Origin of the sequence: Tardiphaga sp. 20_F10_N6_6, from assembly GCF_052076045.1 — a bacterium.
Taxonomy (GTDB): domain Bacteria; phylum Pseudomonadota; class Alphaproteobacteria; order Rhizobiales; family Xanthobacteraceae; genus Tardiphaga; species Tardiphaga robiniae.
In genome coordinates this window covers 4,838,805-5,064,905 of sequence record NZ_CP197239.1, presented here as the reverse complement: position 1 = coordinate 5,064,905, position 226,101 = coordinate 4,838,805, and the positions used below count along the sequence as shown (strand labels likewise).

Annotated in this window: 220 protein-coding genes, 1 tRNA gene, 1 other RNA gene and 1 pseudogene (2 of these 223 running past the window's edge); 113 read left to right on the top strand and 110 right to left on the bottom strand. The window is 61.9% G+C overall.

Annotation, left to right across the window (positions count from 1 at the left end; all coding sequences use genetic code 11):
• Nucleotides 1-18, top strand: the 3' portion of a protein-coding gene (locus AB7813_RS24235) for a tRNA (cytidine(34)-2'-O)-methyltransferase (RefSeq protein WP_441228582.1). Its footprint begins 432 nt before the window's first position; 18 of the gene's 450 nt are visible here — the last part of the coding sequence; its start codon lies off the left edge, out of view; it ends in the stop codon at nt 16-18.
• On the opposite strand, the gene AB7813_RS24230 is transcribed toward AB7813_RS24235, so the two are convergent.
• Nucleotides 19-495, bottom strand: coding sequence for a hypothetical protein (locus AB7813_RS24230; RefSeq protein ID WP_158550456.1), 477 nt, complete (start codon nt 493-495; stop codon nt 19-21).
• Nucleotides 496-753: 258 nt separating this feature from the next.
• Here AB7813_RS24230 and queE point away from each other — a divergent pair, with 258 nt between their 5' ends.
• Together queE and AB7813_RS24220 are read left to right on the top strand one after the other, a co-directional pair.
• Nucleotides 754-1,386 carry a 7-carboxy-7-deazaguanine synthase gene (gene queE / locus AB7813_RS24225; protein WP_439062116.1) on the top strand — a complete coding sequence of 211 codons (633 nt, stop codon included), beginning with the start codon at nt 754-756 and terminating at the stop codon, nt 1,384-1,386.
• Between the two features lie 31 nt (nt 1,387-1,417).
• On the top strand, nt 1,418-1,783 hold the full coding sequence (locus tag AB7813_RS24220) for a 6-pyruvoyl trahydropterin synthase family protein (protein ID WP_089262534.1): 366 nt from the start codon (nt 1,418-1,420) through the stop codon (nt 1,781-1,783).
• A gap of 80 nt (nt 1,784-1,863) precedes the next feature.
• Here AB7813_RS24220 and AB7813_RS24215 read toward each other — a convergent pair whose 3' ends face one another.
• Together AB7813_RS24215 and AB7813_RS24210 are read right to left on the bottom strand one after the other, a co-directional pair.
• On the bottom strand, nt 1,864-2,313 hold the full coding sequence (locus tag AB7813_RS24215) for a PaaI family thioesterase (RefSeq protein WP_093759607.1): 450 nt from the start codon (nt 2,311-2,313) through the stop codon (nt 1,864-1,866).
• Between the two features lie 98 nt (nt 2,314-2,411).
• Entirely contained in the window at nt 2,412-2,891 is a 480-nt protein-coding gene (locus tag AB7813_RS24210) for a MarR family winged helix-turn-helix transcriptional regulator (protein ID WP_089262538.1), read from the bottom strand.
• Between the two features lie 29 nt (nt 2,892-2,920).
• Here AB7813_RS24210 and AB7813_RS24205 point away from each other — a divergent pair, with 29 nt between their 5' ends.
• The 3 genes from AB7813_RS24205 (at nt 2,921) to AB7813_RS24195 (ending at nt 4,458) form a co-directional block, all read left to right on the top strand.
• Entirely contained in the window at nt 2,921-3,295 is a 375-nt protein-coding gene (locus AB7813_RS24205) for a nuclear transport factor 2 family protein (RefSeq protein ID WP_441228581.1), read from the top strand.
• Nucleotides 3,296-3,401: 106 nt separating this feature from the next.
• Nucleotides 3,402-4,124, top strand: a complete 723-nt coding sequence (locus AB7813_RS24200) for an aspartate/glutamate racemase family protein (RefSeq protein ID WP_315844328.1) — start codon at nt 3,402-3,404, stop codon at nt 4,122-4,124.
• Nucleotides 4,125-4,206: 82 nt separating this feature from the next.
• Nucleotides 4,207-4,458, top strand: a complete 252-nt coding sequence (locus AB7813_RS24195; protein ID WP_093759610.1) for a YodC family protein — start codon at nt 4,207-4,209, stop codon at nt 4,456-4,458.
• A gap of 47 nt (nt 4,459-4,505) precedes the next feature.
• Here AB7813_RS24195 and AB7813_RS24190 read toward each other — a convergent pair whose 3' ends face one another.
• From AB7813_RS24190 to AB7813_RS24170, 5 genes are read right to left on the bottom strand one after another with little or no spacing between them, the layout of a single operon-like run.
• Nucleotides 4,506-5,369, bottom strand: coding sequence for a serine hydrolase domain-containing protein (locus tag AB7813_RS24190; protein WP_439057112.1), 864 nt, complete (start codon nt 5,367-5,369; stop codon nt 4,506-4,508).
• A 14-nt stretch (nt 5,370-5,383) separates the two neighbouring features.
• Nucleotides 5,384-6,637: a CCA tRNA nucleotidyltransferase gene (locus AB7813_RS24185; protein WP_439057111.1), complete on the bottom strand. Its 1,254-nt coding sequence runs from the start codon at nt 6,635-6,637 to the stop codon at nt 5,384-5,386.
• Nucleotides 6,634-6,897 (bottom strand): DUF6111 family protein, encoded by a 264-nt coding sequence (locus tag AB7813_RS24180; protein WP_089262546.1) that lies wholly within the window; start codon nt 6,895-6,897, stop codon nt 6,634-6,636. Before AB7813_RS24180 ends, AB7813_RS24185 begins: the two co-directional genes overlap by 4 nt.
• Nucleotides 6,894-7,559: a CoA pyrophosphatase gene (locus AB7813_RS24175; RefSeq protein ID WP_184513346.1), complete on the bottom strand. Its 666-nt coding sequence runs from the start codon at nt 7,557-7,559 to the stop codon at nt 6,894-6,896. The genes AB7813_RS24180 and AB7813_RS24175 overlap by 4 nt, the downstream gene beginning before the upstream one ends.
• 35 nt (nt 7,560-7,594) lie before the next feature.
• Nucleotides 7,595-8,206 (bottom strand): DUF1285 domain-containing protein, encoded by a 612-nt coding sequence (locus AB7813_RS24170; protein WP_439057110.1) that lies wholly within the window; start codon nt 8,204-8,206, stop codon nt 7,595-7,597.
• Nucleotides 8,207-8,467: 261 nt separating this feature from the next.
• On the opposite strand from AB7813_RS24170, the gene AB7813_RS24165 reads away from it, so the two are divergent.
• From AB7813_RS24165 to AB7813_RS24150, 4 genes are read left to right on the top strand one after another with little or no spacing between them, the layout of a single operon-like run.
• Nucleotides 8,468-9,472: an AAA family ATPase gene (locus AB7813_RS24165; protein WP_089262552.1), complete on the top strand. Its 1,005-nt coding sequence runs from the start codon at nt 8,468-8,470 to the stop codon at nt 9,470-9,472.
• Entirely contained in the window at nt 9,472-10,416 is a 945-nt protein-coding gene (locus tag AB7813_RS24160; RefSeq protein ID WP_175368681.1) for a DUF58 domain-containing protein, read from the top strand. The genes AB7813_RS24165 and AB7813_RS24160 overlap by 1 nt, the downstream gene beginning before the upstream one ends.
• Nucleotides 10,416-13,229, top strand: a complete 2,814-nt coding sequence (locus tag AB7813_RS24155) for a DUF4159 domain-containing protein (protein WP_441228994.1) — start codon at nt 10,416-10,418, stop codon at nt 13,227-13,229. Before AB7813_RS24160 ends, AB7813_RS24155 begins: the two co-directional genes overlap by 1 nt.
• Before the next feature lie 9 nt (nt 13,230-13,238).
• Nucleotides 13,239-15,302 carry a hypothetical protein gene (locus tag AB7813_RS24150; RefSeq protein WP_439079288.1) on the top strand — a complete coding sequence of 688 codons (2,064 nt, stop codon included), beginning with the start codon at nt 13,239-13,241 and terminating at the stop codon, nt 15,300-15,302.
• A 21-nt stretch (nt 15,303-15,323) separates the two neighbouring features.
• Here AB7813_RS24150 and AB7813_RS24145 read toward each other — a convergent pair whose 3' ends face one another.
• Together AB7813_RS24145 and AB7813_RS24140 are read right to left on the bottom strand one after the other, a co-directional pair.
• Nucleotides 15,324-16,310 carry a Bug family tripartite tricarboxylate transporter substrate binding protein gene (locus AB7813_RS24145; RefSeq protein ID WP_441228580.1) on the bottom strand — a complete coding sequence of 329 codons (987 nt, stop codon included), beginning with the start codon at nt 16,308-16,310 and terminating at the stop codon, nt 15,324-15,326.
• Nucleotides 16,307-18,001 (bottom strand): FAD-dependent oxidoreductase, encoded by a 1,695-nt coding sequence (locus AB7813_RS24140; protein WP_441228579.1) that lies wholly within the window; start codon nt 17,999-18,001, stop codon nt 16,307-16,309. The genes AB7813_RS24145 and AB7813_RS24140 overlap by 4 nt, the downstream gene beginning before the upstream one ends.
• 101 nt (nt 18,002-18,102) lie before the next feature.
• On the opposite strand from AB7813_RS24140, the gene AB7813_RS24135 reads away from it, so the two are divergent.
• The 3 genes from AB7813_RS24135 to AB7813_RS24125 all read left to right on the top strand — a co-directional run bounded on the left by AB7813_RS24135 (nt 18,103) and on the right by AB7813_RS24125 (nt 22,089).
• A complete protein-coding gene (locus AB7813_RS24135; RefSeq protein WP_175368678.1) occupies nt 18,103-19,029 on the top strand; it encodes a LysR family transcriptional regulator in 927 nt (308 codons plus the stop codon).
• A gap of 204 nt (nt 19,030-19,233) precedes the next feature.
• Nucleotides 19,234-19,611, top strand: coding sequence for a DUF2946 family protein (locus AB7813_RS24130; protein ID WP_441228578.1), 378 nt, complete (start codon nt 19,234-19,236; stop codon nt 19,609-19,611).
• Nucleotides 19,612-19,734: 123 nt separating this feature from the next.
• A complete protein-coding gene (locus AB7813_RS24125; protein WP_441228577.1) occupies nt 19,735-22,089 on the top strand; it encodes a TonB-dependent receptor in 2,355 nt (784 codons plus the stop codon).
• A gap of 151 nt (nt 22,090-22,240) precedes the next feature.
• On the opposite strand, the gene AB7813_RS24120 is transcribed toward AB7813_RS24125, so the two are convergent.
• Entirely contained in the window at nt 22,241-22,753 is a 513-nt protein-coding gene (locus AB7813_RS24120; protein ID WP_441228576.1) for a GNAT family N-acetyltransferase, read from the bottom strand.
• A gap of 57 nt (nt 22,754-22,810) precedes the next feature.
• Complete coding sequence (locus AB7813_RS24115; protein ID WP_441228575.1) at nt 22,811-23,299, bottom strand: NUDIX domain-containing protein; 489 nt, start codon at nt 23,297-23,299, stop codon at nt 22,811-22,813.
• A gap of 138 nt (nt 23,300-23,437) precedes the next feature.
• Here AB7813_RS24115 and AB7813_RS24110 point away from each other — a divergent pair, with 138 nt between their 5' ends.
• Entirely contained in the window at nt 23,438-24,322 is an 885-nt protein-coding gene (locus AB7813_RS24110) for a metallophosphoesterase family protein (protein WP_441228574.1), read from the top strand.
• Nucleotides 24,323-24,327: 5 nt separating this feature from the next.
• Here AB7813_RS24110 and AB7813_RS24105 read toward each other — a convergent pair whose 3' ends face one another.
• Entirely contained in the window at nt 24,328-24,876 is a 549-nt protein-coding gene (locus tag AB7813_RS24105; RefSeq protein ID WP_441228573.1) for a hypothetical protein, read from the bottom strand.
• A gap of 250 nt (nt 24,877-25,126) precedes the next feature.
• Nucleotides 25,127-25,336 carry a DUF4170 domain-containing protein gene (locus AB7813_RS24100; protein WP_068733054.1) on the bottom strand — a complete coding sequence of 70 codons (210 nt, stop codon included), beginning with the start codon at nt 25,334-25,336 and terminating at the stop codon, nt 25,127-25,129.
• A gap of 212 nt (nt 25,337-25,548) precedes the next feature.
• On the opposite strand from AB7813_RS24100, the gene AB7813_RS24095 reads away from it, so the two are divergent.
• From AB7813_RS24095 to AB7813_RS24075, 5 genes are all read left to right on the top strand, one after another.
• Nucleotides 25,549-26,994 (top strand): helix-turn-helix domain-containing protein, encoded by a 1,446-nt coding sequence (locus tag AB7813_RS24095; protein WP_441228572.1) that lies wholly within the window; start codon nt 25,549-25,551, stop codon nt 26,992-26,994.
• Nucleotides 26,995-27,035: 41 nt separating this feature from the next.
• The gene (locus tag AB7813_RS24090) at nt 27,036-27,548 is read left to right on the top strand and encodes a GNAT family N-acetyltransferase (protein WP_441228571.1); all 513 of its coding nucleotides are present in this window, start codon (nt 27,036-27,038) and stop codon (nt 27,546-27,548) included.
• A gap of 116 nt (nt 27,549-27,664) precedes the next feature.
• Complete coding sequence (locus AB7813_RS24085; RefSeq protein WP_441228570.1) at nt 27,665-28,894, top strand: lytic murein transglycosylase; 1,230 nt, start codon at nt 27,665-27,667, stop codon at nt 28,892-28,894.
• 122 nt (nt 28,895-29,016) lie between these two features.
• Complete coding sequence (locus tag AB7813_RS24080; RefSeq protein ID WP_175368667.1) at nt 29,017-29,520, top strand: DUF1993 domain-containing protein; 504 nt, start codon at nt 29,017-29,019, stop codon at nt 29,518-29,520.
• Nucleotides 29,521-29,700: 180 nt separating this feature from the next.
• Nucleotides 29,701-30,801, top strand: coding sequence for an alkene reductase (locus AB7813_RS24075; protein ID WP_441228569.1), 1,101 nt, complete (start codon nt 29,701-29,703; stop codon nt 30,799-30,801).
• A gap of 114 nt (nt 30,802-30,915) precedes the next feature.
• Here the strand turns inward: AB7813_RS24075 and AB7813_RS24070 are convergent, their stop codons facing one another.
• The 20 genes from AB7813_RS24070 to AB7813_RS23975 all read right to left on the bottom strand — a co-directional run bounded on the left by AB7813_RS24070 (nt 30,916) and on the right by AB7813_RS23975 (nt 55,309).
• Complete coding sequence (locus tag AB7813_RS24070; protein ID WP_175368847.1) at nt 30,916-32,658, bottom strand: ABC transporter substrate-binding protein; 1,743 nt, start codon at nt 32,656-32,658, stop codon at nt 30,916-30,918.
• A gap of 109 nt (nt 32,659-32,767) precedes the next feature.
• Complete coding sequence (locus tag AB7813_RS24065; RefSeq protein ID WP_320446639.1) at nt 32,768-33,097, bottom strand: DUF2160 domain-containing protein; 330 nt, start codon at nt 33,095-33,097, stop codon at nt 32,768-32,770.
• A gap of 9 nt (nt 33,098-33,106) precedes the next feature.
• Nucleotides 33,107-33,913: a carbohydrate ABC transporter permease gene (locus AB7813_RS24060; protein ID WP_120288339.1), complete on the bottom strand. Its 807-nt coding sequence runs from the start codon at nt 33,911-33,913 to the stop codon at nt 33,107-33,109.
• Nucleotides 33,913-34,815: a carbohydrate ABC transporter permease gene (locus AB7813_RS24055; protein ID WP_068733714.1), complete on the bottom strand. Its 903-nt coding sequence runs from the start codon at nt 34,813-34,815 to the stop codon at nt 33,913-33,915. The genes AB7813_RS24060 and AB7813_RS24055 overlap by 1 nt, the downstream gene beginning before the upstream one ends.
• Nucleotides 34,815-35,900 (bottom strand): ABC transporter ATP-binding protein, encoded by a 1,086-nt coding sequence (locus tag AB7813_RS24050; protein ID WP_439079278.1) that lies wholly within the window; start codon nt 35,898-35,900, stop codon nt 34,815-34,817. Before AB7813_RS24050 ends, AB7813_RS24055 begins: the two co-directional genes overlap by 1 nt.
• Nucleotide 35,901: 1 nt before the next feature.
• Complete coding sequence (locus tag AB7813_RS24045; RefSeq protein WP_441228568.1) at nt 35,902-36,990, bottom strand: ABC transporter ATP-binding protein; 1,089 nt, start codon at nt 36,988-36,990, stop codon at nt 35,902-35,904.
• On the bottom strand, nt 36,987-38,531 hold the full coding sequence (gene glpD / locus AB7813_RS24040; protein ID WP_441228567.1) for a glycerol-3-phosphate dehydrogenase: 1,545 nt from the start codon (nt 38,529-38,531) through the stop codon (nt 36,987-36,989). The genes AB7813_RS24045 and glpD overlap by 4 nt, the downstream gene beginning before the upstream one ends.
• A 139-nt stretch (nt 38,532-38,670) precedes the next feature.
• Nucleotides 38,671-39,489, bottom strand: a complete 819-nt coding sequence (locus AB7813_RS24035; RefSeq protein ID WP_441228566.1) for a DeoR/GlpR family DNA-binding transcription regulator — start codon at nt 39,487-39,489, stop codon at nt 38,671-38,673.
• 115 nt (nt 39,490-39,604) lie between these two features.
• Nucleotides 39,605-39,799 (bottom strand): hypothetical protein, encoded by a 195-nt coding sequence (locus AB7813_RS24030; protein WP_093759633.1) that lies wholly within the window; start codon nt 39,797-39,799, stop codon nt 39,605-39,607.
• Between the two features lie 86 nt (nt 39,800-39,885).
• Nucleotides 39,886-40,317: an acyl-CoA thioesterase gene (locus tag AB7813_RS24025; RefSeq protein ID WP_093759634.1), complete on the bottom strand. Its 432-nt coding sequence runs from the start codon at nt 40,315-40,317 to the stop codon at nt 39,886-39,888.
• A gap of 27 nt (nt 40,318-40,344) precedes the next feature.
• A complete protein-coding gene (locus AB7813_RS24020) occupies nt 40,345-42,441 on the bottom strand; it encodes a 3-hydroxyacyl-CoA dehydrogenase NAD-binding domain-containing protein (RefSeq protein ID WP_441228565.1) in 2,097 nt (698 codons plus the stop codon).
• A 7-nt stretch (nt 42,442-42,448) separates the two neighbouring features.
• Nucleotides 42,449-43,732: an acetyl-CoA C-acetyltransferase gene (locus AB7813_RS24015; RefSeq protein WP_441228564.1), complete on the bottom strand. Its 1,284-nt coding sequence runs from the start codon at nt 43,730-43,732 to the stop codon at nt 42,449-42,451.
• Nucleotides 43,733-43,745: 13 nt separating this feature from the next.
• Entirely contained in the window at nt 43,746-46,022 is a 2,277-nt protein-coding gene (locus AB7813_RS24010) for an acyl-CoA dehydrogenase (RefSeq protein ID WP_441228563.1), read from the bottom strand.
• 236 nt (nt 46,023-46,258) lie between these two features.
• Entirely contained in the window at nt 46,259-46,882 is a 624-nt protein-coding gene (locus AB7813_RS24005; protein WP_439062100.1) for a flavin reductase family protein, read from the bottom strand.
• Nucleotides 46,883-46,918: 36 nt separating this feature from the next.
• Nucleotides 46,919-47,518 carry a TetR/AcrR family transcriptional regulator gene (locus AB7813_RS24000; protein ID WP_441228562.1) on the bottom strand — a complete coding sequence of 200 codons (600 nt, stop codon included), beginning with the start codon at nt 47,516-47,518 and terminating at the stop codon, nt 46,919-46,921.
• A 19-nt stretch (nt 47,519-47,537) separates the two neighbouring features.
• Complete coding sequence (locus AB7813_RS23995) at nt 47,538-50,678, bottom strand: efflux RND transporter permease subunit (RefSeq protein ID WP_441228561.1); 3,141 nt, start codon at nt 50,676-50,678, stop codon at nt 47,538-47,540.
• Nucleotides 50,679-50,705: 27 nt separating this feature from the next.
• Nucleotides 50,706-51,812 carry an efflux RND transporter periplasmic adaptor subunit gene (locus tag AB7813_RS23990; protein WP_441228560.1) on the bottom strand — a complete coding sequence of 369 codons (1,107 nt, stop codon included), beginning with the start codon at nt 51,810-51,812 and terminating at the stop codon, nt 50,706-50,708.
• 112 nt (nt 51,813-51,924) lie between these two features.
• Nucleotides 51,925-53,271: an MFS transporter gene (locus AB7813_RS23985; RefSeq protein ID WP_441228559.1), complete on the bottom strand. Its 1,347-nt coding sequence runs from the start codon at nt 53,269-53,271 to the stop codon at nt 51,925-51,927.
• 115 nt (nt 53,272-53,386) lie between these two features.
• Entirely contained in the window at nt 53,387-53,968 is a 582-nt protein-coding gene (locus AB7813_RS23980; protein ID WP_441228558.1) for a TetR family transcriptional regulator C-terminal domain-containing protein, read from the bottom strand.
• 87 nt (nt 53,969-54,055) lie between these two features.
• Nucleotides 54,056-55,309, bottom strand: a complete 1,254-nt coding sequence (locus AB7813_RS23975; protein ID WP_439057089.1) for an Hsp70 family protein — start codon at nt 55,307-55,309, stop codon at nt 54,056-54,058.
• A gap of 239 nt (nt 55,310-55,548) precedes the next feature.
• Here AB7813_RS23975 and AB7813_RS23970 point away from each other — a divergent pair, with 239 nt between their 5' ends.
• A complete protein-coding gene (locus tag AB7813_RS23970) occupies nt 55,549-57,891 on the top strand; it encodes a Tex family protein (protein ID WP_441228557.1) in 2,343 nt (780 codons plus the stop codon).
• A gap of 94 nt (nt 57,892-57,985) precedes the next feature.
• Here the strand turns inward: AB7813_RS23970 and AB7813_RS23965 are convergent, their stop codons facing one another.
• Together AB7813_RS23965 and AB7813_RS23960 are read right to left on the bottom strand one after the other, a co-directional pair.
• Nucleotides 57,986-59,170 (bottom strand): amidase, encoded by a 1,185-nt coding sequence (locus tag AB7813_RS23965; protein ID WP_184513307.1) that lies wholly within the window; start codon nt 59,168-59,170, stop codon nt 57,986-57,988.
• A gap of 32 nt (nt 59,171-59,202) precedes the next feature.
• Complete coding sequence (locus AB7813_RS23960) at nt 59,203-60,438, bottom strand: amidohydrolase family protein (RefSeq protein ID WP_184513306.1); 1,236 nt, start codon at nt 60,436-60,438, stop codon at nt 59,203-59,205.
• Between the two features lie 268 nt (nt 60,439-60,706).
• Here AB7813_RS23960 and AB7813_RS23955 point away from each other — a divergent pair, with 268 nt between their 5' ends.
• The 6 genes from AB7813_RS23955 (at nt 60,707) to AB7813_RS23930 (ending at nt 65,695) form a co-directional block, all read left to right on the top strand.
• The gene (locus AB7813_RS23955) at nt 60,707-61,138 is read left to right on the top strand and encodes a nuclear transport factor 2 family protein (protein ID WP_120288325.1); all 432 of its coding nucleotides are present in this window, start codon (nt 60,707-60,709) and stop codon (nt 61,136-61,138) included.
• A 109-nt stretch (nt 61,139-61,247) separates the two neighbouring features.
• Complete coding sequence (locus AB7813_RS23950; RefSeq protein WP_441228556.1) at nt 61,248-62,408, top strand: ABC transporter substrate-binding protein; 1,161 nt, start codon at nt 61,248-61,250, stop codon at nt 62,406-62,408.
• A 6-nt stretch (nt 62,409-62,414) separates the two neighbouring features.
• Complete coding sequence (locus AB7813_RS23945; protein WP_068732997.1) at nt 62,415-63,281, top strand: branched-chain amino acid ABC transporter permease; 867 nt, start codon at nt 62,415-62,417, stop codon at nt 63,279-63,281.
• Complete coding sequence (locus AB7813_RS23940) at nt 63,278-64,216, top strand: branched-chain amino acid ABC transporter permease (RefSeq protein WP_441228555.1); 939 nt, start codon at nt 63,278-63,280, stop codon at nt 64,214-64,216. The genes AB7813_RS23945 and AB7813_RS23940 overlap by 4 nt, the downstream gene beginning before the upstream one ends.
• Nucleotides 64,213-64,992 carry an ABC transporter ATP-binding protein gene (locus AB7813_RS23935; RefSeq protein ID WP_120288321.1) on the top strand — a complete coding sequence of 260 codons (780 nt, stop codon included), beginning with the start codon at nt 64,213-64,215 and terminating at the stop codon, nt 64,990-64,992. Before AB7813_RS23940 ends, AB7813_RS23935 begins: the two co-directional genes overlap by 4 nt.
• Nucleotides 64,985-65,695, top strand: a complete 711-nt coding sequence (locus tag AB7813_RS23930; protein WP_120288320.1) for an ABC transporter ATP-binding protein — start codon at nt 64,985-64,987, stop codon at nt 65,693-65,695. Before AB7813_RS23935 ends, AB7813_RS23930 begins: the two co-directional genes overlap by 8 nt.
• A gap of 52 nt (nt 65,696-65,747) precedes the next feature.
• On the opposite strand, the gene AB7813_RS23925 is transcribed toward AB7813_RS23930, so the two are convergent.
• The 5 genes from AB7813_RS23925 to AB7813_RS23905 form a co-directional block, all read right to left on the bottom strand.
• Nucleotides 65,748-66,710, bottom strand: a complete 963-nt coding sequence (locus AB7813_RS23925; RefSeq protein WP_441228554.1) for a Bug family tripartite tricarboxylate transporter substrate binding protein — start codon at nt 66,708-66,710, stop codon at nt 65,748-65,750.
• Nucleotides 66,711-66,888: 178 nt separating this feature from the next.
• Nucleotides 66,889-67,854, bottom strand: coding sequence for a Bug family tripartite tricarboxylate transporter substrate binding protein (locus AB7813_RS23920; RefSeq protein WP_441228553.1), 966 nt, complete (start codon nt 67,852-67,854; stop codon nt 66,889-66,891).
• 78 nt (nt 67,855-67,932) lie between these two features.
• Entirely contained in the window at nt 67,933-69,282 is a 1,350-nt protein-coding gene (locus AB7813_RS23915; RefSeq protein WP_441228552.1) for a hemolysin family protein, read from the bottom strand.
• 55 nt (nt 69,283-69,337) lie between these two features.
• Complete coding sequence (gene aroB / locus AB7813_RS23910) at nt 69,338-70,480, bottom strand: 3-dehydroquinate synthase (protein ID WP_441228551.1); 1,143 nt, start codon at nt 70,478-70,480, stop codon at nt 69,338-69,340.
• Nucleotides 70,477-71,118, bottom strand: coding sequence for a shikimate kinase (locus AB7813_RS23905; protein WP_068732982.1), 642 nt, complete (start codon nt 71,116-71,118; stop codon nt 70,477-70,479). Before AB7813_RS23905 ends, aroB begins: the two co-directional genes overlap by 4 nt.
• A 175-nt stretch (nt 71,119-71,293) precedes the next feature.
• Here AB7813_RS23905 and AB7813_RS23900 point away from each other — a divergent pair, with 175 nt between their 5' ends.
• Entirely contained in the window at nt 71,294-71,440 is a 147-nt protein-coding gene (locus tag AB7813_RS23900; protein WP_089262632.1) for a histidine kinase, read from the top strand.
• Here AB7813_RS23900 and AB7813_RS23895 read toward each other — a convergent pair.
• Nucleotides 71,430-72,008, bottom strand: coding sequence for a helix-turn-helix domain-containing protein (locus AB7813_RS23895; RefSeq protein WP_441228550.1), 579 nt, complete (start codon nt 72,006-72,008; stop codon nt 71,430-71,432). The genes AB7813_RS23900 and AB7813_RS23895 overlap by 11 nt on opposite strands.
• Nucleotides 72,009-72,108: 100 nt before the next feature.
• Between AB7813_RS23895 and AB7813_RS23890 the strand changes: the two genes are divergently transcribed.
• From AB7813_RS23890 to xerD, 3 genes are all read left to right on the top strand, one after another.
• Complete coding sequence (locus tag AB7813_RS23890) at nt 72,109-73,149, top strand: SDR family oxidoreductase (RefSeq protein WP_441228549.1); 1,041 nt, start codon at nt 72,109-72,111, stop codon at nt 73,147-73,149.
• Nucleotides 73,150-73,181: 32 nt separating this feature from the next.
• Nucleotides 73,182-73,592 (top strand): nuclear transport factor 2 family protein, encoded by a 411-nt coding sequence (locus AB7813_RS23885; RefSeq protein ID WP_441228548.1) that lies wholly within the window; start codon nt 73,182-73,184, stop codon nt 73,590-73,592.
• An 83-nt stretch (nt 73,593-73,675) separates the two neighbouring features.
• Nucleotides 73,676-74,629 carry a site-specific tyrosine recombinase XerD gene (xerD, locus tag AB7813_RS23880; protein ID WP_149530157.1) on the top strand — a complete coding sequence of 318 codons (954 nt, stop codon included), beginning with the start codon at nt 73,676-73,678 and terminating at the stop codon, nt 74,627-74,629.
• A gap of 3 nt (nt 74,630-74,632) precedes the next feature.
• On the opposite strand, the gene AB7813_RS23875 is transcribed toward xerD, so the two are convergent.
• Entirely contained in the window at nt 74,633-75,415 is a 783-nt protein-coding gene (locus tag AB7813_RS23875; RefSeq protein WP_089262642.1) for a class I SAM-dependent methyltransferase, read from the bottom strand.
• 180 nt (nt 75,416-75,595) lie between these two features.
• Between AB7813_RS23875 and AB7813_RS23870 the strand changes: the two genes are divergently transcribed.
• The 3 genes from AB7813_RS23870 to AB7813_RS23860 all read left to right on the top strand — a co-directional run bounded on the left by AB7813_RS23870 (nt 75,596) and on the right by AB7813_RS23860 (nt 77,228).
• A complete protein-coding gene (locus AB7813_RS23870; RefSeq protein WP_441228547.1) occupies nt 75,596-75,943 on the top strand; it encodes an MliC family protein in 348 nt (115 codons plus the stop codon).
• An 83-nt stretch (nt 75,944-76,026) separates the two neighbouring features.
• Nucleotides 76,027-76,794 (top strand): hydroxyacylglutathione hydrolase, encoded by a 768-nt coding sequence (gene gloB, locus AB7813_RS23865; protein WP_441228546.1) that lies wholly within the window; start codon nt 76,027-76,029, stop codon nt 76,792-76,794.
• A complete protein-coding gene (locus AB7813_RS23860; RefSeq protein ID WP_441228545.1) occupies nt 76,794-77,228 on the top strand; it encodes a cupin domain-containing protein in 435 nt (144 codons plus the stop codon). The genes gloB and AB7813_RS23860 overlap by 1 nt, the downstream gene beginning before the upstream one ends.
• Here AB7813_RS23860 and AB7813_RS23855 read toward each other — a convergent pair.
• The 3 genes and pseudogenes from AB7813_RS23855 to AB7813_RS23845 all read right to left on the bottom strand — a co-directional run.
• Nucleotides 77,225-77,458 (bottom strand): annotated as a pseudogene (locus AB7813_RS23855) (EamA family transporter); the annotation flags it as partial. The gene AB7813_RS23860 and the pseudogene AB7813_RS23855 overlap by 4 nt on opposite strands.
• A 69-nt stretch (nt 77,459-77,527) precedes the next feature.
• Nucleotides 77,528-78,253: an acetoacetyl-CoA reductase gene (phbB, locus tag AB7813_RS23850; RefSeq protein WP_175368635.1), complete on the bottom strand. Its 726-nt coding sequence runs from the start codon at nt 78,251-78,253 to the stop codon at nt 77,528-77,530.
• A 183-nt stretch (nt 78,254-78,436) separates the two neighbouring features.
• Nucleotides 78,437-79,615, bottom strand: coding sequence for an acetyl-CoA C-acetyltransferase (locus tag AB7813_RS23845; RefSeq protein ID WP_089262650.1), 1,179 nt, complete (start codon nt 79,613-79,615; stop codon nt 78,437-78,439).
• A gap of 307 nt (nt 79,616-79,922) precedes the next feature.
• Between AB7813_RS23845 and phaR the strand changes: the two genes are divergently transcribed.
• Both phaR and AB7813_RS23835 read left to right on the top strand, forming a co-directional pair.
• Nucleotides 79,923-80,522, top strand: a complete 600-nt coding sequence (gene phaR / locus AB7813_RS23840) for a polyhydroxyalkanoate synthesis repressor PhaR (protein WP_089262652.1) — start codon at nt 79,923-79,925, stop codon at nt 80,520-80,522.
• A gap of 88 nt (nt 80,523-80,610) precedes the next feature.
• Nucleotides 80,611-81,132 (top strand): methylated-DNA--[protein]-cysteine S-methyltransferase, encoded by a 522-nt coding sequence (locus AB7813_RS23835; protein WP_309947817.1) that lies wholly within the window; start codon nt 80,611-80,613, stop codon nt 81,130-81,132.
• 206 nt (nt 81,133-81,338) lie between these two features.
• Here AB7813_RS23835 and AB7813_RS23830 read toward each other — a convergent pair whose 3' ends face one another.
• On the bottom strand, nt 81,339-82,421 hold the full coding sequence (locus AB7813_RS23830) for a hypothetical protein (protein WP_441228544.1): 1,083 nt from the start codon (nt 82,419-82,421) through the stop codon (nt 81,339-81,341).
• A gap of 120 nt (nt 82,422-82,541) precedes the next feature.
• Nucleotides 82,542-85,337, bottom strand: coding sequence for a [protein-PII] uridylyltransferase (locus AB7813_RS23825; RefSeq protein ID WP_184513274.1), 2,796 nt, complete (start codon nt 85,335-85,337; stop codon nt 82,542-82,544).
• Nucleotides 85,338-85,608: 271 nt separating this feature from the next.
• Between AB7813_RS23825 and AB7813_RS23820 the strand changes: the two genes are divergently transcribed.
• From AB7813_RS23820 to AB7813_RS23800, 5 genes are all read left to right on the top strand, one after another.
• Entirely contained in the window at nt 85,609-86,583 is a 975-nt protein-coding gene (locus AB7813_RS23820; protein ID WP_439057074.1) for an aliphatic sulfonate ABC transporter substrate-binding protein, read from the top strand.
• A gap of 96 nt (nt 86,584-86,679) precedes the next feature.
• Nucleotides 86,680-87,528 carry an ABC transporter permease gene (locus AB7813_RS23815; RefSeq protein ID WP_441228543.1) on the top strand — a complete coding sequence of 283 codons (849 nt, stop codon included), beginning with the start codon at nt 86,680-86,682 and terminating at the stop codon, nt 87,526-87,528.
• Nucleotides 87,528-88,307: an ABC transporter ATP-binding protein gene (locus AB7813_RS23810; RefSeq protein WP_441228542.1), complete on the top strand. Its 780-nt coding sequence runs from the start codon at nt 87,528-87,530 to the stop codon at nt 88,305-88,307. The genes AB7813_RS23815 and AB7813_RS23810 overlap by 1 nt, the downstream gene beginning before the upstream one ends.
• 57 nt (nt 88,308-88,364) lie before the next feature.
• Nucleotides 88,365-88,874 (top strand): OsmC family protein, encoded by a 510-nt coding sequence (locus AB7813_RS23805; RefSeq protein WP_068732958.1) that lies wholly within the window; start codon nt 88,365-88,367, stop codon nt 88,872-88,874.
• 62 nt (nt 88,875-88,936) lie between these two features.
• Entirely contained in the window at nt 88,937-89,734 is a 798-nt protein-coding gene (locus AB7813_RS23800; RefSeq protein ID WP_441228541.1) for a hypothetical protein, read from the top strand.
• A gap of 100 nt (nt 89,735-89,834) precedes the next feature.
• Here AB7813_RS23800 and mutS read toward each other — a convergent pair whose 3' ends face one another.
• Entirely contained in the window at nt 89,835-92,558 is a 2,724-nt protein-coding gene (gene mutS, locus AB7813_RS23795) for a DNA mismatch repair protein MutS (protein ID WP_441228993.1), read from the bottom strand.
• Between the two features lie 254 nt (nt 92,559-92,812).
• On the opposite strand from mutS, the gene pcaF reads away from it, so the two are divergent.
• From pcaF to pcaG, 3 genes are read left to right on the top strand one after another with little or no spacing between them, the layout of a single operon-like run.
• The gene (gene pcaF / locus AB7813_RS23790) at nt 92,813-94,021 is read left to right on the top strand and encodes a 3-oxoadipyl-CoA thiolase (protein ID WP_116661429.1); all 1,209 of its coding nucleotides are present in this window, start codon (nt 92,813-92,815) and stop codon (nt 94,019-94,021) included.
• Nucleotides 94,022-94,080: 59 nt separating this feature from the next.
• Nucleotides 94,081-94,782, top strand: coding sequence for a protocatechuate 3,4-dioxygenase subunit beta (gene pcaH / locus AB7813_RS23785; RefSeq protein ID WP_441228540.1), 702 nt, complete (start codon nt 94,081-94,083; stop codon nt 94,780-94,782).
• On the top strand, nt 94,782-95,363 hold the full coding sequence (gene pcaG, locus AB7813_RS23780) for a protocatechuate 3,4-dioxygenase subunit alpha (RefSeq protein ID WP_441228539.1): 582 nt from the start codon (nt 94,782-94,784) through the stop codon (nt 95,361-95,363). The genes pcaH and pcaG overlap by 1 nt, the downstream gene beginning before the upstream one ends.
• 205 nt (nt 95,364-95,568) lie before the next feature.
• Here pcaG and AB7813_RS23775 read toward each other — a convergent pair whose 3' ends face one another.
• The 4 genes from AB7813_RS23775 to AB7813_RS23760 form a co-directional block, all read right to left on the bottom strand.
• Nucleotides 95,569-97,140 carry a DHA2 family efflux MFS transporter permease subunit gene (locus AB7813_RS23775; RefSeq protein WP_439079244.1) on the bottom strand — a complete coding sequence of 524 codons (1,572 nt, stop codon included), beginning with the start codon at nt 97,138-97,140 and terminating at the stop codon, nt 95,569-95,571.
• A gap of 4 nt (nt 97,141-97,144) precedes the next feature.
• Nucleotides 97,145-98,299: an HlyD family secretion protein gene (locus AB7813_RS23770; protein WP_175368626.1), complete on the bottom strand. Its 1,155-nt coding sequence runs from the start codon at nt 98,297-98,299 to the stop codon at nt 97,145-97,147.
• Nucleotides 98,292-98,771 carry a MarR family winged helix-turn-helix transcriptional regulator gene (locus tag AB7813_RS23765; protein WP_231078214.1) on the bottom strand — a complete coding sequence of 160 codons (480 nt, stop codon included), beginning with the start codon at nt 98,769-98,771 and terminating at the stop codon, nt 98,292-98,294. The genes AB7813_RS23770 and AB7813_RS23765 overlap by 8 nt, the downstream gene beginning before the upstream one ends.
• A gap of 179 nt (nt 98,772-98,950) precedes the next feature.
• Nucleotides 98,951-99,796 (bottom strand): outer membrane protein, encoded by an 846-nt coding sequence (locus AB7813_RS23760; protein WP_441228538.1) that lies wholly within the window; start codon nt 99,794-99,796, stop codon nt 98,951-98,953.
• A gap of 255 nt (nt 99,797-100,051) precedes the next feature.
• Here AB7813_RS23760 and AB7813_RS23755 point away from each other — a divergent pair, with 255 nt between their 5' ends.
• The 5 genes from AB7813_RS23755 to AB7813_RS23735 all read left to right on the top strand — a co-directional run bounded on the left by AB7813_RS23755 (nt 100,052) and on the right by AB7813_RS23735 (nt 104,611).
• Nucleotides 100,052-101,047 carry a helix-turn-helix transcriptional regulator gene (locus AB7813_RS23755; RefSeq protein WP_231078217.1) on the top strand — a complete coding sequence of 332 codons (996 nt, stop codon included), beginning with the start codon at nt 100,052-100,054 and terminating at the stop codon, nt 101,045-101,047.
• A 158-nt stretch (nt 101,048-101,205) separates the two neighbouring features.
• Nucleotides 101,206-101,691, top strand: coding sequence for a Fur family transcriptional regulator (locus tag AB7813_RS23750; RefSeq protein WP_092139844.1), 486 nt, complete (start codon nt 101,206-101,208; stop codon nt 101,689-101,691).
• A gap of 42 nt (nt 101,692-101,733) precedes the next feature.
• Complete coding sequence (locus AB7813_RS23745; RefSeq protein WP_441228537.1) at nt 101,734-102,648, top strand: DMT family transporter; 915 nt, start codon at nt 101,734-101,736, stop codon at nt 102,646-102,648.
• A gap of 49 nt (nt 102,649-102,697) precedes the next feature.
• Nucleotides 102,698-103,981 carry a flavodoxin-dependent (E)-4-hydroxy-3-methylbut-2-enyl-diphosphate synthase gene (gene ispG / locus AB7813_RS23740; RefSeq protein ID WP_089262692.1) on the top strand — a complete coding sequence of 428 codons (1,284 nt, stop codon included), beginning with the start codon at nt 102,698-102,700 and terminating at the stop codon, nt 103,979-103,981.
• 240 nt (nt 103,982-104,221) lie between these two features.
• Nucleotides 104,222-104,611: a hypothetical protein gene (locus tag AB7813_RS23735; RefSeq protein ID WP_441228536.1), complete on the top strand. Its 390-nt coding sequence runs from the start codon at nt 104,222-104,224 to the stop codon at nt 104,609-104,611.
• A gap of 6 nt (nt 104,612-104,617) precedes the next feature.
• Here AB7813_RS23735 and AB7813_RS23730 read toward each other — a convergent pair whose 3' ends face one another.
• The 3 genes from AB7813_RS23730 to AB7813_RS23720 all read right to left on the bottom strand — a co-directional run bounded on the left by AB7813_RS23730 (nt 104,618) and on the right by AB7813_RS23720 (nt 107,933).
• Nucleotides 104,618-106,222, bottom strand: coding sequence for a Na+/H+ antiporter (locus AB7813_RS23730; protein ID WP_441228535.1), 1,605 nt, complete (start codon nt 106,220-106,222; stop codon nt 104,618-104,620).
• 72 nt (nt 106,223-106,294) lie between these two features.
• A complete protein-coding gene (locus AB7813_RS23725; protein ID WP_441228534.1) occupies nt 106,295-106,993 on the bottom strand; it encodes a DUF1345 domain-containing protein in 699 nt (232 codons plus the stop codon).
• Between the two features lie 13 nt (nt 106,994-107,006).
• Nucleotides 107,007-107,933 carry a polyprenyl synthetase family protein gene (locus AB7813_RS23720; protein ID WP_089262697.1) on the bottom strand — a complete coding sequence of 309 codons (927 nt, stop codon included), beginning with the start codon at nt 107,931-107,933 and terminating at the stop codon, nt 107,007-107,009.
• Between the two features lie 168 nt (nt 107,934-108,101).
• Between AB7813_RS23720 and mtgA the strand changes: the two genes are divergently transcribed.
• The 4 genes from mtgA (at nt 108,102) to AB7813_RS23700 (ending at nt 110,197) form a co-directional block, all read left to right on the top strand.
• Nucleotides 108,102-108,764 carry a monofunctional biosynthetic peptidoglycan transglycosylase gene (mtgA, locus tag AB7813_RS23715; RefSeq protein WP_441228533.1) on the top strand — a complete coding sequence of 221 codons (663 nt, stop codon included), beginning with the start codon at nt 108,102-108,104 and terminating at the stop codon, nt 108,762-108,764.
• 132 nt (nt 108,765-108,896) lie between these two features.
• Complete coding sequence (locus AB7813_RS23710; protein ID WP_441229019.1) at nt 108,897-109,124, top strand: hypothetical protein; 228 nt, start codon at nt 108,897-108,899, stop codon at nt 109,122-109,124.
• Nucleotides 109,066-109,251, top strand: a complete 186-nt coding sequence (gene rpmF, locus AB7813_RS23705; protein ID WP_068732923.1) for a 50S ribosomal protein L32 — start codon at nt 109,066-109,068, stop codon at nt 109,249-109,251. The genes AB7813_RS23710 and rpmF overlap by 59 nt, the downstream gene beginning before the upstream one ends.
• Before the next feature lie 274 nt (nt 109,252-109,525).
• On the top strand, nt 109,526-110,197 hold the full coding sequence (locus AB7813_RS23700; RefSeq protein WP_441228532.1) for a hypothetical protein: 672 nt from the start codon (nt 109,526-109,528) through the stop codon (nt 110,195-110,197).
• Nucleotides 110,198-110,212: 15 nt separating this feature from the next.
• Here the strand turns inward: AB7813_RS23700 and AB7813_RS23695 are convergent, their stop codons facing one another.
• Nucleotides 110,213-110,539: a hypothetical protein gene (locus AB7813_RS23695; protein ID WP_441228531.1), complete on the bottom strand. Its 327-nt coding sequence runs from the start codon at nt 110,537-110,539 to the stop codon at nt 110,213-110,215.
• A gap of 207 nt (nt 110,540-110,746) precedes the next feature.
• On the opposite strand from AB7813_RS23695, the gene AB7813_RS23690 reads away from it, so the two are divergent.
• From AB7813_RS23690 to AB7813_RS23680, 3 genes are all read left to right on the top strand, one after another.
• A complete protein-coding gene (locus AB7813_RS23690; RefSeq protein WP_441228530.1) occupies nt 110,747-112,501 on the top strand; it encodes an EAL domain-containing protein in 1,755 nt (584 codons plus the stop codon).
• 175 nt (nt 112,502-112,676) lie between these two features.
• Entirely contained in the window at nt 112,677-113,042 is a 366-nt protein-coding gene (locus AB7813_RS23685; protein WP_441228529.1) for a DUF1304 domain-containing protein, read from the top strand.
• Between the two features lie 344 nt (nt 113,043-113,386).
• Nucleotides 113,387-114,640, top strand: a complete 1,254-nt coding sequence (locus AB7813_RS23680; RefSeq protein ID WP_441228528.1) for an ABC transporter substrate-binding protein — start codon at nt 113,387-113,389, stop codon at nt 114,638-114,640.
• 167 nt (nt 114,641-114,807) lie between these two features.
• Here AB7813_RS23680 and AB7813_RS23675 read toward each other — a convergent pair whose 3' ends face one another.
• Nucleotides 114,808-115,170: a hypothetical protein gene (locus tag AB7813_RS23675; RefSeq protein WP_441228527.1), complete on the bottom strand. Its 363-nt coding sequence runs from the start codon at nt 115,168-115,170 to the stop codon at nt 114,808-114,810.
• Between the two features lie 212 nt (nt 115,171-115,382).
• Here AB7813_RS23675 and AB7813_RS23670 point away from each other — a divergent pair, with 212 nt between their 5' ends.
• The 3 genes from AB7813_RS23670 (at nt 115,383) to AB7813_RS23660 (ending at nt 120,345) form a co-directional block, all read left to right on the top strand.
• A complete protein-coding gene (locus tag AB7813_RS23670; RefSeq protein WP_441228526.1) occupies nt 115,383-116,207 on the top strand; it encodes a pentapeptide repeat-containing protein in 825 nt (274 codons plus the stop codon).
• Nucleotides 116,204-116,839 (top strand): nucleotidyltransferase domain-containing protein, encoded by a 636-nt coding sequence (locus AB7813_RS23665; RefSeq protein ID WP_441228525.1) that lies wholly within the window; start codon nt 116,204-116,206, stop codon nt 116,837-116,839. The genes AB7813_RS23670 and AB7813_RS23665 overlap by 4 nt, the downstream gene beginning before the upstream one ends.
• 1,232 nt (nt 116,840-118,071) lie before the next feature.
• Nucleotides 118,072-120,345, top strand: a complete 2,274-nt coding sequence (locus AB7813_RS23660; protein ID WP_441228524.1) for a transglycosylase domain-containing protein — start codon at nt 118,072-118,074, stop codon at nt 120,343-120,345.
• 53 nt (nt 120,346-120,398) lie between these two features.
• Here AB7813_RS23660 and AB7813_RS23655 read toward each other — a convergent pair whose 3' ends face one another.
• From AB7813_RS23655 to AB7813_RS23640, 4 genes are all read right to left on the bottom strand, one after another.
• A complete protein-coding gene (locus tag AB7813_RS23655; RefSeq protein WP_089262719.1) occupies nt 120,399-121,235 on the bottom strand; it encodes a M48 family metallopeptidase in 837 nt (278 codons plus the stop codon).
• Between the two features lie 291 nt (nt 121,236-121,526).
• Nucleotides 121,527-122,852, bottom strand: coding sequence for a polyhydroxyalkanoate depolymerase (locus AB7813_RS23650; RefSeq protein ID WP_441228523.1), 1,326 nt, complete (start codon nt 122,850-122,852; stop codon nt 121,527-121,529).
• 136 nt (nt 122,853-122,988) lie between these two features.
• Entirely contained in the window at nt 122,989-123,804 is an 816-nt protein-coding gene (locus tag AB7813_RS23645; protein WP_089262723.1) for an ABC transporter permease, read from the bottom strand.
• Nucleotides 123,801-124,595, bottom strand: coding sequence for an ABC transporter ATP-binding protein (locus AB7813_RS23640; protein ID WP_441228522.1), 795 nt, complete (start codon nt 124,593-124,595; stop codon nt 123,801-123,803). The genes AB7813_RS23645 and AB7813_RS23640 overlap by 4 nt, the downstream gene beginning before the upstream one ends.
• A 109-nt stretch (nt 124,596-124,704) precedes the next feature.
• Here AB7813_RS23640 and AB7813_RS23635 point away from each other — a divergent pair, with 109 nt between their 5' ends.
• Together AB7813_RS23635 and AB7813_RS23630 are read left to right on the top strand one after the other, a co-directional pair.
• Complete coding sequence (locus AB7813_RS23635; protein ID WP_089262725.1) at nt 124,705-126,021, top strand: ActS/PrrB/RegB family redox-sensitive histidine kinase; 1,317 nt, start codon at nt 124,705-124,707, stop codon at nt 126,019-126,021.
• Between the two features lie 221 nt (nt 126,022-126,242).
• Nucleotides 126,243-127,466 carry an LON peptidase substrate-binding domain-containing protein gene (locus AB7813_RS23630; protein WP_441228521.1) on the top strand — a complete coding sequence of 408 codons (1,224 nt, stop codon included), beginning with the start codon at nt 126,243-126,245 and terminating at the stop codon, nt 127,464-127,466.
• An 88-nt stretch (nt 127,467-127,554) separates the two neighbouring features.
• Here AB7813_RS23630 and AB7813_RS23625 read toward each other — a convergent pair whose 3' ends face one another.
• Complete coding sequence (locus AB7813_RS23625; RefSeq protein WP_441228520.1) at nt 127,555-128,793, bottom strand: MFS transporter; 1,239 nt, start codon at nt 128,791-128,793, stop codon at nt 127,555-127,557.
• 114 nt (nt 128,794-128,907) lie between these two features.
• A complete protein-coding gene (locus AB7813_RS23620) occupies nt 128,908-129,588 on the bottom strand; it encodes a DUF938 domain-containing protein (protein WP_441228519.1) in 681 nt (226 codons plus the stop codon).
• A gap of 143 nt (nt 129,589-129,731) precedes the next feature.
• Between AB7813_RS23620 and AB7813_RS23615 the strand changes: the two genes are divergently transcribed.
• A complete protein-coding gene (locus tag AB7813_RS23615; protein ID WP_093759757.1) occupies nt 129,732-130,772 on the top strand; it encodes an MBL fold metallo-hydrolase in 1,041 nt (346 codons plus the stop codon).
• Between the two features lie 49 nt (nt 130,773-130,821).
• Nucleotides 130,822-131,652 carry a class II aldolase/adducin family protein gene (locus AB7813_RS23610; RefSeq protein ID WP_441228518.1) on the top strand — a complete coding sequence of 277 codons (831 nt, stop codon included), beginning with the start codon at nt 130,822-130,824 and terminating at the stop codon, nt 131,650-131,652.
• A gap of 10 nt (nt 131,653-131,662) precedes the next feature.
• Here the strand turns inward: AB7813_RS23610 and AB7813_RS23605 are convergent, their stop codons facing one another.
• Complete coding sequence (locus tag AB7813_RS23605; RefSeq protein ID WP_441228517.1) at nt 131,663-132,718, bottom strand: HoxN/HupN/NixA family nickel/cobalt transporter; 1,056 nt, start codon at nt 132,716-132,718, stop codon at nt 131,663-131,665.
• A gap of 219 nt (nt 132,719-132,937) precedes the next feature.
• On the opposite strand from AB7813_RS23605, the gene AB7813_RS23600 reads away from it, so the two are divergent.
• Nucleotides 132,938-133,174, top strand: a complete 237-nt coding sequence (locus tag AB7813_RS23600; protein WP_068732887.1) for a hypothetical protein — start codon at nt 132,938-132,940, stop codon at nt 133,172-133,174.
• A complete protein-coding gene (locus tag AB7813_RS23595; protein ID WP_315840460.1) occupies nt 133,174-133,428 on the top strand; it encodes a hypothetical protein in 255 nt (84 codons plus the stop codon). The genes AB7813_RS23600 and AB7813_RS23595 overlap by 1 nt, the downstream gene beginning before the upstream one ends.
• Nucleotides 133,429-133,434: 6 nt before the next feature.
• Here the strand turns inward: AB7813_RS23595 and AB7813_RS23590 are convergent, their stop codons facing one another.
• The gene (locus AB7813_RS23590) at nt 133,435-133,683 is read right to left on the bottom strand and encodes a hypothetical protein (protein WP_068732883.1); all 249 of its coding nucleotides are present in this window, start codon (nt 133,681-133,683) and stop codon (nt 133,435-133,437) included.
• Nucleotides 133,684-133,845: 162 nt separating this feature from the next.
• Here AB7813_RS23590 and AB7813_RS23585 point away from each other — a divergent pair, with 162 nt between their 5' ends.
• Nucleotides 133,846-133,995 carry a hypothetical protein gene (locus tag AB7813_RS23585; protein WP_170849725.1) on the top strand — a complete coding sequence of 50 codons (150 nt, stop codon included), beginning with the start codon at nt 133,846-133,848 and terminating at the stop codon, nt 133,993-133,995.
• A 78-nt stretch (nt 133,996-134,073) separates the two neighbouring features.
• Here the strand turns inward: AB7813_RS23585 and AB7813_RS23580 are convergent, their stop codons facing one another.
• From AB7813_RS23580 to AB7813_RS23565, 4 genes are all read right to left on the bottom strand, one after another.
• Nucleotides 134,074-135,000 carry a dihydrodipicolinate synthase family protein gene (locus AB7813_RS23580; RefSeq protein WP_439065804.1) on the bottom strand — a complete coding sequence of 309 codons (927 nt, stop codon included), beginning with the start codon at nt 134,998-135,000 and terminating at the stop codon, nt 134,074-134,076.
• A gap of 71 nt (nt 135,001-135,071) precedes the next feature.
• Nucleotides 135,072-136,055: a TRAP transporter substrate-binding protein gene (locus tag AB7813_RS23575; protein ID WP_441228516.1), complete on the bottom strand. Its 984-nt coding sequence runs from the start codon at nt 136,053-136,055 to the stop codon at nt 135,072-135,074.
• A gap of 28 nt (nt 136,056-136,083) precedes the next feature.
• Nucleotides 136,084-137,349 carry a TRAP transporter large permease gene (locus tag AB7813_RS23570; RefSeq protein ID WP_089262743.1) on the bottom strand — a complete coding sequence of 422 codons (1,266 nt, stop codon included), beginning with the start codon at nt 137,347-137,349 and terminating at the stop codon, nt 136,084-136,086.
• Nucleotide 137,350: 1 nt separating this feature from the next.
• The gene (locus AB7813_RS23565; protein ID WP_120288274.1) at nt 137,351-137,974 is read right to left on the bottom strand and encodes a TRAP transporter small permease; all 624 of its coding nucleotides are present in this window, start codon (nt 137,972-137,974) and stop codon (nt 137,351-137,353) included.
• Between the two features lie 179 nt (nt 137,975-138,153).
• On the opposite strand from AB7813_RS23565, the gene AB7813_RS23560 reads away from it, so the two are divergent.
• Complete coding sequence (locus AB7813_RS23560; protein ID WP_089262746.1) at nt 138,154-138,831, top strand: GntR family transcriptional regulator; 678 nt, start codon at nt 138,154-138,156, stop codon at nt 138,829-138,831.
• Nucleotides 138,832-138,861: 30 nt separating this feature from the next.
• Here the strand turns inward: AB7813_RS23560 and AB7813_RS23555 are convergent, their stop codons facing one another.
• Entirely contained in the window at nt 138,862-140,040 is a 1,179-nt protein-coding gene (locus AB7813_RS23555; RefSeq protein WP_441228515.1) for a M20 aminoacylase family protein, read from the bottom strand.
• 539 nt (nt 140,041-140,579) lie between these two features.
• Here AB7813_RS23555 and AB7813_RS23550 point away from each other — a divergent pair.
• Complete coding sequence (locus AB7813_RS23550) at nt 140,580-141,050, top strand: aminoacyl-tRNA deacylase (RefSeq protein ID WP_089262750.1); 471 nt, start codon at nt 140,580-140,582, stop codon at nt 141,048-141,050.
• A 92-nt stretch (nt 141,051-141,142) separates the two neighbouring features.
• On the opposite strand, the gene AB7813_RS23545 is transcribed toward AB7813_RS23550, so the two are convergent.
• Nucleotides 141,143-141,943 carry an AMP nucleosidase gene (locus AB7813_RS23545; RefSeq protein WP_089262752.1) on the bottom strand — a complete coding sequence of 267 codons (801 nt, stop codon included), beginning with the start codon at nt 141,941-141,943 and terminating at the stop codon, nt 141,143-141,145.
• 327 nt (nt 141,944-142,270) lie between these two features.
• On the opposite strand from AB7813_RS23545, the gene AB7813_RS23540 reads away from it, so the two are divergent.
• The 3 genes from AB7813_RS23540 to AB7813_RS23530 all read left to right on the top strand — a co-directional run bounded on the left by AB7813_RS23540 (nt 142,271) and on the right by AB7813_RS23530 (nt 145,184).
• The gene (locus tag AB7813_RS23540; protein WP_120288271.1) at nt 142,271-142,690 is read left to right on the top strand and encodes a CBS domain-containing protein; all 420 of its coding nucleotides are present in this window, start codon (nt 142,271-142,273) and stop codon (nt 142,688-142,690) included.
• A gap of 329 nt (nt 142,691-143,019) precedes the next feature.
• Nucleotides 143,020-144,423, top strand: a complete 1,404-nt coding sequence (locus AB7813_RS23535; protein ID WP_184513212.1) for an NfeD family protein — start codon at nt 143,020-143,022, stop codon at nt 144,421-144,423.
• Entirely contained in the window at nt 144,420-145,184 is a 765-nt protein-coding gene (locus AB7813_RS23530) for a slipin family protein (protein ID WP_441228514.1), read from the top strand. The genes AB7813_RS23535 and AB7813_RS23530 overlap by 4 nt, the downstream gene beginning before the upstream one ends.
• Before the next feature lie 98 nt (nt 145,185-145,282).
• Here the strand turns inward: AB7813_RS23530 and AB7813_RS23525 are convergent, their stop codons facing one another.
• The 7 genes from AB7813_RS23525 to coxB all read right to left on the bottom strand — a co-directional run bounded on the left by AB7813_RS23525 (nt 145,283) and on the right by coxB (nt 150,457).
• Nucleotides 145,283-145,486, bottom strand: coding sequence for a hypothetical protein (locus AB7813_RS23525; RefSeq protein ID WP_089262760.1), 204 nt, complete (start codon nt 145,484-145,486; stop codon nt 145,283-145,285).
• A 136-nt stretch (nt 145,487-145,622) separates the two neighbouring features.
• Entirely contained in the window at nt 145,623-145,916 is a 294-nt protein-coding gene (locus AB7813_RS23520; protein WP_089262762.1) for a GYD domain-containing protein, read from the bottom strand.
• Between the two features lie 36 nt (nt 145,917-145,952).
• A complete protein-coding gene (locus tag AB7813_RS23515) occupies nt 145,953-146,318 on the bottom strand; it encodes a cytochrome C oxidase subunit IV family protein (protein WP_441228513.1) in 366 nt (121 codons plus the stop codon).
• Between the two features lie 9 nt (nt 146,319-146,327).
• Nucleotides 146,328-147,050 (bottom strand): heme-copper oxidase subunit III family protein, encoded by a 723-nt coding sequence (locus AB7813_RS23510; protein WP_093759781.1) that lies wholly within the window; start codon nt 147,048-147,050, stop codon nt 146,328-146,330.
• A gap of 16 nt (nt 147,051-147,066) precedes the next feature.
• Nucleotides 147,067-147,771 (bottom strand): cytochrome c oxidase subunit 3, encoded by a 705-nt coding sequence (locus AB7813_RS23505; protein WP_184513208.1) that lies wholly within the window; start codon nt 147,769-147,771, stop codon nt 147,067-147,069.
• Nucleotides 147,768-149,543, bottom strand: a complete 1,776-nt coding sequence (locus AB7813_RS23500; RefSeq protein ID WP_089262770.1) for a cbb3-type cytochrome c oxidase subunit I — start codon at nt 149,541-149,543, stop codon at nt 147,768-147,770. Before AB7813_RS23500 ends, AB7813_RS23505 begins: the two co-directional genes overlap by 4 nt.
• A gap of 80 nt (nt 149,544-149,623) precedes the next feature.
• A complete protein-coding gene (gene coxB, locus AB7813_RS23495) occupies nt 149,624-150,457 on the bottom strand; it encodes a cytochrome c oxidase subunit II (RefSeq protein WP_089262772.1) in 834 nt (277 codons plus the stop codon).
• A 255-nt stretch (nt 150,458-150,712) separates the two neighbouring features.
• Here coxB and AB7813_RS23490 point away from each other — a divergent pair, with 255 nt between their 5' ends.
• On the top strand, nt 150,713-150,898 hold the full coding sequence (locus AB7813_RS23490) for a hypothetical protein (RefSeq protein ID WP_439057040.1): 186 nt from the start codon (nt 150,713-150,715) through the stop codon (nt 150,896-150,898).
• A gap of 160 nt (nt 150,899-151,058) precedes the next feature.
• Complete coding sequence (locus tag AB7813_RS23485) at nt 151,059-151,970, top strand: DUF2189 domain-containing protein (RefSeq protein WP_320446564.1); 912 nt, start codon at nt 151,059-151,061, stop codon at nt 151,968-151,970.
• Nucleotides 151,971-152,122: 152 nt separating this feature from the next.
• Here the strand turns inward: AB7813_RS23485 and AB7813_RS23480 are convergent, their stop codons facing one another.
• From AB7813_RS23480 to AB7813_RS23455, 6 genes are all read right to left on the bottom strand, one after another.
• Nucleotides 152,123-152,995, bottom strand: coding sequence for an amidohydrolase family protein (locus AB7813_RS23480; protein ID WP_441228512.1), 873 nt, complete (start codon nt 152,993-152,995; stop codon nt 152,123-152,125).
• Between the two features lie 11 nt (nt 152,996-153,006).
• Nucleotides 153,007-153,399, bottom strand: coding sequence for a RidA family protein (locus tag AB7813_RS23475; protein WP_115031419.1), 393 nt, complete (start codon nt 153,397-153,399; stop codon nt 153,007-153,009).
• 22 nt (nt 153,400-153,421) lie between these two features.
• Nucleotides 153,422-154,231 carry a 2-oxo-hept-4-ene-1,7-dioate hydratase gene (hpaH, locus tag AB7813_RS23470; RefSeq protein ID WP_441228992.1) on the bottom strand — a complete coding sequence of 270 codons (810 nt, stop codon included), beginning with the start codon at nt 154,229-154,231 and terminating at the stop codon, nt 153,422-153,424.
• On the bottom strand, nt 154,228-155,088 hold the full coding sequence (locus tag AB7813_RS23465) for a fumarylacetoacetate hydrolase family protein (RefSeq protein WP_441228511.1): 861 nt from the start codon (nt 155,086-155,088) through the stop codon (nt 154,228-154,230). The genes hpaH and AB7813_RS23465 overlap by 4 nt, the downstream gene beginning before the upstream one ends.
• Nucleotides 155,089-155,178: 90 nt before the next feature.
• Nucleotides 155,179-155,787, bottom strand: coding sequence for a flavin reductase family protein (locus tag AB7813_RS23460; protein WP_441228510.1), 609 nt, complete (start codon nt 155,785-155,787; stop codon nt 155,179-155,181).
• Nucleotides 155,788-155,790: 3 nt separating this feature from the next.
• Nucleotides 155,791-156,756: a Bug family tripartite tricarboxylate transporter substrate binding protein gene (locus AB7813_RS23455; protein ID WP_441228509.1), complete on the bottom strand. Its 966-nt coding sequence runs from the start codon at nt 156,754-156,756 to the stop codon at nt 155,791-155,793.
• 135 nt (nt 156,757-156,891) lie between these two features.
• On the opposite strand from AB7813_RS23455, the gene AB7813_RS23450 reads away from it, so the two are divergent.
• The 3 genes from AB7813_RS23450 to AB7813_RS23440 all read left to right on the top strand — a co-directional run bounded on the left by AB7813_RS23450 (nt 156,892) and on the right by AB7813_RS23440 (nt 163,339).
• A complete protein-coding gene (locus AB7813_RS23450; protein WP_441228508.1) occupies nt 156,892-157,680 on the top strand; it encodes an IclR family transcriptional regulator in 789 nt (262 codons plus the stop codon).
• Nucleotides 157,681-158,115: 435 nt separating this feature from the next.
• Nucleotides 158,116-162,942: an NAD-glutamate dehydrogenase gene (locus AB7813_RS23445; RefSeq protein ID WP_441228507.1), complete on the top strand. Its 4,827-nt coding sequence runs from the start codon at nt 158,116-158,118 to the stop codon at nt 162,940-162,942.
• 76 nt (nt 162,943-163,018) lie between these two features.
• Nucleotides 163,019-163,339 (top strand): hypothetical protein, encoded by a 321-nt coding sequence (locus tag AB7813_RS23440; protein WP_441228506.1) that lies wholly within the window; start codon nt 163,019-163,021, stop codon nt 163,337-163,339.
• 57 nt (nt 163,340-163,396) lie between these two features.
• On the opposite strand, the gene AB7813_RS23435 is transcribed toward AB7813_RS23440, so the two are convergent.
• A tRNA-Arg gene (locus AB7813_RS23435) sits at nt 163,397-163,473 on the bottom strand.
• A gap of 159 nt (nt 163,474-163,632) precedes the next feature.
• Nucleotides 163,633-165,060: an ATP-binding protein gene (locus tag AB7813_RS23430; protein WP_441228991.1), complete on the bottom strand. Its 1,428-nt coding sequence runs from the start codon at nt 165,058-165,060 to the stop codon at nt 163,633-163,635.
• 447 nt (nt 165,061-165,507) lie between these two features.
• Between AB7813_RS23430 and rpmH the strand changes: the two genes are divergently transcribed.
• From rpmH to AB7813_RS23370, 12 genes are all read left to right on the top strand, one after another.
• Nucleotides 165,508-165,642: a 50S ribosomal protein L34 gene (rpmH, locus tag AB7813_RS23425; protein ID WP_011471298.1), complete on the top strand. Its 135-nt coding sequence runs from the start codon at nt 165,508-165,510 to the stop codon at nt 165,640-165,642.
• Between the two features lie 24 nt (nt 165,643-165,666).
• Complete coding sequence (rnpA, locus tag AB7813_RS23420; protein ID WP_089262790.1) at nt 165,667-166,029, top strand: ribonuclease P protein component; 363 nt, start codon at nt 165,667-165,669, stop codon at nt 166,027-166,029.
• A gap of 73 nt (nt 166,030-166,102) precedes the next feature.
• Nucleotides 166,103-167,971 carry a membrane protein insertase YidC gene (gene yidC, locus AB7813_RS23415; protein ID WP_441228505.1) on the top strand — a complete coding sequence of 623 codons (1,869 nt, stop codon included), beginning with the start codon at nt 166,103-166,105 and terminating at the stop codon, nt 167,969-167,971.
• A 136-nt stretch (nt 167,972-168,107) separates the two neighbouring features.
• Entirely contained in the window at nt 168,108-168,758 is a 651-nt protein-coding gene (gene yihA, locus AB7813_RS23410) for a ribosome biogenesis GTP-binding protein YihA/YsxC (protein WP_089262794.1), read from the top strand.
• Nucleotides 168,758-169,135 (top strand): DUF423 domain-containing protein, encoded by a 378-nt coding sequence (locus AB7813_RS23405; protein ID WP_441228504.1) that lies wholly within the window; start codon nt 168,758-168,760, stop codon nt 169,133-169,135. The genes yihA and AB7813_RS23405 overlap by 1 nt, the downstream gene beginning before the upstream one ends.
• A gap of 92 nt (nt 169,136-169,227) precedes the next feature.
• Entirely contained in the window at nt 169,228-170,124 is an 897-nt protein-coding gene (gene argB / locus AB7813_RS23400; RefSeq protein ID WP_120288257.1) for an acetylglutamate kinase, read from the top strand.
• An 80-nt stretch (nt 170,125-170,204) separates the two neighbouring features.
• A complete protein-coding gene (locus tag AB7813_RS23395) occupies nt 170,205-171,188 on the top strand; it encodes a DUF1036 domain-containing protein (protein ID WP_441228503.1) in 984 nt (327 codons plus the stop codon).
• 23 nt (nt 171,189-171,211) lie between these two features.
• Nucleotides 171,212-171,919 (top strand): pyrimidine 5'-nucleotidase, encoded by a 708-nt coding sequence (locus AB7813_RS23390; protein WP_441228502.1) that lies wholly within the window; start codon nt 171,212-171,214, stop codon nt 171,917-171,919.
• Between the two features lie 100 nt (nt 171,920-172,019).
• Nucleotides 172,020-172,865 (top strand): 2,3,4,5-tetrahydropyridine-2,6-dicarboxylate N-succinyltransferase, encoded by an 846-nt coding sequence (gene dapD / locus AB7813_RS23385; protein ID WP_231078267.1) that lies wholly within the window; start codon nt 172,020-172,022, stop codon nt 172,863-172,865.
• Nucleotides 172,866-172,934: 69 nt separating this feature from the next.
• On the top strand, nt 172,935-173,411 hold the full coding sequence (locus AB7813_RS23380; RefSeq protein ID WP_441228501.1) for a DUF805 domain-containing protein: 477 nt from the start codon (nt 172,935-172,937) through the stop codon (nt 173,409-173,411).
• Nucleotides 173,411-174,580, top strand: a complete 1,170-nt coding sequence (gene dapE, locus AB7813_RS23375; RefSeq protein WP_441228500.1) for a succinyl-diaminopimelate desuccinylase — start codon at nt 173,411-173,413, stop codon at nt 174,578-174,580. The genes AB7813_RS23380 and dapE overlap by 1 nt, the downstream gene beginning before the upstream one ends.
• Nucleotides 174,577-175,137 carry a phosphorylase family protein gene (locus AB7813_RS23370; protein ID WP_441228499.1) on the top strand — a complete coding sequence of 187 codons (561 nt, stop codon included), beginning with the start codon at nt 174,577-174,579 and terminating at the stop codon, nt 175,135-175,137. The genes dapE and AB7813_RS23370 overlap by 4 nt, the downstream gene beginning before the upstream one ends.
• Here the strand turns inward: AB7813_RS23370 and truA are convergent.
• The 3 genes from truA to def are packed head-to-tail and all read right to left on the bottom strand — an operon-like array spanning nt 175,134 to nt 177,367.
• The gene (truA, locus tag AB7813_RS23365; RefSeq protein WP_184513178.1) at nt 175,134-175,874 is read right to left on the bottom strand and encodes a tRNA pseudouridine(38-40) synthase TruA; all 741 of its coding nucleotides are present in this window, start codon (nt 175,872-175,874) and stop codon (nt 175,134-175,136) included. The two genes, AB7813_RS23370 and truA, sit on opposite strands and share 4 nt — an antisense overlap.
• Complete coding sequence (gene fmt / locus AB7813_RS23360; RefSeq protein WP_441228498.1) at nt 175,874-176,806, bottom strand: methionyl-tRNA formyltransferase; 933 nt, start codon at nt 176,804-176,806, stop codon at nt 175,874-175,876. The genes truA and fmt overlap by 1 nt, the downstream gene beginning before the upstream one ends.
• 39 nt (nt 176,807-176,845) lie before the next feature.
• Entirely contained in the window at nt 176,846-177,367 is a 522-nt protein-coding gene (gene def / locus AB7813_RS23355; protein WP_175368577.1) for a peptide deformylase, read from the bottom strand.
• A 231-nt stretch (nt 177,368-177,598) separates the two neighbouring features.
• On the opposite strand from def, the gene AB7813_RS23350 reads away from it, so the two are divergent.
• Nucleotides 177,599-178,813 carry a DNA recombination protein RmuC gene (locus AB7813_RS23350; protein ID WP_120288250.1) on the top strand — a complete coding sequence of 405 codons (1,215 nt, stop codon included), beginning with the start codon at nt 177,599-177,601 and terminating at the stop codon, nt 178,811-178,813.
• 40 nt (nt 178,814-178,853) lie between these two features.
• Nucleotides 178,854-180,221 carry an AmpG family muropeptide MFS transporter gene (locus AB7813_RS23345; protein ID WP_441228497.1) on the top strand — a complete coding sequence of 456 codons (1,368 nt, stop codon included), beginning with the start codon at nt 178,854-178,856 and terminating at the stop codon, nt 180,219-180,221.
• 11 nt (nt 180,222-180,232) lie between these two features.
• Here the strand turns inward: AB7813_RS23345 and AB7813_RS23340 are convergent, their stop codons facing one another.
• The 5 genes from AB7813_RS23340 to ffs form a co-directional block, all read right to left on the bottom strand.
• Nucleotides 180,233-180,679 carry a hypothetical protein gene (locus tag AB7813_RS23340; RefSeq protein ID WP_309947918.1) on the bottom strand — a complete coding sequence of 149 codons (447 nt, stop codon included), beginning with the start codon at nt 180,677-180,679 and terminating at the stop codon, nt 180,233-180,235.
• Nucleotides 180,680-180,695: 16 nt separating this feature from the next.
• A complete protein-coding gene (gene recR, locus AB7813_RS23335; RefSeq protein ID WP_089262818.1) occupies nt 180,696-181,298 on the bottom strand; it encodes a recombination mediator RecR in 603 nt (200 codons plus the stop codon).
• Nucleotide 181,299: 1 nt separating this feature from the next.
• On the bottom strand, nt 181,300-181,620 hold the full coding sequence (locus tag AB7813_RS23330) for a YbaB/EbfC family nucleoid-associated protein (RefSeq protein WP_089262819.1): 321 nt from the start codon (nt 181,618-181,620) through the stop codon (nt 181,300-181,302).
• Between the two features lie 21 nt (nt 181,621-181,641).
• Complete coding sequence (locus AB7813_RS23325) at nt 181,642-183,519, bottom strand: DNA polymerase III subunit gamma/tau (RefSeq protein ID WP_441228496.1); 1,878 nt, start codon at nt 183,517-183,519, stop codon at nt 181,642-181,644.
• A gap of 170 nt (nt 183,520-183,689) precedes the next feature.
• Nucleotides 183,690-183,786: signal recognition particle sRNA small type (gene ffs / locus AB7813_RS23320), an RNA gene on the bottom strand.
• 180 nt (nt 183,787-183,966) lie between these two features.
• Between ffs and AB7813_RS23315 the strand changes: the two genes are divergently transcribed.
• From AB7813_RS23315 to AB7813_RS23290, 6 genes are all read left to right on the top strand, one after another.
• Complete coding sequence (locus tag AB7813_RS23315) at nt 183,967-184,389, top strand: HIT domain-containing protein (protein ID WP_068732762.1); 423 nt, start codon at nt 183,967-183,969, stop codon at nt 184,387-184,389.
• A 5-nt stretch (nt 184,390-184,394) separates the two neighbouring features.
• Nucleotides 184,395-185,333 carry an NAD(+) diphosphatase gene (gene nudC, locus AB7813_RS23310; RefSeq protein ID WP_089263648.1) on the top strand — a complete coding sequence of 313 codons (939 nt, stop codon included), beginning with the start codon at nt 184,395-184,397 and terminating at the stop codon, nt 185,331-185,333.
• Nucleotides 185,334-185,351: 18 nt separating this feature from the next.
• On the top strand, nt 185,352-186,284 hold the full coding sequence (locus AB7813_RS23305; RefSeq protein WP_441228495.1) for a sugar kinase: 933 nt from the start codon (nt 185,352-185,354) through the stop codon (nt 186,282-186,284).
• A 78-nt stretch (nt 186,285-186,362) separates the two neighbouring features.
• Nucleotides 186,363-186,872 carry an Lrp/AsnC family transcriptional regulator gene (locus AB7813_RS23300; RefSeq protein WP_089262825.1) on the top strand — a complete coding sequence of 170 codons (510 nt, stop codon included), beginning with the start codon at nt 186,363-186,365 and terminating at the stop codon, nt 186,870-186,872.
• 145 nt (nt 186,873-187,017) lie between these two features.
• Nucleotides 187,018-188,043: a YeiH family protein gene (locus AB7813_RS23295; RefSeq protein WP_441228494.1), complete on the top strand. Its 1,026-nt coding sequence runs from the start codon at nt 187,018-187,020 to the stop codon at nt 188,041-188,043.
• 10 nt (nt 188,044-188,053) lie between these two features.
• Nucleotides 188,054-188,950 carry a LysR family transcriptional regulator gene (locus tag AB7813_RS23290; RefSeq protein ID WP_441228493.1) on the top strand — a complete coding sequence of 299 codons (897 nt, stop codon included), beginning with the start codon at nt 188,054-188,056 and terminating at the stop codon, nt 188,948-188,950.
• A 60-nt stretch (nt 188,951-189,010) separates the two neighbouring features.
• Here AB7813_RS23290 and AB7813_RS23285 read toward each other — a convergent pair whose 3' ends face one another.
• From AB7813_RS23285 to hrpB, 3 genes are all read right to left on the bottom strand, one after another.
• A complete protein-coding gene (locus tag AB7813_RS23285; protein ID WP_089262839.1) occupies nt 189,011-190,510 on the bottom strand; it encodes a phosphomannomutase/phosphoglucomutase in 1,500 nt (499 codons plus the stop codon).
• A 144-nt stretch (nt 190,511-190,654) separates the two neighbouring features.
• The gene (locus tag AB7813_RS23280) at nt 190,655-191,173 is read right to left on the bottom strand and encodes a TIGR02281 family clan AA aspartic protease (RefSeq protein ID WP_175368568.1); all 519 of its coding nucleotides are present in this window, start codon (nt 191,171-191,173) and stop codon (nt 190,655-190,657) included.
• A 141-nt stretch (nt 191,174-191,314) separates the two neighbouring features.
• Nucleotides 191,315-193,789 carry an ATP-dependent helicase HrpB gene (gene hrpB, locus AB7813_RS23275; RefSeq protein ID WP_441228492.1) on the bottom strand — a complete coding sequence of 825 codons (2,475 nt, stop codon included), beginning with the start codon at nt 193,787-193,789 and terminating at the stop codon, nt 191,315-191,317.
• 202 nt (nt 193,790-193,991) lie between these two features.
• Here hrpB and AB7813_RS23270 point away from each other — a divergent pair, with 202 nt between their 5' ends.
• Nucleotides 193,992-195,056, top strand: coding sequence for an acyltransferase family protein (locus AB7813_RS23270; RefSeq protein ID WP_441228491.1), 1,065 nt, complete (start codon nt 193,992-193,994; stop codon nt 195,054-195,056).
• Nucleotides 195,057-195,059: 3 nt separating this feature from the next.
• Here the strand turns inward: AB7813_RS23270 and AB7813_RS23265 are convergent, their stop codons facing one another.
• On the bottom strand, nt 195,060-195,665 hold the full coding sequence (locus tag AB7813_RS23265) for a hypothetical protein (RefSeq protein WP_175368565.1): 606 nt from the start codon (nt 195,663-195,665) through the stop codon (nt 195,060-195,062).
• 139 nt (nt 195,666-195,804) lie between these two features.
• Between AB7813_RS23265 and polA the strand changes: the two genes are divergently transcribed.
• Complete coding sequence (gene polA, locus AB7813_RS23260) at nt 195,805-198,825, top strand: DNA polymerase I (protein WP_441228490.1); 3,021 nt, start codon at nt 195,805-195,807, stop codon at nt 198,823-198,825.
• A 119-nt stretch (nt 198,826-198,944) separates the two neighbouring features.
• On the top strand, nt 198,945-199,580 hold the full coding sequence (locus AB7813_RS23255; RefSeq protein ID WP_089262849.1) for a LysE family translocator: 636 nt from the start codon (nt 198,945-198,947) through the stop codon (nt 199,578-199,580).
• Between the two features lie 219 nt (nt 199,581-199,799).
• Here AB7813_RS23255 and AB7813_RS23250 read toward each other — a convergent pair whose 3' ends face one another.
• A complete protein-coding gene (locus tag AB7813_RS23250; RefSeq protein WP_441228489.1) occupies nt 199,800-200,426 on the bottom strand; it encodes a glutathione S-transferase family protein in 627 nt (208 codons plus the stop codon).
• 175 nt (nt 200,427-200,601) lie between these two features.
• Between AB7813_RS23250 and pyrE the strand changes: the two genes are divergently transcribed.
• The 3 genes from pyrE to AB7813_RS23235 all read left to right on the top strand — a co-directional run bounded on the left by pyrE (nt 200,602) and on the right by AB7813_RS23235 (nt 203,567).
• Complete coding sequence (gene pyrE / locus AB7813_RS23245; protein ID WP_231078288.1) at nt 200,602-201,165, top strand: orotate phosphoribosyltransferase; 564 nt, start codon at nt 200,602-200,604, stop codon at nt 201,163-201,165.
• 115 nt (nt 201,166-201,280) lie between these two features.
• Entirely contained in the window at nt 201,281-202,645 is a 1,365-nt protein-coding gene (locus AB7813_RS23240) for a sodium:proton antiporter (protein ID WP_441228990.1), read from the top strand.
• 100 nt (nt 202,646-202,745) lie between these two features.
• Nucleotides 202,746-203,567, top strand: a complete 822-nt coding sequence (locus AB7813_RS23235; protein ID WP_414716819.1) for a DUF2865 domain-containing protein — start codon at nt 202,746-202,748, stop codon at nt 203,565-203,567.
• A gap of 1 nt (nt 203,568) precedes the next feature.
• Here AB7813_RS23235 and AB7813_RS23230 read toward each other — a convergent pair whose 3' ends face one another.
• The gene (locus AB7813_RS23230; RefSeq protein WP_089262853.1) at nt 203,569-204,000 is read right to left on the bottom strand and encodes a hypothetical protein; all 432 of its coding nucleotides are present in this window, start codon (nt 203,998-204,000) and stop codon (nt 203,569-203,571) included.
• Between the two features lie 230 nt (nt 204,001-204,230).
• Here AB7813_RS23230 and AB7813_RS23225 point away from each other — a divergent pair, with 230 nt between their 5' ends.
• Nucleotides 204,231-206,762, top strand: a complete 2,532-nt coding sequence (locus tag AB7813_RS23225) for a glycogen/starch/alpha-glucan phosphorylase (RefSeq protein ID WP_120288235.1) — start codon at nt 204,231-204,233, stop codon at nt 206,760-206,762.
• Nucleotides 206,763-206,774: 12 nt separating this feature from the next.
• Here the strand turns inward: AB7813_RS23225 and AB7813_RS23220 are convergent, their stop codons facing one another.
• From AB7813_RS23220 to AB7813_RS23210, 3 genes are all read right to left on the bottom strand, one after another.
• Nucleotides 206,775-207,212, bottom strand: coding sequence for an EamA family transporter (locus AB7813_RS23220; RefSeq protein ID WP_184513149.1), 438 nt, complete (start codon nt 207,210-207,212; stop codon nt 206,775-206,777).
• Between the two features lie 200 nt (nt 207,213-207,412).
• Complete coding sequence (locus AB7813_RS23215; protein ID WP_320446492.1) at nt 207,413-209,026, bottom strand: phosphoenolpyruvate carboxykinase; 1,614 nt, start codon at nt 209,024-209,026, stop codon at nt 207,413-207,415.
• Nucleotides 209,027-209,209: 183 nt separating this feature from the next.
• Nucleotides 209,210-209,947, bottom strand: coding sequence for a HugZ family pyridoxamine 5'-phosphate oxidase (locus AB7813_RS23210; RefSeq protein WP_093759854.1), 738 nt, complete (start codon nt 209,945-209,947; stop codon nt 209,210-209,212).
• A 215-nt stretch (nt 209,948-210,162) separates the two neighbouring features.
• Between AB7813_RS23210 and AB7813_RS23205 the strand changes: the two genes are divergently transcribed.
• The 5 genes from AB7813_RS23205 (at nt 210,163) to AB7813_RS23185 (ending at nt 214,158) form a co-directional block, all read left to right on the top strand.
• A complete protein-coding gene (locus tag AB7813_RS23205; RefSeq protein ID WP_068733897.1) occupies nt 210,163-210,864 on the top strand; it encodes a response regulator transcription factor in 702 nt (233 codons plus the stop codon).
• 135 nt (nt 210,865-210,999) lie between these two features.
• The gene (locus AB7813_RS23200) at nt 211,000-212,805 is read left to right on the top strand and encodes a stimulus-sensing domain-containing protein (protein ID WP_441228488.1); all 1,806 of its coding nucleotides are present in this window, start codon (nt 211,000-211,002) and stop codon (nt 212,803-212,805) included.
• 17 nt (nt 212,806-212,822) lie between these two features.
• A complete protein-coding gene (locus tag AB7813_RS23195) occupies nt 212,823-213,326 on the top strand; it encodes an HPr kinase/phosphorylase (RefSeq protein ID WP_439062701.1) in 504 nt (167 codons plus the stop codon).
• Between the two features lie 131 nt (nt 213,327-213,457).
• Nucleotides 213,458-213,859 (top strand): PTS sugar transporter subunit IIA, encoded by a 402-nt coding sequence (locus AB7813_RS23190; RefSeq protein WP_068733893.1) that lies wholly within the window; start codon nt 213,458-213,460, stop codon nt 213,857-213,859.
• Nucleotides 213,856-214,158, top strand: a complete 303-nt coding sequence (locus AB7813_RS23185) for an HPr family phosphocarrier protein (RefSeq protein WP_093759856.1) — start codon at nt 213,856-213,858, stop codon at nt 214,156-214,158. Before AB7813_RS23190 ends, AB7813_RS23185 begins: the two co-directional genes overlap by 4 nt.
• A 33-nt stretch (nt 214,159-214,191) precedes the next feature.
• On the opposite strand, the gene AB7813_RS23180 is transcribed toward AB7813_RS23185, so the two are convergent.
• Entirely contained in the window at nt 214,192-215,823 is a 1,632-nt protein-coding gene (locus AB7813_RS23180) for a glycosyltransferase family 39 protein (protein WP_441228487.1), read from the bottom strand.
• A gap of 126 nt (nt 215,824-215,949) precedes the next feature.
• Between AB7813_RS23180 and lepA the strand changes: the two genes are divergently transcribed.
• The 3 genes from lepA to AB7813_RS23165 all read left to right on the top strand — a co-directional run bounded on the left by lepA (nt 215,950) and on the right by AB7813_RS23165 (nt 219,697).
• The gene (gene lepA, locus AB7813_RS23175; protein WP_175368555.1) at nt 215,950-217,755 is read left to right on the top strand and encodes a translation elongation factor 4; all 1,806 of its coding nucleotides are present in this window, start codon (nt 215,950-215,952) and stop codon (nt 217,753-217,755) included.
• A 47-nt stretch (nt 217,756-217,802) separates the two neighbouring features.
• Nucleotides 217,803-218,273 carry a DUF1801 domain-containing protein gene (locus tag AB7813_RS23170; protein WP_441228989.1) on the top strand — a complete coding sequence of 157 codons (471 nt, stop codon included), beginning with the start codon at nt 217,803-217,805 and terminating at the stop codon, nt 218,271-218,273.
• Between the two features lie 203 nt (nt 218,274-218,476).
• Entirely contained in the window at nt 218,477-219,697 is a 1,221-nt protein-coding gene (locus AB7813_RS23165) for an ABC transporter substrate-binding protein (RefSeq protein WP_441228486.1), read from the top strand.
• Between the two features lie 88 nt (nt 219,698-219,785).
• Here AB7813_RS23165 and AB7813_RS23160 read toward each other — a convergent pair whose 3' ends face one another.
• From AB7813_RS23160 to AB7813_RS23145, 4 genes are read right to left on the bottom strand one after another with little or no spacing between them, the layout of a single operon-like run.
• Entirely contained in the window at nt 219,786-220,961 is a 1,176-nt protein-coding gene (locus AB7813_RS23160; protein ID WP_093759866.1) for an MFS transporter, read from the bottom strand.
• 1 nt (nt 220,962) lies between these two features.
• Complete coding sequence (arsB, locus tag AB7813_RS23155; RefSeq protein ID WP_441228988.1) at nt 220,963-221,994, bottom strand: ACR3 family arsenite efflux transporter; 1,032 nt, start codon at nt 221,992-221,994, stop codon at nt 220,963-220,965.
• A 31-nt stretch (nt 221,995-222,025) separates the two neighbouring features.
• Nucleotides 222,026-222,478: an arsenate reductase (glutaredoxin) gene (gene arsC, locus AB7813_RS23150; RefSeq protein WP_441228485.1), complete on the bottom strand. Its 453-nt coding sequence runs from the start codon at nt 222,476-222,478 to the stop codon at nt 222,026-222,028.
• Nucleotides 222,471-222,824 carry an ArsR/SmtB family transcription factor gene (locus tag AB7813_RS23145; protein ID WP_089262883.1) on the bottom strand — a complete coding sequence of 118 codons (354 nt, stop codon included), beginning with the start codon at nt 222,822-222,824 and terminating at the stop codon, nt 222,471-222,473. The genes arsC and AB7813_RS23145 overlap by 8 nt, the downstream gene beginning before the upstream one ends.
• Before the next feature lie 42 nt (nt 222,825-222,866).
• Between AB7813_RS23145 and AB7813_RS23140 the strand changes: the two genes are divergently transcribed.
• Nucleotides 222,867-223,406 carry a DUF6428 family protein gene (locus tag AB7813_RS23140; protein ID WP_441228484.1) on the top strand — a complete coding sequence of 180 codons (540 nt, stop codon included), beginning with the start codon at nt 222,867-222,869 and terminating at the stop codon, nt 223,404-223,406.
• 67 nt (nt 223,407-223,473) lie between these two features.
• On the opposite strand, the gene AB7813_RS23135 is transcribed toward AB7813_RS23140, so the two are convergent.
• The gene (locus AB7813_RS23135; protein ID WP_441228483.1) at nt 223,474-224,454 is read right to left on the bottom strand and encodes a LysR substrate-binding domain-containing protein; all 981 of its coding nucleotides are present in this window, start codon (nt 224,452-224,454) and stop codon (nt 223,474-223,476) included.
• A 204-nt stretch (nt 224,455-224,658) separates the two neighbouring features.
• Between AB7813_RS23135 and AB7813_RS23130 the strand changes: the two genes are divergently transcribed.
• On the top strand, nt 224,659-225,045 hold the full coding sequence (locus tag AB7813_RS23130; RefSeq protein ID WP_068733870.1) for a cupin: 387 nt from the start codon (nt 224,659-224,661) through the stop codon (nt 225,043-225,045).
• An 83-nt stretch (nt 225,046-225,128) separates the two neighbouring features.
• Nucleotides 225,129-226,101, top strand: partial view of an FAD-dependent oxidoreductase gene (locus AB7813_RS23125; RefSeq protein WP_441228482.1) — the 5' portion only. Its footprint extends 251 nt past the window's final position; 973 of the gene's 1,224 nt are visible here — the first part of the coding sequence; its start codon is at nt 225,129-225,131; its stop codon lies off the right edge, out of view.

Sequence of the window (226,101 nt, the reverse complement as noted above, 5' to 3'; positions counted from 1 at the left end):
CGGCAGACGCGCGGCTGACTACCGCCCGCTCGGGACACGCGTAGCGATGTAGTCCTTGCCCTTCGCCGTAAACGTCTCGCGAATGATGAAGCCGTCCGCCGGCGACATCGGGCCGATCGGCACTGGCCCCGTGGGCATGATCAGCGTGGCATTGCCGCCAACGAAGATCAGCAGGTGACGACGTTCTGCCAGCAGCTTCTCCGACCAGGCGATCAGGCCGGAATGGATCGGCTCCTTCTGCCATGCGAAAGGCGTGCCGGGATCGACCTGGCCATAGATGAAGCCGGTGGTCGGATAGACCGAAAACACGATCTTCGAATTTTCCGGCTTCCAGGATTCCGGCATCTCGTTGTCCTGGATCCAGACGCAATCGAAGGCGCGGCATTGCTGCGGCCGGCTGTCGTAGATCTTACAACCCTGCGCGATCGCGCAGTGCTTGCACCACTTGCCCGCCGGCTTGGCGAGGTCGTCGATGCGATAGACCTTGCAGCACATGGTGCAGGTCCCGCACGTACGTGTGGCGGCGGCAGAACTGCCGGATGTAACGAGCGACGGCTGCATGGTATCCAGATGCGACAATTTGGCGTGATGTCATCGACCTTTGGCGGCCCGCGCCGGACATCGCAATTGACATGTCGGTGATCGGCCGGGACATCCACGGCCCAGCCGTGCTAAGAGCCGCGGCTTACCCCATATGGAACCGAGACGTGGCCCGAGCCGGATCGGACATGCCGGTTTTAGAGAGCTGAAACAGTGAGTTATGCGGTCAAAGAAATCTTCCTGACGCTGCAGGGCGAAGGTGCCCATGCCGGCCGCGCGTCCGTCTTCTGCCGGTTCTCGGGCTGCAACCTCTGGACCGGCCGGGAGCAGGACCGCGCCGACGCCACCTGCCAGTTCTGCGACACCGACTTCGTCGGCATGGACGGCACTTTGGGCGGTCGTTACCCCACCGCCGACAAACTCGCCGACACCATCGCCGCGCAATGGGTGGGCCCTTCCGATAACCGCTATGTGGTGCTGACCGGCGGCGAGCCGCTGCTGCAGGTTGACGCCGAACTGATCGACGCATTGCATGCGCGCGACTTCGAGATCGGCGTCGAGACCAACGGCACGGTCGCGCCGCCTACGGGCATCGACTGGATCTGCGTGAGCCCGAAGGCCGGTGCGGAACTGGTGGTGCACAGCGGACACGAATTGAAGCTGGTCTATCCGCAACCACAGGCGATGCCGGAGAAATTCGAAGGCCTCACCTTCGAGCGTTTCTCGTTGCAGCCGATGGACGGCCCGGACGCCATCAGCAATACCGCTGACGCAGTGGACTACTGCCTGCGCCACCCGCAATGGCGACTGAGCGTGCAGACACACAAGACACTTGGGATCCGCTAAGGACCCGGACTTCTAAGGACGACGACTTCCTATGTGGGAACTGACCAAATCGTTTCGCTTCGAGGCAGCGCATGCGCTGTCCCACACCACGCTCGGCGAAGTGAGCCAGGAAATCCATGGCCACTCCTTCCGCGCCGAAGTCACCATCCGCGGCGTGCCGGATCCCGTGACCGGCATGGTGATGGATCTCGGCTTGCTCGACCGCAGCCTCGACGAGCTCCGCAAGACGCTCGACCACAAGTTTCTCAACAAGATCGAAGCGATCGGCATTCCGACGCTGGAAAATCTCTCGCGCTTCATCTGGGACCGCGTCGCCGACAAGGCTCCGGTCGTCCGCGTCGGCGTGTTTCGCGACAGCTGCAACGAGAGCTGCGTATATTTCGGGCCGAAGGGTTAGAGTCTTTATTGGAGTATGATCTCTCGACAAACGAATTCGTTTGTCGGCGAAAACCGGTATCCACTTTTCGGGATGATGCTCTAGTCTTTTCCCGTGATCATGCAGGTGGCGGTGGCATGGGCGCAAAGCCTGCCATCCTTGTCGGTCAGCGTACCCTCCGTCGCGGCCATCCTGCGTCCCATGTGAATAATACGGCCCTCGGCGCGGATCGGCCCTGATGCAGCCGTCATAGCGCGAATGTAGGTGACCTTGAGATCGAGCGTCGCGTAACCAGTGCCCGCAGGCAGCGAGGTCTGCACTGCCAATGCGATGGCGCCGTCCAGCATCGTGGCCGCGTAACCGCCATGCACCGTTCCGAGCGGATTGTAGTGATCCTCGTTCGGCGAGCCAACCAGCACAACCTTGCCCTGCTCTGCGGACTCGCCCTTGATGCCGAGTGTGCGGCCGATGCCGCGCGCAAATCCGCCTGCGGCGAAGGCCTGCTGCACAAGCTTCAGGCCGCTGCTCGCGTCACCAATCTCAGTTGTCATGTTTGCCTCCGCCGTCCCGTGAACATCCTTGTTACGGGACCGGGATGGCAGAGCTTGCCTTTCAAGTCAATATTGTTGACCTCAAGACTTGAACTTGGCTAGTCGCGCGCCGCCTCCGCCATCACCGCCGACCATGCGGCCTGGCTGCCCGCCCCCGCCTTCTTGAAGGCGCGGGCCATGATCTTGCGCTCATGACCGGATGCGATGCGCTCGACCGCGCGGCCGGCGGGCGTCAGTTCAAGAATCTTGAAACGATGCCGCGTCGGATCGCGCTTGACGGCCACATAGCCCTCATCGAGCAATTGCTTCATCGGGCGATGCAGCGCCTGTTTCGAAATCTGCAGGATCGCCAGCAGATCCGACATCGTGATGCCCTCGCCGCGCAGCACGGCATAGAGAATGCGATGGTGAACCCGAGACAGGCCGACCGTCGCCAGATATTCGTCAGCCGCACGCGTCATCCCGCGCCATCCGAAATACATCAGCGCCAGTGCATCATCGAGCGGATCGAGTTTCTTAAGGTCAATATCATTGACTTGAGAAACGGCGATGCTAGGTTTTCTGGGAGATGGGCTCATCGAAGGCTCACGACAGGGAGACGGGACTCATGTTGACGCGGCAGGACGCGATGGCATTCGCGCAGCAATGGGCTACAAACTGGAATCGGCTCGCGATCGATACGATCGTTAATCATTTTGCTCCCGAAGGTGAGATGCGCAGCCCGCTGGCAACGAAACTGGCGGGATCATCCACCATAAAGGGACGCGACGCCATTCGCACCTACTGGCACGCCGCCTATGGCGGGCTATCCGAGCCACATCTCACCTTGGAGAGCGCCGCCTGGGACGGCGCGTTACAGCGCCTGACGGTCTGGTGGAGCGCGCCGCTGCCCAGTGGACCGACCCGGGCGTGCGAGATGATGGATTTCGATGCCGATCACCAGATCGTCCGCAGCGAAGCCTATTATGGCGCCGGCAGCTAGGACGGCGGCGGGCGGCACGTCTCATGCGCCCGCGTGCGTTTCGATGATCGCCGTGCATTTCTCGCACTGGCGCCTATAGTGGACGGAGTCATCGAGAGCCCATCCCGTGCGCATCCTGCTGATCAATCCCAACACCACCGAGAGCGTCACCACGCTCGTAAAACGGCATGTCGAGGCCATAGCCGGCGATGCCGCGACCTTTGTGCCGGTGACTGGCCGATTCGGCGCCCGCTATATTTCAACGCGCGCCTCGGCGGCCATCGCAGGCCATGCGGCGCTCGACGCCTATGCTTCTCATGGCGCCGGCTGCGATGCGGTCTACCTCGCCTGTTTCGGCGACCCCGGCCTGCTGGCGCTGCGCGAAATTGCAGACGTTCCCGTGGTCGGCATGGCCGAAGCGTCCTGCATCGAGGCGTCCAGACGCGGGCGTTTCGCCATTGTGACGGGCGGCGCGCTCTGGGGGCCGATGCTCCGGGAATTCGTCGGGAGCATCGGCTTGGCCGACAAGCTCGCCAAGGTGCGCACCATCGCACCGACCGGCGGCGATATCGCGCGGAATCCCGATGCAGCACTGGCCGCGCTCGCCAGCGCTTGCACGGCCTGTGCCACGGACGACGGGGCCGAGGTCGTGATCCTTGGCGGCGCAGCACTCGCCGGCCTTGCGTCTCGCATCCAAGCTGACGTGCCGGTACCCGTCTTGTGTTCCGTCGAAACCGGCACGCGTGCCGTGATCGCCGCAGCAGCGAAAGGTCTCGACAGCAGCCCGCCGCCTGCGCTGGAGAGCGTCGGCCTCGGCGCGGAACTCGCAAAACTGCTTCAGCAAAAATAGCTGACAGAAACATCCCCGTGTTCGGCCTGTCATGACGCGGAGCTAGACTCAGTGCGCGTCAAACACATTTCGGGAGCCGACCATGGAATTGAAATCAGGCGATGTCGTCATGCTGAAGTCGGGCGGTTGCCCGCTGACCGTGGCCGACGTTGACGGCGACAACATCGAATGCATCTGGCTGGGCGAGGAAGGCGATCTGTTCCGCGAAACCCTTCCGCGTGCCGTGCTCGAACTCGCCCTCGTCATCCCGCATGACGACGAAGACGAGAGCGAAGAGGACGAAGCTGAAGAACACGACGACGAAGAAGAAGAGCACAAGAGCAAGGTGGCCTGATCAGGCCGTCCGCCGCCGGGCGCAAATGTCCGGCGGCGGCTTGTTGCTCATCTTTGCAGACCGAGTTTGAACGCGTCCGCCTCGATATTGCCTGCAGCACCGTCGGTCGCGAAGACCGCAACGGTTGCTTGCGCATGTTCGGGACAATGATAGACGGCAATGCCACTGCCCGGACCGCCGCCGGTATGCCCGACGACGCGTAAATTACTGGTTGTCGTTCCAGCCATAACGCCAAGGCCGTAAGCCGCGTGTTGCCACGGACGTCCTGTACCGGGATCACCCACTGCGATTCCGTGGCACATCTCGTCGCGCAGCCCCACAGGCAGCAAGTCCGTCGTCATCAAGCGGTGCAACAGCATTGCGGCATCGCGCAATGTCCCGACCGCCAGCCCGTGATAGACCCAGCGCGGATCGTAAGACTGCGCATTGCCCATCCGGACATCGGCGAGATCGCTGCGTTGATTGGCGATGCGCGGCCCGACCACACCGAGCGATTCGAACAATCGCCGTTGCATCAGCGCATCGAGGGTCAACCCGCTCACTTGTTCGAGATGCTGCCTGACCAGCAAATAGCCGACATTCGAATAGGCAAAATGGCCCGGCTCAATTTCGGCATGCAGAGCAGAAACTGAATGCAGCAGCCGGTCCACCGGCCACGCGTCTTCATTGGCAGCGACAGCCGCATGGTAGGCGGGAAGTGAACCGTAGTCCGCCAGACCGGCGCGATGCTGCAACAACTGGCGGAGCGCAAAGGACTCGCCCGGCAACGCATCATCCAGAGCCAACTGTCCATCACGCACCATGGTCAGTGCCGCGGCGGCAATCAGCGTCTTGGTGAAACTCCACCACGGCACAACGACGTCGGCATCATCGCTGATATCGGCAGAACCGGGGCGAATGACGTGCTTCATGGTACCGTCGAGACTTAGAGCTGATGGTCGTGCTTGAATCGCGCAATCGTCTGGTCGGCGATAACAGTCAACACATCGACCTCCATCGGAAAGTCCAGCGCCAGCCAGGCATCTTCCGCCAGCGCCAGCACATGGCCGAGCGCCGGGCCCTTGGCGATGCCGCGCGCCATGAAGTCGGCAGCCCTGAGCGGAAACACCGGCGGAGTCCACCGCTCCGGCAAGGTTACGAGCGCCTTCCAGACCTCGCTGTCGGCTTCGCGGCCGGCGCGGGCCCAGGCGAGCATCATGCGGTTGCGATAACGGGTTTCGCCCAAGCGATAGAGCCGCCGCCGGGCATGGGATTCATCCATGCCCTTCAGCCGCCACCAGCGATGGCCCATCGAATCCAAGGCCTTTGTTTCGTCATTGGACAGCCGCAGCTTTTGCGCAAGCCGCCGCGCATCCTCGGTGACGGCCACACCAAGCGCGCCAAGCCGCAGAACCGCATTAGGTTTCTGCCCCAGAGCCTGCTCGATGGCGATCATTGCGGCGAACGGTCCCTTGTAGGTGACGCCGCCCGCGATCCGTAGCATCAGGCCGGCATCGACCATCGCATCCACCGCCGCGAAGGCCCCATCGGCCACCAGCAGCTTCAGCAACTCCATCCTGATACGCTCGGCCGATATTCCCGCCAGTCCATCGCGGCCGCGAATGCTGGCGAGATAACCTTCGCGATCCGGTACCCCGGCGCCATAGGCGGCATGAATGCGGAAGAACCTGAGAATACGCAGATAGTCTTCGGCGATGCGCCTATCGGGATCGCCGATGAAGCGCACCCGCCGGGCATCGAGATCAGACAGGCCGCCGACATGATCATGCACCACGCCGTCGATGGATGCGGAAAGACCGTTCATCGTGAAATCACGTCGTTCGGCATCGTGCTTCCAGTCGCGCCCGAACGCCACCTTGGCCCTGCGGCCAAAGGTCTCGACGTCTTCGCGCAATGTCGTTACCTCGAACGGCGCACCATCGACGACTAGCGTCACTGTGCCATGCTCGATGCCGGTCGGCACGCTCTTGATATGGGCAGCCTTGGCGCGGCGGATCACTTCATCGGGCATGGCCGTCGTGGCTATATCGATTTCGCCCACTGGCAATTTCATCAGAGCGTTGCGCACAGCGCCGCCGACCGCGCGGGCTTCCTCGCCATTGCCGTTGAGCAGCGCCAGCACCTGCCCGGACGGTCCTGACGTGAGCCACGGCGCGTCGTGCAGTTTGCGCACGCTCATTTTTCGACCCCGGGAACGAGCCTGCCGTTTTCGATATGCGCCGGGACATAGGTCGATCCCGGCGGCGCGCCGGAAAACTGCGCCAGCAGCACGAGGCTGACAATCACCAGCACGGCGGCAGCGATGGCGAGCCTGATCATCACCGGCATCGGCCATGACGATTTCAGTGTCACGCCATTCTTGGTCGCGATGAGGAAAATGGCATAAAGCGCGAACGGGATGAGGAAAATGCCGACTTCGGTCAGAACCGGACGGATCATGTGAGCACGATCCGTTCATACAGCACGCGCAGGATGCCTGCGGTAGCGCCCCAAATATAACGTTCGGCGAACGGCATCGCGTAGTAGGACCGCTCCATGCCGCGGAATTCCTTGCTATGCAGCTGATGATTGGCGGGATCCATCAGAAACGCCAGCGGCACTTCGAACGCGCTTTCGACTTCGTTCTCGTTGATCGTGAGACTGAAGCCTGGCTTCACCCGCGCCAGTGTCGGCAGGATTCGAAAGCCGAAGCCGGTCGCATAGAGATCGAGATAGCCTATCGGCTCGACGAAGGAGCGATCGAGACCGATTTCCTCCTCGGCCTCGCGCAGAGCGGCGTCCAGCGGCGAGGCATCGGTCGGATCGATCTTGCCACCGGGAAACGAGATCTGTCCGGCATGATCGTTGAGATGCGCGGAGCGCTGGGTAAGCAGCACGGTTGGTTGTTCGTGTTCGACGATGCCGATCAGGACCGCGGCCGGACGGATCGGCCGCTCCTGCGCCACGATCTGGATCATGCGGTCGTTGCCGGCATCGCCGGTGACGGGAATGATGCTGGCGTCGGTGAGCCCCTCGGGCACATCGAAATTCAGGCGTGCCTTCGCCCGCTTGAAAAACTCAACTGAACCGATATCCGCGGCATCCGCGTCGGTCTTCAGCATCGGCTCATTCGCCCGGCTCACTTCAATCGGCTCACTTATGTAGCTTCCCTGACCTGCTCCGCATCGACCATGGCAAAAAACGCGCCCGCGGAGGCGATGCCGAACATCGCGATACCATCGACCATCCGCTCCTCGCCCATGTCAACCAGATCGTAATAGATCGCCCGCGTCACCTTGGCCCACAGGTCACTGCGGACATGCAGATAGGGCGTCAGCCCGCCGTCTTCAGCCATCTCGAATCGCAGCCGGTGTATGCTGTCACACTCCACCCAATCGTCCACATTGGTGCGAAACTTCAACACCGTGCCACGCGTGTCCTGCTCCTTGAGCATCTCGACGGCGAGAAATGGGGCATCGTCCACGGTGATGCCGACCTTCTCCACGGGGGTCACGAGAAAGTGCTTGCCATCCTCGCGCTTCAAAATGGTCGAGAACAGCCGCACCAATGCCGGCCGGCCTATCGGCGTGCCCAAATAGAACCACGTACCATCGCTGGCGATTCGCATGTCGAGATCGCCGCAGAATGGCGGATTCCACAGATGCACCGGCGGCAGGCCCTTGCCGGCTTTACCGTTGGCCGCCGCATCCTTCGCCGCAGTGGTCAGGCCATCCAGCCCCTGATTTGCGATCTGCCCTTGCTTCGCCATTGTTTGCCCTGACTTTACCACTGCCATTTGGCACGTTTGGTGCAAGTCTTGAACCTCAAGTCTTGAAACGTGCGATGTCACATTCAAACTCGCCACAACGTGATGCAGTTCATAGCCGCATCCCGATATTGTGGGGATAGTTTAATTCAACAAATACATGGCCTTCGCTTAAGTTTAGCATCAGGTCCATGGAATACTAAGATGGCGTGACGACAAATGCGGCGGCGTACTTCAGGCGCCGTTCACCCGAAGGAGCAATGGATGGCTGGCGCTGACAGTGTCGAGAAACTCGAAGACGTGATTGTCCGCTCCGCGGAACAGGTGGCTGGCCAGATGCGCGCCGCCAAGGAAGCGATCTCCACTGTCATCTTCGGCCAGGAACGCGTCGTCGAAAACACGCTGGTGACCATCCTGTCCGGCGGCCATGCGTTGCTGATAGGTGTTCCGGGCCTAGCCAAAACCAAGCTGGTGGAAACGCTGGGCGTCACGCTCGGCCTCGATGCCAAGCGCATCCAGTTCACCCCCGACCTGATGCCTTCAGACATTCTCGGCGCCGAAGTGCTGGACGAGAGCGTCGCAGGCAAGCGGTCGTTCCGCTTCATCTCGGGACCTGTGTTCGCGCAGCTTCTGATGGCCGACGAAATCAACCGCGCCTCGCCGCGCACGCAGTCCGCCTTGCTGCAGGCGATGCAGGAACAGCACATTACGGTGGCCGGCGCACGGCACGATCTGCCGAAGCCGTTCCATGTGCTGGCCACGCAGAATCCGCTGGAACAGGAAGGCACCTATCCGCTGCCGGAAGCGCAGCTCGATCGCTTCCTGATGGAGATCGACGTCGATTATCCGGATCGCGACGCCGAACGCCGCATCCTGTTCGAAACCACCGGCGCCGAAGAAACCATCGCCAAGGCTGCCGTGACCGCTGAAACGCTGATTACCGCGCAGCGCCTAATCCGCCGTCTGCCGGTCGGCGACAGCGTGGTCGAAGCGATTCTTACATTGGTGCGCTCGGCACGTCCGGGACCGGACGCAGGCGATGCCAGCAAGCTGATCGCCTGGGGCCCAGGTCCTCGCGCGTCACAGTCGCTGATGCTGGCAGTGCGTGCCCGTGCATTGCTCGATGGCCGTCTCGCGCCGTCGATCGACGACGTGCTCTATCTCGCCGAACCGATCCTGAAGCATCGTATGGCGCTGACCTTCTCGGCGCGTGCCGAAGGTCGCACAGTCCCCGACGTCATCCGTCAGCTCAAGACGCGGATCGGTTAATGGCCGCAGCGCCGGATCACGCCACGCAGGAGATCATCGCAGTCCGCCGCGCCGATGGTGAAAGCCGTTCGCTTGCTGCGTCATTGCCACGTCTGGTGCTGGAGGCCCGGCGCATTGCTGCGACCGTCATCCATGGCCTGCATGGCCGGCGCCGCGCCGGCCATGGCGAAAGTTTCTGGCAATATCGTCGCTTCGTCTCCGGCGAACCGTCGCAGAATGTCGACTGGCGCCGTTCGGCGCGCGATGATCATTTGTATGTCCGCGAGCAGGAATGGGAAGCCGCGCACACAGTTTGGCTGTGGCCGGACCGGTCGCTGTCGATGGCTTTTGCCTCCAAGGGCGCGCGCGACAGCAAGCTCGAACGCGCGCTGATCGTCACCTTCGCACTGGCTGAATTGCTGGTGGCCGGCGGTGAGCGCGTCGGCGTGCCCGGTCTGATGAATCCAACCTCGAGCCGCAGCGTCATCGACAAGATGGCGCAGGCGATGCTGCACGACACGACGAACCGCGCCAGCCTGCCACCTTCGTTTGTGCCCTCAGCACTGGCCGAGATCGTGGTACTCGGCGACTTCTGGTCGCCGATGCCGGAGATCAAGGAGATGCTGGCCGGTCTGTCGTCATCCGGCGCGCATGGCGCACTGGTGCAGGTCGTCGATCCCGCCGAGGAGAGTTTCCCTTATTCCGGCCGCGTCGAATTCGTCGAGCCCGAAAGCGGCAATGTCATCACCGCCGGCCGTGCACAGACCTGGGCCGAAGACTACGTCGCCCGCGTCGCCGCGCATCGCGAGGAAATCCGCGCCGAAACCGCCAAGCTCGGCTGGCTGTTCTCGACACACACCACCAGCCGCTCGGCGGCTGAGCTGCTGCTGTTCCTGCATGGCGGCATGATGGTCAACAAATCTGCCGGCGGCGGCAGCATGGTCAAGGCAGGACGTTCAGCATGATCGGTGGCTTTCCGCTCGCCTTCGCCCAACCGCTGCTGCTGCTCGGCCTGATCAGCCTTCCGGTGCTATGGTGGTTGCTGCGCGTGATGCCACCGCGCCCGCAGCGCATCGCGTTTCCGCCGACACGTCTGCTGTTCGATATCACGCCGAAGGAAGAAACCCCGTCACGCTCGCCATGGTGGCTGACGCTGCTGCGCCTGCTGGCTGCAGCGCTGATCATCTTTGCCGCGGCCGGCCCGATCTGGAATCCGCAGACCGGAGCTGCCGGCAGCAACGCCCCGCTGACGATTTTGCTGGACGATGGCTGGAGCGCCGCGGCGAGCTGGGACGCTCGCGTCAAGGCGGCGGATGAGCTGATTGCCAATGCCGATAGCAATCGCCGCGGCGTGGCCCTTGTTCCGCTGTCGGAACCGAACCGCGACATCACAATGCTACCCGGCGGCACCGCACGCGTCGCGCTGCGCCAGCTCTCGCCGAAGCCCTATGCCATCGACCGCGTCGATACGCTGCCGGCGCTGGAGCGCTTCCTGAAGGCCACCGGCGACAGCGAAATCGTCTGGCTCTCCGACGGCGTCGACACCGGCCGTGGCGCTGATTTCACGCAAGGCCTTGCGAAGACCATCGGCGACCGCACACTGACCATCTATGACGGCGGAGCCACGCCGGCCCATGCGCTGGTCGCAGCGGAAAATGCCGCGGCGAAAATGACCGTGAAGGTGCTGCGCGCCAATAGCGGCGGCCCGGATGGCGGCGTGGTACGCGGCCTCGACCAGAAGGGATCTCCGGTTGGCGAAGCCAAGTTCCTGTTCACACCGAACGACCGCGAGACCGAAGCCTCGTTCGATCTGCCCGTGGAACTACGCAACGACATCGCGCGGCTTGAAATCACCGGCGAACGCTCCGCCGGCGCCGTGCAACTGCTCGACAAGCGCTGGCGCCGTCGCGCCATCGGCATCGTCTCGGGCGCGACCAACGATACCGCGCAGCCGCTGCTAGCCTCGACCTTCTATCTCACCCGCGCATTGGCGCCATTTGCCGACGTCCGCCTCGGCGATCGCGGCGCGCCGCAGCAGGCGATCACGCAGTTCCTCGATCAGAAACTGCCGATGATCGTGCTGGCCGATGTTGGGACGCTGTCACCGGAAATCCGCGAGCGTCTGAATGCTTGGATCGATGCGGGCGGCGTGCTGGTGCGCTTTGCCGGCCCGCGCCTCGCGCAGGGCGACGACGATCTCGTCCCGGTGAAACTGCGCCGCGGCGACCGCAGCCTCGGTGGCAGCCTGACCTGGGAGAAGCCGCAACATCTGGCGTCCTTCGCCGCCGATGGCCCGTTCGCCGGTCTCCCTGTCCCGAAAGACATCACAGTGAATCGTCAGGTGCTCGCCGAGCCGAACGCTGCGCTGGCCTCGAAGAGCTGGGCGTCGCTGGTCGATGGCACGCCGCTGGTCACCGGCGAACGCCGCGGCAAGGGTCTCGTCACCCTGTTCCATGTCAGCGCCGATATGCGCTGGTCCGATCTGCCATTGTCTGGCACCTTCGTCGAAATGCTGCGCAGGGTCGTCGATATCTCCGGTTATACGTCCACGCCCGGCGCAGGTGTCGCCGGCGAGACTGGCGCGGAAACGGTTGCGCCGCTGCGCACGCTCGATGGTTTCGGTGCTTTCACCCCGCCGCCATCGACGGCCAAGCCGCTCGCCGCTGACTATCGCGACCGCGCCACGCTCGATCACCCGCCGGGCTTCTATGGCCCTGCCGATGGCCCGCTCGCGGTGAATGCACTGGCATCGGCCGATCGCATCGAGCCTATCGATTTCTCAGGCCTGAAGGCCAACCGCGCCAGCTACACCAATGCCGAACCTCGCGACCTTCGCGGCATCCTGCTCTCCACGGCGCTGGCGCTGTTTTTGGTGGACGCGATCATCATCGCGCTGCTCGGCGGTGCCATCGCGGCGATGTTCCGCCGCCGTGCCGTCTCGGCGGCCCTCGCCGTGGCATTCGCGCTCGGCACCGTCATGGGATCGCCGGTGCCATCGCGGGCCGATCCAGCCAGTGACGATTTCGCCGTCAAGGCCGTGTCGCAGACACGTCTCGCCTACGTCGTCACTGGGAATGCCGACGTCGACTCGATCGTGAAATCGGGCATGACCGGACTGACGCTGTTTCTCGCGCAGCGTACCGCGCTGGAAGCCGGTGAGCCGGTCGGCGTCGATCCTTCTCGCGACGAACTGTCATTCTTCCCGCTGATCTACTGGCCGATCATTCCCGGCGCGGCCAAGCCGCCGCAGGAAGCCATCAACCGCATCGACGCCTATATGAAGCAAGGCGGCACGGTGCTGTTCGACACCCGCGACGCGGTCGAAGCCCCGCCCGGACCGAACGGCGAGTCGCAGACGCCCGGCATGCTGACGCTACGCAATATCCTGTCCTCGCTCGATGTGCCCGAGCTCGAGCCGGTGCCGCGCGAACATGTGCTGACCAAGACCTTCTATCTGCTGCGCGACTTCCCCGGCCGCTTCAATTCCGGACCGACCTGGGTCGAGACCCTGCCGCGCGACGATGGCGATGACGCAGCCTCGCGTCCGGCCCGCGGCGGTGACGGCGTGTCGCCGATCATCATCACCTCGAACGATCTTGCCGGCGCCTGGGCGATGCGGCCCGATGGCCAACCGATGCTGCCGCTGACGCCCGGCGAACCGCGGCAGCGCGAATTCGCGTTCCGCGCCGGCGTCAACATCGTGATGTACACGCTGACCGGCAATTACAAGGCCGATCAGGTCCACGCGCCCGCGCTCATCGAACGTCTCGGACAATAGGAGCGCGACATGCAGTACGGCATCGCGTTTACGCCCCTCGTCCCGACCATCGCGCTGTGGATCGGCCTCGCCGCCGTCGTGGTGATATCGGCGCTGCTATTGCTCGGCCGCGCCCGCGGCGCCGCCGTGCGTGTCGCCGCATTGGCGCTGATCCTGCTGGCGCTGGCCAATCCATCGTTTACGCGCGAGGAGCGTGAACCGCTCACATCGGTCGCCGCCGTCGTCATCGACAAGAGCCCGAGCCAGAATTTCGGCGAGCGCACGAAGGAGACCGAAGAGGCGCAGAAGCAACTGGTCGATCGCCTCAAGCAGGTCAAAGGCCTCGAAGTCCGTGTCGTCGAAGCCGGACAGGCTGACGGTGAGACCGACGGCACCAAATTGTTCGGCGCTCTCTCATCGGCGCTCTCCGACGTCCCAACCGACCGCGTTGCAGGTGCCTTTATGATCACCGACGGCCGTGTCCATGACATCCCGGCCAATGTCGCGGGTCTCGGCTTCAATGCGCCGGTCCATGCGCTGATCACCGGCCGCAAGGACGAACGCGATCGCCGCATCGCCATCACTGCCGCTCCCAGGTTTGGCATTGTCGGCCAGTCGCAACGCGTCACGTTTCGCCTTGACGACCAGGGCGTCACCGGCGAGCGCGCCCGTGTCGCCATCCGCCGCGACGGCGATACGCTGAGCGAGCGCACGGTGCTGTCCGGCCAGACTGTGTCAGTCGATATCGACATCAAGCATGCCGGCCCGAACATCGTCGAGATCGAAGCCTCACCGCTCGATAATGAACTGACGCTGGTCAACAACCGCGCAGTGGTCGCCATCGATGGCGTCCGCGACAAACTTCGCGTGCTACTGGTGTCTGGCGAACCGCATTCCGGCGAGCGCACCTGGCGCAACCTGCTGAAGTCCGACGCCTCGATCGACCTTGTCCACTTCACGATTCTGCGCCCGCCAGAGAAGCAGGACGGCACGCCGATCAACGAGCTATCGCTGATCGCCTTCCCGACCCGCGAATTATTCCAGCAGAAGATTCACGAATTCCAGCTGATCATCTTCGATCGCTATGCCCGCCAGGGCGTGCTGCCAATCGCCTATTTCGACAATATCGCGCGCTATGTCCGCGCCGGCGGCGCAGTGCTGGTCTCGGCCGGCCCCGATTACGCGTCGAACACCTCGATTTGGCGCACGCCGCTAGATTCGGTGCTGCCTGCTGAGCCCGTGGGTGTCAGCGAGAAGCCGTTCTATGCGCATCTCAGCGATATCGGCAAACGTCACCCGGTGACGCGCGGGCTCGAAGGCTCCAATTCCGAGCCGCCGAAATGGAGCCGCTTCTTCCGCACCGTCGAGACGCGAAACACCACCACGCCGCCTGTGATGACTGGCGCCGACGGCCAGCCGCTGCTGCTGCTGTCACGCTCCGGCGAAGGCCGCGTCGCGCTGCTGCTGTCGGATCACATCTGGCTGTGGGCGCGCGGCTATGAAGGTGGCGGCCCGCATCTCGATCTGCTTCGTCGCACGTCGCACTGGCTGATGAAGCAGCCGGATCTCGACGAGGAAGCACTCAAGCTGCAGAGTCAGGGCAAGGATCTCGTTGTGCTGCGCCAGACCATGGGCGACGCCGTGCAGCCCGTGACGGTGACCTCGCCATCAGGCAAGACCCGCGAACTGACGCTCAGTGCCGGCGAGCCCGGACTGTGGCGTGCAACCACGCCAGCCGATGAACTCGGCCTGTGGCAGGCCACCGACGGCACACTGAAGGCGCTGATCAATGTCGGCCCGATCAACCCGAAGGAATTCTCCGAGGTCACCTCGACCACCGAGATGCTGAAGCCGCTGGCGCAGGCCAGTGGTGGCGACGCCCGACGGATCAATGAAGGCTCGGGCATCGAGCTGCCGCGCATCGTGCCGGTGCGCTCCTCGACCGTATTCCGCGGCGACGGCTGGATGGGCGTGCATATGCGCGATGCCAGCGTGGTCCGCGGCGTTGGCGTGCTGCCGATGTTTGCCGGCCTGATCGGGCTGCTGCTGCTGCTCGGCGCGTTTGCCGCGACGTGGCTCCGGGAGAGCCGATAGTACGAACCAATGGCGGCCGGGTCATTGCGCCGCGAGGTTCATCTCCCGCGTGAGACGCCCCCATTTGGCGCTTTCTGAGCGGATATAGGCCGCGAAGGCTTCCGGCGTCATTGGTGCCGGCTGTGCACCGATCGTCCGCAGCTTCTCGATCACGTCCGGGTCTCCCAGAGCCTTGACGAAGGCGGCATTCAAGCGCGTCACGATGTCACCAGGTGTCGCGGCGGGAGCCACGAGGCCGAACCAGCCCGTCGATTCAAACCCGGCAACACCTTGCTCATCGAGTGTGGGCACTTCGGGAAGGAACGGCACGCGCTTGGCACTGGTGACGCCAAGTGGTTTCAGTCGCCCGGCACGGATCAATTCCAGCGAACTGGGGATGTCCAACACCGCAAGCGGGATATGCCCGGCAAGGACATCGGTCACCGCAGGCCCTGTGCCCCGATAGGGAACGAGCGTCAGTTTGACATTCGTTGTTTGGAGAAACAGCGCAGCCGTCATGTGCATCACGGTGCCGTTGCCGCCATATCCCACCGATAGTTGCCCGGGCTTTGCAGCAGCAGTCGCAAGCGCCTCTTTCAGTGTGGCAAATGGGGCGTCAGGCGCTGCGACCAGCACAAACGGGATATCGGCGAGCAGCGTAATCGGCGCCAGATCCTTGATCGGATCGAAAGACGTCGCCGGGCTGATATGAGGGTTGATGGTCAATGCGCCTGCCGGCGCCACGCCTAAGGTGTAGCCGTCAGGCTTCGCCTGCGCCACCGCCTGCATACCGATATTGCCGCCCGCGCCGCCACGATTTTCGATGATGAAGCCCTGCTTCAGGTCTGCAGCGATCACCGGCTCAAGCGCACGAATAAAGATGTCGGCGCTGCCGCCTGGCGGAAAGGTGACGATAACTTTGATGAGTTGGTCAGGATAGGCGGCCCACACAGGCGTCGTCGTACCGACCACGATCGAGCTGGCCGCGCCCGCAAGCAACATCCTGCGGGTCGGAGCGAATACGGTCATGCGATAGCTCCCGAAACAGTATGCGAAGCCGGGCTTTTGTGTGTGGCTCTGCCGGTAATGAGATGAATCAACGCGTCGGTATCCTGCGGAGGAAGACGGCCACGCCAGGCAATATGCTGATCTGGCCGCACCAGCAGCAATGCTTCAGCGGGTTGCCCTGCATCGACCTCCGCGATCGACAGATCAATCAGCGTTAGAGGAACTCCGTTGCGGCGCGCGGACTCTCTCAGCGCAGTCACGTCGCAAGTCGGATCGTAGCGCAACAGCGTATAGCCGGGCCCCATCGCGTCAAAGATCGAACGGCCATCGCTCAGCCAGACATGCGGCATCCTGGCGCCCGGCACCGTCGAGGGTTCAAAATCGCCCATCGTATAGGCCGGAGGTGCCTCGCCATCATAGGCGATGACCGGTGACTGATCGTAGAAGTAGCCGAAATTGAGCCCCGCGCAGCAGTATTGCTTCACGTTGAGATCATAGGCGGCGCGGCCGATCGCGGCACGTGCCGCCGCACCCGCTTCGCTGTCTTCCTCGATCACCGCAGGCACGGCACCGCGCTGGCTGATGCTGGCCAGCGCATGCTCCATCGCAAACCGCGACACCTGATCGGTGATCGGCTGACGTTCGGCCGCATAGGCATCGAGCAGACCGGCATCCGCCCAGCCGTTGAGATGCGCTGCAAGCATCCAGCACAGCGAAACCGCATCCGCGATGCCGGCGTTCATTCCATAGCCGGCGTAAGGCATCCACAGATGCGCGGCATCCCCGCAAATGAAGACGCGACGGTCGCGGAAGCGATCGGCGACAAGACGGCGCCCGACCCAGTCTTCCTTGCTGACGACCTTGTAATTGAAATCAGGCCCGACGCCCAGAATTGTACGGATGGACCAGTCGCGATCGACCGAGTCGAATTCCGGCTCGTCCGGCTTGAGGTGATTGTGGATCAGCCACCGGTCATGCCCGTCGATGGCAACGACAGTGCCGGTACGGCGCGGGTTGAGCGCCAGCACCATCCAGGCTGGTGTGTGGGGCTGCATCAGGGTCTTCAGATCCGGCGCATCGATGAGGGTCGACTGGACCCGCTGGATCACGGGCGTGCCGACGAAAGAGGCGCCGATCAGCTTGCGTGTCAATGAGCGGCCGCCGTCGCATCCAATGAGGAAACGGGCACGGATGGTGAAGGATCGGTCCTCATCGAGCCCACGGGCCTTGACCGAGACGCCCGATATGTCCTGATCGAAATGCACCATCTCGGTGCGGGACAAAATCGTGATCCTGGGATTGGCGGCCGCGTTCGCAAACAGAACAGGCTCCAGATAGATCTGGTTGATGCGGTGCGGCGGCTCGGGTGTCGGCCACCACGTGTCAGGTCCATCCGTTGCGGTGTAGCGCGTGGTGCGCGACGGGATGACGATCCGGCTGAGTTCGATGCCCGTTGCGGTGGTGCGATACGAGCAATCGTTGGGAAAGTCGGGCGGCAGACCGGCGTCGCGGATTTGGGTCACGATGCCAAGCCGGCGAAAAACCTCCATCGATCGCGCCGAAACATGGTTGCATTTGACATTGGGCGGCTCGCCGGCGTGCCGCGTCTCGAGCACGATCACGTCTATCCCTCTGGATGCAAGGTCTAGAGCAGCGGTAAGGCCCACGGGGCCCGCGCCGACAATAACGACGGATGTCTCATAGTCTTGCATGGCAGGTTCCCTCGACCGCGTCTGCGCGCGTTACGTTGAAGCTAGCCGCAACTCTTGATAAGAGAAGTCGCTTTTCTAGTATTAATTGATAAGATTACCTCATGAATATCACCCTTCGCCAACTGGAAGCACTCGTCGCGGTCAGTCGCACAGGCTCGATGACGCGCGCAGCTCAAGAACTTCACATCACCCAGGCTGCGGTCAGCCTGCTGCTCCGCCAGCTTGAATTGCAGTTGGGCCTGCCAATGTTCGACCGCACGACACGCTCGTGTATACCGACCGCAGCCGGACGCGACGCAGTCCGAGCCGCAGAGCGTATGTTGGGCGACGCGCTCAGCCTCACGCGTCAGATGCGCAGCCTGTCGGAAGCACGGAGCGGTACAGTCGTCTTCGTCGCATCGGCCGGTGCAGCCTCCGCGCTCATGCCGGCAGTGCTCGCGACATTCCGCACCGCTTATCCCGACGTTGATGTCATCATGCGCGATGTCGCATCCGATCAGCTTGTAAGCGCGCTGCTCGCGTCGGACGCCGAATTCGCCATCGGCAGCGTGGATGGCCCGGTGCCCGAGGTGACGCTGACGCCTCTGGTGAGAGGGCGTCTCAGCGCCATCGGCTGGCCGGGTTGCCCGATCGCAGCGATGCAAACGCTATCGTGGGATGAACTCGCGACACTGCCGACCATCGCGATGCGCCGCGACACGCTGATCCGAGCACAGATCGACCGACGGCTGGGGCGCGATGGTAAGGTGCTCATCCCGACCCACGAAGTGTCGCTCATCAACACGGCGCTTTCGATGACGGCGAAGGGCATCGGCTATGCGATCTTGCCCTCCTATATGATGCCGACCGAGCAGTACCCAGGTCTGATCGCTTTCCAGCTCGTGCGCCCGGCGATCACGCGGCAACTGTCCTGGATTCAGCAGACCGGCCGCAGCCTGTCGCCGGCAGCGCTGCAATTTCAGAAGATGACGGCGCGTGTGCTGGCCAGCGCGCATGCGACAGCCATTGCAAGGCGCGCGACGGTGTAACGCGCAATTTCGGTCCCTCTCATCATCAGCGTGGATTGGCCAACATCCATCGACGCGAAGCGTTGCCGTAATCCCACAGCCTGCGCGGTTTCTATGTCCGGCGATGACTGGCCGTTGACACCCGGCCGCCTGTCGCGCGATGTTACATTATAACATCGGTACTGGCAGACCTCTCCGCCAGCCGATGCGGGGCGGCTTGTCGGCATGAAGTGGTTTCGCACGAATATCAGACATGGGGCAAAGCTGGCGCTGTTCGCGCTGGCCGTGCAGCTCATTCTGTCGTTCGGCCACGTTCACGGCGGGACGGTCCATGCAGCCCCTCTCGACACCGCCATCGCCTTCTCTGCCGGCGAAGCTGCGCAGACACCGGCCGCTCCCGATCCTGACCACCATCACCGCGCCGCCGATCCCTGCGCCATCTGCGCCGTCATGGGGATGGCCGGTACAGCGCTGTTCGCCGCGCCGCCGGTCCTGTTGTTGCCGCAGGCTACCGTCCTGCTGCAGCGGATCACCGAGGCTGAGTTCGACCATCTCGACGCCATCAGCGGCGCATCGCAGCCGCGCGGCCCTCCTGTTTCCTGACACGACCTTTGACGATCGCTGCCGCGAATTCCTCGCGAACGGCGTAACCGAAGTCAGATTCGCATCACCGCGAGTCCCGGCGCAAGCGCCCGAGCGCGCGGCCGGTGAAGTCAGGACAAACCTATGTCGATTCAATTCAAGCGCGCCCTCCTGCTCGGCACATCTGCCGTGGTGGGACTGAGCTGCCTCCCGCAATCCGCGCTGGCGCAGACGCAGCTTCCCGCCGTGGAAGTCACCGCGCCAAGCCCGATCGTGCGCCGCAAGCCGGTGCCGTCACGCACCGCGCATACTCATGTCACGCGCCCCGCGCCGAACCGCAATGCCGCGCCGGTGCCCGTCGAGGCAGAGCCGGCCGTGCAGGCGCAGCAGGGCGAACTCCCGATCGTTACCGATCAGTTCGCCACCGTCACCGTGGTGCCGAATGACGAGATCCGCCGTTCCGGTGCCTCGACGCTCGGCGACCTGCTCGCCAACAAGCCTGGCATAACCGGCTCCGGCTACGCACCGGGCGCATCAAGCCGGCCGATCATCAGGGGTCTCGACGTCAATCGTGTCGGCATCGTCGAAAACGGCATTGGCAGCAACGGCGCATCCGACCTCGGCGAAGATCATTTCGTGCCGGTGGATCCGTTCGCCGCCAATCAGGTCGAAGTGATCCGCGGCCCGGCGACGCTGCGTTATGGCTCGCAGTCGATCGGCGGCGTGGTCAGCTCATCCAACAATCGCATTCCAGACGCGCTGCCGAACTGCGCCGTGGCGACGCCATTCCAGAGCTACGGCCTGCCGGCGAAGGCACCCGCCGCCGGTCTCGCGGCGCCGGGCTGCATGAATGCCGAAGTCCGCACCTCGTTCAGTTCGGTGGACCGCGGCGTCGATGGCGGCATCCTGCTCGACGCCGGCGGCGGCAATGTCGCGGTTCACGCCGACGTCTATGGCCGTAAGGCCGGCGACTACAATGTGCCGAGCTATCCATATGCCGCGCCCGGCCTTGCCTTCAACGGGCGTCAGCCGAACTCGGCTAACCAGTCGGCCGGCGCATCGGTCGGCGGCTCCTACTTCTTCACCGGCGGCTATATCGGCGCGGCGATCACACAGAACAACACGACCTATCGCATTCCGGGCGTTGAAGGCGCGCAGGTCGGCACCCGCATCGCCGGCCAGCAGACCAAGTTCACGGCCAAGGGCGAATATCGCCCGGACGCCGCGGCGGTCGAAGCGATCCGCTTCTGGGTCGGCGCGACGAACTACAAGCACAACGAGATCGGCCTTGCCGACGCCAGCGATCTCTTGTCTGACGGCGTGCGCCAGACCTTCACCAACAAGGAACAGGAAGGCCGGCTCGAAGTGCAGATGATGCCCTTCAACGCGCGCTTCGCCACGATTACTTCGGCCTTTGGCCTGCAGGTCAATCATCAGGAGCTGACGGCACCGAGCCCCGATGACATCGGCAGCCCGCTCAATGGTCTGTGGGATCCGAATAAGAACACAAGGGTTGCCGGCTACAGCTTCAACGAGTTCAAATTCACCGAAACCACGAAGGCGCAGATCGCCGGCCGCATCGAGCATGTCGAACTGTCAGGCACGACGCCATCGTCGATCCCGAACGAGTTCGATCTCAATGCCGATCCTGGCGCGATCGGTCCGGCGGTCGGGCGTAACCTCACCTTCACGCCGAAGAGCGGTAGCATCGGCCTGATCCAGGACCTGCCCTGGTATGGGCTCTCCGCCAGCATCACCGCGCAATATACCGAGCGCGCACCGAAGCCCGCCGAACTGTTCTCGCGCGGCGGACATGATGCGACGGAGACCTTCGACATCGGCAATCCCAATCTCGGCATCGAGACGGCGAAGTCGGTCGAACTCGGCCTGCGCCGTGCCGCCGGTCCGTTCCGCTTCGAGCTCACCGGCTACTACACGCAGTATAACGGCTTCATCTATCGCCGCCTGACCGGCAACACCTGCGGAGATGGAGTCTGCCAGGCGGGGCTTGGCCTCGAACTGAACCAGGCGATCTATTCGCAGCGTGACGCCACCTTCCGCGGCGGCGAATTCCAGAGCCAGCTCGACGTTGCGCAAATCTATGGCGGCACATGGGGCATCGAGACCCAGGCCGACATCGTGCGCGCGACCTTCAGCGACGGCACCAATGTGCCGCGCATCCCGCCCGTGCGTGCCGGCGGCGGTCTGTTCTGGCGCGATACCAACTGGTTTGCCCGCGTGAATCTGCTGCATGCCTTCGCACAGAACGACATCGCTGAGATCGCCGAGACGCCGACATCGGGCTACAATCTCCTGAAGGCAGAAGTGAGCTACAAGACGCTGCTCGACCCGCGCATCTACGGCGCCAAGGAGATGACCGTCGGCGTGGTCGGCAACAACCTGTTGAACGAGAACATTCGCAATGCGGTGTCCTATAACAAGGACAACGTGCTGCAACCCGGACTGAATGTGCGGGCGTTTGCGAGTGTGAAGTTCTGATTTCCATACACTCGTCATTCCGGGATGCGCCTCTTTGGCGCAGACCCGGAATCTCGGCGTGGTGAAACTCGCTGCAAGGCACTTCGAGATTCCGGGTTCAGGCCGATCCGCTTCGCGGTTCGACCTGCCCCGGAATGACAGCTTGTGGCTTTTACTTCGCCGCGTCCCAATCCGGCCGAACGGCGCCGGCGAGACCCGTAGCGGCGCCCTCCACCAGCTCGAGCACAAGCAACCGGTTTTGATCGACCGGACCCGGCATGGTCACATTGCCCTTCGGGATCGCCTTGAAGCCGACCCGGCGGTAATAGGGTTCGTCGCCCACCAGCACGATGAGCTTGTGGCCCTTTATGCGCGCATCGGCGATCGCGCGGTCCAGCAGCTTGCGGCCGACGCCGCGGCTGCGGAACGGCGGCTCGACAGTCAGCGGCCCGAGCAGCAGTGCCGGCGTATCACCCACACAGATCGGCAATTGCCGGACCGAGCCGACCAGCAGCGTGCCGATCCGTGCCGTGAAAGACAGGTCGAGCAGATGACCGACATGTTCACGCAGCCGGTAGGCTGATAGCACGTAACGGCCCGGGCCGAAGGTGCGGGCATGCAGCCGTTCGATGATCTGGGCGTCGTTGGCGGTTTCCGCCAGGATGGTCAGAGAAAGGTCATTCATGTCGGGAGGCGGGATAGCATTTGGCGGGCGCGCGGTCCATTGCCCGGGCGGACGGGATCAGACCCGCCAGGTAGCACTGATCGGCTTGCCGTCGAAGATCTCGGCCAGCCGCAGCCGGGTGCCCTCGGTGGTGTCGTGAGGCAGGGCATCGAGGACGAAGAAGCCGGTTTCGGCGATTTCGCGATTGGGCTCGGGCAACCAGTCCTGCCGGAACTGCCTGACCACATAGACCGCCACATGATCGCGGATCGAGACGTGACTGTTGAGAAAGACACCATGCAGAACCGGCTCTCCCGTGAGTTCGATGCGCCCCTCTTCCCGCAGCTCCATGTCTAGCGCCTCGCGAAAGGTCTGGCCGACTTCGACGCCGCCGCCGGGTAGATACCAGCCGGTGACATAAGTGTGCCGGACTAGAAACACGCGATTGTCAGCGTCCAGCACCACGGCGCGGACGCCCAAGGTCATGCCGCGGGCGAAGCGGAAATACAGATGCACGAATTTGCGCAGGGTCGGCTCCAGCCGCTGCCGCAACGTCGGTGAGATCATCGCGGCAAATTCCTGGCTGGCGACACGGTGGGTGCTTGCGTCATATGCCCCACCTTGCCAAAACATGCAGGGATTTCACAGGCATGAGGGCGCATTGAGCCGGCTTGTTCACATACGCGCAGGGGCAGATCGCTTCTCATGACCGCTTTCACTCTCGCCCATCTGTCCGATCCGCATGTTCCGCCGATGCCAGAGCCGCAATGGCGCGAGCTCCTGGGGCAGCGCGTGCTCGGCTATCTGAACTGGCGGCGTAACCGGCATCTGATCCACCGCCGCGATATGCTGGATGTCATCGTCAGCGACATGCAGGCGCAGCAGCCGGACCATATTGCCGTCACTGGCGATCTCGTGAATCTCGCCCTGGATGCCGAATTCCCGCGCGCGCGCCGCTGGATCGAAAGCGTCGGCACACCGGACAAGGTCTCGCTGGTACCCGGCAATCACGACGGCTATGTGCGCGGAGCACCCGAACGTTTCGCCGAGACTTTCGGCGACTATATGCGCAGTGACGGCACCCCCGATACGCGCTTTCCATTTCTGCGTATCCGCGGCCCGCTGGCTCTGATCGGCGTGTCGTCGAGTGTGCCAACCGCGCCGTTCATGGCGACGGGCTCGCTCGGCGACGCACAGCTTAGGGCGCTCAACGTTATGCTTGGCGGCCTCGCCGACGCTCATCTGTTTCGCGTATTGCTGATTCATCATCCGCTACGCTCAAAGCAGAAAATGAAGCGACTGACGGATTCCGAAGCGCTGCAAGCTGTGCTCAAGCGCCACGGCGTCGAACTGATCCTGCACGGCCACGACCACATTCATTCGACCATGTGGTTCGACGGCCCACAGCGGCGCATTCCCGCAATCGGCGTGCCATCGGCATCATCGGTTGCACACGGCCACAAGCCGGCAGCCGCCTACAATCTGTTCGCCATCGAACGCGACGGCGAACGCTGGCGCTGCGAGCAGACGGTGCGAGGATTCGGGGGCAGCAATATGGTGCACGAGCTGACGCGGACGATGCTGGTGTAGCGTGACTAATGTCCGCGCACGGACACGAACAGCGCGAGCGCAAATAGTCCCACGACGCCGACAATCACACCAAACACGAACGGCCAGAATCTGCTGCGCAGCTTCTTCACCGCCGTCGCTACCTCCGGCGCCGGCATTGTTACCAGCGCGTGCTCGCGCTCAATCATGCGGCGCGCGATATAGTCGGTGACCGCCTTTACGATGGTCGGAACGTCATGCGCCTCGGCCAGCACCACGCGACCGTGGCGGGTGTCCTGCACGAAGCGATACATGCGCTTGTCGCGACCCATCGCGACATGGGCGACCATGTCGATCCACAGCCGCGGCGTGTCGCCCTGGCTGATGCCCCGGTCGAACATCTCGATGCCAACAGGGATCTCGGCGAACAGCGGGTCGAGCGCTTCATTGAGGATCTCCAGCCGCGCCACTTCGGCATCGCGCAGCTCGACGACGACACCGGTGCGATCGGCCGCCTCGATGCGGGCCTGACGCAACGCGTCGCGCAGCCGCTGCGGCCTGGCTTCCTCGACAGCTTTCGTCCCCTTACTCGCCACGCTGGACCCCTTTCTGGCTGCCTGAGCGCGCCATCCACCGGGCAGTAACCTATCAGTAACCACGAGTGCCGGAAAGGCCGTTTGTTTCCAGAGGCTTGGCCGCTAAACGCATCAACGGCCCCACCCGGTTTCCCGGATGAGGCCGCTGATATCCTTGGACGTCTTCTTATGGGCAAATCAGCGACAGGCTTGAGGCGATCCAGCGGCACTGACGCCGCTCGGGATCTCAGCTTCAGGCGACCCGTCGGTCCTAAGCGACCTGGCGGCTCGGCTCTTCGACGATGGAGAAGCGGACGCCGGCGCGGTGGCGATTCTCTTCCGACACGGTCTTCCAGGCTTCTTCGGCCTGCTTGCGCGTCTTGAACGGGCCCTGCACCTGGGCCGAGCCTTCAACCAGCTTGTGGAAGTTCATCGAACCGAACTCGCCGCCGATGACCCAGAAATTGCTACCGTGTGACATGTCGTGCTCCTGTTCATTCCTTAAATCGACATTCGTGACATGCGATGCATTCACCGTGTGAACAGATAACGCCATGTCAGGCAAAACCACCAGATGCCTTGTGTTTGAATGGTGATGTGATGTAACATCACGACTTGTAACAAATGTCATTTTGTCAATTTTGTCACAATCAACGACCGAGTGGCGACTCGGGGAACCAGGAATTGGCGCGGATGGCGGGCGAGTCTGGCAAGAAGCTGTTCGTGGGGCCGCGCTTCAGGCGGATCCGGCAGCAACAGGGCCTGTCCCAGACCCAGATGGCAGAGGGCCTCGGCATTTCGCCGAGCTACATCAACCTGATCGAGCGCAACCAGCGGCCGGTCACCGCGCAGTTGCTGCTGCGCCTCGCCGAGACCTATGACCTCGATCTCCGCGATCTCGCGACGGCGGATGAAGATCGCTTCTTCGCGGAGCTGAACGAAATCTTTTCCGACCCGCTGTTTCGCCAGATCGATTTGCCGAAACAGGAATTGCGCGACCTTGCCGAACTCTGTCCCGGTGTCACGCATGCGCTGCAGCGGCTCTATGCGGCTTATACCGAAGCGCGGCGCGGCGAGACCATGGTGGCGGCGCAGATGGCCGATCGGCATGAAGGCGCGCCATTCGAAGCCAATCCGATCGAGCGCGTGCGTGATTTGATCGAAGCCAACCGCAACTACTTCCCCGAACTCGAAGCGGCCGCCGAAAGCCTGCGCGACGAGATCAACGTGCCGTCGCAGGATCTGTTTGCGGCGCTGAGCACGCGACTGCGCGACAAATATTCGATCGTCACTCGCATCATGCCGGTGGATGTGATGCGCGAGACGCTCAGACGTTTCGACCGACATCGCCGGCAGCTGCTGATCTCGGAAATGGTCGATGCGCCCGGCCGCGCCTTTCAGGTCGCATTCCAAATCGGCCTCGTCGAGTGCTCATCGCATTTCGAGACCATCATCGGCCGCGCCGGCCCGCTCGACGACACCACGCGGCGGCTCTATCGCATCACGTTGGCCAACTATTTTGCAGCGGCAGCGCTGATGCCCTATGCGGCGTTCCATGCTGCGGCAGAAGCGCTGAGCTACGACGTGCAGGTGCTCGGCCAGCGCTTCAATGTCGGCTTCGAGCAGATCTCTCATCGCCTGACAACGCTGCAGCGGCCGAATGCGCGCGGGGTGCCGTTCTTCATGCTGCGCGTCGACAATGCCGGCAACGTCTCGAAGCGGTTTTCATCCGGCACCTTCCCGTTCTCGAAATTCGGCGGCACCTGCCCGCTGTGGAACGTGCATTCGACCTTCGACACGCCGGACCGCCTGCTGAGCCAGGTGATCGAACTGCCCGATGGCAGCCGCTATTTCTCCATCGCACAGACGCTACGTCGGCCCGCAGCGCCGCATCCGCAGCCGCAACCGCGCTTCGCCATCGGCCTCGGCTGCGAGATCCGCCATGCGGGCAAGCTCGCATATTCAGCAGGCCTCGATCTGGAGAAGACTGAAGGCACGCCGATCGGCGTCAATTGCCGTCTCTGCGAGCGCGAGAATTGCAGCCAGCGGGCCGAGCCGCCGATCACGCGCAGCCTGATCCTCGATGAGAACACACGGCGGGTGTCGTCATTTGCTTTCAGCAATGCGCGGGAACTATAGTTGCAAGGTCTTCCCGATCGCCCCTAACATTGAGGCCGTTGATGACGTTGCTGGTCCGGGAAATGCTGCCGTCCGAAGCTCACGTCGTCAGCACCTATTTCCACAGTGCCACGCCGGAATTCCTGGAAACGATGGGCGTCGATCCAACCAGGATGCCGCCGGCGCTGATCTGGCAAGAGCGTATCGGCCAACAATATGCACTCCCGCCCGAACACCGCGCGGCCGTTGTCGCGCTGTGGCTAATGGATGATCAGCCCATCGGGTTTTCCAGTTGTGACAAGATTGTCTATGGCGAAAGCGCCACCATGCATCTTCACGTGCTGCACCCGGACAGACGACAAACCGGAATCGGTACAGAATGCGTTCGCCGAAGCGCGGCGATCTATTTCGATATGCTGAAGCTCGAATCGTTGTTCTGCGAGCCGAATGCCTTCAATGTTGGACCGAATCGAACCTTGCAAAAGGCCGGCTTCAAGTATGTGAAGACCCACATGACGGTGCCCGGACCGTTGAATTTTCACCAGGCCGTAACACGATGGGTCCTCGAACGCTGATGCTTGTATGACATGTCATGGCCGGGCTTGACCCGGCCATCCATCTTGAATGTTAGTGTGGGAGAAAGATGGATGCCTGGATCAAGTCCGGGTACGACAGCGGAGAGGTCTGGTTCATGCTGCGAATGTCTGTGCGATCCACAATTCTCGTTGCAGCATCTGCCCTTATCTCCTTCACCTCTCCCGCCTCCGCCCAGCGCGCAGCGTCCTGTCACAACGGCCAGAGCTTCGACCAATTCCTTGCCGGGCTGAAACAGCAGGCTGTCGCTAGCGGGGTATCGCAACGCGCGATGGCGGAAGCGGCGCCCTATCTCGTCTACGATCAGGGCATCGTCAATCGCGACCGCGGGCAGCGGGTGTTCGGGCAGTTGTTCACGCAATTCGCCGGCCGCATGGCGGCAGATTACCGGATGCAGAACGGGCAGCTCAAGATCAAGGCGAACGCCGCAGCCTTTGCGCGCGCCGAGAAGGAATATGGCGTGCCGCCGGCCGTCATCGCGGCGTTCTGGGCACTGGAGAGCGACTTCGGGGTGCAGATGGGCAATCTGCAGACCCTACGCTCGCTGGTGTCGCTGGCCTATGACTGTCGGCGCTCGAAGATGTTTCAGGACGAGACCATCGCCGCGCTGAAGATCATCGATCGCGGCGATCTGTCGCCCGCTGAGATGATCGGCTCATGGGCCGGCGAACTCGGCCAGACGCAGTTTCTGCCGACGCATTACTTCAACTATGCCGTGGACTACGACGGCGACGGCCATCGCAATTTGCTGCGCAGCCCGGCCGACGTGATCGGCTCGACCGCTCACTATATTTCCACCGGTTTGAAATGGCGCCGCGGCGAACCGTGGCTGCAAGAGGTGCGGGTCACCGAGAACGTACCTTGGGATCAGGCCGATCTCACCATTCAACTGCCGCGCGCCAAATGGGCGTCATTCGGCGTCAGCTATCCCGACGGGCGTCCACTGCCGAACGACAGTATGCCGGCCTCGCTGCTGCTGCCGATGGGCCGCCACGGTCCCGCTTTCCTCGCTTACGCGAATTTCGCCGCCTATACCGAATGGAATAACTCGCTGATCTATTCGACCACCGCGGCATATCTCGCCACCCGCATCAATGGCGCCTCCAAGATGCGGCAGCCCTCCGCCCCTGTCGCGCAGCTGTCACATCCCGAATTGCGCGAGCTGCAACAACTGCTGGCGAAGCGCGGCTTCAATGTCGGCAAGATCGACGGTATCCTCGGCCAGCAGAGTCGCACAGCGGTGAAGGCCATGCAGGTCAAGTTCGGCCTGCCCGCGGACTCCTGGCCGACGGCTGAATTGTTGGCGGCGCTGAAATCCGGGCGGTAAATTTCTTCTCTTTTGTGAGGCCGGGCGGTTGAAATCAGCCAAGCGCGCCCCAACTCCATGCAACAGCATCTTTCTCGACCTGGCGCGCTGTGCCTCGAAACGCATCACAAAAGAGCATCCTCATGCCGTTCTATGATTCCGTCGTGCCCGCCTATCTGCAGATGCTGGGCAGTCTGTCCGCTGGACTGAAAAAGGCCGAAACCTATGCTGCCGCAAAGAAGATCGAGCCCGCCGTCCTGCTCGGCACGCGACTTTTCCCGGACATGCTGCCGCTGAGCCGGCAGGTCCAGCTCTCCTGCGATTTCGCCACCAAGGGCAGCGCGCGCCTGTCCGGCAGCGAAGTGCCGGCGGTGCCGGATACCGAAACGACCTTCGATGAATTGCAGCAGCGAATCGGCAGGACCGTCGATTACCTGAAGAACTACAAGCCCGCCCAATTCGACGGCGGCGAGACCCGGGAGATCACCTTCCCCACCGGCCCCGGCACGACCACCACCATGTCCGGCCAGCAATTCCTCACCAGCTTCTCGCTACCGAGCTTCTATTTCCACATCACCACTGCCCACGGCATCCTGCGGATGTGCGGCATCGATGTCGGCAAGCGCGACTTCCTCGGCGCGCAGTAAGCCGCGCCATCACCGCAGGATATTCGGCTGCTGGCCGACCGATAGAGAGATCATGATCATTCAATCCGTCATCGCCACGATCGTTTTATCCTGAACCAACGACATGCAGCGCAGCGGTATTGCCAATGCGCTGCATGATGCCCAATTCGATTTCACCTTTCATCGACTGGATCATTCATCATGAGCACGTCCAAACTCTTCGAACCCTACAAGCTTGGTGCAAACACGCTGACCAATCGCACGGTGATGGCGCCGCTGACGCGCAATCGCGCATTGCCGGGCAACGTGCCGAACCCGCTGGCGATCGAATATTATAGCCAGCGTGCCAGCGCCGGCCTTCTGGTAACCGAAGGCACACCCGTCTCGCAGCAGGGCCAAGGCTATCAGGACGTCCCGGGCATCTACACCAAGGAGCAGATCGCCGGCTGGAAGAAGGTGACCGAGGCCGTGCATGCCAAGGGCGGTCATATCTATATGCAGATCTGGCACGTTGGCCGTATCTCGCATGTCAGCCTGCAGCCGAATGGCGGAGCGCCGGTGGCCCCTTCGGCGATCCGCGCCAACACCAAGACCTTCGTCAACAACACCTTCACCGATGTCTCGGAACCCCGCGCGCTGGAGCTGGGTGAAATTCAAGGCGTCATCGACAGTTTCGCACGCGGCGCTGCCAATGCGGTCGAAGCCGGTTTCGACGGCGTAGAGATCCATGGCGCCAACGGTTATCTGCTTGAGCAATTTGCGCGTGACAGCACCAACAAGCGCACCGACGCCTATGGCGGTTCGCTCGAGAACCGCGCCAAACTGATGCTGGAAGTGGCCGCGGCAGTTGCCAAGGAAATCGGCGGCGACAGAACCGGCATTCGCATCTCGCCGGTTACGCCGGCCAACGACGCCGCCGCCGACACGCAGGCGCAAAAGCTGTTCGACTACATCACCGACGGGCTCAGCGCCGAGAAGCTGGTCTATCTGCATGTCGTCGAAGGCGCGACCGGCGGTCCGCGCGACGTCGCACCATTCGACTATGCCAGCCTGCGCAAGCGTTTCAGTGGAACGTATATCGCCAATAACGGCTTCGATCTCGCGCTGGCCAACAAGGTACTCGCGGCCGATGCCGCCGACCTGATCGCGTTCGGCAAGCCGTTCATCTCGAACCCGGATCTGGTCGAGCGGCTGAAGACCGGCGCGCCACTCAACGATGCCGACAAGGCGACGTTCTATGGCGGCGGCGCCAAGGGCTACACGGATTATCCGGTGCTGGGCGCGAAGCAGGCAGCGGAGTAAGTACGCCGTCATTCCGGGGCGCACACGCATCTTTGCGGGCGCGACCCCGGAATGACAGCAAGAGAAAAGGCCGGGATCGCTCCCAGCCTTTTTTGTTTGTTCAGAAAACTCGTCTTAGTTCGACGCGCGCTTCTGCGGCGGAGTCGCGGGCCACGACTTGATCAGCGTGTCGTAGTCCACCGTCTCGCCCTTCGGCTTCTCGTTGGCCAGCTTGCGCTGGGGCGCGATGTTGCCGTCCTTGGCGGACTTCGCATACCAGAACTCGGCGGTCTCCTTCTTGTTCAGCTTCGGTCCGCATTCGCCCTGAACCTTGGATCGTTCAAGACGTTCGAGCACCGAATCCTGAGCTGCGGCCAGCGAGTCCATCGCCTGCTGCGGGGTCTTCGCACCGGACGACGCATCGCCGATGTTCTGCCACCACAACTGTGCCAGCTTCGGATAATCCGGGATGTTGTTACCGGTCGGCGACCATTGCACGCGGGCTGGCGAGCGATAGAACTCGACCAGACCGCCGAGCTTCGGCGCACGTTCGGTGAACGACTTGTCCCAGATATCGCTCTCACGAATGAAGGTGAGACCGACATGGCTCTTCTTCAGCGACACCGTCTTCGAGGTGATGAACTGCAGATAGAGCCAAGCTGCCTTGCGGCGATCCGGCGGAGTCGATTTGAGCAGCGTGCCCGAACCGACGTCCTGATAGCCGAGCTTCATTCCTTCCTTCCAGTACGAGCCATGCGGCGACGGGGCCATGCGCCACTTCGGCGTTCCGTCGGCATTCATGACCGCGAGACCCGGCTTCACCATGTCGGCGGTGAAAGCGGTGTACCAGAACATCTGCTGGGCAATATTGCCCTGTGCCGGCACCGGACCCGACTCCGAGAAGGTCATGCCCTGCGCCTGCGGCGGGGCATACTTCTTCATCCAGTCGAGGTATTTCGCGATCGAGTAGACCGCTGCCGGACCGTTGGTATCGCCGCCGCGCTCGATGGAGGAACCAACGGGACGGCAGCCTTCCATGCGGATGCCCCATTCATCGACGGGCAGACCGTTCGGAAGACCCTTGTCGCCATTGCCGGCCATCGACAGCCACGCGTCGGTGAAACGCCAGCCGAGCGACGGATCCTTCTTGCCGTAGTCCATATGGCCATAGACCTTAACGCCATCGATCGTCTTGATGTCGTTGGTGAAGAACTCGGCGATATCTTCATAGGCCGACCAGTTCACGGGCACGCCGAGATCGTAGCCATATTTGGCCTTGAACTTCGACTTGTACTCGGCATTGGTGAACCAGTCGTACCGGAACCAGTAAAGGTTGGCGAACTGCTGGTCGGGCAGTTGATACAGCTTCTTGTCGGGCGCGGTGGTGAACGGCGTGCCGATGAAGTCCTTGAGGTCGAGGGTCGGGCTTGTGACGTCCTTGCCTTCGCCGGTCATGTAATCCGTTAGCGCGATGGTCTGGCCGTAGCGGAAATGCGTGCCGATCAAATCGCTATCGTTGATCCAGCCGTCATAGACATTCTTGCCGGACTGCATCTGGGTCTGCAGCTTTTCGACCACGTCACCTTCCTGGATGATATCGTGCTTCAGCTTGATGCCGGTGATCTCGCTAAACGCCTTGGCCAGCGTCTTCGCCTCGTATTCGTGCGTGGTGATGGTTTCGGAGACGACATTGATCTCCATGCCCTTGAACGGCTGCGCAGCCTTCTCGTACCACTGCAGTTCCTTCAGTTGGTCTGCCTTCGACAGCGTCGACGGCTGGAATTCGCTGTCGATCCACTTCTGAATGGTGGCGTCGTCGGCCTTGGCCGGCGCGGCGAGCAACGCAGTCGCCGTGATCAACGCAGCAGCGCTGGTCATCATGATATGGCGCGTCGGGCGACGTGCCTGTGTCGTCAAGTGCCTCATAGCTTCCTCCCTCACTTCTGTTTCAGGCCCGGGTTCATCCCGAGACTGCAGTCCATGCCGGTCAGACGGTGCGAAAAATTGCCACCGCCGAGACCAGCGAAATCAATGTCGCGAACCACAGGTTCGAGATCTCAAGTCCTTCCTCACCGATCGGCAGCGTCGCGATCGGATCGCTGCCGACGAAGCCGATCCACAACAGGTGGATGACGGCCGCTGCGATCAGCGACAGGAACAGCCGGTCGCCGCGCGTGGTGGGAATGCGCAGGATGCCGATGCGCTCGGCCTCGGGATAGGCGACTGCGAGCCAAGTCATGGTGCCCAGCGTCAATGCCAGCAGCCCAAAGAAGATCGCCGTCGGCGGTGTCCAGGCCATCCATGCAATATTTTCCATGACGGCCTCCTAGACCCGGCCAAGCGCGAAACCGCGCGCGATGTAATTGCGGACGAACCAGATGACGAGGGCACCGGGGATGATGGTCAGCACGCCGGCAGCGGCGAGCAGGCCCCAATCCATACCGGAGGCCGACACGGTACGCGTCATGACCGCGGAAATCGGCTTGGCATTCACCGAGGTCAGCGTGCGCGCCAGCAGCAGTTCGACCCAGGAGAACATAAAGCAGAAGAAGGCAGCGACGCCGATGCCCGACGCGATCAACGGCACGAGAATCTTCACGAAGAACTTCGGGAATGAGTAGCCATCGAGAAATGCCGTCTCGTCGATCTCGCGCGGCACGCCGGACACGAAGCCTTCGAGGATCCATACTGCGAGCGGCACGTTGAACAGGCAATGCGCCAGCGCCACGGCCCATGGCGTGTCGAACAGGCCGATGGCCGAATAGAGATTGAAGAACGGCAGCGCGAATACGGCGGGCGGCGCCATCCGGTTCGACAGCAGCCAGAAGAACAGGTGCTTGTCGCCGAGGAAACGATAGCGCGAGAACGCATAAGCCGCCGGCAGCGCGAAAGAGATAGACAGGATGGTGTTGATGATGACGTATTTCAGCGAATTGATGTAACCGGAATACCAGCTCTCGTCGGTGAAGATGCGGGTATAGTTCTCCAGCGTCGGCTGGTGCGGCCACAGCGTCATGGTCGAGACGATCTCGCCATTGGTCTTGAAGCTCATATTGACGAGCCAGTAGATCGGCAGCAGCAAGAACACCAAAAACAGTAACAGGATAATGCGACGCCCAGGGATCGTATGCATCAGACCGCTCCCTCGCGCTTGGTGTGATCGACGCCGGCATTGGTCATCACGGTGTAGAATATCCAGCACACGATCAGCACGATGATGTTGTAGACCAGCGACAGCGCCGCAGCCTTGCCGAGATCGAACTGGCCGAGCGCGATCTTGACAAGCTCAATGGAGACGAAGGTGGTCGAATTGCCGGGACCGCCGCCGGTGACCACGAAGGGCTCGGTATAGATCATGAAACTATCCATGAAACGCAACAGTACGCCGATCAGCAACACGCGATTGAGCTTGGGTAGCTGGATAGCTCGGAAAACTGCCCAGCGCGAAGCGCCATCGATCTGTGCCGCCTGATAATAAGCGTCGGGAATCGACTTCAAGCCGGCATAGCACAGCAGCGCGACGAGGCTGGTCCAGTGCCAAACATCCATCACGATGACAGTCGCCCAGGCGTCGAACTCGTTCGACACATAGTTATAGTCGATGCCCATGTGATTGAGCGTGTAGCCGAGCAGGCCAATGTCGGGCCGCCCGAAGATCTGCCAGATGGTGCCGACCACGTTCCATGGAATCAAAAGCGGCAGCGCGAGGATCACGAGGCAGGCTGCGACGCGCCAGCCGTCACGCGGCATCGACAACGCGACCAGAATGCCGAGTGGCACTTCGATGGCGAGGATGATCGCGGAGAAGGCCAGATTGCGCAGCAGGGACGCGTAGAAGCGCCCGCCGAGATCGCTGGACGGATCAAGCAGCTCCTTAAACCAGCCGACGCCGTTCCAGAAGAATTGGTTGTTGCCGAAGGTGTCCTGCACCGAATAGTTCACGACCGTCATCAGCGGCAGCACCGCGGAGAACGCCACGATGAGAAACACCGGCAGGACGAGGAACCAGGCTTTTTGATTGACGGTTTTGTCCATCATGCAACCCCTTCGACAAGGCGGCTGTCAGCATAAACGTGCACCCGGCTGGGATCGAACACCAGCCCGACATCGCTCCCCGCAATAGAAAATCCCTGAGGGACGCGCGCGGCGAACTTGACGCCGCCGATGCGGACGCGCGCGAAACTGATGCGACCAAGATCGTCGACCCGCTCGACCTGCGCCAACAGCAAGCCTGGTGCGGGCGTCGCAACATGGACAAATTCGGGGCGAACGCCGATTTCGATTGTCGCGCCCGCTGGCAACTTGTCGTAGCTGCGCTGCAGCGCGATCACGTGCCCGCCGATACGCGCCTCGCGGCCGCTGACTTCGGCCGGCACGATATTCATGCCGGGCGAGCCGATGAAATAGCCGACGAATGTATGTGCGGGCTTGTCGAACAATTCCTGCGGCGTGCCGGACTGTACGACACGGCCGTCATGCATCACCACCACCGTATCGGCAAAGGTCAACGCTTCGGTTTGATCGTGAGTTACATAGATCATCGTCAGATCCAGCGCGCGGTGCAGCGCCTTCAGCTTCGACCGCAATTCCCATTTCAGGGCGGGATCGATCACTGTCAGCGGCTCGTCGAACAGCACGGCGGCGACATCGGAGCGCACCAGACCGCGGCCGAGCGAGATCTTCTGCTTGGCATCGGGCGTTAGCCGCGTCGCCTTGCGACCCAGATAAGGCGTGAGATCGAGTAGTTCGCCGATCTCGGCGACACGTGCATCGATCTGCGCCTTCGGCACGCCGCGATTCTTCAGCGGAAAAGCGAGATTCTCGCCGACCGTCATGGTGTCGTAGATGACCGGGAACTGGAACACCTGCGCGATGTTCCGCTTCTGGGTCGACAGCGGCGTGATGTCCTTACCGTCGAACAGGATCTGGCCGCGCGTCGGCGTCACGATGCCGGAGATCAAATTGAGCAGCGTGGTCTTGCCGCAACCGGATGGGCCGAGCAGCGCATAGGCACCGCCCTGCCGCCAGGTCATGGAGATCGGCTTCAGCGCGAATGATTCCGGGTCGGCATCATTGCCGCTGTAGGACTGCGCGAGATCGACGAGATCGATGCGGGCCATGTTACGCTCCCTGCGTGCTGTTGGGAGCGGCAACCAGACGGTCGCGGCTATCGAAGACGAACAGATTGGCGGGATCGAGCACGGCGTCTAGCATGTGGCCGGGCAGGAATTCATGCACGCCCTGTAGCACCGCAACCCAATTCGACGCATCGCGTTTCAGATGGACGAAGCTTTCCGACCCGGTGATTTCGGTCACGGTCACTTCCGCAGGAAATGCATGCCGTCCGGCGAGACCACTGGCGACTTCGAGCTGATGCGCGCGGAAGCCAACACGATAGCTGCCGTCGGCAAGGTTTGCGTAGAGCCCGCTGGCGGGCGCCGTCGCGCCACCGGCATAGTGCACATTTCCGTTCTTCTTCTCGATCGCCACCAGATTAAGCGGCGGATCGGAGAACACTTCGGCGGCCTTGAGAGTCTCGGGATGGCGATAGACTTTGGAGGTCTGGCCGACCTGCAAAACCTGGCCTTCCCACAGACACACGGTGCTGCCGCCCAACAAAAGCGCTTCGGAAGGCTCCGTCGTCGCATAGACAAAGATCGCGCCGGAGGCCTCGAATATCTTCGGCAGTTCGGTGCGCAATTCCTCGCGGAGCTTGTAGTCGAGATTGGCGAGCGGCTCGTCGAGCAGCACGAGATCGGCACCCTTGACCAGCGCGCGGGCAATGGCGGTGCGCTGCTGCTGGCCACCGGAGAGCTGCAGCGGCGTGCGCTTCAGATAGGGCTCAAGCTTGAGCAAGGCCGCGGCTTCGTGCACGCGGGTTTCAATCTCGGCTTTCGGCTTGCCCTGCACGCGCAGCGGCGAGGCGATGTTCTCATAGACCGTCAGCGAAGGGTAATTGATGAACTGCTGATAGACCATCGCCACCGAGCGCTTGCGGATATCAACGCCGGTGACGTCCTTGCCATCGACCAGCACACGACCTTGGGTCGGCTTATCGAGCCCGGCCAGCAACCGCATGATCGAGGTCTTGCCGGCCAATGTCGGCCCGAGCAGCACGTTCAGTGTGCCCCTTTCCAGCGTCAGCGACACGTCACGGATCGTCGTGACGCCATCGACCATCTGCGAGACGTGATCCAGTGCGACGCTCATGACCGCGCTCCCGCTTCGCGCATTGGATTGGCGGGCTGGGCGCGATTAGCCTGCAGCCATTGATCGAGAGCCGCGATCTCTTCCTTCGACAGGCGCAGACCGAGTTTGGAACGGCGCCACACGATATCCTCGGCACTGACGGCCCATTCATTGGCCATGAGATAGCGCACTTCGCGCTCGGTCAGCGTTGCGCCAAAGGCCTGACCTAGATCGACCGGCGATTTCGCGGTGCCCAGCATCTTTGCGGCGCGCGTGCCATAGGCATGTGCCAGCCGGTTGGCATGGGCCGGCGTCAGGAACGGATAGTCGCGCAACAATTCGGCGATCAGCGCATCGACCGCGGAGACATCGAAATCACCGCCAGGCAGCGTGGCATGGGTCGTCCAGCCTTCCCTGGCCTTGGTGCCCTTCAGATACGGCGCAAGCTTCTGCAAGGCTTCTTCAGCAAGGCGGCGATAGGTCGTGATCTTGCCACCATAAATCGACAGCAGCGGCAGGCCGCCGGGCAGATCGAGCTCGAACACATAGTCGCGCGTCGCCGCCTTGGCCTCGTTGGCGCCGTCGTCATAGAGCGGGCGCACGCCGGAATAGGTCCACACCACGTCTTCGGCCAGCACGGGCCTGGCGAGATATTCGCTGACCGACTTGCAGAGATAATTGATCTCGTCGGCAGAGATTTTCACATCGGCGGGATCGCCGTCATAATCGATATCGGTGGTACCGATCAGGGTGAAATCGTCCTGATAGGGAATCGCAAACACGATACGACCATCGGCGTTCTGGAAGATGTAGGCACGATCGTGGCTGTAAAGTTTCGGCACCACGATATGCGAGCCCTGCACGAGGCGGACTTTCGCCTTCGCATTGACGCCGGCACCGACCGCCAGAACATTCTCGACCCACGGACCACCGGCATTGACCAGCGTGCGCGCACTGATGGTCGAGCGGTCGCCCGTCGCCGTATCCTGCACCGTGACCTGCCACATCCCGTCGGCCTGCCTGATCTCGGTTGCGCGCGTGCGCGTGCGGATCTCAGCGCCCCGGTCGGCGGCATCACGCGCAGTGAGCACGACAAGGCGCGCATCATCTACCGAGCAGTCGGAATATTCAAAGCCACGCTTGAACCGGCCGGGCGCCAGCGGCTTGCCGGTCTCGTCGCGGGTGAGATCGAGTGTGCGCGTCGGGGGCAGAAGTTTACGGCCGCCGATATGGTCGTAGAGGAACAAGCCCAAGCGCAGCAGCCAGGCGGGCCGCAGACCGGCGTGATGCGGCAGCACGAAACGCAAGGGGCGGATGATATGCGGCGCGATCTGCCAGAGAACTTCGCGCTCCAGCAGCGCGTGGCGCACCAATTTGAAGTCGTAATATTCGAGGTAGCGCAACCCGCCATGGATGAGCTTGGTCGACCACGACGAGGTGCCGCTGGCCAGATCGTTCATCTCGCAAAGGAACACGGAATTGCCTCGGCCGACGGCGTCGCGGGCGATGCCGCAGCCGTTCACACCACCACCAATGATTGCGAGGTCGTAGATCTGACCCACCCCGTCTCCCCTCCTGCGCCAATTGTCTGGCGCCTTCCTTCGGACGCGCCATCTTCGCTTTCAGCGATTTGGCTTTCGCTTTCGATTAAACCACAACCTAAAACGAAAGCAACTGGCGTTTTCGGGATCTGAACAGGGTCTAAAGCGGGGTCGGCTCGGGTTCCAGGTCGTCCGCATCGTCGGCGGAGCCCGGCAGGGCGGCGATCACCTGAACGCCCCGGCTCCGGCAGATCTCCTGCAAGGAGGGCGGCAGCGGCACGTCGGTGACGAAGGTCTGGATCTGGCTGATATGGGCGATGCGCACGGCCGCCGAGCGCCGCAGCTTGGTCGAATCGCAGACCAGCATGACATTGCGGGCATTGGCGATGATCGCCTGCGCCGCCTGCACCTCGCGATAGTCGAAGTCGAGCAGCGCACCCTCCTCGTCAATCGCCGAGGCGCCGATGATGGCGTAATCGACCTTGAATTGGCCAATCAGCTTGATCGCCGTGGAGCCGATCACCGCACCATCGGAGCGACGCACGGTACCGCCGGCGACAATCACCTCGATATGCGGGTGACGATAGAGCATCATCGCAACATTGAGGTTGTTGGTAATGACCAGCAGGTTTTCGTGATTGGTCAGCGCGCTGGCGACTTCTTCCGTGGTGGTCCCGATATTGATGAACAGCGACGAGCCATTGGGAATCTGCGCCGCGGCAGCGACGCCGATGGCTTTCTTCTCTTCGGCGGCTACGAATCGCCGCGCTTCATAAGCAAGGTTTTCCACGCCGGAGGCGACGATGGCGCCGCCGTGAATGCGCGTCAGCAGGCGCTGGTCGCAGAGATCGTTGAGATCCTTGCGGATGGTCTGTGCGGACACCTCGAAGCGCCGCACCAGGTCGTCGACCATCACGCGGCCAAAGGCGCGCGCGTGATTCAGGATTTCGGATTGGCGATGGGTCAGGCCAGCAGTCACGACAGCACCTCGGATCGAACGGTTCCATGGTGCGGGTGTTGGCGGCAATGGTCAACGCATCACCGGCGCATGCGCCATGCGCGCCGCCGCCGCGATGTCGTCAGAGAATCGCCCTCTAGGGCGTCACAGCCGCTTGGATACCCTGCGCGAACTGAAAGGCAGCGCGTTCAGCTTCGCGCGCATTGCGAAACAGCTGGCCTTCCATCGGGTTGAAACGGTGAGACGCAGCGAAGAACCTGTACCCACCGGGATCGCGAACCACGATGCCGGCAGCCTGCGATGAGACTTCGATGATATAAGTGTCTGACATGGCGGCCCCCTACGCGATAGACGATGCATATTCCGGGCCACTAACTGCAGAGGAGGTATTTCGTTCCCGCCGGTGTTTAGAATTGCTCAGGTCGAGATCGTCGCGTCCGGACGCTTGATCACCTGCGGGCGCCCGGCCTCGTCAATGGACACGAAGGTGAAATTGCCGTCGGTCACCAGGATCGGGGCGTTTTCGTTGCGGCGAAGCACCCAGGCCTCGATATGCACGGTAAGTGACGTGCGGCCCATCCGCACCAGTTCCGCATGCACGGACACGACGTCACCGACATGAACGGCCTTGCGGAAGGTCATCGCCTCGATGGCGACGGTGACGGTGCGCGTCTTCGCCACCTTGGCGGCAAAGATGCCGCCGCCGAGATCCATCTGGCTGAGCAGCCAGCCGCCAAAGATATCGCCATTGGCATTGGTATCTGCCGGCATCGCCACCGTGCGGATGGTGAGATCGCCGGTCGGTTCCGCATCCAGCCCCGTCACTGGCTGCGTCGTTGATTCAGTCATGAGCAAAGCCTGCCGCAAATTGAGTCATCATTTAAAGGTTTCCCAGCCGGCATCCGGCGAGAAGCGATCGCCGAACCGGGCCGCCAGCGTGCGCAGCGTGGCGGTGATATTCTCGGTTCCACGAGTCCGCGCATAGTTCAGCGGGCCGCCGCGGAATGGCGCGTAACCTGTTCCGAAAATCATTGCGCCATCGACCACATCGGGGTTGTCGACGATGCCTTCGCGCAGACAGGCGACGCAGACATTGGACATCGGCAGCACCAGGCGATCGATCATCTCCTGTGTCGGACGCGCGGTGGCAACCGCACTGGAACTCTTCTCGGCCTTGCCGTCGCGCCACGTATAGAAGCCCTTGCCAGTCTTCTTGCCGAGCTCGCCCTTGTTGACCTTCTCGCGCAGCCAGGCCGGCGTCGGCGGCAGCAGATCGCCGAACTTCGAGCGCAGCATGTCGCCCACCGCGAGGCAGATATCGAGGCCGACCTGATCGGCCAGTTCGATGGGCCCCATCGGCATGCCGAACTGTTCGGCGGCGGCGTCGATGGTTTCCTTGTCGACTTTCTCCTCCATCAGCATCATCGCCTCGAGCATGTAGGGCGTGAGCGCGCGATTGACGAGGAAACCCGGCGAACTCTTCACCGGCAGCGGCAGGCGATCGATAGCGCCGACAAAGGCCGTGGCCTTCTTCAGCATCTCCGCATCGACGCCGTCATGGCTGACGACCTCGACAAGCTGCAGGCGCGACACCGGATTGAAGAAATGCAATCCCAGCAGCCGCTCCGGCCGCGCCAGTGTGCTGCGCAGATCCTGCAGCGGAATGCTCGATGTATTGGTGGCGAGGATCGCATCCGGCTTCATGCGCGGCTCAATGCCCGCATAGACCTTCTGCTTCAGTTCGAGCTTTTCCGACACCGCCTCGATGATGAGATCCGCAGTACGGACGCCCTCACCGTCCATATCGGGGATCAGGCGATCCAGCGTATCACGCTGATCGGTGCGCTTGCGGATGATCTTGCTGTAGAGATCGGCGGCGCGCTTCATGGCGCCCGCGATCGGCTCGGGCTTCATGTCGGCCAGCGTGACGCGGATATCCTGATGCGCGCACCACGCCGCGATGTCACCGCCCATGGCGCCCGCGCCGATGACGTGGACATGTTTGATGGTGTTGCCGTCACCGGCGAGCTTCTTCATCTGCTCGCGCAGGAAGAAGACGCGAATCAGGTTCTGCGCCGTCGGCGTCACCATCAGCCGGGCGAAGGACACCTTCTCGGCATTGAGCATCGCCGCGCGGTCGCCGCCGTGCTTCTCCCACAGCTCGATCAGTGCATAAGGTGCGGGATAGTGCTCGCGCGGCGCAGCCTTGCTGGCCTCCGCGACCATGCGCGAGGCGAGAATCCCGCGCATCGGCGAGAAGTTCATGATCGGGATCAACGCACTCGGCTTGGCGCGCTTGAGCTTGCCGAACACCGCATCGCGCACGGCGTTACGGACATGGCGCTCCTCGGTCACCGCATCGACAAGACCGATCGCCTTCGCCTTGCGCGCGTCTATGGTCTTGCCGGTCAGCATCAGCGGCATCGCCTGTATCGGATTGACCAGATGCGTGAAGCGCGCCGTGCCACCCAAACCTGGATGCAGGCCGAGCATGACTTCCGGAAAACCGAAGCGCGCACCATCGATGGCGATGCGCATCTGGCAGGCCAGCGCCACTTCGAGGCCGCCGCCCAGGCAGAAACCGTGAATGACGGCCACCGTCGGGATCTTCAGCGCCTCGAAACGATCGATCACCGCATGAGCGCGGCTGATCTGCGTTTCCACTTCCAATGGGTCGCTGGCGCCGCGAAATTCATTGACGTCGGCGCCGGCAATGAAGCCGGAAGTCTTGGCCGAACGAACCACGATGCCAGTCGGGCGCTGAGCTTCCAGCGCGTTCAGCACCTGATCGAATTCTTCCAGCACCACAGCCGACAGCGTATTGGCGCTGGCATCGGCGCGGTCAAACAACAGCCACGCGATGCCATCGGCATCGCGCGTCAGCTTGAAGTGGCGATAAGCGCCCGATGTGTCGGGAGCCGGCCCGAGTTCGAGCACGCGATCCCCAAGAACGTCCATGATCTTGCTGTCCATGACGCCCTCACACCGTCTCGATCAACATCGCGCCACCGAGGCCGCCGCCGATACATTCGGTAGCGATACCCCGCTTGGTGCCAAGCCGCTTCATCGCATTGACGAGATGCAGCACAATACGGTTGCCGGACGTGCCGACGGGATGGCCGAGGCTGATCGCACCGCCATCGACATTGAGCCTGGCACGATCGATCTCGCCGGCGGCGCCATCGAGGCCGAGCACCTCGCGGCAGAATTTTTCGTCCTTCCAGGCGGCGAGACAGCCGAGTACCTGCGTGGCGAAGGCTTCGTTCAACTCCCAGGTCTCGATGTCCTGAATCGTCATGTTGTTGCGCTTCAACAGATCGTTCGACGACAACACCGGACCGAGCCCCATGATCGACGGATCGAGCGCAGACCACTGGCTGTCGACGATCACCGCCTTCGGCGTAAGACCATGTTTCGCCACCGCGTCTTCGGACGCAAGGATCGTCCATGACGCACCATCGGTGATCTGCGAGGAATTGCCCGCGGTGACCTGCCCCCACGGACGTTCGAAGACCGGCTTCAGTGTCGCGAGCTTGTCTACCGACGAATCCGCGCGGACGCCGTCATCGTGGTCGTAGAAATTGCCCTTGCGATCGAAGGCGGTTTCGACCTCACCCTTCAGCCAGCCCTGTTCCTGCGCATGCGCAAGGCGCTTGTGGCTTTCGACGGCATAGGCATCGGCCTGCGCACGCGTGATGCCGAACAGGTGCCCGACCTTCTCGGCGGTCTGGCCCATATTGAGGTCGGTGATCGGATCGGTGAGACCGCGCTCGAGGCCGATGATCGGCTTGAAATAAGCCGGCCGGGCCTTGGCGATCGCCGCCACCTTGCCGAGCACACCCTTGGCCATCGCGAGGCCGGCGAACCAGCGCACGCCGTTCTGCGGCCAGACCAGCGGCGCATGGCTGAGCGCTTCGGCGCCGCCAGCGAGGACCAGATCGGCATTGCCTTCGCGGATGTAGCGATAGCCGGTGTCGATCGACTGCATGCCGGAGCCGCAATTGATCTGCACGGTGAAGGCCACCATCGCCTCGCCCATACCGAGCCGAAGCGCGGCGACGCGCGCAGGATTCATCTCGTCGGCGATGACATTGACGCAGCCGAGGATCACCTGATCGAAGGCATTTGGTGCAAATGGCTGCCGTGCCAGCAGCGGGCGTCCGCATTGCACGGCGAGATCGACAGGGGTGAACGGGCCGGGGCCGCTGCGCGCCTTCAGGAACGGCGTGCGGCTGCCGTCGACGATATAGACTGGTCTTGTCATGAAAGTCTTGCCATCAGCTTGCTGCCCGCTGCTCACCAAGTTCCTGGAAGAACTGGTGCACGTTATCGGACTTCTTATAGCCGGGCGACAGCTCTTCCGGCGCGAAGTGATCGACCTCGATCACCAGCTTGACGGCTTCCTGCGCAGCGGCGAGCTTTTCGCCCTCGGCTTGAGTGATGACGCCCTGTGTCACTGCATCCTTCCAGTTCTTGAGCTTCGCCGTCCGAATGCGCTTGGCAATATCGTCACTCGATGTCACCAGTTTGAACGCCTTCTCAAGCCGCGCGAGACCGCGGTCATCATCCACATGCGACAGATCCGGCGTCAGGCGATCGCGCGTCGCCGACGGCTCCAGGATCATCTGCGCGCAGCGATGCACCACGCGGTCCGAAGGCCCGAGCACCGATGCACCATATGGCTGCACGATGAATTTGAGGATGCCGGCGACAAAGCGGTTCGGCAGGTTGGCCAGAATCTCCGCAAAGCGGTTCTCGATGGTCTTGAAGCCGGACGCCATACACCATTCAAGTGCCGGCAGGTCGTCCTGCTGGCGGCCTTCGTCCTCCCAGCGCTTCAGCGCAGCCGAGAGCAGATAAAGCTCGGAGAGAATATCGCCGAACCGCGCCGACAGCATTTCCTTGCGCTTCAACGCTCCGCCGAGCGTCAGCAACGCCATGTCCGCGGACAATGCGAAGGCCGAGGAATAACGCGAGAGCTGGCGATAGAACTGTGTAGCATCGCCAGCATCCGGCGCAGGCGCGAATACGCCACCGGTCCAGCAGCGGCCCCAAGCGCGGAACAGCGTGGTGACGCTGTGGCCGATATGTTTCCAGAACGCGGTGTCGAAGGCCTCTAAGCCCTTCGCCTTGTCGGAATCGCCGAGCGCATTCATTTCCTGCAGCAGATAAGGATGCGCGCGGATGGCGCCCTGCCCGAACACAATGAGATTACGCGTCAGGATGTTGGCGCCCTCAACCGTGATGCCCACCGGCACCGCGCGATAGAGATTGCCCATATAGTTCTGCGGGCCGTCGATGACGGCCTTGCCGCCATGGATGTCCATGGCATCATCGATGGCCAGGCGCATACGCTCGGTGGCATGCAGCTTCATGATGCCGGAGATAACCGCGGGACGATGGCCTTGATTGAGCGCCGCCGAGGTCAGGCGCCGTGCGGCATCGAGCAGATAGGCCGTGCCGGCGATGCGGGCGAGCGGCTCCTCGATGCCTTCGAACTTGCTGATCGAAATGTTGAACTGTTCGCGGATGCGGGCATAGGCACCAGTGGTGCGCGCGGCATAGGCGGCACCGGCCGCAGACAGGGACGGCAATGAGATGCCACGGCCGGCGGCGAGCGCCGACATCAGCATCTTCCAACCCTGACCAAGCCGCTCCTGACCGCCGATGATGTAGTCGAGCGGGATGAAAACGTCGCGGCCCCAGTTCGGGCCGTTCTGGAACACCTGCATCGACGGTAGATGGCGCTGGCCGATCTCGACGCCCGGAAGATCATGCGGGATCAGCGCAACTGTGATGCCAAGCTCATCCTGTGAGCCCACGAGGTGATCGGGGTCATAGGCCTTGAAGGCGAGACCGATCAGCGTCGCGACCGGGCCGAGCGTGATGTAGCGCTTGTGCCAGTTGAGGCGCAGGCCCAGAACCTCCTGGCCTTCGAACGTGCCCTTGCAGATGATGCCGCTGTCGATCATCGAGGCCGCGTCCGAGCCCGCTTCCGGGCTGGTGAGGCCGAAACAGGGAATGTCGCGTCCATCGGCAAGGCGCGGCAGCCAGCGCTGGCGCTGCGCGTCGGTGCCGAACTTCATCAGCAGTTCGCCGGGGCCGAGCGAGTTGGGCACCATCACGGTGACGGCGGCGACCACCGACCGCGACGAAATCTTGCGCACCACTTCCGAATGCGCATAAGGCGAGAAGCCGAGACCTCCGAATTCCTTCGGAATGATCATGCCGAAGAACTTTTCGCGCTTGATGAACTCCCAGACGTCCGGCGGCAGATCGCGCAATTCCCAATTGATCTTCCAGTCGTCGATCATCTCGCAGAGGCGATCCACCGGCCCGGTCATGAAGGCCTGTTCTTCGTCCGTCAGTGTGGCCGGCTTGACGGCGAGCAGCTTGGCCCAGTTCGGATTGCCGGTGAACAGATCCGCATCCCACCAGACGTCGCCGGCTTCCAGCGCCTCGCGCTCGGTATCCGACATTTTCGGTAGCACGCCCTTGGCCCAGCCAAAGATCGGCTTGGTGAGATAATCACGGCGCAAGCTGGACGAGCTCATGGAGGCTTCCTCTCAATCGAGACGACCAGCAGTCCGGGCGGACCACGGGCGCCAAAAGGCAGACGCTCTTAGCGGGACGGTGTCGGTGTCACCTTAGCTTTCGCATTGAAATTCAAGCGAAATTTGACAGCATCGAGCCATCATTAACGACAGGATACCGCAACGGTTCCCGAAAGGCGATTTCCCGCCGCGTGACCAGTGGTCGCGCGACCGAAATGCCGGAAGAATAGCCGGCCTCAGTCCGGCCGGTTCATCTCGAACATGGCGTCCTGCTTGATGTGGAAATAGTCGCCGCGGCGGCCGGCGCGCAGGATCGGGCCAGCCAATGCAGTCTGATAGACGCCGTCCACAATCAGGGTCTTGTCGATATGCACGGCGACGACCTCACCCATGGTGAGGAAGGCGTTGGCCGAGGCACCGTTCGCGCCCTTGAGTTCGATGATCTGAGTCACCTTGCATTCGAAAGCGACCCGGCTCTCGCCGACACGAGGTACGTTCACCAGCTTGCTCGGCACCGGCGTCAGGCCGGCGATCTCGAATTCATCGACTTCCGGGCCGACATGCGCCGCCGTGGCGTTCATCTGCTTGGCCAGATCCATGGTGGCCAAATTCCAAACGAATTCCTTCGTCGCCTGCATGTTGCGGGCGGAGTCCTTGATCCCGATGCTGGAAAAGCCGATCAGCGGCGGCGTGTAGTTGAAGGCGTTGAAGAAGCTGTATGGCGCCAGATTAACGTGGCCATTGGCATCCCGGGAGGAGACCCACCCGATCGGACGCGGACCGATGATGGCATTGAAGGGATCGTGCTTGAGGCCGTGGCCGTTGACGGGCTCGTAAGAATGCAGATCGAATGCGGTCACGCGGAAGATCCCCTGAATTGACGTCAGAGAGATCGTCTAGCCCCGCGGGGCCAACCCGGCAAGAACGAAGTCGATCATCTGGTCCAGGGTCGGGCCAGGTTTCGTCGCACATTGCGCGATCATCTGCGGGTGAAAGAAGCGCATCATGGCGGTGCAGGCGCACATGGCTGCCAATTCGACGTCCGGAGCCTGAAACTCACCCTTGGCAGCACCGTCCGCGATGACACCGCCGATGGTAACGGTGATACGCTCCATATGAGCAGTGCAGACATCCCAACTCTCTTCCATGGCGATGGCGACCATCTCATGCAGCTTGGCATCGCCGACATAACGTTCGGCATTCATCTCATGGATCGACGTCAGCAGTTCGCGGAGCCGCGCGGCGGCCGGCTGCGGATTTTCAGCAATCGCTCCAGCGGCCTCTTCAACTTCCCCCATCAACCGCTGCGCCACGGCCGAGATGATCGACTTCTTCGAATCGAAGAAGCGATAGACGTTCGCCGGGCTCATCCGGAGCACCTTGGCGATATCAGCCACGGTGGTCTTCTGGTAGCCGATTTCACGAAACAGCTTTTCCGCGACCACAACGATGCGGCCCCGCATATCGGCTTCGACGTGTTCAGAAATCAGAGTCATCTCGGAGTGCAGTCTTCAGTTATTCGGCAGCAAGCGGAAAGGCCTGTTGCTTGTCGTGATGGCGCGGTGCGTGATGATCCACATCCTCACCCGATCCGCGTTCATCCAGACTCTTGCGAAACCATAGGGCATAGAGACCCGGGAGATACAACAACGTCAAGAACGTCGCCACAAACAATCCACCCATGATAGTGACCGCCATCGGCCCCCAGAAGGCCGAGCGCGACAGCGGGATCATCGCCAAAATGGCCGCCAGCGCCGTCAAGATGACCGGACGCGCACGGCGCACGGTCGCCTCGACGATGGCTTCGCGGCGGGTCAGGCCGTGCCGCACGTCGGTTTCGATCTGATCCACCAGAATAACGGCGTTGCGCATGATCATACCCGCCAGCGCGATCAGGCCTAGCAGTGCCACGAAGCCGAACGGCTTGTTGGCGACGTTCAGCGCCAACGAGGCGCCGACGATGCCGAGCGGCGCCGTCAGGAACACCAGGATCAGGCGCGAGAAGCTCTGCAACTGCACCATCAGCAGCGTCAGCATGATGATCATCATCAGCGGAAACAGCACGGCGATCGAGGCATTGCCCTTGCTGGATTCTTCCACCGCGCCGCCGATCTCAATGCGATAGGCCGGCTGCAGGCTGTCGCGGATCTGCTGCAACTGCGGCCAGATCTGGTTGGTGACATCCGGGGGCTGCACGCCATCGACGACGTCGCCGCGCACGGTGATCGCCATGTCGCGGTTACGGCGCCAGAGGATCGGCTCCTCATGGGCGTATTCGATCTTCGCCACCTGCGACAGCGGCACCGGAACGCCGTTGCGCGAGATGATGGTGAGATCGCCCACACGGCCGAGATCGAGGCGTTCCGACGGCACGGCCCGGGCAACGACACCCACTTTCTCGATACCGTCACGCACGTTCGTGACCGACGCGCCGGAGATCAGCATCGCCAGGGATTGTGACAACTCCTGCGGCGTCAGGCCGAGGGCGCGGGCGCGATCCTGGTCGACCACCAGCCTGAGGGAAGGCGTCTGTTCGTTCCAGTCGAGCTGCGGATCGACCATATTTTTGTTAGCGCGCATTACTTCGCGCACCCTGTAGGCTATATCCCGCACGGTCGCGGTATCCGGCCCGATGACGCGGAACTGGACGGGGAAACCGACCGGCGGACCGAAATTGAAGCGATCGACGCGCACGCGTGCTTCCGGCAGCTGGCCATCGGCGACGGCCTTCTCGATCTTGGACTTGATGCGCTCGCGTGCCTCGACATCCTTGGACACGATCACGATCTCGGCGAAGGCCTCATTCGGGAGCTGCGGATTGAGGCCGAGCCAGAAGCGCGGCGAGCCGCGGCCGACATAGGCCGTATAGGTGGCGATGTCCTTGTCGTCCTTGAGCAGCTTCTCGGCGTCCTTGACCGCCTTTTCGGTAACGCCAAAGGCCGTGCCTTCCGGCAGGCGCAGCTGCAGGAACAGTTCGGGACGTTCCGACAACGGGAAGAACTGCTGCTGGACATGGCCGAAACCGACGATGGCAGCGATGAAGATACCGACGGTGGCAGCCACCACCTTGATGCGGTGCGTGACGCACCACTGCACGACGCTGCGCAACCCACGATAGATGCGCGTCTCATAGACCGCATGCGGATCGTGATTGGCCTTTCCGTGGGCAGCAAAGTTCGGCAGCAGCTTGACGCCGATATAGGGTGTGAAGATCACCGCGACGAACCACGAGGCGATCAACGATATCGCCACAACCCAGAAAATGCCGCCGGCATATTCGCCCACTGCGGAATTCGCAAAGCCGATCGGCAGGAAGCCGACCGCTGTAATGAGCGTACCGGTGAGCATCGGGAATGCCGTGGACTCCCAGGCGAAGGAGGCCGCGCGCACGCGGTCCCAGCCCTGCTCCATCTTCACCACCATCATCTCGACTGCGATAATGGCGTCATCGACCAGTAGGCCGAGCGCGATAATCAACGCACCTAGCGTAATACGGTGCAGGTCCATACCCATCGCATTCATGACCATGAAGACGATACCGAGCACCAGCGGCACCGAGAGCGCCACCACAATGCCGGTGCGCCAGCCGAGTGCCAGGAAGCTGACGAACAGCACGATGCCCAACGCCTCGATGAACGAGTGCGTGAATTCCCCAACGGCATGTTCGACCACCAGCGGCTGATCGGCGATCTGCTCGACATTGACGCCCTGCGGGACGGCGACCATGAACTCGTTCTTGGCCTTTTCGACGTCCTTGCCGAGTTCAAGAATGTTGGCGCCGTTGGCCGTGACCACGCCGATGCCGAGCGCGTATTGACCCTTCTGCCGGACCTTGAAATCCGGCGGATCGACGAAGCCATGGCTGACCGTCGCGATATCGCCGAGGCGGAACGTGCGCCCGTTGCTCTCGACGGGCGTCTCCGCCACCGTCTTCACGCCGTCGAGCGCACCGGTGACGCGCAGCGGTACGCGCTGCGACGAGGTTTCCACCGTACCGGCCGGCTGGATCGCGTTCTGCTTGGCGAGAGAATCGAACAGCGTCTGCGGCGTGATGCCGAGCGTCGCCAGCTTGGCGTGAGAAAATTCGACGAAAATGCGCTCGTCCTGCGTACCGTAGAGATTGACCTTGGTGACGCCTTTCACCTTCAGCAGGCGCTGGCGCAGGCCTTCGGCGACCACTTTCAACTGTTTGAAGTCGGCACCGTCGCCGGTCATCATATAGAGAATGGAATCGACGTCGCTGAACTCGTCATTGACCGTCGGCCCGACCAGATTGGCGGGCAGACTGCCCTGCACGTCCGCGAGCTTCTTGCGCAGCAGATAGAACAGGAACGGCACGTCCTTGGCCGGCGCATTGTCCTTGAACGTGACCTGCAGCGCCGTGAAGTTCGGCTTCGAATAGGTCTGCACCTTGTCGAAGTAAGGCAGCTCCTGCATCTTTTTCTCGATGGGATCTGCAACCTGCTCCTGCATTTCCTTGGCGGTCGCGCCCGGCCAGATTGCCGTGACGTTGACGACTTTCACCGTGAAGGACGGATCTTCGGCACGGCCCAGCTTCTCGTATGAGAAGAAGCCGCCGACGCCGAGCGCGATGATCAAAAACAGGATCAGCGCGGGATGAGCGACGGCCCAGGCGGAGAGGTTGAAGCGATGCATCGGCTTCGTCCTTTGAATGCGAGCGTCTTAAAACGACAATGCGGAGACGACGTGAACCTTCAGCGCCGGGTCGAGCTTCTGCACGCCCAGCGTCACGATCTTGGCACCTTCATCGACGCCACCTGAGATGATGACGTCGTTGCTCTCATAGGACTTCACCTTGACCGGCTGCAGCGCGACGTCGCCCGATGCGCTCACAACATAGAGCGAAGGGTTGTTGCCCTGGCTGAACAGCGCCGAGAGCGGTACGCGCGCAACGCGTTCGGTGGCGGGATCGGAGAGCGTCAGCGTCGCCGTCATGCCGAGCGACACCTTGTCGTCGGCCTCGGGCAGCGAGAACTTGGCGAGATAAGTGCGCGTCGCGGTGTCGGCATTGGGCGCCAGTTCACGCAGCTTGGCGGCATATTGCTTGCCGGGCTCGGACCACAGCGTCACACTGGCTTTGCCTTCCTTGGCGCGGCCAACCAGCGTTTCCGGAATGGAAACCACCGCCTCCTTCTCGCCGAAACGCGCGACACGGATGGCGGCTTGCCCTGCGGCGACGACCTGACCGGCATCGATCAGCGTCGCGGTGACAACGCCGCGGGTGTCGGCGATCAGCGTCGCATAAGAGAGGCTGTTCTTGGTGAGTTCGACCGAGCGTTCGGCGCGATTGAGACGCGCCCGGGCTTCGTCGCCCGTGGCTTTGGCCTGATCGAGCTGTGCCTGGGTGGACCAGCCCTTGGCGCGCAATTCGGTGGCGCGGCCCTCGGCTGCAGTGGCATTGGCCAGCACGCCCGTGGATGCGTTGAGTTCGGCGACCGCCTGCTCGGCCTGCAGCTTCAGATCGACCTCATCGAGCGTAGCCAGCGGCTGGCCGATCTCGACGTTCTGCCCGACCTCAACAAGGCGCTTGGCGACCTTGCCGGTCACCCGGAAGCCCATATCGGTCTCGATCCGCGGGCGGATGGTGCCGACGAAGCTGCGCTGCGGCGATTCCGGCTCGTAATGCACAGTCGCGACCAGCACGGGGCGGGTTGGCTTGGCCTCAGCCTCGGTTTTCTTGCCGCAGCCGGCCAGAGCAAGGGCCGGGATCAGCAGGAGCGCAGCGGCGAATGGCTTGCGGGAAGCGCTGACTTTGGTGTGGCCGGGCATCACGAGCGTCCTTCGAATGAATGTTCGAAGGGAACTTAGGCGTGATCACTGACGAATGTCAATATTCGTCAGTGATCACGATTTCGCCAGATTGCCGCACCGCATCACGGCCTTATTTCACCCGTGCCGGTTTGCCGGTAGCTGCGAACTCCGTTGCTGTCCCGTGATTGCCGACCAGCACAAGGATTCCGGCTACCAGCGGCATGGCCGCCAGGACCAGAAGCCCGGTCGAGGTGCTGCCGGTCAATTCCTTGACCCAGCCGATCAGATAGGGACCGCCGAAGCCCGCAAGATTGCCGATCGAATTGATCAACGCGATGGCGCCGGCCGCCGCCGTGCCGCTCAGCCACGCCGTCGGCAGCGTCCAGAACAGTGCGAAGGTGCAGAACACGCCGATCGCAGCGACCGTCAGCGCGACCATGGTCAGGGTCGGATTGGTGGAGATGCCGGACAGCGCGAGCGCCACGGCGGTCAGCAGCAGCGGCAGGCCGACATGCCAGACGCGTTCGCGGGTCTTGTCGGAATGCTGCGCCCACAGCACCATGGCAATGGAGCCGAACAGATAGGGGATCGCGGTGACGAAACCGGTCTGCAGGTTGGTGAAGCCGAACGCCTTCACGATCTGCGGCAGCCAGAACTGCATGCCATAAAGCGCGCCGACAAAGCCGAAATAGACCACGCTCAGCATCAGCACCTTCGGCGACGACAGCGCCTGCCCCAGCGTCATGCCATGGGCGCTCTCCTTGGCAAGGCGCTCGCCTTCAAGCTTGTCGGACAGCCACATCTTCTGGTCGGGCGTCAGCCATTCGGCCTTTTCAGGCTTGTCGGTGAGATAGAACCAGGTGACGACGCCGAGAATGACCGAAGGAATGCCTTCGATGATGAACAACCACTGCCAGCCCTTCAGGCCCATGACACCGTCGAGCCCCAGCAGCATGCCGGAGATCGGCGCGCCAATCACCGTGGATACGGGCACCGCGATCGCGAAGGCGGCGAGGAAACGCGCGCGATATTCTGCCGGAAACCAGTAAGTGAGATAGAGGATAATGCCGGGGAAGAAGCCGGCCTCAGCGACACCGAGCAGAAAGCGCAGCGTGTAGAAGCTCCACGGGCCACTGACGATCGCCATCAGCGCGGAGATGATGCCCCAGCTCACCATAATGCGCGCGATCCAGCGGCTGGCGCCGAATTTCTCCAGCGCGATATTGCTGGGAACTTCAAAAATGAAATAGCCGATGAAGAAGATGCCGGCGCCCCACGCAAAAACGGTGGGCGAGAAATTCAGCTCGGCATTCATGGTGAGCGCGGCGAAGCCAAGATTGACGCGGTCGAGATAGGCCAGGAAATAAGCCAGCACCAGAAACGGGATCAGCCGCCAGGAAATGGCGCGGATGGTTGAGGCTTCGATGTCGGATTTCGCGCTGCGCGTGGCGCGCGCGCCGACGGCGGTCTGGCTCATGGTTCACTCCCGGTCGCTTGTTGTCGGCGACGGCCTCTGCGGGCCGCGCTGTCATGTCGCACGGTTTAGCGAAAGACCCGGGGAGCGGCAATGTCTGTGCAGAGCAGCAATCAGCTCAGCGCAGCACCTGCGTGAACAGCACCTGCGCGAAGCGCTCAATCGGTGCCGGGCTGCGTTCGGCTTTCGACAGCAGGTTGGCGCCCTGCAGCGAGGAGACGATGAAACCCGCAACCTCCGCGCATTTGAAGTCGGCCGGCAGCTCGCCGGCTTTCACCGCGGAGGTCAGGCATTCAGCAATACTCCGCTGAACATCGGCGAAGATCGTCAGCAGCCGGTCGCGAATGAGGTCGCTGTGGTCGCTGGCTTCTGCCGTGAAGTTGCCGAACAGGCAGCCATTGCACATCTGGTCTTCGGTGAGCCGGGCCACGTTGGCATCGATATAGGCGCGCAACCGCGCCAGTGGCGACAGGCCTTCATTGCGCAGCGTCTGCGCCATCAGCTCGCGGCCCTTCGCGAAATAGAGATCGATGATCTCGAGGCCGAATTCTTCCTTGGAGGTAAAGTGGTTGGTGAAGGTGCCCTGCGGCACGCCGGCGGCATGCACGATGTCGCGAACACTGGCCCCCGCATAGCCGCGCGCATGCACGACCGCGAGGCCTGCGGTGAGAATCCTGTCGCGATTCGAGAGCTTCGCCATGGGCTTAATATGGTTGCACCGGGCGCCGGATCAAGCGACGGCCACGCATAGCCACAAGGCGTTCGGGCCTTGTCCGGCCCTCGGCGTCTAACCCTGCCCGTAGCGTCGGGCCGCCTCGACAGTCAGACCCTTGCCGACGGCCCCGAACGTGTCGCCATCGATGGCGCGGGCGGCCGGCAGGGCCGCCGTGATCGCCTTGCGGACATGGGCGAGCTGCACCGAACCGCCGGTCAGGAACACCGCATCGATCGCTTCGGGCTTCAATCCGGCCTGGTTCAGGCAGATCTTGATCCGAGCGGTGATCCGATCGGCAAGCAATTGGGTATGGCTGACGAGTTCCTTGCGGGCGACGCCGGCCGCAAGGCCAGGCTCGATCCAGTCCAGCGCGATGCTCGATTTCGGCTTGTCGGACAGGCCAATCTTGGCGCCCTCGACTTCCATGGCCAGTGTGTGGCCGCGCTGCTCGTCCAGTACGCGCACGAGACGGTCCAGCAGCTCCGGCTGCTGTGCCTCATAGCGCACCTGTTTCACCTCATTCATGACCTTGGAATCGTACATCCGGTTGATGCTCGACCAGGTCGCCAGATCGTGGAAATAGCCTGACGGCACATCGAGCCCCGCGCGCTTCATTGCCGAGCGATAGCCGAGCAGCGGCATGATCACGCCGAGGCTGAGATGTCTGTCGAAATCGGTACCGCCGATGCGCACGCCGTCATTGGCGAGAATGTCGTCCTTGCGATCGGCAAGACGGTGCCGCTCGGGCGAAAGGCGCACGATGGAGAAATCCGACGTGCCGCCGCCGATATCGGCGATCAGCGCGATCTCCTCCGAATTGATCTGGCGCTCGTAATCCAGCGCCGCGGCAATCGGCTCGAACTGGAACGTGACGTCCTCGAAGCCGACGTCTTTCGCGATGGCGCGCAGCGTAGCTTCGGCCTTGGCATCGCCCGCCGGATTGTCATCGACGAAATGGACGGGACGGCCATGGACGACTTGGCGGAGTTCAAGCCCTGTGGCCTGTTCCGCGCGCCGCTTCACCGCACCGAGATAATAGGCGATGACATTGCGGAAGCTGACGCGTTCGCGGCCGACGCGCGTCGTCTCGTCGATCAGCGACGTGCCAAGCACGGATTTAAGGCTGCGCATCAGGCGGCCAGGCGCCCCCTCGACATAGGCTTCGATCGCTTTGCGGCCGATGAAGGCGCCGGTATCGGCCTTGTAAAAGATCGCACTCGGAATTGTGACATGATAGTCTTCGAGCGCCGCCAGCACCGGAACATCATTGATGACCGTGCCGAGCGTCGTGTTCGACGTCCCAAAATCCAGACCACAAACCGACATTGCCGCTCCCGAAAGGAACGTCCGTCTACACAGTTCGCAGGCCGCGATCTAGCATTATATTTTTGCACAGCCGGACTGTCATGAAGCGCATCGAACACTGCAATTTTCGAAGCAAAACAACGCGATCCACAGAACAATCGACTGCATCCGCCGGGGTTGATGAATCGTGCGGCATCGGTCCATAAGCGGTTTGCGACGGCGGTATGACCCGCCACGGAATTTCGAAGGAATCTCTACGCGTGGCAAACATCAATCAGAAGATCGCAGACGAACTTGGCGTGCGCGAACAGCAAGTCGCCGCGACGGTAGAACTGCTCAACGGCGGCGCGACGGTGCCGTTCGTGGCGCGTTACCGCAAGGAAATCACCGGCGGTCTCGATGACGCGCAACTGCGCACGCTGGAAGAGCGCCTGACCTATCTGCGCGAACTCGAAGAACGCCGTCTCGTGATTCTGGAATCGGTGCGCGAACAGGGTAAGCTCGACGCTGCGCTCGAAACGGCGATCATGACCGCCGACACCAAAGGCCGTCTCGAGGACATCTATCTGCCGTTCAAACCGAAGCGCCGCACGAAGGCCGAGATCGCCAAGGAAGCCGGCCTTGAACCGCTATCGGAACTGCTGCTCACCGAGCCGCAGAACGATCCGAAGAAAGTTGCCGAAGCCTTCGTCAATGCCGAAAAGAACGTCGCCGATGTCGCCGCTGCACTCGACGGCGCGCGCGCCATTCTTGTCGAGCGCTTCGCCGAAGATGCCGATCTGATCGGCGCGCTGCGCGAGCAGATGTGGTCGAACGGCCTGATGGCCTCGACCGTGCGCACCGGCAAGAAGACCGAAGGCGAGAAGTTCAAGGATTATTTCGACTTCAGCGAGCCGCTGCACAAGCTGCCGTCGCATCGCATTCTCGCGCTGTTCCGCGGCGAGAAAGAAGAGATCCTCGATCTCGCGATGCAGCCCGAGCCGGTGCCGGCCACGCCTGCTCCGACAACGACACCCAGCTCCTATGAGCTGAAGATCATGAACCGCTTCGGCGTTTCCGATCAGGGCCGCCCCGGCGACAAGTGGCTGACCGAAACCACGCGCTGGGCCTGGCGCACCAAGATCCAGGTGCATCTCAACATCGACCTGCGCATGCGGCTGTGGACTGCGGCCGAAGAAGAAGGCGTCCGCGTGTTCGCCTCCAATTTGCGCGATCTCCTGCTCGCAGCGCCTGCCGGCGCGCGCGTCACCATGGGTCTCGATCCCGGTTTCCGTTCGGGTGTGAAGACCGCGATTATCGACGCCACCGGCAAGGTGGTAGCAACGACCACGATCTATCCGCATGAGCCGCAGCGCCAGTGGGATGCGTCGCTCGCCATGCTCGGCAAGCTCGCCGTCCAGCACAAGGTCGATCTGATCGCCATCGGCAACGGGACGGCCTCGCGCGAGACCGACAAGCTGGCGATGGAGCTGGTGAAGCTGCTGCCGGATTTGAAGATGTCGAAGATCGTGGTGTCGGAAGCCGGCGCCTCGGTCTATTCGGCCTCGGCCTTCGCTTCTGAAGAACTGCCCGAGCTCGACGTGACGCTGCGCGGTGCGGTTTCCATCGCCCGCCGCCTGCAGGATCCGCTGGCCGAACTGGTGAAGATCGATCCCAAGGCGATCGGCGTCGGCCAGTATCAGCACGACCTCGGCGAGAGCAAACTGGCGCGGTCGCTCGATGCCGTCGTGGAAGACTGCGTGAACGGCGTCGGCGTCGATGTGAATACCGCATCGGCGCCGCTGCTGGCGCGCGTGTCGGGCATCGGAACCGGATTGGCACAGAGCATCGTGCAGCACCGCGACGCCAACGGCCCGTTCAAGTCACGCAAGGCGCTCAAGGAAGTGCCGCGGCTTGGCCCGAAGGCATTCGAACAATGTGCCGGCTTCCTGCGCATCAATGACGGCGAGGATCCGCTCGACAAGTCCGGCGTGCATCCGGAAGCCTATCCGCTGGTGCGCAAGATTCTTGAGGCCACCAAGAGCGACATCAAGGCGCTGATCGGCAATGCCGAGATCCTGCGCAAGGTGCAGCCGAAGACCTTCGTCGACGACACCTTCGGCCTGCCGACCGTCACCGACATCCTGAAAGAACTCGAAAAACCCGGCCGCGACCCCCGCCCTGCCTTCAAGGCTGCGGTGTTCATGGAAGGTGTCGAGAAGCTCAGCGATCTCAAGCCCGGCATGGTGCTCGAAGGCACTGTGACCAACGTCGCTGCCTTCGGCGCCTTCGTCGATGTCGGCGTGCATCAGGATGGTCTGGTGCACATCTCGGCGATGTCCAAGACCTTCATCAAGGATCCGCGCGAGGTCGTGAAGTCAGGCGACATCGTCAAGGTGAAGGTGCTGGAAGTCGAAGTCGCTCGCAAGCGCATCGCGCTAACGCTGCGCATGGATGATCCTGTCGGCGCCAAGGCCGATCGTCCGCAAGCCGATCGCGGCCCTCGCTTCAACGAACGCCAGATGACATCGCGTGCTCCGGCGAAGCAGGAGAGCAGTGGCGGTGGTGCATTTGCAGAGGCACTGCGCCGCGCGGCCGAGAAGGGCGCGGGGAAGGCGAAGTAACTCTCCCCGTCATTGCGATCGAAGCGAAGCAATCCAGAAGCCAAAAGCGAAGTCTGGATTGCTTCGTCGCAAATGCTCCTCGCAATGACGGCTGTTAGGCCTGCGCCCTCCCCAACTCCACAGCCAACTGCAGAATATCTTCATCGCAGTCCCGCACGCCCATGATCGACAACCCGATCGGGCAATCATCGAGCCTGGCGACAGGCAGTGAGACCTGCGGCGTGCCGGCATGGCCGGACACACAGAGCAGTTCGATCGCGCGGGCGCGGAACACGTCGAGCGTCGCATCCGGTGTGTTGCGCAGCGGCGCAATGCCCGGCGCGGTCGGCAGCAGCAACACCGTATCGGTCGGCAGCAGCGACAGCACGCGTTCAACGATGACTTTTCGCATGGCCCGCGCAGCCGCGATCTCGGCGGGATCGAGAACCGCCGCAGCCGCGAAGCGATCCTTCACGCCGGGGCCGAGCTTCGGCTGGGTCGCCTTGATCCACTCACCCTGCACGGCCCAGGCTTCTTCCGACTGGACCACACGGAACGTATTGCGCCAGGCATTGAGTGCACCGCTTGCGACATCCACGTCTTCACTCGCGCCGACCAGCGCCTTGATGCGATCGACTGACGGCTGCAGCAGGTTGCGAACCTTCTCATCGACCGCGCCGAACAGATCGCTTGCGATCAGAACCTTCTTCATCCGGCGCGGGGCACGCGCCTTGTCGAGCAGCACTTTGCCGATCTCGACCATCAATTCGGGCGTGCGCGCAAACCAGCCGACAGTGTCGTAACTCGGCGCCAGCGGCACGGCACCATCGAGCGGGATGCGACCATGCGTGGTGCGAATGCCGTAGACGCCGCAATAGCTGGCGGGCAAACGCACCGAACCGCCGGTGTCGGAGCCGATGGCGAAGTCGACCAGCGCACCAGCGGTCGCTGCAGCGGAACCACTGGACGAGCCACCGGGAATGCGGCCGGGCGCAGCGGGATTGATCGGCGTGCCATAATGCGCGTTCTCGCCGTTGAGGCTCCAGGCCAGTTCATCCGTATGCGTCTTGCCGACGAGCTTCGCACCGGCATTCAACAAGCGATCCACGATCGGCGTCGACTTTGTTGGCACCGGATGTGTCGCTAGCCATTCCGGGCTGCCGGCGCCGGTCGGCACATTGGCGAGATCGAAGAAATCCTTCAGCGCAAAGGTGAGACCCGCGAGAGGCCCCTCTGTCGTGGTCTGCACTTCGATGTGGCCATGATCCACAAAGGCGTTGAGCGTGTCATTGATCGGCATCGAAGTCTCCGTACGACAAAAGGACGCCCGCTTCAGTGGGGCTTGAGCAGACTCGCAGCCGGCCTGATGAAGGTCCTGATGCCGTTCTTGAAACCGAACAGCGGCTGCGCGATCTCGCATACCGCCTCTGCCTTGGTCTCGCAATCGAGCACCACGAGATCGGCGGGATTGCCGACGGCAATGCCGTAGTGCTTCAGGTTGAGCAGCGCCGCCGGTGCGGACGTCACTAGGTCGAGACATCCGGCAAGGTCGTCCATGGCGCCGACCTGCATCACATTGGCATAGAGATTGATCATGCGGATCAGCGAGACATCGCCGAACGGCGTGAACGGATTCAGCACGTTGTTGGTGGAGATATTGGCGTTGACGCCGAGCGCACGGAGCTTGTGCGCCGAGGTGACGCCGCGCGGCACATTGTGATCGTAATCGCGGCCAGTGAGGAACAGGTCGGTCGCCGGCAACACCGTGACCGCGACGCCGGCATCGGCGAGCCGTTTCGCGGCCGCCTCGAAATCCGCTGGCGGCATCGCCGACAGCTTTGTGGCATGACCGATGGCCACGCGGCCGCCCCAGCCCGTGGCCTCCGTCATGCGGCAGACCTCTTCGTAGTCCGACCGCGTTGGATCGAGATCGAAATCGAGGTGGAAATCGATATCGACGCCAAACTCCTGCGCCATGCCGAAGATTTTCGCGATCTGGCCGTTCGAATCCTTGTCGATATAGGGCACGCCGCCGATCAGATCGGCGCCTTCCTTCATCGCTTGCAACAGGATCTCCTCGCAGCCGGGATCATCCAGCAGACCCTCCTGCGGAAACACGCAGAGCTGCAGATCGATCGCCCAGGCGTAATCCTGCTTCAACTTCTTCAGCGCGCGGAAACTGGTCAACCCGATACGCGGATCGACCTCCACATGCGTGCGCATGCGGTTGGTGCCGTGCTTGATCGCTTTCTCCAGCGTCAGCGATGCGCGTGCATAGACGTCCTCTTCGGTGAAGTCGCGTTTGGCCCGGGAGACTTCGCTGATCACCTCCGCAAGCGTACCCTTCGCGCAATTGCAGCGGCCGAGGAGACAGGATTTGTCGAGATGGATATGCGTCTCCACAAAGCCCGGCACGAGCAGCCGGCCGCCGACATCCTGATCCGGCGCCACGCCGCGCGGCAGGCCGATCTCGATGGCCTCGAACCGCCCGCCGCGAATGCCGATATCCACCGGGCCATCAGGCCGGTCGGCAATGCGCGCGTTGCGCAGGATGAGATCGAAGGTCATGGGAGGACTCCTGAAGAGGCCACGCCACCGAGCGGGACGTAGCGAAAGCATATGGGCGGGCAAGCAATGCATGTGCCAAGGCGCATGCGATTCAATATCTTATTAACTATCTGAAAATACGACAATATCTTCAAATCTTGCTTCAAGGAACGCCCAATAATGAGGCGCGCCACACAAGAATTGTATACGATCTGATGCATCTACCGAATACAATTCGGGCACCGGTTTTGCTATGATGGCGCCAGCATCTGTCCGCAGGAGAAACCCGATGTCGCAATCCCCCACCGCGCTTGCGCCCGTCACCGATGAAACCGCCCAGGCTGCCGACCTCGTCGAGCGGTTTCTCGTCGCCTCCATGGTGCCGGACCCGGAAACCGCCGGCACCTTCATGTCGGCCGACGTCGCGATCACCTTCACCGGCGGTCGCAAGTTCAAGCATCCGCGCGATGCCACAGCGTTCAACGCGATGCGCTACAAATGGGTGAAGAAGAAGATGGAGCGCACCGACGTATCGCCGGGGAATGGCGAGACCATCGTCTACAATACCGGAACGCTCTATGGCGAATGGCATGACGGCACGCCGTTCGAAGGCAATCGCTATGTCGATCGCTTCGTCGTGCGGGACGGCAAGATCGTGAGGATGGATGTCTGGAACGACAGCGCCGAGCGCATTCTCATACGCATGGATATCGAAGCGTAGCGTAAACACGGCGGCTTGATCGCCGCCGGCATTCAGCACCTTGAAATGTCGACGATCTGGCACCCGGTTTGCATACAGAATGCAAGCTGAGTGTAACCAGGGAACGTCGATGTTGCAGGGATTCTCCAAGACCATGATGACAGGCGCGGCGCTGCTGTGCCTGATCGGTGTCACCAACACTGCCAAGGCCGATACAGCGACCTGCCCAGCGACGATCCCGTTCGGATTGACCACGCCGCTGACTGGTAACCTTGCGTTGCTCGGCACCCAAGCCCGCAATGGCGCTGAATTCGCTGTCGACGAGATCAACGCCGCCGGCGGCATTTCCGGCAAGAAGATCGCACTCACCACCGAGGACACCGGCGCCTCGTCGACCGACGCTCTGAATGCGATGAATCGCATCATCGAGAGCAAGCCGCTGGTCATCATGTCGTCGATGATCTCGCCGCATGTGTTTGCACAGACCGAGAGCGTCAACAAATCCGAGACCCCGTTCATCGTCGGCGCCACCAACGCGAAAGTCACCGCGCAGGGCTCGAAGTGGCTGTTCCGCACCCACGCCCATGACGGCCAGCTCGCCGAGCTGATCCCAGAATATCTCGTGAAGTCACTGAAGAAGACCAAGCCCGGCATTCTCGTCGTTGCCGACGATTACGGCCTCGGCGCGTCGAAGGGCATTCAGGCGGCACTCGCCAAACTCAATGTCACGCCGGTCGCGACAGCCTCTTATGCCCCGTCCGACAAGGACATGAGCGCGCAGCTTCTGGAGATCAAGGACAAGGGCGCCGACAGCCTGATCCTGTTCGGTCGTCCCTCCGACATCACCCTGGTGCTGAAGCAGATGGGCGATCTCGGCATCAAGCTGACCACCATCGGCAATACCAGCATTGTCGCGCAGACCACCCTGAACAATCTGTCCGCAGCCGAAGCCGACGGCAACTACGCGATCGGGGGGATGATCCCCCAAACCTCGACCGATCCGAAAATTCTGGATTGGGCAAAGCGCGTGCAGGACAAATACAAAGTGCCGGCCGACAACTTCACCGTCTCCTATTACGACTCGGTCTTCATGCTGAAGTCGATCATTGAGAAAGTCGGCTGCGACAAGCCGGCGATCCGTGATGCCCTTGCCGCCACCAAGGACTTCAAGGGCATGCTGATCTCCTACCGGGCCGATGCCAATGGCGACCTCACCCATACGCTCGGCATCTATCGCAACAAGGGCAAGACCCCGGAATTCACCGGACCGATCAAAGAGAGCGGGTTCTAAAACTTCATGGGCCAGCTCGTCGTCAACGGCCTGGCGCTCGGGAGCATCTATGCTCTCGTGGCGCTGGGTCTGCTGCTGATTTTCAACACCGTTCAGATCGTCAATTTCGCGCAGGGACAGTTGTTGATGCTCGGTGCCTTTATCGGCATTTCGGGCGCGGTGACGCATGAACTGCCGATGGCGCTGGCCTGGGCCTCCACCATGCTGGCGATGGCGCTGATCGGCATCGTCTTCATGGTGCTGGTCTATTTCCCCTTGCGCGGGCGGCCACCATTCCTCGTGATCCTCACCACCATCGCGATGGGCATCGTGTTGGAGAACATCGCGCTGATCGTCTGGGGGCCGCTGCCGGTGTCGCTGCCCTCGCCGGTGCGCGGTCCGCCGCTGCGTTTTGCCGGCGTTGTCATCTCGATGCACCAGCTCTTCATCTTCTGTACGCTGGCCGTGATCCTGCTGCTGCAATATCTGATGCTCACCAGAACGCGCTTCGGCATCCTGATGCAGGCGACTGCGCAGGATCTGCACACCGCGCGGCTGGTCGGGATTCCCGTCAACCGCACCATCGCCGTCGCCTTTGCCTTTGGCGCGATCCTGTCGGGCATCGCCGGCCTGCTGGTGGCACCGATTTTCCTCGCCGAGCCGACCATGGGCGGAAGCCTGGGCCTCAAGGGTTTTGTCGTCAGCGTGATCGGCGGCTTTGGTAATCTGCCCGGCGCCGTGATCGGCGGCCTGTTTCTCGGCCTGATCGAGACCTTCGGCGCGCGCTACATCTCCTCAAACTTCCGCGATGCCTATGCCTTCATCGTGATGATCGCGGTGCTCGTGGCCTGGCCGCGCGGATTGTTCGGCGAGAAGAGCAGCGAGAAGGTATGACAGTGAAACGATGGCTTCCGCTCGCGCTTTGCGTCGCCGTTGCGCTGCTGATCCCGGCCGTGAGCCATGAAAACTATGTCATCCAGCTCCTCAACATTGCCATTCTCAACGCCATCGTCGTGCTCGGCTTGAACTTCGCCACCGGCTGGGTTGGCCAGATCAATTTCGGCCAGGCCGCATTTTACGGCCTCGGCGCCTATACGACGGGCATCGCCACCAAGGCCGGTTTGCCCTGGATTACGACGCCGTTCCTGTCGATGGTCATCGTGATGGCGGCAAGCCTCGTGCTCGGGCTGCCCACTTTACGGCTGCGCACCTACTATCTCGCAATGACGACGATCGGCTTCGGCGAGATTGTCCGGTTGATTATCGTCCATTGGGAACCGGTGACCGGCGGCACCTCGGGCTTGCGCACCATTCCGGGGATCAGCGTGTTCGGCATCGGCCCGCAAGGACAGGTTCAACATTATTATTTGCTCATCGCAGTGCTGGCGATTGCGGCCCTCGTCGCCGCGCGGATTCGGCAATCGTCGCTCGGCCGCGCCATGATCGCCACCAAGGATTCCGAGATCGCCGCCGAGCAGAGCGGCGTCGACACTACGCGTACCAAGCTGATCGCTTTTATGATCGGCGCGGTCTATGCCGGCCTCGCCGGTTGCCTCTACGCCTCCTCGATCCGCTTCATCAGCCCGGACAGCTTCTCCGGCACCCAGGCCATCCTGCTGATGACCATGCTTATCGTTGGCGGCATGGGCTCGATCCCCGGCTGCATCATCGGCGCGGTCGGCCTGACCATTTTGCCGGAGGCGCTGCGGTTTCTCGGGCAATGGTACCTCGTGCTCTACGGCCTCGGCGTCATTGCCGTCATCGTGCTGGCGCCCGGCGGCCTAGCCTCGCTCGCCTCACGGCTGCCACGCTGGGCAGGTGCGCGATGACGGATCAAGCGATCATCACCGCGCGCGGCGTGACGCGCCGTTTCGGCGGCCTTGTCGCGCTCGACGACGTCGATCTCGACGTCCCCAAGGGAATCGTGCAGGCGATCATCGGCCCCAACGGCTCGGGCAAGACCACGCTGCTGAATGCGCTGTCCGGCGCCTCACATGCCGATGCCGGTTCGATCCGCATCGACGGCAAGGAGATCTTCCGCCTCAGGCCCAACCGCATCGCGCGGCTCGGGCTGGCACGCACGTTCCAGAACATCCGGGTGTTCTCCAATCTCACCGTGCTGGAAAATGTGAAAGTCGCTGCAGCCTGCAACACGCCCATGTCGATGCTCAACATCATGCTGTCGAACGGCACGCAGCGACAACGCGAGGCTGAGATCGAGAGCACCTCGCGCGAAGCGCTGGAGATCGTCAGCCTCGCCGCACGCGCGGACGATCGCCCGACCCAGTTGCCCTATGCGCAGCAACGCCTGCTGGAAATCGCCCGCGCACTGGCATCGAAACCGAAGGTGCTGCTGCTGGACGAGCCCGCTGCCGGCATGAACATGACCGAGAGCATGACCCTGCTCGACACCATCGCGAAACTGAAGGGCAAGGGCATCACCATATTGCTGGTCGAACACAATGTACGACTAGTGATGGGGATCAGCGACCGCGTGGCCGTATTAGATTTTGGGAAGAAGATCGCTGAAGGCGCGCCAAGCGCGGTTCAGCAAAACCCATTGGTGATCGAGGCCTATCTCGGCAGGCGGCATCGCCATGCTTAAGATCGAGAACCTCCATGTCTCCTACGGCCACATCGAAGTACTGAAGGGCATCTCGTTCAGCGTCGAAATGGGCGAGATCGTCGCGCTGATTGGCGGCAACGGCGCCGGCAAAACGACAACCCTGAGCACCATCTCCGGCCTGCTGCGACCAACGTTCGGCTCGATTTCGTGGAAGGGCGAGGCCATCCACGGCACCGCTGTGGAAACCATCGTCGGCGCCGGCATCGCGCATTGCCCCGAAGGCCGCCGGATATTTCCGGGCCTCACCGTGCGCGAGAACCTGATCACGGGAACGGCGTCCCGCGCCTACAAGAAGGCCGAGGTCGAAGACGATCTGGCGCTGGTGTTCGAACTGTTTCCACGACTGAAGGAGCGCATCAAGCAAGGCGGCTGGTCGCTCTCCGGCGGCGAACAGCAGATGCTGGCGATCGGCCGCGCGCTGATGTCACGGCCGAGCCTTCTGATGCTGGATGAACCATCGCTGGGGCTCGCGCCCATCGTGATCGAGCAGGTGTTCGACAAGATCGTCGAGCTGAATAAACGCACTGGACTGGGCGTGTTGCTCGTCGAGCAGAATTCGGCGATGGCACTGGAAGTGGCTGCACGCGCTTTCGTACTGGAGACCGGATCGATCACGCTGTCGGGCCCGGCCTCGGTGCTGGCCGACGATCCGCGCATTCGCGAAGCGTATTTGGGCGGCTAGCACTTTTTCCTGCCTCTCCCCGCGCACAGCCGGGAGAGACAGCGCGCAGCGCTTACTGCTTCACATCTTTGAGCAGTGCGATATTGGCGGCGACTTCCTTTGCCACCAGCTCATCCATCGCTTTCGGCTCCATCGTGATCGTCTCGACGCCGATCTTCTTCAGCGCCGCCTGCATCTCAGGTTTGGCGAGTACCTTGACGCCGGCGTCGTGCATCTTGGCGACGATCTCGGGCGACGTCTTGGACGGCACGAACACACCGATCCAACTTTCGCTGACGCCGTCCTTGAGGCCGACCTCAGTCATCGATGGCACGTCGGGCAGTTCGGCAGAACGCTTCTCAGTGGAGACAACGAGCGCGCGGACCTGACCCTCACGGATCAGCGGCAGAGCCGTCGCCGCCGGGCAGAAGTAGAAATCGATGCGACCGCCGAGAATGTCGGCGATCACTTCAGGGCCGCCGCGATACGGCACGTGGGTCGCTTCGAACTTGCCGGCAATGCGAAATTTCTCGGCGCTTATATGCACAGCGCTGCCAATACCGACCGAGCCGAAATTGATCTGCGATCCCTTGGCCTTCGCATCCTTGAGGAAATCGTCCACAGTCTTCCAGGGCCGCTCCTTCGGAATGATCATGATTTGCGGGCTGGAGCCGATCATGATGACCGACGACAGGTCTTTCGACGTGTCATAGGGCAGGTTCGGAAAGATTGCCGGCGTGATCGCCAGCGCCGAGGAATGCGCCAGGATGCTGTAGCCATCCGGCTCCGCTTTCGCCACTGCATTGGTGCCGATCGAGCCGCCGCCGCCGACACGGTTCTCGACCACGATCGTCTGACCGAGCTCAGGACCAAGACGCTCGAAGAAGATTCGCGGCACCACGTCGGTGGCGCTGCCGGGGCCGAACGGGATGGTGGCCTTGATCAACCGGGTCGGCCAGTTGCTTTCGGCCTGCACCGCGACAGACGACAGCAGCACACCGGCGAAAACACACGACCACCGCATAAGCTTATTCATTACTTGCTCCAATAATACCATTCGACGGGAATGGCCGCCCAATGATCGGGCCAATCGGCGACAACGAAGCAAGTTTCGGACCGTTTGAAGCCTAAAACAACGCCCAAACGCACGGTGATCCAGCCCAGACAAAGGACAACGCCGGCCCCACCCGTGCTGGCGAGGCGGGCCAGTCCGCCTACTTGGCCGCGACCTCGCTTTTGAGCAGCACCTTGTTGTCGGCGATTTCCTTGACCAGCAGCGTATCCATCTCGGATGACTTCATCGGCATCGGCTCGACACCAATCTTCTTCAGCGAAGCCTGCATGTCAGCCGTGTTCAGCACCTTGGTGCCAGTCACATAGAGCTTCTCGACGATCTCCGGCGGCGTTTTCGATGGCACGAACACGCCGAACCAGATTGAGCTGTCAGCATCCTTGAGCCCGGCGTCGATCGGCGTCGGCACATCAGGCAGATCCCGCACGCGCGTCGGTGTCGAGACCACCAGCGCGCGGACCTGGCCTTCGCGAATCAACGGCAGCGCCGTGGCCAGCGGGCAGAAGTAGAAATCGATGCGACCGCCGATGATATCGGTAATCACCTCGGAGCCGCCGCGATAGGGGATATGCGTGGCCTCGAAACCGGCAGCGGCGCGGAATTTTTCCGAACTGATATGCACGGCGCTGCCAACGCCCACCGAGCCGTAATTGATCACAGTGCCCTTGGTCTTCGCGGAAGCCAGGAAATCCTGAATCGTTTTCCATGGCCGTTCGTTGGGCACGATCATCACATTGGCCGCATAGCCAATCATCAGCACCGAGGACAGCTCCTTGGTGGTATCGTAGTTGAGGTTGGGGAAGATCGCGGGCGCAATGGAGATGGCGTTGGTCTGCGACAGCAAGGTGTAGCCATCCGGATCACTCTTCGCGACCGCGCCCGTGCCCACTGAGCCGCCCGCACCCACGCGATTTTCAATCACGATCGGCTGCCCTAGCTCCGTGCTCAGTTTTTCGAAGAAAAGGCGCGGGACCACGTCACCCGCACTGCCGGCACCGAACGGATTGACCGCCTTGATCGGCTTCGTCGGCCAGTTGGTGTCGGCCAGCGCAGCGCCGGACATCAACACAGCGGCCAATACGCATGACAATCGCCAGGACTTGTTCATCGCTCGCTCCAGTTGCGCCATTCAATGGAATGGCAGCTCATGGAATAAAGCAAAAGCAAGAACCGGACCGGCGAGGGCCTAGAACGACGTCCCGGCCCGCGGCTTTTTCTCCGACACTTCCGGCTCGGTCGGTACCGGGCCGATACGCAGCGCGGTGATGCGGTTGCGCTCACGGCGCAGCACGCGGAAGCGGAAGTTGTAGAAGGTGAAGCTCTGCCCGCGCTCGGGGATGGAGCGCGCCTCGTGAATGACGAGACCGGCCACCGTGGTCGCTTCATCATCGGGAAGATGCCAGTCCATGGCGCGATTGAGGTCGCGGATCGGCACCGAACCATCGACCACCACCGAGCCATCGGCCTGCGCGCGCACGCCCGCGACGACCACGTCATGCTCGTCAGCGATGTCGCCGACGATTTCTTCCAGCACGTCTTCCAGTGTCACCATACCTTCGACTTCGCCATATTCGTCGACGACGAGCGCGAAGTGGGTCTTGCGACGGCGGAAGGCTTTCAACTGATCCGACAGCGGGCGCATTTCCGGAACGAACCACGGCGGCAGCGCGATGCTGGCAACATCGATCTTGGCGGTGTCGCCATCGACCGCGCGGATCGCGCGCAACAGGTCCTTGGCGTGCAGCACGCCGATGATGTTTTCCGGCTTCTCACGCCAGAGTGGAATGCGGGTGTATTCGGTGGCCAGCACTTCGCGCACCAGTTCTTCGGACGGCAGGTCCGCATTCAGCGTCACCATCGCCGTGCGATGGACCATGACATCGGACACCGCGAGATCGCCGAAGCGAAACACGTTCTGGATATACTCGGCCTCGCCCGATGCAATGCCGCCATGTTCGGCAGACTCACCGACAAGGCCCTCAATCTCAATGCCGGTGAGAATTTCATGCGGCGAGGCCTCCTGCACACCGAGCAGTGCCAGCGTGCCGCGTGACGCCGCGTTGAGCAGCCAGTTCAGCGGATAAAACAGGATGTAGGACGCATAAAGCGGATAGGCGATCCATTGCGACACCGGCTCCGGCTGCCGAATCGCCAGCGTCTTTGGCACCTGTTCGCCGATCACGATATGCAGCGAGGAGAAGACGAGGAAGCCAGTAATGAAGGACGTAAAGTGAAGCGCGGATTCCGACAGGCCGAGCGGATCGAGCACCGGTTTCAGCAGTGCGGCCACCGTGGGCTCACCAACCCAGCCGAGTCCCAGCGATGCCATGGTGATGCCGAGCTGGCAGCAGGCCAGATAGGCTTCGATATTGCCCATCATGTTCTGCAGCAGGCGCGCGCCGAAGCGGTTCTGCTCGACCATGCTCTTGATGCGGAAGCCTCGGCTTTTGACCAACGCAAACTCCGCCGCCACGTAAAACGCGTTGGCAGCGAGCAGGAAGATCGCGATCAGCAGATTGACGGTAATCGAATTCATGAAAGTCCTGCGACGGCGCCGGCTTTGGTAACTCCCAAACCGGACACGGTCAGTTCTATCCCGTCAGCTTCTGATGCAGAAAGGCGCGAACCGTCGCGGGATCAACATCGTTCGCGATGACAGCCCGGCCGACAGCTTCCAGCAAAATAAAGGTGAGCTTGCCGCGTTTCACCTTCTTGTCCTGCGCCATCAGCGCCATCAGCGTATCCGCGTCCGCGAGGCCTTCCTGCGCGAAGCCGGCAATGTCCTGCAGCTTCGTGGGTAGACCCACATCGGCAAGATGGTGCTGCACGCGGGTCGCATCGCTCTCCGCGATCATGCCGAGTTGCGCCGACAGTTGCGCAGCAAGCACCATGCCGACCGACACGCCCTCGCCATGAAACAGCCGCTCGGAGAAACCCGTCACCGCTTCCAGCGCGTGGCCGAAGGTGTGACCGAGATTGAGCAGTGCGCGTTCGCCATTCTCACGTTCGTCGCGCGACACGACGCCTGCCTTGGCACGGCACGAGGTAGCGATCGCATGTTCACGAGCGCTACCGCCGCGCATGATGTCGGCATGGTTGGCTTCGAGCCACGTGAAAAACGCGACATCGCCGAGCACGCCATATTTGGCGACTTCCGCATAGCCCGAACGAAACTGGCGCGGCGACAGCGTATCAAGGACCGCCGTGTCGGCCACAACAAGCACCGGCTGATGGAACGCGCCGAGCAGGTTCTTGCCTTGCGGCGAGTTGATTCCGGTCTTGCCGCCGACGGAGGAGTCGACCTGCGCCAGCAGCGAGGTCGGCACCTGCACGAAATCGACGCCGCGGCGCACGATCGCTGCAGCAAAGCCCGCGAGATCGCCGACGACGCCGCCGCCGAGCGCGATGACGAGATCGTTGCGCTCGATCTTCGCCGCGATCAGCGCCTCGGAGACTTTCTCGAGTCCGGCATAGCTCTTCGAGCCTTCGCCTTCCTCGACGACGATATGCGAGGTCGGAATATCAGCCGCCGCCAGCGAGGCTTCCGTTGCAGCGAGCCAATGCTTGGCAACGGTCCTATCGGTCACGATCGCTGTGCGCACGCCCGGCCGCAGTCTGGCGATCCGCGCACCAAGCGACGGCAGTACATTGCGGCCGATGACAATGTCATAGGCGCGCTCAGCCAACGCGACGTCCACGACGATCGGATCGGAATGTTTCAGCGGGGCGGTCATAGTTGAGAACTCAAGGGATCGCCTGTCGGTTCGGAGATGGCGGAAGCTGCATGCGGGCGGAACAGATGCTCATGCAGCGCGATGATGCCTTCCTCGACGATCTTCTCATGCGGCACGTCGCGCGAGTCGATCGTGATGTCGGTCTGCTCGTAGAACGGATGGCGCGCCTCGATCAGTCGCGCGATGGTGGCGGCGGGATCGGCGGTCTTCAGCAGCGGACGGTTTTCCCGACGCCGGACCCGGCGCAGGATCACATCCGCATCGGCTTTCAGCCACAGCGAGATCGCCTTGTCGCGGATCCTCTGGCGAGTATCCTCGCGCAAGAAGGCGCCCCCGCCGGTCGCCAACAGGATCGGTCCGCTGTCCAGCAGCCGGGCGATCACCCGCGCCTCACCGTCGCGGAAATGCGGTTCGCCGTGGACTTCAAAAATGTCCGGGATCGACATCCCGGCCGCCGCCTCGATCTCGTTGTCGGCGTCGACGAAAGGCAGCCGCAGCCGCGTCGCCATGCGCCGGCCGATGGTCGATTTGCCCGCCCCCATCATGCCCACCAGCACGACCGAGCGCTTTCCCAGCGCCGCGACGATGGCGGCCTCCTGGGGTGCGCTGGCAATCGCCGGCAAGATGGTCTCGGACATCAAAAACACCTGCAAAATCAGTGAGCGACAAGGGATCGCAGAGGTTTGCCGCATTCCGGTCACCTATACTACCCCCAGCGCCAGCGTTGCCAGCACCTCTTGCAGTCTGTATCCGGACAAGGTGACCGCCTCAGGCGGAACGAATCACCCCATTTCGCCGCCGAGTTCCCTGATCATGCCCAGCCTGTTCCGCTTTTTGACGGTCGTCGCGGTGATCGTCGGCGTGGTCTATGGCGTGATCTTCGCGCTGGCCAATTTCGTCAATCCGAAGCCACGGGACATGACGGTCACCATCCAGCCGGACAAGTTTCTCAAGAAATAGCTGCGCGCAGCAAGCGCATGAAGAGCTGCATATCCTCCGCGAATTTCGGATCGGCTCCCTCCGCGTGCTTGATGCCATCGATCGCGGCGACAATGACTCCCGCAACGTCGGCGGGTCTGGCTTGCAATGATCCGAGATTGATCATGCCCGCGGTCTCGGCATCGCTCAGCGCTTGCGCCAGCAGCGCGACCAGCCGGGCCCGCGCGGCGAGTGTGATATCCTTGGCCAGAGCCATGTTGACGTCGAACAGTTCAATGGCGTCGGCGCTGCCCGCGAAAGGGGCGATCAGTTCGCGCTGAAACACGGCCATCGCCGTCTCGATGCGGCCGAACACGTCACCATCGCCTGAGAGTACCGCCTCGACATCGCGCATGGTCCGCGCATGGGCGCGCGTCGAGCCCGCCCGAAACAGATCTTCCTTGCTGTTGAAGCTCAGATAGAGCGACGCCCGCGAAATTCCTGCCGCGCGCGCGATGTCGGCCATGGACGTCTTGCGAAAACCGTGGCGGACGAACAGCGGGAGTGCGGCATCCAGAATGTGATCGGTTTTGGCATCTAGTTCGCTCATTCAGACAGATTGACAGTTCGTGTCCAAAGCGTCAAAAGACAACTAGACAATAATAGTCCAATTGTCCAATTCACGCATTCCACATGGGACAGGAGCGAACATGCATTCGGGATCGGTCGACAATCGAGAGACCATTGTTCTTGTCACGGGCATCGGCGGCTTTCTGGGCGGACATATCGCCCGGCAGTTGCTGGCCAAGGGCTACGCTGTCCGCGGTAGCGTTCGTCGCATGAGCGACTGCGGCGGGATCGCGAAGCAGATCTGTGCGGCGCCAACCGACTCGCACTCGCTCAGTTTCGTCGAAGCCGACCTCTGCTCCGACATGGGATGGGATGCCGCCGTCACAGGCTGCAGCTATGTGATCCACACGGCATCGCCGTTTCCGGCAGGGCTTCCGAAGGATGAAAATGAACTGATCCAGCCCGCGCGGGACGGCGCGTTACGGGTACTACGTGCCGCGCACCGCGCAGGCGTGACGCGTGTTGTACTCACGTCCTCGATCGCGGCTACCAATCACGGGAGTGGCAAGGCGCCGTATACCGAAGACAACTGGACCGATCCGACGGGCAAGCGGGCAACGCCATACTATAAATCCAAGACGCTGGCCGAACGGGCGGCATGGGCCTTTGCTGCGGAAACCGGACTGGATCTCGCGGTCATCAATCCCGGCATCATTTTCGGGCCTCTCTTGGGTCCGAATTACGGCACGTCGATCGGGCTGGTTCGGCAGATGATGAGCGGCAAGCTCAAACGTGTGCCGCGCTTCGGCATCGCAGTGGTCGATGTCCGCGATGTGGCTGACGCGCATATCAGGGCAATGACCCATCCGGATGCGTCAGGCCAGCGCTTCATTGCCGCCGGGCAGTTTCTATGGATGCGCGACATGGCGGCCGTACTGGCGCAGTCATTTCCGAATTATGCCCCGGCTCTGCCCTCGGGCGAAGTACCTAACTGGATGATCAAGGCAATGGCGCCGTTCAGCGCACGGTCGCGCATGATCGTCCATGAACTCGACGTCGATCTGAGTGTCAGTGCCGCGAAGGCACAGCGAATGCTGGATTGGCAACCAAGGTCCGCCGACGAGGCCATTCGCGCCAGTGCACAAAGCCTGATCGACCACGGCCTGCTCGCAGCCTCCTGAATTCCCACAATGCACAACAACGGAACCAACCTATGACCTCATCCATCGTCGCCCCGAAAGAGCACCCGGACGCGGAAGATATCCGGGGCATCGAACGCGCGCGGCTTCGTGCGCTTGTGAGCGCCGACATGGCAGCGGCCGAGCCGCTGCACGCCGCAGACTTTCAGTTGATCACGCCGATCGGCGCGGCACTGTCAAAAGCCGAATATCTTGGTGCCGTTGCAGGTGGCCACATCAAGTACCTAACATGGACGCCCGGTGACATCGCCGTGCGGCTGTATGGCACGAGTGCCGTGATCCGATATCGCGCCCGCATTGAGGTGGTTTTCGGGGGCCACAAGGTCCCGCCAGGCGACTATTGGCACACCGATGCTTATGAAATGCGTGACCGGCAGTGGATGGTGGTCTGGTCGCAAGCCACATCGATCACACAGCTTGCCTGATCTTTGTGGATCTGCATTCGCTCCGGGTTGCTGTAGCCAGTGAAAACCGCTGCTGCAGCCCGGATCATGGGTTATGATGGCACATGACCACTTCCTCAGACGCCAAGCTCTCCAATCTGTTCCTCGACATGCTCGCCGCCGAACAAGGTGCTGGCGTCAATACACTGGACGCCTATCGCCGCGACCTCGAAGATTTCTCCGAATTTGCTGCCGGGGCGAAATCCAGTTTTGCCGGTGCCGACACCCAGTTGCTGCGCGACTACCTGGAAGACCTCGACGAGCGCGGCTTCAAATCGACCACCGTGGCGCGGCGGCTGTCCGCCATACGGCATCTGTTTCGCTTTCTGCTCAGCGAAAAAATCCGCACCGACGACCCGGCCGCCATCCTGTCCGGCCCGAAGCGGGGCCGTAGCCTGCCCAAAGTGCTGTCAATTGCCGATGTCGACCGCATGCTGGTGCAGGCGCGCACGCAAGCGCAGAATGCCGAAGCCTCTGCGCAACAGCGGCTGCGCGATGCCCGGCTCTATTGTCTGCTCGAAGTGCTTTACGCCACCGGGCTTCGCGTCTCCGAGCTGGTCTCGCTACCGCTCACCGCGGCGCGCCGCGATGCCCGCATGATCGTGGTGCGCGGCAAGGGCAACAAGGAGCGGCTGGTGCCGCTCAACGAAACTGCCAAACAGGCGATGGCCGAATATCTCGCCGCGATGGCCGAGTTGCAGAAGTCTCAACCAAAAAAGAGTGCCGCCTCGAAGTGGCTGTTTCCGTCTTTTGGCGAGAGCGGCCATCTCACCCGACAGCATTTCGCGCGCGACCTGAAAGAACTCGCGGCTGCATCCGGCATCGCGCCGCGGCTGGTGTCGCCACACGTGCTGCGTCACGCCTTCGCCAGCCATCTGCTGCATAACGGCGCCGATCTTCGCATCGTGCAGACGCTGCTCGGCCATACCGATATTTCGACCACACAGATCTACACCCATGTGGTGGAAGAGCGGCTCAAGAGCCTGGTCCGCGACCTGCATCCGCTCGCGGAAAAATAGCGCTCAACGCGAGTGCGGCTCGGCCTCGCCAAGATGATCCGTCTCATCGTCGCGCCGCATCCCGGAGGTCGGCACCAGCACCGGCTGCAGTGCCGGAATCAGCCGCGTGCGTTCGCGCTTGGCGGGGATCGCGCGATAGACCTGTTTGGTGGCCTCGACGATATGCACGCCGGCAAACGGCATCGACAGCGCCGCACCGATTCGCTCCCAGGCCATTGCCGAGCGCAGAAACCAGCCCATGCCCACCGGCGGCATGAACAGCGCCTCACTCCACGCCGTCGGCGTAAACCAGGTCTGTCGTAGCAACTGCGTGATTTGCGAGCGCGAATAGGGGCGGCCGTGACCGAACGGCGTCGAGTCGGTACGGGTCCAGACGCCCCGGCGATTCGGAATCACCGCCATCAACCGGCCAGACGGCGCAAGCACGCGCCAAACCTCGCGGAGCAGACCTTCGGGATCGTCGGACATTTCCAGGGCGTGCACCAGGATGATGCGATCGACGGCGGCATCCGGCAGCGGCAGCGAGAATTCGTCGACCAGCGTGGCCAGCGCGGGCTTTGCCGTCGGCCATTTCAGCACCCCCTGCGCCGCCGGCATGAAGGCGATGCACCGTTCGGAATTCTCCCGGAAAAGACCGAGATACGGTGTGGGGTACCCCAGACCGAGCACGCGCTGACCCTCCGCGTCGGGCCAATGCGCCTGAATACCGCGATTGATCAACCGCCGCGCCACGATACCGAGGCGACGCGAATAGAAATCCCGGAGATCGATCACATCGATGGTCATGATGACTTTCTAACACGTTGCGGCCGCCCACGATCCCCCGAATCGCGCATTGCCGAGGCAGCGTTAACGCCAGATATCCAGGCCATCGCGGGCGGTGAGTTGCACCAATTGACAAGGCCGGCCCGGCTGCGGCCTAGTCGAAGAAACAGGCGCCGGGACGTCGTTGCAGGAGAGACAAAAATGCTGTCACGCCGAGGTCAAACGATCACAAGGACGGCGGCGACGGCCGCGAGTCTGGCCGTGGCAGCACTCGCGCCATTCTCCGCCGAGGCCAATCCGGCGACGGTCGATTACATCTGCACCCCCGCACTGCCGGGCGGCAACAAGATCTCCGTCGATTACAATTCCGGCGGCAAGTCGATCACCCTGTTCTATCCCAATAGCGAAATGCTGCGCATGCCTATCCAGCGATCAGGCTCAGGCTTCCGCTATGGTGAGGGCAATGTCGAGATTTCCGGCAAGGGCCAGACCACCATCACGCTGCAGGTTGCCGGCCTGCCCGCACGCCAATGTGTGACACCGCGCTGACCGTCATGCATCGCCCATATTCATCCCATCAATTTGCCGCACGTATGTGCGAGCGCATCACGACGTGATCCAACGGAGTTACCATGGCTGCTGAAATTCGCGTGTTCCCCTGCCTATCCGACAATTTCGGCTACCTGATTCATGATCCGCAGAGCCTGAAGACCGCCGCGATCGACGCGCCGGAGGCCGGCCCGATCATGAAGGTGCTGCAGCGCGAAGGCTGGAAGCTCACGGATATTCTGGTGACGCATCACCATGCCGACCATGTCGGCGGCATCGCCGAGCTGAAGAAGACCTATGGCTGCAAGGTCACAGCGCCGCACGATCAGGGCACGGCAATTCCTGAAGTCGACCTCCGCGTCGCCGAAGGCGATACCGTGCAGGTCGGCGCGCTCACCGCCCGGGTGTTCGAGACCCCCGGCCATACGCTCGACCATATCTGCTACGTGTTCGACAGCGAGCTGGCGCTGTTCTCGGCCGACACGCTGTTTTCGGGCGGCTGCGGGCGGGTGTTCGAAGGCACCTATCCGATGATGTGGCAATCGCTGAAGAAGCTGCGCACACTGCCCGACGACTACCGGGTCTACTGCGGCCACGAATACACCGCGGCCAACATGAAGTTCTGCCTCGGCATCGACGCCAACAACGAAGCGCTGAAGAATCGCGCCGAAGAGGTGGCGCAGCTGCGCGCCGTCGGCAAGCCGACTATCCCCGTTCTGCTCGGGCTTGAGAAGAAGACCAACGTGTTTCTGCGCGCCGACGATCCGGCCATCGCCGCCGCGGTCCGCCTCAAGGGATTCAGCGAGGACGACGTTTTCGGCGAACTCCGTGAACGCAAGAACAAGTCCTGATGACAGGCAAGACGCCAACTGCAGCCGAGATCATCGCAACGCTCGGCCTGCAGCCGCATCCCGAAGGCGGCCACTACCGCGAGACGTTTCGCGACAGTCGCGTAGATGCCGGCGGGCGGGCGGCTTCGACGGCGATCTACTTCCTGCTGGCATCAGGCGAACGCTCGCACTGGCATCGCATCGATGCCGTCGAGATCTGGCACTATCATGCGGGCGCTCCGCTTGCGCTGGAAATCGCCAGCGACGCCGGCCAGCGCACGATCACGCTCGGGCCGGACGTCGCCGCTGGACAAGAGCCGCAAGGCATTGTCCCACCGCATGCCTGGCAGGCCGCCTCCACCACTGGCGACTGGACACTGGTCGGCTGCACGGTGGCACCGGGTTTCGATTTCGCGACGTTTGAGTTGGCCCCGAAGGGCTGGAAGCCTGACTAGCCCGGCTTCCAGATCATATCCTTGGCTGCGATCAATGCTGCCGCGGAAGCAATATTCGCGCTCGCCTGCGCGAAGCCGGCCAGAATCAGGAGCGTCGTTGATAGCAGCGGCGTCGCATAGGAGGTGGCACCGAGCACGATGATCGCCGCCCATACCAGCGGACTCGATGGCCATACGGCGTCCTCCGTAAAGCGATGTACGGCGACGGCCAGAAATGCGGCGGTGGCGCATGTCGCACATCCTTCGAGACGCCCGCAAGGGCGGGCTCCTAGGATGAGGTCAGCGGAAACCGCGTCCGCTCAGGCGTGATATTGCCCGCCGTTGATGGTCATCGTCGACCCAGTCACGAAGCCGGACTCTTCGGCCGCCAGGAACACGACGGCGCGCGCGATTTCCTCGGGCTCGCCGAGGCGATTGACCGGGATCTGCGGCAGGATGTTCTTCTCGAGCACGTCCTTCGGCACCGCCTGCACCATTTCGGTGTTGATGTAGCCGGGGCAGATCACATTCACCGTGATACCAAGCTTGGCATTCTCCAGCGCCAGCGCCTTGGTGAAGCCGATGTCGCCAGCTTTGGCCGCGGAATAGTTGACCTGACCGAACTGCCCCTTCTGCCCGTTGATCGATGAAATGTTGATGACACGTCCGAACTTGCGCGAGCGCATGCCTTCGATCACCTGACGCGTGACATTGAACAGCGAGCCGAGATTGGTGTTGACCACCTTGTTCCACTGATCGGGCGTCATTTTGTGGAACGCGCCGTCCATCGTGATGCCGGCATTGTTGACCAGCACATCGACCGGTCCGAGTTCGGCCTCGACCTTCTTCACACCCTCGGCGCTGGCCTCGAAGGAACTGACGTCCCATTTGAAAACGGGAATGCCGGTCTCGCTTTTGAATTTCTCGGCGGCGGCATCGTTGCCGGCATAGCTTGCCGCGACGCTGTATCCCGCAATTTTCAAAGCCTTGCTGATCGCAGCGCCAATCCCTCGTGTTCCACCGGTCACCAATGCTACGCGCGCCATGATCGATCCCTCCACCAATCTCTTTTGTAGTTATAGCTTCGAATTAATCTCGCGATACGCTGAACATCAAGCAGAATTGGACCATCAAGCGAAAATGCCCGACGCAAAGCGCCGGGCATTTTGTTGTAGCAGTGTGTGCAGTGCACGCGCGAGCCGATGTTTTCGGCACGCGACGCGTAAGGATTAGTCGCGTGCGATGCACATCGCGATGCCCATGCCGCCGCCGATGCACAGCGTGGCAAGGCCTTTCTTCGCGTCGCGCTTTTCCATCTCGTGCAACAGCGTGACGAGAACACGCGCACCGGATGCACCCACCGGATGACCGATCGCGATCGCGCCACCGTTGACGTTAACCTTCGACGTATCCCAGCCGAGATCCTTGTTCACGGCGCAAGCCTGCGCAGCAAAAGCTTCATTGGCTTCGATCAGGTCGAGATCGTTAATGGTCCAGCCGGCCTTCTTCAGCGCGGCGCGCGACGCCGGGATCGGGCCAGTGCCCATGATCTTCGGATCGACGCCGGCCTGGCCCCACGACACGATGCGGGCAAGCGGCTTGAGGCCTTCCTTGGCGGCCTGCTTGGCGGTCATCAGCACCACGGCAGCAGCGCCGTCATTGATGCCGGATGCCGAGCCCGCAGTGACGGTACCGTCCTTCTCGAAGGCCGGGCGCAGCTTGGCCATGGCTTCGATAGTGGCGCCGTGGCGCGGATATTCGTCATCGCTGACGATGACGTCGCCCTTGCGGCCCTTGATTGTGACCGGAACGATCTCGTCCTTGAACTTGCCGGCCTTCTGCGCAGCTTCCGCTTTCTGCTGCGATGCAACAGCGAACTCGTCCTGCTGCTGGCGCGTGATCTGGTACTGCTTAGCCACGTTCTCGGCGGTGTTACCCATGTGATAGCCGTTGAAGGCATCCCACAGACCGTCCTTGATCATGGTGTCGACGAATTCCACCGGACCCATCTTCACGCCGCCGCGCAGATATTGCGCATGCGGGGCCATGCTCATGGATTCCTGACCGCCGGCAACGACGATTTCCGAATCACCATTGAGCAGCGCCTGATAGCCCAGCGCGACCGTGCGCAGGCCGGAACCGCACAGCATGTTGACGCCCCAAGCCGAGGTTTCCACCGGCAGGCCGGCAGCAATCGAGGCCTGACGCGCGGGGTTCTGGCCCTGCGCAGCAGTGAGGATCTGTCCCATGATGACTTCGGAGACACGGGCCGGATCGATCTTGCCGCGCTCAAGCGCCGCCTTGATGGCAATGGCGCCGAGATCATGCGCCGGCATGGTCGCGAAAGCGCCGTTGAAGCTGCCGACGGGTGTGCGGGCAGCGCTGACGATGACGACATCGTCTGACATGGACATCTCCTGTGTTGAGGTTTTTTCGACGGTCAGAGCCAGGATGGCGGGGGCCGCGTTGCAAACTATCCTGTTAACTGAGGGTTGGACTGTCAATTGGTCAGAAGCCAAATTACGGCCGCAACGCACGCAAAATGGCACGGATGTCGCTTTGCATAGCACAAGACTGCTGCCATTTTAACCGTGACGCACAAAACGGTAGCCGAGCCCCTTTGAAAGTGCTTACTTTATTGCATTGCGTTGTTCGACAACCTTATGGCGCGCTGCCGTAAGGTTCCCTGTCCTCGGTCCGTATGTGTGAGCCCCCATGGCGAAATCAGATCAACCCACGACAATCAAAAAATATGCGAACCGCCGGCTTTATAATACCGGAACAAGCACTTACGTGACGCTTGAAGATCTCGCTGCGATGGTAAAGGACGGCGAGGATTTTCTCGTCTATGACGCCAAGACCGGCGACGATATTACCCGCTCGGTGCTGGCCCAGATCATCTTCGAACAGGAAAACAAGGCTGGCCAGAATCTCCTGCCAACCACTTTCCTGCGCCAGTTGATCCGCTTCTATGGCGACAGCATGCAGATGGTGGTGCCGAAGTATCTCGAGCAGTCCATCGACAGCCTGACGCGCGAGCAGGAGAAATTCCGCAAGCAGATGACGAACACGTTCAGCATGACGCCGTTCGCGCCACTTGAGGAAACCGTTCGTCGCAACATGGAATTGTTTCAGCAGACCTTCGCGATGTTCAAGCCGTTCGTGCCGCCGCGCGGCGGCGCTGCGTCGCCGGAGCCGGAAAAGGCGCCGGAGCCGACCGCTGAGCCTGCCGACACTATGGATGACCTGCGTCGCCAGATGAAGGAAATGCAGGAACGCCTCGAGCGCATGTCGCACGAGCCGAAGCCGGAATAATTCGCGGCTCACTTATCGGAAATCGGAATGACGCCGGCCGTAGCTACACCTACGGTCGGCGTTTTCATTTGATGAGCGCAACATCGCCATGGCGAAGCAACCCACCCCACTCACTCTCGACCGGCTCGACACCCCGATCGGCATCGCGCTGCTGGTGACGAACCACGGTGGCGCACTCTGCGCACTCGACTGGATCGATTACGAAGAGCGCTTGCTGACTTTGCTGCGTCGTTACTATGGGACGGTCGAACTGACCGAGAACTCGGCACCATCCGAGATCCGCAGTGCACTCTCACGCTATTTCGACGGCGACCTCGACCAGCTCGATGGCATCACCTGCCACATCCCCGGCACGCCGTTTCAGAACCGTATCTGGACGGCACTGCGAAAAATCCCTGCAGGCAGCACACTCAGCTACGGCACGCTGGCAGCGCAACTCGGCGTGCCCAATGCGATGCGCGCCGTCGGCCATGCCAATGGTGCAAATCCCCTGAGTGTGGTCGTGCCCTGCCATCGGCTGATCGGCGCCAACGGATCACTCACCGGCTATGGCGGCGGCATCGCCCGCAAACGCTGGCTGCTGGAACATGAGGGTGTCGTGGTGAAGTAGATTCTCTCAGCCGTCATTGCGAGCTAAGCGAAGCAATCCAGTCTTTCTTCGCCTGCGCCCTTCTGGATTGCCGCGTCGCTTCGCTTCTCGCAATGACGTGGAGAGGTCAAAGCGGCAAATGCACTTACGCCGCTGGCTTCTCCGCCGCATCGCCATTCGCCAGCAAATGGATCAGCGCGCGCTCGATCGCCGCTCATGGCGATAGTTTAGGGCGCTATTTTCAGATCAACCACTTCAGCCGACGCAACAGACGCGTCGTCGATTTCGGCGACGGACAGCATCTCCACTTCGTCTCGACCATAGCGTCTGATGGTCACCCGATCGCCATTGGTAAAGCTGACATAGATATTATCGCCAATCACTACGGGGCGTGAGAAGCCCCGTCCAGGTGCAGTAATCAAGCGTTCGGCGCCGGTTTTGAGGTCCGCGACCACCAAATCGTAGCGATAGGCACCAATGTCGGTCCTCGTCCTCAGGAATGCCACCAGCGAAGCATCGGCCGAAGCGCTTGGACGGGTAGCGATGCCGGATGCTTCGAAGGATGGCGATAGCGTCGTGGAAGGCATGCTGAGGAAGCCTTTCATCGCATCGAAGGGGAGTTGAAAAATACTGCTCTGGCGGTTCGAACTGGGATCCTGTTTTGGAATGATCGGCTTTTGCGACGGCGAGCCCAGCGCAGAAAAATACAGCGATGCACCACCCAGACTAAGGGAATGCAGCTCGTTCAACTGAAAGTCAGTCAGTTGGCGCGCGCCGACTGCTGGATCGAACATCCAGATATCGTTGCGGTTCAGTCTTAAGCGGCCATCGTAGGCTTTAAAGTACGGACTCGAAACGTAGAGAAATCGACCGTTGGAAATTTCAAATGCAGAGTGAATCGAACCGCTGCTCTTGACGATGCTGCGGCAGGAAAACGTATCCGTCGCACATGACACCAATTCGTAGCCCTGCTGTTCGCCGAATGGAACACGGGAGAATAATAACCGTGCCCCGTCCGGCGACAGATAGGCCGATGACAAATGCGCGCGTTCGCTGCGAAGTCTAATTTTCCGTCCGCTTTGAAAATCAATCAGAAGCAGCTGCAAATTGTCGTCCGCACCGCTTTTCACGAGTAACGCAGCATTCTTGACAGATGCGGCGAGGTAAAAGCCCCTGTCCCTGCGACCGAGATCATCCGAGCTGCTGTTCGAACTCGCCCAACGCTGGAGACTGAATACGGCAACGCCGCCAACAAAGAGTATGCCGACAACTGCCGGCCACCAGAACAATTTGCGGAGTGGTTTGGGCAACACCAACCTCGAGCTTCAGTTTGCTTTTTGCAGCGCGGAACACGTCGTAGCAAAGAATTGCTGACAGATTGTCGGCTGTTTACTTCAAACTGTATCGATCACCCTCCCACCGCGTGCCCTCTACGCCGCCGGCTTCTCCGCGATATCGCCGTTTGCCAGCAGATGGATCAACGCGCGCTTGATCGCAGCCTGACGCGTCGGGGCATTGATCTGCGCTCCAAGCAAATCGGTGACGTAGAACACGTCTCGCGCGCGCTCGCCGAAGGTCGCGACATGCGCCGAAGCGATGTTGAGGTTGAGCTTCGAGATCGCCGTGGTCAGTTGATACAACAGACCCGGCCTGTCGAGGCCGGAGACCTCGATCACGGTGTAGCGATCTGACCACTGATTGTTGACGATAACTTCCGGCTCCACCGTGAAGGCCCTGATCTTGCCCTTGGTCGAGGCGCGCTTGGCCACGGTTTCCGGCAGCCGCACCTTGCCTTCGAGCACGTCCTCGATCATGTCGCCGATCCGTGTTGCACGGCGGCCTTCGTCGTCATCGCGATCGTATTCCCGGGAGATCGCGATGGTGTCCAGCGCGCGGCCATCGGTCGTGGTGTAGATCTGCGCGTCGACGATATTGGCACCGGCTGCGGCGCATGCGCCGGCGATGATCGACAGCAACCAGGGATGGTCAACAGCGAGGATTGTCAGCTCGGTGACACCGCGGGCTTCATCGAAGCCGACATTGATCGCGAGCTTGTGCCCGGCCTCTTCCGATGCGCGCAGGAAGCGCGCGTGGCGGATCTTGCGGTCGAGCTCGACCTTTAGCCAGTAGGCCGGATAGTGCCGCAGAATATAGGCGTTGAGATCCTGCTCTGGCCACTCGGTGAAGGCACGGCGGAATTCGGCCTGCGCCGAGGCGATGCGCTGCGCGCGATTGACCTCGGAGAAACCACCGGTCAGCACCGGCTCGGTTTCGTAATACAGCGTCCGGATCAGCTGCGCCTTCCAGCCGTTCCAGACGCCGGGACCGACGCCGCGGATATCGGCGGTGGTGAGAATCGTCAGCAGCTTCATCTGCTCGACCGACTGCACAACGGCAGCGAAATTCTCGATGGTCTTGCTATCCGACAGGTCGCGCGACTGCGCCACCGTGGACATGGTCAGATGTTCCTCGATCAGCCATGCGACGAGGTCCGTGTCCGCAGCGTTGAATCCGAGCCGCGGGCATAGCCGCCGCGCCACCTTGGCGCCGGCGATGGAGTGATCCTCCGGACGCCCCTTGGCGATGTCATGCAGCAACACTGTGATATAGATCACCGCCCGATGTTCCGGGCGGATCTTACGCATCAGATCGCTGGCGACAACGAACTCGTCATTCCCGCCGCGCTCGATCTCCTGAAGGATGCCGACACACCGCAGCAGATGCTCATCCACCGTATAGTGATGATACATGTTGAACTGCATCATCGACACGATGCGGCCGAAGGCACGAATGAAATGACCGAGTACGCCGGTCTCGTTCATCCGCCGCAGCACGATCTCGGCGTTATCCGAGGTCAGTATCTCCATAAACAGCGCGTTGGCTTCGGCGTTCTCGCGGATCTCCGGCGTGATCAGCCGGAGCGAGCGCGTCGCGGTCCGCATCGCATCGGGATGGAAGGCCAGATTGTGCTTCTGCGCCAGTCGGAAGAATCGGATCAGATTGATCGGGTCTTCCTTGAACACGTCAGGCGCAGCAAGATTGATGCGGTTGTTGTCGATGATAAACGCATCGCTGTCCGGCAGCCGGCGGCGATGCATCTCGGGCCGCAGCTTGGCCATCATGCGCGTCAGCGCCGGCGCCGGCTTGGCCTGCTGGTCTTCGAGCTTGGCGCACAGGATCGCGGTGAGATCGCCGACTTCCTTGGCAATCAGGAAGTAGTGCTTCATGAAGCGCTCGACGTCCTGCATGCCGGGATGCGAGGTATAGCCGAGGCGGACCGCAATCTCGCGCTGCAGGTCGAACGACAGCCGCTCTTCCGGCCGTTTGGTCAGGAAGTGGATATTGCAGCGGACCGACCACAGGAAGTCTTCGCAACGCTTGAAGGTGCGGTATTCCTGCGGATCGAACACGCCGCGCGCGACCAGCTCCTTGCTATCGCGCACCCGATAGACGTATTTCGCGATCCAGAACACGGTGTGCAAATCGCGCAGACCGCCCTTGCCGTCCTTGACGTTGGGCTCGACCAGATAGCGCGACTGGCCGCCGCGGCGATGGCGCTCCTCGCGTTCGGCGAGCTTGGCAGTGACGAATTCAGCGGCCGTGCCCTGCACCACCTCGGCATCGAAGCGCGTGACCAGTTCGTCGTAGAGAGCCTGATCGCCGGTGAGGAAGCGCGTCTCCAGAATCGCGGTGCGGATCGTCATGTCGCCGCGCGCCTGGCGGATCGATTCATCCACCGAACGCGTGGCGTGGCCGACCTTCAGACCCATGTCCCACAGGCAATAGAGAATGACTTCGGCGACCTGTTCGCCCCAGGCGGTCTGCTTGTAGGGCAGGATGAACAACAGATCGATGTCGGATTCCGGCGCCATCAGCCCACGGCCATAGCCACCGGTGGAGACCACCGCCATCCGTTCGGCACCAGACGGGATTGGCGAATGATAGAGATGCTTCGTCGCCGCGGCGAACAGCATGCGGATGATTTCATCCTGCACGTGGCAGAGCTGCTCGGCACAGCGTCGGCCGTGGCGGTCCTTCAACAGGACGGCCTCGGCGGCTTCACTGGCCTTGAGCAGTTCGGCCTTCAGCAGCTTGGCGACGGCGGCGCGAAACAAATCGTTCTTGCCGCGATGCTGCGCTGCAAGCGCATCGATCTCGGCGGTAATCCGCGTCGTGTCGAAGTCGGTTTCGGTCGTCGGTCTGTCTTGTGTAGCAACGCTGTCCATGAACAACCCGGATATCGGACGGCGCAAGCGCTGTCACGGTGATTGTAGCCCCACAGCTAGTCCATGCTGCCTTTTGCGCAATCCGGGCAACAACGTTCTCGCGGCGGTGTCCTTGGCGCATCATATCTTCTCGTTGACGGAACGCCATAACTAATTGAAATTAAAGCACGTTTTCGCACAGAGAGCGACCCCAGCATGGTGCCATGACGCCCGCAGGATGCAAGTCGCCTTCGAACCTCACGTTTCGACAGTCCACCAGGGAGAGACCAGAATGTTCACGATGTCACGGCGCGCTGTCGCCGGTCTGATTGCTGCGGCTGCACTGCTGCCCGGAGCTACCTTCGCCGCCGAACCGCTCAAGGAAATCCGGCTCGACTGGGCGACCTACAATCCGGTCTCGATCATCCTCAAGCAGAACGGCCTGCTGGAGAAGGAGTTCGCCAAGGACGGCGTGAAGATCACTTGGGTACAGTCGGCCGGCTCCAACAAGGCACTCGAATTCCTCAATGCGGGGTCCATCGATTTCGGCTCGACCGCGGGCTCCGCCGCGCTGGTCGCCAAGATCAACGGCAACCCGATCAAGTCGGTCTACGTCTATTCGCGTCCGGAATGGACGGCACTGGTGACCGGCAAGGACTCCAAGATCGCCTCCGTCGCCGATCTCAAGGGCAAGCGGGTCGCGGTGACCCGCGGCACCGATCCCCACATTTTCCTGGTCCGCGCTTTGCTCGGCGCCGGCCTCACCGACAAGGACATCACGCCAGTTCTGCTGCAGCATGCCGACGGCAAGGCCGCGCTGATCCGCGGCGACGTCGATGCATGGGCCGGACTCGATCCGATGATGGCGCAGGCCGAGGTCGAGGACGGCGCCAAACTGTTCTTCCGCAAGCCGGACGCCAACACCTGGGGCATCCTCAATGTGCGCGAGCAATTCCTGAAGGACTATCCGGATGCCGCGCGCCGCGTCCTCGCCGTCTATGAAGACGCCCGGAAATATTCGCTGGAGAACTATCCCGAGCTGAAGAAGGCGTTCATCGGCGTCACCAAGCTGCCCGACGCGGTCGTCGACAAGCAGCTCAAGGAACGCACCGAGCTGATCCACAGCCGCATTGGCGCGCCCCAGCGCGAGTCGATCCTCGCCGCAGGTCTCGCATTGCAGCAGGCCGGCGTGATCGACGCCAAGGTCGATGTAAAGGCAACGGTGGATGCACTGATCGACGATCAGGTCCCGCTGCCAAAGAGCTGACGCTCTCGCATCTGCGAAGCCACACTTCACCCTCCCCGCAAAGGGAGGGTGAAGCTTTTGACCATCTTGCAAACCAAATCGAGACGCGCTTCAGCTATGGCCATGACGCTGGACACGACCGCACCCGACGTAACGGAGACGCGTGAAAAATCTGCATCCAACAGGCGCTGGCAGCGTTTCGCGCGGCCGGCGCTGGGCGTCGTACTGCCGCTGACACTCGCGCTGGCATGGGAGCTCGCGGTGTGGTCCGGCTGGTCGAACGGCCGCCTAGTGCCGCCGCCATCGCGCGTCTTTGCCACCATCATGGAGCTCGCCCGAAGCGGCGAACTCTGGCGCCATATCACCACGACGCTGTCGCGCGTTGCTGCCGGCTTCGGCCTCGGTGTCGTCGCCGGCACGCTGCTCGGCGCTATCTCCGGCTATTGGGGAATCGCGCGGCGACTGCTCGATCCCACCGTTCAGGCGCTGCGCGCCATCCCATCGATCGCCTGGGTGCCGCTGTTCATCCTGTGGCTCGGCATTTTCGAGACCTCGAAGGTCGCGCTGATTGCCGTCGGCGTGTTCTTTCCGGTCTATCTCGGCGTGTTGGGCGCGATCCTCTCGGTCGATCGCAAGATCGTCGAGGTCGGCCGCACCTTCCGCCTTTCCGGCCCCACCATGATCCGCCGGATCCTGCTGCCTGCGGTTCTGCCCGCCTATGTGGTCGCGCTGCGCGTCGGCCTCGGGCTCGGCTGGATGTTCGTGGTCGCGGCCGAATTCATGGGCGCCTCCGAAGGGCTCGGCTATCTCCTCATCGACGGCCAGCAGCTCGGCAAGCCCGCGCAAATCCTCGCCGCAATCACCATCTTCGCGCTGCTCGGCAAGACCACCGACTGGCTGATCGAATTGATCACCACACCACTGCTGCGCTGGCAGGATGCGTTCCGACCGGGTGGAGAGACCTGATGCTTGCCCTCGACAAGGTCGGCAAGACCTATCCCAACGGCGTCCATGCGCTGGAGCGCTTCACCGCGCAAATCCCGCAGGGCGAGATCGTCGCCATCATCGGTGGCTCCGGCTGCGGAAAATCGACACTGTTGCGCGCCGTTGCCGGGCTCGATCGCGCCTCGACCGGCAGCATCCGCATCGACAATATCGATATCAGCGCGCCGCATGAGAAAATCGGCATCATCTTCCAGGAACCGCGGTTGCTGCCGTGGCTGACCGTCGCCGACAATATCGGCTTCGGACTGTCCGAGCTTCCTGTCGCCGCACGCCGCGAGAAAGTCGCACAGGCCCTGGCGCGCGTCGGCCTGTCGGATAAAGCACAGGCATGGCCGCGCGAACTATCCGGCGGGCAGGCGCAACGCGTGGCCATTGCCCGCGCATTGGTACCGCAGCCGGAGGTGCTGTTGCTGGATGAGCCGTTCTCCGCGCTCGACGCCTTCACGCGCCGCGACCTGCAGGATCATCTGCTTGATCTGTGGGCCGACACGCGGCCGACGCTGGTCCTTGTCACCCATGATGTCGACGAAGCCGTTGTGCTGGCGGACCGCGTGCTGGTGATGCGTCCGCGGCCGGGTCGGCTGTTCGCCGAGATCGATGTCGGCCTTGCGCGTCCCCGCGACCGCGCATCGCCGCTGTTCGACGCTGTGAAGCGCCGCGTGCTTACCGCACTGGATCGATCGCTGGATCGTGACGTGCCCGATAGCGCTCCCGCCGAGACCGTCGGCGCGTGGTGGTGACAACAGCACAGCGAGCTAATAAAAGCTGCAACTAACAAAATCTCAGGGAGAGATATCATGGACGCCGCCGCGCTTCGCGCCACCCAGGCCCCCATCAAGGAGCTCTACAAGACCGATCCCAAGGCTGCCTTCATCACGCTGAAGGCCAAGGGCTCGATCGACAGTGACGGCATCGCCTGCAAAGTCGAGACCGGCCGGCAAATCGCCGCTGCCGGCCTGCACCCCGCAACGGGCGGCTCGGGTCTCGAACTCTGTTCGGGCGACATGCTGCTGGAAGCATTGGTGGCTTGCGCCGGCGTGACGCTGAAGTCGGTGGCCACCGCCGTCGAAATTCCGCTGAAGTCCGGCAATGTGACAGCCGAGGGCGATCTCGATTTCCGCGGCACGCTCGGCGTCGACAAGGAAGCGCCGGTCGGCTTTGCCGAAATCCGCCTGCGCTTCGATGTCGACACCGACGCGCCGCAGGACAAGCTCGATCTGCTGCTCAAGCTGACCGAGCGTTATTGCGTGGTCTACCAGACCATCAAGCATGGCCCGAAGGTTTCGGTGTCTCTCAACAGGGTGTAAGCAGGCCAGACGACTCCCACCAAGGAAAGAGGAGGCCAAGCACCTCCTCTCGTCAGGCTGCCATGTCTCCCGAACTTGCCTTCCTCCTGACGCTCACTTTGCGCATGGCGATCACCGCCGCCTTCGTGATCACGGCCTCCATCATCACCGAACGATCCGGCCCGGTGATCGGCGCGTTGGTAGCGACGCTGCCGATCTCGGCGGGACCGTCCTACGTCTTTCTCGCGCTCGATCATGACGCTGCCTTCATCGCGCAAGGTGCATTGGCCAGCCTGCCGATCAATGGCGCGACGATGTTTCTCGGATTGACTTACGTGCTGCTGGCGCAACGCCACAACGTGATCGTCAGCCTCGGCGCCGCTGTGCTGGTGTGGTTCGCCCTCGCCCTGCTGGTGCGGCAGTTCGAATGGACTTTGCTTGGCGGCATCGCGGCCAATGTCGTGACCTTCGGCATCTGCCTGCCGCTGATGGCGCGGTTTCGCCATGCGAGGATGCCGCTCATCACCAGGTGCTGGTACGACATCCCGCTGCGTGCCGCTCTCGTCGCAACGCTGGTCGCCACCGTGGTGACGCTGTCCTCGACCATCGGCCCGACCGGCAGCGGCATTCTCGCACTTTATCCCGTGGTCTTCACCAGCCTGATGCTGATCCTGCATCCGCGGATCGGTGGCCCGCCCACCGCCGCCGTGATCGCCAATGGTGGCTGGGGCCTGATGGGTTTCGGTATCGCGGTGGCCGTGATGCATGTCACCGCCACGCGCTTCGGCTCGGTGGTCGCCCTGAGCCTCGCGCTCGCGACTTGCGTGGTGTGGAATCTCGGCCTGTGGTCGTGGGGACGCAGGCGCGCGCGCTTCATTTGAAACGCCGTCATGGCCGGGCTTGTCCCGGCCATCCACGTCTGTCTTCGCTGATCGAAGGCGTGGATGCCCGGCACAAGGCCGGGCATGACGATAGAGAATGTTACTTCGGCAGTTTCGCCTTCAGCGCATAGAGCGCATCCAGCGCCTCGCGCGGCGACATCTCATCCGGATGCAGCGCCTTCACCGCGTCCATCAGCAATTCCGCCTCCGACGGAGGAGCCGCCTCGACCGGCGCCCGCGCTGTGATCGCGAACAGCGGCAGGTCATCCATCAGCGCCTTGGCGCTCTGGCCGCGATCCTGCGCTTCAAGCTTGGCCAGCACCGACTTCGCGCGCGCGATTACCGCCGGCGGCAGGCCCGCGAGCTTGGCCACCTGAATGCCATAGGAGCGGTCCGCCGAGCCGGGCAGCACCTCGTGCAGGAACACCACGTCACCGTGCCACTCCTTGACCCGCACCGTCGCATTGAACAGCCGCGGCAGTTTTGCGGAAAGCGCAGTGAGCTCGTGGTAGTGCGTCGCGAACAATGCGCGGCAGCGATTGCTCTCGTGCAGATGCTCAATCGCGGCCCAGGCGATCGATAGACCGTCGAAGGTCGCAGTGCCGCGGCCGATTTCATCCAGGATCACCAGCGCACGTTCGGTGGCCTGATTGAGAATGACGGCGGTCTCGACCATCTCGACCATGAAGGTCGAACGCCCGCGCGCGAGATCATCCGCAGCGCCGACGCGCGAAAAGAGCCTGTCGACAATGCCGATGCGGGCGCGCGAGGCCGGCACGAAACTGCCTATTTGCGCGAGCAGCGCGATCAATGCGTTCTGGCGCAGGAAGGTCGACTTACCGGCCATGTTCGGACCAGTGATCAGCCAGATCTGGCCGGACTTCTGCCCCGGCCCGGGCGACAGATCGCTGGCATTGGCGATGAACGGCTGGCCGTCGCGGCGCAGCGCCTGTTCGACCACCGGATGCCGGCCGCCCTCGATGGCGAATAACAGCGAGTTGTCGACTTCGGGGCGGACGTAGTTGTCATCGACCGCCAGCTTCGCCAGAGCCGTTGCGACATCGAGCAGCGCGAAAGCATGCGCCGCAGCGCGCAGATCTTCCGACGCCTCGGCGACCATCGCCGACAGCCGTTCGAAAATCTCGAGCTCGAGCCCGAGCGCACGGTCGCCGGCATTGGCGATCTTGGCTTCGATCTCGCCGAGTTCGGAGGTGGTGAAACGCACCTGCCCGGCCAGCGTCTGGCGGTGGATGAAGGTCGCGTTCAGCGGCGCCTGCATCAGCTTGTCGCCATGCTGCGCGGTAACCTCGACGAAATAGCCGAGCACGTTGTTGTGGCGGATCTTGAGACCCTTCACACCGGTGTCGTCGGCATACCGCGCCTGCATCGCAGCGACCACGAGGCGCGAGGCGTCGCGCAGATTGCGGGTCTCGTCGAGCGCGGCCTCGAAGCCTTCGCGGACAAAACCACCGTCGCGCTTCAGCAGCGGAAGATCGTCGGCCAGTGCGCGGGCGAAGGTCGCCGCGAGCTCACGCGACGGACGGCGCAGGCCGGCCATGGCAGCCGTGATATCCGCTGGCAGATTGTCGATGACGCCGAGACGATCAAGCACCTGATCGGCGGCAAGCACACCATCACGCAGGCAGGCGAGATCGCGCGGACCGCCGCGGCCGACCGAAAGCCGCGCCAGTGCGCGCGACATGTCCGGCGCAGACTTCAGGGCCGAGCGCAGATCGTCGCGCAGCCCGCTGTCCGATACGAAACTCGTGACCGCATCGAGCCGGCGGCCGATCGCCACTTCATCGGTGAGCGGCGCGGCGAGGCGCTGCGTAAGCAGGCGCGAACCGGCGGCAGTGACGGTGCAGTCGATCGCATCCAGCAGCGAGCCCTTGCGCTCGCCTGATAGCGTCCGCGTCAGTTCGAGATTGGCGCGGGTCGCCGGATCGATGGCCATGGTGGTGCCGACCGCTTCGTGGGTCGGCGGCGACAGCGGCACGCGTTTGCCGACCTGCGTGCGCTCGACATAGGTGACGCACGCCGCCGCAGCGGTCGCTTCCAGCCGCGACATGGCGCTGAGGCCGTCCATGGTGGCGACGGCAAAGTAATCGCACAGCCGGCGTTCGGCGGTGGCACCATCGAACACGTCACGGGTCAGCGGCGTCACCGCCGGCAATTCGCGCAATAACTGGCTGAGATCAGGATCGCTGTAGAGCGCGTCCGTAACCAGCACCTCATTGGGATTGATCCGCGCCAGTGTCGCGCCGAGTTCGCCCATCGCACATTCGGTGACGATGAATTCCGCAGTCGAAATATCGATCCAGGCCAGACCGATGCGATCCGCACCGCTCGAGCCTTTGCTGCGCGCGATCGCCAGCAGATAGTTGTTCGCCCGGGCATCGAGCAGGTTTTCTTCGGTCAGCGTGCCCGGCGTGACCACGCGCACGACGTCGCGGCGGACCACGCTCTTGCCGCCGCGCTTCTTCGCCTCGGCCGGATCCTCCATCTGTTCGCAGACGGCGACACGGATGCCGAGCGAGATCAGGCGGTGCAGATAATCATCGGCGCGAACCACCGGCACGCCGCACATCGGGATATCCATGCCCTGATGCTTGCCGCGTTTGGTCAGCACGATGCCCAGGGCGCGCGAGGCAACCTCCGCATCCTCGAAGAAGATCTCGTAGAAATCGCCCATCCGGTAGAACAGCAAGAGGCCGGGATTGGCGGCCTTTATCTCAAGGTACTGTTCCATCATGGGAGACACTTTTGCGGTGTCTTCCACGCGGGGAGCGGGTTCTGGGGCGGTAATGGGCTGCTGGATCGTCATGGCGCCGGACGCTAGCAAATTTTGCTCCGCCGATCCCACCCGCGGCTGTCGCAAACTATAGTTTTCCCCACCGTGGCGAGGTAGTTGACAAGTCAACTGCGATTTCATATCCGCAGTTCTCAAGGGAATTCTTTGAATTCCCAGGGACAACGCTGCCATCCAGCAGCGGCATTTGACCGGGTCAGCGGGGGTTCTTAAAACCACCGCGAAAATCCGGCAATCGAGCGCGGATGCAGTCTCCAGGGAGAGAATTGATGAGCGATGTCTTCATTTGCGACGCCGTCCGCACCCCCATCGGCCGTTTCGGCGGCTCCCTTGCCAAAGTTCGCGCCGACGACCTCGCCGCCGCCCCCATTAAAGCCCTGATGGACCGCAATCCCGGCGTGGATTGGGCTGCCGTCGAGGAAGTCTATTTCGGCTGCGCCAATCAGGCCGGTGAAGACAACCGCAACGTCGCCCGCATGGCGGCGCTGCTGGCCGGCCTCCCCGATTCCGTCCCCGGCGCCACGTTGAACCGCCTCTGTGCGTCGGGCCTCGATGCCGTCGGCGCCGGCGCCCGCGCCATCCGCGCCGGTGAAATCGATTTCGCCATTGCCGGCGGCGTCGAATCCATGACCCGTGCGCCATTCGTGCAGGGCAAGGCCACCGAAGCCTTCTCCCGTTCGGCGGAAATCTTCGACACCACCATCGGCTGGCGCTTCATCAACCCGCTGATGAAGGAAAAATACGGCGTCGACGCTATGCCGGAGACCGGCGAGAACGTCGCGCAGGATTTCCAGATCTCGCGCGCCGACCAGGACGCCTTCGCGATCCGCTCGCAGCAGAACGCCGGCAAGGCGATCGCTTCGGGCTATTTCGCCGAAGAAATCATCCCGGTGATGGTGCCCGGCGGCAAGGCCGGCCCGATCGCCGTCGACAAGGACGAGCATCCGCGCCCCGAAACCACGCTGGAAGGCCTCGCCAAGCTGCGCCCGATTGTCCGCAAGGACGGCACGGTCACCGCCGGCAACGCCTCGGGCGTCAATGACGGCGCCTGCGCCATGATCCTCGCCTCGGGCGCCGCTGTGGAGAAGCACGGCCTCAAGGCCCGCGCCCGCATTCTCGGCCTCGCGTCGGGCGGCGTCGCGCCGCGCATCATGGGCATCGGCCCGGTACCCGCGACCAAGAAGCTGATGGAACGCCTTGGTCTGAAGATCAGCGACTTCGACCTGATTGAGCTCAACGAGGCCTTCGCGTCGCAGGGCATCGCCGTGCTGCGCCAGCTCGGCGTCAAGGAAGATGCTGATTTCGTCAACCCACACGGCGGCGCGATCGCGCTCGGCCACCCGCTCGGCATGAGCGGCGCGCGCCTGGCGATGACGGCGGTGCACGGCATGGAGAAGCGCGGCGGCAAGCTCGCGCTGGCCACCATGTGCGTCGGCGTCGGTCAGGGCGTCGCCATGGCGATCGAGAAGCTGAACTAAAAAACTACGTCCACAAGCAAGCCGCCGCGGGATCCGCGGCGGCCAAAGGGGAAACCAGCATGACGCTAATCTATCCCGTCGAGAGCAATGCGGCGCACGCGCCGCGCCTCTCACCCGGCTACAAGAGCACCATCAAGCGCGCGCCGCAGAAGCAGCGCATCCTGATGCCGCACACGCTGTCGGAAACGACAGGACCGGTCTATGGCCACGAGACGGTACGACCCGGCGATCATGACCTCACCACCAAGCATGCGGGCGAGCCGCTCGGCGAACGCATCATCGTGCACGGCACAGTGATGGACGAGGACGGCCGCGGCGTGCCGAACACGCTGGTCGAACTCTGGCAGGCCAATGCCTGCGGCCGCTACGTGCATGTCTGGGACCAGCATCCCGCGCCGCTCGATCCGAACTTCACCGGCGCCGGCCGCACCGTCACCGACACCGCGGGTAACTACAAGTTCGTCACCATCAAACCCGGCGCCTATCCGTGGGGCAATCACCACAATGCGTGGCGCCCTGCGCACATCCACTTCTCGGTGTTCGGCCATTCCTTCGTCTCGCGCCTCGTGACGCAGATGTATTTCCCGAACGATCCGCTGTTTCCGTTCGACCCGATCTTCAACTCGGTCACCGACGAGAAGGCGCGCCTGCGCATGGTGTCGGATTTCGACCTCGACGTCACCGAGCCTGGCTGGGCGCTGGCCTATCGTTTCAACATCGTGCTGCGCGGCCGCAACGCCACCCCGACGGAGAATCACTGATGCCCGGAATTACCCCGTCGCAGACCGTCGGTCCGTTCTATGCCTACGGCCTGACACCGAACGGCAAATACGCCTGGAACGACGCCTTCACCAGCAACCTGCTGACATCCGACGTCACCGGCGACAAGATCCGCATCGAAGGCGTGATCTATGACGGCGACGGCAAGGTGGTGCCCGACGCCGTGCTGGAAATCTGGCAGGCCGACGCGCAGGGCCGCTTCGCCGATCCGCAGGATACCCGCGGGCTGCCGAATTCGAGCTTCAGGGGTTTCGGTCGCTCCGGCACCACCGATGCCGGCGAATATTCGTTCGACACCGTCAAACCCGGCAGCGTGCCCGGCATCGATGGCAAGCCGCAGGCGCCGCATATCGTGATGGCCGTGTTTGGCCGCGGCATGACCATGCAGTCGATGACGCGTATCTATTTCGAGGACGAAGCCGCGACGGCTGATGATGCGGTGATGAACCTCGTCCCGGCCGACCGCCGCGCGACGATCATCGCGAAGAAGACGGCGCCTGGCGTGTATCGGTTTGATATCCACCTGCAAGGCGCCAACGAGACGGTGTTCTTCGACGTGTGATGTCTCTCTTATCCCTCCCCCAAAGCGGCGCAGCCGCGCAGGTGGGGAGGGTGGATCGACCGCGAAGCGGTCGAGACGGGTGGGGAGCCACACACGGCGTCCTCGCTTGGGGAGAGACCCCACCCCGGCCTATCGGCCGATCCTCCCCACTGCGTCCAGCTTCGCTGGACTTGAGGGAGGGAAACCATCAGCGTCTCCGCTTCAATTACTCCATCACCGCCGGATGCTCATCCGCACCCGGCTTCGCCGCTTGCGCGCGCAAGGTCGCCTTGGACGAGCCGATGATCAGCGCCATCGGGATCGCACAGAGCGTCACCAGCATCACCATCTGATAATCGAGCCCGAAGGCGATGATCGTGGCCTGCAGCGTGACGATGGCGTCCATCATGGCGCGGCCGCTGTCGGTGGCGAGGTTGATCGCGCTGGTCACATTGGGCATCTGCAGCGCATTGCTGAACGGCGTGATGTGCTCGACCAGCACCGCATGGGCCATACGGGTGTTTGAGGTGAGCTGCGCGATCACGATGGAGATGCCGATCGAACTCGCGACATTGCGCAGCAGCGTGAGCATCGAGGTGCCGTCGGTGCGCAGATGATTTGGCAGCGTCAGGAACGCCACGGTGGACAGCGGCACGAAGACGAGACCAAGGCCAAATCCCTGCGCGATGGAGACGATCACGATCTCCGGCACGCCGGTCTGGTCGGTCCACATCGACGTAAAGAACAGCGACACCGACATCAGTGCCATTCCCACCATGATCAGTGTACGCGCCTCGACATATTTCATGATGCGCCCGACCAGCATCATCGCCACGAAGGTGCCGGAGCCGCGCGTCGCCAGTAATAGCCCCGCCGTGAGGATCGGATAGCCGATCACGTTCTGCAGATAGGGCGACGACAGTGCCATGGTCGAATACAGCACCAGCCCCATGACGGCCATGAACACGCAGCCGCCGACAAAATTCTTGTCCTTGAAGATGGCGAACTGGATGAACGGCTTCGAGGTCGTGAAGGAATGCGCGAAGAAATAATAGAAGCCGATGATCGAAACGATCGCCTCGATGACGATTTCATTGGATTCGAGCCACCCGAGCTGCTCGCCGCGGTCAAGTGCGAGCTGCATCGCACCGATACCGATGGCCAGCGCGCCGAAACCGAACCAGTCGAATTTCAGGTCTGCATTGGTCTTGGTCTCGTCCATGAAGGCCAGCAGGCCAAACACCGTGACGATGCCGAAGGGCAGATTGACGAAGAACACCCAGTGCCAGGAGTAAGTTTCAGTCAGCCAGGCGCCCAATGAAGGCCCCATGATCGGGCCGAGCATCACGCCCATGCCCCAGATCGACATCGCCTTGGCGCGCTCATGCAGCGCGTAGCTGTCGAGCATCACCGCCTGCGACAGCGGCACGAGTGCCGCGCCGAAAACGCCCTGCAACAGGCGAAAGCCGACCATCTGGTTGATGTCCTGCGCGAGGCCGCACAGCACCGAGGCGACCGTGAAGCCCGCCGAACAGACGATGAAGATCTTCTTGCGGCCGAACCGGTTGGCGATCCAGCCGACGGGCGCGGTCATGATAGCCGCGGCGACGATATAGGAGGTCAGCACCCAGTTGACCTGATCCTGCGACGCCGACAGCGTGCCCTGCATGTAGGGCAGGGCCACATTGGCGATGGTGGTGTCGAGCGCCTGCATGATGGTCGCGGTCATGGCGCAGATCGTCACCATATTCCGGCGAAAGCCGGGGACCGCACTGGGAGATGGCGCCGACGTGCTCATGGGATCAGTCCTGAGCAGCCTTGGCCGATGACAGGCCGAGCAGGCCCGCCAGCGAGCGATGATGCTTGGTATCGATTGTCGTGTAAGTGCTCATGCCGGCCTTCAGTCGCTTCACGAAGGGATCTGCATAATCGAGATAGATCCGCACCGGCACGCGCTGCACCACCTTGACGAAGTTGCCGGTGGCGTTTTGCGGCGGCAGGATCGCGAATTGCGCGCCGGTGCCAGGGCTCAGCGAACCGACGGTGCCCTTGAAGGCGTGGTTCGGGAACGCATCGACGTCGATCTCCACAGTCTGTCCGACGGCGATGTAAGTGAAATCAGATTCCTTCAGATTGGCATCGACCCATGGCCTGTTGTCGTCGATCACCGTGAGGATCGGCGTGCCGGCCATCGCGAAGCGGCCGAGCTGGATGTTATCGACCTGCGTCGCGACGCCGGAGATCGGCGCCTTCAGCACGGTGTGGTCGAGATTGCGCTGCGCCTGATCGAGCGCCGACTGCGCCTGCGCGTAGGGCGGGAACTGAGCCAACGGCAGGTCGGGATTGCCGAGCAACTGGTTCATCGAGGTCGCGAGCTGCTGCCTCAGGAGTTCGAGCTGCGCCTTCGCGGTCACCGCCGCAGTCGCCGCATTGTCGAGATCGAGCTGCGAGCCGAAGTTGCTCTTGACCAGAGTCGACTTGCGTTCGACGTCGCGCTGTTTGAAGTCGACACCCTGCTGCGCCAGATCCTGCATCTGGCCGTAGATCTTCACGTTGCTGACGAGGTTGTCATAGGTGGTTTTCGCCTGCGCCAGCTTTGCCCTGGCATCGTCGAGCGCCAGCCGGAACGGGACCGGATCGATCTCGAACAACACGTCGCCTTCTTTGACATGCTGGCCTTCGCGCACCACGACCTTGTCGACCTTGCCGGAGATATCCGGCGTGATCAGCACCTTCTGCGCACCGACATAAGCATCGTCAGTGCCGACATAGCGACCACCCGACAGATAGAAGGCGACGCCGCCAACAAGAACGATGGCAGGCAGTACGACCAGCAGCAACGTTCGCCGATAGCGCTTCAGGAAACCTTTCGCGCCCTGACGCTGCGTGGTCGCGGCGCCATCGGATCCGCCCTCAGGCGCATCCTTGTCGGGAAATTTCAGCACGGGCTCAGCCATAGACTTGTTCCTTGGTCTTTGTGGCTGCGGGGTTCAGCGCAGCGCGGATATTGTCTTTGATGGTTTCGAGATGCGCGACCAGCTGGTGCATGTCGGCCTCGCTCACGCCGTCGAACGCGACCTTCATCAGGTTGCCGCGCAGCACCGCCAGCTTTGCCGTCAGCGGGCGCGCGGCCTCGGTGAGATAGAGGCGCTTGATGCGGCGGTCGGTATCGTCATTGCGGCGTTCGATCAGGCCGCTGTCGCAGAGCTTGTCGATCAGCCGCGTCAGGCTGATCGGCGCCATTTCCATGGCGTCGGCGAGATCGGTCTGTTTTTGCCCCTCATTGCGCTCGACCTTGGCGAGCACCGCCCATTGGGCGCGGGTCATGCCGAACTGGCGCGCTTCCTTGTCGGCCAGCAGCCGCAACATGCGCTGGGTCTCGAACAAAGCGGACAGGAAATCGGTGCCGGTGTCAGGCTGGCAGGACATGGTGGCGCTCCGTAAACTTAGCTTATTATAAGCAAGCTTATGAATAGCGCATCGGTGGACGATACGACGCAGCCCCGCGACTAGCGCATGGCTAGATCTCCGAACCTCCCACAAATGGGCGACACAGCAAAAAGCCCGGCACGAGGCCGGGCTTGAGGTCGTCAGGAGGATCGAAAGGATCAGTATTTGGCGACGACCGCGGGGCTGAAGGCGTAATTGATGCCGGCGCGGAAGACGTGGTCGTGGAAGCCGACCGAGGTCTGGTTGGCTGTCCCCCCGAAATAGGTCGCCGAACCCAGATCGAGATAGAGATATTCGAGCTTGGCCGACCAGTTGGTGCCGAACTTCTTTTCCAGACCGGCGCCCAGGGTCCAGCCGACACGGGTCTGCGATTCCGACAGCAGCGTGCCGGGAATCGTCACGGCGGCGCTGGCCGGTGTCGTGCCAGCAGAGCCTGGCCCGAAGATCTGACCCGTTACTGTCGTCTGGGTGGAATATTTGACCTCACCGACAACCAGACCGCCAGTACCGTAAAGCAGCAGGTCCGGTGTCGCCAGCAGGCCGACCCGGCCGCGGAATGTGGCGAACCACGGGAAGCTCCATGAGCTGTTTGCCGAGGTCAGTGCGAGCAGATTGAAGTCACCGCCGGGCAAGGTGCTCCGCAGCGAACTCACTGGAGAGTTCGCGCTGCCACGTTCACCAGTCCCCTGGATATCGGCTTCGAGACCGACGACCCATGTGCGGTCGAGCTGCCAGTTGTAGCCGATCTGGCCGCCGCCCAGGCCGCCATTGACGTCCTGCTTGACCGGCGACGCAAAGGCGGTGCCCGGCAGGAAAGTGGCGTCGCCCTTGCCCCAGCTGTAGCCGCCGTTGAGGCCGACATAAAATCCGGTCCAGTTGATGCCGGGGTCCACCAGAACCGGCGCCTTGGCGTACATGCGGGGCGACAGATCCGCAGCGCCCGCGGTCGACGAAAACGCCATGATGGCGAGGCCTGCAGCGGCCAATACGGTACGTTTCACCATCAGTCTCCTCAGCAACAGATCAACGAAGGCAGGCCCAAGGCCCTGCTTCGATGATGTGTAGTTGAATGAGACATCAGCGACTTGGAACGGACGCGACGCGGCAGGACTGGGCGAGACTGGCACCGCAATTCGTTCTGCTTGTTGCGTTCAGGCCACATGGCGCATCGCGAACTATCAAAAGAGAAACCGCCCAAAGACGCAGCAAAGCGATGAATATGAACGCGATCCGTACTGGCACGACCAAGATATAGTTCAATGCTTGCAGGACTGATCCTCGTGACTTCAAGGCCCGGTCCCGAAACGCCCGATTCATTAATCGCGGCTGCTTCCGAAAATCTGCCGACACCGCAGCTCCAATTCGGGCGCCTGACATTCAACGTCGAATCCCCTTTTCCGACGGACACCCCGTTTTCAACCGATACTGCATTGCACAGGCTGCCCGGCGCGATTGTTTTTATCGGCACGGGATTTCCGGCGAACGATCGCATGCCGGATGCTGCGACTGCGTCACCGCCCGACGATGTTGTGTTTGCAGTCGTTCTGAAAGGTCGGGCTCGCGCATCACAGCATGGCCGCGAAGAGATCATCGAGCAGAACCATGCGGTCTTGATGACAACCAGGGACGCCGGTTGGCATACGTCATCTTGTGAGACGCAGCATCTGATCGTTCAGATCGACCGTGCTGCGCTGTCGATCAAGGTGCCGAATCTTGGCGCCTGGCTCATGCGACCTGTCCTCCTGGAGGCTCAGACGTTGCGGCTATTGATGGCGCATTGTCAGGAAGCAATCGACCTCGACGGGTCCGCCCCCACCCATCTTCAACACCATGTCGTGGCCGATCTGTGTAGCCTGATCGCACTTCTGACAATCGGTTGCGAGAACCGCTCCGAGACATCTCCACCTTGCAGCACCCGCATGCTGCGCTTGCAGGCGATCAAGGCAGCCATCGAAGCAGGCCTCGGAAATCACGACCTCTCGGCCGAAACGCTGGCGGCGGCTCAGAAAATCTCGCCTGATTATGTCCGCAAGCTGTTTCGCGAACACGACCTCAGCCTGTCGGAATATTTGCTCGAACGGCGTCTGGCCCTTGCTCATGCATTGCTACTCGACCCATTGCGGGCCGATGAGCGGATCGGGAAGATCGCGGACGAGGCCGGCTTCAACGATTTGTCGTATTTCAACCGGACATTCCGGCGCCGATATGCCACCTCGCCATCGGATCTGCGCCGGGAGCGCAAAAGCTCCACCTGATCGGCCCGGTATCGCCCATTCAACCTTTGCAATCGCCCGACTGTCCCCCCATTTGCAGGGAACGCTCGTCGTTTGGCAGCGCAGGATTTGGTGTAAGACTGGGCCCCAACGCCAAAAAGACGGGCACAATCACACCCAACGGGTTAAGCTACCTCCATATGGCAGTTCCGAAACCAACTTTCCCGGCTCCTGGCCACGATCACGACCGCTGTACAGCGGACGCGATGCATCATGCCGAGCATGTCTGTGCAGCCCGATCGCAAAAGCTGACCCCGATCCGCCGGCAGGTGCTTGAAGCGCTGCTCGCGAGCCATCGGCCGCTTGGGGCCTACGAGATCATCGATGAGTTGGCCAAGACCACTTCGCGTCCGGCACCCATCACCGTGTATCGCGCACTTGATTTCCTGATGGAGAACGGCCTCGTTCACCGCATCGAGAGCCGCAACGCCTTCCTGGCCTGCGCGCACGACCACGGCACGGCCTCGATGGTCGCGTTTCTGATCTGTGACCAGTGCGGGTCGGTCGGCGAAGTGCCGGCCACGAAAGTCGCGCAGAGCCTGAATGATGCCGCACGGACGACTGGCTTCGTCCCAAAACTGTCTGTTGTCGAAATCACCGGAACCTGCGCGCACTGTCAGGCGTGACGATCCCATAACAACACGGCGACAAGCCGGGCCCGAGGCTTCATGTCTGCAGAAACCATCATCAGCCCACCCGGCGGACGCGCACTCACCGCCGGCGCCATCGCCCTCGTGCTGATGCTGTGCCTGACCTGGGGCTTCAACCAGATCGCCATCAAGCTGGTGCTGCACGATATCCCGCCTTACACGCAGGCGATGCTGCGCTCGGCCGGCGCACTGCTGGTCATCCTGGCCATTGCGCGCATGCGCGGCGTCAAGCTGTTCGAACGCGACGGCACGCTGAAAGCGGGCCTGTTTGCCGGCGTGCTGTTCGGCATCGAATTCGTGCTGATCTTTCACGGTCTGCAATTCACGACGGCCTCACGGGCCGCGGTTTTCCTCTACACGATGCCGTTCTTCGTGGCCTTCGGCTCCTATCAATTCCTGGGCGAACGCCTGCGCCCGGTGCAATGGGCCGGACTCGCGGTGAGTTTTGCCGGTGTCGCCGTCGCGATCGGCATCCCGCAGCCGGACGTCACCGCCGATGTGCTGATCGGGGATCTGATGATCGTCGCCGGTGCGGGGCTATGGGCCGCGACCACGCTGGTGGTTAAAACGACCCCGTTGCTCTACGTCGCGCCTGAAAAGGCATTGGGATACCAGGTCGGGCTGTCTGTCCCGATTCTGGGCCTGGCGGCGCTGCTGGCGGGCGAGACCGTGACCCGGGTTCCCGGTCCTCTGGCGCTATCCCTGCTCTCGTTTCAGGCCTTCTGGGTGGTCGGCTTCACGTTTTTGCTCTGGTTCGGGCTGATCAAGACCTATTCCGCCAGCAAATTGTCGGCTTTTACCTTCATCACCCCTTTGTTTGGCGTCGCGGCGGGCTATCTCATCATGGGCGACCATCTGACCCCCGCCTTCGGCCTCGCTGCGCTATTGGTCATCGCCGGGCTGGTTCTGGTTAACCGACCGGTCAGGGCCTAGACCACTAACGCATTGCTGGATGTCATCTAAATCTGATATTCGAGACCCCATGAACAAGATTGAAATTCCGTCTGATATCGCCGGCCCGGCGCCCCGGCACCTCACCACACAGGTCATGGTTGGCAACGTCGCTGTCGGCGGCGGCGCCCCGATCGTCGTGCAGTCGATGACCAACACCGACACGGCCGACATCCAGGGCACCATCGACCAGGTCGCAGCGCTGTCGCGCGCGGGCTCGGAAATGGTCCGCATCACCGTCGACCGCGACGAGGCTGCCGCTGCCGTTCCGCATATCCGCGAAGCGCTCGACAAGCAGGGCATCACCACGCCGCTGGTGGGCGACTTCCACTACATCGGCCACAAGCTGCTCGCCGAATACCCGGCCTGCGCAGCAGCACTCGACAAATACCGCATCAATCCCGGCAATGTCGGCTTCAAGAGCAAGCGTGACAGCCAGTTCGCCGACATCATCGAGATCGCCAACAAGAACAACAAGGCCGTCCGCATCGGCGCGAACTGGGGTTCGCTCGATCAGGAACTGCTCACCAAGCTGATGGACGAGAACGCGCTGTCCGCGAATCCAAAGGACGTCCGCGCGGTGACGCGTGAAGCGATGGTGCAGTCGGCATTACTGTCGGCGGCCCGCGCCGAAGAACTCGGTATGCCGAAGAACAAGATGATCCTCTCCGCCAAGGTCTCGGCGGTGCAGGACCTCATCGCCGTGTATCAGACGCTAGCCTCGCGCTCCGACTATGCGATCCATCTTGGCCTGACCGAAGCTGGCATGGGCTCGAAGGGCATCGTCGCCTCCTCGGCCGCGCTGGGCATTCTGCTGCAGCAGGGCATCGGCGACACCATCCGCATTTCGCTCACCCCCGAGCCCGGCGGCGATCGCACGGTGGAAGTTCAGGTCGCGCAGGAGCTGCTGCAGACCATGGGCTTCCGCACCTTCGTGCCGCTGGTTGCAGCCTGCCCCGGTTGCGGACGCACCACCTCGACCACGTTCCAGGAACTGGCGCGCTCGATCCAGGATTTCATCCGCGACTCGATGCCAGGCTGGAAGACGCAGTATCCGGGCGTCGAAAACCTCAACGTTGCGGTCATGGGCTGCATCGTCAACGGCCCCGGCGAATCCAAGCACGCCAATATCGGCATCTCACTGCCCGGCACCGGCGAAAGCCCCGCCGCGCCAGTGTTCGTCGACGGCGAGAAATTCCGCACCCTGCGCGGCCCAAGCATTGCGGCCGACTTCAAGGCGCTGGTGATCGACTATATCGATCAGCGCTACGGCGCCAACGCCAAGGCACCGGAAGTCGTGACCGCGGCCGAGTAATTCAAGCAGCTGCTCCAAAATCAGCCGGCGACCGGATCATCCGTCGCCGGCTTTTTTATTGACCGCCTCGATTGCCCTCGGAGTAATATTCAATCTATAGTTTTATTTTATTGAGTCCGCATTCATTGGCAGAATGGCATGATTGTCGATCGCCAACGCTTGTCTTCAAAAAGCCTCGCTAGGCTCGCGGTCCTCGTATCCGTGTTTCTTCTGACGTGGATGCCCGTCTGCAACGCTCAGATGTTTGGCCTGCCTGGCCGCTTCACGCGGCCTGACATCGCGCCATCACAGCAGACGCCGCCGGCAGCGCCCCCTCAGGTGCCGAAGCGGACCGGCAACGCTGCAGCTCACTGGGGACCACTCTTCAAAGCCCAAGTGGAGCGATGCTGGAAAAAGCCCGGTGGTGGCGGCAAGGAGCCGATCGAGGTGATCTTTGTGGTCAAGCTGAATCGCGAGGGCATGATCGATGAGGCGCGCCCGATATCGATCACCTCGACCACGCCCTATAGCAAGGCGTATCAGATGAGTTGCATGCGTGCGCTCGAGAACTGCCAGCCCTACAGGCTTCCCGATGCCTATTACGACGAGTGGCGCTTCTTCGAGCCGGTCTTCACCGAGCGCATCCGCTGAGCGACGCTACAGCGGAATCCGTCGAAATTCCCGGTTGCTCAAGCCGGCCTCTTCCAGATCCAGATCGCGCTCGATGCGGCGGCGGCTCTCGTCGGTGATCTTGCCGTCGCGCAGTTGCGCGTGGATGAATTTGCGCTCCGCCTTGATGAGTTCGCGCACCAGATCGATGCCCACCGCGGAGACGTCGACGTCGGGATCGAGTTCGCCCGGCAACTGGTTCGAGCGGCTTTCATGGCGCGCGCGCAGCAGCTTCACGACCTCGTCGGACAGTTCGCGATCGTCGGTCATGGCATCGAGCCGCGCCAGGGCTGTGGCCAGCGCCTCGCGGCGCGTCGCGAGCTCGGCTTCGTGCTCAGCGATATATTCCTCGCGGCCGACTTTCGTCACGCCGAGCCACTTCACCACGATGGGCAGGCACAGGCCGAAGCCAACCAGCGTGATGAGAATGATGTTGAAGGAGACGAACAAGATCAGGTCGCGCGACGGAAAGCCTTCGTTCGAGACCAGCGTGAATGGCAGCGCCAGCGCTGCGGCGAGCGATACGGCGCCGCGCACGCCGGTGAAGGCGACGACGAAGGTCCATTGCCAGTTCGGCGCCGGATCGCGCTTGCGCAGGTCAGCGCTCAGCCAACGCGGTACATAAATCGCCGCATAGACCCAGACGAAACGCGCCACGATGATCACGACGGTGACGAGCACCGTGGCCCACATGATCTCGGCAAACGGAAACGCTTTCGATTTCTCGATCAGCGCCCGCATCTGGAAGCCGGTCAGCAGGAACAGCAGGCCTTCGACCAGATAGATCACCAAGTCCCAGAAGAAGATGCCCTGCAGGCGCGTCGCCGCCGAGATCAGCAGCGGGCCGTTCCAGGAGATGTAGAGACCGCAGGCCACAGTGGCGATGATGCCGGAACCACCGAAATGTTCGGGAATGAGATAGGCGACATAGGGCGTCAGCAGCGACAGCGTAATCTCGACCTGCGGATCGCGCGCGCGGTGACGCATGCGCAGGCTGATCCAGCCGACGGCGAGGCCGAAGACGAGTTCGCAGGCGAGAATGGCGACGAAGGTACCGGCCGCCTTCGGCAGCGAGAACGCCCCGGTGGTGATCGCCACCACCGCAAACCGATACAGGATCAGCGTCGTCGCATCATTGGCGAGGCCCTCGCCTTCCAGCACGACCAGAATCCGGCGCGGCAGGCCGATCTTTCGCGCAATCGCCAGCGGCGCCACCACGTCCGGCGGCGCGACGATGGCGCCGAGCAGGAAGCCGACCGACCACGGCAGCCCGATCAGAAAATGCGTCGCCGTGGCGACCAAGCACGCGGTGAAGATCACGCAGCCGACTGCCAGCAGCGTGATGATCCGCAGATTGGCGCGGAATTCGCGCCAGCTCATGGCGACGGAGGCCGAATAGATCAGCGGCGGCAACACGCCGAGCAGCACCACGTCCGGCGGCAATTGGATCGAGGGCATGCCCGGCACGAAGGCCAGCGCAATGCCGGCCAGCAGCAGCAGGATCGCCGGGGCGATGCTGATGCGCTTGGCCAGCCACGCGGTGCATGCGAGGGCGGCGATCAAAACCAGGAAAATCTGAAATTTGGCTTCCACGCGGGCGGCATCCTCTACGCGCCTAATTTGCCCGGCGCGGCGGCAAGGTCAATGCGGACGCGTGCCGAAGTATCAGATCGCGCTTGCCGCGATATTGACCATCAGCGCCACCAGCGCGGTGTTGAAGATGAAGGAGACGATGCCGTGGGCCGTGGCGGTGCGGCGGATGGTCTTCACGGTGATGCCGACGTCGGAGACCTGCGCGGTCATGCCGATGACGAAAGAGAAATACACGAAGTCCCAATAATCGGGCTGTTCCTTTGTGTCGTCATCGCCAGACGGAAATGCCAACCCGCCGGGCTTGGCGCCGCGATAGAATTGATGGGCATAATGCAGCGAGAAGGTCGTGTGCACGGCGGCCCAGGACGAGGCGATGGTGACGATCGCCAGCGTCAACTCCCAGCCCGTGCGATGACCCTCACCAAGTTCGAACACGATGGCCGCGATGCTGGCGAAGGCGCCCAAGGCTGCCACCAGCAGGATGATGAAACTGCCATCGTCCTGCAGGGCGGCGTTGCGGCGGATGTGTTTCTGACCGCCGCTTGACAGCATCATGCCGTAGACCAGCATGAGATAGAACGCGATGAACACGTCCCAGCCGATCAGCAGACGCGTCACCAGCCGCAGCGACGACGGCAGGACGAAGAACGCGACGATGCCGATCAGAAGCGCCAGAAACGTGCGCGGTCGCCCATAGACGACGCGGAGCGGCGCCGGCATCTTGCGAAAACGGACAAGGAGCTCATCGAGATCCTTGCCCGTCTCCGACATGATCAGGTCTTCCTTAGTTCTTGCGCTCGGCCACGAAGCGGGCGGCGGCGCGCAGCACGTCGCCCTTGGCGCCGAAGATCGACAGCGATGCGTCGGCGGTGGCGATCAGATCGGCGACACGCTTCTTGGCGCCCTCGACGCCGAGCTGGGTGACGAACGTCGTCTTGTTCAGTGCGGCATCGGCGCCCGCGGGCTTGCCGAGCGCAGCGGCGTCGCCTTCGACGTCGAGCAAATCATCGGCGATCTGGAAGGCTTCGCCGAGTGCGCGGCCGTAATCGTCGAGCGCCTTGTATTCCTTCTGCGTGGCCTGGCCGAGCAGCGCACCGGCGATGACGCCGTAACGCAGCAGCGCACCGGTCTTCATCTGCTGAACACGCGCGACGTCCACCGGACCCTTGTCGCCGAAACGGCCTTCACCGGCGAGATCGAGCATCTGGCCACCGACCATGCCGCCCAAGCCAGCGCAGCGCGCCAGCGCGCGGGTCAGCAGCAGGCGCACCGTCGCATCGGAATGGATCTCGTCGCGGGTGACGATGTCGAAGGCCAGCGTCAGCAGCGCGTCACCGGCGAGGATCGCGGTGGCGTCGTCGGTCGCCTTGTGCAGGGTCGGACGTCCGCGGCGCAGGTCGCTATTATCCATCGCCGGCAGGTCGTCATGGATCAGCGAATAGCAGTGGATGCATTCAAGGGCGGCGCCAACCAGCAGCGCCTGCTCGCGGTGCACGCCGAATACCGCTGCGCTCTCGACTACAAGAAACGGACGCAGCCGCTTGCCGCCGCCGAGCGAGGAGTAACGCATCGCGTCCATCAGCCGCTTCGGCCGGGCGATTTCATCGGGCAGCACGCCATCGGCGAGCACTTTGGTCAGTACGGCTTCGGTATCGTCCGCGGTCTGGTCCAGGCGCGAGGCAAAATCTTTGGTGGAAGCACCGGTCGACATTAAGAATAGCTCCAGAACAATTTGGCCGGACAATCCTCTATGGCAAAGGCCACGTCAATTGCGCCTGCGATGTCCCGCCGCGATTGGTCGCGGCAAGCTTAACCGGCTTGAAAAAAGCGGGGAAAGCCCGCTTTATCAGCGGCATAGCTCCGACCGGGAACGCTCCTCTTGCGCCTTATCCGCCGCCTCATCCTGATCGGAATCCTGCTCCTCGCGCTGCCCTATCTGCTGACGCCGCTTTATGCCGTCGGCCGGCCGATTTCGGCGCTGATGGCCTGGCGCTGGATCACCGGTTCCCCCGTGCAGCGGACCTGGGTCGATCTCAAGACCATGTCGCCGGCGCTGCCGCGCAGCGTGGTCGCGTCCGAAGACGCCAAATTCTGCAGCCATCGCGGCATCGACTGGGATTCCCTGCAAAACGCCATCGAGGACGCTCAGGACGGCGAAGTCTCCGGCGGCGGTTCCACCATCACCCAGCAGCTGGCAAAAAACCTGTTCCTGTGGTCGGGCCGCAGCGTGATCCGCAAGGGCCTCGAAATCCCGCTGGCCATGTGGGTCGATCTGATGCTGTCCAAGCAGCGGATCCTGGAAATCTACCTGAATATCGCCGAAATGGGCCCATCCGGGCAGTTTGGCGCCCAGGCCGGCGCCGAATATGCCTTCAATCGGCCAGCCTCGAGCCTGTCGGCCCGGGAAGCCGCGCTTCTGGCGGCGATCCTGCCCAATCCGGTCACCCGCAGCGCCCGGACGCCGGGGCCGGGGGTGCGGCGTCTGGCAGGAACCTATATGGCGCGGGCGCAGGCGGCGGAGCTGCAGAGGTGCTGGAACTAGGCTGTCATTCCGGGGCAGGACCGGCGGCAAAGCCGACGGGCATGGGCCCGGAATCCCGACATGTGGCCATGAACATGTCGGGATTCCGGGTTCGCGTGCGGCTGGCGCCGCCCTCGCCCCGGAATGACGAGTTTGTGGCGCGAAATCCCCGAAAAATCCGACCGCCCCGCCCTAGCCATCGCGTCGTCATTCCGTTATAAGCCCGGCCTTATCAGCGATTTTGCCCGCGCGTTCTGTGCTGGCCGCCTGTCACCGGGCGCCGATCGAAACCATCTGCCAAGAACCTGCAAGGACTTTTCCTATGGCCGTTCCGAGAAGAAAAACATCGCCGTCGCGGCGTGGCATGCGTCGTTCGGCTGACGCGCTCAAGACCCCGACCTATGTCGAGGACAAGGACTCCGGCGAACTGCGCCGTCCGCACCACCTCGACCTGAAGACCGGCATGTACAAGGGTCGTCAGGTTCTGAAGGTGAAGAAAGAATCCTGACCACTGGATGGAGGGCAGCGCCGCGTCAGGTGGCGCCGCCTTCGATCATCCACGTAAGGTCCGGGTCAGGCGGGTCGAAGCGCCAGCGGGCAAGTCGAGAAAACTGTTCAGACAATAATTCTGAACTGGTCTTCCGCCCGAATTCGCTCCAACTCTGGAGCTAATGCGTTGTCCCGGTGATGCGCGCGCGTCACCTCGGTGATGTCGTCACCTTGGTGATGTCCTGCATCGCCCACATGCGTTCTGGTTCTCTCGCTCGCAAAGAAGGCCTTCGATGGCGTCGATCGGTTTCCCGCTGCTGCTGATTCCAGTGGCGATCTGCAACATCATCGCCTTCCTGATGCCCGACCTCGCGCTGTCGGGCCCGATCCCCCTCTTCCCGATCACGCTGATGTCGAAAGACATCTGGATGGTGACGCTCAACGACCTGCTCGTTGCGCTCAGCATTCTCTTGCTGTGGCTCGAAGTGATGCGCGCCGCGCGCCCAGCGCCGAAATATTTCACCGATCATTTCCTGTCGCTGCTGGTGTTCGGCGCGGCAGCTACTGAATTCGTGATGCTGCCGAAATTCGGCAACGCGACCTTCTTCCTGATCACCCTGACGGCGATGGTGGATTTCCTCGCCGGCATCTCGCTCCGCGCTCGCCGTCCGCGCCGCGTCGCCGCGCCGGTCTATGCACCGGAGCCGGCACCGCGTTATGAGCCTGCACCAGCGCCGGTCGCTCCGACGCCTCCGCCCGCTCACGTTCCGGCCGCGACGTCAGTTGCCGAAGCCGTGTTGACCGATCGTCCGGAGCCGAAGGTCGAGAAGATCGAACGGATCGAACCGAAACTTGAATCGACGCCGGTCCCGCCGGAAGTCGTGGCGCATACGTCGCCGCAGATCACGTCACCGGATTTGCAGCCGGGTGGCGTCGCGTCGCCGGACGACAAGCCGAAGACGTAAGCGGAGAGTGCCGAGTCAGGCCATACGCTGCGTGCGGTTGATCGCCGATCCCGCAACATACATATTTGCCACCGACCGGTAAGCCGCCTCCACATCCGCCACATCAGCGCGGCGCAGCACCCGCGTTTGCGGCGCCTGCTCGGCGGTCGCGATCAGATGCGCAATGAAGGATGCGTCGGGCCGTGCCACGCGCGACGACACCGGGGCGGTATGCTGCACCGGCTCAAGCCGCGTCAGCGCGACGGCCTCCACGATGATCGACTCTTTCTCGACCACGAAATCGCCGGCGCGCCGCATCGGCTGCGGCGTCGTGGCGTAAGCGCGGGTCGCGGAAATCGACATCGTTAACAGTGCTCGCGTCTCAATACGGGACGAGGGTTGCCCCTCCACCCTCTGCGTCGCAAGGGTCGTGCCGCGGCCCTCCACAGCTCAGATCGGGGCCTCATCAGGTTTGCGAAGGCCTGCCCCGCTACACTTTCTTAAGTCTTTAGGAACTTTGACTAACGATTGTAGCGATCTGAGCCGTATTGTCGGGGGGCGAATCACCCGATGACGTCCCAAAACGAGGCGACTTTGACATCCGCTGTTTCCCAGAGCGCCGATTCTTCCTTGCAGGCAGGTCGCGCTTCCGAGCCGCAGGCAGCAGAGATTCTGGCCGCACTCGGCCAGGCCGCCTTCATCTGGGACATCGCCAGCGACCGGATCACCTGGACCGACCAGGCCGCCGCCATCTTCACCGACATTTCCCCCGCGACCATCGCCAGCGGCGCCGAGCTTGCGACGCTGATCGAGCCGCAACGCGGCATTCGCACCGAGGCACTGGCCAAGGCACTCGCTTCCGGCGGCGGCACCTACCGGATCGAATACGGACTACGCGCCTCGACCACGGCCGCCGTGCTGTGGATCGAGGAAAGCGGCAACTGCCGTGCCGATGCCGCGGGCAAGGCGGTGCGTGTCGAAGGCGTCGTCCGCATCGACAACGAACGCCATGCCCGCGACGAACAACTGCTGAAACTGGCGCAGCACGATCCCGTCACCGGCGAACTCAATCGTGCGCATCTTCTGGCGTCGCTTGCCGAAGCGATCGAGGAAGCAACGCGCTTCCGCTCGTCCTTTGCCTTCATGCTGATCGGCATCGATCATCTGGCGCGCATCAACGACGCCTTCGGCTTCGATATCGCTGACGAGGTGATCGTCGAGATCGCCAGGCGGATTCGCGCGCGGCTGCGCGGCGGCGACGTGATGGGCCGCTTCTCCGGCAACAAGTTCGGCCTGATCCTGAAGAACTGCACGGTTGACGATGCCACCATCGCCGCCGAGCGCTTTCTGGTCGGCATCCGCGACGACGTCATCCCGACGCAATCCGGCCCGGTCTCGGTGACCGCCACCATCGGCGCCGTCAGCGTTCCCCGCTATGCGCAGAACGTCAACGAAGCCGTCAACCGCGCGCAGGAAACCCTGAACGGCGCGAAGCGCCGCCGCCACGGCAGCTTTGCCCTGTGGCGGCCGAACGTGGAGCGCGATGCGCAGCGCCGCGTCAATATCCGCGTCACCGACGAGATCGTGACTGCGCTGAACGAGCGCCGCATCGTCACGGCCTTCGAACCCGTGATGCATGCCGACAGCCGCACCCCCGCTTTCTATGAAGCGCTGGTGCGCATGAAGCAGGATGACGGGCAATTGCTGCTGGCGCCGGATATCGTGCCGGTGGCCGAGAAGCTGGGGCTGATCCGGCTGGTGGATCACCGCGTGCTCGAACTGGTCGTCGCCGAACTCGCCGCCGCGCCGGATGTGCAGCTCTCGCTGAACATCTCGCCGGATACGACAATGGATCCGGACTGGTGGACCTCCATCGAGTCGATGATGGCGGCCCATCCCGGCGTCGCGCAGCGGCTGATCGTCGAGATCACCGAGACCGTGGCCATCCAGGACCTCGACGACGTCCGCGGCTTCGTCACGCGGCTGAAGAATTTCGGCAGCCGCATCGCCATCGACGATTTCGGCGCCGGCTACACCTCGTTCCGCAATTTGCGCAAGCTCGGCGTCGATATCGTCAAGATCGACGGCGCCTTCGTGCAGAACATCGCGCATTCCGCCGACGACCGCGCTTTCGTGCAGACCCTGATCGATCTGTGCCATCGGCTCGGCATCAAGACCGTCGCCGAATGGGTGCAGGACGAGGAGTCCGGCCTGATGCTGCGCGACTGGGGCTGCGACTACATTCAGGGTCGCCTCACCGGCCTGGCATCATCCGCACGTCCGTGGCTGGACCCGGCATCGCTGCCGAAGCCGGCGGTGGGATAGTTCACGCGTCATTCCGGGGCGAACGCAGCGTTAGCTGCGGGCGAACCTCAGCCACTCCAATGGGAGTGGTGGGGAATCCCGATATAGTATGAACACATTGAGATTCCGGGTTCGGTCCCGTCGCCTTCGGCGCCGGCCCGCCCCGGAATGACAGCTTTTTTTATGGGGTCTCATCATGAACTTCATCGGTAATCTTCTGACCGCGCTGGTCGCGGCGCTGCACATCTATTTTCTCGTGCTGGAAATGTTTCTCTGGCAGAAGCCGCAGGGCCTGAAGACCTTCCGGAACACGCCGGAGAAGGCCGAGATCACCGCGGTGCTCGCCGCCAATCAGGGCCTCTATAACGGCTTCCTCGCCGCCGGGCTGATCTGGGGCCTGCTGCATTCCGCACCCGCCTTCGCGTTCCAGATCAAGGCGTTCTTTCTGCTGTGCGTGATCGTCGCCGGTGCTTACGGCGCAGCGACGGTGAGCAAGCGCATTCTCTATGTGCAGGCTGCACCGGCGGCGCTGGCGCTGATCTTGTTGATACTCGCAAATTAGCCCGGAGCGCCGCGCGGCTCCTTCTCCCCGCTTGCGGGGAGAAGGGTGGGATGAGGGGCAAGGCACGTGGCCGGCGACAAACGCTCGCCCTCGGATCGCACTGATCGTCCGAACCGCGCCTACCCAATTTGCATCAACATCGGCGCTCCGCCCCTCACCCGCCGCGAAGACGCGGCGACCTCCCCGCTTAGCGAAGCTTCGCTTCGCCGGGAGCGGGGAGAGGTTAGGGAAAGTGCCCATCTCCTCGCCTTGCCAACTCAAAATCCTTGCCTCACACTCCCCGATAACGACGGCGCCCGCACGGGAACGACTGTCGAATGACATATCATCAGGGAGGCAACGACATGAGAACTTCGCTTCTTCATCGCTTCGCCACGACGACCCGATTTGTCGGGATGGCGGCGATTGCGCTCACGGCCACATCCGCCGCTATCAATCCGGCATCCGCGCAGAAGAAATACGATCCCGGCGCCACCGATACCGAGATCAAGATCGGCCAGACCGTGCCGTTCTCGGGTCCCGCCTCGGCCTATTCGTCGATCGCGAAGACGCAGCTCGCTTATTTCAAGATGGTCAACGACCAGGGCGGCGTCAACGGCCGCAAGATCAACCTGATCCAGTATGACGACGCCTATTCGCCGCCCAAGGCCGTGGAGCAGGTGCGCAAGCTGGTGGAGTCCGATGAAGTTCTGCTGACCTTCCAGATCATCGGCACGCCGTCTAATGCGGGCGTGCAGAAATATCTGAACCAGAAGCAGGTGCCGCAACTGTTCGCCGCCACCGGCGCCACGCGCTTTACCGATCCGAAGAACTTCCCCTGGACCATGGGCTACAATCCTAACTACCAGACCGAAGGCCGGATCTACGCCAAATACATCCTGAAGAACCATCCGACCGCCAAGATCGCCATCCTCTGGCAGAATGACGATCTCGGCCGTGACTATCTCACCGGCATGAAGGCGGGGCTCGGCGACAAGGCCGCATCGATGATCGTGTCGGAAGCGTCCTATGAACTGGCCGACCCGACCATCGACTCGCAGATCGTCAAGCTGAAGTCCTCTGGCGCCGACCTGCTGTTCAACGCCTCGACGCCGAAATTCGCCGCCCAGGCGATCAAGAAGGTCGCTGATCTCGGCTGGAAGCCGGTCCACATCGTCGACATCAATGCGACCTCGGTGGGCGCCGTGCTGGTGCCTGCGGGGCTCGACAATTCCAAGGGCCTCATCTCGACCAATTACGGCAAGGACCCGCTGGACCCGCAGTGGAAGGACGACGAGGGCATGAAGCGCTACATGGCCTTCATGGACAAATATTATCCCGACGGCGACAAGAACTCGAACTTCAACACCTATGGCTACGGAAATGCCCAGCTGATGGTGGAAGTGCTGAAGCGCTGCGGCGACGATCTCACCCGCGCCAATGTGATGAAGCAGGCCAGCAGCATTTCGGGCTTCAAGACCGATCTCGGCCTGCCCGGCATGAGCCTCTCCACCTCACCTACCGACTACCGCGTCAACAAGCAGTTGCAGATGCAGCGCTTCAACGGCGAGCGCTGGGAACTGTTCGGCCCGATCATCGAGGATGACTCGGCGGGTTAGCACACGCCGTCATAAGTATCAGAAACGCCGTCATGCCCGGCCTTGTGCCGGGCATCCACGTCTTGGGCACAGCGCACATAAGACGTGGATGGCCGGGACAAGCCCGGCCATGACGAAAGTTTGGTGCGTGTGGCAGAGGCGTCTGGCCCAAACACCGCATCGCGATCCTACGCCGTCTTCGCAAACATCGTCAGCACGCCATCGGCGATATTGATCGCCACCACCTGTGCCGAACTCATGCCCTTTTCCTTGAGCGCATTGGCGGCCGCCGGCGAGGCATCGATCGAGGCGCGCAGAGCCTTCAGGTCCTCCTCGCTGGACTTCGACACGACCTCCTCGACCTGCGCCTTCACCGCATCAGGCAATTGCTTCACGTCCACCACCTGAATGCTGGAAATCTTGGCGCTGGTCCGCTCGCCGGATTTGGCCGGCGCCTTTTCAGCCTGGGTCGCAGCTCCCTGTGCGAGCACAAAACCCGGCGTGCCGAGCGAGAGAACTGCCGCGAGGGCCGTCGCTGTCATAATGCGCATGGTCGTTCCTTTCCGGTTGGGAAGGAGCGAATTATTGCGATGAAGTGTGCGGAAGGTCTGGAGTGGATGTGGTGGTTTGGTGAGATGAATGCGGCGAGGATGTGAGATCCCCCGCCCGCAACCCAAGTTAGCAATCCGAATTGCGACACAACTATTAATCCAATACGCTAAACCCCGCTGTAGGCCGCCATCCTGAAATTTCCGAGGGGTTAATGAAAGAAGAGCCTTTGATAGAGAGCGGGAAAACGATATCCGCCGACAAAAAATTTGCCAGCGACGTAGATGGAGGAAAGTATTCCAATTATGTATTTACTCGCCTGGTCGCCAAAGACAGGCGCTTCACCAAAGTAAATTTTAAATACACCTTCTTTGAACATAGCTATTTGCGCGATTGCCACTTTGACTCATGCGATTTTACTGGCTGTCGATTTACGAATTCGAATCTTTCTGGAAGCAAATTCTCGGGATGCAAATTTGAGTACTCATACTTTGAAAAGACTCTAGTCGAGCCAGCGATCCTTGAAACGGAATGTCCCAGCTACGAGAATCTAAAGCGCAGCTTTGCTCGAACTCTCCGCACCAATTTTCAACAGCTAGGCGACGCTGGCGCAGCCAATAAAGCTATGACCGTTGAACTCGATGCCAATGCGACACATCTAAAGAAGGCTGCTTGGTCAAATGAATCTTACTATCGTAAGCATTATGCAGGTCTAGACCGATTCACTATCATCCTCGAGTGGATGATCTTCAATATTTTGGATTTCGTTTGGGGCAACGGTGAGAGTGTCGGGCGCCTCTTTCGCTTTCTAGCTCTCATATTAATTCTAATGGCGCTTTACGATACTCACTATCATGGCGGCGAACCAGAGAAGATCGGAAGCTACTGGCAGAGTATTTTAAAGTCGTTCTCCTTATTCTTTGGAACCTCGACCCCCGACGATTACTCTCGCGTCTATCTGGCATTCATCACCTGCACACGCCTCGTCGTAGTAGGCTTCTTTCTGTCCATCATTATCAAGCGATTCAATCGGCGATGACCATGCATATTTATGCTTTTGGTTCGGTTTGTCGCGGAGACATATCTCCCGCGTCCGATATTGATTTGCTCGCAATTGTCGATGGGTATGACGAGCGATTTAATCCCAACGACTACTCGGTGTATTCTTACAATAGAATTGAGCAGATTTGGAAGGAAGGGAACCCTTTTGCCTGGCATCTAGCTACGGAATCAAAGCTCTTATTTACTTCGGAAAAATCTGACTTTCTGCGGTCACTCCATGAACCAGCTCGCTATAAACGAGCGGCACAAGACTGCCAAAAATTCTTCTCTTTGTTCAAGCAAGCACAACTTTCTATCAAAGCTGCATCCACCACTGCAACGTTCGACCTCTCGATGGTTTTCCTCGCGATTAGAAATTTTGCAACGTGCTTCTCTCTTGGTTTCCTCGATCATCCCGACTTCTCACGCAGGTCAGCTATCCGGCTAGGTCGCCATAGTCTGGCGATCGAGCCAAACGCATTTGAGATACTTGAGCGGGCACGTATTCTTTGCACTAGAGCGATTGGGCCCCCGATTACCGCATCAGAAGCCTCCGTAGCTGCGGAACAATTCCCGCGCATCGAAGCCTGGATGGAGCTTCATCTGAGGAAAGTTGAGAAAAATGACTGACGAATTTAACGATAGAGTTTCAGCTCAACGCTCACTCTTGCGAGCTATAAATAGTGTTCATTGGGCTGCGGAACCTCTCTTCGGACTATCGCGAAAGGCGATTGATCGATGGATTAACTTGAACGGGATCAATGCTTCTTCAGCTCTCGCCGATCTCGTCTTGGCAACATCCTCAAAGCTTTTTTTCTTGGCAAACAAGAGTCAGGAGCAGGTATCAGAAGAGTATCAGTTAGTTCAATCCGAGCTAATTGTAGCCCGAGACGCGATTGCTCGAGAACTTTCCCTAAATTACGGGGCATAACCAACGAAAAATCGCCAGGCATAGATTAGGTCGCGAGAGCCGTTGCTGCGGCGATCTTATTTCACTATTCATGCAGTTGACATTTCATTGCTACGGCATATATTCCTCTCCATCCTACTCACGAGGGGCGCTTCTCGAGGGCGCTTTCGAAGTGGAGTTTGGATGCGGCGCCCGCGGACGTGCCTCGCAAGCACGGACTCGGGAGGTCGGGGGTCACCGTCCGGGCCCACTACGGGGCTCTGCCGCTTGCGGCTGGACGGGTGCGGGTGAAGGCGGGCGAAAGCCTGACCGGAACGAAGGACTTTCATTAGTCCTGCCCAGTACCCGGAAGCGCGGTCCCTCGAACAGAAAAGCCGCGATGGCGCGCCGAAAGGCGATGCGCGGATCGCAAGGGCTTTCGCAAGCCGGAGCGAAACGCGAGAACGACCCAATTGCGCCTTTCGGCGCGTCATCCCCCTCATTGATGAGGGGGAAAACCGGTCCACTCGCTTTGCGCCAAGGGCGCGATACGGACGGCGCGTGGGCGGCGAGATTTTTCCAGGGAATGGCGTGGCTGTTTGACAGGTGAAGCGGAAGCCGCGGCAGTGTGTGACGCAGGGCGCGCTCCACATACTCTCGTGTCATCCCCGCCTAGTGCGCCGAAGGCGCACGCGGGGCGGGGATCCATACGCTGCGACGAAATAGTTGGAAGAAGAGCGCCGTAACCTTCTTCGCGCATCACGAACTCGGAGGTTATGGGTCCCCGCCTTCGCGGGGACGACAACCGCGCTTGTGGAAGTCTTGCGTGTAACAGCACCGCATGCGCAACAGAACAGAGGCGCATCAATCCCCCAAACCATGGAACCGCGTTTCCCTTACGTTAACTTCTGCGTAACCGCCCCTTAAACCGCGGCCGCTAGGCTCGCGGTATCGGGTGGCGTGGTGTTTGCGTATGGCGTGGGGCAAGAAAAAGAGCGGGCGCAAGGAGCCGACCTTTGGGCTCGGTGCGGCGCTGTCCGATCTGCGCCTCACGGCGGATGATCGCGTGCCGGGCGGCGGTGATGACCGGCCGAAGAAAACGCCCAAGCAGGCGCCGAAACGCGAAAGCTCAAATGGCGGCGGCGACAAGCCACGCAAATCCCGAACATCCAGCAAGGCGCGCAGCTCCGGCGGTTTCGGCAAGGGCGTCAAGCGGCTGTTCTACTGGGGCGCGGTGCTCGGCCTGTGGGCGGCGATCGCCATTGTCGGCGTCGTGATCTATGTCGGCGCGCATCTGCCGCCGATCCAGTCGCTGGAAATTCCCAAGCGCCCGCCGACGATCCAGATCGTCGGCATGGACGGCACGGTGCTGGCGACGCGCGGCGAACAGGCCGGCGCCAATGTGTCGCTGAAGGATCTGCCGCCCTATCTGCCGAAGGCGTTCATCGCCATCGAGGACCGGCGGTTCTATTCGCATTACGGCGTCGACCCGATCGGCATCGCGCGCGCCGCGGCCACCAACCTGATGCATCGCGGCGTGTCGCAGGGCGGCTCGACGCTGACACAGCAGCTCGCCAAGAACCTGTTCCTGACGCAGGAGCGCACCATGGCGCGCAAGCTGCAGGAAGTGGAGCTGGCGTTCTGGCTGGAGCGCAAACATTCCAAGGCGGAGATCCTGGAACTGTATCTCAACCGCGTCTATTTCGGCTCCGGCGCTTACGGCGTGGAAGCAGCGGCGCAGAAATATTTCGGCAAACCCGCCAAGAACGTCACGGTGGCGGAAGCGGCGATGCTGGCCGGCCTCGTGAAGTCGCCGTCGCGCCTCGCCCCGAACCGCAATCCGGAAGGCGCCGAGGCCCGCGCCAAGGTCGTGCTGGCAGCGATGCAGGATGCCGAGTTCATCACCGCAGCCCAGGCCAAGGGCGCGGCCGGCGTGCCGCAATACAACGTCAAGCCGGTCGGCGCCGGCACGGTGAACTATGTCGCCGACTGGATCGGCGAAGTGCTGGACGACCTCGTCGGCCAGGTTGACGAGAGCATCATCGTCGAGACCACCATCGATCCCAAGCTGCAGAGCGTCGCCGAAGCCGCGATCATCGACGAACTGGCGGCCAAGAGCGTCAAGTTCAACGTGACGCAGGGCGCGCTGGTGGCGATGACGCCGGACGGCTCGGTGCGCGCCATGGTCGGCGGCCGGAACTACAGCGAGAGCCAGTTCAACCGTGCGGTGACCGCGAAGCGCCAGCCGGGATCAAGCTTCAAGCCGTTCGTCTATCTCACCGCCATCGAGGCGGGGCTGACGCCGGAGACGATCCGCACCGACGCGCCGATCGATATCAAGGGCTGGAAGCCGGAGAACTACACCCACGAATATTTCGGCTCGGTGACCCTGACCCAGGCGCTGTCGATGTCGCTGAATACGGTGGCGGTGCGGCTCGGCATCGAGGTCGGCCCGGCCAGCGTGGTGCGCACCGCGCATCGGCTGGGCATCGCCTCGAAGCTGGAAGCCAATGCCTCGATCGCACTCGGCACCTCGGAAGTGTCGATGACCGAACTGGTCGGCGCCTATGCGCCCTTCGCCAATGGCGGCCTCGCCGTGTCGCCCCATGTGGTGAACCGCATCCGCACCGTGGAAGGCAAGAAGACGCTGTATACGCGGCCGGCGGAGACCGCGAGCCAGGTGATCGACGGCCGCGCCGTGGCAATGATGAACACGATGATGCAGCAGACGATTTTATCCGGCAGCGCCAAGAAGGCCGAACTGCCGGGCTGGTACGCTGCCGGCAAGACCGGCACCAGCCAGGATTTCCGCGACGCCTGGTTCATCGGCTACACCTCGCAGCTCGTCACCGGCGTCTGGCTTGGAAATGACGACAATTCACCGACCAAGAAGGCGACCGGCGGCGGACTGCCGGTGGAGATCTGGTCGCGCTTCATGAAGACGGCGCATCAGGGCCTGCAGCCGCAGCCGGTGCCGGGCCTGGCGCCGTCGAATTCGTTCAGCAACAATCCGATCGGCCAGGCGCTGTCGAGCCTGCTGCCCGGATCGAGCGCACCGTCGCCATCAGCGCCACCGGAACGCGGCTATGTGCCAAGCGCCCCCGTCTATAACGGCTATCGTCCACAGCCACCGGCACCGACCCAGACCAACTACCCCGCTGCGCGCCAGCAGCCGCAACAGAACGTGCGGCCTGAAGCCGCGAGTGGGCTCGATGGCTGGCTGACGGAGCGTTTGTTCGGGAGGTAGCGAGCGAGCGTCCCGGACACGCGATGCACAGCACCGCGGCCGGGACAGGAAGCTCAGTCCTGCACGCCGAAACGATGCAGGTCGTTGCCATGGGTATCGAGCCAGGCCTTGGCGCGTTCGGTCGCCGGGCAGATCCGCCCGACCACGCGCCAGAACTTCACCGAGTGGTTCATCTCGACGAGATGCCCGACTTCATGGGCGGCGAGATAATCCAGCACGAAGGGCGGCGCCAGGATCAGACGCCATGAGAACGACAGCGAGCCCTCGGTGGTGCACGACCCCCAGCGGCTCGACTGATCTCGGATCGAGATCCGCTTCACCTTGACGTTCAGCTGCGCCGCATAGCGGTTCGATGCCTTGACGAGATCGGCCTTGGCTTCGCGCTTGAGGAAATCGTGGATACGTCGGTCGATATGCTCGACATCGCCGGCGACGCAGATGATCTTCTCGCCATTGTCGCGGGTCTCGGTCCACACCGTCCCCCGCCCCGCACGATGCACGATTCTATGCGGAGTTCCCCGCAACGGAACCGTTGTGCCGTGTTCGAAGGGTGCTGCCTTCGGCAAACGGCCGAGACGCGCGGCGATCCAGGCGCCATGACGTTGTGCAAAGTCCTTCGCATCGGCCAATGACCCACGCGGCGGCATGGTCAGGATGGCTTCGCGCTCGCTCGGATGAATTCGCAGCGTGTAACGCGTCGCACGGCGGTGCCTGCGCAGGCGTATGGCGAAGATCTGGGAGCCGTGTTTGACGGCAAGCGTGTCTGGTTCGGTGGGGCGGCGGTAGAGAAGTGCGCGGAAGGCCATGTCAGTAGTCCCGGTCGTCAGTAGATCGACCGGATTCTGCCATAACCGCCGCCACGGGAATTGCTCGGCGCAAAAACAAATCATTTGCCCAATATACGGGGTCAAAAGGCGATTTGTCCCCTACCGGATGGGGTCCGGAACAGGAATCTGGATTCAAAAGAACGTTGAATTTCGGAATCTAGGAGTGAATCGCGCACCGCTGGTAGAAATAGGCGGAAAATCCGGTTTCCATGCCTATTTTCAAGGGCTTAGAAAGCGCGCCATCGCAACTCACCCGCGATGATCGCGCATTTCAACGATGTTGTTTTCGATTCATCGATGGTGATCGCGCACATGCGATGACGATGCATCGTCACCGCATGTGCGCGTGTTGAATCACTCCGCAGCAGCGGCGCGATGGCGCGCGCTTGCTGCGCTCAGCATGAAGTCAGACACGCGCGGCACGATTTCAGATTTGAATCGCGATCCATTGAACACGCCGTAGTGTCCAACGCCCTTCTGAACGTAATGCACACGACGCTCATCGGGGATCGAACTGCACAAGATATGCGTCGCTTCGGTCTGACCGAGACCCGAGATGTCGTCGTTCTCGCCTTCGACAGTCATGAGCGCAACGTTGACGACCTTCGAGGGATCAACAGGCTTGCCGCGATGGGTCATCTCGCCCTTCGGTAGCGCATGTTTGACGAACACGGTATCGACGGTCTGCAGGTAATACTCTGCAGTCAGATCCATCACCGCCAGATATTCGTCGTAGAATTCGCGATGCTTGTCCACGAGATCGCCATCGCCCTTCACCAGGTTCTCGAACAGCTTCTTGTGTGCTTCCACGTGGCGGTCGCGATTCATGCTGATGAAGCCGCTGAGCTGCAAAAAGCCTGGATAGACGTCGCGCATGATACCTGGATGCGGAAACGGCACCTTGGTGATCACGTTGTTGCGGAACCAATCCATGCCCTTTTCGGCCGCGAGATTGTTCACAGCGGTCGGATTGCGGCGTGTATCGATCGGGCCGCCCATCAGCGTCATCGACAGGGGCACATAGGGATCGTTCTCGGCTTCCATCACCGACACCGCAGCAAGCACCGGCACGGCGGGCTGACAGACGGCGAGAACATGGACGTTGCCGCCGAGCACGTGGAACATCTCGATCACATAGTCGATGTAGTCTTCGAGATCGAAGCGGCCCGCGGCCAGAGGTACCTGACGCGCATCCGACCAGTCGGTGATGTAGACCTCATGGGTCGGCAGGAAGGCTTCGACGGTACCGCGCAGCAATGTCGCGTAGTGACCGGACATCGGCGCCACGATCAACACGCGCGGCTGCGGTGCGCGCAGCGGACGCGGGTGCTTGCGATCGAAATACAACAGACGGCAGAACGGCTTTTCCCACACCGAGCGAATCTCAATCGGCGTGCGTACGCCGTTCACGTCGGTATCGTGAAGGCCCCATTCCGGCTTGCCGTAGCGACGCGTGGTGCGCTCGAACAATTCGCAGCCCGCCGTCACCGACTTGCCGAACTCGGTCTGCGAGAACGGATTCAGCGGATTCTGAAACAGCATCCTGGTAGCGTCTGTCATCGCGCGCGCCGGATTGAGCGACGCGTAGGCCATCTCATACATCCAGTACATCGGGGTGGTCAGAGCCGGGCTCGTCTCGGACGGCAGGGCTGGCGGCCTGCCAAATTCACCTATCGGCATCTGTCCTCACTCGTTGAGCGTCTGCTTTTGCGCTGCAGTATATACTGGTGTCTGCGTAAGAAAGCGTCAATGCGCCGCACGCATGGCTTTCAGGCCATTGGCGGTAAAAACGGCGGTTATCCCTTGATAAATGGTCTTATTCGCCGCCGGAGATCAGCGTTCCGGCGCGCCTGGCGCTGTTCAAAAGCCCAAGAAATATCGCGAATGAAACAATAAACAGCACGACGTTGATGGCCAGCGCAGTCAACATCAGGTCGGCGCGGAAGGTGTGATCGAACAGCAGCGCCCGCATGCCCTCGAACACATAGGTCGGTGGCAAGGCCCAGGCGACATATTGCAGCCAGGCCGGCAGCACCGAGACTGGATAGTAGACGCAGGCCAGCGGCATCAGCCCGAACATCAGCGTCCAGACAATGCTCTCGGCGCCGAGGCCGTTGCGCAGCACCAGACCCGACACAAAGATACCGAGCGACCAACTGGTGAAGATCAGGTTGCAGAAGAACGCGATCAGCGGCAGGCCGAGCGCGAACAGGTTGAATTTGAAGAACATTGCGAGAATCACCATCGGGATGATGCCGATGGCGAGGCGGATCAGGCTCATGATCATCAGCGAGATCAGAAACTCGATCGGCTTCAGCGGGCTCATCATCAGGTTACCGAGATTGCGCGCCCACATTTCCTCGAGGAAGGAGATGGAGAAACCAAGCTGGCCGCGAAACAGGATGTCCCACAGGATGACTGCGCCGATCAGCGTGCCGCCGGCCTGGGCGAAGAACCCGGCGTTCTGCGAGATGTAATTCTGCAGGAAGCCCCAGGTGATGATCTGCAGCGCCGGCCAATAGACCAGCTCCAGCATCCGCGGCCACGACGACACCAACAGATACCAGTAGCGCAGCACCATCGCATTGATGCGATGCATGGCGATGCCGTGTGACCGCTCTACGAGGCTCATGGCGCCTGCTCCCGGTCGCGACCGCGTGCGACGTCGAGGAACACGTCTTCCAGCGTCGTGCGGTTATAGCGCAGCAAAATCTGCTCCGGGCTATCGTCGTCCTCGATGCGGCCCTTCTTCATGATGATGACGCGGTCGCATAGCCGCTCGACTTCCAGCATGTTGTGCGAGGCCAAGAGGATCGTGGCGTTGTTGCTCCTGCGATAGGTCTCGATATGTCGCCTGATCCAGTCGGCCGTATCCGGGTCGAGCGAGGCCGTCGGCTCATCGAGCAGCAACAGCTCCGGCGCATTGATCAACGCCTTGGCCAGCGCGACGCGCGTTTTCTGGCCTGCAGAGAGCTTGCCGCTGGCGCGGTCGAGAAAATCGGTGAGATCGAGGTCTTCGGCCAGTTGCGCGATGCGGCCCTTGAGGTCAGACACGGCATAGAGCTTTCCGAACACGGTGAGGTTCTGCCGGACCGTGAGCCGCATCGGCATGTCGACGTAGGGGCTTTCAAAATTCATCCGGCCAAGCACTTCGGCTGATTGCGCCGGCATCGCGCAGCCGAGCACCGAGACCTTTCCCGAGGTCGGCAGCGTCAGCCCCATGATCATGGCAATGGTGGTGGTCTTGCCCGCGCCATTGCCGCCCAGGAGACCGGTGATGCTGCCGCGCGCGATCTTGAACGAGATGTCATCCACGGCGCAGTTGGTCTTGTAGAATTTGACGAGATGAGCGACGTCGATCGCCGCCGCAGCATTGCGATCAACCGTCGCCGCATGACCTGACTTGGTGTCTTCAATCGTCATTGCTGCCGTTCCATGCGGCATTGTGGCGGCGAAGGCAAGCTTGGGCGCTTCAAGTGGCCGCAGCCCGCATGGGTTTGTGGTCATCGCCCGGGGCGTCTAATGTCCTGATATGACCGATATTTCCGCCTCCGACTTTCGCCAGCCGCGCCGTTATGTTCGTCTCGACACGATCCTGCGTTTGCGCTGGCTCGCGGCGCTCGGCCAGTTGGCTGCGATCTTCGTCGTGGTGCAGGGGCTCGAATATGACGTCGCCATCATTCCCTGCGTGACGATCATCGGCCTTTCGGCGACCCTCAATCTCGTGCTGCAGACGCTGTTCAATCCGGTCCACCGGCTGGAACCGCTCTTCGCAGCCGCCCTGCTCGCGCTCAATATCATTGAGCTCGCGGGCCTGCTCTACTGCACCGGCGGATTGCAGAATCCGTTCTCGTTCCTGTTTCTGGCACCGGTGCTGATCTCCGCGACGGCACTGCCGACGCGGTTCACCATCGCGCTCGGCGTTCTCGCGGCAGCCTCTGCCACCGTGCTGGCCTTCTTTCATCTGCCGCTACCGTGGGACTCCGCAGAACCGCTGGTGCTGCCGCAAATCTATCTGCTCGGCGTCTGGTTCTCGATCCTGACCGCCATCGGCGTAACCAGCCTCTATGCGTTTCAGGTCACCGAGGAAGCCCGCAAGCTTTCGGACGCGCTCGCCGCCACCGAACTGGTGCTGACACGCGAGCAGCATTTGACCCAGATCGACGGTCTCGCCGCCGCTGCCGCGCATGAATTGGGAACGCCGCTCTCAACCATCTTCCTGATCTCCCGCGAGCTAGAGAAGAACATCCACAACAACCCGGAACTCGCCGACGACCTGAAGACCGTGCGCGAACAAGCGCAGCGCTGCCGCGAGATTCTCTCCAAGATCACGCAGCTGAATTCAAGCGGCGCGCCATTCGACCGCATGCCGCTCTCGCAACTGATCGAGGAAGCCGTGGCGCCGCATCGCGACTTTGGCATTGCCATCAAGATACGCATCGCCGTCGCCAACGCCCCGGAACCGGCCGGCATGCGTAATCCGGCAATCCTCTACGGCGTCGGCAATATTCTGGAGAATGCGGTCGATTTCGCGCGGGAGCAGGTCGAAGTGAACGCCTGGTGGAATGCGGAAAGTATCGTGATCTCGATCTCGGACGATGGCCCGGGCATTCCACCGGACCTGCTGAAGCGGATCGGAGAGCCCTATCTGTCACGCCGGCGCCCTGCCGAAGAGGGCGAACATCGCGGCCTCGGCCTCGGCGTATTCATCGCGCGCACGCTGCTGGAGCGCACCGGCGCCAGGGTAACGTTCAGCAATCGTGTATTTCCCGATCACGGCGCGGTGGTGCAAATCTCGTGGCCGCGCGACGCGTTCGAGACTGCGGACCAATTGGCCGATGTCGACTGATACAGGTCTCACTGTCGCGTGAACGCAGCCGACAGTTGCACCTCATTGACAGCTAGACGCCTTTGAGCCAATTTTATCTCGGTTGATACGACCTGCCGGTTGCGCCCTGAACGGGACGGTGAACGTATCACTTCCTTTGCCGACACCCTTTGTCCGAGCGACCGGGTCAGCAACGCAACCACCTGATGCCCCCTGGTTCGCTCATGCAAAGGACGAAACAGATGCGCGATTTTCGCGATGCAAAGGCTATGGCGCAGACCCTGCGCGAAAACCTCACCACCAAAGCCGTCACGATCAGTCACAGCGAAAGCCTGGAGCTGATATCGAGAATATTGGGTGTCGCTGACTGGAATACCTTGTCTGCGATGCTGCAGGTCGGTCGAACTTCGCCAGGAGTGCCGACTATCAAACTTCAAACCGGAATATCAAGCTACCCGACCATTCCTCTGAGAGATCTCGTTCCATTCCCGACAACGACCTACCCGCTTTTTGTCGGACGGGAGAAAACAATACTCGCTCTGAAAGATGCCTTCGCGCGGCAGCGGGAGGTCGTGCTTGCTATTCAAAAGAACGAAACTGTCGACGAACCTGGCTTCGAGGACATCTACGACATTGGCGTTCTCGCCCAGTTGCTTGAAATTCAAAGGCTTGATGACGGCACGCTCAGAGTTCTGGCACAGGGGCGTCAACGCGTCGTGATTCAGCGTTTCGTAGGCGAGACTGGCTCGTATAGAGCCGATGTTACAGGCGTGAGTGAGGGTCCTATTCCTGATGAGCCCGAACTGATCCAGCAGGCAGTCAAGCGGTTCGAGAGCTACGTTTCGGCTCACGACATGCGCGTGCCACCGATTTGGCCGCCACTGGAGAGAACCCTCGACCCCGGACGGGTTGCCGACGTCATCGCCTCGCATATCGTCCTGCCGATCAGCGAAAAGCAGAGGCTGCTGGCGACCCTCGACCCAGTGAAGAGGCTGAAAAGCGCCGATGCACTTATCGACCTGTCGACGCTGCCGCTTTCTCCCGCGCTTCATGCAACACGGCGACGCGCTATCGAATATGCCGACCAGAGAGGCCATCAATATGCAACCTTGGAGCACCTGTTACTTGCACTGGTCGATGACACCGATGCCGCAGCGGTGCTGCAGGATTGCAATGCCGATTTCGGCACGTTGAAAGCCGACCTGATCCGCTACCTCGATAAGGAACTGAAAAATCTGATGATCGAGACCGGCAAGAATGGCCAGCCGACGGCAGCATTTGTGCGTGTGTCCCAGCGCGCTGCGATTCACGCGCAGGAGCTTGGCTGGCCTGAAGTGAAAGGGTCAAACACCCTGCTGGCCATCTTTCCCGAAACAAGAAGTCCGGCTGTCTGCCTGCTGAGCGGACAAGGCATCACCCAGAAACTGGCGGCTGCCTCGATCACTGGAAACACAGGAACGGCCTGACGACGTCCGGACGTCCCAGAGTGTCGTTCACAAATGCCGGCTTGGGCGATGGCGATCGCCCGGCCGGCAAGTGTATGATGCGCCTTGGTTAGACCGCCGGATCGGGAAACGCCGCAGCCTGCTGCACCGCGCGGCGCTTGATGAAACCAACCATGACCAGCGCCACGAGCCCGAGAACGACCGGCGGGAAAACCACAGCATTGACTGTCGACCAGCCGTAATTCGCGAGCAACTGGCCGGACGAGAACGAGCCTACCGCCATCAGGCCGAACACCAGGAAGTCGTTGAAGGCCTGCACCTTGTTGCGCTCCTGCGGCCGATGGGTCTCCAGCACCAGTGCGGAGGCGCCGATGAAGCCGAAATTCCAGCCTAGGCCAAGCACCACGAGACAGACCCAGAAATGCATCGCGCTGATGCCGGCGATGCCGATCACCGCGGCGATCGCCTCCAGCGCCAAACCTGCGGCCACAACCTTCGACGCGCCGAAGCGTGCGATCAACGATCCCGTGAAGAAGCTCGGCCCATACATCGCCACGATGTGCCACTGCAGGCCGAAATTGGAATCGCTCAGCGTCAGCCCGCAAAGCTTCATCGCCAGCGGTGCCGAGGTCATCACCAGGTTCATCATGGAATAGGACACCACGCCGCAAATCGCAGCCGCGATGAAGCGCGGCTGCCGCACGATCTCCAGCAGCGGCCTGCCGCCATGCATGTCCGCGGGCGCGGGCCTCGGCGCATCCACCGTGGAGAGCAAGGCCATCGCGATCAAGGCAACGACCGCCTGCGCCGCGAAGCTCGCGGCAAACAGATAGGGCGACCAGATATCCATGGTCCATTGCACGAGCTGCGGGCCAAGCACGCCGGCGAATACGCCACCAGCCATCACCCAGGAGACGGCTTTCGGGCGATAGGACGGGCTGGCGCCATCGGCGGCGGCGAAGCGATAGGACTGCGCGACCGCGCCGTAGAAGCCGCCGAAGAATGTCGCGCAGCAGAACAGTGCGAATGATGCTTTCAGGATCGCGATGGCGCCGAGCAGGCCGCAGATCGCACCGGCGCCACTGCCGATGATGAAGGCGACGCGGCGACCATAGGCGCGGGAGATCATGCCGACCGGCAGCGTCCCGCAGGCGAGCCCGACGACATAGACCGAGATCGGCACCGTCGCGAGCGACACGCTCGGTGCCAGCGTTGCACCAACGATGGCGCCGGTGGCGAAGATGACAGCCGAATTGGCGCCGCCAAGCGCCTGCGCCGCAGCCAGCCGCAGCACGTTGGAACGTGCGCGCGCGTCATCGTGAATCTCTGGGGTAGCCGCGTCGATCATGGGGAAATCCGCCCGGATGTGGCCCGGTTCGTCCCGGGGTCTTTATTCGCCACGACTATGACGACCGCCCTGCGGCAGATCAACACACGCCAGCGCGCACGCACCATGCGCCGATCATCCCGGCGACCTGGCAAATACAAGGATCAGATTGTTGGCGGGCATCTCGATGACCTCAGCCAGCCGAAGGCCGACGCCCTGCGCGACGTGCTCCAGATCCTCGACATCGCGCACGCCCCAGTCAGGATTACCGTCGCGCAGGCTGGTGTCGAACACGGCATTGCTCACGGCCGTATGTTTGCCGCCGCGCTTGAACGGGCCATAGATAAAGAGACGTCCATCCGGCCGCAGATATCTTGCTGCGCCCGCGATCAAACCTTCGGCGACGGGCCATGGCGCAATGTGGACGACATTGGCGCAGAACACCGCGAGCAGAGCATCCGGCCCGCTACCGTTCTCCATCTCCGGACACCATGTGGGATCCAAGAGATCGATCCGCAGCGGCGGTCTGACATTCGTCAATTGCGCATGGGTGCGCCAGGCGGCGATGCTTTTGAGATGGGCGTCATTGAGATCGCTCGGCCACCAGGTGATGTCGGGCGTTTGTCCAGCGAAGTGAATGACATGCTGGCCGGTGCCGCTGCCGACTTCCACAACATCGCCGCAACCCTGCTGCAGGAAAGTCGCAAGAACCCGCCAGATCGCCTCGTGGTTGCGATGGAAAGCTGCGGCATCGAGCCGGCCATCATCTTCCACGCGCCGGCCATCCCGACCGAACTCAACCACATATTCCGCCATCAGGTCCTCACTGCTGCGGGCAGTATCCCGAAGTTGCGTTCACGAACAAGAGAAGAAAGAGGTCGTCCAAACACCGATAATTGGGTTATTATTCTGATGAATACCCGATCTGAAGAAGGATCGACCGCAGAATTGGTACACCCATGATCTTCCGTCAGCTGTTCGACAGTGTGTCCGGCACGTATAGCTATCTGCTTGCCAGCCGCCACGGCGGTGAGGCACTGATCCTTGATCCGGTCCTGGAAAAGGTCGATCGCTATTGCCAGTTGTTGCGCGAGCTCGACCTGAAGCTCGTGAAGGCGGTCGATACGCATCTCCATGCGGACCACGTCACCGGCCTCGCCGAACTGCGCGATCGCACCCATTGCGTCACCATCATGGGCGATCAGAGCAAGGCGGACGTCGTCGCCATGCGTGTCAGCGACGGCGACAAGGTGACGATCGAGGGCGTCGAGCTCGACGTGATGTATACGCCCGGCCACACCGATGACTCCTACAGCTATCTAATGGGCGACCGCGTCTTCACCGGCGACACGCTGCTGATCCGCGGCACTGGCCGCACGGATTTCCAGAACGGCAGCGCGCGGGCGCAGTATGATTCACTGTTCAACCGCCTGCTCAAGCTGCCGGACGAGACGATGGTATTCCCTGCGCACGACTACAAGGGCGACACCGTCAGCACCATCGGCGAAGAGAAGCGCTACAATCCGCGGCTGCAGGTGAAGTCCGTCGAGGACTACATCGAGCTGATGGGCAAACTTAATCTGCCAAATCCGAAACTGATGGATGTGGTGATCCCGGCCAATATGAAGGTCGGGCTGAAGCCGGACGCGCTGAAGAAGCAAGGCTTGGCGCTGTCTCCGCGGGAGGCCATTGCTCATCTCGGCGATCCCGCCATCCTGCTGGTTGATCTGCGCGAGAGCAGCGAACGCGCCAAGCACGGCGTGCTCGCCGGTGCGCTGCATGCGCCCTACCCGTCGATATCGGACAGCCTCAAGCCCGGCGGCATGTTGCGGGAGGTCGCCACTGCCACCAAGCGCCGCATCGTGTTCTTCTGTGCCTTTGGGGAACGTTCGGCCATGGCGGTCAATGCCGCGAAGGATGCGGGGATCGACAATGCCGCACATCTGGACGGCGGCATCGATGCGTGGAAGAAAGCTGGCGGCCCGGTGTTGGCCGCATGATATAGCGAGCAAGGCGGACCAACCCGCCACTCGACAGGGGGAGACTATAATGGCGTCGACACGATCGGCTGCGCCAATGCTGCTGGCAATGGTGTTCGCGTTTTCCCTGCAATCGGCTTCCGCACAGACCGCAGCACAGCCCCCCGCGCCAACATCTGCCGGCCCCATCGATCCAGCGTTGATGCAAGACCTCGTGGTGGCGAACCGCGTCCTCACCGATCTCAATGTAATCGACGGCTTCGGCCATGTCAGCATGCGCCACCCAACCGACCCCAACCGTTACCTGATGGGGCGCTCCGTGGCCCCGGCGCTCGTTACCGCCGACGACATCATGGAATACGACCTCGATTCCAATCCGGTTGATGCGAAGGGACGCGCCAGCTTTCTCGAACGCTTCATCCACGGCGAAATCTACAAGGCCAGGCCGGATGTCAAAGCCGTCGTCCATACACATTCGCCGGGGATCATCCCCTTCAGCGTCAGCAGCACGCCATTACGGCCCGTGTTCCACCTCGGCGCCTTCCTGTTTCCCGACGTGCCGGTGTTCGAGATCCGCGATAGCGCCGGCATGAGCAACATGCTGGTCAGCAACGCGCAGCTGGGCAAGGCGCTGGCCAGTACGCTCGGTGACCGCAGCGTGGCACTAATGCGGGGCCATGGCAGTGTCGTCGTGGCGAGCACAATTCCGATGGCAGTATTCCGCGCCCATTACAGCAACGTCAATGCGCAGCTACAGTCCCAGGCGCTCGCGCTTGGCGGATCCGTGAGCTATCTGCTGGGCGAGGAAAGCCAGAAAACGCTGGCTGTGATCGACCAGATCCATGGCCGGGCCTGGGATCTGTGGAAGCGCGCGGCGCTGGAAAAGATGGCGCCCAAATAGCGGCGACGCCTCAGGCCTCGTGAACCCGAACCTCGATGTCGTCATAGCCTTTGACGCGATAGACGATCACCGAGATCATCCAGCTCAGGATGAAGATCGCGATGATGAGGTAGCCGAGCGCGCCGAAATTCTCGTTCAGCGCTTCGATGCCGTCCCAGAAGCTACCTGACAGATCGAGCTTGCGGCCAATCAGGCCGAGCGCCTCGACGCCGCCGATCACCAGCGCCACGATCACCGACACCAGCGTGATGATCATGTTGTAATACAGCTTGCGGATCGGCTTCACGAAAGCCCAGCCATAGGCGCGCACCATCAAGACCGAGTCCGTCGCATCGACCAGCGACATTCCCGCCGTGAACAGTGCGGGAAACACGAGAATCGACCACATCGACATGCCATCGGCGCCTTGCGAGGCGGAGATACCCAGCAGCGCGATTTCGGTCGCGGTGTCGAAGCCGAGGCCGAACAGGATGCCGAGCGGATACATGTGCCAGCTCTTCGAGATCACGGCGAAGACCGAACGCAGCATGCGGCCGATGACGCCGCGCTGCGAAAGCAAAACATTGAGATCTTCATCGATGAATCGCTCACCGCGCTTCACTGCCTTGAACAGCCGATACACCGATACGAGAATGAAGATATTGGCCACTGCCACGATCAGCAGGAAGAAAGCCGAGACGCTGGTGCCGATCAGGCCGCCGATTTCCTTGAAGTCCGCAAACTTGTCCTGCAGTGCCGACACTGCCAGCGCCACGAAGATGGATGCCACGACGACCACAGTGGAGTGACCGAGCGAGAAAAACAGGCCCACGGACAGCGGCCGCTTGCCGGACTGCATGAGCTTGCGCGTCACATTATCGATGGCTGCAATGTGGTCGGCGTCCACAGCGTGGCGCAGGCCGAAGGTGTAGGCGAGCAGCGCGGTGCCCAGCAGAACCGGCTGGTCGCGGAAGGCGATCAGGGCCCATATCCAGGCCAGCACGTTGGCCGGGATCAAAATGGCGTAGATAGTGATGATGCGGCCGCGCAGATTGTCGGCGCCATCGTTGAACAGTGTGCGGATCATAGAGATTCTTGCAGTCCGGATTACCACCGGATTGTCTCAGGAAGGCCTGACGGACGCAACCTGGCCTCATTCGCGTCGAATTCGCCGCATTTCCGGCACAAAGCTATTAACTGCAGCGGCCAGTTAGGTGGCAGCAGGGGTGCCGCTTCCTATATCTACGTGATAAGAATGACACAGACTTCGCTGCGCGCCGATCGCGCGGCCTAACCCGAGGCGTTGATGGACACCGAACAGGAACAGAAGACACCCGCAGAACTGAAGGAAATCCGGCTCGCCCGCAAGGCGGCGCAGGAAGCCGAAGGCGTGAAGGCGATGGCCGACATTGCGGCCGCCGATGTCGCCATCCGCAAGCGGACCGAGGAACTGCGCGCGCTTCGCCTTGCCAGGGAAGCCGAAGAACTGGCCAACCCGCCCGAACCCAAACCGAAAGCTACCAGAAAAAAGAAAACGAGCTGATGCCAACTGACGACAAAGCGACGAAATCCGAACGCGACGCCGCGGCCAAAGCGGTACTCGACAACATGGCCCGACTGAAGGCCATGCGCCTTGCCCGCGAAGCGGTATCGCCCCCCGCGCCGGCCAAGAAGAAGACCGCAACGAAATCGGGCAAGACGTCTTCGAGCAAGACATCGTCAAGCAAATCGACGGAAAAAGCACAGGCCCTGGCAGCGTGGCTCGCCGATCAGCGCAGCGGCGGCCGCAGGACCTGATCTATCTCAGGCCGCGCTCGGCGCAGGCCATTCGATCATGGTACGGGTCTTGGTCGCAGAATCGTAGACCTGGATCTGAAGCATCTGAAACTGGTTCTTCAGCTTCATGCCGGCTTCTTCCGCGGCTTCGACCGTATCGTGATGGGATTTGAAATGGCCATCCACCACCAGTGAATAACCTTCGGTCGGCGCCCTGTCGGCGCGAATGAATTTGCGCGCCTGCGGTTCGTCGAGCTCTAACTTCGGTTTTTTCATCGTCACTCCAGAACAAGATTCGCCCGATTTCAAAGCGGGCAGGACTCGCCCCCCGTTTACACAGTCATGCGGAAAAACACAGGGCAATTGCGGGATTACGGCAATATCTGCTTCAATCACGGTCAGAATGAGGTCAACACAAGCAATCCGGCGGGGAAAATGATGAGCGGACGAGTGGGCGGAGCCCGCGACGACAAACCGGCCAAGGACGACAAGCAAAAACCCGTCCCCACGCCGCCGCGGCCTGACGACGACGAGGAAGACGGCGATATCGCCACACCGAAACGCGATCGCGACGACGAAGATATCTAGCTGTGCGAAGGCATCGCTACATAAGACATCGGCGCGCCACGACTGACGCGCCGATAAATTTCAGATAGCGACGAGTCGTTAAGCTGCCTTGAGGCCGACATCCGGCAGTGTCGGACGGTGACGCAGCGCCTTGGTCATGATCCCCTCCACTTCCGCCTTTTCATGCGGCAGCAGCGCCAGACGTGGCGGCCGGGTCAGTGCGGTACCGCGGCCCATGATGTTTTCGCACAGCTTGATGCACTGGACGAGATCCGGGCGCGCATCGAGATGCAGCAGCGGCATGAACCATTCATAGATAGCCATCGCCTCTTGGAGGCGCCCGGCCTTGGCCAGACGGAACAGCGTCTCGCCTTCGCGCGGGAAGGCATTGGACATCCCCGACACCCAGCCGACGGCGCCCATCGCCACGCTCTCAACGATCACGTCGTCGAGGCCGGCGAACAACACGAAGCGGTCGCCGACCATATTGCGCGTGTCGATGAAGCGGCGTGTATCGCCTGACGAATCCTTGAAGCAGACGACCGTGTCGACATCGGCCAGCGTAGCGAGAATGTCGGGGGTGACATCGTTCTTGTAGATCGGCGGGTTGTTGTAGAGCATCACCGGCAGATCGGTGGCGGTGGCGACCGAACGAAAGTGCGCGGCAGTCTCGTGCGGCTTGGACGAATAGACCAAAGCGGGCATCACCATGATGCCATCGATGCCGACGCGCGCGGCTTCCTTGGCGGTATCCACGGCAAAGGCCGTGGTGAATTCGGCGATACCGCAGAGCACGGGCACGCGGCCCTTCGCGACCGACTTGGCCGCTTCCATGATCGCGATCTTTTCCTTGCGCTCCAGCGAGGTGTTCTCGCCGACCGAGCCGCAGATGATCAGGCCGGACACGCCGTCGCGGATCAGGCCGTCCATGACCTTCGCGGTGGCGTCGATGTCGAGCGACAGATCGTCATGGAATTGCGTGGTGACAGCCGGGAAGACGCCTTCCCAGGAAATGCGGGGACTCATGGAAAAACTCCGTGTGATGCCGGCGCGCATAGCGCGCCGGCTGATGAGGATGATGGGCGAGAATTAGAAGATCAGATCGTCGCGCCGACCTTACGCAGCTCGGCGAGCACAGGCGCTTTCGGCAGCCAGATCTTGTCGAATTCGGCAATGACGGCTTCGGTATCCTTGACGGCAACCTGACGCACGGGCACCGACGTGCCCTTAAAGTTCTCGATCAGCGCCGGCTCACCAGCGGCCAATTCGTCGATCTGCGCATCGAGCGTCGATTTGACAGCCTTGGTGATCAGTTCCTTGTCGGCGGCGGGCAGCGACTGCCAGACGCGGCCGGATACGACGGCGGCCATCGGCATGAAGACGGCATTCATCTGCAGGATCGACTTTGACACCTTGTCGAAGCGCTGGTTCCAGGAGAATTCCAGATCGGCTTCCAGACCATCGACCTGGCCATTCGACATGGCGTCGAACACCTGCGGCGTCGGAATGGGCGTCGGCGCCGCGCCAAGCGACGAGTAGAAGTCGCGATAGACCGGCGTCGGATTGATACGCAGCTTCATGCCCTTGATGTCGGCGAGCGTGTTGAGATCCCTGACCGCGAAGACCGCGCGCATGCCGGTGATGCCCCACCCGAGGCCAATGGTGCCGGTTTCCGCAGGAAGCACGTCGAACAGTTTGACGGCCGCCGGATGACGCACGAATTCCGCCACGGCTGGCGTGGAGCGCACGATATAGGGCGCGTTGATCGCCGCGATATGCGGCACGCGCGAACCGAGTTCGGCAGCCTGGATGAAGCCCATATCGAGCGCGCCGGTCTGCAACTGCTGCATCATCGCTGCTTCGTTGCCGAGCTGGCCGGAGTGAAACACCGTCATGGTGAGACGGCCCTTGGTCTCTTCCTTGAGCTGATCGGCGAGCTTCAGCGCAGCCTTGTTCCAGGAATGGCCGTTCGGCGTGATCAGGCCGAGACGCAGCTCCTTGGCCTGCGCCAATGCGAGCGACGGCGCAAACACCGAAGCAGCTGCTGATGCGGCGAGGAAGCGACGACGTGAGATGGTCATGACGGAGGCTCCTTGATGGGTATGGGGCTTACTTGATGAGGGCGAGAGACAGATACGGATAGAGCGAGAGCAGCACCAACAGGATGCAGGAGATGAAGAAGAACGGCAGCGTCACCATGAACATCTTGCCGGGCTTGGCGCCTGTGACGGCGGCGGCGACGAAGAAGCAGAGCCCGACCGGCGGCGACAGCAATCCGAGCACGAGATTGATCACAACCACCACGCCGAAGTGACGCGGGTCGATGTGGTAGATCTCGGTCGCCACCGGGAGCAGAATCGGCACGGTCATGATCAGGCCGGGCACGCCGTCGATCACCGTGCCGATGACCAGCAGGATGACATTGCAGATCAGCATGAAGCTGATCGGATCCTTGGCAACAGTCTGGATCCAGGCGGCGGTCTCCTGCGGCACCTTGCCGAAGATCAGAACCCAGGAAAACACGGCGGCCGCGGCCACAAGAAACAGCACGATCGCCGAATAGATACCGGAGCGCAGCATCATCTGCGGTAGCTGCGACCACTCGAATTCCTTGGTCCAGTATTTGCCGACAACAGCAGCGGCGACAGCGCCGACGGCAGCCGATTCCGTTGCGTTCGCCAGACCGCCGAGGATGGAGCCGACGATGACGATGGGAATCAAAAGGGTCGGCGAGGTGCGCAGGATGGTCATCACGCGCTGTTTTGGCGTCTGATATTCAGCGCGCGGATAGTTGTAGATGTAGCCCATCAGCGCGATGACGACGCAGAACATGCCGGTCAGGATTACGCCGGGAATGATACCGGCGATCAGCATGTCGCTGACCGACACCTGCGCCAGCACGCTGTAGACCACGAACATCACCGAGGGCGGAATGATCGGGCCGAGCATGCCGCCGTAGGCGGTGAGACCGGCAGCGAAGGTCTTGTCGTAGCCCTTCTTCTCCATTTCCGGCACCATGATCTGCGCCATGATCGCGACTTGTGCGGTCGCCGAGCCGAGAATGGAGGAGATGAACATGTTGGCGAGGATGTTGACGTAGGCCAGTCCACCCTTGAGCGAGCCGACAAAGGCCATCGCCATGTCGACGATGCGCTTGGTGATGCCGCCGCCATTCATAATCTCGCCGATCAGGATAAACAGCGGGATCGCGATCAGACCGTAGCTGTCGACGCCGCCGAACAGTTGCAGCGGATAGGACTGGAACAGCACCGGATTGCCGGACGCCATGATGTAGACGAAGCCGGCGAGGCAGAGACAAAGGCCGATCGGCACGCCGACCAGCATGATCACCGTGAATGCAGCGAAGGTGATCATGTCAGTTCACCCCGTCGAGTTCAGAGAGCTGGAAGCCTTTCGGCGGCACCTTGGCGACGAGGCCGAGGTCCTCAAGCAGGTTGGCGATGCCATGGATGGTGATCGACACTGCGAAGATCGGCAGTGTCAGATAGAGGACCCAGGTCGGCCAGTTCAGCGTCTGGGTACGTTCGGTGTAGAGGAAATTGAAGGTCTGGCCGGCGAACTTCTTCGCGTCGAAGCCCGCCTGCGCCAGGCCGATCGGGTCCATCCAGAGCATGCAGGTGACGATCAGGCCGACACCGAACACGATCACCGTGCTCGTGGCGATAATCTTGAAGATCTGCTGGCTTCTGGCCGACAGACGTTCGGTCATCATGGTGACCGCAAAGTCGAGCCGCAGGCGGGTCATCGCGGAGGCGCCGATGAAGGTCAGCCAGACCACCGAATACACCGCCGACTCATCGATCCAGTAGATCGGGAAGTGCGAATAGCGGGTGACGACATTCACCAGGATCAGCGCCGTCAGCAGATACATCAGGCCCATCAGAGCCAGCCGCTCGAAGGCCAGCAGCCCGGCGGACGCCACCAGGATGACCCGGCGGGCCCCGATGGCCGGGGCCGTCGACATCGTCTGGTCACTCATAAACTGCCCCCGCTGTCACGATTGTGATATGATTTTTGGATCGTATAATTTATACAATTTCCCTGTCAAACGCTGATTTGCACAAATTCGCGCCTTGAGGAGTTTTTGTGCGGCAGCGAAGACGGGACGAGATCTGAGATCAATCCGGCCGAAATCCAGAGAAAAGGCTCGATAAATCAATGAGCGCGCCGCTAAAGCACCGCACCCTGTCGGCCATGATCGCGGATCAACTCCGCCAGGCCATCCTCGACGGCACCCACCCGGCCGGCGCGCAGTTGCGCCAGGACGCCTTGGGCGAGGCCTATGGCGTCAGCCGGATTCCGGTGCGGGAAGCCCTGTTTCAGCTTGAGGCCGAAGGGCTGGTGAAGATCGTCCCGCAGAAGGGCGCCATCGTCTCGGAACTGTCGCTCGACGAAATCAACGACGTGTTCGATCTCCGGGTCATCCTCGAGCCACGGATGCTGGCGCAGTCCGCGCCGCATTTTGTCGACAACGACTTCGCTGCACTCGACGACATCCAGCACCGCTTCGAGAAGGCGATTGCCGCCGGCAATATCAGCGAATGGGGACAGCTCAACGCCGATTTCCACATGGCGATGTATGTCCGGGCGCGGCAGCCGCGCACACAGACGATCGTGATGGCGCTGCTGCAAACCAGCGACCGCTACACGCGCATGCAACTCTCGACCACCACCGCGATGGGCATCGCTGAGAAAGAACACGCCGAACTCATCGCGCTGTGCCGCAGCCAGAAGATCGATGACGCCTGCCGTTTCCTTGAACGTCACATCGAGTCGGTGCGCGCAGACCTTTTGCGCGTCATCGGCCGCACCATTCCGAAGAGCGGCGCGGCGTAGACACGCCGCTCAGATCGCGTTGATCGCGGTCTATGCGAGCTCTTGCTCCACCAGCCCGGCGAGATAGCTCGCGCCGATCGGTAGGAGATCGTCGTTGAAATCGTAGCCGGGATTGTGAACGGGCACGCCGCCCTTGTCGGCGGTGCGCTGCCCGAACATCAGATAGGCACCACGGTTGCGTTCGAGCATGAACGCGAAATCTTCACCGGCAAGAATTGGATTGCCTTCGCGCAGCACCTCGGTAACGCCCGGCACCGCCGCCGCGGCTTCTGCCGCGCGCACCGTCTCGTCGGCCGTGTTGATCGTGGCCGGATAGGCGTGGCGATACTCGATCTCCGCCGTGCCGCCGCAGGCTTGCGCGGTCAGCGTCACCGCGCGCATGAACAACTCCTCGACGCGTTCGCGCACCTCGGGCTTCAGCGTACGTACCGAGCCGCGCAACTCCACCGTCTCGGGCAGAACGATGTCCGAGGTACCGCCATGGATCTGGCCGATGCTGATGATGGCGGATTCCAGCGCATCGATCTGGCGCGACGGGATCGCGTTCAAGGCATTCACCACTTGCGCGGCCATGGCCACCGTATCGATGCCCTGATGCGGATGCGCGCCATGCGACGAGCGCCCACGCAGCGTCACCTTGAAATAATCGATCGCCGCCAGCGCCGTGCCGGTCAGCGCCTTGACGGTGCCGAGCGGCATGTCCGGGCTGTTGTGGATCGCATAGATGGAATCGCAGGGGAAACGCTCGAACAACCCGTCGTCCATCATCGCCTTGGCGCCAGCGAGCCCTTCTTCAGCCGGCTGAAAGATCAGATGCACGGTGCCGGCGAAATTGCGCGTCTCGGCAAGATATTTCGCAGCACCAAGCAACATCGTGGTGTGCCCGTCATGGCCGCAGGCATGCATGCGGCCGGCATTCTGCGAGCGATGGGCAAAACCGTTGCCCTCCTCCATCGGCAGCGCGTCCATATCCGCACGCAATCCAATGGCCCGGTTGCTACCCGCCGCCTGATGACGGCCGCGGATCACGCCCACCACACCGGTGCCGCCAAAGCCACGATGCACCTCGATACCCCACTCCGACAGCCGTTCCGCCACCAGCGCGCTGGTGCGCTCTTCCTCGAAGCCAATCTCCGGATGCGCATGGAAATCCCTGCGCCATGCGGTCATTTCCGGGTGCAATTGGTCGAGACGTTCGCGCGGGGTCATATGCTCTCACCTTTGGATTTGTCCTTCCCATAGGCTAGCCCGGCGACCATGCCCTCGCAACCAACCGGCCGCATACGCTGCGCGCGCCACTTACTTCGGCGCTGAACCCGTGGTGACATTAAGCGGTTGGGATTAGCCGCTGCGAGATGCACGCCACCACAGGATCGATGACGTGCTGATCAGCCTGTCTGTGAATGCCGCGCGTTCTGGAAAAATGGCACGCCATTCAGAATAAAATGGCCCCCTATGCTTTTGAAAAGATATATAATTCCGATTGAAAACTTCATACGGTCCTCGCATGCGCTCGAACGGACGGCGCCTCCCGTTTGGGGGAAGAACCATTGCGGCGCTCGCAGTCACCACCGACAGCGCGGGCATTCTGATTATCTTGCAAGAGAGAGTCACCGATAACGAATTGCAGCTGTCGGATGGGAGGCCTATGCTGAGCCTATAACCACGCAGCCGCCCATCGCACGGCGAGAGTCTGCAGACAAAGACCTTACGATGGATGGCTTGCATTTTGCCCCGGAGGTCACGCCATGACCATTGCTCCCACCCTGCAGAAATACCTGGCCGCTGAAAACATCCAATACGAGGTGATCCCGCACGAACTCCGCATGACGTCGTCCGGCACGGCTGAGGCATGCCACATCTCGGGCGATCGCCTCGCCAAGGGCATCGTGTTGCGGCGCGACGGCGAATATATACTGGCCGTCTTACCCGCATCGCATCACCTCCGCCTGTCGGACCTGAGGACATCACTCGGCGACAATGTCCACATGGCCGATGAAACCGAGATCCATCAGCTGTTCCGCGACTGCGCACACGGTGCAGTTCCTGCCGTCGGTAAATGCTACGGGCTGGATATCATCGTCGACGACAGCATCCAGGCGCAGCCGGAGGTCTATCTGGAAGCTGGCGATCACGAGACGCTGCTTCATATGGGTCACGCGCAGTTTGCGCGCCTGATGGCCAACGCCCAACACGGGCGCTTTAGCGCGCATGACTGAGGATTAGTCCGACGATCCGCGGCGGCCGTCGCGGACCCAAATGGAAAGATCGTGCCGCTGCTTAATTGTCGATGCAGCGGTGCGACGCTTCTTTACGTCTCATGCCCTGCATCAAAATCGTCTTCGAAACGCAAATGCTTGACGCTGCGGCCGCGGCGCCGCACAAGCTTCAGGGCCTCCACTCCGATCCTGATATGCCTTTCGACATAGTTCGCGGTCACCTCCTGATCCGACGCTTCGGTCTTCACACCCTCGGGAATCATTGGCTGATCGGACACGAGAAGCAGTGCGCCAGTCGAAATGTGATTGGCAAATCCCGCAGCAAAGATTGTTGCGGTCTCCATGTCGATCGCCATGCTCCGTGTACGACGCAATATATCCCTGAAGCGATCATCATGTTCCCAGACACGACGATTGGTCGTGTACACGGTGCCGGTCCAATAGTCGTGACCGAGATCGCGGATCATGGTCGACACCGCGCGTTGCAACTGGAACGCGGGCAGCGCAGGAACCTCCGGGGGCAAGTAATCATTTGAGGTGCCTTCGCCCCGAATAGCCGCAATCGGTAGAACCAAATCGCCAATTTTATTTTTGCGTTTCAACCCACCGCATTTGCCGAGAAACAACACGGCTTTCGGCGCGATGGCACTTAACAGATCCATCACGGTTGCAGCATTCGGGCTTCCCATGCCGAAGTTAATCAGAGTGATACCATCGGCAGTCGCATTGGGCATCGGTCGATCTGCGCCCTTTACCAAACTGCCATACGCCGTGGCGAACCATTCGACGTAGTTGTCGAAGTTGGTCAAGAGAACATACTCTCCGAACTCAGCAAGCGGCGTGCCGGTGTAACGCGGCAACCAGTTTTCTACGATATCCTTCTTCTCTTTCATTCCCGATGATCTCGCCCGGAATTGTGCAACGCCGCCGCCTGTCAAACTAGTGGATAGGACCGTTCCCTGTCCAATGAGGCACTCTTGGATTATTTGGGTTCCATTAATCCACTTGCAACCGTGAATGGTCCGGGCCTTGCGTCGAATGCGCGCTGTTCAGGAGGGTGGATTGCCACAGCGGCCGCGTTTGTCCGGTCTGATCGCGCAGGAATGATGTTTTCTTCTGCGACCTCGCACGCAATTGATTGTATAGTTGGAGGACATGGAGAGAGGCGAGACATACTGCATTGCATCAATTCACCTGAACTCTAGGAACGGAGGTTCGCCATGAAAGTCAAAGAGGTGATGCACAAAGGTGTCGACTGGGTCAGCCCCGACACCCCTGTCACCGAACTCGCGAAATTGATGCGGGGGCATGACATTGGCTGCGTTCCGGTTGGCGAGGACGACCGCCTGATCGGGATGGTGACCGACCGCGACATTGTCTGCAAAGGGCTCGCGAGGAACAGCTTCGATGCCGGCCGCGCGACGGCGCGCGATGTGATGACCGAAGGTATCCATTGTTGCCGGGAGGACGACGATCTCGCAAAGGCAATACATCACATGGAGAAACTGCGGGTCCGCAGGCTGCCGGTGATCAACAAGAGTAAACGGATGGTCGGTATCGTCAGTCTGGGCGACGTCAGCCATTCTGCGTCAGGTGATTTGTTGTCCGAATGCGTCAAGAGCGTTTCGGCCCATCACTGAAACACGGCCAGCGCTCCTCTTGCGATCCGGCGGAGGGGCGCGGCCGTCGGCACGATCGTCGAACAGTTCGATGAAAGAACTTTGCTCATCGAGCCGCGATGAAGAAGGTCGTGCCTACGCGGTCACGCCATTGTCCGCAGGCGCAGCGAGGGCGTGGATCGAAACTGCGAACTTCTTATGTCATTGAGACTGCCTGATAATATCGACGATTCTTCTCGTCTTGCGCAGCCCTCACATTCGTTTCGACAACGAGCGATGGCTCGCCAATCCCGGTCGTATTGAGATTCTGCCAGGACCTCCCACATCATCTTGATAAGGGAGTCCAGGCTGTGCAGACCGTACGGGCTACTCTTGCCGCGACAATTGCGGTTGTCGCTCTGGCTATCTCCCCCACCACGTCTGTCTCGGCGGAGGGGAGCGGAAAACTTGTGCTGACGATCGCAATCGACGGAGCGATCGGACCGGCAACCGCCAGCTACGTGAAAGACGCTCTCGCCAAGGCAAGCGAACGGCGTGCCGAAGCTGCTATTCTGCGTCTGAATACGCCGGGCGGTCTCGTCACCAGCATGCGCGAGACCATCGCCGACGTGCTGGCATCGCCCGTTCCTGTCATAGGTTATGTCGCCCCGTCGGGAGCCCATGCTGCCAGCGCCGGCACCTATATTCTCTATGCAACGCATATCGCCGCAATGGCGCCGGGCACCAACCTCGGCGCGGCAACGCCCGTGCAAATCGGCAGTCCGGTGCCGGGCCTGCCGGGCATCACCCCTGATAAAGACGGCAAGGACAAGAAAGACAGTGCCCAGCAAACGGAGCCGAAGGACGCGACGATGGCGAAGGCGACGAACGACGCCGTCGCCTTTATCCGCAGCCTGGCCGAGTTGCGAGGACGTAACGCCGATTGGGCCGAGAAGGCTGTCCGGGAGGCAGCCAGTCTTTCCGCCAGTGCTGCGTTGCAAGCGAATGTCATCGATCTCATTGCGCGCGACCCGGTCGAACTGCTCAGGCAGGTCGATGGTCGCGTCGTGGAGCTTCCCGGTGGCGACAGACGGCATCTGGCGACAAAGGATGCGACGATCGAGACGATCGACTCCGGATGGATCGCGCAATTTCTGTCTGTGATCACCAACCCCAACGTCGCCTTCATTCTTCTGCTGGTTGGCATCTACGGTCTGATTTTTGAATTCATGTCTCCTGGCGCCGTCGCGCCCGGCGTGGTCGGTACGATCTGTCTGCTGCTGGGCCTCTATGCCTTCAACCTGCTGCCGATCAACTATGCCGGCCTTGGGCTGATGATGTTGGGGATCGTGCTTCTGATTATCGAGGCCTTCAACCCGACCGTGGTTCTTGGCCTCGGCGGAGCCATTGCCCTGGTCCTTGGTGGGTTGATGTTGTTCAGGATCGACGCGCCCGGATACCGGCTGTCATGGACGCTCGTCAGCATCGTGACGGCAATGTTCATCGGACTGCTGCTCATTGTGCTCGGCTCGCTCCGGCGCGCCCGCAAAGCTCCGGCACGAATCGGCGCACAGGCCATGCGCGGCCTGCCCGCCGAAGTTCTCGACTGGAATGACATCGAAGGTCACGTCTTCACGCAGGGTGAGCGCTGGCGAGCCCGCGGCATGGAAACATTCAAGCCCGGAGAGACGGTCGAGATCGCCAGCATCACGGATCTGACGCTGATGGTGCGTCGCCGGCCGGCACTCAGCGCCGGCGAAGGAGGTGTGCGATGATGCTCGATTACATAGCCTACTCGCTGCTCGCGATCATCGTGATCGCCTTTCTCTCCTCCGCCATTCGCATCCTCCGGGAATACGAGCGCGGCATCGTCTTCACGCTCGGACGCTTCACCGGCGTGAAAGGTCCGGGCCTTATTATCCTGATTCCGTTCGTTCAGCAGATGGTGAAAGCCGATCTCAGGGTGATGGTGCAGGATGTGCCGCCGCAGGACGTCATTTCCCGCGATAACGTTTCCGTCAAGGTGAACGCCGTTCTCTATTTCCGCATCGTCGACCCGGAACGTGCGATCATCAAGGTCGGAAATTTCATGGCCGCGACCAGCCAGTTGGCACAGACCACGCTGCGCTCGGTGCTCGGCAAGCATGAGCTGGATGAAATGCTCGCAGAGCGCGACAAACTCAACGCCGACATTCAGGAGATCCTCGATCAGCAAACTGACGCGTGGGGCATCAAGGTCACCAACATTGAGATCAAGGATATCGACCTCAATGAGAACATGGTGCGTGCCATCGCCAAGCAGGCCGAAGCGGAGCGGCTGCGGCGGGCGAAAGTGATCAATGCGATAGGCGAGCAGCAAGCCGCTGAGAAGCTTGTCGAGGCCGGCCGGATCCTTGCTCAGGAGCCGCAAGCGATGCAGCTGCGCTATTTTGCGGCGTTGCACGACATTGCAGGCGAGCGGTCATCGACTGTGGTCTTTCCGTTGCCGATGGATCTGCTCAGCCATATGACGCTGCGGCCGGGCAGAGTACCGTGAGTTTATTTCTTGTGCTTCTGCGCCAGCTTCAGCTTGAGTCTGTCATGGCCCGAACGAACCATGGCTTGCGCTGGCTTGCTCATCACCCCAGTTTACCATCAATGAGTATCCTCGGCGCGCTCGTCGACAGGCACATGTGACGGGTGTCGTGCGTCGCCGCGCCGGTTTTGTGGACGCACGTACATTGTCATCGCTTCCGGGAGCTCCGCCTTGACTTTCAGAGCGGCGACAAGCGCGTCCTCGGCGTCCACGACGACATGGCCCGCCTTGCCCTTCAGCTTGAATCCAACGGTAAATTGCATCTGCGCATCACCTCGTCTTCACTGCAATTGTGTCCTCGCCTACTTTCTGCCAGCGGGCGCCATCTCGGCCGTCGTTCCTGTCGACATATCATTTGACCGGCGCGTAGCACCTCGCGGACGCGTTTCCGATCCGCAATCAGTCCAGCGACTTGATGATCTCCCGGTAGGCCGTTTCGGGAAACGCTTTCAATGTATGCGTTCGAATGTTTCCCAGCATACCCAGCTGCAAGTTGAATCGCGCGGCGACGGCATCGTCCGGCGCTTCGTAAACCGCGACGATGTCATAGTCGCCCATGGTCAGAAAAAACGATTTGAACTCGCCGTCCATATCCTTGAGAGCTTTCTTCGCCAAGTCGAGACGACGCGGCGAGTCCTTGACATGCTGAACACCTTGATCAGTCCAGTTTGCAAGCATGATATATGTGGTCATGGAAGTCCTCCTTACGCACGAGACCCCCGCTCATCTTCACGCCCCAGTCTTGAAGAAAATGACCCGACTCAACAACGTGTAGTCCGATTCAAACACCATGATCCCAACAAAAACCAACAACACCAACGGCGGGAGCAGGATGGCATAGGCCAAAGCCAGACGCTCCCACGCCATGTGCATGAAGACCGCAACAATCAAGCCCGCCTTCAACATCATGAACAGCACGATGAGAGACCACCTCAGATATCCCTGCAGGTTGAAGTAGTCGACGAGGTAAGAGCATGTACTCAAGACAAACAGCCATCCCCAGACCACGAGATAAAGCTTGATCGGGTGCTGGTGTCCCTCGGCATGTGCTGCGGGAGCTGCATGAGGTGTTGCATGTAGCGTGACTTCAGCCATGTTTTTCCCTCACCAAAGATAGAAAAAGGCAAAGATAAACACCCATACCAAATCGACGAAATGCCAATACAGGCCAGTGATTTCGACGATCTCGTAGTTCCCCTTCCTACTTGTAAAAAATCCCCGACGTTCAGTCTCGAAATCTCCGCGCCAAACCTTTCGCGCAATGATGATCAGGAAAATCACGCCAATCGTTACGTGCGTGCCGTGGAATCCTGTAATCATGAAAAAGCATGAGCCGAATTGCTCTGCCCCCCACGGATTTTCCCAGGGCCTCACCCCCTCCATGATCAGCTTGGTCCATTCGAAAGCCTGCATTCCGACAAATGTCGCACCGAACGCGGCGGTCACCAGCATCAGAATCGCCGTTTTGCGGCGGTCGTGGCGGTAGCCGAAATTGACGGCCATAGCCATGGTCCCGCTACTGCTGATCAGCACGAAGGTCATGATGGCAATCAGAATGAGCGGGATGTGTTGTCCTGCAATCGTCAGAGCGAAGACTTCACTCGGGTTTGGCCAGGGCACCGTCGTGGACATGCGCGCCGTCATGTACGACAGCAGGAAGCAACCGAAGATAAAGGTATCGCTGAGGAGAAAGATCCACATCATGGCCTTTCCCCAGGATACATTCTTGAATGCCCGTTGATCCGAGGACCAGTCGGCGACAATACCTTGCCAGCCTGCGGTCGTCGTTCGGCGCTTTTCGATGTTTGTCAGCACAGTCTCTGTCATCGCATCGATGCCTTCCCTATGTCAGCAACTGGCGACAGATGGTGACGAAGTCATCCGCCCAGCCTGTCAGCAGAGCGAGCAGGATCAACCAGACCAAAAGCAGGAAATGCCAATACATCGTGCACAGTTCCACACTCAAACGCAGGCGCGGGATTGCAACACCACGCCATGCCTTGACGATGGTTCTGCCCAGAGCGACGAGACCGCCGAGCAAGTGCAGCCCATGGACTGCGGTGATCAGATAGAAGAAGGCGTTGGCAGGATTGGCCGCCAGAAAGTAGCCCCCGGTGTTGAGCTGCTGCCACACCAGCAACTGACCTATCAGGAAAACAACGGCGGAAACGCCGCTTGCAAGCAGGCCGGTCAGCACATTTTCGCTGTCGTCGCGATGTGCGGAAACCTGCGCCCATTGCAGTGCGCCACTGCTCACGATCAGAACACCGGTATTGAACCACAGCAACCCGGGCACGGGCAGCGACCGCCAGTCGATCAGTTGCATGCGCATGGAGTAAGCGCTGACGAAGAGCGCAAATAACGACCCGACGACCGCGAGAAACACACCCAAACCTATTTTCGCCGCCGGCAACGACATCGAACTTCCGCCGGGAAAATCGCCGACCGCCCCCTCCTCCAGCCAGGGCTTGGCCGCAAGCCGTTGCTGCGAGAGCCACCATCCCGCAATGGCCGCTATTCCAGCCATGAACAGGACGATGGCCGTCATGGATGCGCTCCCTTCGGCGTCAAGCTGGCCGGCGGTTCATTCTGGGGGATGAAATCCCGTGCTGCGCCGGGCACGCTATAATCATAGGCCCAGCGATAGACGACCGGGAGTTCCTTACCCCAGTTGCCATGTGCCGGCGGCGTCTGCGGCGTTTGCCACTCGAGCGTGGTCGCGTTCCACGGATTGCCGCCGGCGTCCTCGCCCTTGGACAGGCTCCGGATCATGTTGAATACAAATACGAGCTGGGCAAAGCCGACGATGAGCGCAGCGATACTCATGAATGCATTCAGGTCATGGGCCGACGCCGGGACGAATGCTGTCCCGCCGATGTCGTGATAGCGGCGCGGCACACCCAGCAGCCCGAGATAATGCATGGGGAAGAAGATCGCGTAAGCTCCAAGGAACGTGACCCAGAAATGGAAGCGCCCCAGCGTCTCGTTCAGCATCCGTCCCGTCACTTTCGGATACCAGTGATAGATCGCACCAAACACGACCATGATCGGCGCAACCCCCATGACCATGTGAAAATGGGCGACCACGAACATGGTATCGGACAACGGAACGTCCACGACGACGTTGCCGAGGAACAGGCCAGTCAGGCCGCCATTGACGAACGTGATAATGAATGCGAGCGCGAACAGCATCGGAACGGTGAGGTGAATGTCGCCGCGCCACAGGGTCAGGATCCAGTTGTATACCTTGATCGCCGTGGGGATCGCGATGATGAGGGTCGTTGTTGCGAAGAAAAATCCGAACTTCGGATTCATACCACTGACATACATGTGGTGCGCCCACACCACGAAGCTCATCGCTCCGATTCCAACAATCGCCCACACCATCATGCGATAACCGAAAATATTCTTTCGCGCATGAGTACTGATGAGGTCAGAGACAATGCCAAAAGCAGGTAACGCAACGATATAGACTTCGGGGTGGCCGAAAAACCAGAACAGGTGCTGGAACAGCAGCGGACTGCCACCGCCGTACTTCCCCAGCTGACCCATCTCCACGAGCGTTGGCATGAAGAAGCTGGTGCCAAGAAGCCGATCGAACAGCATCATCACCGAGGCGACGAACAAGGCTGGAAATGCGAGCAACGCCATCACGGTCGCTGTAAAAATGCCCCACACCGTCAAAGGCAGCCGCATCAGCGTCATTCCGCGCGTGCGCCCCTGCAGCACCGTCACGACGTAATTCAAGCCGCCCATGGTGAAGCCGATAATGAACAGGATCAGCGACACCAGCATCATGATGATGCCTGCTTCCTGTCCAGGGCTTCCGGAAAGAATGGCCTGCGGCGGATACAGCGTCCAGCCAGCGCCGGTCGGCCCACCCGGTACAAAGAAGGTCGCAACCAGCACCAGCACGGCAAGCAGATAGATCCAGTAGCTCAGCATGTTCGCATAGGGGAACACCATGTCGCGAGCACCGACCATCAGCGGGATGAGATAATTTCCGAAGCCTCCGAGAAACAGCGCCGTGAGAAGGTAGATCACCATGATCATGCCATGCATGGTGATGAACTGAAGATACTGGCTCGGATCGATAAACGAAAACGTTCCGGGGAATCCGAGCTGCAGCCGCATCAGCCACGACAGCACCAGCGCGACCATACCGATGGCCATTGCTGTAATCGCATACTGGACCGCAATGATCTTGGCATCTTGCGAGAAGACATATCGCGTCCACCAACTTCTTGGGTGATAGAGATCGACCTCACCCACTTCGGCCGGCGGAATTCCTGCGAGTACGTCAGACGGGACATCAACCATTAAAATGTCCTCCCGGATTTATCCTCTGATCGTCGCTCATCGTAAGTGTTACAACGTGCAACGCCGCTGCGCCGGTCCTGCTATTTTCCGCGGGTCTTGTAAGTGGCCTTCGTGATGGGTCGGTGGCCGGATAACGCTGCGAATGTCTGCTGCTTCTCCAGCCATGCATGATATTCGCTCTCTTCCTGGACGATGACGTTGCTCCGCATTTGCGCATGCGCGATGCCGCACAATTCCGCGCAAAGAACCTCGAATGTTCCTGTGCGCGTGGGAGTGAACCAGAAGTATGTGACCGAGCCCGGCACCATATCCATCTTCGCCCGGAACTCAGGCACGTAGAAATCGTGCAGAACGTCGATTGAACGGAGCAACACCTTGACCGGCTTCCCGATCGGGAGATGCAAATCGTCGTTCTCAACCACGACGTCGTCCTGACCATTGGGATCGTTCGGATTCAAGCCCAGTGGATTCTCGGCACTGACGTTGCGGGCATCGACCGTCCCGAGCCGGCCGTCTTTTCCTGGCAGCCGGTAGCTCCAGCGCCATTGCTGGCCCATGACCTCGATCTCTGTTGCATCGGACGGCACCGTCACAAACTGATGCCAGACAACCAAACCGGGCGCCAACATCGCTCCGACACCGATCGCGGTCCCTATGGTGAGCCACCATTCGAGCCTCTTGTTTTCGGGCTCATAGGCCGCTTGTCTTCCTTCCTTGTGATGAAAACGGAAGATGCAATAGGCGATGAATGCGACGATCGCGAAGAAGACCGCTCCGGTGATCCAGAACGTCATGGTGATCGTGTCGTCGATGTAACTCCAGTTCGATGCGATCGGCGTCCACCACCATGGGCTAAGGAGGTGAAACAGCACCGAAGCGACTGCGACCAAAAGCAGTATGAATGCTACAGCCATCCCTTGTTCATCCTTGCCTCTAGAGGCTGCGGACAAGACTTAGAAAAGGGCGCAGTTCACGTCTGCATCGATGGCTGATTTCGAACTCGCCATCACAATGCTGGCCGCCTTGCCCTCTAACCGGTCGCAACATCGAATTCGAAAAGTTGCGATCGCTGGTGTCATCGAACTACGGGCACTTGCCACTACAGGATGTTCCCCGGCAGGCTTGATTGTCAATAGACCGGCTTATTCCTCGCGACAGACGATAGCACCATGATCGAACCGCTGAGCAATGGCACGCACAACGGATTCCTATATCGCACTGCAATGCACGACGCCGTGCATCCGCACGACAGACAAAGTGATGCGTCAATTGCCATCAGCCAGGCGGTGAAACGTAAACCTTACAAAGGAAGAATTCACCGAACAGTGCGTGCTATTCTTTCCGGATTGCGCTAAACTTGCTGCACAGGTTGCGACAGGTTTTGCTCGGCAAAGCTCTCTTCGTTGAACTTGGCCGTCTTCCAGAACCAGTCGCGATTTCTGCGCACGAAGGCGAATGCTCGTCATTTGAAAATGACCCGATCTCGCCGGTGCGAACGCATGGGAGATCGTGACCATGGCTACTCCGTATTCTGACAAGATCTCGCAGACAGCACCTGGCGCTTCCGATAGCGTTGCCGCGCCCGTCATTCGCAAGATCGGGTTGTCCGATCTGCATGATGCGTTGCGGCTGGGCTGGGAGGACTTCAAGGCGGTTCCGAGTCACGCCATTATTCTGTGCGTCATCTATCCTGTTCTCGGGCTTGTGCTGGCCAGAATGACCTTGGGCTATTCGGTGTTACCACTGCTTTTCCCGCTAGCCGCGGGCTTTGCGTTGATCGGTCCTTTTGCAGCCCTCGGTCTCTATGAACTCAGCCGCCGCCGCGAACGCGGCGAAGAGGCGTCGGCGTGGCATGCACTCGGCGTGCTGCGCTCGCCGTCCTTTGGAGCCATGCTTGGCCTCGGCACGCTCCTGCTCATTCTGTTCGTGGTCTGGGTGACCACTGCGAATGCGATTTACGTTTCCAAGTTCGGCAATGCCCCTGCGGCCAGCATTCCTGATTTCGCATCGCGCATCTTCACAACCACAGAGGGGCACCAACTGATCGTCCAGGGCTGCGGCGTCGGACTATTGTTCGCTATCATGGCCCTGTGCGTTAGCGTCGTGGCGTTTCCGCTGATGCTCGACCGACATGCGAGCGTGACAGACGCAGTTCAGACCTCGCTGCGGGTCGTGATGAAAAATCCTGTGACGATGGCCGCATGGGGTCTGATTGTTGCCGCGCTGCTGGTGGTCGGTTCGCTGCCGTTATTCGTAGGTCTCGCCGTTGTTCTGCCGCTACTCGGTCATGCCACCTGGCATCTTTATCGCAAGGTGCTGGAACCAGACCCGAATCCTCGGCAGGACCCTCCCCGTCCGCCGAAAGGGCGGCGCTATGCGGCCGATTTTCCGGTCTCTCTCTTCCCGTGGGGCCGTGATAAGCCGTAGATCGAAACAAACGACCGGGACGCGCGTTCAGGCTTCGCAATCAGTCGAACCACCCGCGCCCGCGCGGATGAAACCCAGCTCGGATGAGGGGCGATCTCGGATATCCGCCGGAAGCGGACTCCGCTCCCGGCAGGGTGTCCGCCCACTATCTATTAAGAGAACCCAAACAGCTTTGCCGGATTTGTGACCAGTATCTTTTCCAGCAAGGCATCGTCCGGCGCGTAGCGATAGAGCAATTCAAGCAGGTCGGCGTCGTTCGGCGGCTGGACGACCGATACGGGGTGCGGCCAGTCGCTTGCCCAGACGCAGCGATCGGGCGCGGCTTCGAGATAGGCTTGCGCGATAGGAACGACGTCGTCCCACGGCGGGCCTTTTTTGGACGTCTTTTCGCCGAGCGAAAGCATCACCCAGAAATTGCCCTTAGACAGCAGATCGAGAACCGCACGCAAATTCGGATCGTTCTTGCCGAGGGTTGGATCCGGGCGGCCCATGTGATCGATGAGGACCGGTACCTTGAGAGACGCGATCTTGTCGAGATTGGCGACGATGCCGTCCTTCTCCGGCTGGAATTTAGCGTACCAGCCGAGTTCGGAAATACGTGCGATGGCGCGCTCGTAGTCGCTGTCCGAAAGCACGGCGCCGAGCTCCTTGCGGAAGCTGAACCGCGCCCCGCCGACGCCGGCGTCATTCAGCTTGGCGAGATATGCATCGTCGCGTTCGGCGAAAACCAGCGCATTCGCGCAGGCCTTGTAGTTCGGCCCCATCGCCGCCAGCCCGTCCAGAACCACCGAATGATCGGCACCATATGTCGTCGTCTGCACGATGATGCCACGCTCGATACCAAGCGCCTTGTGTACCCGAAGCGCAGCCTCCCAAGTCGCCGTCGCCATCTGATAGGCCGCGCCGGGCCGGACGGGATAGCGTTCCACGGGACCAAGCACATGGAACTGACTGTCGATGCTCTTCGGCGGCGGCTTGCGGGATGGCGTGCGCGGGTTTGGATCAAATGGAAGATAGTCGGGCATCTGTCGCTCCTTTAATCGATCACCGCAGTGAAATCGCATTGCACCAGGGCGCCGCCCTCCATCTCCATGGAGAGCGCATGACGGGCCGGGCGCGAATGTTCGTCCGGAAACATCTTGAGCCACTCGACATTGACCGGCCCACGATTGCTGCGATCCTTGAGCCAGACCGTCATCTTGATGATGTCATCGGTGCTGCCGCCCCCGGCTTCCACGATCGCCTTCATATGCGCGAACATGTTGGCGCACTGGCTTTCTAGATCGGGCGGCATCTCGCTTGTCTTGGGATCGCGGCCGAGGATGACGCCGGACATCAGCAGATTGTTGATGCGGCAGGCATTGGGAATCGGATTTGCGTGCTTGAACTCGCCGATATGAACGCTGCGGCGGCGCTTGGAAGACGTCATGGCTGCAGTCTCCGGATAACGGTCAGACGAATTGGCACGACACCGAGCCATACGGCCCGTAATCGGCATGTATCGTATCGCCGCGGCTGACCTCGATCGGGCGCGTGAAGGATCCGGCGAGCACCACCTCGCCTGCAGCGAGATATTCGTCGTGCGGCGCGAGGCGATTGGCGAGCCACGCGATGCCGTTTGCCGGATGGTTCAGCACGCCGGCGGCGACCCCGGTCTCCTCGATCTGGCCATTCCGGAACAGCAGCGCGCTGACCCAGCGCAAATCGACATCCAGCGGACGGAATGGACGACCGCCGACCACAATCGCGGCATTCGCTGCGTTGTCGGAGATCGTGTCCACCACCGTGCGGGGCTTCTTGCTTTGCGGATGCACCCGATGCATCCGCGTTTCCAGGATTTCGAGCGCCGGTGTGACGTAGGCGGTCGCGTTCAGCACGTCGAAGATCGTACAATCCGGCCCGCGCAGATCGGTCTTGAGCACGAAGGCCAGTTCGACCTCCACGCGCGGCGCGAAGAACCGCTCATAAGGGATGGTGCCGGCATCCTGATAGAACATGTCGGCGAACAGCACGCCATAATCCGGCTCGGAGATGCTGACCGCATTCTGCATCGCCTTCGAGGTCAGGCCGATCTTGTGGCCTTTGATCACCCGCCCGCGTTCGAGCTGCAGCGCCGTCCAGGTCCGCTGGATCGCATAGGCATCCTCGATGGTGAGATCGGGATAGTCAGCGGTGAACATGGTGATGAGCGTCTTGGTCCGCTCCGCCTCGTCGAGGCGACGCGCCAGCGTATCGATGACCGTCTGATCAAGCACCGTTATTTCTCCTCTGCGACGACGTTGCGAAGAATGCCGATCTGCCTAGACTCAACCTCGACGACATCGCCTGGCTTGAGCCAACGCGGCGGCGTGAAGCGGGCGCCGGCGCCGGTCGGCGTTCCGGTCGCGATCATGTCGCCGGGCTTCAAGGTGGCAAAAGTCGACAGATAAGAAATCAGATAGTCGAAGGTGAACATCAGCCGCTCTGTCGAGTCGTTCTGACGCTCCTCCCCGTTCACTCGCGTGACGATATCGTGCGTCCCTTGCGGATCGCATTCGTCCACCGTGACGATCCACGGCCCGACGCTGCCGGACCGATCGAAATTCTTGCCCTGGGTGACGTTGAACTTGCCGTGGTGCAACCAATCCCGCACCGAGCCTTCGTTGCAGAGAGTCATGCCGAAGATGTGCGACCACGCATTCTCTCGCGTAATGTGACGACCTTCCTTGCCGATGACGATCACGAGTTCGCCTTCGTAGTCGAGCTGCTCGGAGATCTTCGGCTTTTCGATCGGCTGATCGGAGCCGACCACCGACGACGGGTTGCGGACGAACAGGCTCGGATATTTCGGCAAATCCGAGCTGTCTTTGTATTCAGCATTGCGGTCCTTGTAGTTGACCCCGATGCACCACAGCTTCTCCGGCGCCGGGATCGGCGGCAGCAAGACCAGATCCGACAGTCGATGATCGGGCTTGCGGCCGGCGCTCACCTGTTTCGCCTTCGCCAGCCCGTTGCCGGCGATCAAGCTGCGCAGATCGGGAAACTCCGATCCAAGCAATGCACTGAGATCGATAACGCCGTCATCGGTCACCACGCCGTAGTGGCTGCTTCCGCCGGTCGAATAGCTGCATAGTTTCATAAGAGCCTCTTGAACAATTCACTGAATCGATTGCCGCGGGATCACCGCATTGGAACGGTTGCTCGAGTTGCGCCCGCGGCGTTGTTTCAATTACTTCGATGTCTGGAATACGGACTTCAACGTGAAGATCTCGCCTAGCCGCGCGTAACGCGGACCGGCAATACGGGCGATCGGATCGAGGCTCTCGGTTTCAATCTTGCCGTTGGCGAGCAGATCATCCTTGATGTGAAATGCGACCACTTCGCCGACGATCAACCGGCTGCGGGTATCGCCGAATTCGAGGCATTGCCGAAATCGGCATTCCATCGCAATAGGCGCCGCCGTCAGCCGCGGCACCCCGATATGGTCGCTGGGAGTCATCTCGAGACCGAGGACTTCGACCTCACTCACCTCCGGCGGATGTTCCGCGGAGCTTTCGTGAACCGCCGACATCAACGGCGAATCCGCGATGTGAATGACGTATTCTTCGCGATCCAGGATGTTGCGCGCCGTGTCTTTGTAGACGCCTGATTTGCGGCCGACGCTAATTGCCAGCATCGGCGGCTTGGGCGAGACGAAGGTGAAGGCACTGAACGGCGCAAGGTTGACGGTACCTGCCTGCGACAGGCTGGTCACCCATGCGATCGGTCGCGGGACGACGATGCCGGTGAGCAGACGATAAGCCTTTTCGGCACCAAGTTCAGCGGGATCGATCTTCATTCGTCAATCCGCCTTTACGTTGGCCTTGCGCACGACCGGAATCCACTTGGCGTCCTCGCGATCGAGATAGGCTCTGAACTCACCCGGCGTCATCGGGAGCGCTTCGGCGCCAAGCTTTTCGAACTTGTCGATCACGCCTGGCTCTTTGAGTATCTCAACCAGCACTTTGTTCAATTTATCGGCGATGGGAGCGGGGGTGCCCGCCGGGGCAAACAGCCCCGTGAAGGTCTGGCCGTCGAAATCCGGATAGCCGAGCTCAGCGAAAGTGGGCACGTCCGGAAGCGTCTTCAGTCGATGTGGGCTCGTGACCGCCAAGGCGCGCAACATTCCACTCTTGATATATTGAAGGCTGACCGACAGTTGATCGAATGCGAACTGAACCTGGCCGCCGAGCAGGTCATTGGTCGCAGGCGCGTTGCCGCGATAATGCGCCGTCACCCAACGAATCTCGAGCTTGGACTGCATGAGTTCGCTGAGCAGGTGATTGGTGGTGCCCGGCCCCGGAGAGGCCATCGTCAGCTTGCCCGGATCGCGCTTCGCGAGTTCGAGCAATTCGGCGAACGACGTAGCCTTCACGGAAGGATGAACCTCGAGCACCAGCGGCGTCATCGAGATGCTCGAGATCGGCAGGAAGTCGCGCTTCCAGTTGTAGGCGTCGCGCTTGTTGATTTCGGGAGCGAAGAGAACCGGACCATTGGCGCCGACCATGAGCGTGTAGCCATCATTCGGCGCTTTCGCCAGCGCTTCCCCGGCGATCATGCCGCCAGCGCCCGACTTGTTTTCGATCACGAAGGGCTGGCCCAATTTCTCTTGCAGCCGATCCGCGACGATGCGCGCCGCGCTATCGACATTGCCGCCGGCCGGATAGGGCACGATCAGTTTGACAATGCGCGTGGGCCATTCCTGAGCCGTCGCCGCGCCATTAACCAGCGTCGCAACAATGGCTGCAGCGATCCATAGCGACCTCATCATTTCCTCCCGCCAGATGCGGCTTTCACGCCGCTAACCGTATGTTCGACGCCGATTGGGACCAGCGCTCTTACGGCGGACCATTGGTTCACCCGCTTTACTTGTCGATGCCAATGTGCGGTTATTGTCCACATTATGGACAATGGATTGCCGACAACACTCGATCCGGAGCCGCGACAAGGCGCGCAGGCGATCCGGCGCGCGCTCTTCCTCCTTCGCGTGCTTGCAGCGGGCGGTGAGAGCGGATTGCCGTTGAAAGAAGTCGTCCAAGCGACGCGCCTATCGCGCCCTACCGTACACCGGATCCTCCATGTCCTGATGGAGGAGGGCCTCGTCGAGCGCCACGAGCGCTCGGGTCGCTATGCAATCGGCACGCAGGTCCCTGAATTGGCACTCGCTCGCCCATCGCGCTCGCCATTGCTCGCAGCGGCGGACGACATTTTGCGCGAAACGTCGCAACAGGTCGGTGATACACTGTTTCTAACGGTGCGCACCGGCAACGACACTTTATGCGTGGATAGAAGAATTGGCTCATATCCGATTCAGGTACTCTCGATCGCCGTGGGTGCGCGGCGGCCGCTGGGCGTCAGCAGCGCAGGCGTTGCCATCCTGGCCGCGTTACCGGCTCAAGAATCACGCCGGATCGCTATGACGAATGAGCCTCGATTTGCGGGATATCGGACCGATCGGCAGACTGTGTTGTCAGAGATCGCCGACGCCCGGCGCAGGGGCTATGGCGTGCGCGAAATCGGATTGGTCCAGGGCACGAAATCGATTTCGACCTGGATCAAGACAGCCGATGGCGATCCGGCGGCGGCCCTCACCATATCGGCCGTCCGAACACGGCTCGGCCCGCGACGCGAGCAGGAAGTTGTCGAAACGCTTTTGAAGGCAGCTTACGAGGTCGAGCAGAAAATCCGATAAGCAAGCACGCGTCGCCCAATCCAAGGCAAAGGTTCGCTTGCGACATATGCAGCGATTGAGCAGCCAATCGACGGCGAGCTGTTCTAATCTGAACGGAAAAGTCTGGCGGTCCATTCGGGATAAAACTGCGCCCCCTCCCATTGCCCGCGCAAAATGGCGCGCCATTCGGAACACAACCACGAACTCATATATTGTTGAAATTGCTTGTGATTTTATAAGATACCTCATGGCGCGAGGCTCGTCGCATCGATTCCGGCCTCAAGACACACCTCACAACTCCGCGCGCCACGGCCGCTCCGGGGTGCTAACATAGTCAAGACCGCACGACCGAAGATTTCACCTGTGCGATTGAAACGCGGTCGGGAAACGATGGCGCACGAAGAGATGCACTCCAAAAACAACGGCCGACCGTAATTGCGGTGAGTTGGCTGGGACGTGGAGGACGCTATGGCGTGGCGTGACGACAAGGCCCGGGCAACTCTGATCCGCGACGCGGCGGGAAGCGTGCAGCCGGGCAAGACTCCCCGAACCTTTGCCGAGCTTATGTTCGGCTACACCAATGCCGAGGACCTCGCCAGTTACGATGCCTCCTCGCTTGCCTTCCTGGCGGAGCAAGCCTGGGAGCATGTACAGCGACGCACGGCGGGTCGTGCCGATATCCGCGTCGTCAATCCGATGATGCCGGACGGACGCGAAATGTCCGTGCTCGAAATTCTCAACGACGATATGCCTTTCCTGTTCGATTCCATCATGGCGGAGCTCGCCGAGCAGGGCATCGAAGTCACCCTCGTCGCTCACCCCATCATCGCGGTGGAGCGCGATGACCAAGGCAAGCTCCTGCACTTCCACGGTGAAGCACTGCCGGAAGGGGCAAAGGGCGCGCGCGAGAGCCTGATTCACCTCCACATCACCCGCCTCGACGCCGACGCTGACCGCGAGAGGCTGATTGACGGCCTCACCAGGACGTTAAGCGACGTGCGCGCCAGCGTCGCGGACTGGCGCGTCATGCGCGACCGCGTCGAGAACGCGATCAAGACTTTCTCTTCCAATCCACCGCCGCTGCCGATCGACGAGGTCGCCGAGGCCAACCAGTTCCTGCAATGGCTGTGCGCGGACAATTTCACCTTTCTCGGCGTGCGCGAATATCGCTTCTCGCCCGACAGCGATGCGTCGGACGACATCACGACCGCTGAGGGCCTCGGCATCCTCCGCGACCCCGATGTAAAGGTCCTGCGCCGCGGCAACGAAATGGTGGTGATGACGTCGGAAATTCGCGAGTTCATGCGCGAGCCGACCCTACTCATCGTCATCAAGGCCAATGTGAGCAGTCGCGTTCATCGCCGCATCCGGATGGATTATATCGGCATCAAGCTCTATGCGCCCGCCGGCCGGCTCGAGGGTGAATTGCGAGTCGTCGGCCTGTTCACCTCAGGCGCCTATACGCGCTCGGCACGACAGATCCCCTATGTTCGCCACAAGGTATCGCGGGTGCTCCAGCGCGCCGGCTTCGATCCGAACAGCCATTCGGGCAAGGCGCTGATGCATATCCTCGAAGAATATCCGCGAGACGAACTATTCCAGGTCGACGTCGACACCCTCTTCAATTTCGTCATGGAGATCCTGATCCTCTATGAGCGCCCCCGCGTCCGGGCGCTCGCTCGGGTCGACAAGTTCGATCGCTTCGTCTCCATCCTCGTCTTCATTCCGCGCGACAAATACGACACTGATGTGCGCATGCGCGTCGGCGCCTTCCTGTCGCAGATCTACAAAGGGATGCAGGCCGCCTCCTACGTGTCTTTCCCCGAAGGAGCATTGACGCGCGTTCACTACATCGTCGGACGCTATGAAGGTAAGACTCCTGCCGTCGAGCGCGCCACGCTGGAAGCCGGAATCAGCGCCATTGCCGCGACCTGGGCCGACAAGCTGAAGGCCGCGCTGACTGCGTCTACCGATGGCATGCGGGCGCGCATGCTCGCCAATCGCTATGCCCAGGCCTTTACCGGCGGCTATACCGAGGCTTCCACGGCGGAACAGGCAATAGCCGATATCGCCACCATCGAAAGGCTCACGCCAACCCGCCCGGTGACGATTTCGGTTCATCGCTTCGAGGGCGAGGACGATCCCAAACGCTTCGGCCTGAAGGTGTTCTCGGATGCCGCGCCGCTATCGCTGTCCTATCGCGTGCCGGTGATCGAAAATCACGGTCTCCGCGTGGTCGATGAACGTACCTATCAGATCGTGCCCGGTGCCAGGCCTGAGCCGGTGTGGCTGCACGACATGACGATCGAGACCAGCGACGGCCAGCCGATCGAGATCAACCGGGAATTCAGCCATCGGCTCGAAGCCTCGATCATGGCGGTGGTCGGTGATCGAGCCGAATCCGACGGATATAACGGGCTGATCCTGCGTACGGCCCTGGGCTGGCGCGAAGTCTCGACCATCCGGGCGCTGTCCCGCTATTTGCACCAGATCCGCGCGCCGTTCAGCCAGGATTATATGTGGGAGACTCTGCGCAAGAACGCAGCGATCACCGCCAACCTCGTCGCGCTGTTCCAGGCCCGCCTCGATCCACGCCTCACCCTTACTGATTCCGAGCGCTCGGCCCGGGAGACTGCCCTCCTTGCCGATATCGAGGAGCAGCTCAAATCCGTCGCATCGCTCGACGAAGACCGCATCCTCCGCCGTTTCACCAATCTGGTGCAGTCCACCATCCGCACCAATTTGTGGCAGGTCGGCGAGGATGGACATCCGCGTCCGGTGATCTCCTTCAAGTTCGACGCGCGCGGAATCGAGGACCTGCCGGCTCCACGACCGCTCTACGAGATTTTCGTCTATTCCCCCCGCGTCGAAGGCATTCACCTGCGCTTCGGCAAGGTTGCGCGCGGCGGACTGCGGTGGTCCGATCGGCCGCAGGATTTCCGCACCGAGATCCTTGGCCTGGTCAAAGCCCAGCAGGTCAAGAACGCCGTGATCGTGCCGGTCGGCGCCAAAGGCGGCTTCGTGCCCAAGCGCCTGCCGCCGCCCTCCAGCCGCGACGCGTGGCTCGCGGAAGGCACCGAAGCCTATCGCATCTTCGTTCGCTCGCTGCTCGAACTCACCGACAATCTCGACGGCGACGACCTCCTCCCGCCCGACTCGACCTTGCGGCATGATGGCGACGATCCTTATCTGGTCGTCGCCGCCGACAAGGGCACCGCCACCTTCTCCGACATCGCCAACGCGATTTCGGCCGAGAAGAACCATTGGCTCGGCGATGCCTTCGCCTCCGGCGGCAGCCAGGGCTACGACCACAAGAAGATGGGGATTACGGCGCGAGGCGCCTGGGAGGCGGTCAAACGCCACTTCCGCGAGCTCGGCACCGACATTCAGACCATGCCTTTCACTGTAGTTGGCGTCGGCGACATGTCCGGCGACGTCTTCGGCAATGGCATGCTGCTCTCGCCCGCGACGAAATTGGTTGCGGCGTTCGATCACCGCGACATCTTCATCGATCCCTCTCCCGATCCGGCGATCAGCTACGCCGAACGCAAGCGCATGTTCGACATGCCGCGATCGAGCTGGCAGGACTACAACAAATCGCTGATCTCGCAAGGCGGCGGCGTGTTCTCGCGCTCCCTCAAGGGGATTCCGCTCGCACCGGAAGTGCGCACCTTGCTCGATCTCGACAAGCCGCAGGCGACGCCCTTCGAGGTGATGACGGCGATCCTGAAGACGCGCGCAGACCTACTGTGGTTTGGCGGCATCGGCACCTATATCCGGGCGTCGGTGGAGAGCGACGATCAGGCCGGCGACCGCGCCAATGATCCGATCCGCATCACCGGGACCGACGTTCGCGCCAGGGTGATCGGCGAAGGCGCCAATCTCGGCGTCACTCAGCGCGGCCGCATCGAAGCGGCGCAGACGGGCGTCAAGCTCAACACCGACGCGATCGACAATTCGGCCGGTGTGAATACGTCCGACGTCGAGGTCAATATCAAGATCGCATTGGCCCGCCCCGAGCGCGAGGGACGCCTCAGCCCGGCTGACCGTAACACCCTGCTTGCCGCGATGACCGACGACGTTGGTGCGCTGGTCCTGCGCAACAACTATCTGCAGACGCTCGCGCTCTCGCTCGCCGAACGCAAGGGCGTGGCCGCGACCGGCTTCCTCACTCGCCTGATGCAGTCGCTCGAGCAGCGCGGCCTGCTCAGCCGCGCAGTCGAATTCCTGCCCGACGACGCCGCGATCACCGAGCGCACGCGGCGCGGGCAGTCCCTGACACGGCCTGAACTTGCCGTGTTGCTCGCCTACGCCAAACTGACGCTCTACGACGACCTGCTCGGCACCAGCGTGCCGGACGATCCTTATCTCGCCCACGAGCTCTCCGGGTATTTTCCGGGCCAGGTTCAGGACAGGTTCCCGACAGCGGTAGAGTGCCATCGCCTCCGACGCGAAATCATCGCGACCAGCCTCGTCAATACGGTCATCAACCGCGGCGGCCCGGCGTGTATCGTGCGCCTGATCGACGAAACCGATGCCGATATCCCCACCATCGTCATGGCCTATGTGGCGGTGGATGAATCCTACGGGCTCAAGTGGCTAAATGATGCGATCGATACGCTCGACGCCTGCATCGAAGGGCAGTTGCAATTGTCCCTCTATGAGGCGGTCCAGGACCTTCTGCTTTCCCGCATGGTCTGGTACGTGCGCAATATTGATTTCAAGGATGGCCTCGAGGCGGTGATCGCACGTTTCGGCCCGGGTATCCGCGAGATCAGCGCCTCTCTCGACAACACCCTGCCACCGGACTTGCAGGCCGCGCGTGGCAAGCGCCGGCAGGAGCTGACCGATGCCGGCGTCCCGTCCGGCCTCGCCGGCGAACTGGCCGATCTCGACACCCTGGTCTCGGCGCCGGACATCGTGACGGTCGCCGAGCGCACCGGCCGCAGCATCGGCGATGCCACTGCGACGTTCTTTGCCGCCGAGGCCAATTTCCGTCTCGACCGCATCATCGCTGCCGCGCGCAGCGTGCCCGCCAGCGATCGTTTCGAACGCCTCGCCATCGACCGCGCCGTCGACCTGATCGCGTCGGCCGAAAGAGGCCTCGCTGCGGATATGCTGGCAACCGGCCAATCCGGCCAGCAGGCTGCGGAGACCTGGCTTGCAGCTCATCCCGAGGCGACGCGCATCCGCCGCGCAGTCGAGGAGATTGCTGCTGGCGGCTTGACGCTCGCCAAGCTGATGGTGGCGGCAAACCTGCTGGGCGACTTGGTCAAAGGCTGAGGCGTGCGAGGCAGCGATGTGAAACTCTAAAGAGCAATGCTAGCGCAGGTTGTTAGCCAGCGAACGGAGGAACCCAATGATCCACGCCACTTGCCATACCGCTGATAATGTCCGCTGCATCGAGTTCGATGCCACACCCTGGTTCAGCGAGGCTAACGCTCCGAGCATTATCGATTTGGCCGAACGCGGATGGGCCAGCACAGCGATTGCAGATTCCCTCGAGAGCCGACGAGGATACGAACGCTTGCACGACCTCGTTGAGTATGCAGCGAAGCGACTGCAACCGGAATCCCTGGAGGACCCCACCTGGGAAACCTTCGAGTGCGTCGTCGATGGACCTGAGGCCGTAGCTTGGCTCGAGAAAAACCGGCCCGACGTTGTGGCAAGGATCCCGTAAGCTACGAGAAGCGCAGCAATGGCGACGATGATTGGCGCATCAACAATGAAGCAGAAATGGCGCGCCCGAAAGGATTCGAACCTCTGACCCCGTGATTCGTAGTCACGTGCTCTATCCAGCTGAGCTACGGGCGCGTGCCGCGATGTGTGGGGCCAAAAGTCAGAGCCGCCAACACCGGATGCGTTTCGGAAACGATGTTTGCGAAAGCGGGCCATAGCTACCGGGTCGAGCCCGGCTTGGCAAGCGCCCTGAGCCGCTTATTTCACTACCGTGACATAGCCGGAAAAAACGGCTCAAGCCCGCGCGCGTTCGTTGCGGATGCTGTGCAGTTCCACCGGCCGGTCCGGAAGGCTGATCCGGAAGGTGGCGCCCAAAGTGCCTTCCACAAGGTGAATATCGCCGTCATGGGCGCGGACCAGTTCAGCCGCGATCGCGAGGCCCAGCCCGCTACCGCCGGGGCGAGACGAGCCCTGAAATGCTTCAAACAGGTGGTCGCGCGCCCGCTGCGGGACGCCGGGGCCGGTGTCGGACACTTCGAGAATGGCGACAGCGCCTTCGCGGCGGCCGGTGATGCGGATCTGCTGCGGGGCGACGTCGCTCTGCGGCTGCCCCTCCAGCGCCTGGGCCGCATTGCGGACCAGATTGAGCAAAATGCGAAATAACTGGTCGGGATCGGCATCAATCATCAGCCCGCGCTCGATGGCGTTGACCCAGCCGATCGACACGTCGGTCGCAAGCCCAGCCGATTCGCGGACTTCGTTGACCACCGGCTCAACGAGAATCATCTTGCGATCGGGGGCAGCTTCCTGCGCGCGGCCATAGGAGAGTGTCGACTGGCAGAAGGCGATGGCGCGCTCCAGCGAGCGCATCAGCTTCGGCGCGAAGCGCTGCACGCGCGGATCGGGCACGCTGGCGAGCTGATCCGACAGCAATTGTGACGACGCAAGCAGGTTGCGCAGGTCATGATTAATCTTCGAGACCGCGAGGCCGAGCGCAGCGAGACGACTCTTCTGATGCAGCATCGAAACGAGATCGCGCTGCATGTCGGACAATTCGCGCTCCGCCACGCCGATTTCGTCGGCGCGCTGGCTCGGCACGATGATCCGCGCCGAGCTCTCGGGGTTTTCATGGAAAGCGACGAGATTGGCCGTCAAATTCCGCATCGGCCGCACGAACAGATAATGCAGCGCCAGATAGACCAGCCCGGCAGAGAGAATCGCCAGTCCGAGCGACACCCACAAGAGATTGCTGGAGAAACGATACATCGCCTGCCGCAGCGGCAATTCATCGACCACTACTTCAATGAATTGCGCCCCGCCGGGCGCCGGCCCGATGATGCGCATCGTCTGATCGCCAGTTTCCAGCATGACCTCGAACGCATCGACAATCGCCGACCACACCGTCATCGACCGCATGTCGATGTCATGATCGATCTGCGCCGGCAGATCCGCACTGGCGAGCAGGCGGCGCTGCTGGCCCATCTTGATAGCCACCGCACGTGCGCCGATGCTGCTCAGGATCTGCCGCGACAGCGATTCCGGGACCATCCCGAGCGGCGCAGCGTCCAGCACCAGCGCCGCCGTATTGGCCGCCGCAAGCCTGTCATTCAGCCGGTTGATCCGGAAATTGGCGATCGAGGGCACATAAATGAGAATTTCGGCAATCAGCACCAGCGGAATGGTGAGCAGCAACAGCTTGCCCGACAGCCCCAGCCGTCGCATGGGGCCGAGCCTGAACGCGGGCTCGATGGGCTTTTCGCCGGCCGAAGACACAATATTGGCCTCTGATCTCACGGTCTGACGCTGAACTATCGAGAGATACGGGTCCAACGACGATTTGTTACGATGATGTTTGCGACCAGTTCTTAAATTTGTCCGCTGAGCGAACACGCTTAAGCCATAGAGCAATTTCACAACCGCCAACAACCTGAAAACACCGGGAAATTGGGATTAATCCCATGGTTCCAAGAATTTGGCGGATCAGAACACCGCTACAGGGCAACATTGACGAAAACAGGACGCTCCCGTATAAGCCCGCCAACTGTCCGCGATGACCCGGTTTTGGATCGGGTGCGGCTCGTCTTTGGGCCGGAAATGGCTCGTTGAGCCAACATCTTAGGACTTACCTCAAATTACTCGGCGAATTGCCCGGTCAGCGGAGAACGACCCGTGAAGCGGACTTATCAACCCAGCAAATTGGTGCGCAAGCGCCGTCACGGCTTCCGCGCTCGCTTGGCGACCGTTGGCGGCCGCAAGGTTCTGGCTGCGCGCCGCGCACGTGGCCGCAAGCGCCTCAGCGCCTGATCGGATCTCTTCCGAGAGTTCATCATGGACCGGTTACGGCAGCGGGCGGACTTTCTCGCCGCTGCCAATGGGCCGCGGGTGAACAGCCCTGCCTTTGTGATGCAAACCCGGCGACGTGACGACGACGGCCCGATCAGGGTCGGCTTTACCGTGACCAAAAAAAACGGAACCGCCACCGAGCGGAACCGTATCCGGCGCAGGCTTCGCGAACTGGTGAAGCGCGTCGATGTCTTATCCATGCGACCCCACAGCGATTATGTGCTAGTCGGCCGTCGTGTCGCGCTCCAACGCGATTTCACGATGATGCTCGACGACCTCCGCTCGGCGCTGCACCGCCTCGATCGGCAATCTTCTAAGACGCAATCTTCTAAAACCAGCGTGACCTGACGCTTTCAGCCTGCGACAAGCGCGCAGCCGGAAGCGAGAGCCGCACCCGCATTTGAATGACGAGACCTGAACGATGACCGACAATCGCAACACCATCATTGCCGTCATTCTGTCCGGCCTGGTGCTGATCGGCTGGCAATATTTCTACAACATCCCGCAGATGGAGAAGCAGCGCGCACAGACCGCGACGCAGACCCAGCTCGCCAACCCGACCGCACAGCCAAACGCCACGCCCGGCAGCACGACGCCGACCGCGAATTCCACCGCCGCAGGCGGCGCACCCACGAATGTGGCGCCGGCCAACGCTCCGATCGTCAGCCGCGATAGTGCCATTGCGGCGTCGCAGCGCGTCAAGATCGACACGCCGCGTATCTCCGGCAGCATCGCGCTGAAGGGCGCGCGCCTCGACGATATCTCGCTGACCAAGTTCCGCGACACCGTGGATCCGAAGTCGCCGGCGATCGTGCTGTTCTCCCCCTCCGGCACTGCCGCGCCTTATTATGCCGAGTTCGGCTGGGTCGCCGCCGCCGGCGCGAACACCAAGATTCCCGACCAGAACACCCAGTGGCAGCAGCAAGGCTCCAACGCCCTGACGCCGACCACGCCTGTCGTGCTCAAGTACAACAACGGCGACGGCCTGACTTTCACCCGCACCATCTCGATCGACGACCGCTACCTGTTCTCGGTCAAGGATGACGTCAGCAATATCGGCAACGCGCCGGTGACGCTGTATCCCTTCGCGCTGATCTCGCGCCACGGCACGCCGCATGTCGAAGGCTATTACATCCTGCATGAAGGCCTCGTCGGCTATCTCGGCGACCAGGGCCTGCAGGAATACGGTTACAAGAAGATCGACGAAGCCAAGGCGGTGAATTTCAAGGTCACCAATGCCTGGCTCGGCATCACCGACAAATATTGGGCTTCGGCGCTGCTGCCCGACACCAATGCACAACTGCAGGCCCGTTTCTCATCGAACCTGACCGGCACCCAGCGGACCTACCAGACCGACTATCTGCAGGACGCGCAGACCATCGCCATCGGCGGCACCGGCACGGCCAATGCCCGCCTGTTCGCCGGCGCCAAGGAAGCGGCCACTGTCGGCATCAACTTCCCGCTGGCGGTCGGCCTCGGCGGCTACAATCAGGCGCTCGGCCTCAACCACTTCGACCTTCTGATCGACTGGGGCTGGTTCTACTTCATCACCAAGCCGATGTTCCTGGCGCTCGACTGGTTCTTCCACCTGTTCGGCAATTTCGGCATCGCCATTCTGCTCGTCACCGTGCTGGTGAAGATCATCTTCTTCCCGCTGGCCTCGAAGTCCTACGCTTCAATGGCGAAGATGAAGGCCGTGCAGCCGCAGCTGGCGGCGCTCAAGGAGCGCTTCCCCGACGACAAGATGAAGCAGCAGCAGGAGATGATGGAGATCTACAAGAAGGAGAAGATCAACCCGATCGCCGGTTGTCTTCCCGTCATGTTGCAGATCCCGGTGTTCTTCTCGCTCTACAAGGTTCTGTTCGTCACCATCGAAATGCGCCACGCGCCGTTCTTTGGCTGGATCAAGGATCTGTCGGCGCATGATCCGACCAATCTCTTCAACCTGTTCGGCCTGATCCCCTTCGATCCGACGACGATTCCGGTGTTCGGTCACTACCTCGCGCTCGGCATCTGGCCGATCATCATGGGCATCACGATGTGGTTCCAGATGAAGCTGAATCCGACACCGCCGGATCCGACGCAGAAGATGATCTTCGACTGGATGCCGCTGATCTTCACCTTCATGCTGGCCGGCTTCCCAGCAGGCCTCGTGATCTACTGGGCATGGAACAACACCCTCTCGGTGCTGCAGCAGGCCTACATCATGAATCGCAACGGCGTGAAGGTCGAACTGTTCGACAACGTGAAGTCGACCTTCGCGAAGAAGCCGGCTGAAAAGAAGACGTAATCCTTGGAGCCCTCATCCTGAGAAGCGGCCACTTGGCCGCGTCTCGAAGGACGAGGGCGGAGGCGCTCATGGTTCGAGACGGCGCTTGCGCGCCTCCTCACCATGAGGGCCGGAGCAGCACAGAAAGCCACTTCGCATGACCACTGACACCGATGCGAAGCTGATCGAACAGGGCCGCCTGCTTTTCGCAGGCGAATGGACGTTCATCTGGGCCTCGCCCTCGATCGAGACGCTCCCGCCAATGGCAGGGATGGAAGTGGCCTTTGCCGGGCGCTCCAATGTCGGCAAATCCAGCCTGATCAACTCCCTGACCGGGCGCAACGCGCTGGCGCGGACCTCGCATACGCCGGGCCGCACCCAGGAGCTGATCTTCTTCGAAGGTCCCGATGGCTCCGACTTCCGGCTCGTCGACATGCCCGGCTATGGCTATGCCTCCGCGCCCAAGGTCAAGATCGCGTCCTGGACCAAGCTGATCTACAATTTCCTCCAGGGCCGGGCGAGCCTCGCCCGCGTCTACGTTCTCATCGACTCCCGGCATGGCCTGAAGGATGTCGACCTCGACGTGCTCAAGTCCCTCGATCGTTCGGCGGTCAGCTACCAGATCGTGCTGACCAAGGCTGATCAGGTGAAGAAGAGCGAACTCGAAAAGACGCTCGAAGAGGTCCGCACCGAGTTGAGGACTCATCCGGCAGCCTTTCCGGACGTGCTGGTTACATCGTCGCGCACCGGCGACGGCATGGCCGAATTGCGGGCTGCAATGGTCCGCCTGTTGAACGAGCGCAACTGATGTCCCGTTTTAGCCTGTTTCGCATTCTTGTCATCCTGGCCGGCGTGATGGGCGCCGACGGCGTCATTCTCGCCGCCGCTTCGGCGCACCAGCCGGACGCGACGCGGCTGGCCTCGGCCTCCTCGATGCTGCTGTTTCATGCCGCCGCCATTCTCGGTGCCGTCGCCCTGATCGAGCGCGGCGTCGCCCATCTGCAGATCGGCCTGACAGCCGCCTTCGGCTTCGTCATCGCTGCCGCGCTCTTCGCCGGCGACCTGACCCTGCGCCAATATGTCGGTCACGGCTTGTTCACAATGGCCGCGCCGACCGGCGGCACCCTGCTGATCCTGAGCTGGCTGGCGCTGGCGGTATCCGCAGCTTGGCCGCGCCCCACCTGACGCCGGGCCACTGGACAGAGCAGCGATGCTTTGCGCGGCGGCAATCAATCGGCTAGAACGCGCCGCAGATTGCTCACCGTGAGATCCGCTTCATGACCGACGCGCCCATCATCAGTGCTCTCGACCAGGCCCGCATCCTGTCGGAGGCGCTGCCCCACATGCAGCAATATGACGAAGAGACGATCGTCATCAAATATGGCGGGCACGCCATGGGCGCCGAGGATACGGCCCGCGCATTTGCCCGCGACATCGTCCTCTTGGAACAGACCGCCATCAATCCGGTGGTCGTGCATGGCGGCGGCCCGCAGATCGCGCAGATGCTGACACGCCTCGGCATCAAGTCGGAATTCGCCGCCGGATTGCGCATCACCGACGCGGCGACCATCGAGATCGTCGAGATGGTGCTGGCCGGCTCGATCAACAAACAGATCGTCAGCTACATCAACGAAGCCGGCGGCAAGGCCGTTGGTCTCTGCGGCAAGGACGGCAACATGGTCACCGCGTCGAAGGCGACGCGCACCATGGTCGATCCCGATTCGAACATCGAGAAGGTGGTCGATCTCGGCTTTGTCGGCGAGCCGGAAAAGGTCGATCTCACGCTGCTCAACCAGCTGATCGGCTATGAGCTGATCCCGGTGCTGGCGCCGCTCGCAGCAAGCAAGGACGGCAAGACCTTCAACGTCAATGCCGACACCTTTGCCGGCGCCGTGGCAGGCGCGCTGAAGGCCAAGCGCCTGCTTCTGCTCACCGACGTGCCGGGCGTGCTCGACAAGTCGAAGAAGCTGATCCCGGAATTGTCGATCAAGGATGCCCGCAAGCTGATCGCTGACGGCACTATTTCCGGCGGCATGATCCCAAAGGTCGAGACCTGCATCTACTCGCTCGAACAGGGTGTCGAAGGCGTCGTCATCATCGATGGCAAGACTCCCCATGCCGTGCTGCTCGAACTCTTCACCAATCAGGGCACGGGCACACTGATCCACAAGTGATGGACACACCACACCACACGTCGTCATGGCCGGGCTTGTCCCGGCCATTCGCGTCTGGCTGGTGGGCGCGAAAAACATCGTTGACGCTTCTCGCCAGCATCATCTGGCTATTTGCCAGCACGGCCGCCCGCGCCGATCTCAAACTTTGCAACCGCATGAGTTATGTCGTCGAAGCCGCCATCGGTATCGACGACAAGAGCGCTACCGCGACGCGCGGCTGGTTTCGCATCGACCCCGCACAGTGTCGTGTCGTCGTACAGGGCACGCTGACGGCCGACCGCATCCTGCTGCATGCCCGCGCGCTCAGCATCTACGGCGCCTCACCCGTGGCGCAGAACGGCACCGACAACCTGTGCATCGCGCCGGATAACTTCGTCATCGCTGCTGCCCGGCAATGCCGTGCCGGACAGTCACAAGTGCCGTTCACGATGATCAAGCCGACGCAGACCGACGACGGCAACATGGTCGCCTATCTCGCGGAAGACAGCGAATATGACGACGAACAGGCCAAGCTCGCCGCGATCCAGCGCTTGCTGGTGATCGCCGGTTACGACGCCGCGCCCATCGACGGCGTGGATGGGCCGAAGACCCAGAGCGCGCTCTCGTCCTTCCTCAAGAGCCGTAGTCTTGCTGCCGATGTGGTTTCAACGCCGAATTTCTTCGAGACAATGATCGCCGCCGTGCAGGCGCCCTCCGCAACAGGCCTGACCTGGTGCAACGACACGTCCTACAAGGTGATGGCGTCAGTCGCGACCGATGATGGCAAGGGCGTTGTCAGCCGCGGCTGGTATCGCATCGAGCCAGGCAAATGCCTGCGACCGGATATTGTCGGCCAACCCCGCCAGATCCTCAGTTTCGCCGAGGCCGTCGACGACAATGGCCGTGCCATTAAGCTCAACGACAAGCCGCTGAACTGGGGCGGCGTTCGCATGCTGTGCACACGCGAGAGCAAATTCGAGATTCGCGAACACAGTGACTGCAATACCCGCGGCCTCACCAGCGCCGGCTTCGCCATCGTCGATATGTCCGGCGGCGGCAAGACGCTGCGCTTTGCGACGCCGTGACGACCGGACAACAGAGACAATCAATGACCCTGCCGACCAAATCGCCGCGCGCCTTCACCCATGTCGAGACATGGGTGTTCGATCTCGACAACACGCTGTATCCGCACCAGGTGAACCTGTGGCAGCAGGTCGATGGCAAGATCCGCGACTTCGTCGCGAACTTCCTCAGGATTTCGCCCGACGCGGCCTTCAAGGTTCAGAAGGACTATTACAAGCGTTACGGCACTACCATGCGCGGCATGATGACCGAACACGGCGTCCGCGCCGACGACTTTCTGGCTTTCGTCCACGAGATCGATCATTCGCCGCTCGAGCCCAATCCGGTGATGGGCGCCGCCATCGCACAACTGCCAGGCCGCAAACTGATCCTGACTAACGGCTCGGTCGCCCATGCCGGCGCGGTACTGGAGCGCCTCGGTTTCGCCGACCAGTTCGAAGCGATCTTCGACATCATCGCCGCCGATCTTGAACCGAAGCCCGCTCAGCAGACCTATGATAAGTTCCTCCGCCTGCACGGCGTCGATCCCTCCAAGGCCGCCATGTTCGAGGACCTGTCGCGCAATCTCGTAGTGCCGCACAAACTGGGCATGACGACCGTGCTGATCGTGCCCGACGGGGCCAAGGAGGTCGTGCGCGAGGACTGGGAGCTGGAAGGCCGCGACGACGACCATATCGACCACGTCACCGACGATCTGACGGGTTTTCTGGCCGCGCTGAACGCGGCGCGGTAGGACGGGATGGCCGCCCGCGCGTCTTGACTCTCCCCGGCCAAATCCCGACAAAAGCTTCAAGAAATCACCTTTTACCCACGATCTGCCCAAGGAAATCGCGATGTCGCTGACCGCCCTCGAATCCACCATCAATGCCGCCTTCGACGCGCGCGATAACGTCAACGCCTCAACCAAGGGTGAAGTCCGCGACGCCGTCGATCAGGCGCTGAACCTGCTCGACAAGGGCGAGGCCCGCGTCGCCGTGCGTGCAGACGACGGCAAGTGGACCGTGAACCAGTGGCTGAAGAAGGCCGTGCTGCTGTCGTTCCGCCTCAATGACATGGCGCAGATCTCTGGTGGTCCCGGCGGCGCGGCCTGGTGGGACAAGGTGCCCTCGAAGTTCGAGGGATGGGGCGACAACAGCTTCCGCGACGCCGGCTTCCGCTCTGTGCCGGGCGCCATCGTGCGCAAGTCGGCCTTCATCGCCAAGAACGTCGTGCTGATGCCGTCTTTCGTCAATCTCGGCGCCTATGTCGATGAGAGCTCTATGGTCGACACCTGGTCGACAGTGGGCTCCTGCGCCCAGATCGGCAAGCGCGTGCACATTTCCGGCGGCGTCGGCATCGGCGGCGTGCTGGAGCCGCTGCAGGCCGGCCCGGTGATCATCGAGGACGACTGCTTCATCGGCGCCCGCTCGGAAGTCGCTGAAGGCGTGATCGTGCGCAAGGGTGCGGTGCTGGCCATGGGCGTGTTCCTGGGCGCATCGACCAAGATCGTCGATCGCGAGACGGGCGAAGTATTCGTCGGCGAAGTGCCGGAATATGCGGTGCTGGTCCCCGGCAACCTGCCCGGCAAGCCGATGAAGAACGGTCAGATCGGCCCCTCCACCGCCTGCGCCGTGATCGTCAAGCGTGTCGACGAGCGCACCCGCTCCAAGACCAGCATCAACGAACTGCTGCGCGACTGATTTGTCGTTTCGTCCGGTTTGCGCGTAGCATCGTGCAAACCGGACCGATCCGTTGAATTGAGGGCTGCCATGGACTGGACCACGCTGCTTTTCAGCTTCACCGGACGGATCAACCGCGGCAAATACTGGCTCGCGATCCTGATCTACATAGTGGCCTGGATCGCCTTCGTGGCTGCTGCCGTGATGTGGCTCGGCGGATTCGACACCGACCGGCTGTTCAGCATGGTCGGCGGCGCGTTGCTGCTGTGGCTGGCCGCCATCGTCCTGATCGTCGCCGGCACCTGGTCCGGCATCGCCACCGGCATCAAGCGGCTGCACGACCGCGAGAAGAGCGGCTGGTGGATCCTGGTGTTCTGGCTTGGGCCGAGCGTCCTCAGCGGCATCGGCAGCACCAGCAGCGCGAGCACCAGCTTCGTCTTTCATATCGCCAGCTTCGCCGTGACCATCTGGGCCATCGTCGAACTGGGCTTCCTGCGCGGCACCGCCGGGCCGAACGAATACGGTCCCGATCCGCTTGCCGCGCTTGCCACTGCACCAAGGGTCTGATGTCCACCGACGCTCTCTCCATCGCTCAAGATCTTCTCCGCTGCCCCTCAGTCACTCCTGCTGACGCCGGCGCCCTCGGCGTGCTCGAGAGCCTGCTGACGTCGGCCGGCTTCGAAGTCCACCGCATCACCTTCAGCGAGGAAGGCAGCGCCGACATCGAAAACCTCTATGCCCGTATCGGGACTTCCGCGCCGCATATCTGTTTTGCTGGCCATACCGACGTGGTGCCGCCCGGTGATGAAGCGGCGTGGACCCATGGCGCTTTCTCCGGCGACGTGACGAACGGCCTGCTCTACGGCCGCGGCGCGGTGGACATGAAGGGTGGCATCGCCGCGTCAGTCGCCGCCGTGCTGGACTATCTGGCGGCGAATGACGGCAAGCCGCAAAAGGATAGCGGCGGTTCGATCTCCTTCCTGATCACCGGCGACGAAGAAGGCATTGCCGTCAATGGCACCGTGAAGCTGCTCCAATGGGCGGCCGAGCGTGGCGAACAGTTCGATCATTGCATCGTCGGCGAGCCCTCGAATGTCGAGGAGATGGGCGACACCATCAAGATCGGACGCCGCGGGTCGCAATCAGGCACGCTGGTCGTCGATGGCGTGCAGGGCCATGTCGCCTATCCGCATCGCGCATCGAATCCGGTACCGGATATCGCCGCGTTGATCACAGCGCTGAGCAGCGATCCGCTCGATCAGGGCAATGCGCAGTTTCAGCCGTCCAATCTCGAATTCACCTCGGTGGATGTCGGCAACAAGGCGACCAACGTCATCCCCGCGCAAGCGCGGGCGAAGTTCAATATCCGCTTCAACGACCATCACACGCAGGCGTCATTGCGCGACCTGATCGATGCACGCGTCGCAACTGCCGCCGGCAATCGCATTCGCGCGCATGTGATCTGGGAGCCGAGCAATTCGGACAGCTTCGTCACAAAGCCCGGCGCCTTTACCGATACGGTCGTCGCCGCGATCAAGGATGTCACCGGCCGCATACCGGATCTCAACACGGGCGGCGGAACCTCGGATGCGCGCTTCATCAAGAACTACTGCCCGGTGATTGAATTCGGCCTGGTCGGTCAGACCATGCATCAGATCGACGAACACACGAAGGTTGCCGATCTGGAGAAGCTCACCCAAATCTATCGTGGCGTGCTGGATCGGTATTTCGCATGAACGGCAAGATTCTCGTCCTCACCGCGCTCGAAAGCGAGCTCGACAAATCACGCGCGCCTGCCGAGATCGAGGTGATTTTCACCGGCGTCGGCAAGATCAACACCACGATCGCAACACTTCAGGCGGTGCAGGCAATGCAGCCCAAGCTCGTCGTGAACTACGGCACCGCCGGCAAGCTAAACACCAAACTCAACGGCCTCGTCGAGGTCAGCGACGTGATCCAGCGCGACATGAATGCCGAGCCGTTGGCGCCGCGCGGCCGCACGCCCTTTGCGCCCGATCTCGACCGCCTGGTCTCGGGCCAGCGCGGCGTGATCTGCGGCAGCGGTGACAGTTTCGTCACCTCCACCGATCCTTGGCTGGTGACGAACAATGTCGACATCGTCGATATGGAACTGTTTGCCATCGCGCAGGTCTGCCTGCGCCATGGCATCCGCTGGCGCGCCTTCAAGTTCATCACCGACGACGCCAATGATTTCGCACATGAACACTGGACGGCCAATGTCGCCAATGGCCAGGATCTGTTCTGGGACGCGATGAAGGGCGTAAAGGTCTAGTAGTCGACCTTTACCAGATACAGCCCATCCGGCGGCGCCACGATGCCGCAGGCGCTGCGGTCCTTCGCGGCAAGCGCCGCAGCCAGATCGTCCGGCGTCCAGCGGCCGTTGCCGACCCAGACCAGTGAGCCAACCATCGAGCGCACCTGGCTGTGCAGGAACGAGCGTGCGGAGGTGGTGATGGTGATCGCCTCACCGTTCTGCACCACATCGAGCTGATCGAGCGTGCGGATCGGCGACTTGGCCTGGCATTCGGTATCGCGAAAGGTCGTGAAGTCGTGTCGACCGAGCAAACGCTTCGCAGCCTCGCTCATGGCAGCGACATCGAGCGGGCGCGGCACGCGCCAGACCCGGCCGGCATCGACGGCGAGGTTCGCGCGACGATTGGTGATGCGATAGACATAGTGGCGTTTGATGGCCGAGAACCGCGCCTCGAAATCATCCGGCACGATATCCGCCGACAGCACGCCGACCGGATGCGGCCGCAGATGGGCATTCATGCCATCGCGAAAGCGACCCGGCACCAGCACTTTCGGCACGTCGCAATGGGCGACCTGGCCGAGCGCATGGACGCCGGCATCGGTGCGACCGGCGCCATGGACGCGGATCGGCTCGCCGCAAATGGCCTCGGCGGCACGCTCCAGCGCGCCCTGTACGGTCAGCGTCGCGTTGGCCTGCACCTGCCATCCGGAAAATGGCGCGCCGTCATATTCGATGATCATCTTGTAGCGCGGCATCAGCCCACCCGCAGAGGCGGCTTCAGCGGCGTGCCACGCAGAAATTCACTGGCCTTCATCGGCTGCTTGCCGGCGCGCTGCAGGTCGATGATCCGGATCGCGCCCTCGCCGCAGGCGACGGTGAGCTGATCGTCGATGATCTCGCCGGGCGCGCCCGCGCCCTTTGCGAGCTCGCAGCGCAGAACCTTCACGCGCACCGCCTCGCCCTCGATCGGCACTTCGCACCACGCGCCGGGAAACGGCGACAGGCCATGACAATGCCGAAGCACGTCGCGCGCCGGCTTCGACCAGTCGATCTTGGCCTCGGTCTTGTCGATCTTGGCCGCGTAGGTGACGCCGTCTGCGCTCTGCGGGGTCAGGCTCAGCCGTCCCCTTTCCAGCGCACCCATGGCCCGCACCATCAAGTCGGCACCAAGCGGCGCCTGCGCATCGTGCAGGTCCAGCGCCGTCATCGCATCGGTGATCGCCAGGCGCTCGGCCATGGCGACATCGCCGGTGTCGAGGCCGATATCCATCTTCATCACCATGACGCCGCTCTCGGCGTCGCCCTCCATGATGGCACGATTGATCGGCGCCGCGCCGCGCCAGCGCGGCAGTAGCGAGCCGTGCAGGTTGAAGCAACCTAAGGGCGGCACATCGAGAATGTTCTGCGGCAGGATCATGCCGTAGGCGACGACGACCGCAGCCTCGGCCTCATGCGACCGGAACTCGGCTTCGGCTTCCGGCGTCCGCAGCGTCTTCGGCGTGAACACGGGAATGCCGAGCCGTTCCGCCTCGCGCGCCACGGGCGTCGGCTGCAGCTTCATGCCACGGCCCGCGGGCTTTGCTTCGCGGGTATAGACCGCCACGATCTCATGGCCATGGGCCACGAGTTCGAGCAGCGTCGGCACCGCGAAATCCGGCGTGCCCATGAAGATCAAACGAAGCGACATAGGTCGGAGCCGATCTGTTGCAGCGTCGAGCGGAGAAACCTACTCCGCGCGCTTGGCGAGCTTGGTGAACTTCTTCAGCACGCGGTCGCGCTTCAGCTTGGACAGGTAATCGACGAACAGCACGCCATTGAGATGGTCGATCTCGTGCTGAATGCAGGTCGCGAACAGGCCTGAGGCCTCTTCCTCGATGGTCTTGCCGTCGAGGTCCATATAACGGATCCGCACTGTCGCCGGGCGTTCCACTTCCTCGTAATATTCGGGAATCGACAGGCAGCCTTCCTCATAGACCGAGAGCTCTTCCGAGGCCGAGATGACCTCCGGATTGATAAAGACACGCGGCTTCTTGCCGTCCTCCTCATCGTCCTTCTTGGCGATGTCCATGGTGATCAGCCGCAGCGGAACCGCGATCTGGATCGCCGCCAGCCCGATCCCGGGTGCGTCATACATCGTCTCGAACATGTCGTCGGCGAGCTTGCGCACCTCTGACGTCACCTTCTCGACTGGTTTGGAGATCAGCCGCAACTGTTTGTCGGGCAGGATAATGATTTCACGAATGGCCATGGCGGCGATTTAATCTGCGCGCCGGTCCGGGTCAATCCGCTGGAAAAGCTGGACTTTGAAGGACGTTAACTCCCCGCCAACCATGAAAATTGAGGCGCGGTTAACCATGCCGGTTAAGGTCCGCTTAACCACATTTCTTAGGCTTGGGTTAACCAGGAAAATTCATCTTTCATTAACCACAAACGTTCCCTCTTCGTTCGCGCGGTCGACCGAATCGGCTACAAGGATGGGATGAACGAGATTCTTTTCATGATCGGCGACATGCCGGTCACCGCCGGCGTGGCATTGATGGGCTTCAGTGCTCTGGCGCTGGGTTTGCTGCTCACCATCGCCATCATCATCGCTCGCTCCGGTAGCCGCGGCGCCGCCATGGCCATGGCCCAGGCGATCCGCGCCGACGAACTGGAAGAACGCCTCAGCGAAGTGCTGAAGGCGCAGAACGAGGCCACCGGCCGCGTCGACGCCATGGGCCAGGCCTTGGCAGGCCGTCAGGCCGACATGGCGCGCGCGGTGTCCGAGCGACTGGACTCCGTGACCCATCGCGTCGGCCAGTCCATGGAACAGACCACGCGCAACACGATGGAAAGCCTGAGCGCGCTGCATGAGCGCCTGGGCATCATCGACAACGCCCACAAGAACCTCACCGACCTTACCTCGCAGGTGACGACGCTCCGCGACGTGCTCGCCAACAAGCAGTCACGCGGCGCCTTCGGTCAGGCGCGGATGGAAAGTATCGTGAAGGACGGCATGCCGAGCGGCGCCTATGCGTTCCAGCACACGCTGTCGTCGGGTAAGAGGCCGGATTGCGTGATCTTCCTGCCGGACCAGCGCCCGCTGTGCATCGACGCAAAATTCCCTTTGGAAGCCGTCACGGCGCTGCATGACGCGCGCAGCGATGACGAGAAGAAATACGCAGCGCAGCGCTTGCGCGCGGACGTGATGAAACATGTCACCGACATCGCCGAGAAGTATCTGGTGGCCGGCGAGACGCAGGACACCGCGCTGATGTTCGTGCCATCGGAGTCCGTCTATGCGGAAATCCATGACGGCTTCGACGACATCATCCAAAAGGCCTATCGCGCCCGCGTCGTGCTGGTTTCCCCCTCGCTGCTGATGCTGGCTATCCAGGTGATGCAGCAAATCCTGAAGGACGCGCGGATGCGCGACGCCGCCGACCAGATCCGCACCGAGGTACTGAATCTGGGCGACGACCTCACCCGGTTGCGCGATCGCGTGATGAAGCTGCAGACGCATTTCGGGCAGGCCAATGAGGACGTCCGCCAGATCCTGATCTCCGCCGATAAGATCGAGAAGCGCGCCGGCCGCATCGAGGAACTGGATTTCAGCAAGAGCGAGCCGGCGGCCGAGGTAGCCCCGGTCATCGCGAAGACCGCCGCCCCCGACATGTTCGCGCCGCTGCCGCGCAAGATTCAGGCAGGGGAATAGGCCACAGGCCGCTTCCTCCCGAATCTGCTAACCCTTCCCCATGACCAACGCGCCTGACTCGTCCGAAGCCGCCCACGCCCTGAAGCCCCGCGCCACCTGGCGCGAGAGCATGGCGGTTTACCTGCAGCCGCGAGTCCTGATCGTGCTGCTGCTTGGCCTGTCGTCGGGCCTGCCGCTCGCGCTGTCCGGCTCGACCCTGCTGGTGTGGATGCGCGAATCCGGCGTCGATCTCGGTACCATCGGGTTGTTCGCCCTCGTCGGCACGCCCTACACGCTGAAATTCCTTTGGGCGCCGCTGGTCGATGCGCTGCATGTGCCGTTCTTCACGCGGCAATTCGGCCGCCGCCGTGGCTGGCTGGTGTTCTCGCAACTGTTGCTTATCGGCGCGATCCTGCTCCTTGCACTGACCGACCCCGCCCGCTCGCCACTGTTCGTCGCCCTTGGTGCGCTGCTGGTCGCTGCGATGTCATCGACGCAGGACATTGTCGTCGATGCGTTTCGTGTGGAGAGCCTGCCGGAGAGCGAACAGGCGGCCGGCATGGCGTCCTATGTCGCGGCCTATCGCATCGGCATGCTGATCTCCACCGCCGGCGTGCTGTTTCTGGTCAGCGCCTTCGAGAGCACCGGCATCGCGCGCTCCACCGCATGGATGTGGGGCTATGTGGCGATGGCTGCGATGGTGCTGATCGGCACGGTCACAGCGCTTGCGGCCACCGAGCCCGAGCAATCCGCGCAGGCCGAAGCCGCCACGCGCGGCGACAGCGCCTTCACGCGCGTGCTGCAGGCTGCAATCGGCGCGTTCTCCGAGTTTCTGGCCCGCAAGGACGCCTGGGCCGCGCTGGCGTTCGTGGTGCTGTTCAAATTCACCGACGCATTTTCCGGCACCATGACGGCGCCGTTCGTGATCGATCTCGGCTTCACCCGCAACGACTACGCCGCCATCGTCAAAGGCGTCGGCCTTGCCGCCACGCTGATCGGCGGCTTCGCTGGAGGTTTTGTCGCGCGGCGCTATTCACTGGCGGCGAGCCTGTGGATCGGCGCTGTGTTGCAGGCGCTGTCCAATCTCGCCTTCTCATGGCTCGCCATCGTCGGCGTCAATCAATGGGCGCTGGCACTGGCCATCTCGGTCGAGAACTTCACAAGTGCCATCGGCACGGTGATCTTCGTCGCCTACCTTTCGGCGCTGTGCAAAAACCCGCTGCACACAGCCACGCAATATGCGCTGCTCACGGCGCTCGCCGCGGTCGGGCGCACCTATCTCTCGGCAGGCGCAGGTTACGTTGCGCAGGCGACGGGATGGCCGATGTTCTTCGTCATCAGCGTGGTGGTCGCGGTACCGAGCCTGATCCTGCTGATCTGGCTGCAGCGCCGCGCGCATTTCGAGATGCTGGGGCCGGTGCGGGTTTAACCGAAGCGAACTCAGTTCGGCTTCGTCACCACGCTCCATTTCGTCACGAGCGCTTCACTCATCTGCCCGGCCTGCTCGGCGCAGGTGACTTCAGCAACCTTGAGCGCCACTTCCTTGCCGACAAGTTTCTTCAGCTGCGTGGCCTGCGCGTCATTGGCCACGACGATCTCGAACGTCTCAGGTCCGGTCTCAAGATTGCACAGCCCTGCAGGCGCCGGCAGCCGACGCGGCTCGCTGACCACTTGATACACATTGGTGCGCTTGCCCTTGGCATCGCGGCTGCGCATGGCGTTGAGCTGCCCGGTCAGCACATCGCCGATCTTCATAGTCTTCGGTGCCACCGGTGCGGCTGGCGGAGCCGGCGTTTCGGTCGCGCCTCTGGCAGCCGTAGCAAACAGGCCGGCCGCACAAATCGCAGCGGCCCAGGTCGGCAAAGCCTTCAAGTCATATCGTGTCATCAATGCTCTTCCAGTCTTAAAACAGCGTCCGCTGTCGCATTGCTGCCGACAGCGTGCCTTCGTCGAGATAATCGAGTTCACCACCAACCGGCACGCCATGCGCCAGCCGCGTCACCTTCACATTGGCTTCCTGCAGGAGGTCGGTGATGTAATGTGCCGTGGTCTGCCCATCAACCGTCGCATTCAGCGCCAGGATGATTTCGCTCACCTCTGAATCATGCGCACGTGACACCAGCGCGTCGATGGTCAGATCCTGCGGGCCGACGCCGTCGAGCGGCGACAGCGTTGCACCCAATACATGATATTTGCCCGTCGTCGCATGGGCGCGTTCGAGCGCCCACAAGTCCGCGACATCGGCGACCACCACGATGGTTGAGGGATCACGGCGCGGGTCCGTGCAGATGGTGCAGGGATTCTGCGTGTCGATATTGCTGCAGACCTTGCAGACCTGAATACGGTCGATCGCGACCTGCAAGGCACCGGCCAGCGGCGTCATCAGCGCCTCGCGCTTCTTGATCAGATGCAACGCAGCACGCCGGGCCGAGCGCGGGCCAAGCCCGGGCAGCCGCGCCAGCAGTTGAATCAGGCGCTCGATTTCCGGGCCAGCCGTGGATGCCATCTCAGGTGAGGCCCATCCCCGGTGGCAGACCGAGGCCGCCGGTCAGCGCCTGCATCTTCTCCTGCATCGCGGCTTCCGCCTTCCGGCGCGCATCGCCCAATGCAGTCACCAGTAGGTCTTCCAGAATCTCGACTTCATCGGCTTTGACCAGCGACGGGTCGATCTTCACGGCCTTCACCTCGGTCTTCGCGGTCATGCGGACCGACACGAGACCACCGCCGGAAATGCCTTCGACCTCGACATGGTCGAGCTCGTCCTGCATCGCCTTCATCTTCGATTGCAGCTGCGCTGCCTGTTTCATCATGCCGAGAAAATCAGCCATGAGTTTTCCTTCGCAGTTCGATTAATCGTCGTCGTTGAGACCGTCGGTCGCGTCATCGCTGATCAGGTCGCTATCGCTGCCGTTGAAGTCCGGCGGCTCAGGGGCGATGACACGAACCTCGACCTTCGCACGCGGAAACCGCGCCAGCACTTCCTTGACCCGCGGATCGGCTTCCGCCGCGCGCTGGCGTTCGTTTTTCTGCTCGAGCTGCTGATCGCGCAGCGTCGGCTGTCCCTGCTCGTTGGACACGATCACGGCCCAACGCCGGCCGGTCCACTGTTCGAGCTTCCGCGACAGATCGTTGATCAGCGTGCGCGACGCGGTGCGCTCCATCGCCAGCTCAAGCCGCCCGTCTTCGATCTTGATCAGGCGCACATCGGCTTCGAGCGCCCCGCGCACCATCAGGTCGCGTTTCTCGCCGGCCAGTGCGACAAGTTCAGGGAAGGTGGAAATCTTCAGCACCGCTGCGGGCGGTACATCTGCCATGCCGACTTGCGGCCGCGGCGATGGTTCCGCGCCGCCGCGCTGCATGGTCGGACCACGCGACGCACTCGCTGACATCGTCGGCATGGCGGACGGCATCTGCGCTGACGGCAAAGATGCCGACGGAGCGGACGATGGCGCGACACGGCCTCCACCATTCGTTGGGATCATCGGCGACGTCCCGCCATTCTGGTCGAGCATCCGGATCGCTTCATCCGGCGTCGGCAGATCGGCAACGTAAGCGATGCGCACCAGCACCATCTCTGCGGCGGCGGCGGGACGCGTCGCGCCCTGCACCTCGGTGATGCCCTTGAGCAGCATCTGCCACATCCGCGACAGCACCCGCATCGACAGCTTCGAGGCGAAATCGCGCGCGCGCAGACGTTCGGTCTCTCCAAACGCGACATTGTCGGCGGTTGCCGGCACGATCTTCACGCGGGTAACGAAATTGACGAATTCGGCAAGATCGCTCAGCACCACAATCGGATCAGCGCCGACGTCGTATTGTTCGCGAAATTCCTTAAATGCACTGGCGATGTCACCGCGCGCCAGCGAATCGAACAAGTCGATCACGCGGGTGCGGTCAGCAAGGCCGAGCATCTGCCGGACGGCATCGGCGCGCACGGTGCCCGCGGCATGCGCAATGGCCTGATCGAACAGCGACAGCGAATCGCGCACTGAGCCTTCGGCGGCGCGGGCGATGATGCCCAGCGCTTCCGGCTCGACCTCGACATTCTCTTTGCCCGCGATGTTCGACAGATGCGACATCAGCACGTCGGCATCGACGCGGCGCAGGTCGAAGCGCTGACAGCGCGACAGCACCGTCACCGGCACCTTGCGGATTTCGGTGGTGGCGAACACGAACTTGGCGTGTTCCGGCGGCTCTTCCAGCGTCTTCAGGAACGCGTTGAAGGCGGCGGTCGACAGCATGTGGACTTCGTCGATGATGTAGACCTTGTAGCGCGCGCTGGAGGGCGCATAGCGCACGCTGTCGTTGATCTGGCGGACATCGTCGACGCCGGTGTGGCTCGCGGCGTCCATTTCGAGAATGTCGATATGCCGGCTTTCCATGATCGCCTGGCAGTGAATGCCCGGCGTTGGCATGTGGATGGTCGGCCCTTTGACCGAGCCATCGGCCATTTCATAATTTAGCGCGCGCGCCAGAATACGCGCCGTCGTTGTCTTGCCGACACCGCGGACACCGGTAAGGATCCAGGCCTGCGGAATGCGGCCGGTCTCGAACGCGTTGGAAACGGTGCGGACCAGCGCGTCCTGGCCGATCAGATCGTCGAAACTGCCGGGGCGGTATTTACGCGCGAGCACGCGATAGGGCGTGGCGGCAGCAGGCGCCGGGGCAACGCCCATATCGAAACCGCTCTGGTGATCATCAGGAGGGGACGTGCCAGCGTCGGTCATCGAGGAATCCGCAATGTGTTGTCTCGTAAAGCCGGCTTGCGGAACATCTGGCGCATCATAGGCGGAACGGGACACAGGTTCCGGCCTTCGATGCTGCCTCACTCATCGAACAAGGCGCCCACCGAGCTAACGACCCATGTGCAGGACGCTGAATTTGCTCGATAAAACAAGTAGGAGACTGACGAGCGACCCGATCCGGATCTCGTTAGGGCTGCTTCCTTCCGGACCTGACCCGATTGGCGAGTGGCTCGTCCACCGCCAATCTCCCGGTGCTTATTTGGGGCCAAAATGGTCGGAAAGCAAGCGCGGCGCGTGTCGCAAGTCCGCCGCAAGTTTTGCGCAGGAAAGTCGCAAGAAAACGTGGTCCAGACGCGCAAAACCGGCCATGACGGGAGTTGTCTGCGCAGCCGCTTCCTGCGACGCTGTACGCCTTAATCGAGAGTCAGAATGGCCGCTCCCTCCTCCTGGTCGCTGCACGAGCAGCTGCAACAAGACACCATCGACATCGGCGACCTCCCCCTCAGCCGCGTGCTGGTGGTGAAGGACGCGCACTACCCCTGGCTGATGCTGGTGCCGCGCCGCGCCGACACGACCGAGATCATCGATCTCGACGAGGTCGCCCAGGGCCAGTTGATGACCGAGATCAACCGCGTCGGCCGCGCACTCAAAGAAATCACCAAATGCGACAAGCTCAATGTCGCGGCGCTCGGCAACATGGTGCCGCAGCTGCACGTCCATATCATCGCGCGCCGCAAGACCGATGCCGCCTGGCCGCGGCCGATCTGGGGCGTGATGCCACCACTCGCCCATGACGCGGCAGAAGTGCAGCGCTTCATCTCAGAACTCCGCCGCAAGATCTGGCTCGGTTGACCATCATGACAAGCACCATGTTTCCGCTCGGCCATCCGGCCTTCGTCTCCAACACGCTCGATCGCGCCGCCCACCTGCGCTTCAGCGACGAGAAACTGTTCGCGCTGGAGGGCAAAAGCTCCTCGCGCGCTTATGTGATCTACCGCGACTCGCTGGTCATGAAGAAGGATGGCGATGCCCAGCGCGCGCTGCTGACCATCGACGAGGCGCTGAAATTCGGCGCCAATCCCGGCACCGTCTTTCTCGGCTTGCGTGATGGCGATGCCGTATTCGGCATGGGCATCGGCGCACCCGCAGTGGAAAAGCTGCTGACCCGCGACGATGTCGTCGTCAGCGAACTCCGCGGCATGGCCATGCAGGGTATGGTGCCGCCGGAGCAGCTTTCGGCGGTTGCACAGGCCAAGTCGCTCGTCTCCTGGCATCAGCGCCATGGGTTTTGCGCCAATTGCGGCACCAAGTCGTCGATGGCCGAAGGCGGCTGGAAGCGCGTTTGCCCGAGCTGCAAGACCGAGCATTTCCCGCGTACCGATCCTGTCGTCATCATGCTGGTGGAGAAGGGCGACAAGTGCCTGCTCGGCCGCCAGAAGCAGTTCGCTCCGGGCATGTATTCGTGCCTTGCCGGTTTCGTCGAAGCGGCCGAGACCATCGAGGACGCGGTGAAGCGCGAGATCTTCGAGGAATCCGGCATCCGCTGTACCGACGTCACCTATTACATGACGCAGCCCTGGCCCTACCCGTCATCCCTGATGATCGGCTGTTCGGCGCGCGCCATCAGCGACGAGATTACCGTCGACAAGATGGAACTTGAGGACGCCCGGTGGTTTGACCGTGACGAGGCGATGCTGATGTGGAAACGCGAACACCCGGACGGGCTCGCGGGGCCGCACCCATTCGCCATCGCGCATCATCTGCTCGGTCGCTGGCTGCATCCCGACCAAGCCTGACCACACGGGGAATCCTTCATGAGTGCCAAGCCTGTCCACGTCTTGTGTATCGGCCTGCCGGTTCGCGACCTGACCTTTGCCGTCGAAGCCGTCCCGGGGCGTGGCCAGAAATTCCCCTCCCAACGTTTCGCCCAGATCATCGGCGGCAATGCGCTCAACGCCGCCATCGGCGTCAGCCGGCTAGGCGGTCGGGCGTCGATGACCGGGCCGATGGGCGACAAGAACGAGACCGCCGACCAGTTTCTGTTCGACGATCTTGCCAAGGAAGGCATCGACTCCGCGCATCTGGTGCATATGCCGGGCCTGGTGACGCCGATCTCGGCCGTCATGATCGACCCGTCGGGCGAGCGCACCATCGTCACCTTCCGCGATCCCGAACTCTGGAAAGTGAAGCTGCCCGACCACGACCTGCTCTTGAAGGACTGCAACGCCATTCTGGTCGAGAGCCGCTGCGCCGGCTTTGCCACCGAGTTGTGCATCGAGGCACGCCATCGCGGCATTCCCGTCGTCGTCGACATCGACAGCACGCTGTCGCAGCGCGAGGGCCTGCTGACCGCCTCCTCGCACCTGATCTTTTCGGACGATGCGCTGCAATCGACCGCCGGCATCACCGACAATCTCAAGGCACTGCAGAAGATGGCGACGCTGACCTCGTCTTTCCTCGCCGTCACCCGCGGCCCGCGCGGTACCCTGTGGCTCGACGAGCACGGACATCCCAAGGAAACCCCGGCCTTCCCCGTTCACACCGTGGACACCCTCGGCGCCGGCGACATTTTCCATGGCGCCTTCGCGCTGGAATTCGCGGGCGGCAAGTCGGTACCGGAGGCGCTGCGCTTCGCCTCCGCCGCCGCGGCCCTGAAATGCACCCGCTATGGCGGTGCTTTCGCCTGCCCGCAACGTGCTGAAGTCGAACAGCTTTTGAGGGAATCCCGGGTCGGCGCCCTTAGCTGAGGCGGTACAGGGCTTGCCTTGGAAGAATGTTCTATATATGAGGTTACTCGACCCCATAATTAGAACAAAGTTCTTCCCATGACCGATGTCGCCGACCAGCCCCTTGAATCCACCCGCCGCCTCGATGCGATCGATCGCAAGATCCTGACCGTCCTGCAGGAAGACGCCTCGCTGTCGGTGGCCGAGATCGGCGACCGCGTCGGGCTTTCGTCGACACCGTGCTGGAAGCGCATCCAGCGCCTCGAGGCCGATGGCGTGATCCTCCGCCGGGTTGCCCTGGTCGATCAAAACAAGATCGGCCTGGGTATCTCGGTGTTTGTCTCGGTGGAGAGCGGCGACCATTCCGACGCCTGGCTGAAGAAATTCGCCGATGCCGTCAGCGCCATGCCCGAAGTCATGGAATTCTACCGGATGGCCGGCGACGTCGACTACATGCTGCGCGTGGTCGTGGCCGACATGCAGAGCTACGACATCTTCTACAAGAAGCTGATCAGTGCCGTGGCCTTGAAGAACGTCACCTCCCGCTTCGCCATGGAGAAGATCAAGTCGGTCACGGCACTGCCGGTGCCACCGATGCCGGCTGCTTGAGAAATACCGCGCTGTCGTCGCCCTATCGGACCGGGCGACGACGCCGAAACAGATCAATCATATACTCCGATTGAATCAACAATAATGATCAATTAGATTTATTGATCAAACGGCATGAGGATGTGGCCAAACCGGAGTTTGGCCCATGACCGTTCTTGCCCAAGATGCCAACCGCACTGCTCGCAACCTCCCGCTTCTCCCCGGATTGGCGCTCACGGCCGCAATCGCTGGCGTCGCATTCGCTTTGCGTGAAACCTCCTATGTCGGCGTCGCCAGTCCGATGATCCTGGCCATCGGCATCGGTATCGCGATCCAGAACACATCCGGCACGCCGGCTGCGGCCAAAGCCGGCATCAGTTTCTCCATGCGCAGCATCCTGCGCTTCGCCATCATCCTGCTCGGCCTGCAGCTCACCGCGGCGCAGTTGCTGGAAGTTGGCGGCATCGGCTTTGCGGTGATCGCGGCGACGCTCGTTGCAACCTTCATCTTCACCACATGGCTTGGCCGCGCGATGGGTATCGACCGCAGACTGGTCGAACTGATCGCCGCCGGCACATCAATTTGCGGCGCGTCCGCCGTGATCGCAACCAACACCGTGACCCGCGCGCCCGATGAAGATGTCGCCTACGCGGTCGCCTGCGTCACCATCTTTGGCTCGATCGCCATGTTCGTCTATCCGCTACTCGGTAGCGTGCTGCAGCTCGACCCACATCATTTCGGGCTCTGGGCTGGCGCATCGATCCACGAGATCGCGCAGGTGGTCGCGGCCACCTTCCAGCAGAGCCGCGACGCCGGCGAATTCGGCACCGTCGCGAAACTCGCGCGCGTGATGATGCTGGCACCGGTGGTGATCACACTTGGCCTGCTGGCGACACGGCGCGCACGCGCCATCGGCGCGGAATTCGGCAGCGCCAAGGTGCCGATGCCGTGGTTCGCCTTCGGCTTCGTGGCGATGGTGATCCTGAATAGCCTCGTTGACGTGCCGCATGCAGCTATGAGCCTGATCATTCCGATCACGACCTTCCTGCTGACCATGGCGCTCGCCGCAATGGGGCTGGAAACCAATATCCAGAAGCTGCGCGCCAAGGGCCTGCGCCCGCTGCTGCTGGGTGCTGCAGCCTTCCTGTTCATTGCCGGCTTCAGCCTTGTACTGGTGAAACTGACGACCTGACGGAGATGCCATGACGCTCGAACAGCTCCGGATATTCGTCGCCGTCGCCGAACACGAGCACATGACGCGGGCTGCCGAGAGTCTGCATCTCACCCAATCTGCCACCAGCGCCGCCATTGCGGCGCTGGAAACGCGCTATGCGACGCAGCTGTTTCACCGCGTCGGCCGCCGCATCGAATTGACCGAGATTGGCCGCGCCTTTCTGATCGAAGCCCGGGCCGTGCTGGCACGCGCTGCCGCCGCGACGACCGTCCTCACCGATATGGCCGGCATGACGCGCGGCTCCCTTGCGCTGGCCGCGAGCCAGACCGTCGGCAACTATTTTCTACCACCCATCATGGCGCGCTATCGCCAGCATTTCCCTGGCATCGACCTCAGCCTCCGCATCGGAAATACCGAACAGGTGGCCGACTGGGTGCGCGATGGCGAAGTCGATCTCGGCATCGTCGAAGGCGCGGTTGACGACCCGGCGCTCGCGACCCAGCCCGTGGGCGACGACGAACTCGTGCTGGTGGTCGGTCAATCGCATCCATGGGCGCGACAACGCACCATCGCGCCAGCTCAGTTCGCCGAGACGCAATGGGTGCTGCGTGAAGCCGGCTCCGGCACGCGCGCCATCGCGCAATCGGTGCTGGACCAATCAGGCATCGCGCCTGACCACATTCGCGTTGCCATGGAGCTGCCATCGAACGAAGCCGTCTGCGCGGCCGTCGTGGCTGGCGCTGGTGCGAGCATCATCTCACGCCTGGTTGCCGCCGCCTTGATCGGCAGCGGCGATCTCATCGCCATCAAGGCCTCGCTGCCGACACGGCGCTTCATCCAGCTGCGCCACAAGGAGCGCTATGTGACGCAAGCGGCAAGGGAGATGTCGGAGATGATTGCGGCGGATCAGGCAGCCCGACTGTAGCTCTGCACGATCTTCCACTAACTGTTATCGCCCGGCTTGACCCGGCGATAACAGCAGAAATTAGATCGTCTGGTTATACGCGCCGACTTCCGGATGCGTCCGCAGCACCACATTCATGGCTTCGAACATGTCGTGCATCCGCGCTTCGGAGACCGGGCTTTCGACCACGACCACCAGCTCCGGCTTATTTGATGACGCCCGCACAAGACCCCAGCTGCCGTCCTCGCAGGTGACGCGCACGCCGTTGACCGTGACGAGATCGCGGATCGATTGTCCTGCGACTTTGTCGCCCTTCTTCTGCGCATCCTCGAAATGCTTCACCACCGCAGCGACGACGCCATATTTGGTCTCGTCGGCACAATGCGGCGACATGGTCGGCGACGACCAGGTCTTCGGCAGCGCGTCCTTGAGATCGGCCATGGTCTTGCCCGGCGCGCGGTCCATCATTTCGCAGATCGCAATCGCCGAGACGAGGCCGTCGTCATAGCCACGGCCCACCGGCGCATTGAAGAAGAAGTGACCGGATTTCTCGAAGCCAGCGAGCGCCTTCAGCTCATTGGTGCGGCGCTTCATATAGGAATGGCCGGTCTTCCAATAGGTCGTCTTGGCATTCTGCTTCTGCAGCACCGGATCCGTCACGAACAGTCCGGTCGATTTCACGTCGACCACGAAGGTCGCATCCTTGTGAACCGCGGACATATCGCGCGCGAGCATCACGCCGACCTTGTCGGCGAAGATTTCCTCACCGGTGTTGTCGACGACGCCGCAGCGATCGCCGTCACCGTCAAAACCGAGACCGACATCGGCCTTGTGTTCGAGCACCGCATCACGGATCGCATGCAGCATCTCCATGTCTTCCGGATTCGGATTGTATTTCGGGAAGGTGTGATCGAGCTCGGTATCGAGCGGGATCACCTCGCAGCCGATCGCTTCCATCACTTGTGGTGCGAAAGCGCCGGCAGTGCCGTTCCCGCAAGCCACGACGACCTTCAGCTTGCGCTTCAGCTTCGGGCGATTGGTGAGATCGGCGATATAACGCGCCGGATAATTCTCATGGAATTGGTAGGAGCCGCCAGCCTTGTTCTTGAATTCGGCATTGAGCACGATTTCCTTCAGCCGGGTCATCTCGTCCGGACCGAAGGTCAGCGGCTTGCTGGCGCCCATCTTCACACCGGTCCAGCCATTGTCGTTATGCGAGGCCGTCACCATGGCGACACAGGGCACATCGAGATCGAACTGCGCGAAATAGGCCATCGGCGTTACCGCGAGGCCGATATCATGGACCTTGCAGCCGGCGGCCATCAGGCCCGTCATCAGCGCGTATTTGATCGAGGCGGAGTAGCCACGGAAATCGTGTCCGGTGACGATTTCCTGTTTCTGGCCGAGTTCTGCAATCAGCGCACCGAGCCCCATGCCCAGCGCCTGAATGCCCATCAGGTTGATTTCCTTGCCGAACAGCCAGCGCGCGTCATATTCGCGAAAACCCGTGGCCTTTACCATCGGCTCGGATTCGTAAGCGTAGGTATTCGGCACGAGCAAGGGCTTCGGCTTCGGAAACATCGCAGGACCTCGCATCAATTGGGATCAGTCTTGAATGCGCAGGCTTAGCCTTTGCGCACGCCCGTGGGAAGGCGCATGGGCATTCAAGGATGCGAGTTTGTTTAGAATTGGGCTGCGGCGTAAATGCAGTGGGGATATGAGGTACTACTGTTCGAGTACCATCCGGCCATTTGCATATTCGAAGCGTTTCAACTTCGAGAGAAACGACAGGCCGAGCAGATTCTCGGACAGTGCCTCATCGGGCAGCACCATCGCATCGACATCACGCACGGTCAGCTCACCGACCTGCACGACAGCGATTCGCGTGCGCGCAGCCTTCAGCGTTCCGTTCGCCGTTGTCACCGTGGCGTTATAATCGGCACGCGAGGGACGCAGGCCAAATCGTGCCGCCGACTTTTCATTCAATGCGATGACAGATGCGCCAGTATCGACCATGAAGCCGATGCGCTGGCCCTCGATGCTCCCCTCAGTCTGGAAGTGACCGCGCGCATCGCGCGCAATCGACAGGCTACGGACACCGGCCTTTGCATTGCCCTGTGTGGTGGCTGCAGGGGATGACGCCTTCGCCATGGCCGGCGTCGTCGCCGTCATCTTGTCGGCCATCTGCGCCATCACGGTGCCCAGACCGATCAGGATCGCCGCGAAGAACATGATACTACGCATACGCAACCTCACTGAACGCAATCAGGGGAACCGCGAGTTCATCACACGGGCTCACCACCGTCCGTTCAGGACGGTCTTACAGACTGCTATTTTCGCGAAAAGGATGAGCGAAGCGTTAATGAGCGGCACTTTGCCTGATGATCACGTCCCGCGCGGCTTCACGCGGCGCGTCGGCAGCGCATTGGCGGGATCTTCCGGCCAGGGATGTCGCGGATAGCGGCCGCGCAGGTCCGAGCGCACGTCGAGGTAGCTGCCCCGCCAGAAGCCCGGTAGATCGCGCGTCACCTGCACCGGCCGCTGCGCCGGCGACAGCAATTCCAGCACCAGCGGCACCTTGCCCTTGGCGACCGACGGATGGGTGTTGAGCCCGAACAATTCCTGCAGACGGACGGCAATGGTCGGCCCCTGCTCGGCTTCGTAATCGATCGCCAGTACCGTCCCCGTCGGCGCCTCGAAATGCGTCGGCGCTTCCTTATCGAGCCGCGCGCGCAGATCCCAAGGCAGCAGGCCCATCACGGCATCGGACAGATCGCCCGCCGAAAAATCCCTCAAGGAGATCTTGTCGAACAGCGCCGGCATCAGCCAGCTCTCGCGCGTCGTAGCGAGCGCGGTGTCGGACAGATCGGGCCATGCGTCGCCTTCCGACGCACGCAGGAACATCACGCGGCCGCGCCACTGCTGCAGCGCCTTCGACCAGGGCAAGCGGTCGATGCCCGCGGCAACCAGACCGTCGGCGAAGACACGCGCGGTGTCTTCAGACGGTTTCAGCGTGAACGGTGCTTCCGACAACGTGATCGCATGCAGCACACGCTTGCGGCGCCCGCGCAGCGACATCGACGCCCGATCGAAACTGACATCGTCGGTATTCTCGATCTGATCGGCGAAGCGCGTTTCGATATCGGCCTGCGCGATCGGCGCTGCCAGCAGGATACGGCCATTGGCCGCCGTGCCGGTGAGCTCCGCCACGGCGATATATGGCGCGCGCGCAAGCGCGGCGCTTTGTTCGATCGACGCCCCTCGACCATTGGCCAGCACGAAACTGCCATTACCGCGGTTCTTGGCCACACGGTCCGGGAAAGCGAAAGCAAGCATGGTGCCGGTGGAAAGCTCCTCGTTCTCTTGGGCAGAAGAGGATTTTTCAACCTGCGACGCCCAGCGCTCCGCGAGCTGCCGGGCGCTGCCAGCGCGCTGCGAGCGATCGCGGCGGAACTGATCGAGTCTGACATCGAGATCGACGCTGTCGCCACCAAGGCCACGTTCAGTAAGGACCGCAGCGATCTCGGCAGCCTCCTCGCCATAGCCGAAGCGCGCCGAATCCACGATCATGCGCGCCAGCCGCGGCGGGAGCGCCAGCGCGCGCAGCGCATGGCCTTCCTCGGTAATACGGCCATCACCATCGAGCGCGCCGAGCTCGCCGAGCAGGCCGCGCGCTTCCTTCAGCGCCGGCGCGGGCGGCGGATCGAGGAAGGTCAGTTGCGCGGGATCGCTGACGCCCCATTGCGCGAGATCGAGCACCAGCGTGGACAGATCCGCGCTGAGAATTTCCGGCTGTGTGTAGGCCGGCAATGAGGCGGTCTGCGGCTCGTCCCATAGCCGGTAGCAGATGCCGGGCTCGGTCCGGCCGGCGCGGCCGCGGCGCTGATCGACGGCGGCGCGCGAGGCACGCACGGTTTCCAGCCGCGTCAGTCCGATGTCCGGCTCATAGCGCGGCACGCGCGCGACGCCGGAATCCACCACGATGCGCACGCCTTCGATGGTCAGCGAGGTCTCGGCAATCGAGGTCGCCAGCACGACCTTGCGCCGCCCCTTGGGCGCGGGCTGGATGGCACGGTCCTGCACGCCGGCATCGAGTGCACCGAATAAAGGGACGATCTCGATGGATGCATCCTGTACGCGCTCGGCGAGAAAATTCTGCGTGCGGCGGATCTCTGCAGCGCCCGGCAGGAACGCCAACACCGAGCCGGGATCGGCACGCAAGGCGGTCGCGATGGCGTCGGCCATCTGCCGCTCGAGCTGGATATCTGGCTTGCGGCCAAGATAGCGTGTCTCCACCGGATAAGCGCGCCCCTCGCTGGCGATGACCGGTGCATCGCCAAGCAGCTTCGCGATGCGCACACCGTCGATGGTCGCCGACATCACCAGGATGCGTAGGTCCTCACGCAATCCGGTCTGCGCATCGCGCGCCAGCGCGAGTCCCATATCGGCATCCAGCGAGCGTTCGTGAAATTCGTCGAACAGCACCGCGCCGATATTCCTCAACTCGGGATCGTCGAGGATCTGCCGCGAGAAGATGCCTTCGGTGACTACTTCGATCCGGGTGTTGCGCGAGATCTTGGAGCCGAAGCGGACGCGATAGCCGACGGTCTCGCCGACGCGCTCGCCCAGCGTTTTCGCCATACGCTCGGCGCTGGCGCGGGCTGCGATGCGCCGCGGCTCCAGCATGATGATCTTTTTGCCCTTCAGCCACGGCGCATCGAGCAAAGCCAGCGGCACGCGCGTGGTCTTGCCGGCGCCCGGCGGCGCCACCAGCACCGCGGCGTTGCCGGCGTCCAGCGCGCCTGACAGCTCATCGAGCACAGCATCGATGGGCAGGGGTGTATCGAAGGTTCGGGTCAAATCAGGCTCTGTAATGGTCCCGGCTGTCATACGCGGCAGCGGAGCGGCGGACCATCCCACATTCCTTAACCTGCGTTAACCACCCCGCCAAACTCGCCCTGCCGCGACCATTTGCGGGGCATATTTGGGGTTTAGAGAAAGGCAATTGAAACCGATCTCGTCTCATGATCCCGCCAAAAGAAGCGCCGAACAGGGGATACCGATGACCACCAGCGGCACATTCGCCGTCGCCGATCGCGCGGCGCTGTCAGGGACAGAGCGAATCGACTGGGTCGATTACGCCAAGGGTATCTGCATCATCATGGTGGTGATGATGCACTCGGTGCTGGGTGTCGAACTGGCAGCCGGCCAGACCGGCTACATGCATCTGCTGGTGGCCTTCGCCAAGCCGTTCCGGATGCCGGACTTCTTCCTGATCTCCGGGCTATTTCTGGCTGTCGTCATCGACCGCGACTGGCGGACCTATCTCGACCGCAAGGTCGTCCACTTCCTGTATTTCTACGTACTCTGGGTGACCATCCAGTTCGGCTTCAAGGCGCCCGGCTTTGCTGCCGAACACGGCTGGGCCTATGTCGCCAATCTCTATCTGATCTCCTATATCGAGCCGTTCGGTACGCTGTGGTTTATCTATATGCTGCCGGCGTTCTTCATCGTCACCAAGCTGGCGCGGCGCGTGCCGCCGCTGCTGATCTGGGGCATCGCCGCCGCACTGGAGATGGCGCATATCAGCACCGGCTGGACGATGATCGACGAGTTCTGCTCGCGCTTCGTCTATTTCTATTCGGGCTACCTGTTCGCGACGCAGGTCTTCGCGCTGTCCGATCGCGCACGGGCCAAACCAGTGATGGCGCTGGTCGGCCTTGCGGCCTGGGCGCTGGTCAATGCCGCTCTCGTCTATGACGGCTGCAGCGAATGGCCAGTGATCTCGCTGATGCTCGGCTTTGCCGGCGCGGTCGCGATCATCGTGATGGGCACGCTGCTAGCGAAGATGCAGTGGCTCGGCTTCATCCGCTTCTTCGGCGAGCATTCCATCGTGATCTATCTCGCCTTCTTCCTGCCGATGGCGACATCCCGCGCGCTGTTGCTGAAATTCAGCCCGTTCGACATCGGCACGATCTCGCTGCTGGTGACACTCTGCGGCGTCATCGGCGCGCTGGTGATCTGGAGGCTCGCGCTGATGGTCCGTGCGAACTTCCTGTTCGAGCGCCCGGCCGCGTTCTGGATTGCGCCGAAAAAGAAAAGCGCGACGCTGCAGGCGGCGGAGTAGAACTTACACCGCCGTCGGCGACCTTCCGTCATCGAGCTTCACGCCGTCCTTCATGCCCTCAATCTTGGCGCGGAAACCTTCCGCGTCGCCGAAATCCGCAAATCCGACATAATGCGGATGCGGGCCGAGCACGCGGCGCGCATGCTTGATCGGGCACCAATAGACTTCGGTGCGGGCGGCAACTTCGCGCACGAAGGCGGCCACGCCGTTACAGTATGAGCAATAGGCGCAGTTCACCTTTTCGATGATGTTGAGGTAAGCGAGGTGATGCCGGTCGAACACCAGATAGTCGCGCCGCCGCACCTTGGGGATACCGTAGATCGGAAAGCAGATCGCCTGATAGGCCATGACCCAGAGATCGATCAGTACGAAGGGGATGATCAGCGAATAGATCACCGGAGCGGACAACACGATCAGCGGATTGGCGCTGAAGAGGTATTTCGACGCGCCCACCTTGATGGCGCGCTGCAGCTTCTCGATATCCTGCTCGAACACGATCTTGCGCCGCTCGAAACGGAAGCGCAGCTCTTCCCGCCGGCGGGTCAGCTCGGCCTCGATCTCGGCCTCCACGCCCTTCATCTTGTCCATCAGTTCGGCGAGCTCGGGCATGAATGGTCCTTCGATTGGCAATAACCGGCGCAAGGGCACATGGAACAGGGCGCGGCGCAAGCCGGGCGGCATCACAAAAACCGGCGGGATGACTGGCTGACAGACTGTCATTTCCGGCGAAAATCCTTAAGTTGCGGCCATGCCGAAAACCTCAGAAACAACCGCCGCCAAGCCCGCCACCGTCAAGGCCCTCGCGAAGGGTGACCATGTCTTTCTGGTCGACGGCTCGTCCTATATTTTCCGCGCCTATCACGCACTGCCGCCGCTGAACCGCAAATCCGACGGGCTGCAGGTCAATGCGGTGCTGGGCTTCTGCAACATGCTGTGGAAGCTGATCCGCGACATGCCGCCGGACAACCGGCCGACGCATCTGGCGATCATCTTCGACAAGTCGGAAGTGACCTTCCGCAACAAGTTGTATCCCGAATACAAGGCGCACCGGCCGCCGGCGCCGGACGACCTGATCCCGCAATTCGCGCTGATCCGCGACGCCGTCCGCGCCTTCGACCTGCCGAGCATCGAACAATCAGGCTTCGAGGCCGACGATCTGATTGCGACCTATGTCCGCGAAGCCGGTGAACGCGGCGCGACCGCCACCATCGTGTCGTCGGACAAGGATCTGATGCAGCTCGTGACCGAGCAAGTCACCATGTACGACACCATGAAGGATCGTCGCCTCGGCATTGCCGAGGTGATTGAGAAATTCGGTGTGCCGCCGAACAAGGTCGTCGAAGTGCAGGCGCTGGCCGGCGACAGCGTCGACAACGTGCCGGGTGTCCCCGGCATCGGCATCAAGACCGCTGCGCAACTGATCACCGAATATGGCGATCTTGAAACGCTGCTGAACCGCGCTGGCGAGATCAAGCAGCCGAAGCGCCGTGAGTCGCTGATCGAGCACGCCGAGAAGGCGCGCATCTCGCGGCAGCTCGTGCTGCTCGACGACAAGGTGGCGCTCGACGTGCCGCTCGATGACCTCGCGGTGCATGAGCCCGACGCACGCAAGCTGATCGCGTTCCTGAAGGCGATGGAATTCTCGACACTGACCCGACGCGTTGCCGAATATGCCGAGATCGATCCGGCGGATGTGGATGCCGACAGCGCAACGAAGAGCAGCTCCGCGCCCTCCGCTCATAGAGCAGGCGGCGATCTGTTCGGGAACACCGAATCTACATCCACTGCGAAAAGCAAAACAGGCGCAACCGGCCCAGTGAGCGGTAGCGCCCATGCGACCGGTCCCGGCAGCAAGGACGTGCTCACCCCGATCTCGCTGGCCAAGGCCCGCGCCGAAGCCGCGCGCAAGATGCCGGTGAAGCGCGACAACTACCGGTCCGTGCGCACGCTCGCCGAGCTCAACACGTGGATCGCCAGGATTGTCGATACCGGTCACGTCGCGTTCGAATGCAAGGCGTCGTCGATCGATCCGATGCAGGCCGACATGGTCGGCATCGCGCTGTCGCTCGGTCCGAATGATGCCTGCTATGTGCCGCTGGCCCATCGCCAATCCGGCGATGGCGCAGGCCTGTTCGCCGCCGATCTCGAGCCCGACCAGATCAAGGCTGCCGATGCGCTTGAAGCGCTGAAACCGGTGCTGGAATCCGCGGGCCTGCTGAAGATCGGCTTCAACATCAAGTTTACCGCGGTGCTGCTCGCACAACACGGCATCACGCTGCGCAATCATGACGACGTGCAACTGATGTCCTATGCGCTCGACGCCGGGCGCAACGCCCATGGCCTCGATGCGCTCGCCGAGATCTGGCTCGGCCATGCCATGTTGACCTTTGGCGAACTGATCGGCTCCGGTAAGGGCAAGCTGACGTTCGAACAGGTCAAGATCGACCGCGCCACGGCCTATGCCGCCGAAGACGCCGACGTGCTGCTGCGGCTGTGGAATGTGCTGAAGCCGCGCCTTGCGGCCGAGCGCATGACCACCGTCTATGAGACGTTGGAGCGGCCGCTGATCTCCGTGCTCGCCCGCATGGAGCGCCGCGGCATCTCCATCGACCGTCAGGTGCTGTCGAAACTCTCGGCCGACTTCGCGCAGACCGCTGCGCGCATCGAAGCCGAAATCCGCGAGATTGCCGGCGAAGAGGTCAATATCGGCAGTCCCAAGCAATTAGGCGATATCCTGTTCGGCAAGATGGGTCTGCCGGGCGGCAGCAAGACCAAGACCGGCGCGTGGTCGACTTCCGCGCAGGTGCTCGATGACCTCGCCGAACAAGGCCACGAATTCCCGCGCAAGATACTCGACTGGCGTCAGGTATCGAAACTACGTTCGACCTATACCGACGCGCTGCCGAATTACGTGCATCCGCAGACCCATCGCGTTCACACCACCTACGCACTGGCGGCAACCACCACGGGCCGCCTATCGTCCAACGAGCCGAACCTGCAGAACATCCCTGTTCGTACCGAGGATGGCCGCAAGATTCGCCGTGCCTTCATCGCCGCTGATGGACACAAGCTGGTGTCGGCCGACTACTCGCAGATCGAATTGCGACTGCTGGCAGAGATCGCCGATATCCCCGTGCTGAAACAGGCCTTCCAGGACGGGCTCGACATTCACGCCATGACGGCTTCGGAAATGTTCGGCGTGCCGGTCAAGGACATGCCGGCGGAAATCCGCCGCCGCGCCAAGGCGATCAATTTCGGCATCATCTACGGCATTTCGGCCTTCGGCCTCGCCAACCAGCTCAGCATCCCCCGCGAGGAAGCCGGCGCCTATATCAAGAAGTACTTCGAACGCTTCCCTGGCATCCGCGCTTACATGGATCAGACGCGCGATTTCTGCCGGGAGCACGGCTATGTGCAGACCCTGTTCGGCCGCAAGTGCCACTACCCGGACATCAAGGCAAGCAACGCCTCGATCCGCGCCTTCAACGAACGCGCCGCCATCAATGCCCGCCTGCAGGGCACCGCGGCCGATATCATCCGCCGCGCCATGACGCGGATGGAAGATGCGCTGGCGGAGAAGAAGCTGTCAGCGAAGATGCTGCTGCAGGTGCATGACGAACTGATCTTCGAAGTCCCCGACGACGAAGTCGCGGCGACGCTGCCGATCGTGCAGCACACCATGCAGGACGCACCGTTCCCGGCGGTGCTGCTGTCGGTGCCACTGCAGGTCGATGCGCGCGCGGCGGATAATTGGGAAGAGGCGCACTAGTTTTACCGCCCAAATCGGCGCCGCAGATGGATTTCGACTATCTGCGATGCCGAATCTGAAATGGTTCGACGCCATCCCATGGGCTAAACAACGACCATTCCCAGCCAGCGAATGGTCCCATGCCCCATCTCACATCCCTGCTCGGTTTCGCTCTCGTCTCGCTCGGCATGGTGCTGACGCCGGGACCGAACATGATCTATCTGATCTCGCGCTCGATCACACAGGGCCCGGCAGCCGGCATGGTGTCGCTCGGCGGTGTGGCACTGGGCTTCATCTTCTACATGCTGTGCGCGGCCTTCGGCATCACCGCGCTGCTGTTCGCAGTCCCTTACGCCTATGACGCGCTGAGGCTCGCCGGCGCGGCCTATCTGCTGTGGCTGGCCTGGCAGGCGCTGAAGCCGAACGGACGCTCGCCGTTCCAGGTCAAGAAGCTGGCCATCGACAGCCCGCGCAAGCTGTTCGTCATGGGCTTCGTCACCAATCTGCTCAATCCAAAGATCGCGATGCTGTATCTGGCGCTGCTGCCACAGTTCATCGATCCCACGGCCGGCAGCGTGCTGACACAGTCGCTGGTGCTCGGATCGACGCAGACCATCATCAGCGTCGGCGTCAACGGGCTGATCGCGCTCGGCGCCGGATCGATCGCGCTGTTTCTCGGCGAGCGACCGACCTGGCTCAAGCTGCAGCGCTGGCTGATGGGCACGGTGCTCGCCGGCCTCGCCGTGCGGATGGCGCTGGAAACGCGGAAGGCGTGATCTTCCTAACCTCGCCCCGCTCTTTGCGGGGAGAGGTCGCGCGCAGCTTTGCGCGCGGGTGAGGGGCAGGGCACCGTGCCAGCCTCACTAACAGTCTATCGGATCGGAAAGTCGAACCACGCGTTGAGCAATACGCGAGTAGCACGGACGTTGTGACGTCAGCGCCATGCCCCTCACCCCTACCCTCTCCCCGCGCAGAGCGGGGAGAGGGAGCTTCCCTCAATCCAGCTTCGCCTCCATGCCCCGCTTCACGCCGGGCCGCGCCATCAACGCATCGTACCAGCGGCCGACATTCGGGAAATCGGCGAAAGACACCTTGTGGCGTTCGTGGCGCCAGGCCCAGCCGAGGATGGCGAAATCAGCCACCGACAGCGCGCCGGCAACGAATTCATGGTCGGCCAGGCGACGATCCAGTACGCCGTAGAGCCGGCGGGTCTCGTCCGAATAGCGCTTCAGCCCATAGACGCGCTGGGTTTCGTCCTCCAGCGCGATGAAGTGATGCACCTGGCCGGGCATCGGACCGAAGCCCCCCATCTGCCACATCAGCCATTCCAGCACCGGAATCCGCTCACCGAGAGACTTCGGCAGAAATTTACCGGTCTTTTCGCCGAGATAGAGCAGAATGGCGCCGGATTCGAACACGCTGACCGGCTTGCCATCCGGCCCTTCGGGATCGACGATAGCCGGGATCTTGTTGTTCGGGCTGATTTTCAGGAATTCGGGCTTCATCTGCTCGCCCTTGCCGATATGCACCGGGAAAACCTTGTAAGGCAGCTCCATTTCCTCCAGCGCGACGGAGATCTTGCGGCCGTTCGGCGTATTCCAGGTGTGCAGCTCGATAGTCATGCGATTCCTCTTCCGGTCTTGCCTGATCTTATTGCCCGGTCTGTAGCATCGTCCCAACGGGCGGTAAAACGGCCCGAGAGTGTTGACGAGGCCCGTGCCAGTCTGGAATGTGCCGGAAAGCGCCGATAGATTGCGCCCGGTTCAGCACAGAGACCGTTTCAACAGAGACATGCCATTGACCAAATCAGCCGCCCGCGCCCGCCTGTTCGAGATCATCCGCGACCGTTCGTTCGGTTATGGTGAGATCACGCTGGCTTCGGGCCGCAAGAGCAATTTCTATTTCAACCTGAAACCCACGATGTGCCACCCGGAAGGCGCGGCGCTGCTGGCCGAGCTGACCTACGACGCGCTGCGCGACGACAATCTCGATTATGTTGGCGGGCTTGAGATGGGCGCCGTGCCGCTGGCCGGCGCGCTGGCGCAGCTGTCCTGGCTGAAGAACCATCCGATCGCGGCCTTCTTCGTCCGCAAGAAGCCGAAGGAACATGGCGCGCGCCTCGCCGTCGAAGGCCTCGCCAAGGGCGAGACGCTGGAGGGTAAGCGCATCGTCATTGTCGAGGACGTCACCACCACTGGTGGCTCTGCCGTGAAGGCGCTCGAAGCCGTGCGCGAGGCCGGCGGCGAAGTCGTGCTGGTCTTCACCATGGTGGACCGCGACGAAGGCGCAGCCGAGACCTTCGCCAAGGCCGGCGTGGCGTTTCGCTCGCTTTACAAGGCCGGCGAATTTCTGAAGGGTTGACCCTTCATCGGCTCCGTTCACGCGCAAAGCGCGCGAGGATGCAGTGAAAGGTCACCTTTTGCTTCGCTTCATCGCCCTCGCTGCTCTGCTCCTCATTGTCACGCTTGCGCCCGACATGGCGCATGCAGCCGAGGGCGGCCTCGATGGCACCAGGCTGTCGCTGCTGTGGGCATTACCATTTGCCGGCATCCTGCTGTGCATCGCCACCGGACCGGTGCTCTATCATCACCTGTGGGAGCACCATTACGGCAAGTTCGCCGCGTTCTGGGCCGCGTTGGTCATCGTGCCGCTGTTCTTCGTGACTGATGCAACGACCGTGGTGCACACGCTCTCCCACACCGTGCTGCTCGAATATCTGCCGTTCATTCTGCTGCTGCTGGCGCTGTTCACCGTGGCCGGCGGAATCTATGTCGAGGGCAACCTGCATGACAGCGTGTTCACCAATACGGCGCTGCTGGGCTTCGGCACGCTGATCGCCAGCGTTGTCGGTACCACCGGTGCGTCGATGATCCTGATCCGGCCGCTGATCCGCGCCAATGACGATCGTCGCACTAACGTCCACGTGGTGGTGTTCTTCATCTTCCTCGTCTCGAATATCGGCGGCTCGCTCTCACCGCTCGGCGACCCACCGCTGTTTCTCGGCTTCCTCCGCGGCGTCGATTTCTTCTGGACCACGGTGCACATTTTTCCGGAAACGCTGTTCGCGGCCGGCATCGTGCTGGCGATCTTCATGGTGCTCGATGTCTATTTGCATCATCGCGAAGGCAACTTTCCCAGGAAGAAAGACCCGACGCCGGATTCGCCGTTGCATTTGCACGGCAAGATCAACCTGCTGCTGCTGGTCGTGATCATCGGCGCTATCCTGATGAGCGCGAGCTGGAAGCCCGGCATCACGTTCACCGTGCTCGGCACGCCGCTTGCATTGCAGGATCTGCTGCGCGACGTGATCTTCGTGCTGGTGACATTTGCGTCGCTGTGGCTGACCAAGACCGAGCATCGCAAGGCGAACGATTTCAAATGGGGGCCGATCGAGGAAGTCGCACTGCTGTTCGCCGGCATTTTCATCTGCATCGTGCCGGTCATGGCCATGCTGCAGGCTGGTGCCAATGGCCCGTTTGCGCCGCTGGTGGCGCTCGTCAGCCATGCCGACGGTACGCCGAACAATGCCGCTTATTTCTGGCTGACCGGCATCCTGTCGTCGTTCCTCGACAATGCGCCAACCTATCTGGTGTTCTTCGAACTCACCGGCGGTGACGCCAAGACATTGATGGCATCGGGCGCGGCGACGCTGGCGGCGATTTCAGCAGGCGCAGTGTTCATGGGCGCCAACACCTATATCGGCAACGCGCCGAATTTCATGGTCTATGCCATTGCCCGCGACGCGGGCATAAAAATGCCAAGCTTCTTCGGTTACATCCTGTGGTCGGGTGCGGTGCTGATCCCGGTCTTCCTGGTGATGACATGGGTGTTTTTCATCTAGCGCGCCGCGCTGGTTACCATTCATTTACCATGACGCCCTAACATGACACCGCACCGGAGCGTTTTCGCTCGGGCACTGACATGCGGTCGCGGAGCTGGCGTTGCGTCACAATCGAACATCCTCGCGTGTCGTGCGTCCCCTGGTGCTGCTGACGGCGATGAGTCTCGTCGCACTGACCCCGCAGATGGCATCTGCGCAAAATTTCTTCGACTTCCTGTTCGGCGGCGGCCAGCCGCAGAAACAGCAACAGCGCCGCGGCGCGCCCGCGCCGGAGAGCAATTTCTTCTCCGATCCGTTCGGCCTCAACACGCCGGCCGAAGCGCCGCCGCCCCAGCGCAGCGCATCTATCGGCGGCTCCGGTCCCGCCTTCTGCGTGCGCACCTGCGACGGCAAGTATTTTCCGCTAGGTCGCGGCATGAGCCCGGCGCAGATGTGCCAGGCATTCTGCCCGGCGGCGACCACCAAGGTCCTGTTCGGCAGCAGCATCGAGAACGCATCATCGAGCACCGGTGAGCGTTACAACGATCTGGAAAACGCCTTCGCCTATCGCAAGGCGCTGAAGGCCGACTGCACCTGCAACGGCCGCGATCCCTCCGGCCTCGCGCCGGTCGATCTGACGCTCGATACATCGCTGCGTCCCGGCGATGTGATCGCGACGACCAACGGTCTCGTCGCTTTCTCGGGCGTCCGTACCGGCAACACCCAGACCGCGGAATTCACGCCGGTGGCGAATTATCCCGGCCTGACCTCGGATGTCCGTGCCCGGCTCGGCGAGATGAAGGTGGCACCGGTCTCTGCAGAAATGATCACCGACGAAGCGCCCATGTCCGAAGCCGCGCGTGATGCAGCGCCGGCTGCTGCTACGACCGTCGTGCCGAAGAGCGCGCCAACGGCCCGTGCCAAGCGCGCCGAGCTTCAGTAGATCATCGACCGACGATGACGCCGATCACGTTCGGCGCCGAGAGATACTTCTCTTCGATCTCGGCACGCGCCGCAGCGCGATTCTCCGGCGTCAGCAATCCGCGCTTCTCGGCGAGAATCATCCAGCAATAGCCCCACCAGTCCGTCAGCATGCCGTGGTCGTCGACGAGGTCGTAGCCCTGTTCCGCGGCGAAAATCCGCGCATGCGCCTCGTCGAGCTGATCGAGCCAGGCGTGATCTTCCAGTGAGAACAGGTCATCGCTGATGTCGTCCGTCGTATAGCCCCAGACCGAGAGGCAAACGGTGTTGAACTCGCGATCGATCTGATCGTCATCGATCGGATGCCGGCGCGCCATCAAATGCAGCCGCGACAGCGACCGCGCAAAGTCGGCTATGCGGGTGAGAGCAAACTGATCGAAGGCAATGGTGGACATCTAGTCCTCGCGAGCTTGAACAGACCATAGATATTGTAGGCGAAGGAAACGAATCACCTCGGAATATCAATAGCTTACTAATTTGTTCTTAATTTGTTCCAATTTTTATAAATTCGGTTCTCGCGTGCCTGCCCAAATCCCGGGCAGCTCCATGGCAAAAGCTCGCCACCCCCACGGGTTCCGGGAGCAGCCAAATGCGCGTATGATTTTGGTCAGTGACACAGCTCAGGATGGCCGGTTTGTCAGATCTATCAGTCCCAGCAAAATTCCAGCCCGAGAATACGGCTGTCGATGAACTGGCGCTTGCCGACATCAAGAGCGCTATTCTCGTCAAATTGAGGCTGGCAATCGGCAAGGAAGCCGCATTCGCCACCAAGCACGATTGGTACAAGGCTGCCGCCCTGACGCTGCGCGACCGCATGGTGCATCGCTGGCTGAGCTCGGACAAAGAGAGCTACGACGCCGGCCGCAAGCGGGTCTATTATCTCTCGCTGGAATTCCTGATCGGCCGCCTGTTCACCGATGCGCTGAACAATATGGGCCTGCTGCCGCTGTTCGAAGCCGCGCTCGGCGATCTTGGTGTCGGCCTCGACGAACTCCGCAAATGCGAGCCGGATGCAGCGCTCGGCAATGGCGGCCTCGGCCGCCTCGCCGCTTGCTTCATGGAGAGCATGGCAACGCTCGGCATTCCAGCTTTTGGCTACGGCATCCGCTACAACTTCGGCCTGTTCCGTCAGGTCATCTCGCACGGCGTGCAGCAGGAATATCCCGACGAGTGGCTCGGCTTTGGCAATCCGTGGGAACTACCGCGGCGGGAAGTCACGTATAACGTCTATTTCGGTGGCAGCATCGAGACCGTCGAGGACGGCAAGGGCCGCAAGCAGGTCATCTGGCATCCCGGCGAGACCGTCGAGGCCGTTGCCTATGACACGCCCATCGTCGGCTGGCGCGGCCAACATGTGAACGCGCTGCGGCTGTGGTCGGCGCGCGCGCCGGATCCGCTGCGGCTCGACGTCTTCAACACCGGCGACTATGTCAGCGCCAGCGCCGAGCAGGCGCGCGCCGAAGCGATCTGCAAATTCCTCTATCCGAACGACGAGAGCGCCGCCGGCCGCGAATTGCGTCTGCGCCAGGAATACTTCTTCGTCTCCGCCTCGCTGCAGGATCTGGTGAAGCGTCACCTCCATTCCGACGGCAATCTGCGTGGCCTCGCCAACAAGGCGGCGGTGCAGATGAACGACACGCATCCGAGCCTGGCCATCGCCGAGCTGATGCGCATCCTGGTCGATCAGCACAATATGCGCTGGGATGCCGCCTGGCAGATCACCAACGCGACCTTGTCCTACACCAACCACACACTGCTGCCCGAAGCGCTGGAGACCTGGCCGGTCGAACTGTTCCAGCGTCTGCTGCCGCGGCATCTCGAAATCATCTACCGCATCAATGAAGCGCATCTCGACCGCGCCGATGCGACGCGCCCCGGCGACACCGCCTATCGCGCTTCGGTCTCGATCATCGACGAGACGTCAGGTCGCCGCGTGCGCATGGGCAATCTCGCTTTCATCGGCTCGCACCGCATCAACGGCGTTTCGGCGATGCATTCGGAGCTGATGAAGGAGACCGTGTTCCACGATCTCAACCAGCTCTATCCCGGCCGCATCACCAACAAGACCAACGGCATTACTTTCCGCCGCTGGCTGATGCTGGCCAATCCGAAGCTCACCGACCTGTTGCGCGCCACCTGCGGCGAAGCCGTGCTCGACGATCCCACCCGGCTCATCAAGCTCGAGGCTTTTGCCGGCGACGCCGCGTTCCAGCAGGAATTCCGCAAGGTCAAACATCACAACAAACTCGCGCTCGCGCGCGTGATTGGCGAGAAGCTCGGCGTTCAGGCCGATCCCTCGGCGCTGTTCGACGTGCAGATAAAGCGCATCCACGAATACAAGCGACAGCTGCTCAACCTCATTGAAACAGTCGCGCTGTATCAGGCGATCAAGGACGAGCCGGGCAAGGACTGGGTGCCGCGCGTCAAGATCTTTGCCGGCAAGGCAGCGGCGAGCTATCGCTACGCCAAGCTGATCATCCGCCTCATCAATGACGTCGCCGAGGTCGTGAACAACGACACCACGATCGGCGGCAAGCTGAAGGTCGCGTTCCTGCCGGACTACAATGTCAGTCTGGCGGAAGTCATCATTCCTGCGGCCGATCTCTCCGAACAGATCTCCACCGCCGGCATGGAAGCCTCCGGCACCGGTAATATGAAGCTCTCGCTGAACGGCGCGCTGACCATCGGCACGCTGGACGGCGCCAATATCGAAATCCGCGACAATGTCGGCCCGGAGAATATCGCGATCTTCGGCATGACTGCTGCGGAAGTTGTCGAGCGCCGTGCCAAGGGCCTCGACGCCTCCGACGTCATCAACAAATCGCCCAATCTCGGCCGCGCCATCCAGGCCATCGAGACCGGCGCGTTCTCGCCGGACGATCCTGGCCGCTACGCGTCAGTGGGCCACGCACTGCGCCATCTCGACCATTACGTCGTGAGTGCTGACTTTGACTCCTATTACGAAGCCCAGCGCGGCATCGACACGCGATGGAGGGCCGGCTCAGCCTGGAGTCGCGCCGCGATCCTCAACACCGCCAGGATGGGCTGGTTCTCGTCAGACCGCACCATCCGCGAATATGCCGATGATATCTGGGGCGTGCCGGTTGCTGGCGATCTGCCGGGCACACCGAGTCTGCAGGCACGAAAGGCAACGTAAGCGCGACGGTGCTCACGCGCGATACGCAACGAGCACCGCGCCGCAGGCGATCAGGATGACGCCGAGCCAGTTCGGCAGCGACAATTTCTCGCCGAGAAACAGCACGGCGAACACCGCCACAAACACGACGCTGAGCTTGTCGATCGGCGCGACCTGTGCGGCATTGCCAAGCTTCAGCGCGCGGAAGTAGCAGATCCACGATGCTCCGGTCGCGAAACCAGACAGCACCAGAAACACCCACGTCTTCGCTGATACATTGGACGGCGACTGCCAGTTGCCGGTGACATAGACCATCATGCCCGCGGCCAGCAGGATAACGATGGTGCGGATGAAAGTGGCAAAATCGGAATTGACGTTCTCGATGCCGACCTTGGCGAAGATCGCCGTGAGCGCCGCAAAACCCGCGGACAGCAGCGCCCAGAACGGCCAGGTGAGCATGACGTTTTTCATTTGAAGTGTCCTTGCCTGTCAGCCGTCATTGCGAGGAACCCTTGCGACGAAGCAATCCAGCCTTCGCGTTCTAGCTGGTCGTGCATCGCATTCCGACTAACGGTTTCGTCATGGCCAGGCATAATGACTGATAGGTTCTGCCTGACATGAAAAAGGCGGCCTTACGGCCGCCCTTTCGCATTCATAATCGCTACAGCGAATTACTCAGCTGCCAGCTTCACATCCGGCGCGGCGGCACGGACATCCGCATCGACCTGCGCTTCGAACTTGGCGAAGTTCTTCTGGAACATACCGACCAGCTTGCGCGCGGTGGCATCGAACTCGTCCTTGTCCTTCCAGGTGTTCACCGGATTGAGGATCTCCGACGGCACGCCATCCAGCGCGGTCGGGACTGCGAAGCCGAAATACTTGTCGGTGCGGAATTCCACGTTGCGCAGCGAGCCGTTCAGCGCCGCAGTCAGCAGCGCGCGGGTCACCTTGATCGGCATGCGCGAACCGACGCCATACTTGCCACCGGTCCAGCCGGTATTGACCAGCCAGCAGTCGACATTGTGCTTGGCGATCAGGTCACGCAGCATGTTGCCATAGACCGAGGGATCGAGCGGCAGGAAGGGCGAGCCGAAGCAGGTCGAGAATTCCGGCTCCGGATCGTTGCCGAGGCCGCGCTCGGTGCCGGCGACCTTGGCGGTGTAGCCGGACAAGAAGTGATACATCGCCTGCGCCGGAGTCAGCTTGGCGATCGGCGGCAGCACGCCGAACGCGTCGGCGGCGAGCATCACCACATTCTTCGGCTGCGGCGCGCGGCCGGTGCGCGAGGCATTCGGGATGAAGTCGAGCGGATAGGCCGAACGGGTGTTCTCGGTCTTCGAGCCGTCATCGAAATCCGGCAGGCGGGTATTGGCGTCGAGCACGACGTTTTCCAGCACCGCACCGAAGCGCTTCGATGCCGCATAGATCGCGGGCTCGGCTTCTTCCGAAAGTTTGATGGTCTTGGCGTAGCAGCCGCCTTCGAAATTGAAGATACCGTCCTTGCCCCAGCCATGCTCGTCATCGCCGATCAGCGTGCGCTTTGGATCGGCCGAGAGCGTGGTCTTGCCGGTGCCGGAGAGGCCGAAGAAGATCGCGCTGTCGCCGTCGGGGCCGACATTGGCCGAGCAATGCATCGGCAGCACGCCCTTGGCGGGCAGATAGTAGTTCAACGTGGTGAAGACCGACTTCTTCATTTCGCCGGCATAATAAGACCCGCCGATCAGGACGATCTTGCGGGCGAAATCGATTGCCACGACGTTTTCCGAGCGGCAGCCGTGACGTTTGGGATCGGCCTTGAAGCTCGGCAGGTCGATGATGGTGAGTTCAGGCACGAAGTCCTTCAACGCAGCGGCTTCCGGACGGATCAGCAGCGTGCGGATGAACAGCGAATGCCATGCGAGTTCGGTGAACACGCGGGTCTTGATCTGAAAACTCGGATCGGCGCCGCCATAAAGGTCCTGCGCGAACAGGGTCATGCCTTCGGCGTGCTTCTTGAAATCGATATAGAGCGCTTCGAACTGCTCCGGCGTGATCGCCTGATTGCCAGCCCACCACATCTGTTCGGTGGAAGCGTCCTTGACGGTGAACTTGTCCTTTGGGCTGCGGCCGGTGAATTCACCCGTGTCAGCACAGAGCGCGCCATCGGACGACAATTCGGCTTCGCCGTTACGCAGCGAATATTCGTAAAGCTGCGGCGCGCCGAGATTCCAGTTCACCGCTTTGAGATTTTTCAGTCCGAATTTGTCGGCACCATAGGCACCGTTGCGTACGCCCGTCTCTTGCACGGAATATTCCTCCTTGAGTCCGCATATCCGACCTGTGCAACTGTCTTCAATCGCACGTCAGCAGCGGTAGCCGTCATTATAACCACCGAGGCCGTAACCCGGCGATCTAATAGTGACGAAGATGTGAAATGCCAAGCTGCTGTCCGCATATTTGGTTTATTCCAGCACGGCACTTGATACCGCTCAATTCTTCAAAGCGCGGGCCTGCTCTGCGAGTTCCTTCAGGACTTGCCGCAATGCACCCGGAGTGACAATCCGCCGCGGAAAGTCCAGCCGGATCACCGTCGCGCCGTTCTGCAGGTCCATGCCATCCGGATCGCATCCGGTGCACCGCCAGTCGCCTGCGTCTGCGTGGAGAAGCTTCGTTGCATAGAGATTAAGCGCATCGAGATGATCGGCGTTCATATGAGCAACGGCGCCCTCCTCGGCTTCGAGCATGCCTTCGGCATCGGTGAGATCGGTCAGGAATTGCTGTGGCTTCAGGTCGTTAATGCGGCCAAAGCCGGCCACCAGATGGGCACTCTTCGGCTTGATCCGGAAGAACGAAAAGTCCTTAAAATCCACAAAGACTTGCGCGGATGGATGGACGCTGAGATAGCGCCGACGCAGCAGCGATTTTTCGCTGTCGCTGGCCTCCTGCGCGATACCTCCGAGCATGATGCGTGAGCCCTCCAGGGGGTCCCCCGGCGCTCGCTCGTCCAGCATCAGCGAGACGCGGGCATCGGCCAGAATATTGCGGGTATGAAGCGCCAGCCGGGAAATCAGGAGAATCGGCGACCCGTCCGGGTGGCTGGCGACATTGGCCAGCGCACAATAAGGATCGCCGGAACCGACGGCCAGGGTAGCCAGCGCCCCCTGCCGACTGCGCCGCAACAGCGACCGGGTGACGCGCGAGGGGTCGAAATCAGGGGTCGGCTGCATGGTTAAATCCCGTATTTCATTGCAAAAAGTGGCTATTTCTTCTTCCCCGGGAGGTCTATACATCTACGGAACCCACGCGTCATTCAAGCGTTCAGGGAACTCGGCCACACTTCAGCCCAGCTTGCATTGCTCGTTGACTGTGTTCTTAAGGCCACCTCATACGGCGGATTGTTGAATTCTGCCGGATAGCCCATCCCGCTTCGGAAAGCAGGCTCATGCCAACTATCGCACTGGTCGACGACGACCGTAACATTCTCACATCCGTATCGATCGCGCTGGAAGCCGAGGGCTACCGCATCATGACCTATACGGATGGTGCTTCCGCACTCGATGGCTTCCGCACGAGCCAGCCGGACCTCGCAATCCTCGATATCAAGATGCCTCGCATGGACGGCATGGAGACACTGCGCCGTCTGCGCCAGAAGTCCGATCTGCCGGTGATCTTCCTGACGTCGAAGGACGAGGAGATCGACGAGCTGTTCGGCCTGAAAATGGGCGCCGACGATTTTATCCGCAAACCGTTCTCGCAGCGTCTGCTGGTCGAGCGCGTCAAGGCCGTGCTGCGCCGCGCCGCGCCGAAGGACCCGACTGCCGCTCCGAAGGAGACCGACGCCAAGGCGCTCGATCGCGGTTTGCTGCGGATGGATCCGGAACGTCACACCTGCACCTGGAAGAACGAGCCGGTCACGTTGACCGTCACCGAGTTCCTGATCCTGCAGGCGCTGGCGACGCGCCCCGGCGTGGTGAAGAGCCGCAACGCGCTGATGGATGCCGCCTATGACGATCAGGTCTATGTGGACGATCGCACCATCGACAGCCACATCAAGCGGCTGCGCAAGAAGTTCAAGGTCGTCGACGACGACTTCGAGATGATCGAGACACTGTATGGCGTCGGTTATCGCTTCAAGGAAACCTGATCTGTAAGGGTTCCCGCGGCACGGCTGGGGGCCTGACGGCTCAGCCGTGCTGCGCTAGAATGCGCATCCGCACACGCAACAATGAGCGCCGCGTGACGTATCGCAGATATCGACAACAACCGGGCAGTTTTGGCATTGCTGGATCGTACGCAGCCTGATGAAAGCCTGGACGCCAACGGCACGTCGCCGAATGCGACAGGCGGCGATGCCGATCGCACCCGTCGCGGCTGGCAGCGCCCGCTCGACTGGCTGCGCCGTGCCCGGCAGTTCTTCGTTGCGCTGACCTTTTCGAGCCTGACGCGCCGCATCGTCTCGCTCAACCTCGCCGGCCTCTGCGCGCTGGTCGCCAGCATTCTCTATCTCTCGCAGTTTCGCGCCGGCCTGATCGACGCACGCGCGCAGAGCCTGCTGGTACAGGCCGAAATCATCGCCAGCGCCATTGCCGCTTCGGCCACCGTCGAAACCAATACGATCACGATCGATCCCGACCGCTTGCTGGATCTCAAGCCCGGCGAAACCTATGGCGTGCCGGACGAACTCTCCGGCCTTGATTTTCCGATCAATCCCGAGCGCGTCGCGCCGGTGCTGCGGCGGCTGATCTCCCCGACCAAGACTCGTGCGCGCATTTACGACCGCGATGGCGTGCTGATCCTCGACAGCCGCAGCCTTTATGGTCGCGGTGATGTGCTGCGTTTCGAACTGCCGCCCCCGACCACCGAAAAGCCCGGCTTTGCCGAACGCACAATGATCGCGGTCCGAACCTGGCTCAATCGCGGCGACCTTCCGCTGTATCGCGAACTTGGTCCGGAAAACGGCAACGGCTATCAGGAAGTGCAACAGTCGCTCGACGGTCTGAAGAGCAGCATGGTGCGCATCAACGAACGGGGCGAAGTCATCGTCTCGGTCGCCGTGCCAGTGCAGCGCTTCCGCGCCGTCCATGGTTCGCTGATGCTGTCGACCCAGGGCGACGACATCGATCAGATGGTGACCGCCGAACGTCTGGCGATTCTGAAAGTCTTTGCGGTCGCGGCCGTGGTGATGATCGTGCTGTCGCTGCTGCTGGCATCGACCATTGCAGGTCCGGTGCGACGTCTTGCCGACAGCGCCGAACGCGTTCGTCGCCGCATCCGCACCCGTGTCGAGATCCCGGATTTCACACGCCGCCGCGACGAGATCGGCCATCTCTCCGGAGCGCTACGCGACATGACCGATGCGCTTTATAACCGCATCGAGGCGATCGAGATGTTCGCGGCCGACGTCTCCCACGAGCTCAAGAATCCTTTGACCTCGCTGCGCTCCGCCGTGGAAACACTCCCGCTGGCAAAGAACGACAACAGCCGCGGCCGCCTGCTCGCGGTGATCGAACACGACGTGCGGCGGCTTGACCGGTTGATCTCGGATATTTCCGACGCCAGCCGTCTCGATGCCGAACTCCAGCGCAACGACACGGCGCCCGTCGATGTCCGACGGTTGCTGACCACGCTGACCTCGGTCGCCAACGAAACCAAGCTCGGTCATGACGTCGGCGTTGAAGTCCGCTTCGAAGGCGCTGCCACCGACGCCTTTTCAGTGCCGGGCCACGATTCCCGCCTCGGTCAGGTCATCACCAATCTCGTCACCAATGCGCAGTCATTCTCGACGCCGGGCGGCAAGGTGCGGATCGTCTGCCGTCGCCTGAAAGGCAAGATCGAGATCGTCGTCGATGACGACGGCCCCGGCATCGGACTGGATGCACTCGAACGGATCTTCGAACGCTTTTACACCGACCGCCCGCATCAGGGCTTTGGCCAGAATTCCGGTCTGGGCCTGTCGATTTCCAAGCAGATCGTCGAAGCCCATAGCGGTACGATCTGGGCGGAGAACCGCATCGGCCCGGCCAATGCCGACGGCGAGATCCCGGTGCTCGGTGCGCGCTTCGTGGTACGGTTGCCGGCCACATGAGCGCGGATGGCAAAAGCATCCATGCCTCCGCCGTACTGGTCGATGAGCGCGCGGTCCTGATCCGGGGGCCGTCCGGTTCCGGAAAATCGCGGCTGGTATTCGACCTGATCCTCGCCGCTCAGAGCGGACAGCTTCCCGAGGCCATGCTGGTCGGCGACGACCGGGTGCATCTGGATGTCAGGGATGGAAAACTGTGGGTACGGCCGGCGCCCGAACTGGTTGGGCTGCTTGAGGTCAGGGGGCTCGGAATCCGGCGTCTGGACTGCGCTACCGGTGCCATCGTCGGGCTGGTGGTCGATCTCGCCGCCACCGACGCTGCGCGCCTGCCAGAGCCGGAAGCGCTCAAAACCACACTGGAGGGCGTTGAATTGCCCCGAATCCCGGTCGGGACAGGCTTTTCACCACTACCATTGGTCGTAGCCGCGCTTATTACAAACGATGGTTTAGCCGCGGTGCGACCTTTGGACGATTGCTCGAAGGGAATTGGTAACCATATTAGTCCCACTATCGCCACCGAATAGACCCGCGCTACTTCCCGCCGCATCCGTGCAATTTAAGGGAGATTCGCGAAGAGCCCTCTTGCATAGGGGCTCTGGATGGTCAAAGTGGCCCTTTCGTGCGGTGCACCAAAAGCACCCACGAGGAGTTTCCGATGATTGGTCTAGTACTTGTGACCCATGGGCGCCTTGCCGACGAGTTTAAGGCGGCGCTTGAGCACGTAATGGGTCCGCAAAAACAAATTGAAGCCGTGACGATCGGCGCCGAAGACGATTCCGATTTGTGTCGCAGCGACATTATCGAAGCGGTCAATCGCGTCGACAGCGGCGATGGTGTTGCCATCCTCACTGATATGTTCGGCGGCACGCCATCGAATCTGGCGATCTCCTGCATGAGCCGGCCGAAGGTCGAGGTTCTCGCCGGTATCAACCTGCCCATGCTGGTGAAGCTCGCAAAGGTGCGCGAAGAGCGCACGCTGCCCGATGCGATCGCCATGGCGCAGGAAGCCGGCCGCAAATACGTCACCATCGCCAGCCGCGTTCTCGCCGGCAAATGAGCGACAGCCCAGACGATACGACGGTGTCCGGCAGCGTCTCCCGCGAGATTCCGATTACCAACAAGCGTGGCCTTCATGCGCGCGCCTCTGCCAAATTCGTGCAGATGGTCGAACGCTTCAATGCCGACATCACGGTGACACGCAACGGCGAGACCGTTGGCGGTACATCCATCATGGGCCTGATGATGCTGTCCGCCGGACCCGGGACCAGCATCACGGTCACTGCCAAAGGCGCCGAAGCTCAAGCGGCGCTGGATGCGATCACCGAGCTTGTGACCAACAAGTTCGGCGAAGAGTAGCGGTTCGCCGAAAGCTGCTTCGTCAGCGAACGGCTATTTCATTGCGCCAGGCGCCACCACATAGACATTCCACCGCGTGGTCGTGCCGACATTGCCCTTGAAGAAGCGTCGCGTCGACATCACGATACGTTCGGCATTCGGGAGATTGTCCTTCATCCACGCTTCGCAGCGATCGAATTTCCAGTCACCGACCATGCAGATTCCGATGAAGCCGTTACGCTTCGCTTCGGCCATCGACGTCACGCCTGACGGCCACGGCTCGTAAGGCGTCAGCGGCAGCGGATGATCGGGACTGTAGAACGTCATCTGCTCGGCAACATCGACGAAGCCCACGACCTCGCTCCAGCGCGTGTGGAAGCGCTTGTGCCAGACTTCGGTGAGTTCGCGCGCGAGTTGCGAGTAGGAGATGTGAGCGAAATTGCCGTTGGCATCGCGCGGCAGTGACGCGATGGCGATCTGCGGTGCGGCGGCGAGCGTGACCAGCGACAGCACCAGCCAGATCGCGGCGAGCAGTACCAGCGCGACCCGCGGCATCTTCAGCGCCGGGATCGCAATGACCGCCAGCGGCACCAGGAAGAACAGCGAGATACCCCAATCGGTCTTGATATAAACGTCGAACAACAACGCGCCGATCGGCGGCCCGACGGCGACAATGGCCTGGATTAGCCAGATATTCAGGGCCTGGTCCCTGCGGACACCGGGATTGGTCGTCAGTGACCACGGCCGCTTGACGAATGCGCGGGGATCGCGCGCCACCGACACCCACCAGCGCGGGCTCCAGGCCAGCACCGCAGCGGCCAGACCCAGCGGCAACAGCAGCAGCGCGATATTGTGGCCAACATAGCCCCACGCCAGCTGCAAACTCTCCCAGCGTGACGAGATCGCATAGGTATTGCCGGCGTAACGAAACGGCGCGTATTCCACCTGCCGCACCCAGTCGAGATGCGGAATCATCGCCGCCGCCATCGTCGCGATGGCGATCCATGGTGCCGGCGAGCGCAGGAACAGCATCCGCTGCGGATGGATCAGCGCGGCCAGACCGATGGCGCCGATCATCGTCACCACCCAGTATTTGGTCATCAGCGCCAGCGCAGCGGCGAGGCCAAGCAGGAAGCCCGAGCGAATCGAGCGCTTCTCGAACGCGTGCAAATAGGCCAGCACCACCAGCGGCAAAGTTACCAGCTGCAGCAGGTCCGGATTGTATTTGAAGCCCTTGAAATTGAAGATCGGATAGATCGCGACCATCAGCAGCACGAAAAAGGCACGGCGGCGATCGACCACGCGCAGCGCAATCGCCCAGCAAAGGATCATTCCGATGCCGACCGTGACCATGGCGAGCAGATAGGTCGCCCAGTCCACCGGCGGGAAAAATCTGAACCAGACGCCCGAGATCCAGCCCGACAGCGGCGGATGCTTGCCGTAGCCCATCAGGAACTTCTGCCCCCAGGCATAGCCCTCGGAGACGTCGAAATGGATGTCCTGCGCCGCCTTTACCTGGGTCAGGATCGCGGTCCACAGCACCACATGGGCGATCGTGAAGCCGAGCACCAGCAGGACGCTCAATTGCGGATCACACGCCCAGGCAACGAGCCGCGCAGCGCCGCGGCGGCCGATCGACAGCAAGCCCCGGCGTTTGGCGGGGGTAGAGGAAGCGATTGTACTCATGGGCCCCTGCCTAGCGTGTTTCGGGCCGGAGTAAAATCAGGATGCCGTGACGGAAACAGGGCCGGGAATCAGGCCGAAACCCGCATTAAGGTTGCCGCATCGGGGCCTGAATGCTATCCCGCGCGCATGACAACCTCCCCGATTTCGAACGTTCGCAACTTCTCCATCGTCGCCCATATCGACCATGGCAAATCGACGCTGGCCGATCGCCTGATCCAGATCACCGGCGGGTTGCAGGCGCGCGAGATGAAGGAGCAGGTGCTCGATTCGATGGATATCGAGCGCGAGCGCGGCATCACCATCAAGGCGCAGACCGTCCGCCTGCATTACAAGGCCAAGGACGGCAAGGATTACATCTTCAACCTGATGGACACGCCCGGCCACGTCGACTTCGCCTACGAGGTCTCGCGCTCGCTGGCGGCCTGCGAAGGCGCGCTGCTGGTGGTCGACGCCTCGCAGGGCGTGGAAGCGCAGACGCTCGCCAACGTCTATCACGCACTCGACGCCAATCTCGAAATCGTGCCGATCCTCAACAAGGTCGATCTGCCCGCGGCAGAACCCGAGCAGGTGAAGAAGCAGATCGAGGACGTCATCGGTATCGACGCCTCGGACGCGTTGATGATCTCGGCAAAAACGGGGCTGGGCGTGCCTGACGTTCTGGAAGCCATCGTGCACCGGCTGCCGCCACCGAAGGGCGACCGCGAGGCCACGCTAAAGGCGCTGCTGGTCGATAGCTGGTACGACGTCTATCTCGGCGTCGTCGTCCTCATCCGCGTCGTCGACGGCGTCATGAAGAAGGGCCAGCGCGTCCGCATGATGGGCACCAATGCCGCCTATGATGTCGAGCGCGTCGGCTACTTCACGCCGAAGATGGTCAATGTGGACGAACTCGGCCCCGGCGAGATCGGCTTCATTACGGCCGCCATCAAGGAAGTCGCGGATACCCGCGTTGGCGACACCATCACCGACGACCGCAAGCCGGTCACCGAGATGCTGCCGGGCTTCAAGCCCGCCATCCCGGTGGTGTTCTGCGGGTTGTTCCCGGTCGATGCCGACGACTTCGAGACGCTGCGCGCCGCCATGGGCAAGCTGCGGCTGAACGACGCGTCGTTCTCGTTCGAAATGGAAACCTCGGCTGCGCTGGGCTTCGGCTTCCGCTGCGGCTTTCTCGGTCTGCTGCATCTGGAAATCATCCAGGAGCGCCTGAGCCGCGAGTTCGATCTCAACCTGATCGCGACCGCGCCGAGCGTGATCTACAAGATGCATCTCACCGATGGCGAGGAGATCGAGATCCATAATCCGATCGACATGCCGGACGTGGTGAAGATCGCCGAGATCCAGGAGCCGTGGATCGAAGCCACGATCCTGACGCCCGATGAATATCTTGGCAGCGTGCTGAAGCTCTGTCAGGAACGCCGCGGCAATCAGAAAGAACTTACTTACGTCGGCGCCCGCGCGATGGTGAAATACGAGCTGCCGCTCAACGAGGTGGTGTTCGACTTCTATGATCGCCTGAAATCGATCTCGAAGGGCTACGCCTCGTTCGACTATCATCTGACCGACTACAAGGCCGCCGATCTCGTCAAGATGCAGATCCTGGTCAACGCCGAGCCGGTCGATGCGCTGTCGATGCTCGTGCATCGCACCCGCGCCGAAGGCCGCGGCCGCGCCATGGTCGAGAAGATGAAAGAGCTGATTCCGCCGCACATGTTCGTCATTCCGATCCAGGCGGCGATCGGCGGCAAGGTGATTGCCCGCGAAACCGTCCGCGCGCTACGCAAGGACGTGACCGCGAAGTGCTATGGCGGCGATATCAGCCGCAAGCGCAAACTTCTGGAGAAGCAGAAGGAAGGCAAGAAGAAGATGCGGCAGTTCGGCAAGGTCGACATCCCGCAGGAAGCCTTTATTGCCGCGCTGAAGGTGGATAGCTGAGGGCATATCACTTGCAGCTCTGACAGGAGGGGCACCACGTGGCAGCGATGCGGAAGTTGAGCAAAGCGGCCCAGCAACACCCCTCCGGTTTTTCCGATCCGGCCGTCAAAGCGGCATTCGACCGTTACCCGCCGCCCTTCAAGGCGCGGCTCATGGTCCTCCGGCAACTGATCTTCGGGACCGCAGCTGGCATCGAGGGCGTTGGTCCGCTGCAGGAGACCCTCAAGTGGAATCAGCCCAGCTATCTGACAAGCGAGACGAAAAGCGGCAGTACCATCCGGCTTGATCGCATGGGGGCCACAGCGCAGTACGCGGTGTACTTTCACTGCCAGACCGATTTGGTCGCGACCTTTCGTGAATTGTACCCAACGGAGCTAAGCTTCGAAGGCAACCGCAGCATCGTGCTGCACGTCGATGATCCCGTGCCGGAACAAGCTCTGAGTCACTGCGTCGGACTGGCGCTGACCTATCATCTCCGCAAGCGCAGGCCTTCAGCGAGGTCATCTCAGGCTGGATGAACGCGGCGACAACTGGCTGTCGCCCGAGAACGAATAGCGCCGCGAATGAACGGTTTCCGCCGGTCTAATTTTCCGCCCGCCGCAATGCGGCAGATTTCTGCGACCAAACATCCCCCACGCCGCCCTTGCCTCCCCGCCCTTCGCCCCTCATGCTGCCGCCACGACGCCGAAAACGGCGCGTATGAAAATTTGGGGAGGATTGAATGATCGCGCACCGCACGGTTGCGGCTACGGCGTTTGCTGTTTCGCTGCTTTTTGGCGCTTCCGCACTGGCCCAGCAGGCCAACACGCTTCCGCTCAAGATCGGCGTGCTCGCCGACTTCGCCTCGGTCTATGCCGACATCGGCGGCCAGGGCAATGTCGAGGCAGCGAAGATCGCCATCGAGGAATTCGGCGGCAAGATGTTCGACAAGCCGATCGAGCTGGTCACCGCCGATGCGTTGAACAAGGCCGACGTCGCCGCCACCATCTCGCGCAAATGGTATGAGGCCGAGAATGTCGACATGATCATCGACATGCCGACATCGGCCACTGCGCTGGCCGGCATGGAAATGTCGAAGCAGTTCGAAAAGATCATGATCGTCACCGACGCCGCGTCGTCGGACATCACCGGCAAGTCGTGCTCGCCCTATACCGCGCACTGGACCTACGACACCTATGGCAACGCCCACACCGTCGGCAGCGCCATCGTCAAGCAGGGCGGCGATTCCTGGTACTTCATCACAGCGGACTATCTGTTCGGCCATTCCATCGAACGTGACACCGGCGACGTGGTGCGCGCCGCGGGCGGCAAGGTGGTCGGCAGCGCCAAGCATCCGCTGAACACGGCGGACTTCTCGTCCTTCCTGCTGCAGGCACAATCGTCCAAGGCCAAGATCATCGGCATGGCCAATGGCGGTGGCGACACCATCAACACCATCAAGCAGGCGTCGGAATTCGGAATCGTCGCCGGCGGCCAGAAGCTCGCAGGCATCGTGATGTTCATCTCCGACATCCACTCGCTCGGCCTGAAGATGGCGCAGGGGCTGATCATCACCGAGGCCTATTACTGGGATCTCAACGATCGCACCCGCGCCTTCGGAAAGAAGTTCTTCGACAAGATGAAGCGCATGCCGACCATGAACCAGGCCGCGACCTACAGCGCCACGCTGCACTATCTCAAATCCGTGCAGGCCGCAGGTACCCGCGCCACCAAGCCGGTGCTGGCGAAGATGCGCGAGATGCCGGTGCGCGACGCCTTCACCGATAACGGCGTCCTACGCGAGGACGGCCGCATGGTGCACAGCATGTTCCTGCTCGAGGTCAAGAAGCCGGAAGAATCCAAGGCGCCGTGGGATTACTACAAGGTGCTCGCGGAGGTCCCCGGCGATCAGGTGTTCCGTCCGATGAAGGACGGCGGCTGCCAGTATGTGAAGAAGGACTGAGGGTCTTTCGCATCAGCAACAACGGCCGTCGCCCGGCCTGGCGCGCAATTGCACGCCTGGCCGGGCGACACGTTAGTTTTCATCGCATTTAAACGATGGCACTCGTTGCCGGCTTCGCCGCTGGGGTCCTTAGCCAAAACAGCGCCAGGAATGCGAGCGACGTAAGCCCGCCTGTGAGCGCCAGCGCGACGCGCGGGCCACCGTGATCCAACACAAGGCCGAACAGCAGCGGCGCTGCCCCCTGCAGAATGCGCGCCGGCGCGGCCAGCCAGCCGGTTCGCATGCCGTATCCGACGGCGCCAAACATCGCCAGCGGAAGCGTTCCGCGCGCGATCGTGAACAGGCCATTTCCGGCACCGTGCAGAAGGGCGAATGGCAGCGCGACGGGCGCTCCGAACAGGATCAGCAATCCGGCGCCGACGGGATGCAGGCCCGCGGCCAAGCGCGCGGATATCATCGCCGACGCATGTCGTAGCAGACCGAATTCCCCGATCCGGGCCGCGACTTGCGCAGGCCCCATCAAAGCCCCGGCGAGCACGGCCTGCGCCGGGGTGGCACCGAGCGCTTCCAGCAGGCGCGGCATATGCGCGGCAAAGGCGGTGGTGACAAACCAGGTCGCACCAAAGACGCCCGCCAGAACGATCATCGCCCATGGAATGCCTGATGTGGGGACGGCAGGCTCATCCAGATGCGCATGCGGCGGCGCCTTCGGAACGAGAAAGCGGTTGAGCGGCAGACCGATGACGATGTGCAACGCGGCCCATGCGAAGCAGGCGCCGCGCCAGCCGAAGGCATCGATCATCGCGGCACTGAGCGGCCAGCCGATGGTGCTCGCAAAACCGGCGAACAGGGTGATGCCGGTGATCGCACTGCGGGCCTGTCGTCCCCACAATCCCGCAACCGTCGCGAACGCGGCCTCATACAGGCCGAAACCCATGCCGGCGCCGATGACCAGCCAGGCCAGGGCCAGCGTGATCGGCCCCGTTGCAACCGCAAGCAAGGCCAGCCCCGCCGCAAACATCAGATTGGTGGCGACAAGGACGTCCCGGCCACCGCTGCGGTCGATCATGCGGCCGGCGAGCGGACCGAGCAAACCCGACACCAGCAACGCCACGGAGAACATGGCGAAGAACCACGTCCTGGACAGATGCAGGTCGTCGCAAATAGGATCCGCGAACACGGCCGGAACATAGTAGCTGGACGCCCATGCCAGTGTCTGCGTCGTACCGAGCGCGGATACGACTTGCCAACGAACGACTGCCACCTCAGTTCACAGCTCCCCGTTCGTACCAGTCCCGTGTCGCCTTCACGATGTGAACCACGGAGAGCATCACCGGCACCTCGATCAGAACGCCGACGACCGTTGCCAGTGCCGCGCCCGATTGAAAACCGAACAGTGCGATCGCCGCGGCCACCGCGAGCTCGAAGAAGTTCGATGCGCCGATCAGGGCGGAGGGGCCGGCCACGCACCAGGCGACGCCGAGGCGGCGGTTGAGCCAGTAGGCGAGACCGGCATTGAAATAGACCTGGATCAGGATAGGGACGGCGAGCAGCGCAATGACCATCGGTTGCCGGGTGATCTGCTCGCCCTGCAGGCCGAACAACAGCACCAGGGTCAATAGGAGCGCGATCAGCGATACCGGGCCAAGCAGTGACAGCGCTTGCGATAGCGCCGCCTCGCCTCCCCTCGCCAGCAACGCGCGTCGCCAGAGCTGCGCGATCGCCACAGGCACGATGATGTAGAGCAGGACGGACAACAGCAACGTGCCCCAAGGCACGATGATCGATGATAGTCCGAGCAGAAGGCCGACGATCGGAGCGAAGGCAACCACCATGATGGTGTCGTTGAGCGCGACCTGTCCAAGTGTGAAGTTCGGCTCGCCATCGGCCAGATTCGACCAGACAAACACCATCGCCGTACAAGGCGCCGCGGCAAGCAGAATCAGACCGGCCGTATAGCTATCGATCTGGTCCGCGGGCAGATAAGGCCTGAACAGATGGCCGATAAACAGCCAGGCGAGAAGCGCCATCGAGAACGGCTTCACCAGCCAGTTGATTCCGACGGTCGCGGCAATGCCGCGCCAGTGTGCGCCAACGTGACCGAGCGCTCCGAGATCCACCTTGAGCAGCATGGGAATGATCATCAGCCAGACGAGGACAGCCACCGGCAGATTGACCTGTGCAATCTCCGCCGCGCCCAGCGCATGGAAAACGGCCGGCATCCATCGGCCCAGCAGAATGCCGACGACGATGCAGAGACCGACCCAGATCGTGAGATAGCGTTCGAACAAACCCATGGCTGGAGCGGAAACCGGCCTGCCGATGGCCTCACTGGTCATGACGTTGTCCTGCGATCCGCTGGCCGCTCGCATCCACGACCCGGTCGCCATCCTCTTTCGAGAACACTCCAAGCTGTGGAGTGGGCATGATGTCCAGAACCGCTTCAGATGGCCGGCAGAGCCTCACACCGAGCGCCGAGACCACGATCGGGCGGTTCATCAGAACCGGATGGGCTTCGATGGCGTCGAGCAACTGCGCGTCGGTCAGACTGGTGTCGGAGAGGCCCAGCTCGGCATAAGGCGTTCCCTTCTCACGCAGGACGTCGCGCACCGACAGGCCGGCGCGCGCGAGCAATTGAACGAGCAGGATCCGCGACGGCGGTGTCTTCAGATACTCGATGATGTGTGGCTCGATGCCGGCATTGCGGATCATGGCCAGCGTGTTGCGCGAGGTACCGCAATCAGGGTTGTGATAGATGATGACGTCGACGCTATCAGGCACGTGACAGCTCCTTGCTGTCAGAGGTGCATGCGGACGCCGTGGCCGGCATACAGATGTCGGGATGACCCGCGCAGCAATCCCGCATCAGGAACTGGATGAGGCCCGACAGCGCGTCGTAATCGGCGGTGTAGACAATCGAGCGGGCCTCCCGCTTCGCGCTGGCAAGGCCAGCCTGGGTCAGCTCCTTCAGATGGAAGGACACATTCGAGGCCGACACGCCTGCCGCCTCCGCGACGGCGCCGGCCGGCATCCCCGCGGGACCGGCCTGCACGAGCAGGCGCACGATGCGAAGCCGTGTCTCCTGGGACAGCGCTGCGAAAGCCGACAGGGCTTGACGTTCTTCCATATTTCAATAATCCTAAAAATATCGAATCATGGAGTAACATCGATGCTGGACCTTGCCAAGCCGGAAATTCCGCCTTCGCCGCAGATCGCCGCCGACGACATCAGCATCGGAGCGCTCCTCGCCGCCTGCGACGCGGCACCGGCATTGCCCTTGGTGTTCACCTATAGCGGTCACAGCATTCAGGCGGGCTACCACATCACCGAAGTCAAGGCGGGCGCCTTTTCCGCACTTGATTGCGGCGGCAATCCCGAAGCGTGGTCGGAGATCTTCGTGCAGCTGTGGGACATCGTCGAAAGTGGCCGGACCCATATGACGGCGGCTAAATTCGCCGCCATCATCCGGAAAGTCTCCGACCATGTCGCTCTCGATGCCAATGCGCGGCTGACCTTCGAAGTGAGCGATGGCGTCGCGCCGATGCAACTACACTGCGCGGATACACCGCGCTTGGAGGGTGGCAATCTCACGGTAGCGCTTGCCCCGCGTCCGGCGAGTTGCAAGCCACGCGACCGCTGGCTGGAGGCGCAGAAGGAAGCCAGTGCATGCTGCGCGCCGGTATCGTCCAAAAGCGCGTGCTGCCGGTAGACGCCGCGGTTCAGACCGGAGACCTGTGACTGGGCTCAACGATCGTACGCGGTAGAGCCCACAATCATCATCCTTTGCCGCTTGCTATCGTTGCGCTGCGTCGATCCGCGAGGCGACCAGTCTCTTTTTGCAAAGCTCCTGGCGAGGAGCCCGGATGCGCAGACGCCTGGGCTTGCGACAGCAACCACGCCCGGAATGCCTGCAGCAAAGGATTCCCGGCTTTCTCCTCCGGGCAGGCGAAATAGTACGAGCCGACGCTTTTCAGGGTCAGGCTCGACAACACCTTCAATTTGCCCGACCTGAGTTGGTCGGAAATCAGGAATTCGGGAAGCAGGGCAACACCAAGACCGGAGCTTGCCGCGCTGATCAAAGTAGACTGGATATCGAAACGCGGCCCGCGGATCACATTCGTGCCGCCGAGCTCCGCAGCATCGAACCAGCGACGCCATGCATCGGCGCGTGTGACCAGATGCAGAAGCCGCAGCTCGGCGACCTCGCTCGGCGGCAATTCGCCGCGCCTGCCGATCAGCGTCGGCGATCCGACCGGCAGAAGAATTTCATCGAACAGATAGTCGGCCTGCGTGCCCGGCCAGTCTGGTTCGCCGAAGTACAGCGCGCCATCGAGCGCGGTCTCGCTGAAGAAGAAGCGCGTGTTGCGCGCACTCACATTGACGGCAACGCCGGGATGGCGCGCATAGAAGTCCGGCAGGCGCGGAATGAGCCACTGGGCGCCGACAGTGGGCAGCGCCGCGACGTCCAGAACCATGCCGTCGGCCTCATAGCCCATGATCTCGAGCGCATCGCGCTCGATCCGCTCGATCGTCTGCGCTACGCGGGTGCTGTAGGCCGCCCCTGCCCGCGTCAACGTGATGCGTTTCTTGATCCGATGAAACAGTTTCACGCCGAGCTGCGTCTCCAGCTGCGCAATCTGGCGCGACACCGCACTTTCGGTCAGCGCGAGTTCGCTGGCGGCACGCGTGACGCTGAGGTGCTTGGCAGCCGCGCTGAACGCCATCAGCGCGCCGAGGCTCGGTATTCTGCGGCGCATAGTTCATTCCAAAAACGCAAGATGTCCGCAGATTAAATTGTTTGCACGCCTAAGCACAAGGCAACAATCTCCCCGCGGATGACAAAAGTCATGGCGGGCGGCACCTCTGGCGAGGTCACGCCCCGGCAACGGTCTCAAGACATGCAGACTGCAGCGCGGTGCCCCGCACAGGTGCTTCGGTCATCAACTTCAAGGAGCACATCAGTGGCAGTCAACAAATTGCATGACGAATTCCACACGCTCGACATGGAGAGCGGCTGGCAATTGCCCGAGGGCTACGATCCCGCGTCGGGCGCGCTGGAGAAGATCCTGTCCGGATCGCTCGATACCGCGAACAAACGCGGCAGCCGGACGCGATTGCTGAAGTTCCCTCCGGGTCTCTTCACCACACAGCAGATCGTTCACGACCACTGGGAAGAAGTCTTTCTCGTCTCCGGCGACCTGATCGTTGGCAATGACGAGAACGGGCAAGGCGGCACGCCGTTCGCCGGCTACACCTACGCCGTCAGACCGCCAGGCGCGTGGCATGGTCCGTTCAAATCCGAGGGCGGCTGCCTGCTTCTCGAAATGCACTACTACGATCCCGCCTGAGAGCCACAGAGACGGCAGCCTCTTGGAGGGGCCGCCGATCAGAGCCGACGCTCCCTGAAATCCCCGCAAGAGGTCTTGATAGAATGAGTAATGCGAAGCTTCCCGTCATCATCGCCGGTGCAGGGCCGGTCGGCATGGTGGCTGCCGCAGATCTGGTGCGACAGAACATTCCGGTTCTGGTGCTCGAGAAAAACGACGCGCTGAGCAGCGAGTCGCGCGCATCGACGTTCCATCCGCCCACGCTGGACATGCTCGACGATCTCGGTTTCGCCAGCACGTTGATTGCACAGGGGCTGAAGGCACCGACGGTCCAGTACAGTTCGTCCGAGGACGGTGTGCTCGGCACATTCGATTTCGCGGCGATCTCCGATCTGGTGCGGCATCCGTTCCGCCTGCAAGCCGAACAGTTCAAGCTCACACGCATCATTCTGGACGCCCTGTCCGGCAATCCGCTGTTCTCGATCGCGTTCGGCAGCGAGGTTAAATCGGTCGAGCAGACCAGCGATACCGTCAAGGTGGTGGTCACGGCCAACGGCCACGACACCCCGCATGAATGCGCCTGGCTGATCGGCGCCGATGGTGCGAACAGCATCGTCCGCCGCGGCCAGGATATGGAATTCGAGGGCTTCACCTGGCCCGAGCGTTTCCTGGTGATGACGACACCGGTCGATTTCACCGCGCTTCGGCCGGGCGTCTCGTCGGTCAGCTATGTCGCCGATCCCGAACGCTGGTACTTCCTTCTGCGTATCCTCGGCGCATGGCGCGTGATGATGCCGGTGGCCGCGGAAACATCCGATGAGGAAGCACTGTCCGAAGCCTATGTGACGGCGTCGATCCGGCGGATCGTTCCCGCAGAGCTGGAGGCCCGCATCTTCCACACCACGCTCTATCGTGTGCACCAGCGCGTGGCCGCGAACTTCCAGAAAGGCCGCACATTCCTGGCCGGTGACGCCGCCCATATCAACAACCCGCTCGGCGGCATGGGCATGAATGGCGGCATTCATGATGCATTGAACCTGACCGCGAAGCTGGGTCCGGTCATCAACGGCACGGCTG

Excerpts from the sequence above, each read along its gene's own strand:
- AB7813_RS23545 (WP_089262752.1), bottom strand. The coding sequence starts at position 141,943 with ATGAAAGAGAAGAAGGATATCGTAGAAAACTGGTTGCCGCGTTACACC.
- AB7813_RS24125 (WP_441228577.1), top strand. The coding sequence starts at position 19,735 with ATGTCGATTCAATTCAAGCGCGCCCTCCTGCTCGGCACATCTGCCGTG.
- AB7813_RS23965 (WP_184513307.1), bottom strand. The coding sequence starts at position 59,170 with ATGCCGATCAATGACACGCTCAACGCCTTTGTGGATCATGGCCACATC.
- AB7813_RS23180 (WP_441228487.1), bottom strand. The coding sequence starts at position 215,823 with ATGAGTACAATCGCTTCCTCTACCCCCGCCAAACGCCGGGGCTTGCTG.
- AB7813_RS23575 (WP_441228516.1), bottom strand. The coding sequence starts at position 136,055 with ATGACCATCTCACGTCGTCGCTTCCTCGCCGCATCAGCAGCTGCTTCG.
- AB7813_RS23330 (WP_089262819.1), bottom strand. The coding sequence starts at position 181,620 with ATGGCTGATTTTCTCGGCATGATGAAACAGGCAGCGCAGCTGCAATCG.
- ispG (WP_089262692.1), top strand. The coding sequence starts at position 102,698 with ATGAACAAGATTGAAATTCCGTCTGATATCGCCGGCCCGGCGCCCCGG.
- AB7813_RS24130 (WP_441228578.1), top strand. The coding sequence starts at position 19,234 with ATGAAGTGGTTTCGCACGAATATCAGACATGGGGCAAAGCTGGCGCTG.
- AB7813_RS23170 (WP_441228989.1), top strand. The coding sequence starts at position 217,803 with ATGCGGAAGTTGAGCAAAGCGGCCCAGCAACACCCCTCCGGTTTTTCC.
- AB7813_RS23665 (WP_441228525.1), top strand. The coding sequence starts at position 116,204 with ATGACCATGCATATTTATGCTTTTGGTTCGGTTTGTCGCGGAGACATA.
- phaR (WP_089262652.1), top strand. The coding sequence starts at position 79,923 with ATGGCGAAATCAGATCAACCCACGACAATCAAAAAATATGCGAACCGC.
- AB7813_RS23340 (WP_309947918.1), bottom strand. The coding sequence starts at position 180,679 with ATGACACGATATGACTTGAAGGCTTTGCCGACCTGGGCCGCTGCGATT.
- AB7813_RS24180 (WP_089262546.1), bottom strand. The coding sequence starts at position 6,897 with ATGATCCGTCCGGTTCTGACCGAAGTCGGCATTTTCCTCATCCCGTTC.
- arsB (WP_441228988.1), bottom strand. The coding sequence starts at position 221,994 with ATGGGTTTGTTCGAACGCTATCTCACGATCTGGGTCGGTCTCTGCATC.
- AB7813_RS23630 (WP_441228521.1), top strand. The coding sequence starts at position 126,243 with ATGCGCGATTTTCGCGATGCAAAGGCTATGGCGCAGACCCTGCGCGAA.
- AB7813_RS23760 (WP_441228538.1), bottom strand. The coding sequence starts at position 99,796 with ATGGTGAAACGTACCGTATTGGCCGCTGCAGGCCTCGCCATCATGGCG.
- AB7813_RS23845 (WP_089262650.1), bottom strand. The coding sequence starts at position 79,615 with ATGTCAGACGATGTCGTCATCGTCAGCGCTGCCCGCACACCCGTCGGC.
- AB7813_RS24060 (WP_120288339.1), bottom strand. The coding sequence starts at position 33,913 with ATGCATACGATCCCTGGGCGTCGCATTATCCTGTTACTGTTTTTGGTG.
- AB7813_RS24110 (WP_441228574.1), top strand. The coding sequence starts at position 23,438 with ATGACCGCTTTCACTCTCGCCCATCTGTCCGATCCGCATGTTCCGCCG.
- AB7813_RS23700 (WP_441228532.1), top strand. The coding sequence starts at position 109,526 with ATGGCGTCGATCGGTTTCCCGCTGCTGCTGATTCCAGTGGCGATCTGC.
- dapE (WP_441228500.1), top strand. The coding sequence starts at position 173,411 with ATGTCCACCGACGCTCTCTCCATCGCTCAAGATCTTCTCCGCTGCCCC.
- AB7813_RS23240 (WP_441228990.1), top strand. The coding sequence starts at position 201,281 with ATGGCGCATGCAGCCGAGGGCGGCCTCGATGGCACCAGGCTGTCGCTG.
- AB7813_RS24065 (WP_320446639.1), bottom strand. The coding sequence starts at position 33,097 with ATGGAAAATATTGCATGGATGGCCTGGACACCGCCGACGGCGATCTTC.
- AB7813_RS23510 (WP_093759781.1), bottom strand. The coding sequence starts at position 147,050 with ATGACAGAGACTGTGCTGACAAACATCGAAAAGCGCCGAACGACGACC.
- AB7813_RS23300 (WP_089262825.1), top strand. The coding sequence starts at position 186,363 with ATGACCGATGTCGCCGACCAGCCCCTTGAATCCACCCGCCGCCTCGAT.
- AB7813_RS23325 (WP_441228496.1), bottom strand. The coding sequence starts at position 183,519 with ATGACCGACGCTGGCACGTCCCCTCCTGATGATCACCAGAGCGGTTTC.
- nudC (WP_089263648.1), top strand. The coding sequence starts at position 184,395 with ATGACAAGCACCATGTTTCCGCTCGGCCATCCGGCCTTCGTCTCCAAC.
- AB7813_RS23390 (WP_441228502.1), top strand. The coding sequence starts at position 171,212 with ATGACCCTGCCGACCAAATCGCCGCGCGCCTTCACCCATGTCGAGACA.
- AB7813_RS23285 (WP_089262839.1), bottom strand. The coding sequence starts at position 190,510 with ATGTTTCCGAAGCCGAAGCCCTTGCTCGTGCCGAATACCTACGCTTAC.
- AB7813_RS24135 (WP_175368678.1), top strand. The coding sequence starts at position 18,103 with ATGAATATCACCCTTCGCCAACTGGAAGCACTCGTCGCGGTCAGTCGC.
- AB7813_RS23525 (WP_089262760.1), bottom strand. The coding sequence starts at position 145,486 with ATGCAATTTACCGTTGGATTCAAGCTGAAGGGCAAGGCGGGCCATGTC.
- AB7813_RS23690 (WP_441228530.1), top strand. The coding sequence starts at position 110,747 with ATGACGTCCCAAAACGAGGCGACTTTGACATCCGCTGTTTCCCAGAGC.
- AB7813_RS23580 (WP_439065804.1), bottom strand. The coding sequence starts at position 135,000 with ATGAGTCCCCGCATTTCCTGGGAAGGCGTCTTCCCGGCTGTCACCACG.
- AB7813_RS23635 (WP_089262725.1), top strand. The coding sequence starts at position 124,705 with ATGACCGATATTTCCGCCTCCGACTTTCGCCAGCCGCGCCGTTATGTT.
- AB7813_RS23775 (WP_439079244.1), bottom strand. The coding sequence starts at position 97,140 with ATGAGCACGTCGGCGCCATCTCCCAGTGCGGTCCCCGGCTTTCGCCGG.
- AB7813_RS23555 (WP_441228515.1), bottom strand. The coding sequence starts at position 140,040 with ATGACCCCGCGCGAACGTCTCGACCAATTGCACCCGGAAATGACCGCA.
- AB7813_RS24145 (WP_441228580.1), bottom strand. The coding sequence starts at position 16,310 with ATGACCGTATTCGCTCCGACCCGCAGGATGTTGCTTGCGGGCGCGGCC.
- AB7813_RS23770 (WP_175368626.1), bottom strand. The coding sequence starts at position 98,299 with ATGGCTGAGCCCGTGCTGAAATTTCCCGACAAGGATGCGCCTGAGGGC.
- AB7813_RS23465 (WP_441228511.1), bottom strand. The coding sequence starts at position 155,088 with ATGAAACTATGCAGCTATTCGACCGGCGGAAGCAGCCACTACGGCGTG.
- AB7813_RS23745 (WP_441228537.1), top strand. The coding sequence starts at position 101,734 with ATGTCTGCAGAAACCATCATCAGCCCACCCGGCGGACGCGCACTCACC.
- dapD (WP_231078267.1), top strand. The coding sequence starts at position 172,020 with ATGTCGCTGACCGCCCTCGAATCCACCATCAATGCCGCCTTCGACGCG.
- AB7813_RS23990 (WP_441228560.1), bottom strand. The coding sequence starts at position 51,812 with ATGCCCGGCCACACCAAAGTCAGCGCTTCCCGCAAGCCATTCGCCGCT.
- AB7813_RS24030 (WP_093759633.1), bottom strand. The coding sequence starts at position 39,799 with ATGTCAGACACTTATATCATCGAAGTCTCATCGCAGGCTGCCGGCATC.
- AB7813_RS24090 (WP_441228571.1), top strand. The coding sequence starts at position 27,036 with ATGACGTTGCTGGTCCGGGAAATGCTGCCGTCCGAAGCTCACGTCGTC.
- pcaH (WP_441228540.1), top strand. The coding sequence starts at position 94,081 with ATGACGCTAATCTATCCCGTCGAGAGCAATGCGGCGCACGCGCCGCGC.
- AB7813_RS23230 (WP_089262853.1), bottom strand. The coding sequence starts at position 204,000 with ATGTCCACCATTGCCTTCGATCAGTTTGCTCTCACCCGCATAGCCGAC.
- AB7813_RS23550 (WP_089262750.1), top strand. The coding sequence starts at position 140,580 with ATGACCATTGCTCCCACCCTGCAGAAATACCTGGCCGCTGAAAACATC.
- def (WP_175368577.1), bottom strand. The coding sequence starts at position 177,367 with ATGGCCATTCGTGAAATCATTATCCTGCCCGACAAACAGTTGCGGCTG.
- pcaF (WP_116661429.1), top strand. The coding sequence starts at position 92,813 with ATGAGCGATGTCTTCATTTGCGACGCCGTCCGCACCCCCATCGGCCGT.
- AB7813_RS23250 (WP_441228489.1), bottom strand. The coding sequence starts at position 200,426 with ATGACTATCGAGCTGCACACCTGGAATACGCCGAACGGCCGCAAGATC.
- AB7813_RS23975 (WP_439057089.1), bottom strand. The coding sequence starts at position 55,309 with ATGTCGGTTTGTGGTCTGGATTTTGGGACGTCGAACACGACGCTCGGC.
- AB7813_RS23925 (WP_441228554.1), bottom strand. The coding sequence starts at position 66,710 with ATGAATAAGCTTATGCGGTGGTCGTGTGTTTTCGCCGGTGTGCTGCTG.
- rnpA (WP_089262790.1), top strand. The coding sequence starts at position 165,667 with ATGGACCGGTTACGGCAGCGGGCGGACTTTCTCGCCGCTGCCAATGGG.
- AB7813_RS24085 (WP_441228570.1), top strand. The coding sequence starts at position 27,665 with ATGCTGCGAATGTCTGTGCGATCCACAATTCTCGTTGCAGCATCTGCC.
- AB7813_RS23265 (WP_175368565.1), bottom strand. The coding sequence starts at position 195,665 with ATGCCCGAGCTCGCCGAACTGATGGACAAGATGAAGGGCGTGGAGGCC.
- AB7813_RS24220 (WP_089262534.1), top strand. The coding sequence starts at position 1,418 with ATGTGGGAACTGACCAAATCGTTTCGCTTCGAGGCAGCGCATGCGCTG.
- AB7813_RS23605 (WP_441228517.1), bottom strand. The coding sequence starts at position 132,718 with ATGATCCGCACACTGTTCAACGATGGCGCCGACAATCTGCGCGGCCGC.
- AB7813_RS23475 (WP_115031419.1), bottom strand. The coding sequence starts at position 153,399 with ATGACGTCTTCCAAGCGCCGCCGCAGCGTTCATATCGGCGAGTTCAAG.
- polA (WP_441228490.1), top strand. The coding sequence starts at position 195,805 with ATGCCGAAAACCTCAGAAACAACCGCCGCCAAGCCCGCCACCGTCAAG.
- yihA (WP_089262794.1), top strand. The coding sequence starts at position 168,108 with ATGACCACTGACACCGATGCGAAGCTGATCGAACAGGGCCGCCTGCTT.
- AB7813_RS24185 (WP_439057111.1), bottom strand. The coding sequence starts at position 6,637 with ATGAGCGTGCGCAAACTGCACGACGCGCCGTGGCTCACGTCAGGACCG.
- AB7813_RS24000 (WP_441228562.1), bottom strand. The coding sequence starts at position 47,518 with ATGACTCTGATTTCTGAACACGTCGAAGCCGATATGCGGGGCCGCATC.
- AB7813_RS24115 (WP_441228575.1), bottom strand. The coding sequence starts at position 23,299 with ATGATCTCACCGACGTTGCGGCAGCGGCTGGAGCCGACCCTGCGCAAA.
- AB7813_RS23530 (WP_441228514.1), top strand. The coding sequence starts at position 144,420 with ATGATGCTCGATTACATAGCCTACTCGCTGCTCGCGATCATCGTGATC.
- AB7813_RS23145 (WP_089262883.1), bottom strand. The coding sequence starts at position 222,824 with ATGGAAGAACGTCAAGCCCTGTCGGCTTTCGCAGCGCTGTCCCAGGAG.
- AB7813_RS23565 (WP_120288274.1), bottom strand. The coding sequence starts at position 137,974 with ATGAGTGACCAGACGATGTCGACGGCCCCGGCCATCGGGGCCCGCCGG.
- AB7813_RS23645 (WP_089262723.1), bottom strand. The coding sequence starts at position 123,804 with ATGAGCCTCGTAGAGCGGTCACACGGCATCGCCATGCATCGCATCAAT.
- AB7813_RS24205 (WP_441228581.1), top strand. The coding sequence starts at position 2,921 with ATGTTGACGCGGCAGGACGCGATGGCATTCGCGCAGCAATGGGCTACA.
- coxB (WP_089262772.1), bottom strand. The coding sequence starts at position 150,457 with ATGGCTGTAGCATTCATACTGCTTTTGGTCGCAGTCGCTTCGGTGCTG.
- AB7813_RS23560 (WP_089262746.1), top strand. The coding sequence starts at position 138,154 with ATGAGCGCGCCGCTAAAGCACCGCACCCTGTCGGCCATGATCGCGGAT.
- AB7813_RS23520 (WP_089262762.1), bottom strand. The coding sequence starts at position 145,916 with ATGACCACATATATCATGCTTGCAAACTGGACTGATCAAGGTGTTCAG.
- AB7813_RS24190 (WP_439057112.1), bottom strand. The coding sequence starts at position 5,369 with ATGAAGCACGTCATTCGCCCCGGTTCTGCCGATATCAGCGATGATGCC.
- AB7813_RS24165 (WP_089262552.1), top strand. The coding sequence starts at position 8,468 with ATGGCTGGCGCTGACAGTGTCGAGAAACTCGAAGACGTGATTGTCCGC.
- AB7813_RS24095 (WP_441228572.1), top strand. The coding sequence starts at position 25,549 with ATGGCGGGCGAGTCTGGCAAGAAGCTGTTCGTGGGGCCGCGCTTCAGG.
- AB7813_RS23220 (WP_184513149.1), bottom strand. The coding sequence starts at position 207,212 with ATGAAAAACGTCATGCTCACCTGGCCGTTCTGGGCGCTGCTGTCCGCG.
- AB7813_RS23205 (WP_068733897.1), top strand. The coding sequence starts at position 210,163 with ATGCCAACTATCGCACTGGTCGACGACGACCGTAACATTCTCACATCC.
- AB7813_RS23140 (WP_441228484.1), top strand. The coding sequence starts at position 222,867 with ATGCTGGACCTTGCCAAGCCGGAAATTCCGCCTTCGCCGCAGATCGCC.
- AB7813_RS24055 (WP_068733714.1), bottom strand. The coding sequence starts at position 34,815 with ATGGACAAAACCGTCAATCAAAAAGCCTGGTTCCTCGTCCTGCCGGTG.
- AB7813_RS23945 (WP_068732997.1), top strand. The coding sequence starts at position 62,415 with ATGGGCCAGCTCGTCGTCAACGGCCTGGCGCTCGGGAGCATCTATGCT.
- AB7813_RS23210 (WP_093759854.1), bottom strand. The coding sequence starts at position 209,947 with ATGCAGCCGACCCCTGATTTCGACCCCTCGCGCGTCACCCGGTCGCTG.
- AB7813_RS23290 (WP_441228493.1), top strand. The coding sequence starts at position 188,054 with ATGACGCTCGAACAGCTCCGGATATTCGTCGCCGTCGCCGAACACGAG.
- AB7813_RS23540 (WP_120288271.1), top strand. The coding sequence starts at position 142,271 with ATGAAAGTCAAAGAGGTGATGCACAAAGGTGTCGACTGGGTCAGCCCC.
- AB7813_RS23675 (WP_441228527.1), bottom strand. The coding sequence starts at position 115,170 with ATGCGCATTATGACAGCGACGGCCCTCGCGGCAGTTCTCTCGCTCGGC.
- AB7813_RS23270 (WP_441228491.1), top strand. The coding sequence starts at position 193,992 with ATGACCACCAGCGGCACATTCGCCGTCGCCGATCGCGCGGCGCTGTCA.
- AB7813_RS23370 (WP_441228499.1), top strand. The coding sequence starts at position 174,577 with ATGAACGGCAAGATTCTCGTCCTCACCGCGCTCGAAAGCGAGCTCGAC.
- AB7813_RS23680 (WP_441228528.1), top strand. The coding sequence starts at position 113,387 with ATGAGAACTTCGCTTCTTCATCGCTTCGCCACGACGACCCGATTTGTC.
- AB7813_RS23500 (WP_089262770.1), bottom strand. The coding sequence starts at position 149,543 with ATGGTTGATGTCCCGTCTGACGTACTCGCAGGAATTCCGCCGGCCGAA.
- AB7813_RS23590 (WP_068732883.1), bottom strand. The coding sequence starts at position 133,683 with ATGAAAAAACCGAAGTTAGAGCTCGACGAACCGCAGGCGCGCAAATTC.
- yidC (WP_441228505.1), top strand. The coding sequence starts at position 166,103 with ATGACCGACAATCGCAACACCATCATTGCCGTCATTCTGTCCGGCCTG.
- AB7813_RS24080 (WP_175368667.1), top strand. The coding sequence starts at position 29,017 with ATGCCGTTCTATGATTCCGTCGTGCCCGCCTATCTGCAGATGCTGGGC.
- argB (WP_120288257.1), top strand. The coding sequence starts at position 169,228 with ATGACCGACGCGCCCATCATCAGTGCTCTCGACCAGGCCCGCATCCTG.
- AB7813_RS23255 (WP_089262849.1), top strand. The coding sequence starts at position 198,945 with ATGCCCCATCTCACATCCCTGCTCGGTTTCGCTCTCGTCTCGCTCGGC.
- AB7813_RS23920 (WP_441228553.1), bottom strand. The coding sequence starts at position 67,854 with ATGAACAAGTCCTGGCGATTGTCATGCGTATTGGCCGCTGTGTTGATG.
- AB7813_RS23490 (WP_439057040.1), top strand. The coding sequence starts at position 150,713 with ATGATCGAACCGCTGAGCAATGGCACGCACAACGGATTCCTATATCGC.
- AB7813_RS23895 (WP_441228550.1), bottom strand. The coding sequence starts at position 72,008 with ATGAGCGAACTAGATGCCAAAACCGATCACATTCTGGATGCCGCACTC.
- AB7813_RS23825 (WP_184513274.1), bottom strand. The coding sequence starts at position 85,337 with ATGGACAGCGTTGCTACACAAGACAGACCGACGACCGAAACCGACTTC.
- truA (WP_184513178.1), bottom strand. The coding sequence starts at position 175,874 with ATGCCGCGCTACAAGATGATCATCGAATATGACGGCGCGCCATTTTCC.
- AB7813_RS23890 (WP_441228549.1), top strand. The coding sequence starts at position 72,109 with ATGCATTCGGGATCGGTCGACAATCGAGAGACCATTGTTCTTGTCACG.
- AB7813_RS23870 (WP_441228547.1), top strand. The coding sequence starts at position 75,596 with ATGCTGTCACGCCGAGGTCAAACGATCACAAGGACGGCGGCGACGGCC.
- AB7813_RS24025 (WP_093759634.1), bottom strand. The coding sequence starts at position 40,317 with ATGACTGAATCAACGACGCAGCCAGTGACGGGGCTGGATGCGGAACCG.
- AB7813_RS24195 (WP_093759610.1), top strand. The coding sequence starts at position 4,207 with ATGGAATTGAAATCAGGCGATGTCGTCATGCTGAAGTCGGGCGGTTGC.
- gloB (WP_441228546.1), top strand. The coding sequence starts at position 76,027 with ATGGCTGCTGAAATTCGCGTGTTCCCCTGCCTATCCGACAATTTCGGC.
- AB7813_RS24020 (WP_441228565.1), bottom strand. The coding sequence starts at position 42,441 with ATGGACAGCAAGATCATGGACGTTCTTGGGGATCGCGTGCTCGAACTC.
- AB7813_RS24140 (WP_441228579.1), bottom strand. The coding sequence starts at position 18,001 with ATGCAAGACTATGAGACATCCGTCGTTATTGTCGGCGCGGGCCCCGTG.
- AB7813_RS23460 (WP_441228510.1), bottom strand. The coding sequence starts at position 155,787 with ATGAAGATCGATCCCGCTGAACTTGGTGCCGAAAAGGCTTATCGTCTG.
- recR (WP_089262818.1), bottom strand. The coding sequence starts at position 181,298 with ATGGCATCCACGGCTGGCCCGGAAATCGAGCGCCTGATTCAACTGCTG.
- AB7813_RS23185 (WP_093759856.1), top strand. The coding sequence starts at position 213,856 with ATGAGCGACAGCCCAGACGATACGACGGTGTCCGGCAGCGTCTCCCGC.
- AB7813_RS23610 (WP_441228518.1), top strand. The coding sequence starts at position 130,822 with ATGGCGTCGACACGATCGGCTGCGCCAATGCTGCTGGCAATGGTGTTC.
- AB7813_RS23480 (WP_441228512.1), bottom strand. The coding sequence starts at position 152,995 with ATGCCCGACTATCTTCCATTTGATCCAAACCCGCGCACGCCATCCCGC.
- AB7813_RS23900 (WP_089262632.1), top strand. The coding sequence starts at position 71,294 with ATGCCCAGCCTGTTCCGCTTTTTGACGGTCGTCGCGGTGATCGTCGGC.
- mutS (WP_441228993.1), bottom strand. The coding sequence starts at position 92,558 with ATGACGATCCAGCAGCCCATTACCGCCCCAGAACCCGCTCCCCGCGTG.
- AB7813_RS23755 (WP_231078217.1), top strand. The coding sequence starts at position 100,052 with ATGCTTGCAGGACTGATCCTCGTGACTTCAAGGCCCGGTCCCGAAACG.
- AB7813_RS24215 (WP_093759607.1), bottom strand. The coding sequence starts at position 2,313 with ATGACAACTGAGATTGGTGACGCGAGCAGCGGCCTGAAGCTTGTGCAG.
- AB7813_RS24210 (WP_089262538.1), bottom strand. The coding sequence starts at position 2,891 with ATGAGCCCATCTCCCAGAAAACCTAGCATCGCCGTTTCTCAAGTCAAT.
- AB7813_RS23860 (WP_441228545.1), top strand. The coding sequence starts at position 76,794 with ATGACAGGCAAGACGCCAACTGCAGCCGAGATCATCGCAACGCTCGGC.
- aroB (WP_441228551.1), bottom strand. The coding sequence starts at position 70,480 with ATGACCGCCCCGCTGAAACATTCCGATCCGATCGTCGTGGACGTCGCG.
- AB7813_RS24120 (WP_441228576.1), bottom strand. The coding sequence starts at position 22,753 with ATGAATGACCTTTCTCTGACCATCCTGGCGGAAACCGCCAACGACGCC.
- AB7813_RS23985 (WP_441228559.1), bottom strand. The coding sequence starts at position 53,271 with ATGAGCCAGACCGCCGTCGGCGCGCGCGCCACGCGCAGCGCGAAATCC.
- AB7813_RS23735 (WP_441228536.1), top strand. The coding sequence starts at position 104,222 with ATGTTTGGCCTGCCTGGCCGCTTCACGCGGCCTGACATCGCGCCATCA.
- AB7813_RS23940 (WP_441228555.1), top strand. The coding sequence starts at position 63,278 with ATGACAGTGAAACGATGGCTTCCGCTCGCGCTTTGCGTCGCCGTTGCG.
- AB7813_RS23625 (WP_441228520.1), bottom strand. The coding sequence starts at position 128,793 with ATGATCGACGCGGCTACCCCAGAGATTCACGATGACGCGCGCGCACGT.
- AB7813_RS23905 (WP_068732982.1), bottom strand. The coding sequence starts at position 71,118 with ATGTCCGAGACCATCTTGCCGGCGATTGCCAGCGCACCCCAGGAGGCC.
- AB7813_RS23485 (WP_320446564.1), top strand. The coding sequence starts at position 151,059 with ATGGCTACTCCGTATTCTGACAAGATCTCGCAGACAGCACCTGGCGCT.
- AB7813_RS23295 (WP_441228494.1), top strand. The coding sequence starts at position 187,018 with ATGACCGTTCTTGCCCAAGATGCCAACCGCACTGCTCGCAACCTCCCG.
- AB7813_RS24070 (WP_175368847.1), bottom strand. The coding sequence starts at position 32,658 with ATGACCAGCGCTGCTGCGTTGATCACGGCGACTGCGTTGCTCGCCGCG.
- lepA (WP_175368555.1), top strand. The coding sequence starts at position 215,950 with ATGACAACCTCCCCGATTTCGAACGTTCGCAACTTCTCCATCGTCGCC.
- AB7813_RS23750 (WP_092139844.1), top strand. The coding sequence starts at position 101,206 with ATGGCAGTTCCGAAACCAACTTTCCCGGCTCCTGGCCACGATCACGAC.
- AB7813_RS23835 (WP_309947817.1), top strand. The coding sequence starts at position 80,611 with ATGGCGAAGCAACCCACCCCACTCACTCTCGACCGGCTCGACACCCCG.
- AB7813_RS24230 (WP_158550456.1), bottom strand. The coding sequence starts at position 495 with ATGTGCTGCAAGGTCTATCGCATCGACGACCTCGCCAAGCCGGCGGGC.
- AB7813_RS23450 (WP_441228508.1), top strand. The coding sequence starts at position 156,892 with ATGGACAATGGATTGCCGACAACACTCGATCCGGAGCCGCGACAAGGC.
- AB7813_RS24160 (WP_175368681.1), top strand. The coding sequence starts at position 9,472 with ATGGCCGCAGCGCCGGATCACGCCACGCAGGAGATCATCGCAGTCCGC.
- AB7813_RS23455 (WP_441228509.1), bottom strand. The coding sequence starts at position 156,756 with ATGAGGTCGCTATGGATCGCTGCAGCCATTGTTGCGACGCTGGTTAAT.
- phbB (WP_175368635.1), bottom strand. The coding sequence starts at position 78,253 with ATGGCGCGCGTAGCATTGGTGACCGGTGGAACACGAGGGATTGGCGCT.
- AB7813_RS23915 (WP_441228552.1), bottom strand. The coding sequence starts at position 69,282 with ATGAATTCGATTACCGTCAATCTGCTGATCGCGATCTTCCTGCTCGCT.
- AB7813_RS23720 (WP_089262697.1), bottom strand. The coding sequence starts at position 107,933 with ATGTCGACCGGTGCTTCCACCAAAGATTTTGCCTCGCGCCTGGACCAG.
- AB7813_RS23685 (WP_441228529.1), top strand. The coding sequence starts at position 112,677 with ATGAACTTCATCGGTAATCTTCTGACCGCGCTGGTCGCGGCGCTGCAC.
- AB7813_RS23650 (WP_441228523.1), bottom strand. The coding sequence starts at position 122,852 with ATGCCGATAGGTGAATTTGGCAGGCCGCCAGCCCTGCCGTCCGAGACG.
- AB7813_RS23585 (WP_170849725.1), top strand. The coding sequence starts at position 133,846 with ATGAGCGGACGAGTGGGCGGAGCCCGCGACGACAAACCGGCCAAGGAC.
- AB7813_RS23515 (WP_441228513.1), bottom strand. The coding sequence starts at position 146,318 with ATGGCTGAAGTCACGCTACATGCAACACCTCATGCAGCTCCCGCAGCA.
- AB7813_RS23980 (WP_441228558.1), bottom strand. The coding sequence starts at position 53,968 with ATGGCGAAGCTCTCGAATCGCGACAGGATTCTCACCGCAGGCCTCGCG.
- AB7813_RS23440 (WP_441228506.1), top strand. The coding sequence starts at position 163,019 with ATGATCCACGCCACTTGCCATACCGCTGATAATGTCCGCTGCATCGAG.
- AB7813_RS23620 (WP_441228519.1), bottom strand. The coding sequence starts at position 129,588 with ATGGCGGAATATGTGGTTGAGTTCGGTCGGGATGGCCGGCGCGTGGAA.
- AB7813_RS23930 (WP_120288320.1), top strand. The coding sequence starts at position 64,985 with ATGCTTAAGATCGAGAACCTCCATGTCTCCTACGGCCACATCGAAGTA.
- AB7813_RS23135 (WP_441228483.1), bottom strand. The coding sequence starts at position 224,454 with ATGCGCCGCAGAATACCGAGCCTCGGCGCGCTGATGGCGTTCAGCGCG.
- AB7813_RS24075 (WP_441228569.1), top strand. The coding sequence starts at position 29,701 with ATGAGCACGTCCAAACTCTTCGAACCCTACAAGCTTGGTGCAAACACG.
- fmt (WP_441228498.1), bottom strand. The coding sequence starts at position 176,806 with ATGTCGCTTCGTTTGATCTTCATGGGCACGCCGGATTTCGCGGTGCCG.
- AB7813_RS23875 (WP_089262642.1), bottom strand. The coding sequence starts at position 75,415 with ATGACCATCGATGTGATCGATCTCCGGGATTTCTATTCGCGTCGCCTC.
- AB7813_RS23955 (WP_120288325.1), top strand. The coding sequence starts at position 60,707 with ATGTCGCAATCCCCCACCGCGCTTGCGCCCGTCACCGATGAAACCGCC.
- AB7813_RS23345 (WP_441228497.1), top strand. The coding sequence starts at position 178,854 with ATGACCAACGCGCCTGACTCGTCCGAAGCCGCCCACGCCCTGAAGCCC.
- AB7813_RS23810 (WP_441228542.1), top strand. The coding sequence starts at position 87,528 with ATGCTTGCCCTCGACAAGGTCGGCAAGACCTATCCCAACGGCGTCCAT.
- AB7813_RS24170 (WP_439057110.1), bottom strand. The coding sequence starts at position 8,206 with ATGGCGAAGCAAGGGCAGATCGCAAATCAGGGGCTGGATGGCCTGACC.
- AB7813_RS23815 (WP_441228543.1), top strand. The coding sequence starts at position 86,680 with ATGGCCATGACGCTGGACACGACCGCACCCGACGTAACGGAGACGCGT.
- AB7813_RS23640 (WP_441228522.1), bottom strand. The coding sequence starts at position 124,595 with ATGACGATTGAAGACACCAAGTCAGGTCATGCGGCGACGGTTGATCGC.
- AB7813_RS23695 (WP_441228531.1), bottom strand. The coding sequence starts at position 110,539 with ATGTCGATTTCCGCGACCCGCGCTTACGCCACGACGCCGCAGCCGATG.
- AB7813_RS23165 (WP_441228486.1), top strand. The coding sequence starts at position 218,477 with ATGATCGCGCACCGCACGGTTGCGGCTACGGCGTTTGCTGTTTCGCTG.
- AB7813_RS23765 (WP_231078214.1), bottom strand. The coding sequence starts at position 98,771 with ATGTCCTGCCAGCCTGACACCGGCACCGATTTCCTGTCCGCTTTGTTC.
- AB7813_RS23820 (WP_439057074.1), top strand. The coding sequence starts at position 85,609 with ATGTTCACGATGTCACGGCGCGCTGTCGCCGGTCTGATTGCTGCGGCT.
- AB7813_RS24050 (WP_439079278.1), bottom strand. The coding sequence starts at position 35,900 with ATGGCCCGCATCGATCTCGTCGATCTCGCGCAGTCCTACAGCGGCAAT.
- AB7813_RS23600 (WP_068732887.1), top strand. The coding sequence starts at position 132,938 with ATGGACACCGAACAGGAACAGAAGACACCCGCAGAACTGAAGGAAATC.
- AB7813_RS23505 (WP_184513208.1), bottom strand. The coding sequence starts at position 147,771 with ATGACGGCCATCGTCCTGTTCATGGCTGGAATAGCGGCCATTGCGGGA.
- AB7813_RS23805 (WP_068732958.1), top strand. The coding sequence starts at position 88,365 with ATGGACGCCGCCGCGCTTCGCGCCACCCAGGCCCCCATCAAGGAGCTC.
- AB7813_RS23190 (WP_068733893.1), top strand. The coding sequence starts at position 213,458 with ATGATTGGTCTAGTACTTGTGACCCATGGGCGCCTTGCCGACGAGTTT.
- AB7813_RS23315 (WP_068732762.1), top strand. The coding sequence starts at position 183,967 with ATGGCCGCTCCCTCCTCCTGGTCGCTGCACGAGCAGCTGCAACAAGAC.
- AB7813_RS24010 (WP_441228563.1), bottom strand. The coding sequence starts at position 46,022 with ATGAGCTCGTCCAGCTTGCGCCGTGATTATCTCACCAAGCCGATCTTT.
- AB7813_RS24015 (WP_441228564.1), bottom strand. The coding sequence starts at position 43,732 with ATGACAAGACCAGTCTATATCGTCGACGGCAGCCGCACGCCGTTCCTG.
- AB7813_RS23935 (WP_120288321.1), top strand. The coding sequence starts at position 64,213 with ATGACGGATCAAGCGATCATCACCGCGCGCGGCGTGACGCGCCGTTTC.
- AB7813_RS24045 (WP_441228568.1), bottom strand. The coding sequence starts at position 36,990 with ATGAGCGTCGCACTGGATCACGTCTCGCAGATGGTCGATGGCGTCACG.
- AB7813_RS24175 (WP_184513346.1), bottom strand. The coding sequence starts at position 7,559 with ATGCTGAAGACCGACGCGGATGCCGCGGATATCGGTTCAGTTGAGTTT.
- AB7813_RS23570 (WP_089262743.1), bottom strand. The coding sequence starts at position 137,349 with ATGATCACCTTCGCTGCATTCACGGTGATCATGCTGGTCGGCGTGCCG.
- xerD (WP_149530157.1), top strand. The coding sequence starts at position 73,676 with ATGACCACTTCCTCAGACGCCAAGCTCTCCAATCTGTTCCTCGACATG.
- AB7813_RS23405 (WP_441228504.1), top strand. The coding sequence starts at position 168,758 with ATGTCCCGTTTTAGCCTGTTTCGCATTCTTGTCATCCTGGCCGGCGTG.
- AB7813_RS23380 (WP_441228501.1), top strand. The coding sequence starts at position 172,935 with ATGGACTGGACCACGCTGCTTTTCAGCTTCACCGGACGGATCAACCGC.
- AB7813_RS23670 (WP_441228526.1), top strand. The coding sequence starts at position 115,383 with ATGAAAGAAGAGCCTTTGATAGAGAGCGGGAAAACGATATCCGCCGAC.
- AB7813_RS24100 (WP_068733054.1), bottom strand. The coding sequence starts at position 25,336 with ATGTCACACGGTAGCAATTTCTGGGTCATCGGCGGCGAGTTCGGTTCG.
- AB7813_RS23430 (WP_441228991.1), bottom strand. The coding sequence starts at position 165,060 with ATGCGACGGCTGGGGCTGTCGGGCAAGCTGTTGCTGCTCACCATTCCG.
- AB7813_RS24150 (WP_439079288.1), top strand. The coding sequence starts at position 13,239 with ATGCAGTACGGCATCGCGTTTACGCCCCTCGTCCCGACCATCGCGCTG.
- AB7813_RS23950 (WP_441228556.1), top strand. The coding sequence starts at position 61,248 with ATGTTGCAGGGATTCTCCAAGACCATGATGACAGGCGCGGCGCTGCTG.
- AB7813_RS23885 (WP_441228548.1), top strand. The coding sequence starts at position 73,182 with ATGACCTCATCCATCGTCGCCCCGAAAGAGCACCCGGACGCGGAAGAT.
- rpmF (WP_068732923.1), top strand. The coding sequence starts at position 109,066 with ATGGCCGTTCCGAGAAGAAAAACATCGCCGTCGCGGCGTGGCATGCGT.
- AB7813_RS23280 (WP_175368568.1), bottom strand. The coding sequence starts at position 191,173 with ATGCGTAGTATCATGTTCTTCGCGGCGATCCTGATCGGTCTGGGCACC.
- AB7813_RS23800 (WP_441228541.1), top strand. The coding sequence starts at position 88,937 with ATGTCTCCCGAACTTGCCTTCCTCCTGACGCTCACTTTGCGCATGGCG.
- AB7813_RS23655 (WP_089262719.1), bottom strand. The coding sequence starts at position 121,235 with ATGATTTGTTTTTGCGCCGAGCAATTCCCGTGGCGGCGGTTATGGCAG.
- AB7813_RS23350 (WP_120288250.1), top strand. The coding sequence starts at position 177,599 with ATGAACGAGATTCTTTTCATGATCGGCGACATGCCGGTCACCGCCGGC.
- AB7813_RS23995 (WP_441228561.1), bottom strand. The coding sequence starts at position 50,678 with ATGCATCGCTTCAACCTCTCCGCCTGGGCCGTCGCTCATCCCGCGCTG.
- AB7813_RS23305 (WP_441228495.1), top strand. The coding sequence starts at position 185,352 with ATGAGTGCCAAGCCTGTCCACGTCTTGTGTATCGGCCTGCCGGTTCGC.
- AB7813_RS23660 (WP_441228524.1), top strand. The coding sequence starts at position 118,072 with ATGGCGTGGGGCAAGAAAAAGAGCGGGCGCAAGGAGCCGACCTTTGGG.
- pcaG (WP_441228539.1), top strand. The coding sequence starts at position 94,782 with ATGCCCGGAATTACCCCGTCGCAGACCGTCGGTCCGTTCTATGCCTAC.
- AB7813_RS23595 (WP_315840460.1), top strand. The coding sequence starts at position 133,174 with ATGCCAACTGACGACAAAGCGACGAAATCCGAACGCGACGCCGCGGCC.
- AB7813_RS23225 (WP_120288235.1), top strand. The coding sequence starts at position 204,231 with ATGGCCGGTTTGTCAGATCTATCAGTCCCAGCAAAATTCCAGCCCGAG.
- AB7813_RS23725 (WP_441228534.1), bottom strand. The coding sequence starts at position 106,993 with ATGTCGGAGACGGGCAAGGATCTCGATGAGCTCCTTGTCCGTTTTCGC.
- AB7813_RS23960 (WP_184513306.1), bottom strand. The coding sequence starts at position 60,438 with ATGACCTTCGATCTCATCCTGCGCAACGCGCGCATTGCCGACCGGCCT.
- AB7813_RS23615 (WP_093759757.1), top strand. The coding sequence starts at position 129,732 with ATGATCTTCCGTCAGCTGTTCGACAGTGTGTCCGGCACGTATAGCTAT.